We start from the raw sequence: 230,686 nt of genomic DNA, 5'->3' as shown, positions 1-230,686 counted from the left end.
TGAAAATAAATAGATCTCAATTAGATTTAATAAACAAAAAATGCCCTGAAAATTCAGGGCATTTTTTTTATCTGTAATTCTATTATCTACTATAATTAGGAGATTCTTTGGTAATGGTCACATCATGAGGATGACTTTCATGTACTCCGGCAGCAGTGATCTTCACGAATTTACCGGTTTCTTTAAGTGTTTCAACATCTTTTGCTCCACAATAGCCCATTCCGGCTTTTAGTCCACCAATGAATTGATGAATACTTTCTTCCAGATCACCTTTGTAAGGCACTCGACCTACAATTCCTTCCGGCACTAATTTCTTAATATCATCTTCTACATCCTGGAAGTAACGGTCTTTAGATCCTTTTTCCATTGCCTCAACAGAACCCATTCCTCGATAAGACTTGAATTTTCGTCCTTCATAAATTATCGTTTCTCCTGGAGATTCTTTTGTACCTGCAAGCAAGGAACCTAACATCACACAATCTGCTCCCGCCGCAATGGCTTTAGGAATATCACCTGTATACCTAATTCCCCCATCTGCAATAACGGGCACTCCAGATCCCTTAATGGCTGCCGCAACTTCTAACACTGCTGAAAACTGTGGAAATCCAACTCCAGCCACTACCCTTGTAGTACAAATAGAACCAGGTCCTATCCCAACCTTCACAGCATCTGCTCCAGCTTCCACTAAATATTTTGCAGCTTCTCCAGTAGCAATATTTCCAACTACCACTTCAAGATCCTTAAATTTTTTCTTTACTTCCTGTAGCACATGAACTACTCCTTTGGTATGTCCATGAGCAGTATCTATAATGATCGCATCTACACCGGCATTGACTAAAGCTTCTACTCTATCTACAGCATCACCGGTAACGCCAACAGCTGCAGCCACCCTTAATCTACCATAGGTATCTTTATTAGCCATAGGCTTTTGCGTAAGCTTGGTGATATCACGAAAAGTAATAAGGCCAACTAACTTTAGATCTTTATTGATCACAGGTAACTTTTCGATCTTATTTTCCTGCAGTATATCTTCAGCTTCATCTAAAGAAGTACCTTCAGAAACGGTTACCAGATTTTCAGAAGTCATCACTTCAGCAATAGGACGATTAAGGTTCTTTTCGAATCTTAGATCCCTATTAGTTACAATTCCGAGTAATTTACCATTTTCATCCACGATGGGGATACCGCCAATACTATGTTCACGCATAGATTCCTTTGCATCCCTAACCTTAGCAGTAATAGGAAGCGTAACCGGGTCTATGATCATTCCACTTTCTGCACGCTTTACTTTACGAACTTTAAGTGCCTGCTGCTCTATGGTCATATTCTTATGAAGCACACCAATACCGCCTTCCCTGGCCATGGCAATAGCCATACGGGATTCTGTAACAGTATCCATTGCAGCAGAAACAATAGGAACGTTAATTGGAATGTTACGGGTGAATTTTGATTGAATGCTTACTTCTCTGGGAAGAACTTCAGAAAATGCAGGTACTAAAAGTACATCATCGTAAGTAAGAGCTTCGCCAAGTATTTTTGAATCGTGTGCGATCATTGCAATTAAGGATTTAATTGCATGCAAATATATAGTTAATAAGTGAGAAAATCAGGTTATTATGTGTTAAGAGACAATAATCTTAGACCAGGCTATATTTTAATTAAAAACCAGAATTCGTTAGACACTGGCATGACCTAAAGCTTAACCTGCTGTACTAAAGCTATTTATATTGTTTCTTAAATACTATGAGCGTAAGTTTAGATATATTAAAATTTCGAGCTTATGAGCATTAGATTAGGTAACAGCTGCATGAATTGCGAAAGATTCAAGAACAATTTCTGCACAAAACATGAAACCAGCGTTGGATATCAACATACCTGTGATAGCTTTAAAATGAAGGCTGCGCTCAAGAATGAACCAAACTGTCTCAACTGCAGTAGATATCATTCTCCAACCTGTGCAAATCCACAAAAGGCAGCTCCCGGAATGCTTTGCAATCACTGGGCTCCCCAGGCTTCAGCTTAGATCAAAGCCTTATTTGCAAGGTGGTATACCAGGTTATAGGTTGTGCAGGAATAATTCCGGGTCCGGGATATCCTGTTGCTCTTCTTGTAAAATATGAGTTATCTAGAAGGTTATTAATTCCCGTTTCCAGTTTGAACTTCCCCAGACTATATGAGGCAGACAGATCCATGATCCCATACGCAGGAACTTCTCCTTCTATCCCTTTATTATTATCCTTTTTGACTTGAGGAGCGTTAGAAGCATCTGTATACTGGCTAGACAAATAAGTATACTGCAAACCAGCGAGGAAGTTTTTATACCCGAAATTAAGTCCGGTTTTTAAATTTACCGCCGGGATAAATTCTACTTCACTTCCTTCCACATTCACCTGATCTGACTTGATATATTCAGACCTGGTAAATGCTGTGTTTATAAAAGCATTTAATTGATGATTCTCTGCAGACTCAAAAAAGCTATTTCTTATATTCCATTCAGCAAATGTTTCAATTCCATAAATAAACGCGTCCCCTATATTTCCTTTATATCTTACAAGTCTTCCAGTTTGTTCCAGTTCGCCCTGAGCGTTCACGCGTTCTTCTGGCCTCAGCACTTCACCAATTCTATCATTATATTTCAATGCGAAAACACTGGCATCATAAGAAAGTATATTCTTTATTCGACCACGAATTCCAAGATCTGATGTAAAACCTTCTTCATCCTTTATATTAGGATCTACCTGGAAACTTGGATTTACAACCCTGATATCATTAAAGGTGACCGATCTATAATTCTGAGAAAAATTAGCATACAACTCATTAGATGCATTCAAATTATAACTACTTCCCACTCCTAAAAGAATAAAACTTCTTTCAAAATCTCTGTCGTCTTCTATAGTTTCATTTAACAATACATTCTCTGCATTATCTGTGACAACATTTTTGTAATAGCCATCTGCTTCGGTATTTATATATTCGAATCTGAAACCTGGAGTAACCGAAAAGTTATTGGTAACATTAAATATATTTTCTCCGAAAATTGCTAGGTTATGATTAGGGAAATCAAATTCAGACTGTCTTTTATAATCTGGAAAATCATTTGTAGCAAACTCAAAATCTGGTCCGGCAGCGGTACTTCCTGGACCTTGCTGCTGCTGGTTATAAGCCTGGTAATATTTGGTTCCTAATAAAAGAACAGACTCTTCAGCAAACAGGTTATACCTGGTAAGAACTCTGGCCTCAGCTCCCCAATTAGAAAAATCATCAACCAGTAATTCACGTGGCTCATCAGGATCATCTTCTAAAGCCACCCTATTTTGTCTAAATCCTAAGGCTTTCCTCGTAGCATTCAAACCAAAAACGTTCAAACTAAAATCTGTTTTATCTGAAATTTTATGTTCCAGTTTTAATGCGAAAAGATTCCAGTTCACATCGAACCAGTTTCTAGGCCTGTTACTGAATTCTGGATCTTCATAGAACTTCGCATCGGTTAAACCTCCCGGCTGTTGCGCAAGGTAATCCAGGTAAGTATATTCAAAACTAATATTGGTGCGGTCATTAAATTTCCACCCCAGGTGTGCAAAGGCATTATTAGAATCATATTCAGAATTTGGTCTGAATCCATTCCCTCCCTTATAATTATAATAGGTGTAATAGCTAAATTTCCCAACGGTTCCACTTAGACTGTTGAAGCTTGTAAAGAGGTTATAAGAACCAATAGTTTGCCTGGAAACAAGCTCTATTTTTTTGTTTGGCACCGGTTCTTTGAACCTAAAATTGATCAAGCCTCCAAACTGGGTTCCGTATTGTAACGATGCTGCTCCACGTACCACCTGAATTTCTCTCAAAGCCTCTGGTGGCGGAGTGTAATAACTTTCAGGATAACCAAGAACATCGGCAGAAATATCGTAACCATTCTGTCTGGTATTAAAATTCTGAGTCCGGTTTGGATCAAGGCCTCTGCCTCCAATATTCAGCTGTAAACCTGCATCACCATTGTCATAAATATTAAGTCCCACTACCTGGTTATAGATCTGCCTGGCATTATTAGCCGCCAGGTTACCGGTAACTTTATCTATTAAAACCACTTCACTTTTTTTCCCGGCATAAATAGCCGTACCCTCTACTTTTCGTAATTTTCGAAGAGCAAATATTTGTTCCCGCCTATTGGTGATCATTACTTCACTAAGGCTTTCTGCAAGTGGAGATAATTCAAAATTTATTTTGGTATCTCCGGTGATCTCAATCTCTCGTTCTACGATCTCATACTCAAAGCTGAAAACTGCAAAAACGTTACTTCCGGTTTTTAAAGAGGTAATTTTATATTCACCTTTTTCATTAGCCACCGTAAGTTTTCCCGTCGTTTTATTCCATATCTCTGCGTTTGGAATGGGTTCGCCATCATTTGCTGAAGTTATTTTACCGCTCAATGTATATTGCGCATTGGCAAGAATGGTAAAAAAGAAGAGTATACTAAAGACCTTTAATTTCATCATTAAATGGTAAAATGAATGTTTTGTGTTTAAAAGAGTCCGCGAAATTAAGCAAATTAACATCAGGACTTATATAGGGTGCACTTTTTCTGCCATTAAGGCCTACGTAGTTTTCCACATAGACTTCAATATTCTTGTGACCTTCTTTTCTGAAATGATCAGCCAGAAAGTGCGCATATTCTAAAATAAAATCTGGCTGGAAAGCCATTTGTTTTTCCTGAAAAGGAGTAAGAAAATCTGCATTATCTACATAAAATCTTTTTCCGGTTTCGGCATCAACCACCTTAAACTGGGCAAATCCGGCTTTCTCCATAAGCATAACTCTCCAGGAAAACCTGAAACCTTCTTCGGTCCAGAATAATTCGCCTGGATACATCAAATATCTCCACGGAAATAAAATTTGAATTCCGAAGAATAGGGCAATTACAGTAATCTGTAATCTCCTTATTTTCAGATTCTGAAAAAGCATTCTGGAATTGTCGAATTTTTGTTTATTGATCCTGAACCATTTCGAAATTCTACTTAAAATTCTATGGTGCACTTCAGGACTAAAGAAAATAAGCGCGCTAACGATCATAATGTACGGGAACATTCCAATAGGAAACAAAACCCTGGTTAAAACATGGAAAACGATCACCATCAGGAAAGCAAAAAACCTGGTCCGCTTCCATAGTAAAAGAAAGGGGATAAATAGATCATATAGCATTCCACTCCAGCTAAAGGCATAAGCGACCCATTCCTGCTGCATTAGATCTCCGAGAAATGGAATATCATATTTTGAAGGAAGCCAGATTTTAAGAGGCATAGCCTTTAATAGCCAATCTGAATTTATCTTGGCCAATCCCGCGTAGAAGTAGACGATCCCCAGCAAAAGTTTTATCGCATCGATACCCCACCGAGGAATCTTTTGAAAGGATAATTTATTATTCTTCCAGGCATCCAGGGAATAATAAACATGTGCAGGCAAAAAGATCATTAAAAAACTAAGAATACTTATAAAATAATAGTGATTTAGATAAGTGGTCTTATCCATGAGTTCTATGTATGTAAAACTCAGGAAAAATGTAATGATCGCGATTCGGTATTTATATCCCAGGGCAACAAAAAGAGCTGCCAGGCCACAAACTATAAAAAGCAAATAGGTGAAATCGCCAAGCGGTTTCACCCATTCAAAATTGTAATAACTAAAATGAAATTTTGGGGTTATATAAAGTTTCTCGATCCATCCGTTAAGCCAGAAGCGTATAATGCTGGCCAGCATCATAATTCCAAATCCAATTCTGAAGACAGCCAGTGGAGCCGCATCAGTATATGATTTGAAATATTTAGGGATGGACGATCTCATCTATCCCAAACTAATCACCGTCTGAATCTACGTAGTTGATACTAATAGAAAGAGCCTGGACCATATCTAATTTTAGTAAAACTACCGCTTTCTGCAACTCATCGTATGCAGCCAGCATAACGGTATTATCGGTTTCTACCTGGCTCTTAAGATTAGAATTTAGATTGGAAGCCTGAGATTTTATAGCAGCAAACTGATCCAATATATCACTGGCGAGCTCACCTCTATCTAAATATTCTAAATATTGCTTATAACTTTTTCCGGTTTGATTTCCGTTAAAAGATTTACCATTAAAGAAATCTACCATATTATTGATAGCCTCCAGGTAAAGTGTTTTAGAAAGATCTGCTGAGTAATATGCTTCTACGTTTATTGGTGAAGGCGAACCGGTGAAAATTCCTGATGGATATCCTATTTTACCTGTACGCAGAAAAGTTTCATAATACATAATGTATTTATTGGTAAACTTATCTACAGACCCTGTACTGGAAGAACTGGTATTATTTACAAAATCATCTCTAAAATCACCTTGCCAGGACGAATTTACCTCAACTGTAAGGTCATTTATTCTTTTAGCTACATCCAAAAGGTAGTTTCTATAATTATCTGAAGAATATTTAGTTACAACCTCTGCCTTAGTTTCTCCAATTCCATAAAGCAAGTAATCCATTGCAGGAAATCCCTGTTCTTTGAAACTTGATGGTAACTCCAGGTTGTAGGTTCCACTTGCTATTTTATTATCCACCTCGGCTGCATCTAATGGGTAAGTATTCAAAAACCTACGATAACTAAGCTCTTCTGCTTTCCCAATATCAAACATCGCTACAGCTTGAAAATCTATATATGAACTTTCAAAACCACTTCTTAACGCTGTTAGATTTTCTTCTGTTGGATCATTGGTAAATGCTACGGTAAGATCCTCCAATTGTTGAGTAGAACCACTAAAGCTGCTGAAGGCCGGAATAATAATATTATCTGCCCAGTTAGCCAGCATTGCTCCACGATCAAACGAATCAGTTTCAGTACCACCTCCGTCTCCATTACCATCATCCTCTGTAGAACAGGCAGTGAAAATTAGTGTAGCGATCAATAAAAATTTTGAAATCCTTATCATAGGTATAAATATTAAGAACCGGAGCAGATTAGAAATCTAACTCCGGCTAATTGTTTTATTCTGCTGCTTCTGAAACGCTAAACCCAAAGGCCGCTGCGATCTCCTGAGAGATACTATCCAAAGTTTCAGGAGTTACATCCCAAAAACCATTTCCTTCTAACAACTGCTCCTTATACATATCTATTTTTTCTTTAGCTATGTATGGCATATTAGTTCCTGGCTTATTTGTGAATCTAAGACTATAAATAAATCCGAAACCTTCAGAAAGTTCATGAAAAGCAGAGCCCATTTTATTTTCAGCTAAGGCAGCTTTACCTCCTTGTAAATAATGCACGGCTCTAACCGCGATCACTTTTGAAAGATTCTCACGAATTATAGCGACCTGAGCATCACGAGTTGAATAATCTCCTTCTACAATTGCTGCACGACCAGTTTTGAATGCCTCGTAAGTGCTTTCTGCCAGTCCGGCAAAGTCTTCATCTGCATCAACCTGACCTAAATAATTAAAAAGTAAACGATCATCGCTTTCATTTAATACTGAATTTGGATCATCAGAAGGAATTGAAGGATCTCCATACAGATACCCGTAAGCTTCATCCCATTTGTGCTCCATGGTAGTATAAGCCTTATCTTCCTCGGTAATACCAGCATCGTTATTAGCCCTGTTATCTGCTTCATCAAGAACCGGAGCTGAGAGGTAATTATTAACGATCTGGTCTAATAATAGTGCTCCTATCAAACCTTTTGCGAATGCCTGGTTATACTCCAGTCCGTTTTCATTCACATAACGAACATTGTCACCATCTGCTATCTGTCCTGCTACACCAGCTTCAGCCAAAACTTCACTATTCCCTTTTACGGTAGTAAATTGACCTGATATATAAGAATCGAAATCACTTTTAATCTCTGCTCCTTCTACATTATTCGTTGAGAAATAAAGATTAGAAGCGGCAACTTTAGATCTAATGCTTTTTGAAGACTCATTAAGGCTTGCATTCTCGAAAGGAGAATTTTCATTGGCAAACATATTTATGAGCATCTCTTCTGAAGCTGAATCAAAATTGGTGAAATTAGACATTAATTCTGCTCCCATTTGAAGCCTTGTGGTTTGACCACTATAGCTAACGGTAGAATTACCATCTCTTTGAAAAGTATAATTTACAGGAGTTTCTATTTTATTTTCTCCGGGGGTAGGAGTATCATCTGAAGTACATGAAACTAATGAAAGACCTCCTAATATTGCTGAAAACAACAGCTTCTTCATATTCGTTTATTTAGACTGGTTTAAAATAATTTTCGGCAGCAAATATAAAGACCCGCTTGTGTTATCACAAGTTTATTTAGATTAATTTTAAATAAGATTTATTAATAGTACAATAGGAAACTATAAATCCTGTTAATGGTAGGCATTAAAGATCTTAGAAGCTTCATTATATGCAGACTCAAAACTGGTCATTTTAATATTCGTATCTGCTTTTGTTGAATTGAAGTAAGAAAGCATTTTTTCTGATGGCATATTACCGGTAAGTTCATCTTTAGCCATCGGGCATCCTCCAAAACCCTGTATGGCACCATCAAATCTATGACAGCCGGCCTTAAATGCCGCATCAACTTTTTCATGCCACTTGCTTGGCGTGGTATGCAAATGAGCCCCAAACTCGATGTTGGGGTATTTTGAGATAAGATTTGAAAAGAGATAATCAATTATTTCAGGCGTTGAAGTCCCCACAGTATCAGACAGGGATAAGATCTTAACTCCCATGGCAGAAAGTTTTTCTGTCCACTCCCCTACGATCTCCACATTCCATGGATCTCCATAAGGATTTCCAAAACCCATACTTAGATAAGCCACAACCTCTTTATTCGATCTATCTGCGATATTCAAAATTTCCTGCAAAACCTCTACAGATTCGGCAATCGTTTTATGCGTGTTACGCATCTGGAAGTTTTCAGAAATAGAAAAAGGATATCCAAGATAACCTATCTCTTCAAATTTTGAAGCATCTTCAGCTCCTCTGGTATTGGCAACAATAGCAAGAAGATTACTTATGGTGGTTGAAAGGTCAAGTTTTGAAAGCACCTCAGCGGTATCTTTCATTTGAGGAATGGCCTTTGGCGAAACAAAACTTCCGAAGTCGATGGTGTCGAAACCACAACGTAAAAGAGACTGTATATACTGAACCTTCTTCTCAGTTGGAATAAAATCCCTAATCCCCTGCATTGCGTCCCGTGGACATTCGATTAATTTCACTTTAGCCATACGGCCAAAGATAGCATTTTAAAGAAAATTGAAAAAGAATATCGTTTTATTGATAATTTTAAATTTGAAAGCAGAAATCCAGATTTTAAACTAGGAATTCTTCAACCGATCAAAGCAGAATAAGTCCCGTAATAAGTATAAAGATCACTATCTGCATCCATTTTAAAAACAAACCCGATTTTGGATGCGACTTGATGTACTTTGAGATCTTGTCTGAAAGTACGGCAACCAGGCTGAAAATCATCAAGGCCTGTATCATAAAAAGCAATCCTAGTATATAGAATTGTAATACAGTATTAGCCTTTGGATCCCATAAAAATCCGGGGAAAAATGCAAGGAAAAATATTCCCACTTTAGGATTCAGAACATTCATAATGAATCCCTTTCTAAAGATGCTAAAAGAATTTCGCTTATTCAAGCCCTCAGAAGAAAAGGCTATGTCTGGGTTGCTTTTATAAACCTGCCAGGCGAGATATAATAGATATACCGCGCCAAAGATCTTAATGATCAGGAAAATATTTTCAGATTGTTTAATTATAGCTGAAACTCCAAAAGCAACCAGACTCGTATGGATAAGGATCCCACTTACCAGACCCAAAGCGGTTATAATGCCCTGCTTTGCACCATAGGCCATTGACCTTACCAGAACATATATAATATCCGGTCCCGGGGAAAAGGTTAAAAGAATTGAAGCCGTTAAAAAAGGAATGATCTGGTCCAGCATAATCTAAAGGCCCTTCTCCAGGATTTTTTTATTAATATCCTTTATAATCTGTGGGCCTTCATATATAAACCCGGTATATAATTGTACCAGGCTGGCCCCTGCCTCAAGCTTTTCTATTGCATCTTCAGAAGTATGTATTCCTCCCACTCCAATAATAGGGAATGCTTTCCCGCTTTTTTCAGAAAGAAACCGGATAACCTCAGTAGATCTTTTAGTAAGTGGCTTACCACTGAGACCTCCCATCTCAGCTTTGTTTTCAGAATTAAGACCTTCCCTGGAAATGGTAGTGTTGGTAGCAATCACTCCCGCAATTTTTGTTTCCTGGACGATCTCAATAATATCTATAAGCTGATCATCTGTTAGATCTGGTGCGATCTTTAATAATATTGGTTTAGGATTCGCCTTTTTATTATTTCTTTCCTGAAGTGTATTAAGAAGTTTCTTTAATGGCTCCTTATCCTGAAGTTCTCTCAAATTAGGAGTATTTGGGGAACTTACATTTACCACAAAATAATTTACATGGTCAAAAAGAGCTTCGAAACTATACACATAGTCGTCTACAGCATTTTCATTAGGAGTTACTTTATTCTTGCCAATATTACCCCCAATAAGTACATTCTTATTTTTCTTAAGTCGCTCCACCATTTCTTCAACTCCATGGTTATTAAAACCCATTCGGTTTATAATGGCTGAATCCTCTTTAAGCCTGAACAATCTTTGCTTCTCATTCCCTGCCTGCGGTTTTGGAGTTACTGTCCCAACTTCTATAAAACCAAATCCTAAAGCTGAAAGTTCGTTGTACAGCTTAGCATCCTTGTCAAAACCAGCAGCCAGACCAACCGGATTTTTAAATTTTAATCCAAAAACCTCTCTTTCCAGTCTTTTATCTTTCACCTCAAATTTTGACCTTAAAAATGATAATGCTCCAGGCAGCTTGCAGAAGCGACGCAAAAAATTAAAGGTGAAATAGTGAATTTCTTCTGGATCAAATTTAAAAAGCGCAGGTCTTATTAAGGATTTGTACATTCTTGGAAAGTTTTCGCAAAAGTAATTGAATTTACATAAATGAAAAGCTCACAGTATATTCTCTTCCAGTTAGTCCAGAAATAAAAAAGCAGCTTCTCAGCTGCTTTCTCATTCAAACTTATTTCAATCTTATTTTAGATTTATACTCACTCTTGCAAAAAGGAAACGCCCGGCAACTCCAAATTGCTGTGCTCTCCTGGACCAGTCGAACCTTCCATCACTTCGGTTTCCAAACTCTGGCTCGGCTCTATCTGGATAAACATCAAAAAGGTTATTTGCACCTACGGTTAAAGTAAGTGACTCTGTAGCCTGGAATCCAACCGAAAGATCTGTAACCACCTTAGTACCAAAAACCTGTTGATTTTCAAGAATCGTAGTAGCTTCAGTTACTTCACCAAAATAAACATTTCTAAGAAAGACATTGAAATCTCCCGCAGTCAGGCTATTGGTAAGATTCACCTTGGTTCTTGGAACTGCTTCTTCCAGGTAAACACGGCTATCTTCCGGGAAATATGTATCCACAAGTCCTGCTCTTTCCAACACGTCTGACGCATTAATATCTCCTACCTTTTGCGTTTTAGACAGCGTTGCGGCAAGATCAGATTTTAAACTGAAGTTATCGTTAAAGATAGCTTTATGAGTTACAACCATATCTAAACCTTTAGATTCTGTATCAATTGCATTCGCAAAGAATGAAGCGGCTGTTGCATTTGCCTGCGCCAAAAGTCGATCTAATTCTGAATCGGTTCCAGGACCGGTGAATTGACCTGTGTAAACCACACGATCGTCTATAGCAACAAAATAACCATCAACGGTTAGAGATAGATTAGCATCCGGGATTTTTGCCGTAAAACCAAGGCTTATACTTTTTGAAGTTTCTTCCTTCAAAGCAGGAATACCCAATAATTGTGCTGCCCTGCTATCGTTAGAAAATGTACCTACTTCCTGAGGATTACCTTCATTATCAAAAATGGTTGAAGTTGAATTGAAATATAATTGGTGTAATGAAGGCGCTCTAAATCCTGTATTCGCCGCTCCCCTAATATTAATATTATCGGTTAACTTATATCTGGATGATAATTTAAAATTAAGGGTAGATCCAAAATCTGAATAATCTTCAAACCTGGTCGCAAATGTTGCCAGAAATCTTTCACTAAAATCTACCTCCAAATCAAAATATCCCGCTATACTACTACGCTCTCTGGATAATTCGTTCTTAGGGCTAAATCCAGGAAACACCTGAGAACCACCCGGCCTTGCACTTCCGAAAAAATCAAATGCAGGATCCTGGACTGCTCTAATAACCACATCTCCATCCTGAGTATATTGTTCATAAGAGCCTCTTTCACCAGCTTCAATTTCATAGTTCTCAAATCTATGTTCCGCTCCAAAGGCCACGTTCATACCAAGAAAAACTTCTTCATAGAACCTACTAATATCCAGGTTGGTTGTATTCTGAAGAAAAGAAAATCCTCCTGCATCAAATGCGGTTGGACTTGCTCTCTGCAAGGATGCATTGGAAGTATTCGAAATAAAATACTGGAATTCATTTTTCCCCCAGGTATTACTAAAATCTACCTCCCAATCGCTTATTTTACCTCTAACTCCAACTGCAATAGATTGATCCTTGATCTTAGAATTGATCTCCGGCAAAAATCCATTAATATAGATAGGAGTATATGTTCTACTCTGGTTTGGCAACCTGTAGAAACCAGCAGAATTACCCCTACGCGAGCTCATTCCTGCAAATGAATATAATTCGGTTCCTGCATCATCTAAAGGCAGGCTCATATTTGCAAAAAATCTACCACCTCGTAAAGCAGATTGTCCCACTCTCATGTTGAAATCTGTGCGCTCAAGGCCCCGGGCATTAAGCTCTTCCTGGGTAACATCAAGACCTAAAAGATCCTGTAAAGCTTCTCTGTCTGGAGCATTACCAATGTCATTTTGGAAGTCACTGCTGAAATAAGAAACATCCTGAGCAAATTCCTTGATCTGATCATCTGACAGGTTAGCAATATTAGCACCACTGTTTGCAGCACGAAATTCAATAGCATTATATGCATTGAATATAGTGCCCTCCCATTCTTTCATTCTATTATAATCCTCTCTATAATCAAAATCACCGGCAAAGGCTACATACCCGCCCTTTTCACCTAAAGAGATTCCATAGCTCGCGGCGACATTTACAGTCTCACCATCTACACCTCCGGTTTGTTCATTAGCATTTTTAGAAAAGTTTGCTCCGGTAGTAACGTTAAAACTCAGTTCATTGGTTCTATCTACCAGCACTATATTAATAACACCGGCAATAGCATCTGAACCGTACTGGGCAGCAGCTCCATCCCGTAATACTTCAATCCTTTTAATTGCTGAAGCAGGGATGGCATTTAAATCTGTTCCCACGCTACCTCTACCAAATGTTCCATTCACATTTATCAAAGAAGAGTTATGTCTTCTTTTTCCATTGATCAAAACCAAAACCTGATCTGGTCCCAGTCCTCTTAACGAAGCCGGATCTATATGATCTGTTCCATCTGAAATTGTTTGGGTATTCGAAGTAAAAGATGGTGCAACGTAATTCAGCATCTGGTTAAGGTTAACCTGTGGTACTGCCACGGTCATTTCCTGCACATCCAGTACATCTATGGGAACAGTAGATTCTACTACCGTTCTACTTGGATTTCTAGATCCTACAAGAACTACTTCACCAAGTGACATTCCAGAAACCATGGTAACATTAATTTCTTGCTGGTCTATTAATACCTCACGAGCATCATAACCAACAAAGGTAAATACCAGAGTTTGTCCCAATTCCGCCTCCAGGGAATAATTTCCATCAAAATCTGTACTGGTCCCGCGGTTTGTATCTTTTATGGCCACAGTAACCCCACCAAGAGGCTCAGAATTCTCATCAAGCACTACCCCACTTATAGTCTGGGCCTGTGCATGACCTAACCAACAAAAGAAAAACGATAAAATTAACAAGTAATAATTTTTCATATTTTATAAGGTTTGTTTTCTTAAATATATACTAATTATTTATGTTTTTTACTACAATTACTTCATTTTCAACATTTTGAACGTGACTAATACAGGGTTTTTTAATAATTAAAATGAGCTTTACACTTGTTTTTACCGCGCTTATAAATCTTATTAGTAAATGAAATTCTACTAATGATGTAGGCAGTTTTTAAATAAGTTTAAGGAAAAATAAGCTTCGGTTAATTTATCTTTGTTACTCAAACGGTTAAACAAAATCAACCGGTAGATATTTAAATAAAAATCCAGGATGATCAATAAAGAAAGACTCACCAACAAATTTATTAGCTACGTAAAAATCGACACTCAGAGTGATCCACATAGTGACTCCACACCCAGCACCGAGAAACAATGGAATCTTGCCAATAAACTAGTTGATGAACTAAAAGCCATAGGGCTTCAGGATGTTAGTATAGACGAAAATGCCTATGTGATGGCAACCTTGCCGGCTAATGTTCCACATGACGTTCCTGTTATTGGTTTTGTTTCACATTTTGATACCACCCCAGACTTTTCTGGGACCAATGTAAATCCACAGATCATTGAAAATTATGACGGGAAAGACATCATTCTTAATAAAGAAAAGAACATCATTCTTTCTCCGGATTATTTTGAAGATCTTGAACAATATAAAGGTCAGACATTAATAACCACAGATGGCACCACCTTACTAGGTGCCGATGATAAAGCCGGGATCACTGAGATCATGATGGCAATGGAATATCTTGTTGATAATCCTGAAATTCCTCACGGTAAAATCAGGATCTGCTTTACGCCAGATGAGGAAATTGGGAAAGGTGCCCATAAATTCGATGTGGAAAAATTCGGGGCTAAATGGGCTTACACCATGGATGGTAGCCAGATAGGTGAACTGGAATATGAAAATTTTAACGCCGCCCAGGCCATCGTACGGGTTGAAGGGAAAAGTGTACACCCAGGTTATGCGAAAGATAAAATGGTGAACAGTATGTATATCGCTCAGGATTTCATCAATTCTTTACCTAGATTAGAAACTCCCGAACATACTGAAGGCAGACAGGGATTCTTTCACTTAAGCAATATCAAAGGTGATGTTGAGGAGACAGTGATGGAATATATAATTAGAGATCATGACAAAACGCATTTTGAAGCCAGGAAACAAATGATGCAAGACCTGGTAAGCGATATTTGCTCTCAATATGGAAGAAATTGCATTAGCATTGAGATCAAAGACCAGTACTTTAATATGCGGGAAAAGGTGGAACCTGTGATGCATATCGTTGACCTTGCTGAAAAAGCTATGGAAGAAGTTGACGTGAAACCAATTATCAAACCTATTAGAGGTGGTACAGATGGTGCTCAATTAAGCTTTATGGGACTACCCTGTCCTAATATTTTTGCTGGAGGTCATAACTTTCACGGAAAATACGAATATGTACCTGTAGAAAGTATGCAGAAGGCCACCGAAGTTATTATTAAATTAGCAGAATTGACAGCTAAAAAATACGAGTAATTATAATCTAAAGATCATGCCTGTAAAGAATGTAGAAGAATATATTTCCTGCCATAAGCATTGGGAGGAAGAATTGAGACAACTACATGAAATGATCATTACTACAGATCTGGAACCTGCTATTAAATGGGGTGCACCAATTTATACCTTAGAGGGGAAAAATGTAGTTGGAATTGGAGCCTTTAAAAATCATTATGCTCTATGGTTCTTTAATGGTGCTCTCTTAAAAGAAAACACTTCCCTGCTGGTGAATGCTCAGGAAGGTAAGACCAAAGCACTTCGCCAGATCCGTTTTGAAAAAAGAGATGAAATTAGAACTTCAGCATTGCTACCTTATATACTGGAGGCTATTCAAAATCAGAAAGAAGGAAAGATAATTAAGCCAATAAAACAAAAAGAGCTTATCATACCTCCTGAACTTGCAAAGGCCTTTGATTCTGATCCTGAATTAAGGTCAGCTTTTAACAGGTTAACCCCAGGTAAACAGAGAGAATATGCCGAACATATTTCTAATGCCAAGAGAGAAACGACCAGGTTAAGCAGGTTAGAAAAAATCACTCCAATGATAAAGGGTGGCAGCGGCCTGCATGATAAATACAAAAATTGCTAAATAAAAAAAGCAGCTATTTCTAGCTGCTTTTTTTATTTAAAGTAGTGTCACCTACTTTGTTTCTTTTTCCTTCACAGGTTCATTTAGCTTCTTACTCATCTCCATAGAAATTGAAGAACGATCGAAAGTAATTTTTCCTGCTCCGGTTTCAATTACCACCGAATTATTTTTTTCGCTGAAATCTACAATCTTACCGTGCATACCACTTTTGGTAATCACCCGATCTCCTTTTTTGAGCTCGGCAGCAAAATTCTTTTCTTGTTTAGCTTTTTTCATTTGCGGGCGTATCATAAAAAAATACACCACCACAAACATTAAAATAATTGGTGCAAACTGTGTTAATTGATCCATATATGCTTTTAGCTAGCGTTTTCGTCAGCTTCTACAAAAGCTTTGATTTTAATTTGTTCTTTTCCTGATTCTGTATTTGCAGATACAGTAACTGTTTTAGTAACCTGCCCGTTTCCAGATCCATTGAACTTTACTAACATCTCCCCAGATTCACCCGGAGCGATAGTTTCATTTTTAGGATATGTTGGTACAGTACATCCACAAGAACTTGAAGCATTAGTAATTACCAATGGAGCGTTTCCTGTGTTTTCAAATTTAAAAACGTGCTCTACAGCCGTTCCTTTTGCGATATTTCCGAAATCGAATTCAGATTCCTCAAAAGTAATCTCTGGATACTGAGTTTCCTGAGCATCACGCTCTGCAGAAGCCTCAACATTCTCTGCTTTCACTTTGTCTGAAGCGTTATCTTTACATCCGGTGAACAGCATCGCCCCTACTGCTGCAAACATTAAAATTGTTTTTTTCATGGTGAAGTTTTTTGTTAAATTTCTAATTGATAAAATTAATAAAAATTCTGAACTACATAAGTCCTCTACCCGTTTTATTTAATTTATCGTCTGTTTGATATTCTTTTGATAATTTATCCAGTACTCCGTTAATAAAAATGCTACTCTTCGGCGTACTGTATTCTTTAGCAATTTCAAGATATTCGTTGATGGTAACCTTAACCGGAATACTAGTGAATTTCAGGAATTCACAGATAGCCATCTTTATAAGCACCATATCAACCTCGGCGATTCTGTCTTTATCCCAGTTTGGAGTTTTCCCAAGCATTTCTTCGGAAAGATCCTCATCATTGAGATAAGTTTTTCTAAAAAGCTTAACTGCAAATTCTTTGTCTTCTTCATTCTTGAAAAGCTGAGTGATCTTCTTCTCTCTTCCTGTAGACTCTTTAAGCTTTTGAAGGAATTTAAGAATTGCCGTATTCACTAACGGAAGATCGTCTAACCAGGTTAGCTTTTTATCTTCAAGATATTCGTAAAGCTTATCGTTAGGCGCGATGATCTCTTTAAAGATATGAATGATGAATTTCTTATCTTCATCAAAATCTCTATCCCTGGTTTCCATATATTCCTGGTAAGCAGTACTATTTCTCACCTCGCTCCAAATGATAGCAACATATTCGTCATCCTGTTTCCAGTGATTTATTTTATGTTTTTCCAGGGCGTTCTGGATGCTTTCATTTTCATTAAGGATTTGAATCACCTGATTATCCACAAATTTGCGGTTGGGATCTTTTTCTTCGCTGGTGGCTAGATGTTTTTGTTGTGATTTCTCCAGAAAGGATTCTGCATGTTCTCTTAGTTCGGTGATCAGACTTATTTGAAGCAGGAACAGATCATACATTTCCTGCATACTCTTTAGCAGGAATTTTTCTTCGGTAGCAAGGTTATCATTCTGGCTTTGGCTAAACGCGTAAAGCGATTGCATTACTTTAACCCTGATATGTCTTCTTGTCAACATAATTGTAAAAGAACTTTTAGAAAATTAGAAAGGGCGAAAGCATTTCACTTTCGCCCTGCAAAAATATCAATAAATTAGAACTGACTAATTTAAATTTTGATTTTTTCTATCCTCAATTCTCTGCCTTGCAATTTTTAAAGCTGCAAAATGAGTAGTGATGTCATCCTTAGATGCTTTCTCAAGAATTCTAAGAGTAGTATTATAGATATTTTCAGTCTTACGCATGATTTCCTGCTTGTCATAATTTTCAAGCTCAGCATAAACATTTATAATTCCACCAGCATTTATTAAGAAATCAGGTGCATATACAATCCCCTTTCTCTGTAAAATCTCTCCATGAGAAACCTCATCTGCTAACTGGTTATTAGCTGCACCGGCAATGATATCTACTTTAAGTCTTTCAATAGTTTCATCATTGATCGTAGCACCTAAAGCACATGGAGCATAAATATCCATATCAGCTCCATAAATATCTCTATCTGTAAAAATGTGAGCTCCGTATTTTTTACTTACTTCCTGTAGACGCTCTTCATTGATATCTGTAATAAACACTTCAGCTCCATCTCCAGTAAGAAATTCAACTAGTGTTTCTCCAACATGACCAATTCCCTGAACCAGCACTTTTTTACCTTCTAGATCGTCTGTTCCATATTTAAATTTAGCTGAAGCCTTAAGTCCCATAAATACACCGTAGGCAGTAATTGGAGACGGATTTCCAGATCCACCTTTAGATTCAGAAATTCCGGTTACATAAGGAGTCACTTCTCTTACGGTATCCATATCTGATGTTTCCATTCCTACATCTTCTGCAGTGATATATTTACCACCAAGAGAATGAACAAATTCACCAAATCTTTTCATTAGTGCTGGAGTCTTATCTTTCTTAGCATCTCCAATGATCACAGCTTTTCCTCCACCAAGATTTAGACCCGTGATCGCACTTTTAAATGTCATCCCTCTGGATAAACGCAAAACGTCGTTTACGGCCTCCCATTCACTGGTATAATTCCACATTCTGGTACCTCCTAACGCAGGTCCTAAAACAGTGTTATGAATACCAATAATTGCCTTTAAACCTGTATCTTTGTCGTTGCAAAAAACGATTTGCTCGTGATCATCAAACGACACCTGTCCGAATACCGGAGCAGACTTTTTTAGTTCTTTTGCATTTAGAACGTCAACTTGCATACCTGTTGAATTTTAAATTTTTCAGATTTTGAATTTGATCAAAAATCCATGGCAAAAATAATAATATTTTAAAAAACAAGGATTTAAAACGTGTTAAATTACAGAATCCTCAAAAATACCAAATACCACTGAATGAAAAACCTTCAGCATCTCAATAAATATTTTAAGAAATACAAGTGGCGATTATTAATTGGTCTAGTGATCACAATAGCGGCCAGGATCTTCGCCATCTACTACATTCCACTTATTGGAAAAAGCACGATTATCATTGAAAAATACATCAATGGTACGGTGACCGATATTGGTGTAGTGAAAAGCGAACTAGCCTACAATATTATGCTTATAGTCGGGACTACACTTCTATCAGCATTTTTCACCTTCCTTATGCGACAAACCTTTATTGTTGTTTCAAGGCATATGGAATATGATCTCAAAAATGAAGTTTTTCAACATTACCAGGATCTATCTCTTAATTTTTACAAAAAGAACCGAACCGGAGACCTAATGAACCGTATAAGTGAAGATGTCTCCAAGGTTAGATTATATCTGGGGCCAGCCATCATGTATAGTGTTACCACATTCACTTCTACCGTGGTAGTACTTATATTCATGCTTCAGGCCGCTCCAAAACTTACCCTTTACACGGTAATTCCATTACCAATTCTGGCATTTTCGATATATAAACTAAGTGTAGCCATTCACCAGAGAAGCACTGTAGTCCAGCAATACCTATCAAAGCTTAATACCTTTACCCAGGAAAGTTTCAGCGGAATAGCCGTGATTAAATCCTATGGAATTGAACCTCAGACCAATGCTAATTTCACCGATCTTTCCAACGGAAGTCGGGATAAGAACATAGACCTGGTTAAAGTGCAGGCTTTCTTTTTCCCATTAATGGTTTTACTCATAGGGATAAGTAATATTATCGTGATCTATTTTGGCGGAAGGCAGATCATTTCTGGAGAGATCGAGAATATAGATGTACTTGTGGAATTCATTCTGTATGTTAATATGCTTACCTGGCCTGTGGCCTCTATAGGATGGGTAACATCACTTGTGCAACAGGCAGAAGCCTCCCAGGAAAGAATCAATGAGTTCTTGAGTGAAAAGCCGGAGATCACTAATCCAAGGTCTGAACCCGATGAAGTGAATGGAAGTATTGAATTCAAAAATGTGAGTTTCACCTATGATGATACTAACATTACGGCTCTAAAAAATGTGTCTTTCAGTGTTCAGAAGGGAGAAACACTGGCCATTATTGGTAAGACAGGATCCGGAAAATCTACTATTCTTGAACTCATCGGGAGATTATACGATATAGATAATGGTGAAATATTGATAGATGACCGGCATATAGATAAGCTGAATCTGGATAGCCTAAGAGAAAGTATAGGTTATGTTCCTCAGGATGCATTCCTTTTTAGTGATAGCATTAGGAATAATATCAAATTCGGAAAAACGGAAGCTACTGAAGAAGAAATCATCAAAGCTGCTAAAAATGCATCGGTCCATAAAAACATAATGGGCTTTAGTAAAGGTTATGATACTGTACTGGGAGAACGAGGGATCACCCTTTCTGGTGGTCAGAAACAGCGTGTTTCTATTGCCAGGGCGATAATTCACGATCCTGAGATCCTACTTTTTGACGACTGTCTTTCGGCAGTTGATACAGAAACAGAAGAGGAAATTCTAAATAATCTATTTGAAATCTCTAAAAATAAGACGACCATTATTGTAAGCCATAGAATTTCTTCAGCTAAAAATGCAGATAAGATAATAATCCTTGAAGACGGGCAAATAGTGCAGGAAGGCACACATGAACAGCTATTGAATACCCAAGGATATTACAAAGAACTCTACGCAAAACAGCTAAATGAAAAAGAAATGTGAAAATTTTTTGTTAGATGTTAAAAATTTTTAGATTTTTGAGCTCGACAATAACAAACCATTAAAGAATCTATTTATATGAGCGACAAGGGAATGATGGAGAAAGAAGAAATATTCTCTAAAGTTTTAAGAGCGGGAAGAAGAACTTACTTTTTTGATGTGAGATCTACCCGAGCTGATGATTATTACCTTACCATCACCGAAAGTAAAAAGTTCACGAATGATGACGGTTCTTTCTATTACAAAAAACACAAGATCTACCTTTATAAAGAAGATTTTGATGGTTTTAGAGAGATCCTGGAAGAAATGACAAACTTTATCATCAATGAAAAAGGTGAAGAAGTAATAAGTGAACGTCATCAGAAAGATTTCAAAAAAGAATATGAAGATGATGATTCAGAAAATGCTTCTAAATCGTCTACTGCAGAGAAGTTTACCGATGTAAGTTTCGACGACATATAACGAACAATACTATCAGCTATTTAAAAACCGTCCCATTTCAGGACGGTTTTTTTTATCTTAGGTTTTTCAAAATTCACCATAATGCGTAACATTTTTAGCTTCTTACTATTACTATTCTTTTTCTTTACCCAGGCTCAGGAAGAAAATATCTCTATGGAATATTATCTCCCGGCAGATATTTCTTATAATCCTGAAATTCCCACTCCCCAGGAAGTTATAGGTTTTATTCCTGGAGAATGGCATGTTAGCCACGATCGACTTGTAATGTATATGCAAAAACTGGCAGATGTCTCGCCTCGTATTCAAATAGAAAACAGAGGTTTCACCTATGAAGGCAGACAACTGGTTTTACTAACGGTATCTTCAGAAGAAAACCTGGCCAACCTGGAAGAGATAAGAAAAAAGCATGTTTCTCTTGTTGAAAAGGATTCAGAATCATTGAATACCGAAGAAATGCCCATTGTGATTAACCAGGGATTTTCTATTCACGGTAATGAAGCCAGCGGATCTAACGCTGCTTTATTGTATGCCTATTACCTGGCAGCAGCTGAAGGTGAAGAGATCGAAGAAACACTGAAAAATACCATAATTCTTTTAGATCCTTCTTTTAATCCTGATGGTTTACAAAGATTTGCATATTGGGCAAATACAAATAAGAGCAAAAATATCAACCCAGATCCACAGGACAGGGAATACAGCGAGGTTTGGCCCGGCGGAAGAACAAACCATTACTGGTTCGACATGAACCGTGACTGGCTACCTGTACAATTACCGGAATCCCAGGCAAGAATTGCTACGTTTCATAACTGGTATCCAAACATCCTTACAGATCATCACGAAATGGGATCTAATTCCACTTTCTTTTTTCAACCCGGAATTCCTTCAAGGACTCATCCTTTAACTCCGCAATTAAATCAAGATCTAACCAAAGAGATAGGAACGTACCATGCTGAAGCATTAGATGAAATTGGATCACTTTACTATACTGAAGAGAACTATGATGATTTTTATTATGGTAAAGGTTCTACTTTTCCCGATATTAATGGAAGTGTAGGAATTCTTTTCGAGCAGGGAAGTTCCAGAGGACATGCGCAGGAAACCGAAAACGGACTTTTAACCTTTCCGTTCACTATAAGAAATCAATTCACGGCGGCTCTTTCTACCTTAGAAGCCTCTCAGCAAATGAGAACAGAACTTTTAGATTATCAGCGAAATTTCTTTAAGGAATCAAGAGAATCTGCCAAATCTGGAGCTTACGCCTTTGGAAGCTCAAAAGATCCCGTGAGCGCTTATAAACTGGCTGAAATTTTAAAAAGACATCAGATAGAGATCCATGAAGTAGCCCAGGATTTTTCTGAAAATGGAGGGAACTTCAAAAAAGGATCTGCTTATATAGTACCAAAAAATCAAAGACAATACAGGCTCCTTAAAGCGATGTTCGAGAGAAGAACAGAATTTCGAGATAGTTTGTTCTATGATATTTCTGCATGGACCTTTCCTTTAGCCTTCAATCTTGACTTTACAGAGGAAGCTTCGTTGAAAAATACCGGAGAAAAGATAAACGATCTCAAAATGCCTTCGCCTGAACTTCCTAACGCAAGTGATTATGCCTATTTATTGAACTGGAATAATTACATGGCTCCGAAGGCTTTGAATAAAATTCTGGAAAAAGATCTTAGAGCGAAAGTTGCCATGGAAGATTTCTGGCTGGAAGGGGAAAACTATGGACATGGAACCATCATGATCCCTGTTCAAAACCAAAAACTGGATAAATCAGAATTACACGAATTTCTGAAAAGAGTTTCAGAAGAAAGCGGAGTAGAGATCTCGGCAATTCAAACTGGAATGACCAGGGGAATTAACCTGGGAAGTAATCAATTCAGAGGTTTAAAACGGCAAAAAGTAGCGTTAATTGTTGGAGGAAATATTACTCCATATGATGCTGGTGAGATCTGGCATTTATTTGACCAGCGCTATGACATGAAGATCACAAAAATCGATGTTCGTGACCTGTCTGGTACTGATCTTAGCAAGTATACAGACATTATTTTACCTTCTGCCTGGGGAAGTGGCCTTGCTAAAGAACATGCCACAAAACTTAAGAAATGGACCAAAGAAGGCGGAACGATCATCGCTTATAGAAATGCGGTAAACTGGATGAAAAAGAACGACTTCATTAAGTTTGAAACCAAGGAAAATAAGATCACTGCGAAGGATATAAGTTTTGGAGATCGCGGAGATTTTAGAGGTGCACAGGGAATTGGAGGCGCAATTTTTGAAGTTGAACTGGATCGCACTCACCCCATAGCCTTTGGTTATGACGATAAGAAGATCGCGATGTTTAGAAATACAACCATATTCATGGAAGCCGATGAACAGAGCTATAATAATCCTATTCAATATACTGAAAAGCCACTGCTAAGTGGTTATATAAGTAAACCAAATCTTGATTCTATCGCTAAAACAGTTCCCTTTAAACACGAAAGTTTAGGACGTGGTGAGGTTATGCTCTTTACAGATAATACCAATTTTAGAGCATTCTGGTACGGCACAAACAAACTACTAATGAATGCGATTTTCTTTGGAGATGAAATGTAAAAAGTCAAAATTGGATGATCAGGTATTTACAACCTGATCATCCAATCAATGAACCATTTGGCACTTTTTGACCGGGAGACAACAAAACAACATCTTTATTTTCTCCTAATACTCCAAGAACCAAACATTCACTTTTAAAACCTGCGATCCTCTTTACAGGAAAATTAACTACTGCAACGATCTGTCTTCCCGGTAATTCTTCAAGGGTATATCTCCTGGTGATCTGCGCAGACGATTTCTTCTCTCCTATTTCTTCACCAAAATCTATGACTAATTTATAAGCAGGATTTCTAGCTTCAGGAAATTCTTCCACAGAAAGAATAGTTCCTGTTCTCATTTCCAACTTTTCAAAATCCTTCCATTCTATCTCTTTCATCTTATTATTTTAAAAGGAACAAATTAGCCAATATTCAGCATTAATATTTAATTTTAAAGAAAAAGATGTCACTTACACCATCTAATACGATAGCTCTTGGAACCGAGGCCCCAGATTTTAAATTAATGGACACTATTACAGATCATCTAATCACCCTGGAAGAGGTAAAGGGTGAACGCGGAACGGTGATCATGTTCATCTGCAATCACTGTCCATTTGTAAAACATGTAAATGAAGAAATGGTACATATTGCAAATGAATACAGACAGTTAGGTTTTGGATTCGCCGGTATTATGAGCAATGATATTAAGAAATACCCACAGGATAGCCCGGAGATGATGAAAGAACATGCCGCGAAGCATCAATATTCTTTCCCATATTTATTCGATGGCACTCAGGAGATAGCAAAAGCCTATGACGCAGCCTGTACCCCTGATTTTTATCTATTCGATGCTGAATTAAAACTTATATATCATGGTCAGCTTGATGATAGTCGTCCCGGCAACGGAATTCATTCTAATGGCAGGGACCTTAGGGAAGCCATGGATGCTGTATTAAATAACCGAAAAGTTAACGAGGATCAAAAGCCCAGCATAGGTTGCAATATTAAATGGAGAGAATGATTTAACCTTTGCTTAATTCCCAGCCTCCTTTAAAATGATTAAATTTAAGTCAGGAAACGCCTCCCGGATTTTTATTTTTTAACCATTAAATTTTAAAACTATGAGTGAATTAAAACTTGGAGATAAAGCTCCTAATTTTGACGCTGAAACTTCAGAAGGAAAGATCAATTTTTACGACTACCTCGGAGATAGCTGGGGAATACTTTTTTCTCATCCTGCAGATTACACCCCAGTTTGCACTACCGAGCTGGGAACAGTTGCAAATTATAAGGCAAAATTTGAAAAACGGAACGTTAAAGTCATGGCACTGAGTGTAGACGGGCTGGAATCGCATAAAGGCTGGATAAAGGATATTAACGAGACTCAGAACACCACCGTTAATTTTCCGATTATCGCAGATGAAGACAGAAAAGTTTCAGATCTCTACGGTATGATACACCCAAAAGCTGATGACACGTTAACCGTTCGGTCAGTCTTTGTGATCGCACCAGATAAAAGCATAAAAATGACGCTTACTTATCCGGCCAGCACCGGTAGAAATTTTGACGAATTAATCAGGGTCATAGATTCTCTGCAGTTAACAGCATATAATAAGGTGGCAACACCTGCAAACTGGAAAAATGGGGAAGATGTAGTTATAAGCCCTTCAGTTTCTAATGAGGAAGCAGACAAAATGTTCCCTAAGGGTTATAAGGAAATTAGACCTTATTTACGAATGACTCCGGAACCGGAATTGAATAACTGATTGATGTATACCTGTTTTCTGTTTTAAAAGATTTTCCGCTGAATATGATTTTGCTGCTCATTGGAATGATATTCTGAAATAAGTTCAGAATAACCTCCATTTTTAATTCAGGATACATCACTAACAAACGAAGCTAATTTTAAACATTTATAAAAGAAAAGGCTGGTGATCACCAGCCTTTTCTTTTTAATAGATTATGCAAATGCGCGTAATGATGTCTACTGTGCCAGGAATAATGCCCCAGCCCTTCTTTTAAAGTAAATCTATATCCTGTTTCTGGATGAACATATGTTTTCTCAAAATCTGAATTACTCATATTTTCTAATAATATCACCCATTTTCCATGCAATGCACTAATAAGGTCCAGCGATATTTCAACCGGAGCAAGTTTTGTATCATATAATTCTGCAAAAGCTTTTTCATCATAAGCCTTTATGGTTGGTTCGTCTTCTGTCAAAGCCCATTTAAAACGTAATAAGGCGCTCAAATGACTGTCTGCAATATGATGAACCAATTGTTTTAAAGTCCAGCCCTCCGGCCGGTATGGGGTGTCTAGTTGTTCTTTGGAAAGTGGCTGAACCGCCTGTTTGAGTTTATAAGGCAATTCACTAATATCTGTGATCCATTTTTTTAAATGGTCTGAAGAAATTTGTTCAGGAATTTCAGATTTCCCGATCGGATATTTTAATAATTCTAGATCTTCTTCTGTAGTCATTCCTAAAATTAAAAAAACGCGCTGAACATTCAGCGCGTTTTATCATTATATTATAACAGTTCTCTTATGAAACTTACTCAACATCATCATGCTGAACATATTTCAACATCTGCTCAAATTGCTTTTGAGAGCATGATACAATTTCAGGATAAGGAATATTTTATAATTAATGCCGATTATTTCACATCCATTAATTCAACATCGAAAATAAGAACGGCATTTGGAGGAATCACTCCACCAGCTCCTCTTTCACCATATCCTAAATGAGATGGAATTACCATTCTTGCCTTATCTCCAACCTGAAGTAACTGGATACCTTCATCCCATCCCGGGATCACATGACCAACTCCAACTGGAAATTCTAAGGGCTTGTTTCTTTTATATGAAGAATCGAAAACAGTCCCATCTGCAAGCTGACCTTTATAATGCACAGATACATTCTTGCCTTTTTCAGCCTGTACACCATCACCTTTATTAATGATCTGGTAACGAAGACCGCTTTCTGTTTTTTCAAAGCCTGTGGCAAGCTTATCTAATTCAGCTTCAGCTTTCTTTTTCGCCTCTTCCTCTCTTTTTTCCTTTTCAGAATTGAAATCCTGAAAAGCTTTAGCAGCATCAAAATTTTCAGCATCGCTTCCTTCACGAACGATCTCCACTTTTTCAAGTTTATCACCCTGCTGAATCTTATCTACTACTTCCTGACCTTCTACTACATTTCCAAAAACAGTATGTTTACCGTCTAACCATGGAGTTTCAACGTGTGTGATAAAAAACTGACTACCGTTAGTTCCAGGACCAGCATTGGCCATAGAAAGTTTACCGGGAGCATCGTGTTTAAGTTCAGGATGAATTTCGTCTTCAAACTGATACCCAGGTCCACCAGCACCGGTTCCCTGAGGATCTCCACCCTGCACCATGAAATCTGGAATTACACGGTGAAATTTTAATCCGTCGTAATATGGTTCACCAGCCGCTTTTGGTTCGTTTTCTATTTTCCCTTCTGCCAGGCCAACAAAGTTACCTACTGTTCCGGGAGTTTTTTCGTATTCCAATGCTACCAAAATCTCTCCTTTAGAGGTATGGAATTTTGCATATAATCCGTCGTTCATTTTTATTTTTTTTGATCAGGTGCAAAGATACCCAGATTAATTTTTATAGACCTGCTCACCGTTTACAAAAGTTGAGATCACCTTTGTTTCTGGCACACTATCAATTTCTACTTCCATTATATCACGATCTAGCATTACAAAATCTGCAAATTTCCCTGCTTCTATACTTCCTTTTTCATTTTCTTCAAAATTTGCATAAGCTGCCCAGATCGTCATTCCTTTTAAAGTCTCTTCTCTACTTAATGCCTGATCTTTCATAAAGCCGTCTTCAGGATAGTTCTCTGTATCCTGACGATCTACCGCGGCATAAAATGTAAGGAATGGATTTACCTGTTCTACAGGAAAATCGGTTCCCAAAGCAACCACACCAGCCTGATCCAGTAATTTTTTGAAGGCATAGGCACCTTTTACTCTATCTGCACCCAATCTGTCTTCAGCCCAATACATATCGCTGGTAGCATGAGTTGGCTGAACAGATGGTATTATATTTTTACTGAAATACTTAAAATCTTCAGGCGATATTACCTGTGAATGTTCTACTCGCCAGCGACGCCCGTCCCCTTTACCTAATAAAGAATCATAGGTTTTAAGCACCAGATAGTTGGCAGAATCTCCAATGGCATGCGTGTTCATTTGATATTCAGACTTTGCGATACGCTCAGCTGTTTTCTTGAATTCTGAAACCGGAGAAAGTAAGGCTCCAAAATGACCTGACCTATCTGAATACTCTTCTTTTAAAGCTGCACCTCGAGATCCCAAAGCTCCGTCGCCATAGAACTTTACTGATCGTACATTTAATCTATCGGTTTTATAAGGTTTCTTATCCAGGTAATAATCCAGGTTTTCTTTAGTATTTGAGATCATTGCATACAGCCTGATCTTTAATTTATCTGATTTATTCAAACTATCAATCATCTCAATAATCTCTCTATCTATACCGGCATCTACTACGGTGGTTAGACCATAGCTAAAACAAATATCCTGAGCATCCATCAATGACTCTACCTTGGTATTTCGATTTGTTTCATCTGTGATCTTTTCTATAAGCAACATAGGATTATCCACGAGGATACCGGTTAATTTTCCATTTTTCTGTTCGATATCCCCACCTTGAAATTTGGTTTCGGTATTAATATTTGCTTTATCTAAAGCAGCCTGATTTACTAGCATGGCATGGCCATCTATCCTAGTTACCGCCACTGGCGTATCTGGGAATAATCTGTCTAGCGTATCTTTTACTGGAAATTCCTTTTCTTCCCAATCGTTCTGATCCCATCCTCTACCTACGATAAAGTCCACACCGTTATTCTGTTGAAATTCCACTATTCTAACAACTACCTCATCAAAACTTTTAGTCCCGGTAAGATCAACACGCTGTTGTTGCATTCCAAGGCCGTAAAAATGGGCATGACCATCTATAAATCCCGGGTATACCGCCTTACCTTCTGCATCTATACTTTCTTTAGATTCATATTTATCCTGAATATCCTGAGATGTTCCTACTTCCAGAAATTTTCCATCTTTTACTACGAAGGCCTCAACTTTTCCGAACTGGTCATCAACAGTATAGACATTAGCGTTATAAACAATAAGATCGACCTGTTCTTTATTGCCACCACAGGAGGTGATCAACAAACTCAAGACAAGCAGCATAGCTATTCTTTTCATATATCAAATTTTAGAGCCTCAAATTCCGATTTTTCTTCGGATTAGAAAAATACCTTTGATATTATCTATGACCGGCAGTTAATTCAGAATAACAGATCATATTCGTGGATTTTAAGAAATATCCTATGGTACCGCATCTTTTATATTATTTCCAGAACTTTTATAATTATAGTTATATTGTATAGGTTCAAGCAAACGACCAACTAAAAATTGCAATTTTTATGAAAAAACTCTTTTTCCTGTTTCTCATCACCTTGATCTCCTGCAATAGTGAGCCTGAAAACGTAGACCTATTAATTACAAATGCCACTGTACTTGATATTGAGCAGAACAAAAAATGGGTGAACAGGTTTGTCGCAATACGCAATGATACGATCGTAGCGGTAAAAACCATGCGCGATAGCGATGACTTTATCGCAAGGGAAACCTATGACGCCAAAGGCGGATTTGTAATGCCTGGTCTTTGGGATAACCATGTACACTTTAGAGGAGGCGATACCCTGGCATCTGAAAATAAGAATTTGCTGCCTTTATTTCTGAAATATGGTATCACTACCGTTCGTGATGCGGGTGGGGATATTAGCGAAGAGGTATTCAAATGGAAAAGTGAAATTGAGAATGGAGAAATTACTGGTCCGCGAATTTTTTCTTCCGGTCCAAAACTGGATGGGGAAGATCCGGCATGGCCGGGATCCATTTCTGTCACTTCTGAAGATGACGTTCAAACGGCACTGGATTCACTCAAAAAAATGAATGCAGATTACATTAAAATTTATGACGGAAGTATTACCAAAGAGATCTATTACGAAATCATCAGGGAAGCTGAAAAGAGAAACCTGAAAGTAACGGGGCATATGCCAATGACTGCAGATGTGACTGAAGCCGTGAAATTTGGACTGGATGGAACGGAACATTTGTACTATGTTATGAAAGCAGCTTCAGCTAAAAAAGACAGTATCGAAAAAGCTGAGTCCGGCTACGCTATGATCGTGCCGCTGGCAAAAACTTACAATGATTCTATTGCAGAACTTGTCTTTGATGAACTTTCCGAATCGGAATTTTATGTTACTCCCACGCTTTATATTGGCAAAGTATTGGAGAATCTCGCGGATGAAGACCACAGTAAGGATGAATTACTTCAGTTCATAGGTCCGGGAATACAGGAAACTTACCAGGGCAGAATTATGTCTGCCAAACGCGCAAAAGAATCCGGTACCAGCATGCGTGATCACACAGAAGAAGTTTTTAAGAAGATGATAAGACCCATGTACAATCATGGAATAAGAATTTTGGCGGGATCAGATTGCGGACCCTATAATTCCTTTATTTATCCGGGCGAATCATTACATCAGGAACTTAAAGCTTTAGTAGATGCGGGGTTGAATACTCAGGAAGCATTGCTTACATCAATAAGGAACGGGCCGAGATTTTTTGATCTTCACAATTCATTCGTAAGGGTGGAAAAAGGAAGAGTGGCAGATTTAATTATACTTTCAGATAACCCGATGGAAAATATTGAAAATCTTGGATCTATTAATACTGTGGTATCTGGGAGTAAAACTATAAAAGTTTCAGAATTAGCGAATTAAATACCTTGACCTTCTTAAAAACAAGACATAAAATAAGCCCTCTTTGCAGAGGGCTTATATTTTTAAGGATGCTGGAAATTAATCCCAATCGAATTTATAGGTTGCTCCGGCAAGTACCTGAATTCCCTGAACATCATAATCCATCCATTTCTGATAATTATTATCCAGTAGGTTGCTTCCTTTTACAAAAGCAGATAGACGGTCATTGAACCTGTATCCTAAATGAGCATTGGCATCAAAATAGCTATCTAGTGTTACGATAGGGTCTTCAAAAACTAAACTGATAGATCTGTTCTCATCTTTTCTCTCTCCAACGTAGAATAAGTTTGCCCCGGTATACCATTTTTCAGTGATCTGATAATCGGCATTAAGACTGGCTTTCATGGTAGGCAGGTTCCAGGCTTCAGCCTGAACATCTGTACTATAATCAAAGAACTCACCGTTTATTCCTAACCTGAAATTTCTGTTTACATCTACATTCAATTCAGCATAAAAAGATAGGGTCTTTACATCATCATAAACGACTTCGAAACTATTCCCGTAAGTGTAAGGCTCCCCATCTAAGGTCGAGGCTTCATAATTTCTTCGGAATAAAGGCTTATTCACTTCAGACTGATAGCTAGCTCTGGCATTATAAGAAACGGCATTGCTAAGCTTCCCCTTTCCTCCCAGATAACCTTTGTATGCATTATCTGTAGGCTGAATCATCAAGGTTGGTGATACATATGGATTTTGCTGATGAAAGTTATAATAAGTATTCTGCTGCAAGTCTCCATCTACCCCAGCATAGGCTGTAAAGTAATCCCCTGCTAATCTATAGCTGGCAGATACCTGTGGGTATATATAGAAACTTCCGTCACTGTTTTCTACGTCCATTCCATAAACAAAGTTCACCCCAAGATTTATACTTAAGTCATCTCTTAAAATTAGAAGACTTGGAGCCGCGTTAAAGTTCATATAAGTATAATCGTAACCTATAACAGAATCATACATCCTGTCAAAAACACCATTTACTATATCTGCCCCGATCTTTGTTGAAATAAGTTCTTCTGCGATCTCGATCTCGAATAAACCTTCCGCGTTAAAGTGGTTTTCAGCAGTACTATACGAGTCTCCTGAATGGCGAAAACGTGCCTTGGCGCTATTGAAAAATGAATCGTATAATTCTATTTCACTCCCCAGGTACACAGAATAATAGTTTTGTGCGGGATCCAGATCTACAAGTTCCTGATCGGTTACACTGGCGGTTTCCGGCAGACCATACCAGTTAAAAAGCTGGTGTTCTCCACCTACCTCGGCTATCCAGGAAAGGTCACGATTTCTGGTATTATAATTCAGGTTAAGCTCTGTATCATAAAATTTGTCGTCCAGACGAACCTCTTCAATTCCTCCCTGGGACGAGTTATGAGTGAGAAAAATTCCGAAATTACTACTTCGGTCTATCTCCATATTAGAATAGAATTCAGCCAGTACATTAGAGTAATTACCGAAACCAAGCGTGGCATAATTATCATATACCTTAGGAGGTCTTACTCTTTCAACAGTTGTAGCTCTACCCTTTGCCGGGGTAAAAGTTGAAGCCACCGGAACCGAAAAAATGGAATATTGCACCTGCTTCTTCTGAAGACTTACAGAATCATTCCGGTTTGGAGTTTCTCTTATTTTGTTCGCGTCTCTCACAGACGGAGTATAAGGTTTTACAACAGTTACCTTTTCGCTCCCGATAGGATCCTGGGCATAAAGGACCCCACTAAATATGAACAGACTACAAAACAGACTTTTCTTGATTGCTTTAAATCGCATATAGCAGTGAATCTATTAGATTAAGTTTAGTTATTTGTTTCTACGGAAGAGTTTGTCTTTGCTTCCTGGGCTTTGATTTTGGCTAATTCAGCCTGGGCTTCTTTTACAACTTCAGGATATTTCTGAAAGTTTTTGGTCACATTCTCAAGGATATAAGTCGCCTGGTAGGCATCATTTAAAGCATAGAAGTTTTTGGCCATAAGGACCAGACCTTTTGCTCCCCATAATTTATATCCGGCAAAATCTTTAGCAAGAATCTGGACCGCAGCATTTGAGGCTTCATGGTTACCATCCTTATGTTTAAAATAAGCATCATAGTAAAGTGCCTCTGCTCCAAGTTCTCCGGTAGCAGTTTTCTGAACTTCTTTGTAAGCTGATCTTGCTTTATTGTCGTTTCCAGATCTTATCGCAGCCCTCGCTACCATAATTCTGGCATCATTTCTTGCCTCGGTTTCTGCACTTGCATTATTCAACACCTTTTCAGCATACGCATTTGCCTTAGCGAAGTTTCCTGTTTCATAATAAGACTTCATCAGGTTTTGCTGAGCGAATACTACATTCTGTTCATTATCTGCCTGAATTTCTAATTTTTCGAGTAGTGGCAGTGCCTGAGTGTAATCCTTCTTCTCTAAATAGATCTGAGATAACCTGGCTAAAGCCTGTTCGCTAAATTCATTCTTAGGCTTCGAAGTCACATACCTGTAATTTGAAATTGACCTGTCTACATTCCCATTTCTATAATACAATTGGGCCAGGTAGAAATTGGCATTTATAGAGTGGATCCCGTTAGGGAAATTCTGAATATACTTTTCGAAATTAGCGATGGCCTTATCAGTATTATTATTCAGATACTGATTTTCTGCAGCTTCGTAAGTCGTGTTATCAAGATCTGCATCACTCACTTCCACGAAGTCTATATTTCTTACCCAACTGGCATATTCATCTGTTCTTCCAAGATCAACATATACGTTTCTGGCCGTAGAAACCGCCTGTTTTGCTTCAGGGGTATTAGGATATTCAGCAACTACTTTCCTTAATCTTTCCAGCGCCTTATTTCCTTCATTGTTATTATAATAAATAAGTCCCTGTCTCAACATCGCTTTTGGAACCAATGCACTTTGAGGAACATCTCTTATCAACCTGTTATAAGACTGTATTCCCTGATCGATTTTATTTGCCGCCACATAGGTATTACCTAACTCATACATAGCATCATCGCGATATGGTGAACGAGGGTATTTGTTGGTGAAACTATTAAGCTCTTCGATCTTAGTGTCGTTTCTATCTACGAAACCGTAACTGATCGCTTTTTGAAAAGCTGCATAATCTGCATTACTTACTCCATTATCTATAGCTTTTTGATAAGCCTCCATAGCTGGCCAGTACTGACTGGTCACATAGTAAGTATCCCCTAGCCTTAGTAATGCATCGTTCTTTTTAGCACCTTCGGCATTAGCGCTTGAAGTATAAGATTTGAAATAATTTACCGCCTGTGAATAATCGTTCTTTTTGAAATAAGCATAACCAATATTATAATCAAGATCTGCATATTCATCTGTTCCTTTAGCCGCGCTCATTCCTTTAAATTCGCGGTAGCCCAGGATCGCGTCTTCCATTCTATTGATGCTGTATTCGCTTTCTGCCTTCCAGAATGTAGCTTTAGCAGTGATGTCCTGGTCACGAGGTTCTTTCAATGCTTTATCGAAATTCTTGATCGCGGCTTCATAATCTCCTTCTTCAAAAAGTTCTAATCCATAATAATAAGCTACCTTTTGATACGCCTGTTTATCGCTGAAATTTCTATTATTCTCCAGCAATCTCATCGCCTCTTCATAGTTCTTGGAAGTAATGAAGGAGTCTATCAAAAGACTTTCCATTGCAGCCTTATTTTCAGAATCTGGATATTTATTGAGATAATTGATCAAAACCTGCGACGGACTTTCATAAGAGTTCCCGATCTCGTAGCTCAGTTTTGCATAATTAAACAAGGCATCTTCCTGTATCTTCGCATCGAATTCCATTTCACTGGCATTCTTAAATGCATTCAACGCTTGTTGCTTCTGACCTGATTCCAGGTAAGATTGTGCCAGGTGATAATAGGCATTTTGAGCTATCGCATTTTTACCGTCAACAATCTTATTAAATTCATTGATGGCCGCTTCATAATTCCCCTGCTTATAATAGGCATACCCTAATTGGTAATAATCTGTATTATTCCATTTTCCACGTAAACCATTATATCCTTTTAAATAAGGAATCGCTTCTTCATATTGTTCCAGGTTGAAATAACTCTCCCCTATGATCTTGTTCAGCTGAGGAATTTCCTGGCGATTAGCATTTGGCAATTGTTCCAGGCCTTGCTCTATAGCCTTTTCAAAATTCCCAAGTTTGAAATTCATATCTGCCTGGAAATAAGAAAGATCTTCAGAGTATCTATCATTACCCTTTACTTCCTCAAAATATTCGTTAGCCTCTTCATAATCATCTCCTTCGTAGGCAATATAACCAAGGTAATATTTGGCCTGAGAACCATATTCTTTAGAATCTCGAACCCTGTTGAAATAAGTTTGCGCCTCTTCGAAGTTATTAGACCTGAAATATGCATAACCGTTATTGAAATAATAACGTTCTCGATCCTTCTTGCTCATGGCTTTTTCGTCCACACGATCGTACCATCTTCTGGATAAAGCATATTTCCCGGTTTGGAAATAGTAATCGGCTACATCAAGGTAAGCCGAATTGGTTTTTGTACTGGTAGGATACCTCGTTACGAAGTTCTCCATTAATCTATCTGCTCCTGGCTGGTTCATCCTCACCGCTGCATTCGCTATGTAATAAGCAGCGTCTCCTTTAATCTTTTCATCATCGGTCTCATCCTTCACCTCATCAAAGAGATTCTGGGCAGCCAGATATTGCTCATTATTATACAATTCAAGAGCACGATTAAAGTCCACCAGCTCATGCGTATAAGCGGCAGATTGCTGACAAACAGCAGAAAATGAGATAGATATAAAAACGACTAGCAGGTAAGCACTTCTAAGTGTCATTTATGATGTTTTAGATTGGAATTCAAAGATAATTTAAAGCTTGCTTCTATAACGTCGATAAAGTTCTATAATTATGTTAATGGAAAAAAAAGTATGCGATGGCCTTTTGAAAAATGTATATTTGAAAGCCCATAGTAGGTATTTTAATTGGTGGCTTTCAATCATTGTTTGAACAATAAACTTGAAGAACTGCCGATTAAAATTAGAAAGATTTATAATTCAGCATTTTAAACCAAATCAAAATTTCATGTCTCAAACTGTTCTGGAATTAACCAACGCGGCCATCTATCAACGTGAAAGCCTTATTTTATCTGAAGTTGATGTTAAGGTAAATAAGGGTGATTTTGTTTACCTCATCGGTAAGACCGGAACCGGGAAAAGTAGCTTCATGAAAACACTTTATGGCGATCTACCACTAACTGAAGGTGAAGGACATATTGTAGATTTTAATCTAAGAACTTTAAAGGAAAAAGATATTCCTTTTTTACGTCGTAAACTTGGAGTGGTTTTTCAGGATTTCAAATTATTGACAGATCGTAATATTAAAGACAACCTTTTATTCGTATTGAAAGCCACTGGCTGGAAAGACAAAAAAGGAATGGATAGTAAGATCGATGAAGTTCTGGACAAGGTTGGAATGAAAACCAAAGGATTTAAGTATCCCTACCAGCTGTCGGGTGGAGAACAGCAAAGGGTAGCTATTGCCAGAGCATTATTAAATGATCCTGAATTGATCCTTGCCGACGAGCCTACCGGAAACCTGGATCCACAAACTTCTGTGGAAGTTATGGAAGTTCTGCAGGAGATCAGTAAGAATGGAAATACGATCCTAATGGCTACGCACGATTATGCGTTGCTTTTAAAATATCCTTCCAAGACTTTAAAGTGCGATGGGCAACGAGTTTTTGAAGTTGTGCAGAAATCGCTTTAGTATGAAAGACATAAGAGTCGCTTATGGCATTGCAGCCTTAAATATAATTCTGCTGATTGTTATAGTTTGGCATGCTTATCCAAATGAATTTGACCTTGGATTCTGGCTTCAATTTACATCTAACACCCTAATCTTAATTTCCATGATCACTTCTATCAGACATATCAGAAATCAAAAGTGCGAATCTTAGTTTTCTGAAAAATATACACATCACCCTGAACTTGTTTCTGGGTCTTAACAATCTTTGTCCTCCCCAACAAAAGATGCTGAAATAAATTCAGCATGACGGAAATTGCAGAACGTTTCTGGGGTCTCGACAACATACTTGATTTTAAACAAGAGATCATGAAAAAAAAATTCAGCATGACGAAAATCGCAGAACGTCACCCTGAACTTGTTTTAGGGTCTTAACAATCTTTATCCTTCCCAACAACAGATGCTGAATTAAATTCAATATGACGCAATCTTATATTCCTAATCCTATCTAAAATCTTTCTAGAAGCTCTACATTTTTGATAACTTGTAGCAACTTCAAAAAATATAATGGAAATACTAGGAATAGACATAGGTGGCTCTGGAATCAAAGGAGCTATTGTAAATCTAGAAACCGGAGAATTCGTAGCTCCTAAGTTCAGAATCCCCACTCCTGAATCCAGAGAGCCAGAAGAAATGGCCCGGGTTATAAAATCCCTTGTTGAACATTTTAAATATGAAGGTGTTGTAGGTTGTGGTTTCCCTACGATTGTAAAGAAAGGAATTTGCAAAGATGAAGGCAACCTTAGTAAGAAATGGGTTGGAGTTAATATCGAAGAACTATTTGAAAAAGCCACAGGATTAAAATTCGCAGTTATAAATGATGCTGATGCTGCCGGCCTGGCTGAAATTAAATTTGGAGCAGGGAAAGAAGAAGATGGTTTTACTCTAATGATCACCGTAGGCACGGGACTTGGTAGCGGCGCTTATTGTAGCGGTGACCTTATCCCGAATTTTGAATTAGGACAATTATCCTATAATGAATATGAAAAGATCGAAGACTGGGCAGCCTCTTCAGTTAAAAAAAGAGAGAAACTCAGCTTTAAGGAATGGGGATCAAGATTCAATATTTTCCTCAACCATATTTATAAGATCCTTAATCCAGACCTGATCCTGATTGGTGGCGGTATTTCTAAAGATTGGTTAGAATTCAAAGACCAGTTAAATGTCAATACTAATATAGCTCCAGCGAAATTGAGAAATAAGGCCGGCATCATGGGCGCAGCAATTGCCGCTAAACATAAATTCCAACCTAGAAATTAAACTAAGCTTCCTGAACCGGTTTTTTATTAATGAACAGGTAATAGATATTTACACAAACAATAGCAACGTTGGTAATTATTACGGGCCAGGAATAAAGAAGAATTCCGTAAGCTACAAAGAACAAACACCCAATACTGTTAACATAACGCAAGGTTACAATATTCCTCATAAGAAAGGAAAGCAGCACAAAAAATGAAGCCAGGTAGCCGATCCACTCGGTGATTGAAACTCCTAAAAATTCAGTCATTTTATAAATTTACATAAATTAGGTTATAAATAAGACACCTTTGCGGCGGCCTATTTTAAATAACCTCAACTATCCCGAGGGAAGGTTAACCTGAATAATTCTGTAATTAACTGAAAATTTCCTCTTTACTACGTTTTTGCTGTCTACTTTTCTTAAGATTCATTTGCACTACTGCCAGAAGTATAAGTCCAATTCCCAGCCATTGAACAATATTCACCTGTTCATTCAGTAAAAAATAGGCCATAAGAACGGCCGCAGGTAATTCAATAGAAGAAATGATCGCACCAAGACCCACATCAATTTTCGGCATTCCGGCAGTATATAATAACGGAGGTAGGATAGTCCCAAACAAAGCTAATATCAATCCCCAGTTCAGAAAAATATTAGTATTAAACTCGACGATCAAATACGGTAGCGTAATAATACTTACCACGATAAAACCACCTAGCATCATCCATAGACTTCGTTTCAGGGAATGCATATCCAGAGAAACTGTGTTAGAGCAATAGATCGTTCCTGTATAGGACATCGCGGCCAGAACTCCCCAGCCTATTCCCCTCCAGTCTATCTCGAATGAATCTTTGAAAACATTGGTTGCCAGTAGCGTCCCTGCAAGAATCGCTATTACTGCAAGAATCTTTTTTGTGCCTGGCCTTTTCCGTTTCATGATGGCTTCCAGTACAACACCCATCCACACACTCTGCATCAACATAACGATTCCAATAGAAACCGGTATATATTTGACGGCGAGATAATAGAAAAAACTGGTTAAACCTAATGTTGTTCCAGCCGCGATCAATTTCAGTTTACTGAGTTTCCTGGAAGTTCCGGTTTCAGCATTATCCTTCTTGCGCACAAAAAGATTTATGAGAAAAAGTCCCAGTAGTCCTAGCGCCATTTGTGAAAAGGTAACTTCATGCGAAGTATAACCATCCTCATAGGCTAATTTCACAAAAGTGGTTAGCATCCCGTAGCTACACGCTCCAAGCGCTACCAGAATTGATCCTTTTAGTACAGATTTATCCATGTATTTTAAACAATAAAGTATAGAGCATTCCATAGTTAGCAGAATACTCTCGCAGGCAGTTATTTTAAATCTTCAGGCAAAATTTTGCATGAAAAAGCCCGCCTAACGGCAGGCTTTTCAAAATTATATATGATAAGATTATATGATCTTATTTCTTTTTCGGTCGTTCTCCGTCAGATAGATTTTTCTTAATCTTAAATGATGTGGAGTAACCTCAACATATTCATCTTTCTGAATATATTCTAAAGCTTCTTCCAAAGAAAACTTGATCGCAGGAACGATCTTCGCTTTATCATCTGCACCAGATGAACGTACGTTAGAAAGTTTCTTGGTTTTAGTGATATTCACCGCCATATCATCCTGACGTGAGTTCTCACCAATTACCTGACCTTCATAAATATCCTCTCCCGGATCTACGAAGAACTTACCTCTATCCTGAAGTTTATCGATAGAATAAGGAATAGCTTTTCCTTTCTCCATAGAAACTAAAGAACCATTCTGTCTTTCAGGAATTCCACCTTTTAGAGGCTGGTACTCTTTATATCTGTGTGCCATGATCGCTTCACCTGCAGTAGCAGTAAGCAACTGGTTTCTTAGACCAATAATACCTCTTGAAGGAATAAGGAATTGAATATTCATTCGCTCTCCTTTAGCTTCCATAGAAAGCATCTCCCCTTTTCTCATAGTCACCATTTCCACGGCTTTACCAGAAACATCTTCCGGAAGATCAATAGTAAGCTCTTCAATTGGCTCACATTTCACTCCGTCAATTTCTTTGATAATTACCTGTGGCTGACCAATCTGAAGCTCATACCCTTCTCTTCTCATTGTTTCAATAAGAACAGATAAGTGAAGTACACCTCTACCAAAGACCATGAATTTATCTGCACTATCGGTTTCGTTAACACGAAGTGCAAGGTTCTTTTCAAGTTCTTTATACAGTCTTTCCTTGATATGTCTTGAAGTCACAAACTTTCCGTCTTTTCCAAAGAAAGGAGAATCGTTAATTGTGAAAAGCATGCTCATTGTAGGCTCATCGATAGCGATCGTTTTAAGTCCTTCAGGATTTTCAAGATCGGCAACAGTATCACCAATTTCGAATCCTTCCAGTCCAACGATAGCACAAATATCACCTGCCTGTACTTCTTCGATCTTTCTACGGCCTAAACCTTCGAAAGTATGTAGTTCTTTAATTCGGGTTTTCTTGATGCTTCCATCACGCTTCACCAAAGAAACCTGCTGATTTTCCTTCAGGGTTCCTCTCTGTAATCTTCCAATCGCAATACGACCTGTAAATGAAGAGAAATCCAGAGAAGTAATAAGCATTTGAGGAGATCCCTCAAGATCTACTTTAGGAGCAGGAATATGTTCCATAACCATATCAAGCAAAGGCTCGATATTATCGGTTTCATTCTTCCAGTCATCACTCATCCAGTTGTTTTTCGCCGAACCATAAACGGTTGGGAAATCCAGCTGCCATTCTTCAGCACCAAGTTCAAACATAAGGTCAAAAACCTTTTCATGAACTTCATCTGGAGTACAGTTTTCTTTATCTACTTTATTTATAACCACACATGGCTTCAAACCAAGATCGATCGCTTTTTGAAGCACGAAACGAGTTTGAGGCATTGGTCCTTCAAAAGCATCTACCAGTAGCAATACACCATCGGCCATGTTCAAAACACGTTCTACTTCACCACCAAAATCGGCGTGACCAGGAGTATCTATAATGTTGATCTTAGTGTCCTTGTAAGTCACTGAGACGTTCTTGGAAGTGATCGTAATTCCACGTTCTCTCTCCAGATCATTATTATCCAGGATAAGTTCACCCGTAGATTGGTTATCACGGAACAATTCACAGTGATGCATAATTTTATCAACCAAAGTAGTTTTACCGTGGTCAACGTGTGCGATAATCGCGATATTTCTAATAGCTGTCATGTAGCCTTATTTTTAAGGCTGCAAATGTACAGCTATTTTTCGCTAAACCATCGTAGTTTTAAAAGATTTTAATTTACTGATAATCAACAACTTTAAGCTTAAAAATTTAATTCAGCATTAACAGCCTAACTCCAGGTATCTCCAGGAATTGACAAAAGACTAAAAAATCTCCTAAAAAAGTTAATTCTCAAATAGGACTCAATTTCATTTTTCGGCCCTATTTATCTGAATCACAAACAGAAAAATATGACTCCATTTCCGGGCATTGTTAAATCTGAAAAGCTTCGGTGTTAAACAGCTTTAAAAAATTGAACCTTCCTAAACAGGCTTATAGTTTTGGGGTCAAACAAAAGAAATTATTATGAATTTAATTAAAGGATTATTTTTATCAGTATTAGCATTAGGAGTTGCAAGTTGTGACGATGACGATGATAATGAGAACATGGAAAACATGATGTCTTATGAGGCACAACTAGGATCTATTAATGACTCTGGAGCGACCGGAACCGCTACAGTGACTATGCAGGGAGACATCCTTACAGTAAATGTAATAGCTCAGGGAATGACTCCTAACCAGGCTCACCCGCAACACATTCACGGTTTAGAAGATGGTGAGAATGGAACCTGCCCTCCAGCATCTGCAGATACAGATGAAGATGGTATTATTACTATTCCAGAAGGAGCTCCATCTTACGGAGAAGTTCTACTTCCTCTGCAGGATTTTCCAACAGCCGATGCTGACGGAAACATCAATTATGAAAAAACTTTCATGTTAGGTGAAAATGGAAACCCAACTGTAGAAGACCTTGACGATCTTGAAGATCGAGTAATTGTACTTCACGGTATAAATAACAATGATGAATATGTTGCTACTATTCCGGCTGCCTGTGGGGAACTGGAAGAAATGTAAGAATTCACGTAATTGATATTAAGTAAAAACCGCCTGTATGGCGGTTTTTTTATTTTCAATCTTCATCGGCAGAAGGACCGTAAGTTGATGGAACCGAGATATCAAGCAACCTGAAATAAACTCCAAGTTGTGCCCGGTGATGAGGAAATTGATTCATCACCATCGCTTGCAAAACATTGAACTTTGGCATTTCGAATAAAGTTTCCCCACCTTTGGTCATCTGCCATGTTCTGTAAAATTCTTCATCAGATTTTCTCAAGGAAGTTTCAGCGACAATCGTATTCTGTTTTAATTCCTTTATGATCTCTTCTACCGAATCTAATACCGGAGAAGAATACCCTTTAAGATCCAGCGCTTCTGCTTCCATAGTACCAGTTATCCAAGACGGAATTTCGGCCAGGTGATTGGCGATTTGTTTGATCGTCATAGATTTTTCATGAGGTTTCCATCCCATTTTATCTTCAGGAATTCTTTTCAAAAATTTTTCGGTTAGAGCTACTTCCTGTTGCAATTGGGGAATTATAAATTCATGAATTTTCATAATCAGAGAAATTAGAATTAAACAATATTCTAATTTACAGAAAATTACATTTTGCAGTACGTTTTTTCCAAATTCCGTTTAATTGCAGTACCATATTAATTCAATTATCTTTGCGACAAATTTTGAACAAATGAAACTGGACAACATACCAAATATAAAACATACCAATAGTGACAATTTCTTTCTTCTTTCCGGGCCCTGCGCTATAGAAGGTGAAGATATGGCTTTGAGGATCGCTGAAAAGGTTGTTACAATCACAGATAAACTTGAGATTCCTTATGTTTTTAAAGGATCCTTTAAAAAAGCAAATCGTAGTAGAATAGATAGTTTTACGGGAATTGGTAATGAAAAGGCATTAAAGATCCTTCGAAAGGTATCAGAGACTTTTAATATTCCAACAGTTACAGATATTCACGAGATAAGTGATGCTCAATTAGCTGCCGAATATGTAGACATTCTACAGATCCCGGCATTTTTAGTTAGACAAACAGATCTTGTTGTAGCCGCTGCTGAAACAGGAAAAGTTGTTAATCTAAAGAAAGGACAATTTATGAGTCCGGAAGCTATGAAACATGCGGTTACAAAAGTGACAGATTGTAATAATGAGCAGGTTATGGTTACAGATCGAGGAACCATGTTCGGCTACCAGGATCTTATTGTAGATTTTAGAGGCATCCCAACCATGCGTGAATTTGCTCCAACCGTTCTTGATGTCACGCATTCACTTCAGCAACCAAACCAAAGCACCGGAGTTACTGGAGGGAGACCAGATATGATAGAAACCATTGCCCGCGCCGGAATTGTAAATAATGTGGATGGCCTATTTATAGAAACTCACTTTGATCCTGCAAATGCTAAAAGTGACGGAGCAAATATGCTGGATCTGGCGCACCTGGAGAAATTACTAAGCAATTTAGTAGCGATCAGGAAAACTGTGAATAGCTTATAGTCAAAACCGATAAATTCAATTAATAAAGCTCCTTTTATAGGGGCTTTATTTTTTTTACAAAACTTTCTGAAAATAATCTCACAGAACCTAAAGTAACGTTAATAAATAAAAAGCAAATAGGATATCGGTAGATTTTCCAGTACTTTGAAGAGATTCTAACCACCGAAAATGAAAAGAATATCTACCCTACGGAAATTCCTATTCATTCCCATTTTCTTATTTGGGATGTTTTCTCCAGGATTAAATCAAATTTACGCACAGGAAAAACCTGAAATTTCAGTTGGCGGAGCTGTAAGATTCAATTACAATCTTTCTTCCTGGAAAGAGGGACAAAAGAACCGTGGAGGTGATTTTGGTTATGATATGTTCAGGGTCAATTTTGATGCAGCCTGGAAAGATCTTTATTTAAATGCCGAATATCGTTTATATTCTGAAGCCTTTGGGGGTGGATTTATGAAACAAGGTTGGGTAGGCTATCGTTTTAATGAGGAGGATGAAATCCAGGTAGGACTAAGCCAGGTTCCTTTCGGGATACAGCAATACAACTCCCATAACTGGTTTTTCAACCTCACTTACTATTTTGGCCTGGAAGATGATCATGACATGGGCGTTAAGTACCTTCATGCAGGTGAAAAATTCGAATATAATCTAGCCTTCTATAAAAATGCAGAAGAGTTACGTTTTGGAGGTGACACTGAAACATCTCCAGACAGATATTCATACGATGTAGTTGGTCGTAACAAGGAAGTAAACCAGGTAAACGGAAAGTTGATCTATAAGTTCGGGGATTCCATCAAAAATCGTCTTGGATTCTCCGCTCAATATGGAGGTTTATATAATCTTGACACTAAAGAAACAGGATCACATAGCGGACTTGCCTTGCATTATGAAGTGGATTTCCAGAACTGGAATTTCAAATTGCAGGCCATGACCATCAATAATGACCCAAAGAATTTACCAGGAGAATCTAAAGATATCCTCCAAATGGGAGCTTATGGTGTTCCATATGAAGTAGCATCAGACTTCAATATTTACACTTTTGCTTTTTCAAAAAGTATCCCTGTAAAATTAGGACCAATCAGCAATCTTCAATTTTATAATGACTTTGGCTACATGGACAAGAAAATAGCCAGTTTTGAGGACTCCTTCATGAATGTGACCGGAGTTCTTATAAGCGCGGGCCATGTATATACCTATATAGATTACGCCGCCGGTTATAATCATTCCTGGCTGGGAGGTAATTTCGTAGATGATTTTTCTACTGGAAATTCCGATGCTAAATGGGAAGCAAGATTCAATATCAATATAGGCTACTATTTTTAAACTAATCTGAAAAAAATTATATGGCAGAAAAAGTTACAAGAAGCGACGAAAAAAAGTCAATATTTGGACTGGAAGTGAATGGCCCGGTATTTTTCACTTCAGTTATTTTTATAATAATAAGTATTGCTTTAACGCTAATTTTTAAAGAAGGAGCAGAGTCTTTCTTTGTTGATCTTCAAACTAAAGTCGCCAGCAATGCCGACTGGTTCTTTATATTATCTATAAACATTTTCCTGATCTTCCTGATCTATCTCGCATTCAGCAAATTCGGAAATTTAAAAATTGGTGGTCCTAAGGCTAAAACAGAATTTAAGACCGTCTCCTGGTTCGCCATGTTATTTAGTGCCGGAATGGGGATTGGACTATTGTTCTTTGGTGTAGGAGAACCCGTAATGCACTTCAACAGTCCTCCAACGGCTGAAGCTGGAACTGCAGCTGCAGCTACAGAAGCTATGAATTTCACCTTTTTACACTGGGGATTCCATGCCTGGGCGGTTTACGCTTTAGTAGGACTTTCACTGGCTTATTTCACCTATTCACGTGGTTTACCTCTAACTATCAGATCTATTTTTTACCCTTTTCTGGGTGATCGTATCTATGGAAAAACAGGTGATATTATAGATATTTTCGCAGTACTTGCAACACTCTTCGGACTCGCAACTTCACTGGGATTCGGGGTTCAACAGATCGCATCTGGTTTAAATCATGTGTTTGGAATATCTGCCGGCATACAAACGCAGGTACTTTTAATTGCCGGGGTTACCTTAATCGCCACGGGTTCAGTAGTTTTAGGTGTAGACAAAGGAGTAAAGGTATTAAGTGAATGGAATATGAGAATTGCCGTGGTATTACTCGTACTGGCATTGATCTTAGGACCCACAATTTTCATATTCAGATCTTTTGTTGAAAATACCGGAAGCTATTTATATAATTTTCTGGAAATTTCTACCTGGAGTGAAACATATAATGGCGGAACCTGGCAAAACGACTGGACAGTATTTTACTGGGGCTGGTGGATAGGATGGTCTCCATTTGTGGGAATGTTTATCGCGCGAATTTCAAAAGGTAGAACTATTAGAGAGTTCATATTAGGAGTATTACTGGTTCCTTCTCTGGTAACCTTCTTCTGGATGTCTGCTTTTGGTAGTACTGCGATCCAGCAGATCATGAGCGGGAATGACGTGCTTTCTAATGCCGTAAATAATGATATTGCCACAGCATTATTTGTCTTTTTTCAGGATTACCCATTAGCAATGGTGATAAATATCGTCGCGATTCTATTGATCGCAGGATTCTTTATAACATCATCTGATTCCGGATCACTGGTAATAGACAGTCTTACTTCAGGAGGAAAAATAGATGCACCTGTAGGGCAAAGAATATTCTGGGCTGTCACCGAAGGTACTGTAGCTGCAGTACTATTAATTGGAGGTGGACTGCAGGCACTGCAAACCGCCACCATTGTCACCGGTCTGCCCTTTGCAGTAATTCTACTCGTCATGTGCTATTCTCTCTATAAAGGCCTGAAAGAAGACATGAAGAAGATGGAAGAGAAGAAATCTGAAAAGCAGATGGAGAATTATGAAGAGATCGTTTCAGAAATAGTGAATAAAAGGAATTTTCAAAAATCAGAGAAAACCGAATAATTATGAAAAATATAGAAAAGATCCTGGTAGCTCTAGACCTTACCTCGACAGATGCAGACCTCATCCAATATGCTTCATTTTTATCGGATCAATTAAATCCGAAAAAGGTATATTTTGTACATAATATAAAGAAGTATGAGATCTCAGAACTCTTCCAGGAACAATTAAAAGAATTAGACCTTGAAACTTTGATCAGTGAAGAACTGGATGAGAAGGTGGCAACCCACTTTAAAACTGATACTCCTTCAGAAGTGCTTATTTCTGAAGATCCATATACCGAATCGCTTATAAATTATGTGGCTAACAAGTATGAGATCGACCTGGTCATGGTTGGAAATAAATCAAATCATGAAGGAACCGGTATAGTTTCAGATAAATTAATGAGGCTGCTAAAATGTGATATAGTTTCTGTCCCGAATAATGTAAAAATAAACATGAAGAACATCTGGGGAGGCACAGATTTCTCTAAAGAATCTTCTAAAGTATTTCAATTATCTTCAATGCTGGCCAATTCTACGGGGGCAAATATTACTGCTGTAAATATTTTTAATGTTCCTGTTCAATTCACTCCTTACCTGAATAAAGAGGAAATGATCCCGAAAATAGAAAAACATACCAGGGATAAATTCGAGAAATTTCTTAAAAAGCATAAGATCACCGATTGTGATATTAAGGTGATTCGGGGCCGGGATGCAAGTGTCGCTGAAAAACTTAATATAGAGGCAGAAAAGGCAGGCGCAGATCTTTTAGTGGTTGCAGATAAAGGTGGAAACGTATTTTCATCCCTCCTGGTTGGTAGTGTAACCGATGAACTTTTTGACCGAAAGCTTCGGATTCCACTTTGGGTAGCGAAATAATTTGCACACCTAAGCGTTGGTCATCGATTATTTAGCCTAAAATTCTTTAAACACTTTTCATTTCCTTAGTTTTATAGGGATAATAACCTATACTTAAACTTAAAATGAGAAATTTCACCCAATTACTGGTTCTAGCCATGCTTGTGTCTTTTTCGTCCTGTGAAGATGAAAAATCTGAAGATCCAGGAATGAACATAGGAAAACTGTACATTTCGAAATCCAAACCTCAACCCGGTGAAACCATTAATATCAAGTATTCCGGTGAGACCAGTGACGAAACCGAAACCACCGTAAACTATCTTTTAAACGCTACGAAGTATCCTGCCGATATAGAATTCAGGGATTCTGCAGGTATACATAACGCCATTCTTCAAATTCCGGATAGTGTCCAGGCAATCGCTTTTAATTTCAAGAATGGAGATGTTTATGAGGCAAATGACCAAAAAGGATATGTGATCTCTTTGTATGATGAAAATGGTAAAGAAATAAAAGGAGCGGGAGCCGCCAAAGGAATCTATTATGCCGGGGCTTCTGAACAGTTCAATGTAAAAATTGATAAAGATTCTGCTCTGGCTATGATAGAAAAAGACCTGGAGAAAAATCCTGAACTTGTTTCAGAATTTGAAGTGGATTATTCAAATGTTTTAATGAGAACCAATAGAGAAAAAGGCCAATCTTATATCGATGAACGTATAGCCTATTATTCAAAAAAAGATTCTCTTACCGCAGAGGAGTATGAGGCTTTATTTTATCTCTATGACCATAAAGGGGCTGAAAAGGAAAGTGACTCGATAAATAAAATTGCAATAGAAAAATATTCCAAAAGTAAGCTGGCGCAAAGAGACCTGATGATTAAGGTATTTCAAGCGAAAGACCAGCAGGAAAAATTAAGGTATTTCAATCAATACGAAGAGAATATAGGTGCTAAGAATTACTTTAGGAATACTATGCTCCGTTTAATTGCAGATGGCTACGTCAATGAAAAGGACTGGAAAGCTTTTAATGAATATGTGGCTAAAATGGATGATTTAGATATAAAAGCCAGTCTATTCAACAATACTGCATGGACTATGGCTCAGGAAGATGAGAACCTGGAGAAAGCAGCTGAATTTTCTCAAAGATCTTTGAAATTAATACAGGAATCCCTGGGAAACTATGAGAATAAGCCAGACTTTTTTTCCAGGAAACAATTTGACAAATCGTTAAAATCCAGGGAAAGCATATATGCTGACACCTATGCGTATATACTACATAAACAGGGGGATCTACAAGGCGCTATTGAAACACAGAAAAACGCTTTGACTGAAAATTCCGGGTCAGATATGACCACTCGCTATGTAAAATATCTTCTGGAAGCTGAACAATACAACCTGGCTCAGGAAAAAGCCGAGGAATTTATGGTAGATAATCGCGCTGATGCAGAGATGCAGGATTATCTTAAAACGGCATACGCTAAAAATGACAATTCTGAAAATTTTGAAACTTACCTCGCCGGTATAGAAGAGAAAGCCCTACAGAACACACGCACTGAACTTGAGAAAAATATGCTCAGTGAAGAGGCGCCGTCTTTTCAATTGAAAGATCTGAAGGGAAATGAAATTGAACTTAGCTCATTGAAAGGAAAAACTGTGATCCTTGATTTCTGGGCTACCTGGTGTGGACCTTGTAAAATGTCTTTTCCTGGTATGCAAAAGGCGATTGATAAATTTGCTAATAATGAGAATGTAGAATTTCTTTTTGTAAATACCTGGGAAACCGGTGAAGATCGCATTGAGAAGGTAACGAATTTTATCGAGGAAAATGACTATGATTTTCATGTGCTCATGGATGAACCGGTAGCAGAAGGAAGCCGGGATTTTACCGTGGTTTCAGAATATGGGATCAAGGGAATTCCTACCAAGATAATCATTGGACCAGATGGAATGATCAATTTTAAGAAAGTTGGTTATAGCGGAAACAATGAAAAGCTACTTAAAGAAATAGGCATCATGATAGAATTGGCGCAAAAAAATAAAGAACCCGAAGCTTAGAAAAAAGCTTCTTTCATCAAAAAGCCCCCGATTAGTCGGGGCTTTTTTTTAATTCTTAAATTCAGCGATGATCATCACCGGGAAATGGTCTGATGGGTAACGCAGCTCTTTAGAATCGGTGAGCACCGCATATTTCTTAACCTTCACTTTATTGTTGGTGAAAATATAATCGATCCTGCGATTCACAGGTTCATTAAAATTATACCCATTAAATGTACCCTCCGGGCCGAAGCTTATTTCAGCTTTTTCCCTGGACTTGTCAAGATAACCAGATAATAGTTGAATCCCTTCAGAATCTGGCCCAAGGTTAAAATCTCCCATTAAAAACACAGGTAGATCTTCTTTGTTAAGTTCTTTTATTTTCCGAATGATAAGCCTGGTGCTATTCATTCTTGCTTCTTTACCTACATGATCAAAATGTGTATTGAAAACATAGAATTTTTCCTGGGTTTCCATATTCTGAAATAAAGCATACGTGCATACTCGGTTAAAAGCTGCATCCCAGCCTTTGCTAATTTCAGCAGGAGTTTCTGATAGCCAGAAGGTTTTATTATGAAGAACTTCAAACTTATCTTTATTATATAAAATAGCACTGAACTCACCCTTATTCTCCCCTTCTCTACCGATACCTACATATTTATATTGTGGCATATTTGTAGAAAAATGGTCGATTTGCATAATGACAGCCTCCTGAACCCCAAGAATATCTGGTTCATAGAATTTTATCTGATATGTGATCCAGTCCTGGCGATTAGACCAGCTGTTTTCACCATCATTCTCATTGGCATATTTAATATTGTAGGTCATTAATTCCAATTGCTGACTGTAAAGGGTGGCCTGCATGAACAGCAGGAAGAAAATAAAGAATCGATTCTTCATGAGTAATTATTTTTATAAAGGTCGGAATTATCACGGAAACTACCTTATCCCAGAATTTAATTCAATTTTGATCTAATATTAGAATTATTTTGTTTTACTTTGTTTTTCAAAGTACTTTAAAATGGAAAACGAAAAGTATCTTCAGGATCTAGCTGATATCAAAAGTATGATGAATCGTTCATCACGATTTATTTCCCTTAGTGGCCTTGCCGGAGTCTTTGCTGGCATATACGCCATCATGGGTGCCGTCTTTGCTAAAATAATTCTAAGAGAGAATAATTCAGTTTATAACGGTGACTATAATTCATATTCAGCATCAAACCTTAATTCTGATCTCGCGCAACAACTAATTCTTCTGGCTATAGCCGTCCTTATCCTGGCAATTGGAACGGCCATTTTTCTAACTACTCGTAAAGCGAGAAAAAATGATCAGAAGATTTGGGATGCTACCAGTAAAAGACTGCTTATAAATTTCTTTACTCCCCTTGCAGCGGGCGGAATTTTCTGCCTGGTGCTATTGCAATACGGGATTATTGGCTTAATTGCCCCCGCTATGCTTATTTATTACGGACTGGCTTTAATTCACGGAAGTAAATATACCTTTGCAGATCTCAAAGGCCTTGGCTATGCAAACGTGATCCTTGGCTTAATTGCTACACAGTTCATAGGTTTCGGAATTTATTTCTGGGCTGTTGGATTCGGGCTCTTTCATATTATTTACGGCATCTGGATGCATAATAAATATGAAAGAAAAACTGCTGAATGAAGAATATTATAAGCAATATAAATAAAGCTTTTGACCATAGAATCCGTCTCGGAATTATGAGCGTATTAATGGTAAATGATCATGTAGACTTTAAAACGCTGAAGGAGCTATTAGGTGCGACAGATGGTAACATCGCCAGTCATACCAAAGCCCTGGAAAAGCAGCATTATATTACGGTGGAGAAGTCATTTATAGATAGAAAACCGAATACAAGGTATATAGCTTCAGATAAAGGAAGAAAAGCTTTTAAGGAACATCTTGATGCACTTGAGAAATTACTCAATGCGAAAAATGATCTAAACATCTAATTTTATTAATGAAACAATAATTATTTTTTTATCAATCTACTTTGTATTTCAAAGTACTTAACAGTCTAACTAATTAACTTAAATCATGAAAACTGAAAATTTGTCAATAATCCTGATGGTCGTTGTCGGCATTCTTTTGATCCCTTTTATTGGAATGCAGGTTTCTGAAGAGGTGAACTGGACCGGATCAGATTTTTTAATCATGGGAATCCTGCTATTTCTTACCGGACTTGCCATCAATTTCGCCCTGATTAAATTCAAGACATTAAAGAGCAGGATCATCGCCTGTGCAGTAATTCTCTTTGTTTTATTTGTGATCTGGGCTGAATTATCCGTAGGAATCTTAGGATCTCCATTCGCAGGAAGTTAAAATCGTATTATGGAATATTTTGTAAAAGAAAACTCTATTGTTCGAGAGATCTGGGGAAAGAGCGATACTATCCTCTTCATATTTGCCGGGGCCTCTGCCGAGTTCGCTTTGAACCGGGCGGTAGACTGGTTGTTCTATACCGGCAGACTTCCTCAGGATCCATTAGACAGACTGTTCTCTACCGTAAGTTATGCCCGTAAAATTGTTTTTTCCACACAAGATGAGGCAGTAAAGGCGATTGAAAATATTAATAAGATACATGGTTCGGTCGAATCCAGTCGTGGACGAAATATTCCAGACTGGGCTTACCGGGATGTTCTATTTATGCTTATAGATTATTCCATAAGGTCTTACGAGGCATTGGAAAGACCTTTGAGTCTTTTGGAAAAGCACGAAATCTTTGATGTATTCTATAGAGTTGGTCACCGTATGCAAATTAAAGATCTTCCGGAAAGCTTTGAACAATTCGTCCTAATGAGAAAAAATCATCTGGAACAACATCTTCACTATGGCGAATTTTCTAAAGCCCTCTACAAGCAATATCGCCAACACCTTGGTTGGTTTCGGTATAGATTGCTAATTGAAACTCAGATCCTCATCACGCCGAAAAAGGTTAGGCAACTTATGGCTTTCAGAAGACTGTCTCTTTTACATCCAGGTATCATGGTCTATAAGATGAGCAGAAATTTGAAACTGGACTGGATACTTAAATCACTGCTTCTTCCTTCGGCATACCAGAAGGAAATAAGGTCTTTGAACCATGTACCTGCCAGATCGTAATCATTATTCATCATTAAAAATCAAAAAAATGAACAAAGAATCAAATGCCAATAAGATAGCGCGCTGGTTAAAGAACTCAATCACAGCGCGAATGTTCACCATCGGGGTTCTAACCCTCGTACTGCTAATTCCACTAGCCATGGTAGAAGATCTTATTAAAGAAAGATCAGAAAGACAACAGTCTATAGTAACCGAAATTAACGATAAATGGGGAGAAGCCGTTACGATCTACGGCCCTGTACTTAAGATCCCATATCGCTATTTTCGAGAGAAACAGATCACTAATTCGGACAATGGAATAACGACGGAAAGTATTGAAGAAATCAAACATCTCTACCTGTTTCCTCATGAGCTGAAAATAAACTCCAACATAGATCCCGAAATGAAAAAGCGCGGAATCTATAAAACTGTCGTCTATAAAAGTACCTCTGAGTTTAAGGGAGTTTTTTCAATCTCAGCCCTACAGAATGAAGATATTCCGGAAGAGAATTTTTTATGGAAAAAAGCAAAGATCATATTTAATACTTCCAATCTTAAAGGTGTGAATGAGCAGATGAATATTGAATTTAATGATGAGAAGTATTCATTTTCTACTAAATATCAAACGCAGGATCGAAAGTCACTTACTGGTAAAGAACTGTATCTCATGGAAAGCGAAGCGCTTGCAGAAATTGAAATTAACAAGAATATACCACTAGAATTCAAGATGAAGGTTTCCATTAACGGAAGTTCTGAAATTTCATTTGTTCCTATAGGTAAGACTACCGAAGCAATAATGAAATCAGACTGGAAAACGAATAGTTTTAAAGGTAACTTTCTGCCTTATAATGAAGATAAAATAACTGAAACCGGTTTTAATGCTAAATGGAAGATTTTAGACATTAATAGACCATTCCCTCAGGTATTCGAAAATTATCTGCCAGATCTAACCGAATATGCTTTTGGTGTAAATCTAATGGTGCCAGTAGATGAATATCAGAAAAGTGAACGTGCCACAAAATATGGATTTCTGGTGATTGGACTCACCTTCCTCCTATTCTTCCTGATACAAACAATTAGCAAGATCCCAATACATCCCTTCCAATATCTTATGTTAGGCTTGGGACTGGTCATGTTTTATACTTTATTGATCTCAATTTCTGAACATAGTAGTTTTCTAAAAGCATACCTGATCGCCGGAATGTCTGTGATCCTCATGATTAGCCTTTATTCAAAAAGTATTCTCGCAGGCTGGAAATTTCCATTATTTATCGGAACTTCACTTTTAGCCCTTTATTCATTCATTTATATTATCATTCAACTGGAAAGCTATGCCTTACTTGTTGGAAGTATAGGTTTGTTTATGATTCTTGCAGGTGTGATGTATGCCTCACGTAAAATAGACTGGAATAATTATTAAATTAATTGGATAATGTTATAAAAGGAGGCAGCCTGATTACTGCCTCTTTATTTGAATATATGCTGAAATTAAAAAGGAACAGAAAACACTATTATATACTGGGATTTGTGGTTTTACTAATCGTCGAGATTATGATCGCGAAGTATATTACAGACGATTTTATTCGTCCTTATCTCGGTGATTTTCTTGTAGTGATCCTACTCTACTGTTTTTTGATGGCCATCTTCAGATTCTCTATTCTGAAAGCACTTATTATTGTATTGCTTTTCTCATTTGCGGTGGAATTCTTCCAGATGATCAATATCGTAAAAGTTATGCAGTATCAGCCGCCTGAAGTGGTGATGATCATTCTAGGTAGTAGCTTTTCTATTTGGGATCTACTAGCTTATACGCTGGGAATTCTATGCTGTTTTAGCCTGGAATATTATCGCAATTACTATTCTGCATTATCCACATAATCCTGAAGATAAGAATATAACGGAGTAAGTTTCCCTTCGCTGGTCATTCTTGCCCTGCCTAAGATCCCATCTTTATCATCATCAAAAAATGCCGGAATAACATGTTTTAGAAACATCTCCCCAAAACCTTCACTGGCATCTTTGGGTAGTTCACAAGGTAGATTATCTACCGCCATGATCGCTATTCCAGACTCATCCATAAAATCTGCTTCGCTGCCAGTTTCGGGATCGTACCCGTAAAATGGTTCAGCAATTGTAGATGGTCTAATAGTGCTGGCCACGGGGCCGGCAATATCGCAGGAAACATCTGCTACATATTTTATTCTAAACTCTTTATGCCTGATGTCTTCTTCGGAATAAAAGACTGGTGAGCCTTCTCCATAAAAATGTCCCGCAATAAATACATCGCTGGTTTTGGCATATTTCATAAAATCTGAATCATAATTTTCAGGTACCTGATAGAATTCTTTTCTACTACCTTCTGCGCCGTCTTTTCGTTTGGCATAATCCAGAACATCAATATGACAAAATACTGGTTTATCAAATTCAGTGACGAGGTAGGTTTCAGGATCTACCTGTTTCATATTTAAATGCTCCAGGATCTCCCTGGCACCACGGGCAACTTTCCCACTACCGGTTAGTACAAATTTATAATTTGGAAGCTCGATATTATCCAGTTCTGAAAGCATCGCCGCCAGATCAGGAAGACCTTCAGCTTTAGGAAGTTGAAATTTATCTTCTTTTATACCAATAGCACGTATCCCGTTGTAGGCCCCTACTAAACCTGCATACCGACCAAAACCGATCAATCTGCCATTATTTTTATTGGTAATTACCTCATGATCGTATAATTCTATATTCTTTTTTAAAATTTCCTGTAGAAGATCACGATTATATGGCTGCTTTTTGATGGTATGAGAAAAGAAAAAGTACTTTTTGTCAGGTATCAAATTAGGAATTGGCACTTCTTTTACGCCTAATAAAATGTTACAATCACTTACATCTTCAGAAACTTCAAATCCCGCATCGAGGTATTCCTGATCTGTAAATATCCTTATATCAGAACTTTCCACTTTAAATGAAGCTTCCGGAAATTGAGAAACTACTTCTTTAAGCATTTGTGGAGAAAAAACCACTCGCCTGTCTGGCGGAGTTTTTCGTTCTTTTATCAGGGCGAATTTTATCATTCTGGTATAGCTTTTGTGCATTTTAATAGTGTTTCAAAGATATAAATTTAAATGAGTATCTTTGCAGGCCCGATTGGAATCTCCAATCGGATTTCTTTGAAAATATGAGAATTAAATTTTTAATAATTCGTCATGCTGAACTGGTTTTCAGCATCTGTTAAGAACCTGAATCAAGTTCTGGTTGACGGTAATTAAATTGAAACTCATTTGCGTTAGGGATAACAGCGGAAATCCTTTAATGGGATTGCGAGCGAAGGCGAGAAATCACCTTTAAAGATTGAAGCGAATAGCCCGCCGCGATGCCCTGAGCTTGTCGAAGGGAGGAGCGGAACGCCCGCATAATTATTACAAGTATTGCGGCAAAGAAGATGTTCATTATTTTATGGGGTCGACTTGGTTTTGACAGCGAGTCTAATTGAGTTGTAAGCACGTAGAGCGCCGGGATATAGCTCTTAAATCTCATGTTTCAAACTTTTTTAAACGGCGAGAATAACTACGCCTTGGCTGCGTAACCGAATTACAGTAGGTTATACTTAGTCCCTGCAAGGCAGGGAGCCGAGATGTCTCGTGGAGGCCTTGATTTACGGCATCCACACTCGAGGCACCGATAAAGTAAATATAGGAAGCTCAGGGTCTTGATGAGTTTCTGAAACTTAATCGAGAATACGTGTAAAGTTGGTGGTTTTCGGCCGGCTTTGCATCGACAATTAAGTGAAAACTAAACGTGTAGAAAGCATCTGAATTGCTTGTTTGGACGAGGGTTCGAACCCCTCCGACTCCACAATTAAGCGCAGCCGGGCTGCGAATTAAAATTTTAAAAGATCTGCTAGGTATTTACCTGAGCAGATCTTTTTGTTTTAAGACGCCTGGACTATAAGCACAGCCGGATGCATTTACAGGATGGGAGAATAAGGTTGAGGCGCAGCCAGCCCCTCCGACTCCACTCTATAGCCCCGAATCAGCAATGATTACGGGGCTTTTTATTTCCGGGTGATAATTTAGGTGACAAATACTAATCTTAAAAATTTCAATTCATCTACACTTAACTACCGTTCACCGACACTTAATTTTGATTAACCGAAACCAACTTTAACTAACGAACAATAGTTGCATATTTGTTAGATTAATTATCTATAATCTCCGAAAATGAAAAACAAACTGAATATATTATTTATCGAAGATGATGAAATCGAGGTGATGAAATTAAACCGCACCTTGAATTCTTTAGAACATAATCATAGCATTCAGGAAGCTCAGGATGGGGAGATGGCTCTAAATATTTTAAGAAAAAAAGACAGGTTACCTGATATCATTTTACTGGATCTTAATATGCCCAAAATGAATGGCATAGAATTTTTGCGTATTCTTAAGAACGACGAGACCTTAAAATATATTCCAACTATTATACTTACTACCTCCAGCAATAGAAGGGATGTACTTGAGTGTTTTAAAATTGGTATTTCTGGTTATATCATTAAACCTTTAAAGTATGATGATTATGTCATCAAACTGAGGTCGGTACTGGAATACTGGAGTCTTAATGAATTAATTAAAGCTTAAAATGAAAGGAATAGTATTTACAGAATTTCTAGAGATGGTAGAGCAGGAATTTGGCCTGGAAGTAGTAGATAAGATCATAACCGCATCTCAATTACCTTCTGAAGGTATATATACTTCAGTTGGAACTTATGATTTCTTTGAAATGCAAAATCTACTCGGCAATTTAAGTGCCGAAACGGGAATTCCTATCAATGATCTTATTTATGCTTATGGCTTATATTTCTTTCAGGCCTTAACAAAGCATCACAGGGATATTTTTAATTTATATACTTCACCTATTGCTATGCTTGCTTCCATAGAAAATCATATTCATGTGCAGGTTAGAAAAATATACCCCGGGGCAGAACTTCCTACCTTTAAAGTCTTAAATCAGCAAGAAGATTTCCTGGAAATGATGTATTTTTCTGAACGTTCCATGTACATGTTCGCAAAAGCATTAATGGAAAAAACCTTTGAACATTATCATGAAAATTCGAAGATTGAAATGGAAATGATCAGGGAAGATGGAAGCCAGGTTAGATTTAAGATATACAAGCAGCCCCATGCAGTCAACCACCAAAATTGAAATATTAGAACGTGCTTTAGAACGTGAAAAAGCAGCCAGAAAGGCTGCAGAATCTATTCTGGAAGAAAAATCTACTGAACTTTATGATTTATCTGAAGAATTAAGGGAATCCAGAAATAAACTGGAAGATCTCCTAAATCGAAAAACTTCAGAACTCGAGGGCGTTTTTGAAAATATCATTGACGCTTATGTAGTGATGGAGCTCTCCGGAGATGTTATTAAAATGAATCAGGCTGCGGTAGATCTTCTTGGTTATAATATTGAAGAAGAGCCCGTAAACCTTCTAAACCTTGTAAAAAAGGAATATCTGGAGTATACATTTGAAGCTTATAAGGAGCTTAGCATCCACGGAAAATTCAATAATTACAAGGCCGTTGTTGTTACAAAAAATCAGGAAGAAAAAATAGTTCAGATTAATGCCAGCATCATTCATGACTCTAATGGTGAACCCATTGCTGCTCAAGGAATTGCACGTGATATTACCGAGGAAATGCATCTTCGGAAATTGATGGAGGAACAAAAGCAACAGCTTGATATTATCTTTAAGAATTCACCTATTGGCGTAAGCCTATCCAAAAATATGGAGAGTGGTTTAATCATGGTAAACCAGGCCATGTGTGATATGCTGGGGTTCACGAAAGAGGAATTTCAGAAGATGCAGGTTCAGGACCTTACACATCCAGATGACATTGAAGCTTCAAAACTTCTTCGTGAGCGAATGTTTAAAGGGGAGATAGATCAAATTAAGATTGAAAAAAGATACTTTACTAAAAGTAAGGAAATCGTCTGGGCAAAAACCTCTGTCACAGCAGTAAAAAATGATAAAGGTACTACAGACTTTTTAGTTGCAACCGTCGAGGATATTACAGAACAAAAAAAAGCGAATACCCGGTTAGAGGAGTCAGAGAATAGAATGGCTACTTTAATTATGAATCTTCAAACAGGGATTTTACTCGAAGATGAAACAAGGCATATAAGACTAACCAATCAAAAATTCTGTGATATGTTTGGAATCCCGGCATCCCCGGAGGCTCTTATTGGTGGTGATTGTATTAATGCCGCAGAAGAATCCAAGCATCATTTTAAAAACCCTGAAAAGTTCGTAGAAAGAATTGATGCCCTCTTAAGGAATAAGGAAACGGTGCTGGCTGAAGAACTTCATCTTAAAGACGGGAGGATCCTGGAACGAAGTTATATTCCTATTTATAGTGAAGGTCTATATAAAGGACATTTATGGAGCTATGATGATGTTACTATTCGTAAGCGTTATAAAGAAAGTCTAAGGGCACAGAAAGAAAAGTACGGCAATATCATAGCCAATATGAATCTGGGGCTTGTGGAAGTGGATAATGATGACAAAATAATCATGGCCAACCAGAGCTTTTGCAACATTAGTGGTTATAAAGAGGAAGAATTGAAAGGGAAAATTGCTTCTGAACTTTTATTGCACGAAGACCAGGATAATATTGTATTGACTAAGAATTCGGAACGCGGAAAGGGGGTATCAGATTCTTATGAAATAAAGGTTAGAATAAAATCTGGCGAGACCCGTATCTGGCTCATCAGTGGTGCTCCCAACTATGATATGAACGGACATGTAATTGGATCTATTGGAATTCATTTAGATATTACCAATAGAAAAAAACTTGAGGAAAAACAGATCGAACTACTGGAAAGTCTGGAAAATCAGAATGAAAAATTAAACGATTATGCCCACATTGTTTCGCATGATCTTAAATCTCCTCTAAGGAATATTTCTGCATTGTTAAGCTGGACCCGGGAAGATTTTAAAGATAAACTTGGGACCGATAGTCTTACTAATATTGATCTAATGCAGAGTAAGGTGGAAAAAATGGATCACCTAATAGAAAACATTTTAAAATACTTCAGTATAGATAATACTATTCCAAAGGAAGAACTTGTAAATACTCAGGAGATCGTCAATGAAATTATTTCCATGATCTTTATTCCTGCACATATAGAAGTAAAAATCAAAAATAAATTACCTGAAATTAAAGCAGATGCTACCAGAATTCAGCAGTTGTTCCAGAATTTAATTAGCAATGCAGTTAATTATATAGATAAAGAAAAAGGTTTAGTAGAAATCGATGTTCAGGAAAAGCATGAAGAATATATCTTTTCGATAAAAGACAATGGGTGTGGAATTCCTAATGAACATCACGAGAAGATCTTCAAGATTTTTAGCTCTATAAGTAAAAACAAGAAGTCTACTGGAATTGGTCTAAGCATTGTTAAGAAGATCATAGATCTTTATGAGGGCAGGATCTGGTTAGAAAGTGAAGAAAATTTAGGAACCACATTTTATTTCAGTTTTAGAAAAAGATCATGAAAATAGTCCAGGCAAAATATACTGCAGGTAGTTGGAAATATCTATCTGATAAATTAGATCTTACCAATCCTCTTGTACTGATCTTCGGGGATCGGTTTTTATTGGATAAAGCTGGAGTAACAGACCTTGTCCAAAAAGAGTTTCCATATAAAAATATTGTTTATGGAACTGCAGCAGGAGAGATCATGGGTGCCAACGTCACAACGAATGAATTAATTGTAACTGCCATAGATTTTGAAAGGTCTGAATATATTATTAAAACCTCAAATATTCATGACCACCAATTAGATGCTGTTTCTTTGGGCAAAGAACTTATCCAGAAACTACCTGCTGACGGTCTAAAGCATGTTTTTGTAATTTCAGAAGGTAGTTTTGTAAACGGTAGTGATCTAATAAAAGGACTTGAAAATCAGGATTTAGAAAGCTTTTCTATTACTGGTGGGATGTGTGGTGATGGCTCAAGATTTGAAAAAACGCTCGCCGGGTTCAATGAAATAAAGGAAGGCGAAGTTGTTGTAATTGGATTTTATGGTGAGAGCCTGGAAATTTCCTTTGCAAGCTATGGTGGATGGATTCCATTTGGACCTGAAAGAATGATCACGAAATCTGATAAAAACATACTTCACGAACTTGACGGTCAACCAGCTTTAGACCTGTATTCAAAATATCTGGGTGATAAAGCTTCTGAACTACCACAGGCTTCATTACTCTATCCATTGTATGTCTGGGAAGAAGGTAAAAAGCATCCTGTGGTAAGGACAATTCTCAATATAGACCGAGAAAATCAAACCATGATTCTGGCAGGAGACGTTCCCCAGGGAGCAAAGGTTCAACTTATGATGGCTTCTGCAGATGCTTTACTGGAAGGCGCCAGAGAAGCAGCTAAACTTGCCATGAAATCCAGAAGGAGTTCACCAGACCTGGCTCTCTTAGTTAGCTGCATTGGGAGACGTTTGGTATTAGACCAAAGGGCTGAAGAAGAGATTGAAGAGGTTATAGATATCGTTGGAAAGAAGGTGAATATAGGAGGATTTTATAGTTATGGTGAAATAGCTCCTTTTCATGGTGAGACTACCGGATCTTTACATAACCAAACCATGACTTTAACCCTTATAAGCGAATGAATCCACTCCTGAGAAGACAAATATCAAAACATCTTGATCCTGCGCTTGCTGGAAGTGAAGAAGTAAAAACATTTCTAGAAGCGATTGATAGCTCTTATGAGACTCATCAAGAACAGTTTAATATGCTTCAGCGGGCCATGCAAATAAGTTCAGATGAACTTTATGATGCGAACAGGCAACTTCAAAAAGATTACCAGCATCAAAAAGATATTTTAGATAGTATTTCGGGAGCTATTAATGCTTTAAATTTAGAAGAATTTAAAAAAGAAAATGGCGATTTCAAGATTGGCGATCTTGCCAGCCATATCAGGCTTCAAAGTGAAAAACTGCAGATAGCGGCAAAGCAGCAGGAAGAACTTCTTAGAAATCTGGAGAATAAAAATAAAGTATTGACAGATTATGCACATATGGTTTCGCATGATCTTAAATCTCCGCTTAGAAATATAAACAGCCTGGTTTCCTGGATACAGGAGGATTGCGCTTCAAAGATGGATAACAATGCCAGGGAAAACTTCAGAATGATACTTAATAATATCGAAAAAATGGATGATTTGATCAATGGCATCCTTAAATATTCAACTATAGACCAGGGAGAAATTGAAGAATATGAGGTAGATTTAAAATATCTTGTACATGAAATTGTAGAATATCTGATTGTTCCAGATTCAATAAATATTAAAATTGATAAGAACCTGCCTAATGTTCTTGGTGATAAATTTAAATTACAACAGCTATTCCAAAACCTTATCCAGAATGCTATAAAAAGTATCACTCATGATAATGGATTGATTGAGATCAAGGTGGAAGACGCGGGTGAAATGTGGCGGTTTGAAGTAAAAGATAATGGTCGAGGAATCCCGGAGCGTTATCACCATAAAATTTTCGGGATTTTTGAAAAAATTGAAAATGATCAGGCTGCCACTGGAATCGGACTTTCCATTGTAAAAAAAGTAGTTGAACACTATGGAGGCTCCATTAGTCTTAAAAGCGAAGAAGGAAAAGGAACAAGTTTTTATTTTACCATACCAAAATGAAAGAGCAACCAAATTTATCATACATCCATCAACTATCTGGTGGTGATAAAGATTTTGAAAATAAACTATTAGCGGTGGTAAACCGGGAGTTGCCAGAGGAAGCAGAAATCTTTTTGAGTAACCTCAAAAGTGGAGATTTTAAAGAAGCTGCCTCAAATGTTCATAAATTAAAGCACAAAATTAGTATTTTAGGACTTGAAGAATCCTATTGCTTTGCTGAACTTTACGAAGATGAGTTACGCGAAGGCATCAACAATAGGCAGGCAGAATTTGAAGAAATCCTTCAAGGAATGCTTATATTTATTAAGTCCTAAAATCTATTTAAATGAAGTGTTTAATAATTGATGATGAGGCAACTGCCAGAATGATCATTAATCAACTAATTCAAAAAAATCCGAATCTGGAATTAGAGCAGGAATTCCCAAATGCCATGCAGGCAATAAAATACCTGAACCAGGAAAGTGCAGATCTAATATTTCTCGATATTCATATGCCAGATTTTACTGGATTCGATTTTATCCAGACACTAAAGACCCCTCCAAATGTTATTTTAACCACCTCAGATAAAAGCTTCGCCATAGAAGCCTTTGAATACGACTGTATTGTGGATTATCTGGTAAAACCTATAACCCAGGAACGTTTTGATAAAGCGGTTCAGAAGGCAATTAAGGCCAAACCTTCAAAAAAAGTTGAAGATCCGGTTTCTGAATTGAATAAAACCGACAATGATCTATATGTAAACATAGATCGCAGGCTTATAAAAATTGACATTTCCAGCATCTATTTAATAGAGGCCAAAGGGGATTATATTCATATCAAAACATTCGATAAGAACTATACCGTACATTCTACTTTGAAGAAAATCGCAGATAAACTGCCAGATGACTTATTTCTTAAGATTCACAGGTCCTTTGTCATAAACACCAAGCATATCATAGATATTGAAGACAACAGTGTCCTGATCGAAAAGGACGTGGTTCCTGTGAGTAGAAGTAATCGACCAGAATTGATGAAAAGACTTAACCTTCTTTAAACCATTCATCTACACATAACACCCATTCGCCAAAAGCAATTTTGAAGTTGGCGAATATAATTCGGCTCATCGCTTTTGAAAGGTAAATTTACTCAAAGAAATACCTAACAACTATAAAATAAAGCGATGAGAAATAACAACTATGCTGTGATAATGGCAGGCGGAGTAGGAAGCAGATTCTGGCCTGTAAGTAAAGAAACCAACCCAAAGCAATTTCAGGATATACTTGGAAGTGGCAAAACACTTATCCAGACTACATTCGATCGTTTGGCCAAATTCATTCCTGCTGAAAATATTTATATCCTTACCAATAGTATTTACCAGGAAATTGTTCTGAAGCAATTACCAAAAATTTCTTTAGACCAAATCGTTATGGAGCCAGTTATGAGAAATACTGCGCCCTGCATTCTTCTGGCAGCGATGAAAATATATAAAAAGGATCCTAATGCTACTATGTTGGTAGCTCCAAGCGATCACTGGATTCAGCAAGAAGATCTTTACCAGAATGATATGGAACTGGCATTTGCACAAGCTGAACTTACCAGCAATCTCATCACTTTTGGGATACGCCCTAATTTCCCAAATACAGGATATGGTTATATTCAATATGAGAATAGTGCAAAAGAACTGATTTTCCACGTTAGCAGATTTACTGAAAAACCAGATTTTCAAACAGCACAAAATTTCATCGAACAGGGAAATTATTTATGGAATAGTGGAATTTTTGTTTGGACAGCAGAGGCCATCCTTCAAGAATTTAAAGTGCACTTGCCTGAAATGCATCAGTTGTTCGAAAAGGGCCATCATTCTTATAACAATATTGCAGAAACAGATTTCTTAAAAAGTCATTATCATTTAGCCGAGAATATCTCTATTGACTATGGAATCATTGAAAAAGCTAAGAATGTAAAGGTGGTTCCCGCAAGTTTCTGCTGGAACGATCTTGGAACATGGTGCTCACTACAGGATGAATTACCTGCCGATAATGAATTGAATACTGTAGTGAACTCAAGACTAATTGCCATGGACGCTACTCATAATATTGTTAGAACAGAATCAGATAAAGTAGTACTTATAGAGGGTCTTTCAGATTATATGATTCTGGAAAACTCTGAAGTGTTACTTATAGTTCCTAAAAGAAAAGAACAACAAATAAAGGAGGTTAGACAGATGGTAATTGATAAGTACGGGAGACATTTCGCATAATTGATTTTCCATTTCAAAATACAAATATTTCTAGTGTAAAATTAAAAGGTGGTCGGCACGTACCCTACTGTTTTTGTCAAAAATGGTTTTTACAAAGACAGCCGGCCACAACTTTTAATTTTTAAATAAGAATTTAATCAAGGAGAACTTATGTTTAAGTAAGAATTCTTAATCGAAGGCAATACTTAGTTTGTTGGTTACTCACTAAGCTATTTAGGTGGTTAGGTAGAAAAGCCAGGGAGAAATCCCTGGCTTTTCATTTGATAATTCTTTATAGTAAGCTCTGTTAAGAAAGCTTCGTTCAATTATTCTGGCAATTCAATTATTACTTTTACTGAAATGCTAATAGATTAACATCTGTTGTGGTTATTTATTTTTAAATTAGACTTTCTCAAGAATAATTAGAGATAAATCACCTCGTAAATCAAAATAATATGGCTAATAGCCAGTAAATTTTAATTGATCTGTTTAAAAAAATATCTAAATATTATCTTCCGCTATTCATAGTTACCATTTTGCTTTCTATATGGATTTTTTTAAATGAGAGAAATAATATAGCGAATCTGGAACAAAAAGAGCTTGAGGCTAAAGCGAATCTTGTAGTTGAAAGCTTAAATCCAGTAATTAGCAATATTTACTACTGGAGTCAGTATGAATTTACTGAAGCAGACTTTACCGCTAACCACCATAAGAAATTCGAAGAAACCCTGGGAGATTTCATGGTTGGAATGAATCAGTACAGTCAATTTAGATTGATAAATAAGGAGGGAAAGGAAACCTTTAGACTTATTAGGACTGAAGATGGAAAGATAATAAATGACAAAATCCTCCAAAACAAAGAAAGCAGAGATTATTTTAAGAAAACCATGCAGCTGGACAGCAGTGCTATTTACGTTTCCCCACTCAATTTAAATCGTGAATTCGGGGAAATAGAAAAACCTTATCACCCCGTAATAAGAGGTAGTGCACCATTATTTTCAGAAGAAGGACAGAAACTGGGAATTGTGGTGATCAATTTTGATGCAAAGGACCTATTAAATTCCCTAAACAAGAATTTAACTTCTAGCTTTTTTATCATTGATGAAAATGGAAATTTTTTATCAAATTCTTCCCAAAGAAACCGGGAATTAGAACATTTTATAAATCCGGAAGAAACGGCTGGATTTTACAAGGCCAATCCAGAAACCTGGAAAACTTTAAATCGAGATCACCAGGGGCACTTTAAAAACAAAGAAGGTTTTTGGGTTACAGAAAAACTCAACTTTAAAAATGCTGTTTCCCATTTGAATCTTATAAAGGGAAATTATGCACATTTGGAAAGTTCAAATACCTGGTTTCTAATATCCAGAGTTTCTAATCTCAACGTTTTAGCTTCTATAGAGAACTTCTATCTAGCATTATTAATTATTAACCTAATATTTCTAGCAGTTATTGTATATGTTTCTAACGCTGAAATTAAGCACGAGCTTTTAAAAAGACACTATTTAAATGACCTTAAGGAGAAAAGGAATAAACTGGAAAACCAAAACATCCTTCTAACATCTATTCAGAAAAAATTACAAATATGGAACAGACAATTAAAGGAATATAACAACATTGTTGCTCATAATTTGAGGGCTCCAACTACTAGTATGTCTGCTTTAGTATCGATGGTAAGTGGTTCAGAAGACTACGAAGAAGTTAAAACATATATACCTCAACTTAACAAAATTACCGGTAGTATTAATACTTTAGTCCAGGATTTACTGGTATATGTTAGAGTTTTGAATGATGATCGCGTAAGAACCGAAAAACTTTTTGTAGAACCAGTTATCAAAAGCTCTCTCAATCTGTTTTTGGAAATAGTAGATGGAACAGTTAGAGTTGATCTGGACTTACAGGAATGGAAAACCATAGAATTTTCAAAAGTATATTTCCAAAGTATTATTCAGAATTTGATCTCTAACGCCATAAAATACCGGGATCCTAAAAAAAAATGTTTTATTAAAATAAAAACTCATAAGGTTAACAAGAAAAGAATCCTTAGCATTGAAGACAATGGACTTGGAATAGATCTTAAAAAACATGAAAGCGAAATGTTTAAGCTGTATCGCAGGTTCCATAGAAATTTATCTGGTAGAGGAATGGGGTTATTCCTTGTCAAAACTCAGCTGGAATCATTAAATGCTGAAATAGAAGTAAAAAGTGAACCAGGTGAAGGGACAATTTTCATTATAACATTCAAAAAAATTAAACATCATGACCTTCTTTCTGATTGACGACGATCAGGTTTTTCATTTTATTACGAGTAAAACCTTAAAAAAAATTAATCCTGATATTATCGTTGAAAAATTTCTCGATGGTGAAGAAGGGATTAATAGAATTAAAAATAGTTTACATAAACAATCAGAATTGCCAGATATAGTACTTTTGGACATCAATATGCCCTACCTTAACGGGTGGGGATTTTTAAAGGAATTTCAAACGATAGGCGATCAGATAGAAAAAGAAGTTCAAATTTACATGTTAACTTCATCAGACGATCCTGAAGATCTAGAAAAAGCTAAAAAATTCAGTGAGTTATCAGGTTATATTGTAAAGCCAGTATCAAAAGAGGAATTGGAAGTTCTAATTCGAAATTTCCCCAGTATAGAATGGTTTCAGCCCAATCTTTAATCACATTCGCTAAAATTTGAATATTGGGCCTTGGCTAAAATTCCATTTCAGGTTGATCCCGAATTCTGTATAGGTAAACCCTGCGGCTGTAGCAGAAGCAATATTGGAATGATTTCCATAAACGCTTGCCATAAATCGATCGCTTATCTGGTAACCAACTCTACCCATCAAACGGTAAGTGGATTGTTTCGATTCGTCCTCAATAAACTGGTAACCGGTTGCAGCTGTCAGGTCATAATTCAATTTAGAGTTTGGATCATTCCCTAAAAGATTTATAAAAACCTCAGCAGCCTGAAATTTCTCCGGACTAAAGTAAAGCACTGGCATCTGCTTTTTAAAACTGATATACTGGTAATTGAATCCCCCTTTTAGCAAAGGCTTTTTTAGAAAACTATAATAGAATGAAGTAAACATCAATTCCCTGCTATTGTCGTCGCTCTGTTCTGTATGCATATATTGTAAATACCATCCAAGTCCATAAGAAGTAGAATAATTATTATTGAGAAAAAGATGGTTTCCTGCGATCTGCCGATTTAATAATTCCGCATTGAAATCCTGGAGATCTCTACGGTATCCAATTTCAAGGTCATCTCTGGTAAACGGCTTTACCGCAACAGAAAGTTCCCCTACAAGATTGGTATACTCTGTTTCTGAAGAATTTGCGGTGATAAATCCACCCTTTGCATTTAATCTGAAAACTGGCGATAATCTGTAAGATGCTGCAAGATCAAATTGATTAGAAGTAGCCTCATTATTGGTTATCACATTCTTAGTCTCCCGATAAGTGAATCCACCAGAAATTTCCAGATTGGGACTTATAGGCAATCTAATACCTGTTCTGGAAGCTATAGCCTCATTATCTCCATTATCATAAGAGTAGCTTAAGTTTTCCTCCAATACCGGGGAATAGACCTTCTCCAGTTTATAGAGAAATTGCTCTGCATCCTGCTGATTTTTATAATAACCAAGGGTTTTTTCAGCTGCATTTTTTGCCTTCCTGGCTTCTCCCCTGGCATAATATGCATTCGCTATTCCTAAATTTCCATCAAATGAAGTTGAATCTTTTTCCAGGATTAATTCATAGTTTGAAATACTGGTTTTGAAATCGCCAGTATACATTCCTAAAGTAGCTTCCAATGCTAGAACTCTAATTTCTAAACCGTATTCAGCTTTCATTTGAATAATAACCTCTTTGGCCTGTGCATTTTTGTTATTCCATATCAATGCCTGGGCATATCTTTCTTTTGCTTCCAAAATTCTAAGAGAATCTATAGATTTTTCAGCAAGTTTAAATGCCTGTTCAGCATATTTGAGAGCTTCCTTTTCTTCTTCTCCAATATGAGCCGCGAGAGAGATACCATTATAAGCCATGATACTGTCATTCAAGTTAAGAGCAAGAGATTCATAGACTGATTTTGCTGCAGATGAATTTTTAGTAATCAAATAGACATTCGCCTTATTTAGTAAGCTCTCTTTATCACCGGGAAAATCCTGAAGATTTGCATCTAATGATCTTAATGCATTTTCATATTGTCTTTCCTGAAGATATTGATTAGCGTAACCTAATCTTATATATTTTCTGGAAACCATTGCATTTGGGTTGGCCGGTGAAACCTCCAAAGCCTTATTCACAATTTCCAAGGCCGGTTGATAATCCTGCAGATTACTTAAGGTATTTGCATATCCTAATAATGCACCAAAGTTTTCAGGGTTTTCTGATACGAGTACCTTATAATAGGTTTCAGCATTATCATACTCATTATTCCATAGAAGTGACTCCGCATAATTCAATTTTACTTCCAGGTCTTCAGGATAATCATTTAGAAGATCAATGAACAAATTTTTTGCTTCAGCAGGATCACTATGCAAACCAACTGCCCGGGCATAGCATAATCTGGCAGTTTTATTTTCAGGATAGTCTAATAAGATCCTGGCAAAAAACTTTTCAGCTTCTTCGAATTCTCCTCTCTCCAAATTCTGAAAGCCCTGTTGCATTTCCTGTGCACTCGTATTAAAACTAAATAAGGCCAGAAAAACGGTTAATAAAATTATTTGAATCTTCATGGTATAAGGTGGTTTAGATTACCAATTGCAAGTTAAAACCACTTCTATCATATTTCATCTACACAAAACCGCCATCCGTCGAAAGAGACCGATTGTTCATTGATTTTCGAATGATATTAGCGTCAAATATTAATCTAAAAACCTAAAATCATGGCACTTTCAATTAACGAAAATAATGGAATCTTCGAAGTAAACGGAAACCTTTCAGCTTCTAACACTTACCAGGTTAGAAAGTATTTTGAGATCATCCTGAAGATGAAAAATAATATTAAAATAAGTCTTGAGAAACTCGACAGTATGGATATCGCCAGTGTATTTGAATTAAGGGCACTAATGTCATATGCAGCTAAACATGGAAAGATAGTCACTTTTGATGGAGCAAGAAATAAAAAAATCCAGGGTGCATTCCTGGGATCCGGTTGTGATCTGTTCAGTTTTAATTATTTCAGATTAAGCGCTTAATAAAACCCAAAAACCATGATCACCTTGAAACTTCACACATTTCGAATCAATCTTCAGCCATCGCAGGTATTTATGCTCAGCGCCCTGATCGTTAACATAGGTAACTATCTTTATAATCTCGCTCTCGGCCGCCTATTGGGACCTGAAGCATTTGCAGACGCAGCGATTCTTATTACCTTCCTTCTCATACTATCTTTTATGGCGATGACCCTGCAACTTAGTGTTGCTAAATTCACGGGTAGTTTTGATGGAGGTAAAAAAGACGCATTTCTTAATTACTCCAGAAAATGGAGTTTAGTAATTGGTGTGATCGTGGGTATTTTAATATTCTTACTTGCTACAGAATTACAAGGATGGTTTAATACCGAATCTGCGGGAATGTTCCGGATCTTTGGAATGGGAGTTCCTATTTATTTTTTAATGAGCGTAAACAGGGGGTATTTCCAGGGAGAGCAGGAATTTATCAAGCTTTCTATAACCTATCAGGGAGAAATGCTTAGTAGATTATTCTTAACGCTGGCTTTCATTCTAATACTCCCTTTTCAAAGTTCAGAATTGGTATCCTTAGGAATATTGATCTCATTGATCCCGGGAATGCTCCCTTTCAAAAAAGTGAAAAGCAGAATTCTCCCGGCAATTAATAAAGAGGAAATAAGTCATCTAAAAAAGTTCGTGATTGTAACGGCTTTTTATGAGCTTACCCAGATCATCATTAATAACGGAGATATCTTACTGGTAAAGCATTTTTTCGATGCACATGCCGCAGGATTATATTCTTCTATGGCTCTTATTGGTCGCGGAGTTTATTTTGTAGCCTGGATGTTCGTGATGCTCTTATTACCCGAGGTGGTTAAAAGACATAAAGAAGGAAAGGATACCAAACAGATCTTTTTTAAATATTTAGGAATGATCACCGTATTAGTTACCGGAGTAGTTCTTTTAAACCTGCTTATCCCAAAATTGATCATCGAAGTGCTATTTGGCAGCGCTTATATAGAAGTTTCAGCTATGTTATGGAAATACGCCTTAGCGAGTGCTTTATTTGCCCTGGCGAATGTATTTGTCTATTATTTCCTGTCTCTGGATAAATACCTACCGGTTGTAGTATCTGGATTTTTTGGGGTACTACAATTGGCTGTGATCTTTTTTCAGCATGATACCTTAGAAATGGTAGTGGAAGCACAGATCTATGTGATGTTAAGTTTACTAATCCTGCAAGTAGCATATTTTCTTTATCAGAACAAAAATACCATTCACCGAAGGTAACTTTCTATCTATCGAAGATTTTAAAATCTTCTGATAATCAGACGGATATTTACCTCATCAAATAACCACATTTAAAAATATATTATGAAACTGGCACTTGTAACCGCATTTCCTCCCAGCAAAGTAACCTTAAATGAATATGGGTATCACCTGGCAAAGAACTTCGCTCAGAAAACTGAAGTTGAAGAACTTATTTTAATCACAGATCATACAGAGGAGAAAAAAGAAATTGATTTTGAAACTCCAAATTGCAAAGTAACAGTAAAAGATAGCTGGAGTTTTAATAGCTATAAAAATGTCTTCAGCATTTATAAAAGTCTGAACGAAACAAAACCAGATGCGATCCTTTTTAATCTTCAGTTCATGAAATTTGGAGATAAAAAGATTCCTGCTGCTCTCGGCCTTTTTTTGCCCCTGATCTTCAAATTGAAAGGAATACCTACTATCGTTCTCCTACACAATATCCTTGAAACTGTAGATCTTGGAAATGCAGGTTTTACTGAAAACAAAATTTTACAGAAAGTTTTTAATTCCATAGGAGCCATGTTGACCAAAGTAATTCTACAGGCAGATGCTGTAGCGCTTACTATTGGAAAATATGTAGAACTAATTAAGAGCAAATATAAAGTGGAAAATGTAATACAAATTCCGCACGGTTCTTTTGAAACTCCGCCAGAACCTAATTTTGATCTACCCGAAGGACCTAAAAAGATCATGAGTTTTGGAAAATTTGGAACCTACAAAAAAGTAGAGATTTTAATCGAAGCAGTTGAAAAACTTAGAAAAACAACAGATCAGGAATTAGAGATTGTCATTGCCGGTACTGACAGTCCAAATACTCCAGGCTACCTCGCTACTATGATGCAAAAATATGAGCATGTTGAAAATTTAACTTTCACTGGTTATGTTGCCGAAGAAGATGTCCCTACCATTTTTAGAGAAAGCGCCGTAGTAGTATTTCCCTACACTTCAACAACAGGTAGCTCTGGAGTTTTACATCAGGCAGGTAGTTATGGTAAAGCGGTAGTAATGCCAAACCTTGGAGACCTCGCTCTTTTAGTTGAAGAGGAAGGTTATACTGGAGAATTCTTTCGCCCCGATAATGTAGATTCTCTTGCACATTCTTTAGAACGTATTATAGAAAATGACCTCTATAGAAGAAGATTAGGAATGATAAACTATGATGCTGCTTGCAGTTTGCCTATGGAAACGATCACGCAGATGTATCTGGAAGAATTTAAAAAAATAGAAGAGAGAAAATTGAATTTTGAATATGTGAATATTGGTTAGTGCATTTTATTTGATAAGAAAAAAGCAGGGATTTCTCCCTGCTTTTTTTATTTAACAATATGATCGAAAGATTTCTTCTTATTTCCTTTTGAATCTATGAACCCAAAATACTTCTGCCTGGCCTTTCGCCAGGGTAAACTACCTACAACCGAGGAGGGCACTTCTTCAAAATCGTATAAGGTCCAGGAAATAAATGCCAGATCTTTTTTCTTGAGGTAGGTTTGAATTTTTTTATGGTACTCAGCCTGATCGCTTTCATCGTATCCAAAAGGATTCCAGAGTCCGTTGTAAGAAGACATCCCGAATTCTCCTAATATCATCGGTTTCGAGATTCGCTTCTTTAGACCAGCATAAGTCATTTCCAGGTCGTCAATATCTTTATAATAGTGAAAACTTACCAGGTCCACCTCCTCTTGCAATAAAGCTGCACTTTCAGGATTAGACCATCCTACGGTTACAAAATGGCTAGGATCTGCCTTTTTCACCTGGGCTATGGTATTTTTGAGCCAGTTTAATACCAGCTCTTTCCCCCGATTATCGAAATCAAGGTCAGGTTCATTTTTGATATCCCAACCTAATATTGCCGGGTGATCCCTAAATCTGGAAACGATTTGTCTTAAATGTTCATGAGTCAAAGTCCAGTTTAGAACTGAATAGTCTCCATAAAAATCGAACAAAGTAACCAGAATCTTTAGATTATAATTTTCAGCGGCATCAAGAACATTCTTCAACTTATAAATTTTATTTTCCTGAACATCAGCAGCGCCGAAATCTTCATAGGGAATAAAAATTCTGATCGTATTTAAACCTGATTGATTGATAAGATTAAAATCACTTTTGATGGCAGCCATATCAAATTCATCACCAAACATATCCCAGGGAGTTTTCTGAGGATAATAATTTATCCCTTTAATGTCATATTTATGATCCTGATAAAAAACCTGATCCTCGTTTACACCCCATTCTGAAAAACTTTCAATTGGTTCAAAGTTCAAAGTATCCTCTACTTGTTGCATATGTCTCACTCTCCAGAATCCGTCTTCCAGCAACATCATTACCCGGTACGAAGAAGTATCAACGCTTCGGTCTAAAATTTTCCCATTCTCCAAACTTTCAGAATACTCAATAACATTTATATCATTGAAAACTACCAATTGACCATCGGCACTATAAAACTGTAGTTCTGGATGATGCGCCGTCGTTGTGGAATTGAAATTGATCTTTCTAACTTTGTTATCATCCAGTATCCTGTAAATATTTACCCTGGCACTATCTGTATAATAATCCTCAATCCCGTAGCCTTCATTATTTTTTAGAGCAAGATTTCTAACATACCAGGAATTTAAATAATCACGTTCGATCTCCTTCAGACTTTGCCCCTCCATTGTCCTGCCTTTATAAGAAGTCGTGTCCCACGAAATTTCCGGCAGATACATTTGTTTACTTTTGATCTCGGTATGAAGCATAGTTGACCGATCTGCACCTGTATTTAAATATCCCCAAACCGAACTGATCCCAAAAATAAGGATCGCGTTCGCAGCCAGAAAGCTGAGGATAAGAATTGCCCGGTATAGATTTTTATTGATCTTTTGCCGCATGTAGGATTATTGCACTGATTTGGTCACACCTAAGGTTTCAATTTTAAAGGTAAAAGAATCTGTATAATTAATATCTGTGCGGAGATTAAAAATTGCAAAACCAGCTTTTGTTGGCTCACTAAATTCATGATGAATTTCCTTATTCTTATCTAAAACTTTTAGATGCACCTCTGCCCCATCCGGAATTAACTGTCCTAAAAAACTAGTCAACGGTCCTACGGTGATTAATTTATTCTGAAGATTTAGCTGAACTTCATAATCTCCAATTACAGGTTCATAATTAACTTCTACCACATCACTTTTCGCCATTCCGGTTATATTTGCTGAAATTCTCCAATCTTCTGGAGTTTCAGGGTGAAGTAATTGCGCTGTGGCTACTCCATCTATAGTTGTAGCATACGTTTTCTGAATAGCATTTTTGGAATCTCTAATCAGGAATTCTACGGAAGTCCCATCACTTATAATATTTTCAAACTCATCTCTGATCGTCGAAGTTTTTACTTTGGTTACCTGGTTACCATCGGCATATGAATGTTCTCTCTGAATTTTCAGCTTGAAATCTGTGGCAAGTGATGGATACACCTGGCTAATCATTTCTTTACTCTGTAATCCTTTTGCGGCACTTGCTACAATAATGTTCCCAGACTTCTTTTTCGAAAAGATATTTTTCCAGGTAAACATATTTTTCATCTCCACACTATCGTTTTTCAAAGTTCCTTGAAAGAACTCTGAAATCTTCACTTCTGTACCATCATTCAGTGGGTTGTCAAACTTATCTGTCGGGATACTTACCAACATGGAGTAATCCCGGTCTCCAGCCTGGATACTTCTAGGGCCAAAATAGTTCTCGATGATCTCTGGAGCTACTGCTGCAATTATTCTGATTGTACCAGATTTAAATTTTGTTCCGTTTATTAATTTCCATTTCATAATTCCCGCCTTATTAGAAATGAATTCCGGAATATGATAAACAGAGGAATTGGTGTTGGTTTCAGGACTAAGAATTGTTTTCCCATAAGAACTATCAATAAGCAATCTCGATTTTGAATCGATATTTATAAATTCCAGGACCAGTTCTTCTCCGGCGGTAATTTCTTCAGGAATTGAAATAGCTGGTTGTTCTAAAAAAATACCCCCCGCTTTTAGCATGCCTATAACCAAAAGACAACTTATAATGATATACTTTTTCATTATTTCGGATTTCCTATATAATTGTTCATTTCGATCTTCAGGTAGTCAAATCCTGAACCTTCAAATTTCTGCAAAGCCAATTTTGGCTGCTCCAGATCTCTCGAAGGTATTACCTTACCTGCGATCGCCTTATTCGGCAGTCCGTTTACAAATATATTTTCCAAGGAGGTATTTATTATATAAAGTTTTTCAAGATCTTCTGGAGTTCTTTCGAACTTTTGCTTTCTCTGCACCCTGATCCCTTCCTGTAAATATTGATGATCTACCCAGATCAATTCTGAATTTTCATCAAAATACGAATATATCAGTTGCGGAATGGTCACTTCTTCTACTCCGTAGTTAAATAACTTTCCTATCAATTTTCCATTTTCTATTTGCAGTTGATTCAGTGTAACACTTTTATAAAGATCGGTCGTTGCCACATTTCCGGCGCATTGGAGGTTAAACTTTACCGGTGTCGCATTTAACTGAACCGGAGTAAACTGATCAGGATCAAAAGTCTCAGGTATTACTTGATCCCTATTTATCCATGCGCTACCTTCAAAATCTACCCGAAAACTACTTATTTCCTTCGGCATTAATTTGTGTTTTAACACCTGCCTCGCATTATAACTGGCCAATTCGTTATTCTCTTCATCGTATAAAGTGCCTTTTATCACTACATCAGCAGGAACATGATCTACATTCTGAATTTCACCTACGATGGAATATCGATCGTTCAATTTTACTAATTTCGCAGAAAGTACTTCAAGCACCGGCTGCTTCAAAACATCTTCATGATGAGTTTGCTGAGTCGTAATTCTTCTTCGACCGTGATTATAGAACTTGGTCTGATTCTGAGAAAAAAACTGATCTGCCGGAACATCGGTATCCTTTTCCGAAGGTTGGATATACCAGTTTCCTTTGATTTTATTCAGCTGATGTTCGAACTCTTTTTCAATAATATCAATAGGTGTTACCCAGGAAGTAAAAACATTTGCTCTGGCTACCGTATCATTTACAGTAATCACCTCTACATTTATACTATCCAGTTTCGCATATGAACTTAATACTCCATCACTTACTGAAACTTCCAGCATAAACTGTGCGATAGTTTTTCCGCCATCTGGAATTAGATAAGAATGTGCTCTTTCAAATTCCTTAAAATCTATGGCATCATAATAAGCTTTTACCACATTCTCTTCTGAAACCTGATCCTGATTATCAATGTAGATATAATAAAGCGAAACCAGAATAACCGCCGAAAGTACCATTGCAAATATATGACTCACCTTAATAATGAGTGGCCTGAATCTTTCATAAGGAACTTTGAATCTAAGAAAATGTGGCTTTTCAGGATTTCCAGTTTTTAAAGTATTAAACCACATCAACTGTAAGTTTATAAAAAAAGCGATCAATACAGTAAGCACCGGAATGATCCCCCACATTAATTTTAAATAAACCGGCACATCCTGGATTCCTATGATCTTAGATAACGGCGGAACATTAAGTTTTTCCCAAACCATAATGCCGTTCTCCAGTTGTTGCAATCGCTGCCAACCGCTGAAGTATAATAATGGATCATAGAACTTATCATTAGAAAATATATACTTTAAATTATATTTTTCAGGTACCGCAAGAAATTGCTGAAGCGAACCTATCCCCTCCACTCCCCTGAACTTCGAATTTTCCAATCGTTCTACCGCTCGAGTGGTAAGCTCTGGCAGTCTTCTAGCAGAATGATAATTGCCATCTACGGTCAACGCTCTTGTTTGAGCAGAAAGCCAGGCCATTTGATCTCCAAATCCTAACGTAAGGAATCGCCAGTGGTCATGCTGATCCTGATTCAGGAAATTTACTATAGGTAACATCTTGATACTTTGTGGTTGCATGGGTCTAAAATATCCCAGACTCAGCGTAAAAACCGAAATGAATAAAAAGAGTCCAACCATACATGCACCGATCACTCTATGGTAAACCGCACCAAATTTTTCCTGAATTCTTTTTTTCAAGTCACCTTCAGCAAACCTATAGGCAAATTCGCCAAATATTGGTAGCGCCATAATTGATCCCCATAAAGTAAAACGGTCTAAGGTTAAAATATTGAAGGCAGTATCTCCCAGTAACATTCTAGGTATTGGCGTTGTACCTCCAGTTCCTAATATGAAGAGCATCGAGAAGGATAAGCCGAAAAAAAGATACCTTTTCGAGTAATATCTGTATAGTATATAAGGAAACAGGAAGAAAATGATTCCCCATGGAATGATAAAGAATACTAAGCCTGAAGAAGTCACTTCAATAAAGCTATCCCTGCTGCCATGAGGTATAGGAACCTGAGTTATGGGGTTCTTTTTAGTGTTTATCCAATAAGGCAGAATACAAACTATGATCGCAGCCAGGGATGTAAAACCGAAGATCACGATTCGTTTAAATAATTTAAAGAAGGTATTCAGGAATATTTTAAAGGTTACATTTTTGAAGCCTTCCACCTTTTCTGAAGCGGCATCCATGATCACCATTCCTATTAATGGAAAAATGAAGAATATCATTCCGAAGATTGGAGTTACATGATGTGAAGTAACAGTAACCGCAATTAATGAGATCGCTCTAAAATAGAAACGTTTCCTTCCGGTTTTGATGAATAAATAGATTTCCGGCAGGGAATGCATCAATATCGAGATCCCTATGATACTCGGTAGCTGACCGAAAATATGCAGCGTTTCTACAAATGATGAAGAGAATACCGCTAATAAAGCCGCATAGCCTGCAGCTTTTCTACTCGCCGTTAATAGAAGGCTGAATCTATAAACTCCGGTAATGAATAGAATGACTCCAATTATAGCTACGAGAAACATTCCGAATTTGAGACCGCCAACATAAGAGAACAAAGCGATCGCCTGGTGAACTAATGGCGGATAGCCCATTACTGTAAAGCCGGTATACCATTTATAATTCCACGGCTCGAACCAGCTGTTCGCATAATGTTCTGCAAAGAATAAATGGATCAATGCATCATAGGTATTTTCCAGCGTAAAGAAAATAGTAGACGAATGGAAAACAACTCCAATGATTAAGGCAGTGATCAGGTATTTATTAGTTGTTTCTTTCATGACAAACATATAGTGGTTACTCAGAAACTAAATTACTACAGCTATATCCTTCTTCAAATTCACTGACCGATAGCAACATACCATTCACCGACAAAAATTAACCTCTTTAACTAATTCTTAGAAATTGAAGGCAAGTTGCGCTTAATTTTGAACCAGAATCTTAAACCAATCACCATGAAAATTTTAGCTGTAGATGATCAACAACTGGTTTTAATGCCACTAGAAAAAAGATTAAAAGAGAAAGGTTACGAGGTAAAAACCACGACTCACGCTCAGAGAACCCTTGCGATATTCAAAAGTTTTAAACCAGACCTTTTAATTATTGATATTAATATGCCCTTAACTAACGGAATCGAAGTTATAAGGACTATCAGAAAAGTTATGGAAGATAATACACCAATTATGGTATTATCTGGAAATACAGATGATAAACTTATCGTAGAGGCTTTTGATTTAGGGATTCAGGATTTTATGAAGAAGCCTCTTAGCCTTGACGAGATCACTGCAAGAGTTGGGAGATTAATTGGTCATCCTGAAATTGAAAACACAAAATTATCTGCTAACAGCATTCTTCAAAACAGATGTGTTGGAGTGGTAATTCCTTGTTACAATGAAGAAAACAGGTTGAAATCTGAAGAATTCATAAGCTTTATTGAAAAGAACTCTGGTTATCATTTATGTTTTGTAAATGACGGAAGTACAGACAATACCATGCAGGTACTTCAAAATTTGAAAAAAGGTCGTGAACAATATATCAGTATTTACAATTGCACTAGAAATGGCGGTAAGGCTGAAGCTGTGAGACAGGGGTTGATCTATATGTCTAAATTCGATGACCTGGATTATGTTGGTTTTCTTGATGCTGATCTTTCCACAGATTTTCAGGATTTTGATGACCTGGTAAAAACTATTGAAACCACAGATTTCCAGATCGTTAATGGTTCGCGAATTTCCAGAATGGGAGCAAATATCACGAAAGAAAGTGCCAGAAAAATTATTAGCATAACCATCAATCTAATTATCACTACGATCCTGGGAATGCCATTTAAAGACACTCAGTGTGGAGCTAAGATCATGCGAAAAGAACTTATTCCGGTGGCCTTTAGCTCTCCGTTTTTAACCAAATGGCTATTTGATGTTGAAATATTTATGAGAATGAAAAAACACTTCGGCAAACAACATGCACAGGAGATGATCTGTGAGCAGCCATTAAAAAGATGGATACATGCCGATGGATCTAAATTATCTATGAAAGATTCATTGAAGATCGGCTTTCAATTAATGGAAATATATATTCAATACACCTTAAAGTCCAATTCAAAACTGACTTCCAACGAAACTAAAACAAGAACTTTTTCTATGGAATAAGTTATATAAAAATTACAGCTAGATTCGATAAGAGCATTTAATCGGTAACCTGGTTAGTTGCTCTTTATTATTTAATAGTGATTATATCAACCTTATCCAGAAATGAACTTTCATTTACGCCTAAAAAAAGAAAAGGTAACTTCACCATTCGAGATTCAGGAGAAAAGTATTTAGACTGAAACGAATTATTAAAATTTAAATAGCTCCATCTATGAATAGTAAAACTATTACTAAGGGTTTTGTTATAGCAGGTTTAATGAATATGTCTGTACTGGTATTTTCAAGATTTTTCAGCAATCCTGTAATACCGGAATTTGATCCTGTGGTAATGTCTAATTTCGGATTATTAATGATCGTGATCTGGGGTTTGGCTTATATCTCTGTAGCCAAATATTATCAACATACAAAGTGGCTGATTGGAGTATTTGCCGTTGAAAAGCTGATTTATGGTTTTAACTGGACCACCTGGATCCTGAGTAACGACCTCTCTAATATTTACGATAAAGACCTATTTGCAGGCTTATTCTTTTCGGTCTACGGAATAAATGACTGGCTATTCTTCCTGTTCTTTTCTTATGTATTTATTCAGATATTCAGTTCAAAAAAATGAATTTTAAAGCTGAAATTTCGCTGTTAATTCATTCACTATAGATTCTATTTTCTTGTAATTCACTCATTGTTCCTGTACAATTTCTGAACCACGCGATCTTTAATAGCACAACGTTCACAAGCCTTTCTGGTTATAATTTTATCTTTAATTCGCCCATCGAAGGTTTTTATTCAGGGGTGTAGGACATCTATTTTCTCAATAAATCCCTGATTATCGTTTACAACAGATAAGAACCTTAACTTCAAAAGGCTTAAACACACATATGTACATCTTCCGCAAAGATTGATGAATTACTCTGATGCGCAAGTCTAACATTCCCCATAGCTTCAAAAACCGTATTAATGAATTTGTTTAATACCTTATATAAATCCAAGTAACGTGGGCATAGATCAATTCTCGGTTAATTTCGAATAAAAATGTAAGTAATTGCTCTTGAAGTGCCAGCCAGAATCCTGTTCCTTCAAATTTATTATTGATTTTTCATGCAATACGAATTTGTTATGAAATGCTATATGCTTCAATCCTCAAGGAATAAGAATTAATCTACTCTAAATCACTGATATTCTGAACTCTAAAAATAAAAGCTTAGATTTATGAGACTCATATAAATTGATTTTCAAATACTTACAACCTACATGAATTTCAATTTAATTTTGAGAATAAGTAAACTAGAAATGTCTTCTACAAATCGGGAATTATGAAAATCGTGCTATCTTTTCTTATCTGCCTTCTTTTTTATAGCTGTAAATCTTCAAAACAGAATGAGGATATTTTTGAGGAAGGTAAAAGTTTTAAAAACTTTAGAGGATATGAACCTGTAGACCCTGTAGAATTCGAAGATAAACTTCATATCTCAGATGGGAATGGATCTCTGATCTTTAAAAATGTGAAGCTACTTACCCGAGAAGAAACCCTGGGATTTTTAAATAATGAAACCGTTCTAGTTTCCATAGGAGAGATCAATCGCGAAGGCACAATCAACTATCTACCTATAACTTTTTCCAAGAAAAATACAAGTTATAAGATCACGATGGACTATATGAAATATGCCACTCTGGCGCAAATATCACAGAATGAATTTATTGGCTCTAAAAGAGTTGGAATAGGATTACGACTCATTTCGCTAATAACCACGGCAGAATCTGGCATTAATATTAGCGATCTATATTCCATCGGGCTGGCGGCTAAGGAGGGAAAATTAAGCGGTACCTTAATAATTGAAGTTATAGGCATAAAATCTAAGGAGGTTACCTCCCTAATCCCTTTACCTTCTGAAATCAATCAGACCACAATTCAAAATGCCATGCAGGCTCTGGCCACGATCAAGTCTAAAATCTACGATGAAGAAACAAGTCTTTATCCACAAGTGATGGCTGTAAAGAAATATGTAAATGAAACAAATTCAGAAGATAGGGATGACGAAATTATTCCTCCTAACGTCTCGGCAGGAATGGAAATTGATTTAGATAATGTTCAGGTGAATCCAACGCAGCCATTACCAGACAAAAATATTCAGCTTCAATTCGGTAATATTAGATTCAGTTCAGAAGAAAGAAAAAATGAAGCCTCGCAATTGCTGTCTCAATCTCTAAATTTTATTCTGGACAGGGAAGTTGAAAAAGCTATTGAAATGCTTGAAATCTATGAATCTGCTTTTCCTCTTTATTCTGTAGCCCCGGTTCTTAATAACCTTAAAAATAATCGCGAGGTCTTGCGAGATAAGGAAGCTCAGGAATGGCAAATTATAAATAATATTATTCTGAACAATTATAGAGAAAGACTTTCAGAAGCTGAAATAGAAAGACTTAAAAGGTCGTAAGGATACTTTTTATTGAATTTTCCGAGATTGAACCTTTCAATGTCTTTCATCAATTCAATTATTATTTCCAGGGAGTTTAATTTTTGGTCTTTTTGGTTACAGGTTAATTATGACATTCAGTTTTAATTTAGTTACACTTCAAACCTTTTTTTTTTCGTGAATAACTAAAAAGCTCGTAAAATTCTTAAACGGACGTATATTGGACGTAGGATATATGCCGTCTTCAGTATTTTACAGGCTAGTTTTGCAAATTAAAAAAAGAGGTGAAAATTTATAAAAAACCGGTTTTGACCGACATGGACCTTAACACATTAAAAAAATATTCTGATCAGTTCATAAGTAAATGCTCCAATTTAATCTAGAATTAGATTTATGTCTAATTCTGCCTTAAAAAAAATATTTTAAACTTAGAAATTTTATCAATGTTCAGAAACAGCTAATGCAGATTTTAATAACCTGTTGATCTTAGCTTTTTCCACAGGATTAGGACATTGCGAGGACCAAACCGGAAGTTTTAATTTATTACGCCTGCAATAACTAATAAGGTATTGTGCACAATCATAACCAGTAGGAACATTAATACCTAAATTATAATCAAAACATATTCCATCAGGTTGCCCATTTAATTCGAGCCATCGCCGGAATTCTGAATAACTTTTAATCCAGACGACATTAACCTCTCGTCCCAATGGACTGTACGCTAGCCAATCCATTCTACTATCCAGAGGATTGATCCGATCATCCAGCCACAATAAGGTAAGCTCTTCATTTTTTGATTCTATTCCTTCTGTAATATCTACTGGTTTAGTTATTACTTTCAATTCCTGTTTGGTAAAGAGATTCCATAAATCAATCGATATTATATTTCTAAAAATCGATAAACTCAACGGAAATGACCGTAGTACGTTGTATATGTATTTTTTCATCCAGGGTATTAACAGGAAATCCATTAATCATTTTTTACTTTACCAAATCTCTCAAACCGGATAGCCATCAATATGAGTATGACAAAAAGTAGCCCAAGGAATAAAATTGTTATTTGACTTTCTTCCCACATCCTATAATAAAATTGTTGTTCTAAATAGAAGGATCTCACGAGGACTACTATAAGGACAATACTTATACTTTTAAAAAATTTATTTTCCATATTAAGAATATTTAATAACCAGATAGGCCGATACTTTTGCTGAAAATTTAACTTCACCTACTTTGCTGTATGAGATGAGTGTATCTAAACCTATCTGGTTCAACTAAGACAAGCAATCATTCCTACATATTAGAGCTTTTCTATTCCATTTTTTAGATTAGTAAATGCTGTATATTTTAACCTTCGTATATCGTTTATATGCTTTTGAATTTTTGATCGCAATAATATATGAGCACTGATGTAGGCATGATCACATTGGACATCTTCACACTCATTCTTTTCTTCCAGTTTTGGATGAAATATTTCACAACTCTTTAAAATGGTACTATTTGTTCGTCTGAGTTTAGAAAACTGGTTAAAGAGGTATATGGTTTCTACACGATTAATATTTGTTTTCTTGTTTAAAAATAAATTAAAGACATCTATATAAAACTCTATCTCTTGAGAAACGAAGTCTAATTCAGATTTCCATTGCTTAATTTCATTTTGGAGTCTGATAATTTCTATTTCCTCTTCATTATGATGTTCTTGAATGTTTTTTATCATAATTCACTTTGAATAAATCGGGTTCAATTTGTTTTACTTCTTTAATTTTTATGTGGCTTTCACCTAGCGGAAAGGTCCAGGTAATATTATCCCCTTGGGCATATCCAAATAATGCTAATCCCATAGGGGCCAGGACAGAGATCTTGTCCTTGCGAATATCACCTTTTTCTGGAGTAACAATTTGGTAAGTCCTTTCGACAGCATAGGGTGTTTCTATGGTAACTAATGAGTTCAATCGAATCACATCTGCCGGCATTTTTTCGTTAGAGACAATTTTCGCATCCTTAAGTTCTTCGTTGAGTTTGAAAATTGAGGCTTTGTAAGAGGTATCTTTATAATATATTGCCAGTGACATAATTTGTTTTAAGAAGTCATATTCTTTTTTTTCGATAATTAATTCTCTGTATTTCATTTCATTTGGTTTAATTCAACAATAGCTATGGGAAAATCCCCCGTTGGATATATGCTGTTTCTACTCGAGATATAGCTAGAATAAAGGCAGCTGTTCTCCAGTCTACGTTACGTTTATTCACCTCATTATGGATTTTATGAAAATTCTCGGTTAGTTTTTTCTGAATTTTAGCCATTACTTCTTCTAATTGCCACAATTCGCCATTTCTATTTTGCAACCATTCAAAATAGCTGCCAATAACTCCTCCTGAATTACAGAAAATATCAGGAATAATTGTTATTCCATTTGCCAATAAGATTTGTTCACCTTCTTTATCAGTGGGGCCATTCGCACCTTCTGCAACGATGGAAGCTTTAATTTTGAATGCATTTTCTCCGGTAATTTGATTCCCCAAAGCGGCCGGGATTACAATATCACAATCCAATCCAAAGAAATCATCGGCATTCATTTCCTCGGCACCATCAAAACCTTTTATTGAACCTTTTCTTGGTTCACAATGTTGTGCCAGGGCTTGGATGTCTATACCCTTAGCATTGTACAATGTAGCATGGGCATCCTGCACAGATATTAACTTGGCGCCGTCTAAAGTTAAAAAGTGAGATGCCCAGTACCCAACATTCCCAAAGCCCTGGACTATGAATTTTTTATCTTTTAAATTTTCTTCTTTAGTTTCCAATAATAATTTGATACTGAGGTAAACTCCGAATCCTGTAGCTCTATCTCTACCCTCCAATCCTCCAGCGCCTACTGGCTTTCCAGTAACAACATGTTGATTGTGTGATCGTTCTGAAGAAGAAATAGTGGACATAAAAGTATCTACGATCCATGCCATTGTCTGCGAATTGGTATTTACGTCCGGAGCAGGAATATCATGCTCAGGTCCAATATTTTCACCTAATGCATAAGTAAAACGTCTGGTGATACGTTCTAATTCTGAATCAGAATAATTTCGAGGATCGATTTGAATACCTCCCTTTGCACCTCCAAAAGGAAGTCCAGCCAGGGAAGTTTTCCAGGTCATCCACATAGCAAGAGCCTTTGCCGCATCAATATCTACAGTATCATGATATCTTAGCCCTCCTTTATAAGGTCCCAAAGCATTATTATGTTGAACACGATATCCTGTAAAAACTTCAACCTTTCCATTGTCCATTTTTACAGGAAAATGCACAATAATTTCATTATTTGTAATACCCAGAATTTTTCTAATATTGGGATTTAAATCTATGAGATCTGCCGTTTTGTTGAACTGGTTCATCACAGTCCCGTACATAGATTGTTTAGGTGCTTTTTTAGTATTTATCATTTTTTCTTATTGAAAGTGTTCACAATATAATTTTCTGTTTTCTCTCCAGGTGCAGGTTTTGCGATGGTCACAATTAAAGCACAGCCCTTTAAGCATTTCTTGGGTTATACCATTATGATGCCTTTTCGTGAAATAATTGGTTTCTACTTTTTCCTTGGTCAAATTCATCTGGTCATAGATTTATATTTTCTTGTTACAGAAAGTCAAATGCTATGCCCACGATAAACAAAAGAGGGTGTGAAACATCAAAACAACTGATTAACAGTGTTTTAAATTATAAATAAATTTAAAATTAATTTTTTGAACCGGGGAGAAACGCCCCGGTAGGGAGAAAAGGACCGCTGAGAAAAGATTTTATTTCAGCTTCTTCCGAAGGGTTTTGCGGTCAATTTGAAGAATTTCCGCAGCTCTGGTTTTGTTATTATCCACGCTGGCCATAATCTTCAGGATATGCTCTTTTTCAACTTGCTGTAAAGATTTTGAAATAGAAGAAATTGTGGGTGCAGGGTATTTGAAATAATCGGGAAGTTGCTCAATATCAATATTATGCTCGCTCATAATTATTGCTCTTTGTACTACATTTTCTAATTCTCTAACATTACCCGGCCAATCATAGCGTTCAAGTACTTGCAATGCCTTTGGTGTGAATTCAATATTTGGTTTGGCGTATTCTGCAGCATATTTCTTCAGAAAATTTTTTGCTAATAAAGGAATATCACTTTTATGATTTCTTAGAGGTGGAGTTTCTATATGCATCACATTAAGACGGTAGTAGAGATCTTCCCTAAAACTGCCATTTTCGACCATTTTTTGCAAATCACTGTTCGTAGCAGCAATTATACGAAGTTCAATTTTATGGGCTTTCTGTTCTCCTATACGTCTCACTTCTTTTTCCTGAAGCACCCGCAATAACCTGGTTTGAACCGTAAGCGGGGCAGTACCAATTTCATCCAAAAAAATAGTGCCTCTAGCTGCAGCTTGAAAAAAGCCGTCACGATTTTCGTTAGCGCCTGTAAACGCCCCTTTTTTATACCCAAAAAGTTCAGCTTCCAATAAATCTTCCGGTATAGCTCCACAATTAACTGCAATAAACGGGTTTGCTGCAAAGGAACCTTTATAATGAATAGCCCGTGCCACCAATTCCTTTCCTGTACCACTTTCTCCCTGGATAAGTACAGTGGCGCGGTTATTTCTCACTCGTTCTATGAGGTCAATTAAAAGTTCAATTTCTTTAGATTGACCAACGATTCCCGCGTAAACCATGGTTTTACCATTTGAGGGAGTATTATCTTTAGATCGTAGCGATTGTTTGGGAAGTGTTTTTTCAACAGAAGTTTTAAGTTCTTCCGTGGTAAAGGGTTTTACTAAATAATCTAATGCACCAGACTTCATTGCACTTAAGGCTCCATCTATGGAAGGGTACCCCGTTATTACCAATTTCGGCACCTTTGGAAAATGTTCTTCCACGTATTTTATAAGCTCCATTCCACCAATCCCAGGCATTTGTAGATCAGTAATGAGTAGATCTACTGCATTATATTTTAAAATATTTATGGCTTCAACAACCGATGCTGCCTTGTATGAATGAAAATTTTGCTCTTGAAGCTGACGTTGCACTAATTCAAGCATGTCATAATCATCATCAACAATGAGGATATTTGCTTTTTTTAGGGCCATAGCTTAAATCTTTAAAGGTAGTTTTATTTGAAACACTGTACCGGCAGGTTCATTATCAAAAGTAATAATTTCCCCGCGATGACTTTTGACGATACCATGAACTACACTTAGTCCCAGTCCTGACCCTTCTCCAACTGGTTTAGTGCTAAAAAAAGGTTCAAAAATCTTTGATTTTAGGTCGGTTGGAATTCCTGATCCCTCATCTTTTATCTCCAATTTAAAATATGTAGAAGTACTGGAAACCTCGATAGAGATAGTGCTCCATTTTGGTGAAGTATAAATGGCATTGATCAAAAGATTAAACAAAACCTGGGTAAACTGAATGGAATCTATCTGTGCTTCCAGGTTGGGATTGTCTATTTTGAAATTATAGTTGATTTCTGCTTTTTGAAAATTTTGAGACAATAATTTTAATGCCTGATCAATAACGGGTTTTATTTGTATAAAATCTTTGTGTTGGGGCATTTCACATGCAAAGTACATCAGCTTTTTCACGATTTCCCGAGAATAGATAGCTGCTTTAATAATTTTTTCAGTGTCTTTTTGAGTTTGATTCTCCTGGGAACTGGATTTAATTAATTCGGCAAAACCTAAAATATTGCCTAAAGGTGTATTTAATTCATGAGCAATACCGGCAGTAATTTCTCCTAGAATGGAGAGTCGATCATTTCTTTCGGCACTTCTTTTTAAAAGCTCTTCTTTTTTTATTATCTCCCGACGCTCAAAAAATTCACTTATTTCAATAGCAATCTTATTTAAAAGCTTCTGTTCTTCGTTTAAAAAATGAGCGTTGGCAATTTTTTTAATGTCATAATAAACTTTTATGAAACCCCTATTTTCTTGAAAAAGGTGGATGTTACTTTGTTGAACAATGGGGGCTTCCGGAAGATCTGAAGTCAATACTGAATAATCATCGAATTTCAGTTTTACGATGGCCTGATCAGGAAATAACCAGGCTCGTTGAGTGATCCTACAAATTTCTTCCAAGGTTTCTATAACAGAATCGGAATGTTTTCTGATGGCGGAAGAAACTTCATAAAGGCAAGAAAGCTCCTTTAGGCGTTCTTCTAATTTTTGAGCTAATGATATTTCAGGTGGCATTAAAAAACTATTTGATTCCTTAAAGGTCTGGAATATCCATCATTTTTCCATTTTTTAATTTTCCTAAAACTATCACATTCTTACTTTCTCTATATTCCTTTATCGCGAGCAGGAGTTGTTCCTTAGTGTCTCTTCGGATTTTAACACCCGTTTTTTTATTTTTATTTCGGACCTCTATATAATATCCGTCTCTTAGATCTTTTGGTTTAGTGGAAGGTCTTCCCATATTTTTTTTATTTTTACGAATTATTACTATATCAGATAAATCAGTTTCTAAACGGGATATTGAATAAAACCTCTTACTTACTTTTTTCAAATTCGGGGCAATCCAAACGAATATCAGAGTTTAGTAATTCTTTATTCAATAAATTACAATAATCCGTATTTTTATTTTTCCTATAAAAATTACATACGTAACAAGTACGTTGAACAGTTAAAATTCCATTTTGGTTTAGTTGGTGAATTAATTTGCTTAGAGTTTCAAATAAATTTTTTAGATCGGACTCTGAAATTTCTCCAAGTTGATCTTTAATTGGATTTGCAAAGTTCTCTGTTTCGTTAACTATTCTTTTTCCTTCTTCAGATAAAAGAATATTATAACTGCGCGTATCTTTGGAGTTATAGTCTTTAGTAATTAGCTCTTTTCGAGACATCACCTTAACAGCATCACTAATTGTAGCTTTCATAAGGTTAAATTCTTTGGCTAAATTACTCACATTACAAAATGAGGTTTTGTGATAGACTATAAAAATCAAAATTTGAATTTGAATCGGACTTATCCCGAACACTTTAGCTTTTTCCCAAAGAAGTACTTTAAAAGATTCTGATATACGTTCAAGACCAGCAACAATTTTACTCGAAAGATTGCGATTTTGATTATCAGGACTAAAAATGCTGATACTCATAATAAAAAGCCTGGCAAAAAGGATCGCCGGGTAAAGTTAGTAATGAATAATTTCACAACTGACTACTTTATTAGAAGTACCGTTGAGTGTGTTAAATATATAATTTCACTTTTAAAAATTAGGCCTTTACATCCTTCCATTGATGCGCCAAAATTGATGTGAAGATCCTAACAAAATAAAATTTATAGTAAAATAAAACCATAATCATAAATCTTATCAGCTAGAATTATATAATCATAGTTTACTATTTTTCCCAGGAGGCATCACCCCCCAACCTCCAATTTTTGGATAATCAATATTTCTCCCCAAATTCAATGTGAGCTCAATGTTTTATAGTAATACTTTCAAAATAAAAAAATCTCCGTTCAGAAATAATCGGGATGAGAGTCCTCTTAAAATACTGATCGAAATAATATTTGAGTCTTTCTAAATAATGATGATAACCTTATTTTTTAAAAATCGATTTCCATATTTTCTTTCCAAAAGTTATAACTGGAAGGACTGTAAAACCAACTACAAGTCCTACTAAAAATTCCCCAACGATAGATGGAAGACTATGAACGATGTCATGTATAAAATGAAGATTATGTACAAATATTCCTCCAGACACCAGTATTAAAGCTATGGTCCCAATAATACTCAAAGATTTAATCACCCATGGAAGTCCCTGAACCAGGAATCGACCAACTTTGTCTGAGAAACTATTATCACGCTCATTTAAATTAATAAGTTTTACTCCGAATTCATCCATTCTCACGATTAGACCAACAATTCCATAAACACCAATTGTAGCTATTACTGCGATAATAGAAACAACAAATATCTGATTCAATAATTCTGCCTGCTCTACTGAGCTTAAGGCTATTATTACGATTTCAACAGATAAAATAAAATCTACCAAAATAGCAGATTTAATTTTTTCCTGTTCGTGCTTCAACATTTCTTCTTTAGTAAGGTCCTGAAGATCATGTATGTCTTCCTTTTTTTTATGCGGAACAATCCATTCGTAAATTTTATGAGCGCCTTCATATGAAAGATAAAGTCCCCCGATAATAAGGATTATTTTAATGGCTATAGGAACAAATGCACTAAGTAAAAAAGCAATGGGTAGAATGATTAGTTTATTTATAAAAGAACCTTTAGTAATTGCCCATAGAACAGGAATCTCTCTGTCTGAAAGGAAACCGGAAGCTTTTTCAGCATTTACCGCGAGATCGTCCCCTAGAAGTCCGGCAGTTTTTTTGCCGGCAACCTTACTCATTGCTGCAACGTCATCCATTAATGTTGCGATATCATCCAAAAGAGCGAAAAATCCTGAAGCCATATTTACTCGAGTTTTGAGCGCGGTAAGTTCTGTTTTTATAATTAGAATTGGAAAAATTAATTCCTAACATTCCTATAAAAAATGCAGTATCTAACAATTATATTTTAAAATTAACCCTTTAGCATTCATCTTTGTACCAGAAGAATTAGATCAATGGGTAAGAAATAAAAATGACCACACAAATAGCAAAAAGACCACTGAAGAAAAGAACTTATCGTATATGTTCCCTAAAATGGGCAAATAAATTATATTAAAATAAACATCCTGATACCTGCAAAAGAACTGGTTAGATACTTAACGTGGTGCTATCGATTATTTTAAATATTCTTTTGATTTAATTATCGCGTAAATAAAAAAGTCCCGTTTCATGAGAACGGGACTTTCTAAAAGATTTGAAATTCGAAAATACTCTAAGCCGGAATCATTTTAGCTTTATCCTCTCTTTCCCAGTTTCGATGCATTCCAATGGCTTTAATAAAATCTGCTGGTTTCTTATTGATACAAACAGCTTTATCATCTTTGAAGTCTTTTCCGAAGGTCTCATCAAATAACTCCTCTCCTTCTGAATCTACTGCAATGGCTTTGCAATGCTTTAAACTTTCATTGATGAATTTCTTAGCCTTAGCATTATTTTTTAAAGCTTTTACACTTTTAGCTCCACCCGGAATATATATGGCATCAAATGCAACACTTTCAGTAGTCATTAATGCAGCGTCAACCGGATGCATTTCACCTTCAGAACATTTTACGTTTCCGCCATGAGTGGCAACAAGATTAACCACAGCATTCTTCTTTTCCAGGGCTTCTTTCATCTTACTTACATTCTCTGCATCAAAACCATCACTAACCAGAAACGCGATCTTTCTCGTCGCGATGCTATCAGTTTTGATATGCGTCTGACTCAAGGCTTCAGATTTGTCTATATAATCTTTTCTCTCCTGCGGTTCATTTTTCTTGCCATCATCATCTGCTCCAATAGCCTGATTTACCGGCTTCTCGATCTTAGAAGGCACTTTCATCCCTAGGTTGTCAGCAACTTTCTGGGCAAGGTCTTTATCGATCTTATTGATAAGCCAGAGCATTCTTTCTTTTATATGATCCTGAGTACACTTTCCAAGTTCAAAAGAATAGGCCTCAGCCACGTGATTCTTCTCCCAAGTTTCTAAACTTCTATAAAATATTCCAGGCTGTGAAAAATGATCGCTGAAACTCTCACTTCTGGCTCTTACTTTATTCGCATCAATTCTTTCTTCATAACTGGTGAACCCACCTTCAGCCATTTTAGCCATATGCGGGCATCCACCACCCATAGAATTCGGGAAATATGCCGTATTTCCCTTGTTAACGGTCATTCTCATATGTCCGTCACGTTGATTATTATGTGTTGGATTAATAGGTCGGTTTATTGGAATCTCATGAAAATTAGGACTCCCTAATCTTGATAATTGCGTATCTGTATAAGAGAATAACCTTCCCTGAAGCAACGGATCATTACTAAAATCTATTCCTGGAACAATATGACCAGGGTGAAAAGCAACCTGTTCTGTTTCTGCAAAGAAATTCTCAGGATTTCTATTCAGGGTCATTTTACCTATTCGCTGCACTGGCACTATTTCTTCAGGGATCAATTTTGTAGGGTCCAGAAGATCGAAATCAAATTTGTGTTCATCTTCTTCTGGCACCACCTGAATTCCTAACTCCCATTCAGGGAATTGACCAGAATCAATAGCATCCCATAGATCTCTACGATGAAAATCTGTATCTGCTCCATGAAGTTTTACCGCTTCATCCCAGGTTACTGATTTTACACCTAATAATGGCTTCCAGTGAAACTTAACAAAATGAGACTTCCCTTCTTTATTTATCAATCTGAAAGTATGAATTCCAAATCCTTCCATCATCCTGAAACTTCTAGGAATAGCCCGGTCGCTCATCGCCCATATATGATTATGTAAAGTTTCTGGTGTGCGAGAAACAAAGTCATAAAAAGTATCATGAGCTGAGGCTGCCTGCGGAATTTCACGATGTGGTTCTGGCTTTACCGCATGAATTAGATCTGGAAATTTCATAGCATCCTGAATAAAGAAAATCGGCATGTTATTTCCAACCAGGTCAAATACTCCTTCTTCCGTATAAAATTTAACTGCAAAACCTCGAACATCACGCGCCAAATCTGCCGAACCTTTAGAACCGGCTACGGTAGAAAAACGGGTGAAAACCGGTGTTTTTCTATTAGTATCTGTAAAAATTCCAGCCTTGGAATATTTCTCCTGACTTTCATATAATTCAAAATAACCATGAGCGGCGCTTCCTCTTGCATGAACAATCCTTTCGGGAATTCTCTCATGATCAAAATGCGTGATCTTTTCCCTTAAAATAAAATCTTCTAACAGTGTCGCACCCCGTTCTCCTGCCTTCAGGGAATTATTGGTATCATTTACCTTTACTCCCTGATTCGTGGTCATAGTTTTCCCTTCAGGATCAGATATGTTTTGCTCCAAATCCTTCTTTTTTCCATCTTTATTATCGTTCTCCATTTTTAATTTTTTGATTCCCTTAAAGTTATAATTATGAACCTAGAGCGATAATCAATAGATTGTTAAACATTCTTCAAACTTTTCTTAATAAGGTGTTTCTCACAAAACATAATTTCAATTCTTTAATCACCTTTTTGATAAAAGACAACCAGCTTAAAATAACTTCGGGAAAAATCTACCAGTCTTTTTCTTGTAATTTGAATAGTTCTCAAACCGGTCTGCCAACATTTTCTCTTCATATTTCAACTTATATAGAAAAAGTATATACAGGAAAATGGTTGTCAATACCCAAAAGAATGATTCCGTGAAAAAAGCATAACCGAAAAAGCTCAATAAAATCCCCGTATATATTGGATGTCTTATAAACTTATAAAGTCCGGTTTGCACTAATTCAGAATTTGATTTTGGAGATGGAAATGGTGATAGATTCCTATTTAATTGAAGAATAGCCAGCAGCAATACCACAAGGCCTAGAATAGCAATTATTGCAGCTACAATTTTAATAATATTAGGAAGGAGTAATTTAATCCATGCAAAATCTATTATAAATAATAGAAATAGTAAAAATTGGATTCCCACGAAAAGATAATCTTTAGTTTTTAAGTGCATTTTTTCATTTTAAAATCTCGCCTACAAAGACTTTTAACTCCGCCTATTCATTATTGGTTATCTAACATCTGATGTTTTCCGGGAAAATATTTAAATTCACGAGCCATTCAATAAATTCCAGTACAAACTAAAATATGAAAAAAATTCAGGTAGGTTTTTTAATGTCTTATGATTATGAACTGCTGAAAAAATCGATTCCTCCTGTATACGAAGAAGCCGATTCTATTTTCATCGCTCTGGATAAGGATCAGAAAACCTGGACTGGAACCAGGTTTGAAATTGATCCTGATTTCTTTTCCTGGTTAGAATCTTTCGACACCTCTAAAAAAATAATCATTTATAAGGATTGTTTCTATGATCCCAATCTCGATCCTATGGAAAATGAGGTTAGAGAACGTACTATGTTAGGCATAAAAATGGGGGTTGGGAACTGGCTAATTCAAATAGATAGTGATGAGTATTTTGTGAATTTTAAAGAATTCGTAAAAGACTTGAGATCTAAAGATGTTTACCTGGAACATCCTGAGAAAAACCAGGTGCAGATTGCGGGATTTTATATCAACCTTTATAAGTATGTAGAGGACGGGATATTATATGTTGATGAGTCCCGGAATCAAAAATTTGCCACTAATTTTCCTAGCTATAGAACCGGAAGAAATACCCGAAAAAGAGTTATCTACACTAAAAATCTTGTTCTGCATGAATGCCTATCCAGGACTGAAGAGGAGATAAGAACCAAGTTTGAAAACTGGGGTCATGCCCACCAGGTGAAATACAATGATTTTATTGATAAGTGGAGTAAGGTCAATAAGGACAATTATAGTGAACACCAGGACTTCTTTTACCTTGAACCTGAAAAATGGAAAAGATTAGATTACGTAAGAGGGCATTCAATTTCTGAAATTTCTAAGAATCTGAATTACTCTTCCTTAATGCCTTCAGATCTTTTTATCTGGAAGAAAAACTTCGGGCAATGGTTTAAATTTTTGATGAAATAAAACCTGATATAAGGCAGGCTTAAATTACCTGCCTTTTTTCGGCCTGAAATTTGATTTTAGTTCAATATTCAATAACTATTGTATCAGTCGCCCTACCCTCTGATCTCAATTCTAACCTAAGTATTATGAGATTATTTTACATTTTATTATTCGCCGTTTGCATAAACGTGCAGGCAAAAACGATCACCGGAATGGTTACAGATAATGATAACTTATCACTGCCGGGAGTTAATGTTGTGATCAAAGGAACATCCACAGGTACTACTACAAACATAGATGGAAAGTATTCCATAGAAGCCAAGGAAAATGATATCCTGGTTTTTAGTTTTGTAGGATTTAAGACAAAAGAAGTTCGAATAGGTGAAAAATCGGTTATTAATATTGTATTGGAAGACGATACTAGTTCTTTAAATGAAATAGTTGCAGTCGCAGATGAGCAATTAGTAACCGGATACACTCATGTTACCATGAGAGGTAAGTCTGCGATTTCCGGAACCCCAATTACGGCTAATGAATCTTACAACGAGATCGAAGAGAACATCTTTAAACTTGTTAAGACATCGCCTCTATCTACCTTTTCTATAGATGTCGACAAGGCAGGCTATAGTAATATTAGAAGAATGATAAATAGCGGCATCGAGATCCCGAAAGATGCAGTTAAGATCGAGGAAATGATCAATTACTTCAATTATGATTATAAAGAACCTGATGGAAAACATCCTTTTTCCATTCAAACAGAATTAGCGAAAACTCCCTGGAATGTTGAAACTAAAATTGTGAAAATAGGAATCCAGGGTAAAAATGTTCCGATGGAAAATGTTCCTGCATCAAACCTCGTTTTTCTTCTTGATGTATCTGGCTCTATGAATCAGCAAAATAAACTGCCGTTATTAAAATCGGCTTTTAAATTATTAACCAATCAGTTAAGAGAAAAGGACAAAGTTTCTATAGTAGTTTATGCTGGTGCCGCAGGTGTTGTGCTAGAACCCACTTCTGGTGATAATAAGATAAAAATTGAAGAAGCTTTAGGAAAGTTGAATGCTGGAGGTTCAACGGCTGGAGGGCAGGGAATAGAATTAGCCTATGAAATCGCCAGTAAGAATTTTATTGAAGGCGGAAATAATCGAGTGATTTTGGCCACAGATGGGGATTTTAATGTAGGCCTAAATAGTGATAATGCCATGAAGGATCTTATTGAGAAAAAAAGAGAATCAGGTGTCTTTTTAACGGCCCTTGGTTTTGGAATGGGGAATTATAAAGATTCAAAACTGGAGACTCTTGCGCAGGCCGGTAACGGAAATCATGCTTATATAGATTCCATGCAGGAAGCTCAACGAGTTTTAGGAACCGAATTTGGGGGAACGCTTTATACGATCGCAAAAGATGTGAAAATTCAGGTGGAATTCAACCCAGAAAATGTGCAGGCCTTCAGACTCATAGGATATGAGAACAGGCTACTGAATGATGAAGATTTTAATGATGACAAGAAGGATGCGGGAGAATTAGGGAGTGGCCATAATGTTACTGCCATTTATGAAATCATTCCTGCCGGTGTGAATAGCGATTATTTAAAAGATATCGACGATTACAAATATTCAAATCAAGTTCCAACAGCTACCAATTCAGGTGAACTTCTTACTGTAAAATTCAGATATAAAGAACCGGACGGTGAAAAAAGTAAGCTTCTGGAAGAGGTTGTTTATACCGCTTCTGAAAAAGAACTTTCAGAAGATTTTAATTTTATATCTGCTCTTGCTCTATTCGGAATGAATTTGAGAGAATCTGAATTCACCAATGGAAAAAAATTTCCTTTAGTCCTGGATCTCGCGGAAAAAGGAAGAGGAAATGATAACGAAGGTTACCGTGCCGAATTTATCAGGCTGGTAAAAAGCTATGAAAGCACGAACGATATAGCTGAGGAATAATTTTATTCCCCAATTTTAATTGACGGATCTAATCTATGTTAGGTCCTTTTTTTATTCAGTTAGTTTCTGTCTTCGAACGCGACAACCTTATTAGAAGATCTAATAAAATTGGATTTTATCCTATTGTTTGGATATTTTCCAATTATACTGTAATTTTCCACCATGAAAGATGCGAAGTTCGCCATTACCGATATTGAGACTACCGGCAACGGGATAAAGGGCAATAGAATAACGGAAATTTGCGTGATGGTTGTACAAAACGGAGAATTAATAGATCAATATTCTTCCCTGGTAAATCCAAGTCAGTCAATTCCATTATATATTGAAAGTCTTACCGGTATCAATGATGAGATGGTGAGCAACGCCCCTCAGTTTTCTGAAATTGCAGACGAAGTAGAAAAGATCACCAGGGACTGTATTTTTGTGGCACATAATGTGAGTTTCGACTATAATATTCTACGTGCTGAATTCTCTAATATCAACAGGGATTTCAAAAGAAAGCGCATTTGTACGGTTCGTTTAACGAAGAAACTTATTCCCGGACTTTTCTCTTATAGCCTTGGTAATATTTGTACCAGTATCAATATTCCGCACTTTGACAGGCATCGTGCCGGAGGCGATTGCGAGGCTACAGTAACGCTGTTTCAACGTTGTGTTTCCCTGGATCCTGAATATGAAGTGATCACTGAGTTTCTTAACCGAAAGACCGGAGCAGCTTACCTGCCTCCAAACTTCAAAAATTCTGATTTTGAAAAATTACCGAAGGAAACCGGAGTTTACTTTTTTAAGGATAAGGATGGGATTCCTTTATATATAGGGAAAGCAAAAAACATAAAAAGCCGAATTAAATCTCATTTTCAGGAGCGATCTAACCGGAAGTACAAATTGATGCAGGAAACTTACAGTATTGATTATGAGCTTACCGGGAATGAATTTTTAGCGCTTTTGAGAGAATCAGATCTTATTCTGAAATACTATCCGAAATTCAACAAAGCTCAGAAAAAATATACAAAACCATATACACTTACCTCCTATCATAATCAAAAAGGTATTGAGGTTTTTGCACTTCATAAAAACAAGATCTCACCGGTGAACTGGATGAAATTTTATACCCGGGAAGAAGCGATAAAATTTATGGAATATGTATGTGAAAAATTTGAATTATGTCCCAAGTACGCCGGGTTACAAAGAGGCGTTACGACCTGTGATCATTATAAGATTCATAGTTGCAGCGGAGTTTGTAAAGGTCAAATTGAGGTTGATGATTATAATGATCGTGTGGCCCATGCGCTAGATTTTATAAATCAATATGAGAACTCATGTTTGATCATGGAAAAAGGCCGAACGAAGGAAGAAAAATCTTTTATTTACCTGGATAAAGGAAGATATGCGGGCTACGGATTTATTAATAATTCAGAGGATTTTTCACATCCGGAAGATTTTAGAAATTATTTGATTCCACAGAAAAATTCAAGTTATACAGACCGCCTGGTGAGCCGTTACATTAATACCAAAAACAATCTAAATAAACTCCCACTCAATAGCATTGAAGAAGTGATAGAAAATGAACCGGCAGATTGGTTTCATTAGTTTTCCACGATTAGCATTTTAAATCTGTCTTATTCTTACTTTTTTCTTCTTCAACCTGGAATTATCCAAAGCCTGGATGATACCGGTTGCTTTTACAGCTGCCACAGATACAAAGCTACAGTCCTGTTTTAATTCAATGGTACCTAATTCATCCTTATTAAGTCCTCCTTGTTTGAAGAACAATCCAGCAATATCACCCTTAGATATCTTATCTTTTCGTCCACCAGAAATAAACAGTGTTTTCCATTCAGTTTCTCTTTTAAGTGAATTATTTTCAAGTTTTTGAATAGCAGATTCGGCAATGAACTCTGGAAGATCCTCTTTCGCCCATTTTAATACATAAGCGGTTCCCTCTGCTTGCATTCTCGCTGTTCTTCCATTTCTATGGGTGAATTCAGCTTCTTTTAACGGAAGTTGATAATGAATGATAAAGTTCAACTCTGGAATATCAATTCCTCGAGCAGCAAGATCTGTAGCAATAATTATTCGATGAGTTCCATTTCTGAATTTGATCAAAGCTCTTTCCCTATCCTGTTGCTCCATTCCGCCGTGAAAAGTTCCGTGCGAAATTCTGTTTTCGTTAAGAAAATCACTTACACGCTGTATGCTATCTTTATAATTGCAAAATATGATACCTGGTTTATTATCGATATGAGCAAGAAGATCCAAAAGACTTTCTAATTTATCCCGATCTGGAGAATTTAAGGTCTTTACCTTCAGCAAAGGTGCCTCCTCCTGAAGATAGTTTATCTCCGTGGGGTCTTTCATCCCAACAAAACGTGGAATTTCAACATTCCTGGTAGCCGAGGTTAAAATTCGTTTTTCAATAGAGGGCAAAAGATCAAAAATTTCAGACATTTCGTCCTTAAACCCAATTTCCAGGGATTTATCAAATTCATCAAGGATTATGGTCTTTATATCTTCTGAAGAGAATGTTTCTCTTCTCAAATGATCTGCAAGTCTGCCAGGAGTTCCAATTAGGATAGCTGGGGGATGTTTAAGGTCAACCTTATCTTTTGCCGAAGATCTGCCGCCGTAAACTGCATTAGCTTTAAAACCGGTCCCCATCTCCCTGATCACCTGTTCTATTTGAATAGCCAATTCTCTCGAAGGCACCAGGATCATCGCCTGTACATTAGAAACCTCAACATCGAGTTCATCTAAAAGCGGTAGCAAAAAAGCCAGTGTTTTACCAGTTCCGGTGGGAGATAACAAAATTGTATTTTTTGAAGAATTTATAGCTTTAGCTGTTTCTTTTTGCATAGCATTCAGCTCGGTGATCTTCAATTTATTCAGAATTTCTTCTTCAGATTTTATATAATTGGCCATGGCGCAAAAGTACAGCTAATTGTAGAGTTTAATCATTATGAAATCTTATACCTTTGGAGGGATCCTAAAATCAAAAAAATGCATCCTGAGAATATACATAATAAACCCTATGATTTTGATGTACTCACTGATGCGATACCTGAACTTTCTCAGTACGTTTTTGAAAATAAATATGGAACTAAAACCATTGATTTCTCAGATCAGGATGCCGTTCTTAAACTGAATAAGGCTTTATTGAAGTATCACTACGGGATTGATAACTGGAGTATCCCTAAGGATTATTTATGCCCTCCCATTCCTGGAAGAGCAGATTATATTCATCATTTAAATGATCTGTTATTAGAGGAGAATATTCACGTTCAAATAAAAGGAATTGATATAGGCGTTGGTGCCAATGCCATCTATCCCATCTTAGCAAATAGCATATACGGTTGGAAAATGCTGGGAACAGATATTGAAGTAAAATCTGTTGAGATGGCAAGGACAAATATAAACTCCAATGAAAAGCTTTCAGAAAATATCGAGATCATTCAGCAAAAGGATCGTGGTAGTATTTTCAAAGGTATTATCAAAGAGGACGATTATTACCATTTCAGTATGTGTAATCCACCTTTCCATGCTTCAGAAAAGGAAGCACAAAAGGCTAATTCCAGAAAGGTTAAAAATCTTAATCTTAAAAATTCCTCAGATCTGAATTTCGGCGGACAAGCAAATGAACTTTGGTGCAATGGTGGAGAAGCACTCTTTATTAAAAGATTGATAAAGGAAAGTGTACTTTTTAAAAATCAGGTAGGTTGGTTTACAAGTCTCGTTTCTAAAAAAGAGAACCTTCCGAAGATTTATAAACAATTGAAAAAAATCGGTGCAAGTTATAGAACTATTGAAATGGGTCATGGTAATAAGAAAAGCAGAATTATAGCCTGGAAATTCGAGTAAATTGAAACTTATGTTTCATAAGATCATAAATAGAAATAATGTAATAATTCTTCACATTTTAAAGTTGATTATCAAAAATTCGGGTTTATTGCGTTAATTTTCGTAAATAGTATTACTTAAGGAGGTTATCTTGACGAATTAAGCACGAATGGAAAACAATCAAGTATTTGATAATTTATATAAGCGTCTAAAAAATGAGCTTCCATATTATCTATACTATCACTGTCCAGAACATACTTTAAGTGTTATGGAACGTGCAGTATTTCTGGCGAAAAAAGAGAATTTATCTAATGCGGAAATTTATTTAATTAAAGTTGCTGCGCTTTATCATGATGCTGGATTTTTAATAGGCAGGGAAGATCACGAAACCAAAAGCTGTAACCTTGCCTCCAAAGAACTGCCAGAATATAATTTCTCAAAGAAGGAAATTATAACCATATGCGGAATGATAAATGCCACGCGTATTCCACAGAAAACACATAATAATTACGAAAATATTGTAGCGGATGCAGACCTTTTCTATCTGGGTACTGAAGAATATGACTTCTATTCAGAAAAATTATATCTGGAATTAAAACATTTTAATCCAGAAATTACTGATAAAGAATGGGTGAAAATTCAGCTTGATTTTCTTAAAGCTCATCACTTTCATACAGATTATGCCCTTAAATTTCTGGCACCAGTAAAAGATAAACATTTCAAGAATCTAGCCAGATTATGGGCTAAAATGTAATGATCAAATTTTGCTAATTTTCACTTAGTAGGATAATTGAAAAATTAACTATAACTTTAAATTTCAAAGTTTTTGTTATCGAGTAAGTATATAGCATAGGTGATATTTCAACCTTATTCTTTAACTAACCAACTCAAGAAAAGGGATAGCGATTGTTATCCCTTTTTTATTTTCTGATATCTACTTTAGTTTTTTTATTTTGAAATATCGTATATCAGCTTTAGAAAAAGAATTGGTGAACTATATTAGAAATAATACGGCAATCCTTTAAAGTGTAATTTCTACTCCAAAACTATTACTTCAGAATGTCTCACAGCATATTAGGGTGATGTCTGGCTGGCTTTAGGTCTTTCAATTTTATATGGTGGCGAATTTATGTCCGGAATTAATTAACACAATTCTGGTTTCTGGTGTTATTTCCTTTCAATTTACGAGTGTAAAAGTTTAGATTTTCAGAGGTGAAAATGTGGATATTGGATCTATGGTGTATATTTAAAGGCCTCCATTCTGATTGTTAGTGGTACTCTACTATCTTTCTAAGAAAGCTTTGGTTTGGGATAAAGGCTAATGTATTATAAATGAAAAATGCTCCATAATTGGAGCATTCTATATTAAAAAATTAAGATATCATTCTAAAAGTAACAACTACCTTTTCTTCTTCCTGGATTAGCTGAACTATCAAAGATTTTAAAACTTATACTAAGAAGTATTTGATTGAGTCTAGAGTCATCAAAATCTGCAGTATTAATACCATAACCATCAGCACCTCCATTAACAATATTAATAATGTAAGGTTCTTTCGATGCAAATGTTCTATCATACCTTAGATCCAATTCAAATCTACCAAATGCTGCTTTAATTCCTGCCTGTCCGGCTAAAGGACTATTTTGAACTATAACAGGTTGATCAGGCTCATTTCCCTCTAAAGTAGCGTCTAATATTTTCTGATAAGCTGGACCTGCATAAATATCTACTGGACCCCATACATTATACCCCAATAATAAAGGAACACTTATTTTTTCCAAGGCATACGTTGAAGGCTGAGTAGGAAAATCAAATTCCGTTTCCATCGCGCTATAAATAAGTTCTGGGCGTATTAAAAATTTATCGAATCTAACTTCAAAAAAACCACCTCCGTGATATTTAAATTTCGAGTCTGCTTCAACGGTTCCTCCAAAATCGGTTCCGCCGCCTACTCTACCCGTTATCTGACCTCCTGAGACATAACTAGGACCACCCTTGATACCAAAGCTAAATTCCTGAGCGTTAGTTGCTGAAAAGCATAACAAACCAATAATAAGTAGATAAAGTGCTTTATTCATATTCATAGTATAATTCGTGGACTGTCGGGGTTAAATATATCAATTTAATAGACTATTCAAATAGTTCAACCTATGTTTTTAACGTAAAAATTTCTAATTGAGTATCCTAAAATAGAAAAAGCACCAGGTTATGGTGCTTTCTAATTTTATATAGATTCTATCTAATCGCTAGTTTTTTCACCTTCCCATTCAGAAAAACCTCCTAGAAGATTGTAAGTTTCACTGAATCCCATTTGGTCTAATAAAGTACAGGCTTGTGAACTTCTTTTACCTGAACGGCAATAGATATAATAATGCTTGGACTTATCTAATTTTTCAACTTCATTGATGAATCCCTGTCCTTTATAAATATCAATATTTTTAGAATTTGGGATATATCCTTCTTCTACTTCCTCTTCGGTACGTACATCAAGAATTACAGAATCTTTATCGTTTTTTAATTGGTTCTGCCATTCTTCCTGACTTAATTCTTTCATAGTAGTTAAGTTTATAATTGGTGTTGTAAAGATAATCTAATTTTTTGGCTGAGAAATCTGAAACGCCCAATCAGAAAAATTTAACAGAATATTAAAATATTCATTAACCTAATTTACTACATTTGTATATACAACAATTGTAAGTACAAATGAAAATTGAAGAATTACTTAAAACGAATGAGATGCCGGAAGCAAAGAAGCTGGTATTGAATATTATTGTTACTGCAAATTATTTAAGTGAAGGGCTTGCCGAAATTTTAAAGCCTTTCGAAATAAGCAGTCAGCAATTCAATGTTTTAAGAATTTTACGAGGGCAACAGGGGAAACCAGCGAATCTTTCTACAATTCAGGAAAGAATGGTTTCGAAGATGAGTAATACTACCAGATTAGTCGACAAGCTGGTAGATAAAAATCTTTGCGCAAGAATTGTATGTCCTTCGAACAGAAGGAAAATTGAAATTAGAATTACCGAATTGGGATTAAAATTGCTAGAAAAATTAGATCCGTTAATTAAGGATCACGAAGAAAGTATTGCTAAGAAAATAAACCAAAAAGAAATTTTATCACTAAACACTAAATTAAATGAGCTTAGAAGTTAGTACAAGAAGCACCTACAATGATGATCTTAATTGGCGGTATGCCACGAAGAAATTCAATCCAGAAAGGGAAATTAGTCAGGAAGACCTGAATATTCTATTAGAAAGTATTCAGTTGACTGCTTCATCCTATGGTTTACAACCTTATGAGGTTATCGTAGTAAAAGATCAAGCTACCAGAGAAAAATTAAAGGAAGTTGCCTGGAACCAGACTCAGATCACAGACGCATCTTACCTATTAGTATTTGCAAATTTAAAGTCGGTAACAGAAAATTATGTCTACACCTACCTGGACAATATAGCTAAAACTCGTAATCTATCACGAGAAGACCTTAAAGGTATGGAAGACATGATTAAAAATACCACCCTTAAACTTCCAGCAGAATCTCAAAATGCATGGGCGTCCAAGCAAGCATATATCGCGCTAGGGAATTTACTATCTGCAGCAGCAAATTTAAAGATCGATACCTGCCCTATGGAAGGTTTTGACGCTGAAAAATTCGATGAGATTCTTGGATTAAAAGATAGAAATCTAACCACGGCTGTGATAGCGCCAATAGGTTATAGAAGTGAAGATGATCAATATCAACACCTGGCCAAAGTAAGAAAATCAAAATCAGATCTAATAGAAGTAATTTAAAAATTAAAAATCAATAACTATGAAAAATAGAATTTTAAAAGGCGGACTAGCTGCTGTAATCGTTTTAGCAACCGTAGCATTTACAAATACGAAAAAAGAAGTAGATGTTGAAGCAAGTACAATTGCCTGGACTGGAGAAAAAGTAACTGGTTCCCACAATGGAACTATTGAGCTTAAAAGTGGTCACATTATGATGGAAGACGATAAGATCGTAGGAGGAGAATTTGTAATGGATATGAGTTCTATTACTGTAACTGATCTTTCTGGTGAAAATAAAGGGAAACTGGAAGGTCATTTGAAGTCTGAAGATTTCTTCGGAATTGAAAAGCATCCAGAGGCGAAACTTGTGATTACAAGTGCTGCATCTAAAGGAAACGGTAAATATGGAATTGTTGGAGATCTTACGATCAAAAATGAAACTCATCCAATTACTTTCGACCTTAGCGTAAATGAAGATTCAGCAAAAACTCATCTTACAATAGACAGATCTAAATATAATGTAAGATATGGTTCAGGAAGTTTCTTCGATAACCTGGGAGACAAGACGATTTATGACAATTTCGAACTTGATGTAAACCTTAAGTTCTAATTCTGAAAGTCCCGGAACCCTACTTCCGGGATTTTTATTTGAAAAAATGTTTGTTTAGAATAATTTCATCTCTATCTTTGAAGTCATGTTAAAAATGAATAGAAATAACTGGTGGTGGAATAACTTACGTCAAAACTCGTGAGCTAAACTGCTATTTCCTATATAGAAATTACAAAGGCTTGTCTCACGACAAGCCTTTTTTTATTGCTAAAAATCAACATTCAATGTTTGAACTTAATACAATATACAAGAAGATCCTGGCAGATACTATTACTCCGGTAAGTATCTATCTTAAACTTCGGGATAAATATCCCAATAGTCTGCTCCTGGAAAGTAGTGATTATCACGCCAGCGATAATAGTTTCTCTTATATCTGTTGCAATCCAATCGCTTCATTTAAGGTTGAAAATGATCAGATAACAGAGACTTTTCCTGACGGAAGTGTCAAAACCAGGACTGTGGATAAATCTGTTTCTGTACCTGAAGCGATTCAAAATTTTTCTCAGAAATTCAAGGCAGATTCTTCAGAATTTAAGTTCATCAACAACGGACTTTTCGGCTATATCGCTTATGATTCAGTAAGATATTTTGAAGACGTGGAGGTTACCAGAAGAGAGAAAGATCTACAGATCCCTGATATTTATTACGCGGTATATCAAAATATCATTGCCATAAATCATTTTAAGAATGAGGCCTATATTTTTGACCATTCTTATGAATCTGAAAATAAGATTGAGGAAATCGAGCAATTATTGAAGGTGAAGAATTTCGCTTCCTATAATTTCAGTAGAAGTAATGAACCTGAATCTAATTTAACCGATGAGGAATACAGAGCTGTTGTAGCTGCCGCCAAAGAGCATTGTCATCGTGGCGATGTTTTCCAATTGGTACTTTCCAGAAGGTTTTCTCAGAAATTTAAGGGAGATGAATTTAATGTTTACCGGGCTTTACGTAATGTAAACCCCTCCCCTTACCTGTTCTATTTCGACTATGGGAATTTTAAGATCTTCGGAAGTTCTCCTGAAGCTCAATTAGTCGTGGATAAAGGTAGAGCTGAAATTCATCCTATTGCAGGAACATTTAAAAGGACCGGAAATGATGAAAAAGATGCTGAAATAGCTAAGGAACTTGCCGCAGATGAAAAAGAGAATGCAGAGCATGTAATGTTAGTTGATCTGGCCCGTAATGATCTGAGTAGAAACGGGAGCGATGTAAAGGTTGAAAATTACAGGGAGATCCAATTCTTTTCTCATGTGATCCATTTAGTTAGTAAGGTTACCGGTAAAATTGACTCGAAAGTTCCCACTCCCCAAATTGTGGCAGATACATTTCCAGCAGGAACACTCAGTGGAGCTCCAAAACCTATGGCTTTAAAATTGATCGAGAAGTTCGAAAATGTGAATCGTAGTGCTTATGGGGGGGCAATTGGATTTATGGATTTTGAAGGAAACTTCAATCATGCTATTATCATCAGGTCTTTTGTAAGTAAAAACCACGAGTTGCATTACCAGGCGGGCGCGGGAATCGTTTCAGAATCCAAGCCTGAAAATGAATTACAGGAAGTATATAATAAATTAGGTGCTTTGACCAAAGCCCTTGAAATTGCTGAAGAAATCTAGAATGAAAGAGAAGAAGAAAATACTGGTTATAGATAATTACGATTCTTTCGTATATAATCTGGTGCATTATCTGGAGGAACTCGATTGCCAGGTGGTAGTGAGACGTAATGATCAACTTCATATTGATGATGTTGCAGATTATGATAAAATATTATTATCACCCGGCCCAGGTATCCCTGAAGAAGCAGGCTTATTAAAGCCAATTATCGAAAAATACGCCTCAACCAAAAGTATTCTTGGCGTTTGTTTAGGAATGCAGGCTATAGGAGAAGTTTTTGGTGGAACCCTTTTAAATCTTGATGAAGTCTATCATGGTGTTGCTACCAAAATAGAATTATTCGTGGATGATGAATACTTATTTGCAGGTCTTGATAAAGAAATACAGGTTGGTAGGTATCACTCCTGGGTCGTAAAAAAGAATTTGCCACCTGTTTTACAGGCTACTAGTTACGATGAAAAGGGTGAAATTATGTCTTTAAGACATACTGAATATGATGTTCGTGGAGTACAATTTCATCCTGAATCTGTGCTGACTCCAGATGGCAAAAAGATGATAAGAAACTGGGTTAATGGTGCTGATTCAGGTAATACCCAAAAAGAGGAAACCTCTACATCAGAAAAACCAATAATATAAATTTAAAAAATCGTCATCCTGAATTCATATCAGGATCTCTAGAGAAGCTGAAATTGTAGATACGTAGTTATCCAATTTCAGCTTGACGCAGAGAAGAAATCACATCTATGAAAGAACTTCTAAACAGGCTCATAAGCCATGAAACCATAAGTACTGAGGAGGCTAAACAGGTTATTTTCAATATTTCTGAAGGTAAATATAACGAAACGCAGATTGCGGCTTTTCTTACCGTTTATATGATGCGAAGTATAACCATCGAAGAGCTGGAAGGTTTTCGTGATGCGCTATTAGAACTATGTATTAAAGTTGATCTTTCAGGCTATGAGGCGGTAGACCTTTGTGGAACCGGTGGCGACGGAAAGGATACTTTCAATATTTCAACTACCTCTTCATTTGTTACTGCAGGAGCAGGCGTGAAGGTTGCCAAGCATGGAAACTACGGAGTTTCTTCAGTTAGTGGTAGTTCGAATGTGATGGAATACCTGGGAATGAAATTCAGCAACGATGCCGGATTTCTGGAAAAATGTATAGACCAGGCTAATATTTGCATTTTACATGCCCCGTTATTTCACCCTGCGATGAAGAATGTTGCTCCGGTGAGAAAAAGTCTTGCTGTGAAAACATTCTTTAACATGTTAGGCCCGATGGTAAATCCGGCTTTTCCAAAAAATCAACTGGTTGGGGTTTTTAGTCTGGAGTTAGCCAGAATGTACGCCTATCTATATCAGAATACCGATAAGAATTATACCATTTTGCACGCTTTAGATGGTTACGATGAGATTTCGCTGACTGGTGAAACTAAAAGCATTAGCAATACTTCTGAAAGAATCTTAAAACCTTCAGATTTTGGAGTTTCAGAATTAAAAATTTCTGAAATTGCTGGTGGTGGTTCTATAGAAAGTTCTGCCGAAATCCTGACCAACATATTAAAAGGAAACGGAACAGAGGCGCAGAATAATGTGGTTTGTGCAAATGCTGGAATGGCTATTGCAACTTCAAGAAATTTGAGTCCGCAGGAAGGTTTCGATGCTGCTAAAGAATCAATTGAATCGGGAAAGGCGTTTGAAAGTTTTAAAAAATTACAGGAATTAAGTCAAAACGGAATTTAATGAATATTCTCGATAAGATCATTGCAGATAAATTCAGGGAAATTGAATTAAAAAAATCGCTGATTCCGGTATCTCAACTGGAAAATTCAGTGTTATTCGACCGGAAATGTGTTTCGCTGGCTGAAAGTATAAAGACCGGCTCAGGAATAATTACTGAACATAAAAGGAGATCTCCTTCAAAATCTGTTATAAACCAGAATTTAAATGTTCAGGATGTGGCTAAAGGTTATGAAAATGCTGAAGCTTCAGGAATTTCAGTCCTCACAGATGGGAAATATTTTGGTGGCTCCCTGGAAGATCTATTATATGCCAGAGCTTCAGTTCAAATACCGATACTTAGAAAGGAATTTATGATAGATGAATACCAGATCACTGAAGCTAAAGCTTACGGTGCAGATGCTATTCTTCTTATTGCTTCGGTTTTGACGCAAGAACAATTAATTTATCTTGCAGATGCAGCAAAATATCTGGGAATGGATGTTCTTTTAGAAGTTCACAATGAAGAAGAATTGGAGAAGTCTTTGAGGGTAAATGCAGATATGATCGGGGTGAATAACCGAAACCTCAAAACCTTTGAGGTAAGCATTGATAATTCGAAAAAATTAGCTAAGCTAATTCCTGATGGAGTTGTGAAAGTTTCAGAAAGTGGAATTAGTAATACTGCAGCGATAGCTGAACTTAAGAATTATGGTTACGAAGGATTTCTTATTGGTGAAAATTTCATGAAAACCGATAACCCCGGAGCTGCAGCGAAAGAATTTATCACAGAATTAAAATCTAAGGTATAAATGCATCAAGAGAACATGAATGAAAAAGCCCTGACTACTTCGGCATCAGGACAAAGTTCTGGATTGAGTCTTAAGGTTTGCGGTATGCAGCAACCCGGAAATATGATTCAGGTAGCTGAATTACAACCCGATTATATGGGCTTGATATTTTATGAAAAATCTCCAAGATATTTTGACGGTGAACTACCAGAAATATCTTCGGAAATAAAAAAGGCCGGTGTTTTTGTCAATGCTGAAATTGAAGAAATTAAGGCGAAAGTCCTAAAGTACAATCTCAATGCCATTCAGTTACATGGAGAAGAAGATGCCGGATACGCTAAGGATCTAAAAGGAGAACTTCAAAAATCAGGAAATACTCCGGAGATCATTAAGGTTTTTTCTGTTGGCGATGATTTCGATTTTCAGCAAATTAAACCTTTCGAGGGAATCGTTGATTATTTTCTATTCGATACCAAAGGAAAACTTCGCGGTGGCAACGGTACTGAATTTGACTGGCAGATCCTGAAAAATTACCCCTCTAGTACTCCATTTTTCTTAAGTGGAGGGATTGGACCGGAACATGGCCGAGCTATTGCCGAATTGAAAAGTCATTTTCACAGAAATGGCAAACCGGGATTATTATATGCTGTTGATGTAAACAGCAAATTTGAATTGAAACCCGGATTAAAAAAATTAAAGGAATTGAAAGATTTCAAAACCAATATAAATTCATAGAATGAGCTATCAGGTTGATGAAAAAGGATATTATGGAGAATTTGGCGGTGCCTATATTCCCGAAATGTTATATCCCAATGTTGAGGAATTGCGTTCACGCTACCTGAACATTATGAAAGAAGAATCCTTTCAGAAAGAATTCAAGGAGCTACTAAAAGAATATGTAGGACGCCCTACTCCGCTCTATTATGCAAAAAGATTCAGTGAAAAATATGGTACGAAAGTATACCTGAAAAGGGAAGATCTTTGTCATACTGGCGCTCATAAGGTAAATAACACCATAGGGCAGATCCTGATGGCGCAAAAACTCGGCAAAAAACGCATTATTGCTGAAACTGGTGCTGGTCAGCATGGAGTTGCTACAGCAACAGTTTGTGCACTTATGGGAATGGAATGCATTGTTTATATGGGCGAGATCGATATTGACAGACAGGCGCCAAATGTTGCACGTATGAAAATGCTTGGAGCTACCGTTGTTCCGGCAAAATCTGGTAGCCGAACCTTAAAGGACGCGACCAATGAAGCCATTCGAGACTGGATTAATAACCCGGTGGATACGCATTATATTATTGGTTCTGTAGTGGGACCTCATCCTTATCCAGATATGGTAGCGCGATTCCAGGCGGTGATCTCTGAGGAGATCAAAAATCAGCTGAAGGAAAAAGAAGGCAAGGAAGATCCAGATTTTGTAGTGGCCTGTGTAGGCGGCGGGAGTAATGCTGCCGGAGCCTACTATCATTATCTCGATAATCCCGATGTTGGAATCATTGCGGTGGAAGCAGCCGGAAAAGGAGTAGATTCAGGTGAGAGCGCAGCTACCTCTGCCCTTGGTAAGGCCGGAATTATCCACGGAAGCAAGACCTTGCTCATGCAAACCGGTGATGGACAAATTACCGAGCCTTATTCAATTTCTGCCGGGTTAGATTATCCTGGCGTGGGACCAATGCATGCTAATCTTTATGCTAGTGGCCGTGGAGAATTCATTAGTATTACAGATGAAGATGCGATGAAAGCAGGCCTGGAACTGGCAAAACTGGAAGGAATTATTCCCGCAATAGAAACCTCTCATGCCCTGGCTATTTTTGAGACCAGAAAATTTGAGAAAGATGATATAGTAATAGTGAATCTATCCGGTCGTGGTGATAAGGACCTTAATACCTATATCGAATATTTTAATCTATAAACCTGTCACGCCGAATTTATTTCAGCGTCTCAAGAGATTCTGAAACAAGTTCAGAATGACGGTTCAAAGAAATATTGAAAATGAACAGAATAAATAAAAAACTGCAGGTAGACCAAAAACTGCTTTCTATATATTTTACCGCGGGATATCCGGATATAAATGACACCGAAAAGATCATTGTAGATCTGGAGAAGAATGGAGTCGATTTTATTGAAATTGGGTTACCTTTTAGTGATCCTTTAGCTGATGGCCCAACTATCCAGGAAAGTTCAACCAGGGCTTTAAAAAATGGAATGACTACTGAAAAGTTATTTCAGCAATTGGAGGGAATCCGAGATAAGGTTGAAATCCCGCTGATAATAATGGGTTATTTTAACCCTATACTTCAATATGGAGTGGAAGCTTTTTGCAGGAAATGTCAGGAAACTGGTATCGACGGACTCATAATTCCAGACCTTCCGGTAGATGTATATCATGAGCATTACAAACAGCTTTTTGAAGAATATGGGTTGATAAATATATTTTTGATCACTCCGCAAACTTCAAATGACAGGATCAGGTTTATTGATTCGGTTTCAGACGGTTTTATTTATATGGTTAGCAGCGCAAGCGTTACTGGTTCTACCAGCGGATTTGGCGAAAACACCAAAGCCTATTTCAAAAGAATAAATGAGCTGAAGCTAAAAAATCCGCAAATTGTTGGTTTCGGAATAAAAGATAAAGAAACTTTCGATCAGGCTACGCAATATGCAAAAGGGGCTATTATTGGAAGTGCATTCATCAAACATTTAAATGAAAATGGCACAGCGAATATTAAAGGTTTTGTCCAAAATGTTAAAGCTTTAACCTAATTGTAACAGGCTTTTAGCAACTTTTCAATTCAGTTCTGGTTATCTTAGAGTAAATCTTAAAAACTTAAAGTTATGGGTGGACCAATTGAAGATAAACACAAAGGAAAGAAAGATCGCAGGAAAGATGATCCACTAACTGGGGATTTAGGCGATCGTGATAAGAAAACGAACAAAGTTGATTATGATGAAGAAACTATAAAAGATCAACAAAATAAAAAGTAATTCATGGGTAGAGGTGATAAAAAAACCAAAAGAGGAAAGATCGCCATTGGCACCAGTGGTAAATTAAGGCCTAAACGTAAAAAGTTTAAAATAAAGCCAACCACACTGGCCGACCAGGATAAGAAAGAATTGCGATAATCTAGAAAAATTCTTTATACTGAAGAACCCTGAAATCAAGAGTATTGAATTCAGGGTTTTTCTTTTTCAGGTCTTTATACAATTGCGAACTACCAACAGCAATATTTGCCGCTCCTGAAGGCGCAATCAATGAAACTGTTTTGATCAATCTGCCATCAAGTACGAATTGATGAATTTTTGGCGACTCATTTGAAACTACCTTCATTCTTATTTCAGGATGATTTTCCTTGAGATATTTTCTAAAGAAGTATTCAGGTCCGTTTTTAGAGTTTCCACCAGTAAAAAGAAGAGTTTCAACTTTAGGGTTCTCTCTAAGAATAGCGATCATATCACGCAATTCAACTTTTTGCATGCCAATATCTGAAGCATCGATCTTCTCTCTTCTACTGCTCTCCACCACATCGCAAATTCCAATTCCTCGATTCCGAAGAAAATTCTTCCGCTGATCTATGGCTTCCTGAGTATTTTCAAATTTGAGATTAAGATCAAATATTCGATCTAAAATGGTCCAGAGCTGTCCATCACGGCTACCATAGCAAAAATCAACATCATCTTCCTTGAACTCTCTTTTAGTAAATCTGGGAGGCGGTAGCGTACCTACAACGAGCTTGGTCGCTGTGTCAGGAATAAATGGCGCATATGGATGTTTATGATGAAAAAGTTCCAAAGGATTAATTTTTGTCCCGTCAAGCTGAACTTGACTCAGCTTCTTAAAGACCCTGAATCGAGTTCATGATGACAGATTTTGTTATCTAATAAATGTTGGTTCATTTTCATTTTCGGTATGCTCTTCACTATAGCGATAATCATCATAATCGAAGCCTTTTATATCTTCCAGAGTTTTACAATCATTATCAATAATATAGCGTACCATAGAACCGCGAGCTTTTTTAGCAAAGAAACTAATGATCTTTAATTTCCCGTTCTTAAAATCCTTAAATACAGGAGAGATCACAGGAACTTTCAGTTTTTTAGTATCAACTGCTTTAAAGTATTCGTTGCTGGCCAGGTTCACGAAAAGCTCATCATCTTTCAATTCAGAATTAAGATAATCGGTCACTTTTCTTTGCCAGACGCCGTAAAGATCTTTTTTTCTATCTATTCCAATGGAAGTTCCCATTTCAAGCCGATAAGGCTGAATTAGATCCAACGGTCTCAAAATACCATACATTCCCGAAAGAATCCTTAGAGTATCCTGAACTTTATCCAATTTATCTGTTGGAATCGTATAAGAATCTAGCCCTGTATAAACATCGCCGTTGAAAGCGTACATGGCAGGACGGGAATTTGTTTTATCATGCTCTTCCTGAAACTCCTGGTACCTGGTGTAGTTAAGATCTGCCAGCTTATCGCTAATACTCATAAGATCTGAGATCTTCTTTTTACTTTGCCTGGAAAGTTTACGATTCAGTTTGGAAGCCGTTTCCAGAAATTCAGGTTGGGTGCCTCTGGTAGTGGGTAGTTTTGATTCATAATCCAGCGTTTTCGCCGGCGAAACAACAATTTTCATTTCTTTTCAGTTAATTTTCTATCAAAGATAACCTAACAGTTCAAAAACTAAAAAATCCCTGAAATTTGTTTCTTATGAATATATAGAAGCCGTTTATGCTAGAGATCTTCTAATTGATTCTTTGCATAACCACGCCATTTCTCTATACAATTTACCATGTCCTGAGGAATATCAGAATTAAAGCTCATCCATTCACCGGTTTTAGGATGTTCAAATCCTAAAGTCTTAGCGTGTAATGCCTGTCTTGGAAGTATTTTAAAGCAATTATCTACAAATTGCTTGTATTTTGTGAAAGTTGTTCCCTTCAGGATCCTGTCACCACCATAACGTTCATCGTTAAAAAGAGTATGACCAATATGCTTCATATGAACCCTGATCTGGTGTGTTCTTCCAGTTTCCAATTTACAGCCAACCAAAGTAACATAACCTAAACGCTCAATAACTTTATAATGAGTAACCGCAGGTTTGCCATTTTCAGCATCATCCCCAAGATAAACTATATTCTGAAGTCGGTTTTTTGGGTTTCTACCAATATTACCTTCGATAGTTCCTTCCTCTTCGTCTACATTCCCCCAAACGATCGCAACATATTCACGTTCACTTGTTTTATCAAAGAATTGCCTGGAAAGATGAGCCATCGCCTCTTCCGTTTTGGCGATCACAAGAAGTCCGCTGGTATCTTTGTCTATTCGATGAACTAATCCCGGCCGGTCACTACTGTTATTAGGTAAATTATCAAAATGATGAACCAGGGCATTTATCAAAGTTCCGCTGTAGTTCCCATGTCCCGGATGCACCACCATTCCCGCAGCTTTATTTACTACGAGTAACACATCATCTTCATAAACTATATCAAGCGGAATATCTTCTGGCACCAAAAGGTACTCATAAGGCGGATGCTCGAACATCACCTGAATGGTATCTCCACCTTTTACTTTATAATTCTGCTTTACAGTTTCTCCATTCACATAGATATTCCCGCTTTTAGCAGCCTTCTGAATTTTATTCCGAGTAGCGTTCTCGATGAAATTCATCAAATATTTATCCACTCTTAGGGGCTTCTGCCCTACTTCAGCTTTAAATTTATGATGTTCATAAAGACTTTCGTCCTCCTCTTCATTCTCTATCTCTTCTCTCTGGTCTCTATTAGAACTCATCTACTTCGCTTTCGTTTTCGTCTTCTATATCAAGACTATCTTCTTCTGTATTTCTATATCTTCCGCTGCCATCCCCAAGAACAAGGTCTATTTTAGAAGTTTTCATTAGCTTCTCCCCCGGCTCTACCAGCTTTCCTTTGTGTCTAAGTTCAAGAACTGCATCTTCAGCAATATCTGGCTTATAACTTATTTCTCCAATTTCGAATCCAAGAGATCTTAAAGTCGGCTCCACCTGCCTTCTTGTCTTTCTAATAAGGTTATTCGGAACTTCAATCTTTCTATATCCTGAAGGATTAAGCGTTAGGTAGATCTTTCGATCTTCTTTTACAAATTTACCCGGAGCAGGCACCTGATCTATCACAGAATACCTTGGAAAATCGGGATTGAAATTAGCAGAATCGAGGATCTCAAAATCCAGATCCATCTCGTTCAGCCTCTCTTCCACATTATCCAGATTCATCTTAGCCAGGTCTGGCACTTCAATTCTCTGGTCCTGATTGGTAGAATAATCAAGCCATTGCATCGTTAGAAATGCAAGCACCACTATTACAATACCGGCAAGCACCAATTGAATTAAAAAAGTCTTGCTGAATATAAATCGAAATAATCCCATAGTTTTTAGATAATGGGCAAAGATATAAAACCCTTTGGTTTTGGTGACTGCCCTTTTAAGTGATATTTTTGTTTAACGACATCTAACCGGATATATTGAATATGAAGAAAAAAATTGCCATTGCAATGGGCGGATATTCCAGCGAATATCGCATTTCCATCAACAGCGGAAATATTGTTTATAAACACCTCAACCGCGATCTTTATGAACCCTACCGCGTTCATATTTTAAAAGGAGAATGGTTCGTAGTGGCAGAAGATGACACTCCTTATCCTATTAATAAGAGCAATTTTACGGTGAAGATGAATGACAAGGTCATAAAATTTGACTGTGTCTTTAATACTATCCACGGAACTCCAGGCGAGAACGGACTACTTCAGGCTTATCTTGAATTAATTGGAATTCCACAAACCAGCTGTGATTACTACCAGTCTGCTTTAACTTTTAATAAAAGAGATCTTATAAGTGTACTGAAACCTTATGGAGTTAAGGCAGCGACCAATTACTTTTTAAATAAGGACGAAGAAATTAATACTGCTGAAATTGTTGAAAAAGTTGGCCTACCTTGTTTTATAAAGGCTAATCGAGCCGGAAGCAGTTTTGGAGTTACTAAAGTGAAGACGGAAGACGAGATCGAAGATGCGGCAAAAACTGCCTTTACAGAAGATAATGAAGCTATTGTTGAATCTTTCCTCGATGGAACTGAAGTTTCGGTAGGTGTTATCACTTATAAAGGTGAGATCATTGCGCTACCGGTTACAGAGATCGTTCCTGAAGGTGAATTCTTCGACTACGCTGCAAAGTATCTTGGGAAATCCCAGGAGATCACCCCGGCTAGAATTTCTGAGGAAGACACTCAAAAGGTTCAGGATATTGCGGTTATGATCTACAAGAAATTAAAAATGAAAGGTTTTTCGAGGTCTGAATTTATTTTCCATGAAGGCGAACCTCACTTTATTGAGATGAATACGAACCCCGGAATAAGCCAGGCGAGTATTTTACCTCAACAGGCAAAAAAGGCAGGAATAAGCCTGAAAGATCTTTTTGGCAGTGCTATCGAAGCCGCTCTAAACCAAAAGTGATAATTTCTGATTATCTTTTCCATTCATAACCTATCAAAAACCGCCTGATGAAAAAAGCAGTTTTTCCCGGATCATTCGATCCTCTTACTTTAGGACATACAGATATTATTGACCGTGCTCTCCCTTTATTTGATGAGATCATTCTGGCTATTGGAACTAATTCCAGTAAGAAATATATGTTCAGTCTTGAAGACCGTCTTCATTTTTTGCAAGAAACTTATAAGAATGAACCAAAAATAAAGGTTGAAACCTACAAAGGACTAACGGTTGATTTTTGTAAATCTAAGAAGGCCGGTTTCATTCTGCGTGGGTTAAGGAACGGGCAGGATCTGGAATTCGAAAAAGCTATTGGCCAGACGAATTATAAAATGTCTGGAATTGATAGTGTATTTCTCCTGTCTAGTTCGGGCAAGGCTCATATCTCTTCAACTGTAGTTAGAGATGTTATGCATCACAGCGGAAATTATGAGTTTATGGTACCTGATGTGGTTAGGAAAAAGTAATCTTAAAAATGTCATTCCGAACAAAGTGAGGAATCTCAAAGTTTAGATCCTGAAACAAGTTCAGGATGACGTCTCTAAAAATCAAAATCAAAAATCACTCCGGTATAAAAATTCCTTGGATTTCCCGGGTAATAATAACGTGGCGCTGAGCCTCCAAATCCAACTGCATTAGGAACTATACTAGCCGCATACTCTTCATCCAGAATATTATTTATCCCGAAATTAAATTGAAGCCTGAGATTCTGATTTAATGACCAATTATAATTAAGTTTCAGATTAAGCAACTCATAAGGATCTGTATAGCCAGTATTACCATCATTTAGTGCCATTTCACCGAAGGCCTGGAAATTGACGTTAGCAGTCAAATTTTTAAAAATCGTTTCTACTCCTGGAGAGATCATATATTCTGGGACTCCAGGAATAGTATTTCCAGAATAATTTTCTCCCAGGTCTACAAATTTGTCAAACTTGAAAAAGTTGAAATTTGAGTTGAGAAATAATCTTAATTGAAATTCATCATTTAAATATGTCTGATAAGCTGAAGAGAATTCAATTCCATTATGATCGGCTTTCCCAGCATTCACTCCAACATATTGATCCTGCCCTACTCTTCTTGCTACGAGTAAATTTCTGATCTGAATTGAATACAGATTTACTTCCGTATAAAGTTTATTACTTAACCAATTCCCTTTAAAACCAATTTCATAATTCCAGCCGGTTTCGGTTTGAAGATCTGTATTGATGAGGCCTTCTGGAGTTAAAGTTTCGGCTACCGTAGGCGTGGAAAACCCATGACTTGCCGAAGCATAAATATTCTTTCCCGGAAAAGCCTCAAAACTTAATCCAAGTCTTGGTGATAAAACAGGGTCAAATCTATAATCTCCGGACTGGTCTACGTCGCCCTGAACAAATTTATCTTGCAGATCATAAGCTGTACTATTAAAATTGAATCCCGCCTCCAGTAATAATTTTGAAGTTATTTCGGCATTCAACTGTGCAAATAAATTAATATAATTTCTGTTCTGCTCATTCAGACTCAGGCGATCCCCCTGGACACTTCTTCTTGCTGCACTTTCTTCATATAAATTCTCAAAAGTTCCTGTTTCATAAAATTCGAGCATGGTTTCCGCACCAAAACTTAACTCTGAAATTTTGTTGAAAATTGAGGTTTGATAATTGAATTTTGCTCTGGCACCAAAACTTTTACGATTCTCATCCAGAATATTGAAGGGTCTTGGCTCATAACCATCTCTGGAATTATAAAATACCGAGGTTTGATTTTTTAGATCAGTTGAAAAGTTATGTTCGTAGGAAATTCCGAAGATATTTTTATCGTAAGATTCATAACCCGCCGCCTCATTCCATGTAAAAGCAGCTTTCTCAGGATCAGTTTTAAGATCATCTTCATTTAGTGAACTCGGGATATAAGCTTTCAGATTGGTAAAAGAAAAAAAGAAATTCCAGTAATTCCCGCTCTTGTTTAATAAACCAGCAGAACCGAGCAAAGAGATCCTGTCATATTCTCCATTTTGTCGATATCCGTCACTGTCAATCTGATTATAATAAAATGAAAGATCAAGACTATCTTTTACATAGTTGAAATTTGCTTTAATCTTTTTAGAATTAAAACTACCATAATTGAATCCGGCTTTGATAGAACTACCTTCCGGCCTTTGCTTATCTGTAAATAAACCAATGGCTCCTCCCAGTCCTGCACCAAAAGCGGAGGAAACCGGGCCCTTAAAAATTTCAATTCTATCCAGATATTCTGGATCAAAATCATCCAGGGTTAATTCACCCTCAGCAGTGGTAAGCGGAATTCCATTTATATAAGCCTTGATCCTGTTTGTACTGTATTGGGCTCTGGAGCCAATTCCACGGATATTGATCTTATTTGTATTCAGTGCACCCTGACCAACAAAAACACCTGGTACATAATTGAAATTCTGGACCAGATTAAAATTATCTGTTCGTTGAAGATCATTATCAGAAATAAGACTTACTGAAGCCGGAATCTTCCTGATTTCCTGTGGAATATTAGAACTTCTAACAATAACTTCAGAAAGCTGATCTATATCCTTTTGAAGATATACTTTCATATCTACCTGATTCTCCTCAACAGTCAAAAAAGAACAGAGAAAACCAGTTTTACAAAATTCAAGTTCCAGGGGAAATGCTACAGATATAAATGTAAAATTCCCATTCTTATTGGTCTTAATTGCTTCTCCAGAATTGAGATCTTTGATCTCGACACCCTTTAAAGGTACACCTGATTTACTATCCAGTACCCTTCCGCTAAATTCCTGTGCGATTGATTTCGTAATAGTTACAATTACGAAAAGAAATAATATAATTTTCTTCAAATTGATCTATTCAGCTGAAACCCTCCAGATCACATTTCCGTCATCATCGTTCACTAAAAGTGAACCGTCTGGCAAAGTTGTGACACCTACCGGTCTACCATAAACCTGACTTGAATCATCATCTGCAATGAATCCAGTTAGAAAGTCTTCCGGCTGCTGTGGGTTTCCATTTTCGTCGAAAGGTATGAACAATACTTTGTATCCTGCAAATTCAGCCCTGTTCCATGATCCATGTTGCCCAACGAAAGCTCCATTATGGTATTTTTCAGGAAAGGATTGTTCTGTATAAAAAGTCAAGCCTAATGAAGCCGTATGAGCTCCAACAGGAACATCTGGAATTATAGACTTATTAACCATCTCCTCATGAGGGTTTGAAGCCCACCTTGGATCTTTGATATCTCCGAAATAAGAATATGGCCAACCATACCAGCCATCTTCCTTGACGCTAGTCACATAATCTGGCACGAGATTATTGCCTATTTTATCTCTTTCATTAACTGCAGTCCATAATTCACCGGTTACAGGATTCCAGTCTATCCCAACAGGGTTTCTAAGTCCGGCAGCATATATTTTCTCTCCGGTACCATCAGGATTAATTTCAATAATATTCGCCCTTCGCTCCTCTTTTTCCATTCCGTGTTCACCTACATTACTGGAGCTTCCTACTGTAATGTAAATTTTATCATTATTTGGCCCTGCAATGATATTTCTAGTCCAGTGATGATTATATCCACCAGCTGGCAGATCCATCACCTTTTCAGGTTCACCTTCTATAGTATTCTGGCCAGCTTTATACGGAAATCTAAGTAATGCGTCAACATTGGCAACATAAAAATAATCTCCCAGTACCAACATTCCGAAAGGCTGGTTCAGGTTTTTTAGAAAATTATATCGCTCGTCTGGCACACCATCCTGATCTTTATCTCTAAACATGGTGATCTTATTGGCACTTTTCTTAGCATCATTAGATTCCACAACAAAAATGTCATTATTTGGCGCGACGTAAGTCCAACGAGGATGCTCCAGATCACCCGCGAATTTAGTCACCTTAAAACCATCAGGAGCTTCCGGCATTTGTCCCTCAGGCCAGGGAATAATTTTACTTTCTTTGCTAACAGATTCAGTTGTAAAAGGCGCCGGCAATTCAATTTCACCAATTGCAGTTTCAACATAATCTGGTCCAGATTGCGCTAATTCTTTCTTTTTCTCTTCACTTAAGTTTTCATTTGCCTGGCCTGCCAAATTCATTGAAAATGATACAGCTACAATAAAACCAAGCGTCCTTATTACTTTTTTCATGTCCCTTTTTTATTAAAAGTAAGATGAAAAATTGTTTGCAGAAAGAATCTTCGAGAGTTTGGATTTAATTTAACAAGCCAGTAGAATATTAGAAAATCACTGTTTTTTAGATGTTCTGTGACTTTTTAATTAAGTTTACGGCTCGATTTTTAGGAAAATTTATGAAATGAGCCTTTAGTGAAATATGATTCTATTTATAATCTAAATTGGCGAATTTCATCTGACCAACAATTAAAATAAACATCACCAGATGAAAAAACTATGGTTGGTATTGGGGATTTTGATCAGCCTTACGTCCTGTGATTTCTCAAAATATACGCTTACATCAGAATATGATTTCGAAACACGTTTCGAAAAATCTGGCGGTACAGAAACAGGCACCTATGTTGAAGTCATTGAATTTTATAACGAACTGGCAGATGCATACCCGAGTATAACTGTTCAGGAATTTGGAGAAACTGACAGTGGACTGCCTCTTCATTTAATTATTTACAACAAAAGTGGAGAACAGGATCTCGAGAAAGTAAGAAAATCGAATAGTATCATGCTAATTAATAATGGTATTCATCCTGGAGAAAGTGATGGTATTGATGCCACGATGATGCTTTTTAGAGATTTGGCCGGCGATTCTATTGCTTCACCAAAGAATACGATTATTGCCACAATTCCTATATATAATGTTGGCGGAGCACTGAACCGAAATTCAACAACCAGAACTAACCAAAATGGACCTGAAGAATATGGATTTAGAGGTAATGCCCGCAACTATGATCTCAATCGGGATTTCATTAAAGCAGACACGAAAAATGCTCAGGCATTTTATGAAATTTTTCATTATCTGAATCCGGATGTTTTTATAGACAATCATGTTAGCAATGGTGCAGATTATCAATACTCCTTAACTCATTTGTTCACTCAACATGATAAACTGGGAGGAAATCTCGGAGATTACCTTCAGAAAAAGATGATGCCTGCCCTGGAAGATTCACTAAAGACAAAGGATTGGGACATTACGCCCTATGTAAATGTGTTCAATGAAGTTCCTGATAAAGGTTTCACCCAATTTATGGACTCTCCCAGATATTCCACAGGTTATACGACCCTATGGAATACATTAGGAATGATGGTTGAAACACATATGCTAAAACCATACGACAAAAGAGTCATGGGAACCTATGAACTCATGAGATCAATGATAAAAATCACTGATGCCGAGACTTTAATAATTAAAGATCTACGAAATCAAGCCCGAAGGAAATATTTAACTGACCGCAGTTATCCTTTAAAATTTGAAGTTGATAAAGAAAAACCTACCAAAAGAAATTTTAAAGGATTCGAAGGTGAAAATTTAGAAAGTGAAATAACCGAGCAGGAAAGATTGAAATACGATCGTGACCAACCTTTCACCAGAGAGATCGAATATTACGACAATTTTAAGGTAACAGAGAAAATCGAAATCCCCAGGGCGTATATCATTCCTCAGGGATGGTGGCAGGTGATAGACCGTTTAAAAATGAACAATATTAAAATGGAGGCTCTAGAGAGAGACACCTTAATTAATGTTGAAGCATACAGGATCGAAGATTTTGAAACAAGTGAAACTGCTTACGAGGGACACTACCTTCATAAGAACACGCAAGTATCTAAATCAATTGAAACGATAAGATTCAGAAAAGGAGATTATTTGGTTACTACATTTCAGGATGGAGCAAGATATTTAATTGAGACTCTTGAGCCATCAGCTGTAGATTCATTCTTTAACTGGAATTTCTTTGATACCGTTCTTCAGCAGAAAGAAGGTTTTTCACCTTATGTATTCGAAGATATTGCCAAAGAACTACTGGAAAATGATCCAGATCTTAAAAGCAAATTTGACAGTATAAAACGTAGGGATGCCGATTTCAGGAATGACTGGTATGCACAGTTGGACTGGCTACATAAAAGATCTGACAACTACGAGAAGGCGCATTTACGCTACCCGATCTTCAGACTTCCCCGCTAAGTATTTTTCTGGAAATAACATTTTAATATTGGCGTAGGATTTTTTCAAAGCTTTCTGGCTTTTTTCAAAATTCTTCCATTTGGCTTTCTTAATTCCTTCACTTTGCTCAGGAATTAGCTCTCCATCAAATTCCGTGTACATTTCGTACCAGTAGGTTTCCTTTAGACGAAGCTTACCCTTTCTTTTGAATACATGATAGGTTCTGGTTATAAAACGTTTGATCTCCAGATTGCGAACACCAGTCTCCTCCTCCACCTCTCTAATAGCAGATTCTTCAATACTTTCGTTCTTTTCTGTTTTTCCTTTTGGTAAGTCCCAACGATTATTACGATAGATGAACAGAATCTCTTTTTCTGGATTTATAACCATTCCCCCTGCTGCAGTAACCACTTTCATTTTCTTCAAAAGGAATTTTAAAAGTTTGGCCTCATCGGGATGATAGAGGTTCACATACATTAATTTTCCTTTAAGGATTTTCCTGATCACTTTTTTAAGACGTACCGTCTTTAACGGAAAAGAAGTATATTTTTCCCCAATTTCTTTCTGCGTAGAGATAATTATGGGAATATCATTCACAAAAACTTTATACATTTGCAGCTATGATTTTGAATAAAGAAACAGCTAAAAAGACTGCTGAGCTTTTGTTGCAAATTAAAGCAATAAAATTAGAACCACAACAACCCTTTACCTGGGCTAGCGGTTGGAAGTCGCCAATATATTGCGACAACAGGATAATTTTGTCTTACCCTATGATCAGAAATTATGTTCGTGAGAATTTCGCGAGACAGATTGAAGAGAAGTATGGGAAACCAGATGTGATCGCAGCAGTAGCAACTGGTGCCATAGGAATTGGAATGTTAGTAGCCGAATACTTGAGCCTACCTTTTGCCTATGTGAGACCAGAACCTAAAGGCCACGGAAGGCAAAACCAGATTGAAGGTAATCTGGAAGAAGGCCAGACGGTGGTAGTGATTGAAGATCTAATAAGCACAGGAAATAGCAGCCTTAATGCCGTAAAAGCTCTTAAAGAAGCCGGAGCAAATGTAAAAGGGATGTTCGCGATATTTACCTATGGTTTTGACACCTCTGTGAAAAATTTCGAAAATCTCGAAATCGAACTTCACACTTTGAGTGATTATGAAAATCTTATAGAAACAGCACAGAATAAAAATTATATAAATACAGAAGAGGCAGTAGTACTCCGTAAATGGAGAGAAGATCCTGCCAACTGGAAATCATAAACATGAAATTAGAAAGTCCAAAGGTAACCGCAGGAAAAAGTCAGCAGGAAATGTTTCAGTTTCTTACCAATGTTGAAAACTACGAACAGATAATGCCAAGCAGCAAGGAGAAGTTTGAAGTAATTTCTGAAGACACCTTCCTTTTCCAATTAAAAGGAATGCCTGAAATTAGATTACAAATAACTGAGACTAAAGAACCAGAATTAGTAGTATTGGGTTCAACTTCAGATAAATTCCCATTTCATCTAAATACTCACATTGCAGATGCAGGAGCTGAGCAAAGTGAAGTAAATATGGATTTTGAAGGAAAATTCAACCCTATGATGAGCATGATGATCAAAGGCCCGTTAAAGAAATTTATAACCGCCCTAACAGAGAATATAGGAAAACTATAATTCTAGAAGATAAAAAAATTAAAAGCCGGACATTTTCCGGCTTTTTGGTTTAATAAAGTAATTGAATTTCCTTGAGATCATAAGTTTTAAAAACCGCATCTTCAATTTCAAGATTAAGTTTACCTTCTGTAGTCACCCCTCGAATAATTCCGTTAAAATTTTCTCTGTCATTAGCAGAAAAGGTGGAAACAACATTTAGCCTGAACATACTCTGCGCATATTGCTCCAGGATTTCTGTCCTAGTCTTATTAGGCAACTCTTTTAGTTCCCGCTCTATTTTATAAATCAATTTTTCAAGGATCTCATCCAGATCATAAGTATTACCAGTTATACTTTTTAAAGAACCGGCCTGAGGTAGACCTTCAAAATTAGATTGATTAATATTGAGACCTATCCCGATTATACTAGCAACAATCCCTTCTGTTTTCACTATGTTTTCGATAAGGATGCCGCCAATCTTTTGTTTTGCTGACAGAATGTCGTTTGGCCACTTTACCTTTAATTCAGGTATTTCTAGAGTCTTTAACACCTCTAAAACCGCCAGGGAAATAGTTGCACTAAGCAAAAAATGTCTGGAAATATTCAGTTTGTATTGAGGATAGAGAATGCTGAAGGTTAGATTCTCACCTGCTTTTGACAACCAGTTGGAGCCTCTTTGCCCCCTGCCTGCCGTTTGTGAAATTGCTCTTACACAAACAGGTTCAAAATCTCTGCTTCCTTCGTAAAACTTACGCACAAAGGAATTAGTGGAATCAATGGCATTAACTTTGATTATACGCATATAAAAGTATAAGAGATAAGGCGTTAAATCTTCTGCAAACAATCTCTTTAAAAGAGCAAAAAATGATAAATTTGCGTAAATAAATTAATTTAATGTCAAAAAAGGAAATAAACAGCGATCAACTTATTGCAAATATTATAAAAGGGATAGAGGAAGTTAAGGGTAATGATATTGATATCCTGGATCTTAGAGAAATAGAAAACACCGTTTGTGACTACTTCATAATCTGCAACGGTACTTCCAATACACAGGTTAACGCCATTGTCAATTCCATACAAAAAACAGTTAGTAAAAACCTGAAAGATAAACCCTGGCACATTGAGGGTAGTGATAATGCAGAATGGGTACTTATGGACTACGTAAATGTGGTAGTTCACGTTTTCCAGAAGCATATCAGGGAATTTTACGATATTGAAAGCCTATGGGGTGATGCAAAGATCACTTCCATAGAAACCAGTTATTAAATCCAAATCATTTAGAAAGACATAATGGCGAATCAAAAACCAAAGAAAAAATTAGATCCAAAAAAACCTAAATTCAGTGCTTACTGGATTTATGGTGCGATCATTATTATATTTTTAGGCCTCAATTTGTTTGGTGACGGAGGTTTCTCAGAACCTGCCAAGACAAATCCAGCCGAATTCAAGGATTATCTTAGAAATGGTGATATCGAAAAAGTTGAAATCATCAATCGTAACCAGGCGCGTGTTTATTTAACAGAAGAGGCCAAGGAAAAAGAGATCCATAAGAAAAATATTGAACCAGATTTTTTACCTACAGGAGAATCTCCAACCTATACTTTTCAATTTGGAGACCTTCAGAATTTTGAGAACGATATAAATGAAATAAAAAAGGAAAACAGCTTAAACACTGTTGTGACCTATGACACTTCTAGCGACGTAATTGGTGAGTTGTTCTGGGCTTTACTTCCATTTATATTAATCATTGGTGTCTGGATATTCATAATGAGGAAAATGAGCTCTGGAGCCGGTGGCGGTGCTGGAGGACAGATCTTCAATATTGGTAAATCTAAAGCCAAATTATTCGATCAGAATACAGATGTAAAAACATCATTTAAGGATGTTGCTGGTTTGGAAGGTGCAAAAGAAGAAGTTCAGGAGATCGTTGATTTCCTAAAACAACCAGAGAAGTACACGGCTCTTGGTGGTAAGATCCCTAAAGGAGCCTTATTAGTAGGACCTCCAGGAACTGGTAAAACATTATTGGCTAAAGCCGTTGCCGGTGAAGCTAAAGTGCCTTTCTTTTCTCTGTCAGGTTCAGATTTCGTTGAAATGTTTGTGGGTGTAGGTGCTTCCAGAGTACGTGACCTATTTAAACAAGCGAAAGAAAAGTCGCCTTCGATCATTTTTATTGATGAGATCGACGCTATAGGTAGAGCCAGAGGGAAAAGTAATTTCTCAGGATCTAATGACGAACGTGAAAATACACTGAATCAGTTATTAACTGAAATGGATGGTTTTGGTACTAACACCAACGTGATAGTTGTCGCCGCAACTAACCGGGCAGATGTACTTGATAAAGCATTGATGAGAGCTGGACGTTTTGACAGACAGATCTATGTTGATCTTCCAGATCTTAATGAAAGAAAAGAAATATTTGAAGTTCATTTAAGCCCTCTTAAAAAAGTAGCTGACGAACTGGATACGGAATTCCTGGCAAAACAAACACCTGGTTTCTCAGGAGCAGATATTGCTAATGTTTGTAATGAAGCTGCATTAATTGCTGCCAGAAAAGGGAACAAAGCTGTTGGGAAACAGGATTTCCTTGATGCAGTAGATCGTATCGTAGGTGGACTTGAGAAAAAGAACAAGATCATTACTCCTTCAGAAAAGAAAGCAATAGCTTTCCACGAGGCAGGACATGCCACTGTTAGCTGGATGTTAGAACACGCAGCTCCACTGGTAAAAGTAACCATTGTACCTAGAGGACAATCCTTAGGTGCTGCATGGTATTTACCTGAAGAACGTCTTATTGTAAGACCAGAACAAATGTTAGATGAAATGTGTGCCGCTTTAGGTGGTCGTGCAGCAGAGAAAGTCATCTTTAATAACATTTCAACAGGAGCTTTAAGTGATCTGGAGAAGGTTACAAAGCAGGCCAGAGCGATGGTTACCATTTATGGTTTAAATGATGCCATTGGTAATTTGACTTATTATGACTCCTCAGGGCAAAGTGAATATAATTTCACAAAACCATATAGCGAGAAGACTTCAGAATTAATAGATAAGGAAATCTCTAATTTAATCGAAGAGCAATACAATAGAGCTATCGATCTATTAGAGCACAACAAAGACAAGTTGACTCAGCTTGCTGAAATCTTATTAGACAAAGAAGTTATCTTTAAGGATGATCTTGAAAAGATCTTTGGAAAACGTCCTTTTGAGAAAGAAAAACCATTAGCTAAGCCTTCAAAACAAAAGACGATTCCCAGCGAAGAGGTAGCAAATAGCGAGGACTCTGAAGGAAAAGATACAGATGAAGAAGGAAAATTAACCGAAAACGATTCGGTTAATAAGTAGTGTAGAAGTTGAAGTAAAAAATCTGAAATTAAACAATGGTTAATTTCAGATTTTTTAACTTTGATTAAATGACTGTAAGAATCACACCCAAACCCTATGAATCTATTCAAAAGGTTTCTTAATCCCAAAGCGAAAGCAGATCAGGATCAGGATGTCCCTGAAAATGCCGATAGAGGGAAGTATATGCCGGAGGTAAAATTACCTACCGACGAGCGCTTTATGCTCAATTTTAAAAATAACGGCGGGAAATTCTTATACTGTGTGGAAGATTCAGAAATCCAGGAAGCATTTGACAACATATTAATGGAGAATGACTGGTATGAGACAGAATGCTGTTGCTTTGATGAAAAACTAAAAAGTAAATTCGAAGGTTTTAACCTCGAGTTCAATAAATCAGCAAATGCTGAATTTTACTTATCTACCTGTGAATTTCTTGTTGCAAATGATGGTTCGATATTAATTTCATCCAACCAGATCAAGGAAAGAAAACTGCACGAACTTCCTGCAAATTTCATTATACTAGCTTCTACCAGTCAACTAATTGACACCATTGGAGAAGGCCTAAGAGGCATAAAATTTAAGAACAAACAGCAAATCCCTTCCAATATAACCACCATTAAAAATTTTGAAACTCAAAAAGAAGGTGATTTTATGACTTACGGAAGTAGTACAAAAAACCTATATTTGCTGCTTCTGGAAGATCTGTAATTTATGAGGGAAACCATTATTCGTGCTGTTTCGGGATTGTTGTATACCGCTATACTGGTTGCCTCAATTCTGTCTTCCGAAATTATATTTATAATACTTTTTTATCTTCTAAGCCTGGTATGCTTAGTTGAGATGCAGAAACTCCTGCGTCTAAAAAGCTACGCACTCTACCTATTACAGGCACTATTATTCTACCTGTTTAGCTTTCTGAAATTCAACCAGAATGCAACTGTATTACTTTTATTCATAACAATATTTGTCAACCTGTTTCTGGTAAAGGACCTTATCATCGTTAAGAAGATCCCTGTATTTGAGAAGAAAAAATATATTATCATTATTTTCTACCTCATATCTTCAACGATATTTTTAACCCTCATACCTACTATCGAAGGTGTTTTTATTCCGAAACTTGTTATTGGAATCTTTTTCCTGATCTGGACTAATGACACTTTTGCTTATTTAATTGGTAAGAACTTCGGAAAACGAAAGCTTTATGAGAAAATTTCTCCTAATAAAACTATTGAAGGGTTTCTAGGAGGGCTAGTCTTTAGCGTATTAATGAGCTACGCCATATGGTATTATACAGATTTCCTAACCATGTGGACCTGGCTGGGAATGGCTATAATCCTTAGCATTTTTGGTACTCTAGGGGACCTTATTCAATCAAAATTTAAACGACAGGCAGGCGTAAAGGATAGTGGGAAGCTAATGCCGGGACACGGAGGATTGTTTGATAGACTAGATAGTATTATCTTTGCGAGCCCATTTATTTATGCCTATTTATATATACTAAACTATGTTTCATAAAGAAGGATACAAAATAATGACGATCACGGCAATCATATTGATTGCAATAAATATGATCACCTACAGTTTTATAAATGTATACTGGATTAAATTCGCCATTCTTGTTGTATCGATCATATTTTTTCTTCTGATAATTCAGTTTTTCAGAAACCCGAAAAGAGCAACAAGCCATAACAACAAGCATATTATCGCTCCAGTAGATGGTAAAGTTGTAGCGATAGAGGAAGTTTATGAAAAAGAATATTTCAAAGACAATAGATTACAAATTTCGATCTTTATGTCACCAATCAATGTACATGTAACGCGGCATCCTGTTGGTGGAAAAGTAACATATAGTAAATATCATCCTGGAAAATTTCTTGTAGCCTGGCATCCAAAATCCAGCGAAGAGAATGAAAGAACTACTGTTGTGGTTAAAAATGATATTGCCGGTGAGATCCTTTACAGGCAAATTGCCGGTGCAATGGCTAAGAGAATCGTAAATTATGCCGAAGTTGACACTGAAGTAGTTCAGGGAAGTGACAGCGGATTTATTAAATTTGGTAGTCGTGTAGATGTGTTTGTTCCTGTAGGTACAAAAGTGAATGTTGAGATAAATCAAAAAGTAAAAGGAGGCGTTAGTGTTATCGCTGATGTCGCTTCATAATTATTATGATGGCACAAGAAAATTCAAAATTTCTAAAAGCCTACGATATGGCGAGTTGCACCCAACAGCAATTTCCACCAGATGTGCTTTTACATTTTTACGCCCTTTATAAGCGAGCTACTGAAAGGAATGGATTCTACATACCTCCAACCAACCAGGGTGACCTTAGAAGTGCATTTAAGATCAATGCACTGGTGCAGGTTAAAGACCTGAGCAAGAAGGAAGCACAGGAACGCTATATAGAAATGGTAGAACAACACATTGGAGAAATACCGAAATAATTTTCTTTAAATTCAAAAACAAAAAAAAGAGGACTATTAGTCCTCTTTTTGTTTTCTATTATATGACTGGAAATTACCCCAGACTTTTAAGACTTGCTTTCAAGGCTTCAATTTTAGCCTCAGCATCAGCCTTTTTGGTTTTTTCAATTTCAACAACTTTATCTGGTGCGTTATTCACAAATCTTTCATTAGAAAGCTTTTTATCTACAGATTTCAAGAAACCTTCAGTATAGCTCAATTCTTCCTGGATCTTCTTCTTTTCTGCCTCAACATCTATAGCACCAACGATAGGTATAAAGTACTCGTTAGATCTAACCCTGAAAGAAAGTGCACCATCCACTGAACCATTTACGTATTCCAATTTACCAACATTCCCCATTTTAGAAATAACAGAGTCAAAGGTTTTAGAAGAGTCTTCATTATCAAGAACACTTAGATCTATTTCATTTTTAAAAGAAATATTCTTATCCTTTCTAATCTTTCTAACCCCTGCAATTACCTCTGCAGCATGAGAAAACTCTTTTATAATGGTTTCATCAAATGCAACTTCTTCTGGCCATGATGCAATAATTAAAGCTTCCTCTGGAGTCCGTTCTGTTATTTCCTGCCAGATCTCTTCAGTAACAAATGGCATAAAAGGATGTAACAATTTTAAATTATCCTCCAGTATAGCGATGATCTCTTTAAAGGTTTTCGCATCCATGGGAGCTCCATAAGCAGGTTTTACCATTTCCAGGAACCAGCTACAGTAATCATCCCAAACCAACTTATAAGTAGCCATCAATGCATCACTAATTCTATATTTAGAATAATGATCCTCGATCTCACGTAAGGTTTTTTGAAATTTGGAGGTATACCAATCAATAGCCATTCTTGCAGTTTCCGGCTGCTCAATTTCTTCTGAAATTTCCCATCCTTTCACTAACCGGAAAGCATTCCAGATCTTATTGGTAAAACCACTTCCCTGTTTGCACAAGTCCTCGTCAAACATAAGGTCATTACCAGCAGGTGAACTCAATAGCATTCCTACTCGTACACCATCTGCACCGTATTCCTCGATCAAACCTAGAGGGTCTGGAGAATTCCCAAGAGATTTAGACATTTTTCTTCTTTGCTTATCTCTTACAATTCCAGTAAGGTAAACATTCCTGAATGGCCTCTCTCCTCGATACTCATAACCTGCCATGATCATCCTGGCCACCCAGAAGAAAAGAATTTCAGGGGCAGTTACCAGGTCATTCGTAGGATAGTAATATTGAATTTCTTCATTTTCAGGCTCCAGAATACCATTAAAAACGCTCATTGGCCATAACCATGAAGAGAACCAGGTATCAAGCACATCTTTGTCCTGAGTAAGCTCTGATGCCTGCAAATCTGAATTTCCAGAAGCCAATCTTGCACTCTCCAGCGCCTCTTCTGCAGATTCAGCTACTACAAAATCATTTTTCCCTGAACCATAATAGTAAGCTGGGATCTGGTGTCCCCACCATAACTGACGTGAAATATTCCAGTCTCTCACATTTTCCATCCAGTGACGGTAGGTATTCATGAATTTTTCAGGAACCAGGTTAATATCATCGCCAACTACAGCTGCCAGGGCAGGCTCTGCCATTTCTTTCATTTTCAGGAACCATTGATCACTAAGTTTTGGTTCTATTACAGCTCCCGTACGTTCACTGGTACCAACTTTATTTACATGATCTTCTACTTTCTCCAGAAATCCAGAAAGCTCAAGTTCCTCAACGATTTCAGCACGAACCACAAAACGATCTTTTCCTTCATAATGTAATCCGTAGTGATTTAAAGTCGCATCATCATTAAAGATATCTACTACATCAAGATTATGTTTATCTCCTAAATTCTTATCGTTTTCATCATGTGCCGGAGTCACTTTTAGACAACCGGTACCAAATTCCATATCCACATACTCATCCTCGATGATAGGAATGGCTCTATTACAAATAGGCACAATAGCCTTTTTACCTTTTAAATGCTCAAACCTTTCGTCATTTGGATTAATACAGATCGCGGTATCCCCCAATATAGTTTCAGGTCTTGTAGTCGCAATCGTTAGCTCCTCATTAGTGCCATCAATTTTATACTTTAGATAGTATAGCTTACCATTTCTCTCTTCATAATGCACTTCCTCATCAGACAAGGTCGTTTTGGCCTGAGGATCCCAGTTAACCATTCTGTATCCACGATAAACCAATCCTTTTTTATAAAGATCTACAAAAACCTTGATCACAGAATCAGACATATCCTCATCCATGGTGAATTTCGTCCTGTCCCAATCACAGGAAGCTCCTAAATGTTTTAGTTGCTGTAAAATGATTCCGCCATGCTTATGAGTCCAATCCCAGGCATGTTGTAGAAATTCCTCCCGACTTAGATCATTCTTTTCAATCCCCTCAGATTTCAATTTGGCTACTACTTTAGCTTCTGTAGCAATAGATGCATGATCTGTTCCCGGTACCCAACAAGCATTATAACCTTTCAACCTGGCTCTTCTAACCAACACATCTTGAATAGTATTATTCAACATATGCCCCATATGAAGCACTCCTGTCACGTTGGGCGGCGGTATTACAATAGTATATGGCTCTCTCTCATCTACACTGGAATGAAAATAATTATTCTTCATCCAGTAGTCGTACCACTTATCCTCTACTTTTTTCGCATTGTATTGTGAAGCAATTGCCATTTCTTGGTCTGATTTTTGAAATAATGGCAAAAGTAATTATTAATGAAGGATTATGAAAGCTGCTGAATTGATATAAATTTTGAGAATTGAATTATTTCAGCTTATCTTTACTATTCCGCTAAATTTTAAAATTATGAAAAAACTAATTGCAATCGCCATATTCGTTTTCGCTGGAATGTCTGTAGCACAGGCTCAGAAAATAGCTAAAATGGAATTTAAGTCTGAAACTATAGACTATGGTGAAATAAAAAAAGGTAGTGACGGTGTTAGAGTATTTGAATTTACGAATACTGGTGACGCTCCTCTGGTTATTGAAGACGTAAAATCAAGTTGTGGTTGTACGGTTCCGAAGAAACCAGAAGAACCAATTCTACCAGGAAAAACCGGACAGATTGAGGTGAAATATGACACCAAAAGAGTTGGCCCTATTAGAAAAACAGTAACTGTATATTCTAATGCTGCAGAATCTGTGAAAGCCTTAAAAATTAAGGGTACTATTCTAGATGTTGAAAGTAGTGATGAAGACGAAAGCTAATATCTGAATATGATATATTTTATAAAGCCTTCCCACACCGGAAGGCTTTTTTTATAGGATTCTTTCTAGTCGGAATTCGATTTCGATAGGCCTTCCTTTTCGAACTACCTCGATCTTAATTCTCCTACCCTCTTTTGATGAAAGTATCTCGTTTATTTTTTTTAGGTTATAGCGATATACCGGCCTCCCGTTTATTTCAATAACTTCATCTCCAACCTGCAAACCGGAAATATCGGCAGGAGAATCTGGTCTCACTTCAGCTATTTCATAACTTGGTTCAAGAGAAAAAATTATATTCACCTTCTTACCTGAACTATAAGCTAGAACTCCATCCTTGTTCTCATTTTCTATATTAAACTGTGATTTCACGATAGCTTCATCTTTCACCATCCTGTAGCCGTTATGTCTAATTACAATACCACTCATATTATATTCAAATGGATCCCGAAAATTGCCGTTAGGTTTCAATCTTAATATTCGTCGTTGATAGTCAAAAACAGAATGAAATCGCTTTAAAACCTGAGCACCGATACTTCCGTCTCTTTCCTCAAATGAATTTACGGCCACCAGGGATAAACTATCTGGAAAACTAACCGTGATATCTTTAAAGGAATAATCTTTTAATGAAAGACCATCAATCCTGCTTCTATCTCCATATACACTTCCTGTTATACCAAATCCCAGGAAGTCTTTAAAAGACTTTTCCGGAACATATAATCCTTTACCTGGATCCTTAAATAACCAGAGTGCATCTCCAGAACCGCTATCAACCAAAAGGTCAACTATCTCAGATTCATTGTCATTAATAGAAACTTCAGCCTGTATATAAGGCTTTTGCTTATAGAATTGTAATGGCAATTCCACACATCTTCTGCATTTTTTGTATTTGAATTCATCTGGATGATAAACTTTCATCCATTCTGCCCTGTAATTGAACTCTACCACAAAATCTTTAAAAAAATCATAGCCTAATATTCCGTTTATAGGGATACCAAGACGGTTAGAAATACTAAAAACTCCGCCTTCTATCAGGTAGACATCCAGATCAAAACTTATGGCTTCTCCTACACGTAATTTATTCTTCTTAGATTTTAAAGCCCGTAGAGGTTTTCCAGAGCCAAGGCCTTTGATATAAATCACAGATGGATTATTCACCTCAATTGAATCTTCACTGGTAAAGCTGAAAAGAATAGTAGAATTCACACCAGTGTCTAGCAAAAATGACAATTTTCTCCCGTTTAATTCAACCGGCAATATCACAAGGTCATTTACAAGCTCAAATTTCTGTTTGAAATACCCTTTATCATTATCAATTTCAAAATCATTCTGAGAGAAAACATTTGTAAAAATTACAGAAACTAAAAAGACTATGACCCGAGCTGGTATTTTGCTATTTGAGATCATACCTTATTAAATTACAAAAAATACCGGATAATTACTATCTATTATTATTGATTCATCGTTTAATTTTGCAATTTTGCAATCCACAAATAAAAAGCTATGCCTAAAATTTCAAATAAAGGGCGGGAAATGCCTGAATCTCCTATAAGAAAGCTGGTTCCTTATGCTGAAGCAGCAACAAAAAAGGGTCGTAAAATATACCAGCTCAATATTGGACAGCCAGATATCAAGACTCCACAGGGAGCTTTAGATGCTGTAAAAAATCATAATATTGAAGTATTATCTTATAGTCATTCAGCAGGATTTGAAAGCTATAGAGAAAAACTAGCCGGGTATTACCAAAAAACTTCAATTCCAGTAGAGAAAGATGATATCATCATAACTACAGGTGGCTCTGAAGCGTTATTGTTCGCGATGGGTAGCATTACAGATCCAGGTGACGAAGTAATTATCCCTGAGCCGTTTTATGCCAATTATAATGGTTTTGCTACCGCTTCTGGAGTAAAAATAAGACCAATTCAGGCTAGTATCGATACTGGATTTGCACTACCTCCAATCTCAGAATTCGAAAAGCTTATTACTGAAAAAACCAAGGGGATCCTTCTATGCAATCCGGGAAATCCCACTGGTTACCTGTACACCAAAGAGGAAGTGAAACAATTAGCAGATCTTGCTTTAAAACATGATATTTTTATAGTTTCAGATGAAGTATACAGAGAGTTCGCTTATGAAGGTGCGGTTCACCATTCTATAATGAGCATCCCGGAACTTGCTGAAAATGCAATAATGGTAGACTCTGTATCCAAAAGATACAGCATGTGTGGAGCACGTATTGGGTGCCTTGTATCTAAAAACAAAGAAGTCATCGCTACTGCAATGAAATTTGCTCAGGCCAGGCTTAGCCCTCCTACATTCGCTCAAATTGCAAGTGAAGCTGCATTGGAAACTCCACAAGAATATTTTGATGACGTAATAGAGCAATATACTTATAGAAGAAATTTACTTGTAGAAGGTCTGGAAAAAATTGATGGAGTAAAAGTTGCCAAACCAAAGGGTGCTTTCTACTGTATTGCTGAATTACCGGTTGAAGATGCAGATGATTTTGCAAGATGGTTGTTAGAAGATTTTGAAGATGATAACGAAACCATCATGGTCGCTCCTGCTGCCGGATTCTACTCTACCCCTAACACTGGTAAGAACCAGGTTAGAATCGCCTATGTTCTTAAAAAGGAAAATCTGGAGAGAGCAATCGTTATTCTTGAAAAAGCGCTAAAGCAATATAACCAGCAAAATTAATGCGCGTACTGCGGAATTTTTCTCTTAAAGATTATAACAGCTTTGGCATTGAAGTTAAAGCCGATAAGTATATTTCTATCAAAGATCTTGAGGATCTAAGAACTATTCTGCGTAAGAGTTACGCCTCAGAGCTTTTTATACTTGGTGGGGGCAGTAATATGCTTTTAACCCGGGATATTCGCAAAACCGTATTGCACATTGCATTAAAAGGAAAGCGAATAATTTCTGAAACTGACAAGGAGGTCATTGTAGAAGCCGAGGCCGGAGAAAACTGGCATCAGTTTGTTCTATGGACGCTTTCCCAGGATTTTGGCGGACTGGAAAACCTATCCTTAATTCCCGGGAATGTAGGCACAGCGCCTATTCAGAATATTGGTGCGTACGGCGTAGAGTTGAAAGACAGCTTCGTTAGCTGTAAAGCCACCAACGTACAAACACTGGAAGAAAAAGTATTTGATCTTGAAGAATGTCATTTCGACTACAGGAATTCAATTTTTAAGAATAGGTTAAAGGGACAATATATTATAACTTCGGTTAGATTCAGGTTAACTAAAATTGATCATAATCTACAAACGAAATATGGTGCTATATCCGCTGAATTAGAAAAGGAAGGAGTGAAATCCCCCACAATTCAGGATATTTCTAATGCAGTTATAAGTATTAGAAACTCAAAGTTACCCAATCCCAAGGAAATTGGTAATAGCGGTAGTTTCTTTAAAAACCCTGTAATCACAAAAGCTCATTTTTCAATCCTAGAATCTAAGTTTCCAGAAATTCCTTCTTATACAATTTCTGAAGACGAGATCAAAGTACCTGCAGGATGGCTAATAGATAAAGCCGGCTTTAAAGGATATAGGAATGGAGATGCGGGAGTTCATAAAAATCAGGCGTTGGTCCTGGTAAATTACGGTGAGGCAAGTGGCGAAGAGATACTCTCTCTCTCAAAAAAGATCCAAGATGCCATAAAAGATCAATTTGACATAGATCTGGAAGCTGAAGTAAACATTATATAAAAAAAGGGAAATGCTTTCGCATTTCCCTTTTTAAATTTCCAAGGATTTTATCCTTATGCTTTCTTCATTACAACCGCATCAATGATATGTACAACGCCATTAGAAGCATCAACATCTGCCTGAACAACAGTCGCTTTATTTCCAGCTTCATCAGTAAGAATTACATTTTCACCTTCAATAGTCGCTTTTAATTCGCCACCACCTACAGTAGAAATTGCATATTCTCCATCATTGTCCTGAATCATTTTAACCAGTTGTTGAGAAGTTACTTCACCTTCAACAACGTGATACTTCAGGACTCCAGCCAGCTGATCCTGATTCTCTTCCTTCATTAAATTATCAAGAGCGGCTTTATCTACTTTGCCAAATGCTGCATTATTAGGTGCAAATACTGTAAATGGACCTTCCTCAGTCTTCAACATTTCAGCTAATTCTGCAGCCTGTAATGCACTTACTAAAGTACTAAGGGTATCTGTTGCCATTGCCTTTGCAGCAATACTGTTAGATTCCATTTCCATCTTCTCCTTTTCGGCTTTCATTTCAGCTTCTCTTTCAGCCTCCATTTGTTCCATACGTTCTTTTTCCTTTTCTTCCTGTTCTTTCTTACCATCATTACATGATGTGAACATAAGCGCAGAAAGTGCAAGAACGCTAAATAACATTTTAATTTTCATAATTGTAGTTTTTTTCGTGATTAACGGTGCAAGATATTGTGCAAAAGACAGTTATAACCTATGATTCGATTAAAGTTTAGTTAAATATTGTAAAGATTATATTAATGCGCATTCCTATTTTTAGTTGCTTCTTTTTATTGTTATTTTTGCATCACAATAATTAGACATGAAACTTTTTATCATAAGCATCGTATTATTAGGATTAGCTTTTGCCGGGATCGCTATAAAGATCTGGGGTAAAAAAGATGGTAAATTTGCCGGAACCTGCGCAAGCCAGAATCCTTATTTGAATAAATCTGGTGAAGCATGTAGCTTCTGTGGCAAACTACCAGATGAGATGGAAAACTGTTCTGAAACTCCAAAGACTACCTAGGCTGGATGGGAACATTATTACTGGGGATTTTCATAATTGTTAGCTTAGTAAATCTACTCTACTTCTTCTCATTCTTTTCTTTTGCGACAACAAATACTAAAAGCAAACTACATCCAGAAGTTGCTGTATCTGTTATTATATGCGCTAAGAATGAATCTGAAAATCTGAAAAATTTCCTACCAGCTATCCTAGAACAGGATTATCCAGATTTTGAAGTAATCGTTATCAATGATGCTTCTACAGATGATACCCTGGACGTAATTGAAGAATTTCAGAAAATAGATCCAAGAATTCAGGTGGTTGATGTACAGAACAATGAAGCATTCTGGGCTAATAAAAAATATGCCCTTACTCTTGGAATTAAAAAAGCCCGCAATAAACATCTCTTATTTACAGATGCAGATTGCGCACCACAATCTAAAAACTGGATAAGTGAAATGTCCAGAAACTTCCAGCCTGGAAATTCTATTGTTCTTGGTTATGGAGGCTACTTTCAGCATACTGGCTCAATATTAAATAAGCTTATACGTTTTGAAACCCTTCTAACTGCCATACAGTATTTTTCTTACGCAAAGCTTGGATCTCCATATATGGGCGTAGGAAGAAATCTTGCTTACACTTCTACTCAATTTTATGAAATGAAGGGATTTGCCAGTCACCTCCATTTAAGATCTGGTGATGATGATCTCTTTGTTAACGAAGCTTCTACAGCCGATAACACCTCAATATGCTTCCATCCAGATTCTATTACTCGCAGCGTACCTAAAAATAGTTTTTCAGACTGGTTTCATCAGAAAAGAAGGCATGTTTCTGTCGCTGGACATTATAAGACAAAGCACAAAGTGCTCCTAGGATCCTTTTATATTTTCAGAGTATTATTCTGGGTATTGTTTGCCTTACTTTTAATTTTTGAAATTCAACCGCAGATTGTTCTGGGTATTTTAGGATTGAAATTAGTCACAGAAGCTTTTGTATATATTAAGGCTGGGAGAAAACTGAAGGAAAATGATGTAGTTTGGCTATTCCCGTTTTTCGATCTATTTTTAATTTTCATGCAAATGGCTATCTTTATAGCTAACCTCATCTCAAAACCCAAGCATTGGAAATAAATCCAGACCATCTTCTTGAAAAAATCAGGGAGGCGAAAAAGGGAAGTCAATCGGCTTTCAATTATTTACTGGATAGATACTGGAATGACGTTTATGGTTTTCAGCTAAAAAAGACCAGAAATGAATACGAGTCGGAAGATATTACGATTCAAACTTTCTCCAAAGCATTCAACAAAATAGATACATTTGACGAAAATTATTCATTTTCTACGTGGCTAATAGCGATTTCCAAGAATATACATATAGACCAGGTACGTAAAAAGAATTCTTCTATACAATCTCGTACTTCGGTTCATGATGAAGAACGTGTTTATGAAATTGTAGATGAAACGCCCGGTATTGAAGACAAACTTATTAAGGAGCAAAATCTGGAGCAGCTACTTTCAGATATCAAACAATTGAAACCACACTACCAGGAAGTCATAAATCTTAGATTCTTTCAGGAAAAATCATATAAGGAAATTGCTAAATTTCTAGATGAACCAATGAATAATATCAAGGTGAAGTTACTGAGAGCCAAAAAGTTATTAGCAGAGATCATTGAAGCCCGAAATAGTTAAGTAAGGTTTTTGAGACTGTCGAGTCTAATTTATGCAGTTCACCATATTATTGTATCTTTGAACCTCAGATTTTTGCTATGAATACAGACGTTGCGCCCGTAAAATCCAAAACAGAAAGAAAGCCTAAACCAAAATGGCTTCGTGTCAAACTTCCTACCGGTAAAAAGTATACCGAATTAAGAAGTCTTGTAGACAAGTATGACCTTCATACTATTTGTACTTCTGGTAGCTGTCCTAATATGGGAGAATGCTGGAGTGAAGGTACTGCTACATTCATGATCTTAGGGAATGTTTGTACCAGATCCTGTGGTTTTTGTGGAGTTAAGACCGGAAGACCGGAAACTGTAGATTGGGACGAGCCTGAAAAAGTGGCCAGATCTATCAAGTTAATGCAGATCAAGCATGCCGTGGTCACTAGTGTAGACCGTGACGATCTTAAAGATATGGGTTCTATTATCTGGGCTGAAACAGTAAAAGCCATTCGAAGAATGAATCCTGAAACCACACTGGAAACACTGATTCCAGATTTTCAGGGTAATGAAAGAAACATAGACCGGATCATTGAAGTAATGCCCGAAGTTGTTTCTCATAATATGGAAACGGTAAAAAGACTTACCCGTGAGGTAAGAATACAGGCAAAATATGATCGAAGTCTTGCGGTGCTTAAATACCTTAAGGATAACGGCATAAAAACAACCAAATCCGGGATCATGCTTGGATTAGGAGAGCAGGAAGAGGAAGTTATTCAAACCCTTAAAGATCTTCGTGAAGCGGGAGTTGATGTTGTAACCATTGGCCAGTATTTACAACCTAGTAAAAAGCATTTACCTGTTAAACAATTCGTTACCCCAGACCAGTTCAAGAAATATGAGCAAATTGGTCTTGACCTTGGGTTTAGACACGTTGAAAGTAGCGCACTGGTAAGATCTTCATACAAAGCACAGAAACATATTAACTAGTCTCTAGATGGCTAAAACAATTAATATTGCCATTAATGGTTTTGGCAGAATAGGCAGGAATCTATTTAGAATTCTTCTGGATCATCCAGTGATTAATGTCGTTGCAATAAATGATATTCACGATGCTAACAGTCTCGCACATCTTTTAAAATACGATAGTATACATCGCACCTTAAAAGCTGATGTAGCTACAGAAGATTCCGGTATTAACGTAAATGGTAAATTTATTCCCTTACTTAATTTCAGTAATCCTGCAGATATTCCATGGAATGAACATCATGTTGACATTGTCGTAGAATCTTCAGGTCAGTTTAAAACGGAAGAGACTTTAAAAGGGCATCTTAAAGAAGGAGTAAAAAAGGTTATACTTTCAGTCCCCCCTCAGGATGACAATATAAAAATGGTGGTTCTTGGTGTTAATGAAGAAATTTTAGATGGTTCTGAGAGCATTATTTCTAATGCCTCCTGCACGACGAACAATGCTGCCCCAATGTTAAAGGTTATCCATGACCACCTGGAAGTTACTCAGGCTTACATTACTACCGTACACTCTTACACCTCAGACCAGAGTTTGCATGACAAACCGCATAAAGATCTTAGGAGAAGCAGAGCTGCAGCTCAATCTATTATCCCTACAACAACTGGTGCGGCTAAAGCTTTAACAAGTATTTTCCCAGATCTAAACGATGTTATTGGAGGATGCGGAATAAGAGTACCTGTACCAAATGGATCACTTACAGATATGACCCTGAATGTAAAAAAGGAAACAAACATTGAGGAGGTCAATTCTCTTTTTAAAGCTGCTTCTGAAGGCCAATTAAAAGGCATCATCCAATATACTGAAGATCCAATAGTGTCTGTAGATATTTTGGATAATGGACATAGCTGTGTTTTTGATGCCCAGATGACCTCAGTAATTGGCGGTAAATTGGTAAAATTAATCGGATGGTACGATAATGAAATTGGCTACTCAAATCGTCTTGTCGATTTAATTTCACTCATTAACGATAAATAGCTATATTTAACCACATTAACAGCTGCTAGCTATTTTTCCCTAATGAAGAACTTAAAGCTTATCTTAATATTATTGTGTTGTTTTGCACAATTTGGATTCCAGGATGCACCTATCAGCGAAACCGAACCCAAACCGGCGCAAATCAAACAGTTGCTTAACGATGCTGAAATGTCTATTGACATGATGCAATTTGACCAGGCACTTAATCAACTGCACAAATCCCTGGAGCTTTCAAAACGTATAAATCATAATAGATATATTGCTCTTAGTAGTAGTATTCTGGCTAGAATGTATGGAGTTCGTCATGAGTATGACAAGGGAATCACTCAACTTGAAAGAGCCATCTCCATACAGCGAGAGATAGACGATGAGTCCGGTCTACATTATTCATATATAATGTATGGAAAGCTATTAAATAACAAAGGTCAGAAAGAACGTGCTTTAAAATATCTTAATCTAGCCCATGATTATTATACAGAAACCGAAAATGATGAACAACTAGGTATAATTGCCTTAAACAAGGCTATAATCTTTATGCGTGAAGACAAAACCCGGGATAGGGCAATGTCTGAATTAAACAATGCAGGGATATACCTGGAAGAAAGCAACAATAAATATGAACTATCCAGACTTCATTATTACTTAGCTAGAGGTCATATATACCAGGGGGATTTTCAAAAGGCAGAAAAAGCTGCGTTAGGCTCTCTGGAAATTGCCAGTAGCGGGAATTTTACTGGAATGACGCTGTATACTTATGGAATTCTAAGTGAAATCGAGGAAAATCGAAATAATCCTAAGGAAGCCCTGGCTTATCTGAAAAAAAAGGAACAGGTTAGCGATGCTGTATTTAATGCGAATAAAGAAGCTCTGGCCTTTGAAGCCAGATCAAGATCTGGCCTCGATGCCTTAAAAAGTACTGTAGACGAACTTACACTACAAACAGCAGAGCAAGAAAGAACTTTAAAAGTAAACAAGCTCACTACGATCCTAAGTGTTGCTTTGATTACCATTTTATCTCTATTAACGCTTTCTCTATATAAAAACAACAACCTAAGAGCCAGAGCGAACGAATTACTCCAGAAGAAAAATTCAGAATTAGTACTGGCAAAAGAAAATGCTGAAAAGGCCTCCCTTGCAAAGGCACAATTTCTTACAACGATCACACACGAACTTAGAACCCCTTTATATGCTGTAACGGGACTAACTCACCTATTACTTGAAGAAAGCCCTACAGAAAGTCAGAAAGAGCATCTAAATTCACTTAAATTCTCTGGGGAATATCTACTCTCTCTAATAAACAACATTCTAGACCTCAACAAACTGGAGGCAAACAAGGTAGAAATTGTGAATTCAAATTTCGATCTTGAAAAACGAATGTCAGATGTGTTGATAGCCCTGAAGAATTCAGCAGACGAAAGAAATACAAAACTTCACTTTGATTTTGATAAATCTATACCTGAAAAATTAGGCGGTGATCCTCTTAAGATCTCACAGATATTAATAAATCTAATAGGTAACTCGATTAAATTTACCGAAGATGGAGATATCTGGATATCAGTTAAAAAGACGAAACAGGTAGATAAAAATGTTACCTTATTATTCGAAATAAGAGATAATGGTGAAGGTATAGGCAAAGAAAAACAGAAAGCAATCTTTGATAATTTCACTCAGGGATCTACTCAAATAAATAGAAAATTCGGAGGCACAGGCTTAGGACTATCTATCGTTAAAAACCTACTTAGTTTACTGGGTAGTGAGATCGACCTTGAAAGTGAATTAGGCGAGGGATCAAAATTCACTTTTGAACTGGATTTTGAAGCTCCGGAGGTTGAGCTTAAAAAAGCAATAGCTACAGCTAAAATTGATCAAGCCAAGATTACCAACGAGATCATGGAAGACAAACGTATCCTCGTTGTAGAGGATAACAAGATCAACCAGATGATCACACGTAAGATCCTTGAAAAGAACAAGGTAATTTGCGATGTAGCCGACAATGGAACTATAGCTATTGAAAAGGTTCAAAATAATAATTTTGACCTTATTTTAATGGATATACATATGCCGGGAATTAGTGGAATTGAAGCTACTATAGAGATCAGGAAATTTGATGAATTTATTCCTATCATCGCTCTTACTGCCGTTACTCTGGACGATAATCTTGATGAATTCTACCTAAATGGCTTTAATGATATTATCCCAAAGCCTTATAAAACCGAAGAATTTTTCCACAAGATAAATAAGTACCTGGCCGCTAGAGAAACCACAGTCTAAATTTCTGGCACAGGCTTTGTAAAAAGAAATGCTAATTAAATTATATAGAGAAGACTCATATAGTTTGAATTAGCCAAATATAAAAAGAGGTGTTTTTTACACCTCTTTTTCATTCACATATGACATGATTTTCTTATCAAAATTGGCCTTGCCGTGATCCAGAAATTCAACTTCTATAGGCAAATAATAAAGCTTTTCCAGCGGAAGTTTATCTTTAAGCCTCATATAATCCTTTTCCGTAGTAAGTATTTTAGAGGCTTCTTTAAGTTTACTAATCTCCTTTTCTGTGAAATTATGATGATCTGGAAACTTAAAATGCTCCAGCTCAATGTTTTTTGATCCCAGGAATTCAATTAGTGGCTTAGGCCTAGCTATGCCCGTAACCAGAACAAAATCTGATGCTTCAATATCATTTAATGCCAACTCCTCTTTTGTTGATATGATTTTGCCTGCATATTTAATTGAACTGAAAAATACGGACTGATCTAATGATGGCTTTAATTTCTTTCTAATCCTGCTCATTTCAGAGGAACTTAGATCATCAGGGCATTTGGTAACTATGATGATCTGCGCCCTTTCAGCTCCTTTAGAAGACTCCCTCAAATTTCCGACTGGCAAGACAAAATCATCTGTATACAGATCTCCAAAGGCGGTTAAAAGAATATACAAACCAGCCTGTACTTTTCTATGCTGAAAAGCGTCATCCAGAAGAATAAGATCTGGAGAATATTTCTTTAACTCTTCAATACCTTCCCTCCTATTAGCATCTACCGCAACGATGGTTTCCGGGAATTTAATTTTAAACTGCAAGGGTTCGTCACCAGATTTAGCAACAGAATCTGAAATCTCCACAAGTTGAAAACCTTCGCTTTCCCTTTTATATCCACGACTTAAACTTGCTACTACATGATCCTTTCCTAATATTTCAATTAAATATTCGATCATGGGCGATTTACCTGTCCCCCCCATGTTGAGATTCCCCACAGCTATAATTGGTATATCATATCTTGTAGAATTTAATATCCCTGCATCATAAAGCTTATTCCGAACCTCTGTTACTCCATGGTATATTAATGAAAATGGAAAAAGTAATTTTCTTAGATTCGGCATGAAAGGCTTTGTATAATATTTATATTTGAACAGTTACCAAACAAATTTGAGAAATTGCAGCTTATTTCTACAATTTCAACCAGTTGTTCATTTCAAACTGAAGGCTAAAATATTAAATTATGATCATAAAGGAAGTAATTGACCTGATAGAAGATTTTGCTCCCACTAAGTATGCTGAAGACTTTGACAATATAGGACTTTTGGTAGGAGATTCGTCTACAGAAGTTAGCGGTGCCCTTATCACCCTGGATACTCTTGAAGCCACTGTAGATGAAGCAATAGCTAAAAATTGTAATCTTGTTATTAGTTTTCATCCAATTATCTTCTCTGGTCTTAAGAAGCTTACAGGCAAAGATTATGTTCAAAGAACAATTCTAAAGGCAATTAAAAATAACATTGCAATTTATGCGATCCATACCGCTCTGGACAATCAGTATAAAGGAGTGAATGATATGATCTGTGAAAAGATCGGCCTTAAAAACAGGCAAATTCTAATCCCCAGAAAAAATTCAATTAAAAAACTGACGACATTTGTTCCCTGTCAGGATTCAGAGACAGTTAGAGATGCTTTATTTGCTGCAGGAGCGGGAAGCATAGGAAATTATGACAACTGCAGCTTTAATGTTATTGGTAAAGGAAGCTTTAAGGGTAATGAAGACTCTAATCCCGTTATTGGCAAAAAAGGAGAAGTTCATTATGAGGAAGAATCTCAGATAGGTATTACCTACTCTGCACATTTAGAATCCAAAATTCTTAAAAATCTTTTTAAGGCTCATCCTTATGAAGAAGTGGCTTATGAAATTCATAGCCTGGAAAACAACAATCAACATCTGGGAATGGGAATGATCGGAGAGCTTGAAACAGAAACAGATGAAAAAACTTTTTTAAACCAGTTAAAAGAAACTTTTAAGACTGGCTGTGTAAGACACTCCAAACTCCTGAATAAACCCATAAAAAAAGTGGCTGTTCTGGGAGGAAGCGGCGCTTTTGCGATCAATAATGCCAAAGCTGCCGGAGCAGATATTTATATAACTGCAGATCTAAAATATCACGATTTCTATAAAGCCGAGGAAAAGCTGGTGCTGGCAGATATTGGACACTATGAAAGTGAACAGTTTACAAAAAATTTACTATATTCTTTTCTTAGCAAAAAAATTAGTAGTTTTGCACTTATTTTAGCAGATACAAATACCAATCCAATACATTATTTATAATATGGCGAAAAAAAACGATGTTACTGTAGAAGAGAAGTTAAGATCACTGTACGATCTTCAGTTGGTGGATTCGCGAATTGATGAAATTAGGAACGTACGTGGTGAACTTCCTCTTGAAGTTGAAGATCTAGAAGATGAAGTAGCAGGTTTAAACAGACGCCTGGAGAAACTGGATGCAGACATAGAGGTCATTGAAAATGACATCAAGAACAAGAAGAACCAGGTTGAAGAATCTAAGACTGCAATCAAAAAGTACTCTGACCAACAGAAAAATGTTCGTAACAACAGAGAATTCAACGCTTTAAGTAAAGAAGTTGAATTCCAGGAATTAGAGATCGAACTTTCTGAGAAACACATCAAAGAATACAAAGCGAAGATCGAGCAGAAGAAAGAAGTGATTACTCAAACTAAAGAGAAACTTTCTGAGCGTCAGGCGCACCTTAAGCATAAGAAAAGTGAACTTGATGAGATCCTGAAGGAGACAGAAAAAGAAGAGCAGGCTCTTATCTCGAAGTCTGAGGAATACGAAAAGAATATCGAAGACAGATTAGTTTCAGCATACAAAAGAATAAGAAGCAACGTTAAGAATGGTCTTGCAGTTGTACCTGTAGAGCGTGGAGCTTCTGGCGGTTCTTTCTTCACTATTCCACCTCAGGTGATCATGGAGATCGCTGGTCGCAAAAAGATCATTACAGACGAGCACAGTGGAAGAATCTTAGTAGACGAAGAACTGGCAAAAGAAGAGCAAGAGAAAATGGAAGGTATGTTCAAAAAGTTCTAAACTTTTTTACTCTCTATATATAATAAACTGCCTGAAGAATAACAGTAAGATCTAGGATCTGAAGCAAAAGTTCTTTAGGCAGTTTTTTTATACTACAAATTCAAAATCCCTCTCTGCTACCGGATTAACAAGTCTTTCACAATAAACGACCATTAATAGATTACCTTTAGCTAACCCAATTTCGTTTATTATGAGAGCTACAATTATCTTATTATGCTTATTTCTAAGCATCACATCATGTAATGATTCAAAAAAGGAAAATGATGCAGATGCCGATCCTAATCAAAATGCATATCAGAATACAGACCAAAATTCAGATCAGAACCTAAACACAAAGTCAAAGGAAAATGCATCGCAATCCAATGAAGATTCCCAATTGAATGGTTCAGATCCTGAAAAGGAAGATGAAACTAAAAAAAACTATAGCAATGGTGATTTTGCCGGCACGTATATAAATACAGATCATCTGGAAGATAATAGCTGTCAGTGCTTCTGCTTAGAAGTTACCAGCAGTACTTCAGAATTATGCCTAAAAGAAGATGACCTGTTTATCAATGCTAGTTTTCAGAAAAATGGAGAGAATATAGAAATTTATTATAGCGGAAAGTCTTCACGTACCTCAAATGAGGATATACCCTGGGATAAATTTGAAACTGGTACGCCAATTGCAGTTTTAAGTCCTGAACCTAATGGAACTATGAAACTGGACTGGAAAGGTTTTTCCATCGACGGAAAAATAGCCGTTGATTATGCTTTATATGGCAAAAAAACCCTTGAAGGAACTTATAAAAAGAAATAACTATGAAATTCTTATTACTAAATTTTATCAGCCTCGTCTTTCTGGCCTGCGGAAATCAAACCGGTGATTCTAATGCTACAAAACCGGAAATTGCTAATGCAGAACCTGTAGAAGTTAAGGCACAGAATGGGATGAAAAAGGCATATTTTGCCAGTGGATGTTTCTGGTGTGTTGAAGCTATTTATGAAAGTATCGAAGGTGTTGATGAATCGATCTCCGGTTATGCTGGCGGCCATACCAAAAATCCAACCTATGAATCCAGCAACACAGGTAAAACAGGACATGCAGAGGCAGTAGAAGTTATTTACGATCCTGAAGTTGTAAGCTTTAAAACGCTGGTAGAAGTATATTTTGGCTCACAGGATCCTACGCAAGTGAATGGACAGGGACCAGATAGGGGTTCGCAATATAGATCAATTATATTTTTTCAAAATGCGGAACAAAAGAAGATGATTGAAGAAGTAAAGGCTGAAGTAGCTAAGAATTATGACAAGCCTATTGCTGCCGAGATCCTCCCATTTCAGAAATTCTGGGAAGCAGAAGATTACCATCAAGATTATGAAAGAAACAATCCTTCCAATCCTTATATACAGAATGTTTCGATTCCAAGACTAAATAGGTTCAAAGCGAAATTCCCGGATATACTCAAGGAGGACGCTCATTAATTAAAAAAGGCTGCCAATTGGCAGCTTTTTTAATTATTTATAAGATCTATAATTTTTTGCTCTACTTCCTTACTTTCCCAGGTCTCTTCTATGTGAGGGATCTTCATCACCTCATCCATAATTTCTCTCTGGTAATCGCCAATTTTCAAAGCTTCAGAATAGGCCTTATCTGAGAATGTAACTCTGGAGTATAAAGGAATCCAGAGATCAGGGTGATTCTGGGCAAATTTCTTTTCGATCTTTTTTCTAAGTAAAAACAATGGATTTGCAGTTTTACTGCTCATTTCAATGAAATTGCGGTAACTTAATTCCGCAATAGCGTCTGCATTTGGCTTCCTTTCGGTTTGATATTCCTCAAATATTTGCTCCCAGTCATCCCCATATTTGTCTATTTTCTCATTAAGAACTGAGATATCCTCGAAACCTGCATTCATACCCTGGCCATAAAAAGGAACAATCGCATGAGCAGAATCTCCAACAAGGGTGATCTTATCGAAATAAGACCATGGGAAACATTTAATAGTCACCATGGCACTGGTTGGATTTTTAAAGAAGTCTTTCTTTAAATTCGAAATTTCATCTTTAATATCCGGGAAATAAGTTTCAAAAAAAGCGTCTGCCTGCTGCTCGGTCTTTAAACTTTCAAATGAGATATCTCCTTCAAAAGGCATAAATAAAGTACAGGTAAATGTCCCATCGAGGTTAGGCATTGCTATTAGCATAAAATTACCACGTGGCCAAATATGAAACGAAGAATTATCCAGCTTGTGTGAGCCATCTTCATTAGCCAGAATAGTAAGCTCCTTATAACCAACATCTATAAAGTGCTGAGAATAATTAAAGCGACTTTGTCGCTGCATTTTATGGCGAACCCTGGAGAAAGCGCCATCTGCGCCAAATATCAGATCAAATTTGTATTCTTTCCAAACGCTTTTTTCAGACTCCCCCGTATAGAGCCTGGCCTCTTTCATATCTACATCCCAGATCTTTTCTTCAAACCGGAATTCAGCCCCGGCAGCTTCGGCAAGATCTATCATCTTCCTGTTTAGAACACCACGGGAAATAGAATAAATTGCTTCTCCTTCTTCACCGTATTTCTGAAAGTATACCGGTTGCCCCTCTACATGCATAGCTCTTTTATCTAAAGGAAGGGCTAGATCCCTAATTTCATCTTCTACTCCAGCTTCTCGCAATGCTTTCCACCCCCTATTAGACATGGCCAGATTTATAGATCGGCCGGAAAACTGAACTTTACGAACATCTGGTCGCCGGTCGAAAACAGTAACTTTATGCCCTTGATTCCTTAGGAAAATAGCAAGCAATGATCCTACAAGTCCTGATCCTACTATGGCTACATCTTTTTCTTTGTGCATGTATAGTTTTGAAAAGTAAATCCCGGCAGAGGTTTAAAAATTGCCTAAAGATTGCATTATTTCTATTTGCGAAATTACTTAATTATTCTGAAACAGTCTTTATTATCGAGGGATTAGGTGTCACTCCCCTAAATGGGATCATTTATAATTTAATTAACAGCAAGGACAAATCTTAACCGGTAATTTTAAGAAAAAAAACAATGAATACAGAAAAACAACCTTTATTACAGCCCTTTAAGATGGGAAATATGACATTGAAAAACCGGGTGATCATGGCTCCTATGACCAGAAGCCGTGCCGACAATAAAGATAAAGTTCCTACTAATATGCATGTAGAATATTACTCTCAACGTGCTGGAGCAGGATTGATAATATCTGAAGGCTCACAGGTTTCTAAAAGAGCGGTAGGTTATGTAAACACACCGGGAATGCACACTGCAGAGCAGGTTGATGGATGGAAAAAAGTGACCGAAGCGGTACATGAAAATGACGGTAAAATATTTATGCAACTATGGCACGTAGGCCGTATTTCTCATCCAAAATTTCATGATGGGGAAAAACCTTTGGCGCCAAGCGCGGTAAACCCTGATGAAAAGGTTTACACTCCTGAAGGATTTGAAAAAACTACAGAGCCTAAAGAAATGAGTATTCAGGAAATCCAGGAGACAATCCAGGAATTTAAGAATGCGGCTCAAATGGCTAAAGAAGCAGGTTTTGACGGTGTAGAAATACATTCCTCTAACGGATATTTGTTTCACCAGTTCTTTAATGCAAATGCAAATCAGCGAACAGATGATTACGGAGGTAGCATCCCAAACAGAGCACGGTTTTTCTTTGATGTTCTGGAAGCCATCGTTGAAGTTTGGCCTGAGAATCAAATAGGATGCAGATTCAATCCATCGTTGCACAAATCCTTCGGAATTGTGGCTACAGAAGAAAGCATAGCCACTTTCGACTATATCATTGAAAAATTAAATGCTTATGATCTGGCCTACGTTCATCTATCTGAACCATTTACTGATGTAAGCGATGTACCATTTTTAAAAACAGAGATCGCCAAGCATTACCGTAAGATCTATAACGGTACGCTAATGATCAATAATGGTTTTGATCGTGAATCTGGGAACAAAGTAATTGAAGACGGTGATGCAGACCTGGTATCTTATGCAAAACTGTTCATTTCTAACCCAGATCTGGCAAAGCGTTTTGAAAATAAATGGCCACTGGCAGAATATGATCAGGATACTTTTTACACTCCAGGCAAGGAAGGTTACACAGATTACCCTGCTTACGATGAAGAACAAGTTTCATAATATTATAATAAACCTGTTCTAAAAGCTGTTAAGAGTCTTTGGACCATCTAAATGTTAAAGTAAATTAGATTAACTAAAAACATATAAATTATGGATCAGGAGAAACTTGACCACATGAGGTCTACGTTAAATAAGCTGGAAGATATTAAGAATACTCAAAGTAGTATTATTGACAAAATCAATCATGTGATCACAGACTTATTTCAACATCCAGATAAGAATTTGGAAAAAGTGATGGAAGATGCACACCAGAAAGCTTCAGACAATATCGATGCTGTTCGAGAAGCGATGGAAGAATACGAAATGGCCATTAATAAAATGGAAAATGAATGATAATTTAAAAATACATTAACAGGCTTTTAAACGAGCAATCTATAAATTGAGGTCAGTCTACAAACTGACCTTTTTTTATGAAGCATATTAGCGCGAGTGATATCGAAAAAATGGAAAAGATCTTCCGTTTGAATTTAATTAATAGCTGCACAGGTTTCAAATCTGCTAATCTTATAGCTACAAAATCTAAAAGCGGGAATCCAAATGTAGCAGTCTTTAGTTCTGTAACACACATGGGAAGTAACCCTGCCATGTTGGGTTTCGTTACGAGACCTTTAAGTGTATCTAGAAATACATATAAAAATATAAAGGAGACCTCCTATTTCACGGTAAACCATATCCATGAAAAAATGATCGAGCAAGCGCATCAAACTGCCGCAAAATATGATGAGGACATTTCAGAATTTAATAAAACAGGGCTCACTGAAGAATACCTGGGAGATTTTCATGCTCCATACGTAAAGCAATCTGAGATCAGGCTGGGTTGCAGATATTTAAATGAATATGAAATCAAAGAGAACAATACGTTGTTGGTAGTGGCGGCAATTGAACATATTTATTTTGACGAAGGAATACAAATGCCAGATGGATGGTTAAGGCTTGATGATGCCGGCACAGTTTCAATTAATGGTCTAGATGGGTACTCCTTACCAAGCCTGTTAGATCGGTTTCATTATGCAAGACCCAACCAGGAAGTGAAATCATTCTTCACTCCGGAAGCAGATCTATGAAAAAAGAACATCTCCCCGAGAAGATCTGCCTGGTATGTGACAGGCCTTTTAAATGGAGAAAAAAATGGGACAAAGACTGGGATAATGTAAAATATTGTAGCGATAAATGCCGAAAAATTAAATGATGAGCAGAGGCCTGGTATGGTTTAGAAACGACCTAAGAACAACAGATCACGAAGCATTAAAAACGGCTAGCATCCATCATAATGAATTAATAGGCTTATATTGTTTTGATCCCAGACATTTCATAAAGATAAATTCGGATTCATTAAAACTGGTAAGTTCCGGGCTAAATTTCTAATTGAAACAGTTAAAGAATTAAAGCAAAATCTTCAAAAGCTTAATATTCCATTATTAGTATATCTGAAGGAGCCAGAGATAATTATTCCAGATTTGATCTTCAAATATACTATTTATTCAGTTTACTTTCAGAAAGAATGGACCCATGAAGAAAAAGAAGTCGAGGAATGCTTAAAGTTGAAGTCTGGGAATGTGAAATTTCATTCTTACTACCAGCAATTTCTATATCACCCGGAAGATATTCCTTATGACTCATTTCAGGAAACACCTCGTATTTTTACTGAATTCAGAAAATCCTGTGAAATAAAGACAGAAGTTAAAAATCTTATCGAGTCCCCTAACCCATTATCGGATTCATTTATATCTAATAACACACAGATTCCTAATTTAAAAGACCTTGGTTTGGAAGAATTTCAGGAAGATCCAAGATCGGCATTTCCATTTCAAGGCGGGGAAGATCAGGCCAAAAAAAGAATTGAAAGTTACTTCTGGGAAACTCAAAATCTTTCAAAATATAAGGAAACACGAAACGGACTCATTGGAGAAGAATACAGCTCCAAGCTTTCTGCATGGCTGGCGAATGGATCCATCTCACCAAGGCAGATCTATCATGAAATAATAAATTATGAAAAAGAGGTCAAAAGCAATCAAAGTACCTACTGGCTGATCTTTGAACTCATCTGGCGTGATTTCTTTAAATATGTCTCCTTAAAGCACGGAAATAAAATATTTCAGCTTAGGGGAATATTAAATAATGATCTGGAATGGCACCGGGATGAGCAGAAACTAAAAGAATGGATCAGCGGCAATACTTCTGAGGATTTTGTGAATGCCAATATGAATGAAATCGCCGCAACAGGTTTTATGAGCAACAGGGGGAGGCAGAATGTAAATAGTTACTGGGCTAAAGAACTGAAACAGGATTGGCGCATTGGAGCCGCGTATTTTGAAAGCCAGCTAATAGATTATGACGTACATAGTAATTGGGGTAACTGGATGTATAATAGTGGTGTAGGCAATGACCCAAGAGACCGTAAGTATAATATAAAAAGCCAGGCAGAACGCTACGACCCCAATAATGAATACCAGGATGTATGGCTGAAAAATTAAAGACCTTAAGACTTATTCTTGGAGATCAGCTGAACCATCAACACAGCTGGTATAATGATGATCAGGAAAATATTACTTATGTGATCATAGAAATGCGCCAGGAAACAGACTATATGACGCATCATATTCAAAAAGTGATAGGCTTTTTCAGCGCCATGCGAAATTTCGCAAAGCATTTAAAAGAAAGAGATCACGAGGTGATCTACTTCAAAATCAACGATCCTAAAAATGAACAGGATCTTGCAAAGAACCTGGAGAAATTAATTTCAGCAAACGACTTTAAAAAATTCGAATATCAACTGCCCGATGAATACCGGCTGGATGAACAACTAAAGGAAATATGCAACAATCTCAGTATTGAAACGGAAGTTTTTGACACTGAACATTTCTTCACAAAACGAGAGGACCTTAGAAATTTCTTTGAAGGAAAAAAGCAGCTCATCATGGAATATTTCTACCGTGATATGCGGAAGAAACATGGCATTTTAATGACTAATGCTAAAGATCCAGAAGGAGGAAAATGGAATTTTGATAAATCGAATAGAAAGAAATGGAAAGGTGAGCCTGAAATCCCGCATGCACGAGGTTTCCGAAAGGATGTATCTAAACTATATTCAGAAATTGAAAAAGCAGGGATCAAAACTATAGGCATGGTAAATGAAAAAAGCTTCAACTGGCCTACCTCCAGGGAGGATTCACTTTCAGTTCTAAATTATTTCTGTAAAAATCTCCTGGTTCATTTTGGAGATTTTCAGGATGCCTTGCATACAGACCAGGAATATCTTTTCCATTCCAGATTATCTTTCAGTCTCAATACCAAAATGATAAGTCCTGGAGAGGTTATCAATACTATTCTGGACTACTATTATGATCATAAGGATGAGATAGATATTTCCCAGGTAGAAGGTTTTATAAGGCAGATCCTTGGCTGGAGGGAATATATGCGTGGAATTTACTGGAAAGAGATGCCTGGTTACAAAAGAACGAACAAACTAAGAAACCAGAAGCAATTACCGGAGTTCTACTGGACTGCAGACACCAAGATGAACTGTATGCATCATGCAATAATTAACAGCCTTGAGAATGCATATGCGCATCATATACAACGGCTAATGATCACAGGAAATTACGCCTTATTAACCCAGGTGCATCCAGATGAAGTAGATAAATGGTATTTAGGTATCTATATGGATGCTATAGAATGGGTAGAAATCACCAATACCCGTGGAATGAGTCAGTTTGCAGATGGTGGAATAGTAGCTACAAAACCTTATGTTTCCAGTGGTAGCTATATTAACAAAATGAGTAATTATTGCCAGAATTGCCACTATAAGGTGAGCAAAAAAATCGGTGATAATTCGTGTCCTTTTAACAGTCTATACTGGAATTTTCTCGATTCAAAACGAGAAGAACTTCAGGGAAATCAAAGAATGAAAATGATGTTTAGCCTACTGGATAAGAAGGATTCAGGAGAAATGGAAAAAATAAGGGAACGCGCCAAAAGAATAATCGATCAACCTTCTGATTTTTAATATGTAAAGTTAAATCAAGGTTAAAGGAGCAGTAACAGGCAATTCTATTATCTAACTTAGTATAAGAATTAATCAAGATTTTAACAAACTAACTTAAATATTAACAAATGGTAAGCCTGGTAGGCTGCCTTAAAATCAACCTGACATGAAAGATTTAATTTGGCTTATTGTAGTTTTACTAGTAATTGGATGGCTAGTTGGATATTTTGCTTTTCCAGATCTTGGAAGCATCATTCATATTTTAATAGTTCTTGCCGTTATTCTAATTCTTTATAAATTACTTACCGGTCGAAGACTATAGAACGTTGAAGATTTTATACAACCCTTTGAGAGATCAAAGGGTTTTTTTTATTCAGAATTATTGACCAGAAATAGAATTGAGATGTGGAGATTAAATAACAAGAATGCTTTAGTCACCGGAGGCACAAAAGGTATTGGAAGAGCTACTGTAATGGAGTTTTTAGAATTAGAAAGTGAAGTGCTTTTTACATCGAGGAGCGAATCAGATATTTCAGCCTTTGAAACGGAACTTAAAGACAAAGGTTATAATGCACATGGAATTGTAGCCGACTCCGCCAGAAAAGAGGATCGAATAAAAATTAAAAAATGGGTAGAAGAAAAGTGGGGTAAACTTGATATCGTAGTGCATAATGCAGGTATTAATATTCGCAAGAAAGCCATAGATTATTCTGAAGAAGAGTTTAGAAAAATACTTGAAATAAACCTAACAGCCCCATTTGAACTAAGCAGACTTCTTTATTCCAATCTTAAGGAATCTGGGAATGCCTCTATTATTAATGTCGCATCGTCGGCAGCTATGCAGGATGTAGGCACAGGAACTCCTTATGCCATGTCTAAATCTGGTCTATTACAGTTATCTCGAAGCCTGGCCGTAGAATGGGCCAGTGATAATATTAGGGTAAATTCAGTATCTCCCTGGTTTACTAAAACTCCACTTACAGAAAGCTACCTTAATATTGCGGAAAAAATGAAATCTATTCTGAATAAGACACCTTTAAATCGCGTGGCAGAACCTGAAGAAATTTCAGCTATCATTTCTTTTCTCGCTATGGATAAATCTTCATTTATCACCGGACAAAATATTATAGCAGATGGTGGAATGAGTGTCAATGCCACATAGTTCCAAAATTTAATATCTTTAAAAAAACTAACGCAATGAAAAAACTAGTATTCTTAATGATCATGGGAGCATTTTTGATCTCCTGCAATGATAAGAAAAAGCAACAGGAAGAAATCACTGAAGATCCAAACCTGGATGTCCATGAAAAAATAGCCATGGCAAATGGATTTGAAAATTTTGACAGTATAAGTAAAATAAAATTCACCTTCAATGTGAAAGTTAATGACACTTTACGCTCTGAAAGAAGATGGGCCTGGGATATCAAAAATGATAAAATAAGTCTTACAGAGAAAGACTCTACGATGAGTTACATTAAAAAAGACAGTCTTGCCGAAGACAAAAAATATATAGACCAGCGTTTTATAAATGACTCTTACTGGCTACTTTTCCCGTATCAGCTTAAATGGTCTGATGCAGATTTTAGCGATGTCAAGACCGCCAAAGCTCCTATTAGCGGAAATGAACTGCAAATGCTTACCGTGAGTTATCCTTCAGAAGGTGGCTATACCCCAGGTGATAGTTATGATATTTATTTTGATGAGGAATTTATGATCCAGGAATGGGTTTATAAATCTGCTGGTGGAGGAAGAGAAATGGCAACTACCTGGGAAGACTACGAAGATTTTGAAGGAGTAAAAATTTCAAAAATGCACAAATCTCAAGATGGCTCTTTTGAATTATTTTTCACTGATATTTCGGTAGAAGATTAATTCTTTAAAATCAATACGATTTTCATCTAAAATAAAAAAGGAGGCATTGGCCTCCTTTTTTATTATTTAAACTTTCTGTTTGTTTAAAATTCCTTCTTTAAGAATTTGCCCGAATTCATACATATCTTCAAATGAACAATAAAAAGGAGCAGGTGCCAGCCTTATCACATTTGGTTCTCTCCAATCTGTGATCACTCCCTGGTCCATTAGATATCTAAATAGCTCCTTTCCTTCTCCGTGTAAGAAAACCGACAATTGCGTTCCTCTTTTATCCTGATCTGCCGGTGTGATGATCTCAAAAGAACTATCTACATCTTTATCTATTTCGTGTAATACATATTCAAGATAGGCAACGATCTTATTTCGTTTTTCTATTAATGCAGGCATTCCAACCTCATCAAACATTTCCAATGAAGCAAGGTAAGGCGCCATTGCCAGAATTGGAGCGTTACTTATTTGCCAGGCATCTGCAGTAGGCTCTGGTTGAAACTCAGGCTCCATTAAAAAACGTCTTTCTTTATTGTGGCCCCACCAGCCTTCAAATCTTGGAATATCTTTTTTGTTATGATATTTCTTATTGATAAAACATCCTGAAGCATTACCGGGACCTGAATTCATATATTTATAACTACACCACGCCGCAAAATCAACATTCCACTCACTTAGTTTTAGTTCGATATTTCCGGCTGCATGGGCAAGATCCCAACCAACAAAAGCTCCAGCATCATGTCCTGCCTTAGTAATGGTAGCCATGTCGAACACCTGTCCGGTATAGTAATTAACACCTCCAATTAGTACTAATGCACACTCCTCGCCTACCTCTTCAATTTTTGCGAGTACATCTTCAGTTCTAAAATTATTTTCACCATCACGCTTTTTTATCTCTACTATTGCGTCCTTAGGATCATAACCATGAAATCTAACCTGACTTGAGATCATATATTGATCGCTTGGAAAAGCCTTTTCCTCGCAAATTATCTTGTATCTCTTTCCGGAAGGCCTGTAAAAAGAAACCATCAGCAAATGAAGATTTACGGTGAGTGTATTCATAACCGTAACTTCAGCTGGATTTGCTCCTACTACCCTGGCTAGTTTTTGTGAAAAACGTTCGTGATAATCCCACCAGGATTTTTCGGCATAGAAATGTCCTTCTACAGCCAGCTCTGCCCAGTCTTTCATTATTTCATCTACATACCTCTGCGCGGTCTTTGGCTGAAGCCCTAAGGAATTACCAACGAAATAAATAACATCCTTCCCATTCACTTTAGGAAAGATAAATTCATTGCGATATTTAGAAAGCTTATCCTCCTTATCTAATTGTCTGGCAAATTCCCTGGAATTCTCGAACTGCATATTTTCAATTTTTGGTAAAAATACAATTTCGTTTTAAATGACATAGAGCCGAATCACCGCAGAAAATCTTTAATTTTGTCAAAAAAAACAGCAGATGCATTTCTTACCGGAAGATATAGACGATTATATAGTTTCTCATTCTCAAAGTGAACCGGAATTACTGGCAAGGTTGAACCGCGAGACTAATCAAAAGGTAATGCAGCCAAGAATGTTAAGTGGCCATTATCAGGGAAGGGTACTTAGTCTATTATCTAAAATGAAAATGCCTGAAACTATCCTGGAAATTGGAACTTATACAGGTTATTCAGCTCTTTGCCTGGCCGAGGGTCTAACCAGAAATGGTGTTTTACATACTATAGATATAAATGAAGAGCTTTTCGATCTTCAGAAAAAATACTTTAATGAGTCTGATCATGCAGGTAAGATCAGGCAATATCTTGGAGATGCCACTGAAATAATTCCCAGTATCGAATCTAATTTTGATCTTGTCTTTATAGATGCCGACAAACCTAACTATCCGGAATATTTTGAACTGATCATTAGTAAAATGAATCCCGGCGGGATCATACTTTCAGATAATGTACTATGGTCCGGTAAAGTTATAGAGAAGGTAAGAAAAGATGATGAATCTACTCAGGCACTTTTGGAATACAATAAACTACTTAATGAAGATCCCAGGGTAGAAACTGTAATTTTACCTATTAGAGATGGCCTTACTTTAACCCGGGTGATCTAATAAAGTCTTCGACCCGACCTTTCGTAGAGTCTATAGAAAACAATAGCCATTATTATTCCTACGATCATTCCAACAATGATGTCTCCTGGATAATGCACCCCTACATATATTCGGCTCATTACAAAAATAATTGGCCAGATATAAGCCAGGTAAATCCACCTGGTCTTTTGTGAAATCACCAGTACAATAAAGGTAGTAGCTGCAAAAGATGTAGAAGAATGCCCTGAAAAGAAACTGTAATTAGTGGGTTCCTGTAAGATCCTTATTAATTCGGTTAGTTCGGGTGTATTATTCGGCCTTAATCTTAATGCCAAACCCTTTACCAGATTGGTAAAGCCCCAGGTAGTAAAAACGGCTGCCAGTAAGAATAAAGATGAAAAAACAGCCTTTTTCCAGTGGAATGCTAAAAAGAAAAATATAAAGAATAAAATATAGAGAGGTATCCAGTGTCGCGGATTGGTAACGAAGATCCAGAAAGCATCATACTTTTCTATTCCCAGATTATTCAGGAATACAAATAACTCCCTGTCCCATTGCGCAATTTTCTCTAACATGCTGAAAAAGACTTAGGGTTTACGCCTTACAGAACCGGTAATTTCATCGATATCCTCTTTAACCCTATCTATCTCTCCACGCACATCTTTGGTGAAATCTGTATCAATCCCCTGCTTTTCAGCACTTTTTTGAATTTCACTCTTAATGTCGTTCGAGGCGTTTTTAACGGCTTTCATCCCTTTACCTAAACCACGGGCAATATCTGGGATTTTATCAGCTCCAAATACCATTACCAGGATAAACATGATAAAGGCAATTTCAGCTCCACTAATAAATAAAGGTAACGTATGCATAGCAGGACAAATATAAATACAAATCTAAGCATAAAAAAAGCCGACTCGTTAAAGTCGGCTTAAATATTATTTCTGAAAATCCTTAGTCCTGAGCAGCTTCTTTGAACTCTTCGAATTCATTCTTAGCTTCTTTCTTTGGCCAGCTATTGTTATCTACATCAACATCTGCCGTTTCAAGATCTGGATCTAAAGTTATTTTTGTGATCTCCTTATCTGATGGGATCACCTTGCTAACTGTTTTATCATTCTTTCTCCAAATTTGCACCGGGTAAGTTACTTTTTCTGAAGTTCCATCAGCATAAGATAATTCTACAATAATTGGCATTACCAATCCACCTGGCTTTTCAAAAACTACCTGGTAGAAATACTTAGGAGCTTTAAGATTCTTTCTTTCCTCTTCAGTAAAATTATCCATCACGTAAGCCTGAAGAGTTTCAGAATTCTCTAGAAGAGATTTATTCTTCATTTCTTCATTAAACTCTTCGTCTTCCTCTGTTACTACATATAGTGCCTTAGTTTCTTCTGGAGTTGTCCCGTATCTCTTCAACATTTCCTTTCCGGCTTTCGTTGGAGTATCGGTAACATAATACTTATTTACCTCTTTGATCCCTATATCTACATTATCTGTGGTATAGAACCAACCTCTCCAAAACCAGTCAAGATCTATACTAGAAGCATCTTCCATAGTTCTGAAGAAATCTTCAGGAGTTGGATGCTTAAACATCCATCTTTTAGAATAAGTAGCAAAAGCATGGTCAAAAAGCTCACGCCCCATGATAGTCTCACGAAGAATATTTAAGGCAGTTGCCGGTTTCCCGTATGCATTGTTACCTAATTGGTAAACCTGCTCGGGATTAGACATAATAGGAGAAATATAATCCTGGTTCCCTTTCATATAAGGAACAATTTTACTCGGCGCCCCTCTTCTTGAAGGGTATTTATCTAACGGAGTGATCGCTTCAGGATATTCATTCCCAAATTCCTGTTCTGCAACATACTGAACAAAAGTATTGATACCTTCATCCATCCATCCCCACTGACGCTCATCTGAATTTACGATCATCGGGAAGAAATTATGACCTACTTCATGGATAATTACACTTATCATCCCGAATTTAGTACGGTCACTATAGTTACCTTCTTCGTCTGGACGACCATAATTCCAGCAAATCATAGGATATTCCATCCCCTGATTCTTAGCATGTACAGATACCGCCTTATGATAAGGATATTGAAATGTATGTTCTGAATAACTTTTAAGAGTACTTGCTACAGCTCTTGTAGACCATTCTTCCCAAAGTGGATTTCCTTCTTTCGGATATACTGAAACAGCCATTACGTCTTTTCCCATCACATCTACCGCCATCATATCAAGGATGAACTTTCTAGAAGTAGAAAATGCGAAATCACGTACCATATCAGCTTTATAGGTCCAGGTCTTGGTCTTATTAGAGAACCCTTTTTCTGCAGCTTCAGCTTCCTCCTGAGTAACAATTACTACCGGCTTATCATAACTCTTCTTAGCCTGCTCGTAACGCTTCATCATTTCTTTAGAGTATACTTCTTTTCTATTCTGAAGTTCTCCTGTAGCTTCCATAACGTGATCTGCAGGAACCGTAATATTCACTTCATAATCTCCAAAAGGAAGTGCGAATTCTCCATTACCCCAGAACTGGTAATTTTGCCAGCCTTCTACATCGTTATACACAGCCATTCTTGGGAAGAACTGGGCAATAACGTAGGCTTTGTTTCCATCTTTATCGAAATATTCGTAACCAGAACGCGCACGATTTGTTACGTGGTTATTTACATTGTAAGACCAGTTGATATCAAAAGTATAGCTTTCTCCAGCTTTTAAAGGCTGAGGCATATCTATACGCATCATAGTTTGATGAATGGTATATTTCAAAGGACTCCCATCATGAGAAACTTCCTTAATATTGAATCCACCATCAAAAGGCTCTTCCATATAGTTGCTAGTGAATCTACCTGGAGTAGCTACCGGGGCCATGCCGTCCCCATCTTTTTGTGGAGCATCCTTTTTACGGATATTTTGATCTAACTGAACCCATAAATATTCAAGGTCCTGAGGAGAATTATTATGATAAGTAATAGTTTCTTCTCCAGTTAGTACTGAATTTTTATCATCAAGAACGATATCCATTTTATAATCGGCTTCATTCTGATAATAAGCAGGTCCCGGAGCTCCGGAAGCTGTTCTATATTGGTTAGGAGTCGCAAGCTCCTGGTACATCTGCCTGAATTTGTTTTGATTTGTGTGACCTTCCTGCCTGGTTTCTTTCTGTTCTGTTTCCTGTGCAGATACACCCGCGAAAACAAACATTAAAAACACTGAGCAAAGCATGTTTAATTTCTTCATTTACTTTGTTTTAATTTAAGGTTGCTAAAAATAGGTAATTTTAATTCCACTAAGGAAAGCATTTTAAAAATTTAAAGTTTTACTGCTGTTGCCTTTCACAAGAAGCATACTCTCTATACTTTCTCCCTTTTTAACGTGGACTATATTTTTTTGAGAATCATAAAGATCTGTAAGAATTAAATTTTCAACTCTTATTTGCTTTAGGTTCTGGACATTTTTACATTCAATGAATAATACAATTTGATCGGCATCAAATTTACTCCCCAGTAACTTAAGATTCTGAGATTCTTTATTTATGGTGATACTAAGTTTTTTATTGAGGTATTTTTCGATAAGATCCTTGTTTAATTCAAGATCCTCCTTATAAGATAAGCTTACTTCTTTCTGATATCTCTTTGCAAGTACATCTTCAAGATCATCGATAAAAACTCTGGAAATTATTTGAAGACTTTTTTGTTCCTTATTGTATTCTATTTCGGTAACGCTTAAGTAAGTTTCGTGATCCTTTGTTGAAAAGGACGTTAGTAATACAAGGGCAAATAAAAGAGCAAAAGTCTTTTTCATAGATATTTTTAGCACTAATAGAGCAAATTTTAAACCAAAATTCAGGTTAATCTGAATTACATAGGTTTGACTTTTAAAAATCTAAAAGGTTTAAATGATATAGAGATCAACTTGGGATCTGACCTGGTTTATTTAATATGGAACCTCTTCTTTCCCTAAAATCCTCGATTCGGGTTTGAAAATATTCTATAAGTACGAAAGCATTATTATTTAAAACCAGGCGCTTGAATCTTGCATCTTCGGTACAGAAATAAACGAAATTACAGATCTCATTCTCATTCAAATTCAGATCTTCTCTAAAAAATTCCTGACCAACGATAGCAATACTTTTATTAGCAATTTCTCTTGAACTATAATTTACCGGCTTATCCTTTGATAGCTTGTCTATAACCGCATTCGCAATCTTATCCAGCCTTACTCCGCCGTTTGCCAAAGGTTTTACGTAAGGATTTAGTTCGCGATCTTTTTGTAAGAAGCGATTTAGTTCATTTTGAAGTTTATATTTCTCCTCAACTTCCGTAATAGATATCTTACCAAGATCATTCGCCAAATTCCCTGAAAGCTTAATATCGTCGATCACAACTTCTGCCAATTCATTAACATCATCATATAATTGAATAGAAATTTTTTGATCCTCGATCATTTTTGGAGAAACAACAATAGTTTTATTCTGAAATTGTACAGAAGAAATATATAAACTATCATTTTCCCTGGCGATAATTTGAAATTCTCCTTTAGGATTAGTTACAACTCCCTTTTCCAGACTTAGATTAATAACATGTATTTTATCAATATATGTGCTCTTAGCCTCGATCTGTCCTGTTAACATAACCGATTCCTGTGCCAAGGCAGTAAAACCCGAAATAAAAATTGACAACAATAGAAACAGATATTTTCTGCTTATTATACCTTCTGAATTCAAGCGGCTTCGTTTTATCAAGTTGATTTTCATTATTTCACAAAAAAAAGAAATTTAATCCAATTCACGTAATACTTTGAAAGAATCTATTTTAGTTTCAAAATATTCAATTAATTTCAATAGTTTTTTTTCATTTACTAATCTTGAATATTCAGAGTCGTCGGCACAATAGAATAGAAAATTTATTATTTCACTTTCTTCAATACCAAGTTGTGAGACAAAGAAAGACTTTCCTACAAGATTTAGTCCTTTATTAACTACAATAGATATTTCATTATTCTCTTCGGCTTTTTCCAGTTGCTTAATCTTCCCATTTAAGGTATTTATAATAGTCAGCAACGGACCATTACCTTTAGCCGATTGAACTGCCAGTTGCAGACTTGAGGGGCGGGGTTTTGGAAATGCCATTCCTAGTTTTTCATAAATAGATTTAGGCACTAAATTTATATCCTTTGCGATGTTTCCAGTCAAACGAATATCGTCCAACTGAACTTCATCCAACTCGTTAAATTTCTTTAATAATTTAACCCGAAGAACTTGTTGCATTGAAACCTCATTGACAACCACTCTGGAATGTTCAAATTGTATAGATGAAAAGAACAGGGTATCACCTTCTTTTGCCTGTATTCTAAACACCCCATTTTCACCTGTAGTAGTCCCGGTCTCGGCAGTTAGGTTCACCACATGAATACCAGAACTATTTTCAAGACTATCTACGATCACTTTCCCCTTGAGAATTTCTCTTTCCTGCCCGTTCATATCTTGAAACAGAAGAATTATCGTAATTATTGATAATAATTTTAAGTAAGAACTAATTTTCAATGCGTTGAGTTATTTGTCTCAGGTCAATAAAATCCTGCCTTTTTGATTTGTAATATTCTATAAGCTTCAACATATCTGGAGAATCCAGAAGCTTGCCATATTCTGAATCCTCTGCACAATAGTACACGAAATTCTCCACTTCATTCTCGGGGATGTCTAATTCAGATATAAAAAATGTTCTTCCTAAAAGTGAAATACCTCTCTGAACCCTGATCTGCAATTTATCCTGTTTATCCAAAGCTTTTAAGTATTTCGTTCTGCCATTAATATCATTCATAATGACATCTAAGGGAACTCCACCCAACAGGACTCCAATATATTGCCATCGGCTCGTAATATTGGCATTCGCTGCATACAACTTCCTTTCAGTTTGAGTCAGTTTTTTTTCTGGATATGGAATTCCATATTTCTGCCTGTCGAATATTTTCACTTTTGGTAGATCTTTATCCAGATGCCCACTTAATTTTAGATCTGTTACCTGAATTTCCTGCAATTCATTTCTGGCAGGATATAATTTCACTACCATCTCATCATCTTCCAAATCTGCGGCACTTATAATAACTTTTCGATTTTCAAACTGTACAGAAGAAAACAGCAAAGTATCACTAATTCTAACATAGATCTTGAATTTTCCTGTATCATCACTGGAAGTTCCTTTTTCTAGATCCAGATTTACTATATGAATATTCGCAGTAGGGATACTATCAGATATCACCTGTCCCTCCAGTAGTTTTATTTCCTGTGAGTACATAGGTGATTCTGCTAAAAACAGCCATGAGAATAACGGCAGAAGCCTCAAAATGGTTTTTAAATTCAAGCGAATTGGTTAGTATTCGATTATTCAATAACGAAACAAATTTCAATTTCGCCTTTGTATGGCTCTAAACTTTTGTTAATGCCCATGATTATCTAAATTTACAGTAAAAACTATGATCAAAGCTATCCTTGCCAGTACCTCAACATTACATAATCAGGATTACCTGGAATATCTTGTTCCGCATTTACCTGAATTGTTTAAAGATGTAGAAGAAGTTTTGTTTATCCCATATGCCCGGCCAGGCGGAATCTCACATAAAGAATATACTGCTAAAGCAGCAGAAGCTTTTACTAAAGCAGGATTAAAGTTAAGAGGGATCAATGAGTTCCAAAATCCAGTTGAAGCTGTAAATAAGGCACAGGGAATTTTTACCGGGGGTGGAAATACCTTTTTACTGGTTTCAGAATTATACAGAAATAAGGTAATGAACGAAATAAAAACAGCAGTACGCAACGGAACTCCGTATATGGGTACAAGTGCAGGAACCAATATTGGTGGTTTAAGCATGCAAACCACCAACGATATGCCTATCGTTTATCCTCCTTCTTTTCAAACTTTAGGTATTGTGCCTTTTAATATTAATCCGCATTATTTAGATCCAGATCCAAATTCAGAACATAAAGGTGAAACCAGGGAGACCAGAATCAAAGAGTTTCATTCCATAAATTCACAGCCTGTAATAGGATTGAGAGAAGGTAGCTGGATTGATTTAAAGGATAATAAAGTTACGTTAAAAGGCGAGTTACAGGCAAGGGTTTTCGAAAAGGATAAATTACCTTTCGAAATAGAGACAGGAACAGATTTAACCGATTTGAATTAATATGGATTACCAGAATATTCTTGACAGTATTCACGATGAAATGAGTTACCGTGATGTAAAAGGTAAAGTAGCCTCTTACATTCCAGAACTTGCTAAGGTAGACCGAAAGAAATTTGGGATGCATGTTTATTGTGGTGACCAGCAGCATTTTCATTTTGGAGATAGTAAAGAGAAGTTTTCGATTCAAAGTATTTCGAAAGTATTCACTTTGGCGATGGGAATGAGGTTAATGGGTGAAGATCTTTGGGATCGTGTCGATGTAGAACCATCTGGAGATCCATTTAATAGCCTTACTCAGCTGGAATATGAAAGTGGAATTCCAAGGAATCCATTTATCAATGCCGGCGCACTGGTAATATCAGATATTCTCGTGGATCAATTGAAAGATCCAAAACAGGAATTACTTGATTTTGTAAGGGAAATCACGGGGGATGATGATATTCATTATGATGAAACTGTTGCGGCTTCAGAAAAATCTACAGGTTACAGAAACATCGCCCTGGTAAATTATATAAAAGCACTGGGAAACATTAAATGTGATGTTGAGCCCATTGTAGACTTTTATTTCTATCAATGTTCTTTAGCAATGTCTTGCGAACAACTTTCTAAAGCATTCATGATATTTGCCAATAGAGGCAGAATTCTTGAAAATGACAAAAAAATACTAAAACCTAAAACGGTAAAGAGGATTAATGCTTTAATGCAGACCTGCGGATTCTATGATGAAGCGGGGGAATTTAGTTTCCAGGTAGGATTACCGGGAAAAAGTGGTGTTGGTGGTGGAATCGTAGCCATTCATCCTGAGAATTATTCTGTGGCCGTATGGAGTCCTATTCTTAATGACAATGGAAACTCTGAACTTGGCATGAAGGCATTGGAAAGATTTACGACCTTAACCGGAGTTTCAGTATTCTAATTTAGACCAACAAAAAAATGCCTTCTGATGAATCAGAAAGCATTCCTTTATAAATTGAACACTGCTAAAATTAAAGTGCTGCGACGTGCTTAGTCAAATTTGACTTTAGGTTAGCAGCTTTATTATCATGAATGATATTTTTCTTAGCCAATTTGTCTACCATAGAAAGTACAGAAGGCAACATAGCCTCAGCCTCTTTCTTATCGGCATCACGCAATTTCTTTATCGCGTTCCTTGTAGTTTTATGCTGGTAGCGATTTCTTAGACGCTTAGTCTCATTGCTACGAATCCTCTTCAACGCTGACTTATGATTTGCCATTACAATTGTTATTTAAATGTTTTTTAAAAGTAGTCCGTAGGGGAATCGAACCCCTGTTACCAGGATGAAAACCTGGCGTCCTAACCCCTAGACGAACGGACCAAAAATTATTTCAATGCGCAACTTTAAATTGTTGCTTCAAACAAAACACAACTTTCGTGTTTCACTTTGTAGTCCGTAGGGGAATCGAACCCCTGTTACCAGGATGAAAACCTGGCGTCCTAACCCCTAGACGAACGGACCATTTTGTTTCAAATGCGGATGCAAAAATACAACTTTTTTGGAATGCCGCAAATGTTCTACAAAATTTTTTAAAATTTTTAATAGGCCTTTGCGAAAAGCACTCTTCCTTCTGATGGTTTTCCGGTTAATACGCACGCTCCTGCCTCTTCTTTTCTATTGAAAGGAATACACCTGATAGTAGCTTTAGTAAAGTCCTTGATCTTATTTTCAGTTTCTGATGTACCATCCCAATGCGCTGAAATGAATCCACCTTTATCCTTTAGAACTTTTTTGAACTCATCAAAGTTTTCCACTTCAGTAATATGAGAATCTCTATAAGCTTTCGCTTTATTAAAAAGACTATCCTGAATTTCAGTCATAAGAGCCTGGATCTTCTCTACAACTTCATCATTATTTACAAATTCTTTCGTTAAAGTATCTCTTCTTGCAAGCTCAACCGTTCCTTTTTCAAGATCTTTAGGTCCTATTGCTAATCTTACCGGCACCCCCTGCAGCTCATATTGAGCAAACTTCCAGCCCGGCTTCTGGTTATCGTTATTATCAAACTTCACTGTAACACCTACAGCTCTAAGCTCATTAACCAATTTATTTGCTACCTCAGATATTTGCTCGAGCTGTTCTTCACTCCTATAAATAGGAACAATTACTACCTGGATTGGCGCAAGGTTTGGTGGAAGCACAAGACCGTTATCGTCACTATGAGTCATAATTAAAGCACCCATCAATCTGGTTGAAACTCCCCATGAAGTAGCCCATACATTTTCAAGTCCTCCTTCTTTCGTGGCAAACTTAACATCAAAGGCTTTCGCAAAATTCTGCCCAAGAAAATGTGAAGTTCCAGCCTGCAATGCTTTACCATCCTGCATTAGAGCTTCGATACAATAAGTTTCCAAGGCTCCGGCGAAACGCTCATTCTCAGTCTTTGCACCTTTCACAACTGGAATTGCCATAAAATTTTCAGCAAACTCAGCATAAATGTTATTCATCAATTCTGTTTCCTCTAGCGCTTCCTGTTTAGTTGCATGAGCAGTATGGCCTTCCTGCCATAAAAACTCTGCGGTCCTTAAGAACAATCTCGTTCTCATTTCCCAACGCACTACATTTGCCCATTGGTTAATCTTAATGGGAAGATCTCTATATGATTGAATCCAGTTCTTATAGGTATTCCAGATAATAGCTTCAGAAGTTGGTCTAACAACCAGTTCCTCCTCTAATTTAGCTTCTGGGTCCACCATTAATTTCCCAGGCTTATCAGGATCATTTTTTAGGCGGTAATGCGTAACCACAGCACATTCTTTGGCAAATCCCTCTGCATTTTTCTCTTCGGCTTCAAAAAGACTTTTCGGGACGAACAATGGAAAATATGCATTCTGGTGCCCGGTTTCTTTAAACATTCGGTCCAATTCAGCCTGCATTTTTTCCCATATAGCATAACCATAAGGTTTGATTACCATACAGCCACGAACAGCCGAATTTTCAGCCAGATCAGCCTTCACAACCAGTTCGTTATACCATTTAGAATAGTCTTCGCTTCTCTTCGTTAGATTCTTACCCATTTCTTGTAATTTGGCATAAAACTTGTATCTTTTACCGTTAGTAGATACTAACCGTTCGGGCAAAACTAACCATTTTTAGGATGCCCAACAATAAAAAGAATTACCAATGAAACTTTACTACACCTTACGAAATAAACTAAGCATATTGTTTGTTCCAGTAGTGCTTTTTGCTTTGGCCTCCTGTAGTTCCTATCAATACTCTGGATATGAAACTGATGGAATATATGGAGAATCCAGACCAGGAATATGGGAACAACAAGAGTCGGAATCAAATGAAGTTAAACCTAATAATAATACATCGTATTATAAAAATCTTTTCGCGCAACAATCAGAGATGGTTGGCGAGGTTCTGGAAAGCGATATTTTCACTGATGTTGAAGATTACACCTCAAATGATGGATATGAGAATTATTCTGAAGTTGGCGGTGATGTAGCTTATGTTGGCGGCAACGCTCCCTGGGGCGACGATCCAGATACTTATACTATCAATGTTATCAATAACGGATTCTATGGCGGATTCCATTCACCCTGGAGATTCGGCTATGGATGGAGAGGTTATTACGGTGGATGGTATGATCCATTCTGGGGTCCATTTTATCCTCACTGGGGACCTGTTGGTCCTTGGGGTTATAGTGGCAGCTGGGCTCACATCAATGGCTTTGGTTTCGGCTTTAGATATGGTTATGGTTATGGTTACGGAGGATTCCACCAACCTTATTATAATCAGTACAATTACTATAATTATTATAACGACCGTGTAGCGTATAATAACGGAAGAAGAAACTCTGCAGCTAGATATAGTAATACAGATGAAAGAAGAAGCTCCTATGCTCGAAGTATCAGAGACATTAGAAATTCAAGATATTCTTCAGACAGAGGCAGAAATTCCAGAGTTCAAAGAAATGTTAGTAGTAACGACAATTCAAGAATGTACACAAGAACTAGCAGCAGAACTGAATCTTCAAGATCTTACAACTCTGGCAACAGAACCAGAAGTAGTTCCCCTGTATATCAAAGTTCATCAAGAAGCAGTAACAACCGTTCTTACAGGACTTCCAGCCCTACAAGAAGCAGTAGCTCTTCTACAAGATCAAGTTCCGCTAGAAGCTCAAGCAGCTCAAGTAGAAGTTCTGGCTCTGCAACGAGAAGCTCTGGCAGCAGATCTTCAAGAGGTGGTGGTCGTGGAGGCAATTAATAAGCACAAATAAAATTTGAATCTAACCTTACGGGATCCCCAACCTGTGAGGTTTTTTTTAACCATAAACAGATTTAAAAAATGAAAAGATTTCTATTCTTAATAGCTACCTTATCAATCCTCCCTATGCATAGCCAGGATCTTAGGGATGCCTACAGATATGCAAACACCGAACTATCTGGAACGGCAAGATTCATGGGAATGAGTGGTGCTTTTGGTGCCTTAGGTGGTGACATTTCTGCTATAAGCATGAATCCTGCTTCCTCAGCTGTATTTCTATCTAGCAGCTCAACTATCACAATGGGATATAGTGAGCTGGATAATAGCATAGATTTTAATGACAATAATGGAGGTAGTTCTGAAACAAATTTCGACCTGGGAAATATTGGAGGTGTTTTTGTTTTTAATGCTAAATCAAATAATAATTGGCGAAAATTTTCTCTAGGAGTCAATTACACTACGGAATCGAATTACGAGGAAAATTATAATATTAATGGATTTTCTTCTAATTCTATTGACCAATATTTTTTAAGTTATGCCAACGGCATACCATTAGATCTAATAGATTTACGCGAGAATGAGAGCAGGTCTGATCTATACTCATTCTTAGGCGAGAATTATGGTTATGATGCTCAACAAGCTTTTTTAGGATACGAAGGAAACATTATAGCAGCAGAAGTTGAGGACCCAAATAATACAGAATACTTTTCATTAATTTCTCCCGGCAGTTTTGATCAAAGATATAGATATGCTGCAAATGGATTGAATGGCAAGCTTACATTCAACCTTGGTACACAATACAAGGACTTTATATATTTGGGATTGAATCTAAATTCTCATTTTATAAATTATGAGAATTCCACTAGTTTCACTGAATTCAATTCTAATTCAGGTAGTGAAATTACAGAAGTCCAATTTGGAAATAACCTGGTAACAAACGGCGAAGGCTTTTCTTTCCAGCTAGGTGGAATCGCAAAGGTTAGCGATAACATAAGATTCGGATTAACTTATGATTCACCAACCTGGTTTATTATGAGGGAAGAAACAACTCAGTATCTGGACACTAATAGCTCTCTGGACGAATTCATAAGTATTTCACCACAGGTTATTAATGTTTATCCCGAATACAGGTACAAAACACCTGGAAAATTAAATGGTAGTTTCGCTTATTTATTCGGTAAACGAGGCCTCATTAGTTTAGATTACGGCTGGAAAGACTACACTAATATTGAATATAGCTCGAATTACAACATAAGCTATGCAGATCTTAATAATGCCATCAACGATGAAATGAAAGCAGCTGGCAGCTTAAGAATTGGTGGTGAATATCGTATTTCAAATTTCAGTTTAAGAGCAGGATATAGAATGGAAGACAGTCCATTTGAAGAGAATGGTCTTGTAGGTGATCTAACCAGCTATAGTGGTGGTATAGGTTATGGTTTTGGTAGTTTTAATATTGACCTGGCCTATAATTATACCAATATAGAAAATGATTCTTCTACTGGTTTTATTAATCCAGCCAATATAGATCGCGACCTTTCAAAGGTTATTTTATCCCTTACCTTTGGGTTATAAAGTATTCGAAACGAAATAATAATCAAGCGTCTTCCAAAGGCGCTTTTTTTATCTCATTAACGTAAAATTGGACATATATTCCCGATACTCGCCAGTCTTTTCATCTATGAATTCAACCCTGAACCAATAATCATCCGACGGCAGATCTGAGCCATTATAAGTACCGTCCCACCCCTTTTGAGCCGGGTCAATTTTCGTTATTAACTTACCATACCTATCAAAAACAAATAATTTCTTTATACTAATATTGGCATCTGTAATTAAATTCCAGTTATCATTATATCCATCGGAATTAGGAGTGAAAAAACGCGGATAACCTACTAGAAAAAAGCTTTCACTGGTGGTAGACCCACAACCATTTAATTCTCTAACACTAACGGTATGACTACCGGGAGGAACGTCGTTAAAAACATTGCTTTCCCGCCAGTTACCATCATCTAACCTATATACAAATGAAGCGTAATCCTCCCCTATTAAGTCATCAGGATTTGCAATTACAGTATAACCATCGCTAAAGTCTGAACCAGTGACCTCAATCAACACATTTTCCGGGCGCGAAACCGGAGCCACAGTAGAAAAAAATTCGATTTTACATCCGGATTCAGGATGTTCTACAATCACACTTATTTGTAAAGATTCAGGCAACTCGTTGAATTCCACTTCAGGGTTGGTACTAATTATATTTTCTCCATCACGCCATTCATAAAAATAACCTTCACCAAGATCTTCACCCAAACTCACCCGATTCAACAACTGCATCTCACTATCCACACAAAAAATTGAAATTTCAGATAAGTCGTATTCTGGAAAGTCAAAAATAGTTAATTCAAATTCTTCAATTTCAGATGAACACCCGCTCTCTAAATCTACAACTTCAGCATATATAGTTTTACCATCCGCAAATGGAAACATTTGTGGCTGACTTATGGATTCATGATCAGCAACATCTTCCGCAGTCTCGTAATAAAGAACGCTGTAATTACTATTTTCACCATTATTAGGCAAAATGAGATCTTCAAAATTTTCGGTGAGATCTATAAAATCTGCTTCTGGATCACAGACAGCCAGGCTGGAAACCTCGCCAATTTCAGGACTATTATAAAAAGTAACAACCACCTCATCTTCCTCTGTTTTACCTTCAATTTCATCGGTAACAATTAGCTTATATCTGCCTGTGGAATTAACAATTAAAGTTGGCCCTTCTTCACCAGGAATTACTTCAAATTGTGCAGTTGAATCATTAAATACAAACCATTCATACTTACTGGCATCTGCTGTAGTACCATCTAAGATGTATTCTGATTCATCGCAAACAGATATATTATCACCTAAATCGAGATCGAGAATAGAACAATCTGTAGAACCTCCACTGTCGTTTACCTGTTCAAGGCTTATAAAACCAGGAATCAGTTCAAAATTCGTGATCACGACAACATAAATTTCATTGGCCTGGGCATCTGGAATCGTCATGGTTTCAACCGCATCAGGAAGATAACTACAATCAACAATTTTACTGGAGTTTAAAGATGAACCGGAACAATACTCGTCTCCACGTTCAAATGGACCCCACACTACAAAATCCACATCTAAAGGAGTACCTGTACCATTAGTATTGGTTGTCTGGGAAATCCTGAACCTTAAACTACCAGAATTTTCTACCTGAAGAAAGAACCAGGCTGGATATGGTTGCTCATCCAGACATCCATAATCCGGGCCCAATTCACCCGTAATTTGAGCACTATTGGTTTCATTAGAATTTGGAAAGGTAAGTCGCTCATCGCCGGCACAAAAAGGCTCTATATCTGAACATAGTGCGCCCTGAGCTCTTACAGCAACCCCCGTAAAAACCCCAAATATCAGGAGAAGCATTATTTTAAAAATCTTTCTCATTCCCGTCCTCACCTTAACCTATGCAAAATATAAAATATAAAGCAGACAAACACTTCAGGCTTATTGATTTTTGAATACTGCCAAAAGCTTATAAATATGTATCTTTGCAAGCCAATACGGTTTTAACCGACTATTATTGCAAAAAAGCATGAAAATAGACAAAATATTGAACGAAATTGAAGAAATGGGCGATGCCCATGCAGGCAGTAGCGCACATACTCCACTAAGAGAAGATGCCTTCGAAAAGACAGATCAGGAAAAAATTGATCTAATTAAGGAAGATGTCAAAAATATTCTGGACACCTTAGGTCTTGATCTTACAGATGATAGTCTTAAAGGAACTCCATTAAGAGTTGCAAAGATGTTCGTGAACGAAGTATTCTCTGGTCTTCACCCAAAGAGAAAGCCGAAAGCTTCTACATTTGAGAATAAATACAAATACGGAGAGATGTTAGTGGAGAAGAATATCACCGTATATTCAACCTGCGAACACCACCTTCTACCAATCGTTGGAAAAGCGCACGTTGCCTATATTTCTAACGGTACAGTTGTAGGTCTTTCTAAGATGAACAGGATCGTAGATTATTTTGCAAAAAGACCTCAGGTTCAGGAAAGAATGACCATGCAGATAGTTCATGAACTTCAAAATGTTCTAGGGACTCCAGATGTTGCTTGCGTAATAGATGCTAAGCATTTATGCGTAAATAGTAGAGGTATTCGCGACATAGAAAGCAGTACCGTAACCAGTGAATTTGGTGGTGCTTTTAAACAAAAAGATATTCGTCGAGAATTTCTGGATTATATTAAATTAGACACATCGTTCTAATAAATCAAAAAACATTTTAATACATGGCGCTTTACCAGGAACAAAGCCTGAAATTTTATAATTCCATGAGTGGTGAAAAGGAAATTTTCACTCCAATAAACGAAGGGAATGTAGGAATGTATGTTTGTGGACCAACGGTTTACAGTAATGTACATTTAGGTAATTGCAGAACTTTTATTTCTTTCGATTTGGTCTTCAGATACCTGAAGCACCTTGGATATAAAGTACGTTATGTAAGAAACATTACTGATGCCGGCCATTTAGAAAATGATGCCGATAGTGGTGAAGACAGAATTTCTAAAAAGGCAAGGCTTGAACAGATCGAGCCAATGGAAGTTGTACAGAAATATACGGTTGACTTTCATAATATCCTGCATAAATTCAACAATCTCCCTCCTAGTATTGAGCCCACGGCTACAGGGCATATTGTTGAACAAATCGAGATAATCAAAACGATTCTTGATAATGGTTATGCCTATGAAGCGAACGGATCTGTTTATTTTGATGTTATAAAGTTCAATAAAGATCATGCATACGGGAAATTAAGTGGAAGAGCGATTGAAGATATGATCGCGAATACCCGTGAACTTGCCGCTCAAAGTGACAAAAGAAATCCACAGGATTTCGCACTCTGGAAAAAGGCTGAACCACAACACATTATGAGATGGCCTTCCCCATGGAGCGACGGTTTTCCAGGCTGGCACCTTGAGTGCACCGTAATGAGCACCAAATATCTTGGTGAAGAATTTGATATTCACGGCGGTGGAATGGATCTTAAGTTCCCACACCATGAATGTGAAATTGCCCAGGGAGAAGCCGCTACAGGTAAATCGCCTGTTAACTACTGGCTTCATGCTAACATGCTTACTTTAAATGGTAAGAAAATGGCCAAAAGCACGGGTAACTTCATACTTCCAGAACAGATCTTTTCCGGGAACAATGATGTACTAACTAAGGCATTTTCACCAAATGTGGTAAGATTCTTTATTCTTCAGGCACATTATAGAAGTATCCTGGATTTTTCCAGTGATGCCTTAATGGGAAGTGAAAAGGGATTTAACCGATTAATGGAATCCTATCAATCTATTGAGGAACTTCCAGTTTCTGAAAAGTCAACTTTCGACCTGGAATCATGGAAACAGTCATGCTATGATGCAATGAATGATGATTTTAATAGCCCTATTCTAATTGCGAAATTGTTTGATGCCGTTAAATCTATCAATAGCATTAAAGAAGGTACAATTTTAATTAATCAGGAAGATCGTGATAACCTGAAAGCAAGCATGAGTGCTTTTATGTTTGACATCCTTGGACTGACTGATTCGGCTACTGAAAACGAGAACGGTGAAGAAAAATTAAATGGTACGGTTGAATTATTGATCCAACTAAGAGCTGAGGCAAGAAATAATAAGAACTTTGCTTTAAGTGACCAGATAAGGGATAGATTACAGGAAATTGGGATCCAGTTAAAAGACGGGAAAGACGGCACTACTTTTTCCTTAAAATAATTATTTATAATGCTGAATCGATGGTTAAGTAACATATTGACCGCTAGTGTTCAGTTCTACAGGAAATTTATTTCTCCTCTTACTCCTGCTTCATGCAGATACCAACCAACATGCTCTAGCTACATGCTTGAAGCCATAGAAACTCATGGTGGGATAAAAGGTTTCTGGCTGGGAATTAAACGTATAGGTAGATGCCATCCCTGGGGCGGATCTGGCTACGATCCCGTTCCTCGAAAATCAGACCACAAAACGAGCTAAAGAAAAGGCAAATATGTATATTTACGCCTAATCAAAATAACAAGTATGCTTCTTAATGCCATTAGCTGGAATCCTTCAGAAGGGTTGGATTTAGGATTTTTCACACTTCACTATTACAGCTTGATGTTCCTGATTGCTTTTACCCTTGGCTGGTATATAATGAAAAGCATTTTCACAAGAGAAAATATTCCTATTGCATATTTAGACTCTCTATTCATTTATACTGTACTTGCCACATTGATTGGGGCAAGACTAGGCCATGTGATATTTTATGACTGGGAATATTTTCAGAATCATCTATTAGAGATCTTCCTGCCAGTGAGATTTGAACCAGAATTTGAGTTTACAGGCTTCCGAGGTCTCGCAAGTCATGGTGCAGCTATAGGAATCATAGTAGCAATGTATCTTTATTCAAAAAGAGTTGTTCAAAAACCGGTACTTTGGATATTAGACAGAATTGTGATCCCCGTAGCTAGTGGAGCAATTTTCGTACGGATTGGAAATTTCATCAACTCTGAGATCATTGGTAAACCCACAAATTCAGACTACGGAGTAATATTCGAAAAACTGGGAGAAGACTTCGCCAGGCATCCTGCTCAGTTATACGAATCTGCTTGTTATTTAGGAATCTTCCTGATCCTATGGTTTCTTTATTGGAAAACGGAGAAAAGATTTAAAACCGGTTATATATTCGGCCTATTCCTTGTATTGTTATGGACGGTTAGGTTTTTTGTAGAATTCATAAAAGAACCACAGGTTGGAGAACGCGCCAACTGGCTGTTAAATACAGGCCAATGGCTAAGTATTCCATTTGTAATCGCCGGTCTCTATTTTATGTACAGACCTGTTAAACAAAAAACAGTATGAAAAGGAACATTTTAGGCCTCGCCGCACTTTCACTCTTTTTAAGCCTTTCTTTTTCCTCTTGTGAAGATGATAAAAAAGAAGAGATCATCGAGACAGATCCCATCAATTTTACAAAGGAAGGAGAAGTATATCTTATAAAAGCTTCAGGGGACACCTTAAGGAAGCTGGATGTTGAATTAGCTGAAAATGATTATGAGCATCAAACAGGTTTAATGTATCGCGAAAGTCTGGAAAATGACCAGGGAATGCTTTTTATTTATGATTCTGAAAGGGTTAGAAGCTTCTACATGAAAAATACATATATTCCTTTAGACATTATATATTACGGAGCAGACAGCACCCTTGTAAGCATTCAGAAGAACGCTACACCACGTGATGAAACTTCTTTGCCCTCTGAAGGTCCAACACAATTTGTTCTTGAGATTAATGGAGGCCTATCAGACCAATGGGGAATAGAAAATGGAGACAGATTTAGTTTTCAGAATATTAATTAAATCCTACTTTCTTCTATAACGATAGATCAAATCTATTTCTAAGAAACCAAGCGCTTCCCTTTTAATAGATTGCTTACCTGTTTTTTTTGAAATGATTTCAAAGTCATATTTCATAAAACCTTCGGTTTGTAAAAGTCTTATATTCTCACCTGAGTCAGACTCATTGCTGGAATCTAATAATTGATATAATTCTCTTGCTTCTATATTATTGGCAATTATAGAATCTTCATTAACTATTCTAACCGAAGAAGATTTTGAATTGAACCTGGGAACTCTTTTCCATTCAACCTTAAAATCAGAATTTTCATAAACATTCAAACTAGCATCTACATAATGAAGATTATAAAACATGAATATCATTAATGTAGCGTTCCATGCAAAATGCAATACAATCGCTTGAATAATTCCGAAGTTAACGATAGACCATAGCAATAATGAACCCAGGCCAATCTGGAAAAAAGCAAAATAGAACAATTCAGGATCAATTATTTCTTCCATTTTATAATGTACAGCAGCAAATAGAAGCACATTTGCCAATAGTGCCAAGTTTCTAATATATTCACTGGGATATTTTTGATTGAGGAAATATGCTATAACGAAGAGGAGTAATAATACAATATCCAACCAACCATTATCAGAAGCAAGAACAATTAGCGGAATAAGTATTAAGGAAACAATCTTCATCCACTTTCTTCCTGTAAAGAGTCCTCTAAAAATGAATTCTTCGATTATAGGCGCTAATATTAGTACCAATATTAAAACTACCTCCAGAGACATATCTGAATAGTTCCTGGAACTTTTCACCATATCCTCGCCTACTACGTATGCATATATACTAGCAAAAAGGATACTGATAATTCCTAAATAGAACAACCAGTTTTTTGTAGATCTCCCTAAAAATAATTTCATCGATTTTTAGATAAAAAAAATGCTTTCCTTTTCAGGAAAGCATTTTTAAATTCAAATATATAACCATTTATATTAAACAGCAGTTGCCTCTTCAGTTTCAGGCTTTTCTTTCTTCTGAATTGAAGACTTCTTCTTCACACTATCGAACATCACCGGTGTAGCGATGAATAGCGATGAGTAAGTACCTACAATCACACCTACGATAAGAGCGAACATAAATCCTCTGATACTTTCTCCTCCAAAGATGAAGATTGCAAGCAATACTACCAAGGTAGTAAGCGAGGTATTCAAGGTTCTACTAATAGTACTATTTAGTGCTGCATTCACAGTTCTATCAAGATCCCAGCTAGTATGCTCGTTCACATACTCTCTAATTCTATCGAATACAACCACGGTATCATTCAGGGAGTAACCAATTACGGTTAAGATCGCTGCGATAAACGCCTGATCTATCTCCATATTAAAAGGCATCACTTTGTAAAGTAAAGAGAAGATACCTAATACAACTAATACATCATGGAATACAGCTGCAACCGCTCCTATACTAAATTGCCATTTACGGAAACGTAATAAGATATAAAGGAACACAACGATCAGGGAACCTAATACAGCCCAGAATGAAGCGTTCTTAATATCATCAGCAATCGTAGCTCCAACTTTCATAGACTTCATTACACCCACCTGCTTATTATCATCTCCGTCAACGAACTCCTCATAAGTTAGTTCTGCAGGAAGGTAAGAACCTAAAGATTCGAATAGCGATCTTTGAATTTCTTCATCAACCTCAGATCCTTCTTCGTTCACTTTATATTTGGTAGTGATCTTCAGCTGATTGTTTGGTCCAAAAGTTTTAGCTTCTGCACTACCAAAAGTTGCTACTAGATCATTCTGAACTTCAGTAGGGCTTACATCATCAGCAAATCTTACCGTATATGTTCTACCTCCTACGAAGTCAACACCCTCGTTAAGACCTTGCGTAAATAATGATCCAACACTAACTACGATGAATAAACCTGAAATGATATAAGCAACTTTTCTTTTCTTAAGGAAGTTGATATTCATATTTGTGAATAGGTTCTTCGTTAAAGAAGTAGTAAAGTCAAGAGACTTACCTTTTTTACCATATCCATCTATGAATAATCTTGTAATGAAAATTGCAGTAAATAAAGATGTTGCAATACCAATTAATAAGGTAGTAGCAAATCCTTTAATTGGCCCTGTTCCTAATAAGAATAAGATTAAACCTGTAAGACCAGTTGTTATGTTAGCATCCAGAATTGAAGATAAAGCATTATTGAAACCATCTTTAATGGCATCTTTCTGAACTTTTCCTTTCGCTAGTTCTTCCTTGATCCTTTCGAAGATAAGTACGTTCGCATCAACAGACATACCAATAGTTAAAACAATACCGGCAATACCAGGTAAAGTTAAGACAGCTCCAAGACCGGCAAGGATTCCAAAAATAAATAGAATGTTTACTACAAGAGCAACATCTGCGAACAGACCTGCTTTACCGTAGTAAAGAATCATCCAGATCAAGACAAGGATTAAAGCAATACCAAAAGAATTAATACCACTATCAATTGCTTCCTGACCAAGAGATGGCCCTACTACTTCACTTTGAATAATATCTGCAGAAGCAGGAAGTTTACCAGCTCGTAATACGTTTGCTAAATCCTGACCTTCTGTAATATTAAAGTCTCCGGTTATTTCACTTCTACCTCCAGATATAGCTCCTGTAGAAACTCCTGGTGCAGAATAAACAATATTATCAAGTACAATAGCGATCTGACTTTGTTCAGCTGAAGCTTTTCCAGTCATATCTTCCCAGATCTTAGCTCCGGTTCCATCCATTTGCATACTCACGGCAATACGACCTAATTGATCGTAGGTTTGCTGAGCATCTGTGATAACACTACCACTTAAAGGTGGCTCCATGTTACGGTTACCTTTTAAGGCATATAGACCTGTTGTTTGAGTATCTGCATCTGGAACTCCCCAAACGAATTTCGCATATCTTAATTGAGATGGTAAGATCGAACGAACCTGAGGATTCTGAAGGTAATTCATCACCTTCGCAGTATCCTGAACTTTAAAAGTTGCGATTACCGGTCCTCCCTGATATCCAGGAGAAACAATTAGATCGAAAAGTGGGTTATTTCCTGTTTCAACTTCAGTACTATCTTCAGACTCCGCTAAAAGCTCATCGATTTCGTCATCTCCCGAAGTAGCTGTAGAATCTGCTTCCTGAGTAGATACGTCTTCAGAACGCTTCATTTCAGCTAGTCTATTATTAGCCTGAACAAGGAAATTTCCTAATTCATTGTTCTTATATACATGCCAGAACTCTAACTGAGCTGTACTCTGCAAAAGGTTCTTTACCCTGCTGATATCTTTAGCACCTGGTAATTCAACAAGAATTCTTCCTGAATTTCCAAGACGCTGAATATTTGGCTGAGTAACACCGAATTTATCAATACGTTTTCTCAGTACTTCAAAAGCAGAAGTAATAGATTCGTCTATCTTTTTTCTAATGACTGGCTCAACTTCTTCATTACTCATGTTGAAGTTCACCTCGTCACTTAAAGTTTTATTTGCAAAAATATCAGGAGAGGCAAGTTCTGCGTTCGGGATATTATTGAAAGCTTCGAAGAAAAGGTCTATATAATTCTCCTGGCTATCGGTTTGAGCTTCGTCAGCTTCAGCAATAGCTTTTCTAAAAGCAGGATCTCTGGAATCATTTGCCAATCCGCTTAAGATATCTCTTACGGAAATTTGAAGGATCACGTTGATTCCTCCCTTAAGGTCAAGCCCTTTGTTCAGCTCTTTGTCTTTCGCGTCATTGTAGGTAATTCCCGCAATAACATCATCATTACCAATAGAATCCAGGTAACTGGCCTCGGCCTGGTCACGTAGTTCAGAGTAATTATCTACATCTTCACCTATTTTCTGAAAGGCGAACTCCTCAGCATCAGTCTCAACATTATTTGTTATAAACGTAAATGAAAGCTGATAAAGACACACCAGCCCAAACAAAATTGCAAAAACTCTTATCAGTCCTTTATTCTGCATTATTCCTCAAATTATTGATTATTAGGTCTATTTTAAAAACGGACAAATATAGGACTTCAATTATCAAATCCCAATATTTTTTTTTGGATAATTTTAACTTTTTCTACTAACAAAAAAGCCACAAAAATTGTGGCTTTTCATGTTATTCTGAATGAATTTTGCTAAAAAATTATAACTCAAGCAAACCATTGGTTTTTTTAACACCTTCTGCGCTCTCCTTCATTTTTGCTATTTCAGCATCATCCAATTGTAATTCCACAATTTTTTCTAATCCATCTTTTCCAAGAATGGCCGGCACACCTATGCAAAGATCGTTTAACCCATATTCACCTTCTAATAATGCTGAACATGGAAACATTTTTTTCTGGTCACAAGCAATAGCCTGTACCAAGCCAGAAACTGCAGCACCTGGAGCATACCATGCACTGGTTCCTAATAATTTAGTAAGAGTTGCCCCTCCAACTTTAGTATCTTCTGAAACCTGATTAAGCCTGTCTTCAGAAAGAAAAGCCGTAACTGGAACAGAGTTTCTTGTAGCGAGCCTGGTAAGTGGCACCATACCAGTATCACTATGACCACCAATTACCATCCCGTCAACATCTGATGGAGGACATTCTAAAGCCTCACTTAGTCTATATTTGAAACGAGCACTATCTAAAGCACCACCCATTCCTATGATCTTATTTTTTGGAAGCCCTGTAGTTTTATGAACTAAATAGGTCATTGTATCCATAGGATTACTAACCACAATTAGTGTAACGTTTGGAGAATGCTTGATAAGATTTGCAGAAACCTCTTTAACGATCCCGGCGTTAATACCTATTAATTCTTCTCTGGTCATCCCCGGTTTACGTGGAATACCACTCGTGATCACAGCGATATCACTATTCGCAGTTTTTGAGTAATCATTTGTACTTCCACTTATTTTTGTATCGAAGCCATTTAGAGTTGCGGTTTGCATAAGGTCCATTGCTTTACCTTCAGCATAACCTTCCTTTATATCAAGCAACACAACTTCTGAGGCAAAATTTTTGATGGCAACATATTCGGCACAGCTGGCACCAACGGCACCTGCTCCTACTATAGTAACTTTCATGTTAAAATATTATTTAATTTCTATTAATAATGACTGCGAAATTACGAATAATGAGGCAGTAATAATAATAAGGAATGGTTAAATCAAATAGAATCTATAAGAGGAAGTGAAGCCCCAAATTTACATTCACGAATTTCCCGGCTGTAGCCATCGTAGAGATTTTGAATTTATTGAAGTATAAATTAAATCCTATATCTCCCTTAAACTGAGCTTCTTTATCGTTTAACCTAACTAATTCATTATTTATAATTGGTAAAGCCACACCACTTCCTCCAAATTCGTATTCAAAGTCTGACTGGGCAACACCCAACGCACCAAAAATCTCAAAATTTTCATATTTCTTTGAAGCCATAACTTCTGCCATCCATACACCTGCGCTTACATCTATAAGATTTAGATTTACAAGGTCTGGAACACTAATTTGTTCAAATTCATATTTTACATCGAAAATATCATAGGCCAGGATTCCAGCTATTTGCAAATCATCTTCATCATTAAATCTAAAATACTGACTGAAATTATGTTTAAGTCCAACCCCATAGGTACTAAACTCAGCACCATCTATTTCCAGCCCGGGTAATGCCCGTACACCAACTTGAAAACCATAAGGCAATCCTACAGACACCTGTGCAAACGGATAAATTAAAGCGCCTTTATCTATACCCTCAATAGCCTGAAAAGAGAATTCCTCCCCCATAAAACTACCATTAAACATCACTTCAGATCCACCGCCAAAAGCAGTTGGAACCTGAGCTCCACCATCTCCATCATTAATTGTCAGGTTTCCAAAATCTCCAGAATTCACGGTAAATTGCTTTTTACTCGAAGGCACAAAAAGAGCATTCCCATGTAAGGAAACATCTACCTTCCAAGGTTCTAATGCTCTTGCAGAGGTAAACCAGCTAGCTGTTGCCTGATAAGCAGCACTCTCTGATGCCGGACTTGCAAATCCATCTGCCAGGAACAATAAATCATCTACGATTTGCTGACCTTCTTCAGGGATTAATTGCGCAAAGGAATTCCCAGATATAAATACCAGGATTAATAGAAAAAGTTTTTTCAGGTTTTTCACAATGACTTGGGTTTAAGTTTGATAAAAATAATAAAATATAATTCCCGTTATTTTGACTAACGTAAAAAACCCACACATATTAGTAAGGTGTGGGTCTTTTATTAAATCTTTTTGCTTTGATTATGCATCAATATTAGCATACTTAGCGTTCTTTTCAATGAATTCTCGTCGTGGCGGAACCTCATCTCCCATCAACATAGAAAAGATCCTATCGGCTTCCCCCCCATTATCAATGTTCACCTGTCTTAAAATTCTGAAATCTGGATCCATAGTGGTATCCCATAGCTGTGAAGCATTCATTTCCCCAAGACCTTTATATCTCTGGATCTGAACTCCTCCACTATATTCAGCAGCTATCTCATCACGCTCTTTCTCAGACCAGGCGTAACGCTTCTTCTGACCTTTTTTAACAAGGTAAAGTGGCGGTGTTGCTATATAGATATGACCATTCTCGATCAATTCTTTCATATATCTAAAGAAGAAAGTCAGGATCAATGTTTCAATGTGGCTACCATCAACATCGGCATCACACATGATCACAACCTTATGGTATCTAAGTTTTGAAAGATTCAGTGCTTTACTATCCTCTTCAGTACCAATAGTTACACCAAGTGCTGTGTAAATGTTCTTGATCTCTTCATTATCAAAAACCCTGTGAGACATCGCCTTTTCAACATTAAGAATCTTACCTCTTAAAGGAAGAATCGCCTGAAATTTTCTATCTCTACCCTGTTTGGCAGTACCACCCGCCGAGTCACCCTCAACTAGGAATACTTCACATTGTTCCGGATCCTGCTCTGAACAGTCAGATAATTTCCCAGGCAAACCACCAACACTCATGGCGGTTTTACGCTGAACCATTTCACGGGCTTTCTTCGCAGCATTTCTAGCCTGCGCAGCAAGTATTACTTTTTGAACGATGGTTTTAGCATCATTCGGATTCTCTTCTAAATAATTCTCAAGCATTTCTGAAACCGCCTGAGATACCGCTGAAGTTACTTCACGGTTACCTAATTTGGTTTTAGTCTGCCCCTCGAATTGAGGTTCAGCAACCTTTACAGATATAATCGCTGTTAAACCTTCACGGAAATCATCTCCCGTAATTTCAAATTTCACTTTATCAAGAAGACCGGAAGAATCGGCGTATTTCTTAAGTGTAGTTGTTAAACCTCTTCTAAAACCTGAAAGATGCGTTCCACCTTCATGCGTATTAATATTATTCACATACGAATGTAGGTTCTCGTTGAATGAAGTATTATAAACCATCGCAACTTCAACAGGAATATCATTCTTCTCACCTTCCATAGAGATCACATCTCCAATAATAGGTTCACGGTTACCGTCAAGGAATTTTATAAACTCCTTCAGTCCTTCTTCAGAATGAAAATCATCATGGACAAACTCCCCGTTATCTTCCTTATTCCTTTTATCTGTAAGGCTTATTCTAATTCCTTTATTCAAATATGCAAGTTCACGCATACGACTTGCAAGAGTATCATAATTATACTCCAAAGTTTGCGTAAAAATACTAGGATCTGGCTTGAAGGTTACAATAGTACCATTCAAATCAGTCTCTCCTGTAGGCTTTACAGGATATAGTGGTTTACCCAACTCATATTCCTGTTGCCATATTTTCCCGTCTCTATAAACGGTTGCGGAAAGATGTTCAGAAAGTGCATTCACACAACTAACACCAACCCCGTGAAGACCACCGGAAACTTTATAAGAATCTTTATCGAATTTACCCCCTGCACCAATTTTGGTCATTACAACCTGAAGTGCGGAAACACCTTCTTTTTTATGAAGATCAATAGGAATCCCCCTACCGTTATCTTCGGTAGTAATGGAATTGTCCTCATTGATAGTAACTTTTATATTATCACAGTGTCCTGCAAGGGCCTCATCGATAGAGTTATCAACAACTTCATATACCAAATGATGCAGACCTCTAACGCCTGTATCACCAATATACATTGAAGGCCGCATACGAACATGCTCCATGCCTTCCAGTGCCTGAATACTGTCGGCTGAATAATTATGTTTCTTAGCTTCTTCGCTCATATATACGCTAATTAATTTCGTCTATTTTGGATAACGAACAAATATAACAAAACGCATATTTTTAACAGGTTGAAGCAACCTTATAACCCCTTAAGTTATCAACAAATTATGTGGAAAAACCCGAAGCATTCAGTTATCCTGAAACACTTCGGGTTATTTATTTGAGATGTTATAAATTTTAAAGTTTGGCCATTTCTTTTTTCATACCAGGAGCAACATGAGTTTCGTTTGCCCTTCCACTTGGATCAAGATCCTTTTGCCATTTCGGGATCCATCTTTTCACTGTTTTTGCAGCTGAATCCTGAGGAAAATGTTTATGGAAAAGTTCTCTGTAGAAATATGCTTCTTTAGTTGCAGGAGTGTTCTCCGGGAACTTTGAAGCAGCGGTTTCCATTTGCACATCACTCACCTGCCTGGAAGCATATTCTATAAGCTGATCGATCCAGTTGTACCCAACTCCATCGCTAAATTGCTCTTTTTGTCGCCATAGAACTTCCTCTGGAAGAAATGGTTGTTCCGGAGTATCAAAAGCTTTTCTAAGAATATATTTCTCAGCTCCGTCATAAGTGCTCGCCATTTTTTCTTCTGGCACCATCTCCATAGCTGTCTTTAAAAAGGCTTTATCAAGGAACGGCACCCTAGCCTCCAATCCGTGCGCCATAGTAGACTTATCTGCCCTTAAACAATCGGCAGTAGCCAGTCTTTGCACTCTTCTAATGGTTTCCTTCTGGAACTCCTCTGGAGAAGGAGCGTTTTTAAAGTAAAGGTATCCACCAAAGATCTCATCTGCACCTTCTCCTGAAAGCACTACTTTAATTCCTTTTTCGGCAATTGCTTTTGAAAGAAAATACATAGGCGTGCTCGCTCTGATAGAAGTGACATCATAAGTCTCTAAATGCCATACCAACTGACTTAATATTTCTATACCCTCTTCTACCGTAAAGTGGATTTCAGAATGTTCAGTTCCAAGAAACTCCGCAACTTTTCTTGCTGCTTTAAGATCTGGAGCATCAGCATCTAATCCAATAGAAAAAGAATGTAGTTTCTGACCTGAATCCTTGATTAGACGAGCGGCAATAGACGATGTTAATGAAGAATCCAGTCCACCGCTCAACAATACACCCAGAGGCACGTCTGCCATTAATCTTTTCCTGGTAGCCTCAATAAGGCTTTCTCTCAATTTTGTAAGATCTGCCGGTTGAATTGCTTTTTCAGACTCAAACCATTCCGGCTTATAAAATCTCACAAACCCTGTTGCAGGTGTATAATAATGACCCGGAGGAAATGCTGAAAACTCAACACAATGATCGGCAAGCGCTTTCATTTCACTAGCAAACCACATCGCTCCAGAATCATCTGTTCCATAATATAGTGGCTTAACCCCGATTGGATCCCTACCCACGATAAAATCATCCCCGTCTATCACTACAAAGGAGAAAACTCCATCAAGCATATCTACAAAATCGTAACCATACTTTTCGTAAAGGTGCACTATGACCTCTGAATCCCCGGTTGTTCTAAAAGAATGATCTCTTAATTCATTATTTCTTAAAGCCATATGGTTATAGATCTCCCCATTGTGAACCATCCATGCTGAACGGGTTCCCTGAATAGGTTGAATTCCTGTTGTTAGATCTACAATAGAAAGACGTTCGTGCGATAACACATAACCTTCCTCTGTAATTTTTAATCCGCTTTCATCGGGTCCTCTATGAGACATTCTTTTAGACAGACTACTAATTTTTTCTGCCTCTACGTCTTTTCCGATAACTGCTAAAATTCCACACATGACTTATATTGTTTTTAATTACAATACAAATATGAGATTAGACTTATCTTTATAAAACACATAAACCTATTTCACTTACTTTTGATAATACAAAAGATCATAATAGAATTAATTTTCAACCGAAATGGAGAATAATACTCCAAATTCTTTCATTCATAAAAGCCTATAAATTTTAACAGCAACTTTGATGTTTTTTAACAAACCTAACAGGAAGCTTCAGTTATCTTTATTGAAAATATAAATCAATACTGAAAAGACATGAAAAAGTTTATAATAGGAGGACTAAGCGCGATTTGTTTATTTATTTCAAATCCCATAAACGCACAGGAGGATGGAAAAGTGAATTTTTCCAAAGAGGAATTGAAATTCTCTAAAATGGATGCCAGCCCTATGGATCTTGCTATGTATAAAGACAAGAACGATGCTGCAGTAGCCAGGGTTATATACAGCCGTCCTCAAAAACGAAACCGTGAGATCTTTGGAAAACTAATTCCTTATGGTGAAGTATGGAGAACTGGAGCCAATGAAGCGACTGAACTTACTTTATATAAAGACATGAAGGTTGCCGATGCAGTAGTAAAAGCTGGAACTTACACTCTGTATACAATTCCCGGAGAAAAGGAATGGACAGTTATCCTGAATAACAAAACAAACACCTGGGGTGCATATGAGTACACAGATAAAGAAGACAAAGTACGCATTAACGTACCTGTGAGACAAGCTCCAAATACTATTGAATCACTTTCAATGGCATTTCAAGAATCTAATAAAGGTGCAGACCTTCTAATTGGATGGGACAATAGCTATGTTAAAGTACCTTTTGAATCTGCGAAGTAATTACAGGTTTATAAAAGACTGAAAGATCAAACGCCCTTAACGGGCGTTTTTTTTATGGGATATTGAGGTATTTATGTGTTTGTAGAGAAACTTTCCACTTCGGGTTTTCCATGACATAATCTACGATCATAGGAATCACTTTTTCCCGGTTGCTCCATTCTGGCTGGAGATAAAGAATACATTCATCACTAACTTTTGCAGCCTGCTCTTCTGCAAACTTAAGGTCATGCTTATTAAACACAATTACTTTAAGTTCGTTTGCTAAAGGATAAATTTCAGGTTTTGGAAGCTTTATTTTCTTCGGTGACAAACAGATCCAATCCCAGGTTCCTGTAAGATCGTAGGCTCCCGAAGTTTCAATATGAATATCGCAACCTTTATGTTTTAAATTCCTGGTCAATTCGGTCATATCCCAGGTTAGAGGCTCTCCACCTGTAATAACTATAGTTTTACTAAACTTTGTAGCGTTTTCAACAATTTGCCCAACATGCGTTGGAGGATGGATTTCAGCATCCCAACTTTCCTTTACATCGCACCAATGACAACCCACATCGCAGCCTCCAATCCTTATAAAATAAGCAGCTGTACCTTTATGGTATCCCTCTCCCTGAATGGTATAGAATTCTTCCATTAACGGAAGCATAATTCCTCTATCTACCAGTTCTTTTGTCTCTTCTGAAATCATAGCGTGCAAAGATAAGTAATCTAAATCTTCTAAATTCCCTTAGCCCGCCTTTATAAATAACTTTGGTTTAATTAAAGATGCGCGTATTTTTTATATCCCTTTGTGGATCTTCAAGGTTGGTAAAAAAACCATTTATAACCGCAAATTTCACTTCATCATCTTTTAAAAGAAAGAAATTTGCTACTACCCCTGGTCTTAACCTTTCCCCTATTTTAAAACTGTCAGCAACAAGATTTAGAGGATAATTAGAATAATCTTCTTTTAGCAGAGTGGAATCTACTTTCACAAAAGCATAGCCCTCTTGCAATAACTTCGCAGGATCCAGATTCTCCAATTCATTTTTTGTCATTATTTTCTCAGGATAGATCTTAGCATTTTCATATTTCAAGCCAGAAGCATCTACCTGATTATATCCATAACTTGTGGAGAGGTCTCCCTGGTCCACAACCCTTCCCGTATAATAAAAATCTGAATTTTCCTCGAGATCATTTTCGAAAGTATTTATTCCCAGATCCAGAACATAGGTCTCACCTTCTAATTCATAATTTAGCCCGGTTATTTTAAGGTCGAATAACATACGGTCATTATTTGGAATATTCTCGTATTCTGAAATTTCTTCAGTTTTATATTCTTCTGAAGCTATCGAATAAAGCGCTGAAAGAATACTTACAAAATTCAATTTTCGTATTTCCTGCTTTTCGGGATCTTCTGGATACCCACCAGATTCTATTAGAATAGTACTAGTACCCCATTTTTGAATATTATCGCCGAAAGCCCTTGGCTCAAAATCATCATTATACCGCCCTACCTGTCCAGGTGCAAATTTCTGAAGCACCTTATTCATTTGCACGATCACCTTCATGGCGTTGCCCCGAACTTCGTTTATATTTTTTTCATAATTATAGGCCGGCGCTAAGAATGAAACCGTGGCAGGTTTCTCTGTTCTCTCAGCATTGTAATATTTACTCTGATCATGCAAATTGAAACCGAAATCTGCATCAAGACTATCTCTTATTCTTTTTAGAGTTTTCGCTTCAGGAGATTGCAACCTCAAGGCATCACGATTTACATCAATTCCTAACGAATTACGACGAGTAAATTTCTCAGCGCCATCTGGGTTCAACATCGGCAGAAAATGAATGCTAAGATTACTCAACATCAAGTCCTTTTCTTCGGAAAAATCATCTGAGTCGAAAAAATTAAGAATATCAAAAATAGCCATGGTAGCCGTTGATTCATCCCCGTGCATCTGAGACCATAGAAAGACCTCAGTATCTCCATCTCCTAAACTAATTAGGTTTAAACTTCTACCCTCAATAGACTCTCCAACCTTCTGGATATTGATATTCTTTCGAGAATCAAAATTTCGAATCAGCGAGGAGACGTCTGCGTGTTTTATTCTTCTATTAATAATCTTCTCTTCTTTATATTCTGAATAGCTCTCATATAATTTATCAGAAAAATTAGTTTTCTGTGCTAATGAAATATTAGAGATAGCACATATTGCCAATACTAAACTTAAGATCTTTTTCATATTCATTTTCTTGATGGAACTTTATTGAAATTGCGGTTCTTAGTAGCACTTCGTACTTTATCCATAAAATCCTTTCCCGGATCTGTTTTTTCAGTTCTGTAACCTGAATCTTTCTCCAGCCATAATTCATGGTCTTCAAAATTTGTGTACTCATAATGCCCAATCACATATTGAATATCATATTTGTCACTTAGATAATTTACCAGCCAGATATTTGATTCAACCTGGGCTTCTGTTAATGGAGTATTTTCAGTTCCGCCCACGTTCTCTACTCCTATCGCGGTATGATTCAAGCCAATGACATGACGAGCCATTGTAGTTTCTGGCATTAAACGATAAATCGTTCCATCCTGATCTACCAGAAAATGAGACGAAACATTTAATTGACTAGCTCCGGAAATTGATTCTCTTGATTGGGGTAATTCTGGATTTTTAAAAGCCCTATACGAATCTTCTAAATTCGGGATCGCCGTCCAGTGCAAAACGATCATCTTTGGATCAATTTCTGGTGTATTACGTTTAAGCCCATATCTATCCTTCATATATTGAAGCGTAAGATCAATTCGATCCTGTTCAAATTCTATAGGTCTATCCACGACTTTTGAACTTTTACAAGCCGAAAACAATAAAGAAAAAATTACAGAAAGAACGATATATTTTATTTTCTTCATTTAATTTGATTTTAAATTAATAAGTGAAATTGGTCACCCGGGCATAAATTTACGGAATTCAACCACACCCTAAAATAGGATCATCCTAGTAGATTCCCGACTCATAAAATTTAGCAGTTTTATTTTAAGATTATAAAAAATGTTATTTTTAAAAAAAAATAATTCGCTTCTAATAATAATCCATTATTGCTAGACCGATATCACAGCCTTATTCTGACCTAAATGAAATACAGAATTTCTTCCATTTTAAAATTGAAAGTATTTTTTGATCGCCTTTTTTTATTTTTAGTGTTAACACTCCTGTCTTCCTGCTCTGCAATCAAAAAGACAAATAAAGAAATTGAAACAGATTTTACAGAATCAAGAATATTCAAACAGGGTTATGCCGGATTTGCCTTATACGATCCGGTTACCAAAAAAATGCTCTATACGCATAATGCTGACAAATATTTCACCCCTGCGTCCAACACTAAGCTTTTTACACTTTTTACCGGACTAAAGGTTTTAGGCGACTCTGTACCGGCATTAAACTATACTATCAAAGGAGATAGCCTTATTTTCAAAGGCACAGGAGATCCTTCTTTTTTAAATCCAGATTTACCAGAATCCAGAGTAGTCGAGTTTTTCAATAATAATGATCTTAAGCTATTTTATGCTCCTGCGGCATATAAGGAAAAACATCTTGGACCCGGTTGGGCATGGGATGATTATGACTCCTACTATTCTTCTGAAAAAATTGATTTTCCTTTATATGGAAATTTAATCGAACTTCAATTTCATGATTACGCTGAACCAGAAGTGACTCCTATACAATTTCAGGATTCCATTAAACTAGTAGAAGCCTTTTCTCCTGAAAATAAATACACCCAAAGGGAGATCTCCTCGAACAAGATGGAATATCAAAAGTTTAACAGGGGTGATAATTTCACTCAACATATACCTATTAAATATTCCAAAAACCTGATAACCGAATTACTTTCAGATACTCTGAACAAAAAAGTAACGATCTATAAAGGTGATTTGAAGGATCTAGAATTCAATAAAACACTATATAGTATTCCTGCCGACAGTATCTACAAACGTATGATGCAGGTAAGTGATAACTTTATTGCAGAACAGATCATGCTTATGGCAGCAGATAAAATTTCTGATACTTTAAAAACCAGTATCGCTATTGATTATATGAAAGAAAACCATTTGAAAGATCTACCAGACGAACCGATGTGGTATGATGGTTCCGGACTATCAAGATACAACTTATTCACGCCAAGATCTATGGTGAAGCTCGTCGAAAAGATCGAAATGGAAATGCCTAAAGAAAGACTATTTAATATCCTTGCTGCAGGAGGCGCATCTGGAACTTTAAAAAATTACTATAAAGCCGAAACACCTTATATTTATGCCAAGACCGGAACTTTAAAGAACAACCATAGTCTTAGTGGCTTTATAATCACAAAAAGTGGCAAAACCCTTATATTTAGTTTTATGAACAGCAACTATACGGTCCCTACTTCAGAATTGAAAAAGGGTATGACCAGGATCCTGGAACAGGTGCATAACAATTATTAATACCAGAACCCACGCAGATGCAAAGAAGAAAATTCATTCAGAATATAGGAGTAGGCAGCTTAATATTACCTCTTAATCCTGTAAGTTTTGATAAGATTGATAAAAACCCATCTAACCAGGATATTTTACTTCCCGAAGGATTAAAAGAAGGAGATACTATTGGAATAGTAAGTCCCTCAAGTGCGATTTTTGAATCTGAACCTTATGAAATTGCCCGGGAATCTTTTGAAGCCATGGGGTTAAAAGTGAAATTTGGGAAAAACACCAGGAACAGGCACGGCCACCTTGCAGGTACAGATGAAGAAAGAGCTGAGGAATTAAATAATATGTTCAGAGATGATTCCATCCAGGCTATCATAGCCTTGAGAGGTGGATCTGGAGCTGCCAGAATTCTGGACAAGCTGGACTATGAAGCAATTAAGAATAATCCGAAGGTTTTTATTGGCTATAGTGATATTACTGCATTGCATCTTGCAATTTTTAAAAAAACTGGCCTGGTCACTTTTCACGGACCTGTAGCCGTTTCAACCTGGAACTCATTCAGCTCAGATTATTTAAAACGTTTGCTTTTTGAGAAAGAAGCAATCACGTATGAAAATCCTATTAGTAAAGGTGATGAACTGGTTCAAACTAGAAACAGAATAAGGGTCATTAAAGAAGGTACAGTAAAAGGTCAGCTTCTTGGCGGTAATCTATCTGTACTTACCGGAATTATGGGTTCTGAATATTTTCCTCAGGATTGGGACGGAAAGATCCTTTACCTGGAAGATGTTGGCGAAAAGATCTATGCTGTAGATAGAATGATGTCGCAACTGTATCTTGGCGGCGTACTGGATAAGATCAGCGGATTCGTATTTGGAAAATGTTCTGACTGCGATCCCGGCGGAAGTGGTTATGGCTCATTAACAATGGAAGAAGTAATAGACCATTATATAAAACCATTGAACATCCCGGCATATTCTGGTGCGATGATTGGTCATATAAGTGATAACGCAACTATTCCCAACGGGCTTGAGGCCGAAATGAATGCAACTAAGGGAACAATTAAGCTATTATCACCCGCCGTGAAGTAAGGCAACTTTTATTTTTTTCGGTTTAACTCTTTCTGATAGATCTGTCTGCCAAGTTCTGCCAGAAACGGAATACCTATACTTTCATATTGGTAATCATTATCATTAAAAACACCATTTTCATTCACCAGAATTGTAGCCGATAGTAAAAAGTCCACATTTTTTTCTTCATCCCTTATATAAGCTGTTTCAGTTAAGGTGCCGTAAGCATAACCTACCTTATTATATATTTTCATATGATCAGGAATTCTTTTCTTTGAATCTCCATATATAAAGAATTTGCCATAACCATCCTGATATTCGGTTTCATCATAACCCAATTTTCTTGGCTCGGTAGACATGGATTTTATGAGAAAGTCCCGGTCTTCTTTTTTCAGCTGAAAGGTTTTCTGCTTATCAAAAGCTTCTGGAAAGAACAGCCTTTTCATCAAATTATGCTGAGTTTCCAGCGGAAAATAGTTTTTTAAAGCAAAACTGAAAGGCTCATTTATTTTTACATCTTCTTTAATATATCCAACCCCCTTAATAACATCAAATATCTCCAACGAATCTGCAGGTTGATTGTAGGTTACAGGTAATTCCAAATTACCATTCTCAGTTTTAAAGATCATTTGTCTCGTTAGAGTATCTGCTGAGCTTTCACCTGAAAAACGGTGAGAAATACGAACAGGCGCCAGTCCCTTAGATGTAAGTTTAGAATTTATATAATCCTGCCCTAAAAATTCGAATAACCTGTTATAAGCTTCATTGTCACTTACAGCGAATATTGCCTCAATATCATTCTCAATGTTATGAGAGACAGAATCATTTTCAAATTGATAGGGACTATTTTTACTAATATCGACACCATCTTCATTAAGTAGATTTACCTTTTCAAGACTAAGAACGGCCACCGGTAACTTAACGGTACTGGCGGGATAAAAATAAGCTTCAGGATCTACCCGGTATTTATAGTCTTTAAATTCAACTGTGCCATCCTTCCTTAGAATCCTGGTATAAATTATCTGGACCTCATATTTATGAGGATTTTCGAAGACCTGAGTAAGAACAGGATCTTTAGATAGCGAAACCTGTTTAAGCACATTATTCTGTAATCTGCAACTACAAATACTCATAAGTAGAATAAGACTAAAAAAAGTTTTACGCATAACTTTTAAGGTAAATTCATCTAAGGATCCTAAAAATCAGGATATTTATAAAAGTAAGCCTATATTTAATTTTAACCAATTTTTGATTTTACAGAGAAGCAAATTGTTTTCTTCTTTTGAATTATCAATTTTATAATAACTTAGCATTAATGGACAAAGCGGGACAATTCATTGAACAGATACAAAATGGTTATACCACAAAAGGTGACTATATTTATGTAGGAGCCGGAATGTTAAATGGTGAAGTACATTCTGAAGCCGCAGTAAAGATCCCATTAAAAACCATGAACCGCCATGGTTTGATCGCAGGAGCTACAGGTACCGGAAAATCTAAAACACTGCAGATAATTGCGGAAAATCTTTCAGAAAAAGGAGTTCCTGTTCTGCTGATGGATGTAAAAGGTGATCTAAGCGGAATCGCACAGGCTGCAGAAGGTGCTGACTTTATAGATGAAAGACATCAGAAATTAGATTTTCCCTTTCAGCCTAAAAATTCTCCAGTAGAAATTTTAACCTTATCAGATCAAAAAGGGATAAGATTAAGAGCTACCGTTAGTGAATTTGGACCGGTCTTATTATCAAGAATACTTGACCTTTCTGACACTCAAACCGGAATCCTGGCTATCGTTTTTAAATATTGCGATGACCATCATCTACCCCTTCTGGATCTAAAAGATCTCAAGAAGATCATTCAATATTCTACTGAAGAAGGAAAGGAAGAGTTTCAGAAAGATTACGGAAGGATCTCTACAGCTTCTACGGGTGCTATATTGAGAAAGATAGTTTCATTAGAACAGCAAGGTGCCGACTTATTTTTTGGAGAAAGGTCTTTTGAAGTGAAGGATCTTACCCGAAGATCTGAAGATGGCAGTGGGTTCGTGAACATCCTTAGACTTACCGATATTCAGGACAGGCCAAAGCTATTTTCAACATTCATGTTAAGCCTGCTGGCTGAAATTTATACCACTTTCCCGGAGAAGGGTGATATGGATAAACCAGAATTGGTAATGTTCATTGATGAGGCCCATCTTATATTTGAAGAAGCCTCAGATGCCTTACTTGATCAGATAGAAAGTATTGTCAAGCTAATAAGATCTAAAGGAGTTGGAATTTATTTTGTAACACAGAATCCGGCAGATGTACCAGAGGAAGTTCTTGGCCAGCTGGGATTAAAAATTCAGCATGCATTAAGAGCATTTACAGCCAAAGACAGAAAAGCCATAAAACTGGCGGCTGAAAATTACCCTATTTCAGATTTCTACGATACCAAAAATATGCTTACTGCGTTAGGTATAGGTGAAGCTATGGTTTCAGCATTAGATGAAAAAGGAAGACCTTCTCCCCTGGTGGCAACCATGCTTAGAGCCCCCATGAGCAGAATGGATGTACTTACAGACACCGAGTTGAAAAACCTGATCAATAAGTCTCAATTAGTTTCAAAATACAATGAGGAGATAGACCGGGAAAGCGCCTATGAAATATTAAATAAAAAAATAGAGATCGCTGAGAAAAGTGAGGCAAAAGAAAAGGCGGAAAAAGACCGAAAGGAAGTAACGAAAACAACATCCCGCCGTCGAACAAACAGTACCGAAGGCGCAATAATAAAAGTATTAACCAGTGCTACCTTTATTAGAGGAGTAATGGGAATCCTGAATAAATTTTTAAAATAAAAACTACTTAATCTAATATGTACAAAAGAGCTTTATTAATTCTTGGTTTATGTGTAAGTATCATCTCCTGCACGAGCGATGAGGAAAATCCATACCTAATAACTTCTAAACAGGTAGGTCCATTAAGCAAAGAAATTAAGATAAACCAGCTAGATTCGATTTTTAAAAATGACAGTATCGTTCGCCAAACAAGCGGACCACAGCAATTTAGGTCTACAGATGAGATCAAGATCTATAGTGAGGATGGAGAGCCGCTCTTAAGCCTGGAACCACTACAGGAATTCGACTCTACCAGCACCATTGGCTATATAAGGATATTAGACCCTAGGTATGAGACAAAAAATGGTCTTACTGTACAAAGCACTTTTAAAGATATAGTAGAGAATTATACTATTTCAAGAATTGAAAATACGATCAATTCTGCCGTGGTATTTCTAGATGAGATCAACGCCTATATTACTATAGATAAGGATCAATTACCTACAAACCTTAGGTATGACACAGATAGTAAGATCATGGCTTCTCAAATTCCAGATGATGCCAGGATCAAATACTTTATGATCTACTGGAATTAATATGCGAATTTTAGGGTTTTTTATATTATTATGCCTGGCGCAAAGTTGCAAATCACCTGTAGATTATCTTAATACCGATCTTAGATCTGAAAATGGTTATTTTCAGGCGGTCATCGAAATCCCTGCGGGAACGAACTCTAAAATAGAATACGACAAGATCTCAAGAGTTTTTAAACCATCACTTAGAGATGGAAAAGAACGAAAGATTGATTTTCTTGCCTACCCAGGAAATTATGGATTTATCCCATCCACTTTTTCGAATCCTGAAAAAGGCGGGGATGGTGATGCCCTGGACGTAATGGTTTTGAGCTCCACTTTGGCCTCCGGAACCATTCTGGAAATAATTCCTATAGGGATGATCAAATTAATAGATGCCGGTGAGGAAGATTTCAAGGTTATTGCTATTCCTGCAAATTCTTCTTTGAGAACCATTACTGCTGAAAATTTTAAAGATTTCATTAAAAAATACAAACCAGCTCAGGATATAATACAAGCATGGTTTTTAAACTATGATCTGGCAGATGACACAGAAATACTGGGCTGGGCAGACGAAAAGGAAGCGGAGAAAGAAATTTTAAGCTTGAATGCAGAATTGTAAAATTTGTTAATATTCACGGTACTTTCAAAGGTTTAATTACTTTTATCTTATAACCAATAATTTAAGATATGATTAAAGTCTTAGCAATGATTATGACCATTGGGGGTGCCATCGCACTTGTAATGGGAGTATTAGGAATTTTTGGAAGTGTAGCATTAATGCTTAGCCCATGGGCGCTTACCATCTTAGGCTTCGTATTTTTCGTAGCCGGAATTTCAATGTTAAAGTACAGAAGAGATACAGATGAAGTTCAGGCCAAAGCCCAGAACTAATCTTATCTAATTTTATCGAATAAAAAAAGGGACGCAATGCGTCCCTTTTTTCGTGGCTAGGTTGAAAATTAGTCTACATTATCATGTAGAAAAGAATTGTTCTTCCTGAAGTGAAGATCATTATTCTCGTCCTGATCTATACTGGTACGAGACAGTTTCCCCTCTCCTGGTTTTGAATTATCAAGCTCTATTCCCGCTCTTTTATAAGCCGGTTGCTTTTCGATCTCATCGATCTGGGCAGAACCCGTTCTAAATTTATAGTTGAATTCTTTCATTTTAGCCTTTCTCTCTGCTGTTCTTTGTCTAACAACTTCAGATGAGATAGGATTATCAAATGGATCGTGATCATCACCCGTATTCTCTCTTTGTGGAGAAGGAGCTACAGTTTTCTTTTCAAAAGCCATAGTTTCATCTTTAGGCTCTTCTTTTTTTGGAGCTTTAGATCTCTCTAGTTTTTCCTCCATTTCCATATAATCATCAAGACTATATCTCTTAACCCCCTGGGCAGAACTTTCGGTTACAGGAACAATTTCAATTGCTTCATTCACCTTGATGTTCTTAGTATCCTCTTTCTCTTCTTCCAGGTTATGCCTGGTGATTTCTTCAGCTTTAGGAGTAGATTTTGGCTTCTCTTCTTCAGATTTCATAGGCATATCAAAAGTAAACATGAATTGATCTTTCGATTCTTCAGCCTTAATTTCTTCAGCCTCGTTTACTTCCATATTCCTTACCTCTTCGCTGGTAGTATCATTAATGATGAATTCATTTGGATCAACCTCTTCATAGATTACATCCAGTTTCCTAGCGAAATCAGGTGTTTTGAAAACATCATCTACCTTTTTTTGGATATTCCCCACTTCATCTACTTCCTCTTCGGTTTCATCAAGGGTATGCACTATTTTCTTATCCTCTTCAGGTTCTTCAAACTGCAACTCATTAACCGGAGCACTTGTAACCTGATTAATTGGAGCAGATTTTTTAGTAGTTAGGTCCTGTTCAGCTTTTTGCTCATCTTCAAGCGTATGGATGATCTTTTTAGTTTCAGTATTAGTGATCTCATTCTGCTGTTCTACATCGAAACCAGTAGCGATAATAGTTACAGCAATTGCATCTTCAAGAGCCTCGTCTTCACCAACACCCATGATGATGTTCGCGCTATGACCGGCTTCAGCCTGAATATGATCATTAATTTCTCCAATTTCGTCAATAGTGATCTCCTCGTTACCAGATACAATTAGCAGTAAAACATTTTTGGCACCGGTGATCTTATTATCGTTTAATAGTGGAGAATCTAAAGCTTTCATTATAGCATCTGTAGCCCTGCTGGCTCCTGAAGCCTGAGCGGACCCCATGATAGCAGTACCACTTTTACTAAGTACGGTTTTGGCATCCCGCAAGTCAATGTTTTGCGTATAGTGATGCGTAATTACTTCTGCAATACCTCTTGAGGCAGTTGCAAGTACTTCATCAGCTTTAGAGAATCCAGCTTTAAAACCTAGATTTCCATAAACCTCACGAAGTTTATTATTATTGATCACAATTAGAGAATCGACATTCTGTCGAAGTCTTTCAACTCCTAATTGTGCCTGTTCATTTCTGTTTTTTCCTTCAAACTGAAAAGGAATCGTAACGATACCAACAGTTAGAATTCCAAGCTCTTTGGCCTGTTTAGCAATAATTGGTGCTGCACCGGTTCCGGTACCTCCACCCATTCCTGCTGTGATAAATACCATTTTGGTATTGGTATCCAACATTTGCTTGATTTCCTCAAAACTTTCTACTGCTGCTTTCTCACCAACTTCGGGATTAGCTCCAGCTCCAAGTCCTTCTGTAAGGGTCACACCTAATTGAATCTTGTTTGGAACCGAACTGTTTTCAAGTGCCTGAGAATCGGTATTACAAACAACGAAATCAACCCCTTTAATTCCCAACTGGAACATATGGTTGATGGCATTGCTTCCTCCACCGCCTACTCCTATCACTTTGATGACGTTCGATTGATTCTTAGGTAAATCGAATGAGATGTCTCCAAATTCTGTACTGCTCATAAACTCTGTTTTACTGGTTGTATCTTTATTATTCTGCGTTATCTAAAAAATCCTTGAATTTTTCAGCCCATTTGTCAAATATGCTCTTTCGGGCAACTTTTTTCGAGGTTTCTTCCTCTTCATCAGATTCACTCATCATCTGATCTCCTTCTTCGTATTCTTCAGATTCTTCTACCGGACTATTATCTGAAAGGACAGCCTCTTCCTGGAATCTGCTATTACCTTTTTCCAGACTATTCATCACTAGTCCAACTGCCGTAGCATAAACAGGACTTGTAGTTTCTGAATCTGTTGTGCCGGCTAAATGCTCGTTTGGATATCCTATTCTGGTATCCATCCCGGTAATATATTCAGCCAGTTGTTTTATGTGCTTTAATTGTGCACCACCACCGGTTAATACTAAGCCGGCGATTAATTTTTTCTTTTGCTCATCATGTCCGTAGTTCTTGATCTCCAGGTAAACCTGCTCTATGATCTCCACTACTCTTGCATGAATTATTTTTGAAAGGTTCTTAAGGGTGATCTCCTTCGGTTCTCTTCCTCTTAATCCAGGAATAGAAACGATCTCGTTATCCTTATTTTCACCCGGCCATGCTGAACCGAATTTAATCTTCAGTAGTTCAGCCTGCTTTTCAATGATCGAGCATCCTTCTTTTATATCCTCGGTGATCACGTTACCTCCAAAAGGAATTACTGCCGTATGACGAATAATCCCATCTTTGAAAATAGCAAGATCGGTAGTACCACCCCCTATATCAATTAGCGCTACCCCGGCTTCCTTTTCCTCCTGACTCAAGACTGCATTTGCTGAAGCAAGTGGCTCCAAAGTCACTGCAGAAAGTTCTAATCCGGCACTTTTTACACATCTTCCTATATTTCTTATCGAAGAAACCTGACCAACTACCACATGGAAGTTAGCTTCCAGTCTCCCACCGTACATCCCGATAGGCTCCTTTATTTCGGCCTGACCATCTACTTTAAATTCCTGCGGAAGTACATGAATGATCTCCTCGCCCGGCAGCATCACCAACTTATGAACCTGATTGCAAAGTGTATGAATATCATCTGCATCTATCACTTCATCAGGATTCTGACGGGTTATATAATCACTATGCTGAAGGCTACGAATATGCTGCCCCGCAATCCCCACTACAACTTCGCTAATCTTTAAACCACTATCGGCTTCTGCTTCCTGTATTGCCTGCTGGATAGACTGGATGGTTTGGGTAATATTATTCACTACCCCCCTATGAACACCAAGAGATTTAGATTTTCCAATCCCAATGATCTCTACCTTGCCGTACTCATTTTTGCGACCTATCATGGCCACAATCTTTGTTGTTCCAATATCTAATCCTACTGCAATATCGTTTTGTTCCATAAACTATTTTTTCGTGCATACAACCTGATCTCCAAATTGCAGGTTCACTTTTTTGTAGGTATCTAACTTTTTTTCTTTCTGTGCTTTCTTATAAAAGGCTTTGAAATTGTTGAATTTTAAAGCCACATTGCTTGAATCACCGAAATACACTTCGAAATCGCGTTCTCTTAACTCAAGCGTATATTTATCTCCTTTTAACCGGTTAATGCCGGTAATATGCCTATTCAAGAATTCATCATTCTTAATATGGTTTACTAAAGCATAAGCTTTAGTAAAATTTGCCCCATCAAAACCATACATCAGCGGCACTCTTGCTGTATAGAATTCACTTAATGGCATTAACTCGCCATTCTTATCCAGATAGAAAGAAGAATTCCCAACTACTCTTCCAATCGGTTTCCTCTGACTTACTTCTGCTTTTAGTTTACCATCTATAGTGAGGTAAACTTCCGCATTTTCAATCATTTGATGCTTATTCAAAAGGGATTCGACCCTATTCAAATCTAAAGTTTCTTTATCTATGCTCGAGATAGACGGTTTATTTTGTATTAACAATTTATTAACCACTTCCTCAGTAACATAGAGATTTTCAGAATCTGTAAATTTCACCTCTACCTTGCTGATATTACGTGTTTTATGACGCTTTTCAGCAAAACCAAATAGCAGGCAAACGATTGCCACTAAAACGAAGGCTTTTATGTAACCTAAACTACGCTTCATGTAACAATGCTTTTTTTACTTTTTCTACTTCTACTCCAATATCACCAGCCCCCAGCATCACTACAACATCAGCATTTTCAGCCAGAATCTTTTTAGATAGATCTTTCTTCTGAACGAGTGATTTTTGAGAATTAGAAATTTTATCCAGCAACCATGCTGAAGAAATACCTTCAATAGGTAACTCTCTAGCTGGATATATATCCAGAAGAAATACCTTATCAAAATTTGAAAGGCTTGAGGCAAAATCTTCAGCGAAGTCACGGGTACGGCTAAACAGGTGGGGCTGAAAAACCGCTAAAATTTGTTTGTTGGAGTACATTTCACGAATCGCCTGATGTACTGCTGAAATTTCAGCAGGATGATGTGCATAGTCATCTATAAGCACCAGGTTATCCGTTTTAATTTTATAACTGAATCTGCGCTGAACACCTTTAAAGCTAAATAAGGCCCTGGCCAGACCATCGGTTGGGGAACCGTACTCCATCGCCATCGCCAGGGCTGTTATAGCATTTAGCAAATTATGATTGCCGGGCAGATTAAATTTTAAATTCTGTATAATTTCTGAAGGAGTTTTCAGCTCGAAAACATAGCTACCTTCTTCTATTCTAATATTTTGTACTGAAAAATCACTCTCATCATTTATGCCTATCGTTGATCCTTCTAGTGGTAATCCGTTTTTAATGAATAAACGACCGTCATGAGGAATCTTAGCAGCAAAATCTCTGAATGATCTTTCTAATTCAGACTTATCTCCATAGATATCGAGATGATCTGCATCCATGGAAGTGATTGCAGCAATATCTGGAGAAATATTCAGGAATGAGCGGTCAAATTCATCTGCTTCAACTACTACCACCTCATCACCCTGCATGATAAGATTTGATTGAATATCTTCACTAATCCCACCTAGAAAGGCAGTAACCTTCGCACCGGTTTCTTTTAGCAAATGCCCTAAAATTGCACTAGTGGTTGTTTTTCCATGAGTCCCGGCAACAGCAAGACAGTACATTTGTTTAGATATAACCCCCAGCAGTTCTGCTCTTTTTACAACTTCAAAATTTTTCTCTTTTAAAAATGTAAATTGAGGCTGATCTTTTGGTACCGCTGGTGTATAAACTATTAAAGAATTTGATAGGTTATCCAGGATTTCGGGCGGAATAGCTGCAATATTTTCTGAAAAATTTACTTCTATTCCTTCGCTCTCCAGAGTATTAGTCAATTCAGTCGGAGTGCGATCATAACCACCTACAAACTTCCCTTTTGCCTTAAAATATCTGGCAAGGGCGCTCATCCCAATCCCACCGATCCCGATGAAATAAAAATGCTGTATGTGGTTAAGGTCCTTCACTTATTTTGTTCTCTTATTTATCAATTTTTCAACTTCATCTACTATATCTGAAGTCGCATTTGGCAATGCAAGTTTTTTAATATTCGCAGCGAAACGATTCATCCTTCTTTCATCCTCCAAAAGGCTGAAAAAACAAGGTTCGAATTTCTCATTCAATTCATCTTCGGTGATCATCAAAGCAGCATCATGATCTGTAACTGCCATGGCATTCTTCGCCTGATGATTTTCAGCAACATTAGGTGACGGAATAAACAACACAGGCTTCCCAACTATACAAAGTTCAGAAACACTCCCTGCTCCGGCTCTGGATATAATAACATCTGCTGCTGCATATGCAAGATCCATTCTATTGATGAATTCCTTTGCTCTTACATTTATGGAATCATATTTCTTATACTCATCAAAATAAAGTTTCCCGATCTGCCAGATGAGCTGTACATTCTCATCTTTGAATTTCTTAAGATCGTTTTCAATAAGTCTATTAATTCTTCTTGCACCAAGACTTCCACCAAGAACAAGTACTGTTTTCTTATTTTTTGAAAGATTGAAATGCTCTAAAGCTTGTTCTCTCAATTGGTTCACCTCCAGAAGATCCTGTCTAACCGGGTTACCCGTTATGATTGTTCTTTCGGCTGGAAAAACTTCTTTTACTTTTTCATATGCCGCACAAATAGTATCGGCATATTTTGCTAAAATTCGATTGGTTATTCCTGGTAATGAGTTTTGCTCCTGGATCAAAGTTGGGATTCCTTTTGAAATTGCAACTCTTAATAAAGGACCACTAGCAAAACCACCGGTACCTATCACGATATCTGGCTTAAACTTTTTGATGATCTTTCTGGATTTAGAAAGACTGCTCATCAGCTTAAAAGGAAAAATGAAATTTTTAAGGCTAAACGATCTATCTACCCCGCTTATCCATAGGCCTTCTATTTCATACCCCGCCTGTGGCACTTTTTCCATCTCCATTCGATCCTGTGCACCTACAAAAAGAATTTCGGCATCTGGATATCTTCTTTTTATTTCATCGGCAATGGCGATGGCAGGATAGATATGTCCACCTGTACCTCCACCAGATAATATAACGCGTAAACCTTCTTTCATATCGCTTCGCTTAAGATGTCCAGAGGATTATCCTCCTCACCTTCAAATTCTTTATTTTCAGATTCCTTGATCTCTTCTCTTCTGGCACTGACACTAAGGATGATTCCCAGCGCGATGCATGTCATCCAAACCGATGTTCCTCCACTACTTACTAGCGGAAGTGTTTGTCCGGTGACAGGAAATAGTTCCACAGCAACTCCCATATTGATAAGCGCCTGAAAAACTACAGGCAGGCCTACACCCATAACAACGAGTTTACCAAAGACAGTATTGGCTTTGGTAGCCACAATTACAATCCTGAAGAGTAACAACAGGTATGCAAGCATCACTCCAAAAGCACCAATTAAGCCCATTTCTTCAACAATTATCGCGTAGATAAAATCTGAAGATGATTGTGGTAAAAAATTTCTTTGAACACTTTTCCCTATTCCTGTTCCGGTGATGCCTCCTTGTGCAATGGCAGTTTTGGCTCTTTCAACCTGATACTGCTCGGTACCTTCTTCATCATCGAAAAAAGTTTCGATCCTGCTTGTCCAGGTATCTACCCTGTTAGGCATAAGACCTGGAAAAGCTTTAGCAGTAAGAACGAAAATGCTAAGCATAACGATCCCAACACCTAGAATTGCAGCAAGATATTTTATTGGATAACCACCTAAGAACATCAACATCCACGTCATACAGAAAATGATCGCTGTTGTGGAGAAATTGGCCGGCAAAATTAACACTAATACCGCGAAAACAGGCAGCCAAAGCGGAAGAATTGTCTCTTTAAATGTCACTGTTTTTTCAGTGATCTTAGACAGGTATCTTGCCACGTAAACCATTAGCACCACTGACGCGAGCGTTGAAGACTGAAATGAAACATTGAGCACAGGAATTTGTATCCATCTACTGGCATATGCACCATCTATGGTAGTACCCTGAGCGATAGTGAATAACAACAATAATATCACAATGGGTAACAGCAGGATCGAGATTCCTCTGAAATAGTGATAAGGTATTTTATGAACAGCGAACAATACACAGAATCCTAAAAGCAAATGGAAAAAATGTACCACCAGAAATCCGGAAGTACTTCCATCACCGTGGAGATAAGCAAGGTTACTACTGGCACTGTATACCGGCAAAAATGAAAATATTGCCAACAGTCCGGCTACTGCCCAGATCACCTTGTCTCCTTTAAGATTTGCAAAAACATTGCTCATTCTTTTCTTCCTTCTTTATCGTCACCCTTAATTTGATTCAGGATCTCGTTTTATTAGAAACTGAATCAAGTTCAGCTTGACGTTTTATAAATTTCTTACCGCTTCTTTAAACTGTCTTCCTCTGTCTTCGTAATTTTCGAAGAGGTCAAAGCTTGCGCATGCTGGGGACAATAAAACATTGTCACCTTTTTCCGCAAGTCTGTAGGCCATTTGTACCGCTTCACCCATGGAAGTTGTTTCAACCATATTCTCCACAATATTCCCGAAAGAAGCCTTAATCTTCTGGTTATCAACCCCAAGACAAATGATCGCTTTTACCTTCTCATTCACCAAAGGCAAAAGATCATCATAAACATTACCCTTATCCACTCCGCCAATGATCCATACCGTTTCAGATTCCATACTTTCCAAAGCGTAGTAAGTAGCATTTACATTCGTAGCTTTAGAATCGTTGATATAAAGCACATTATTGATCTTCAGGACTTTTTCAAGGCGGTGTTCCACTCCCTGGAAATTCGACATACTCTCTCTTATCGTTTGCTTTCTGATTCGGAGCAGTTGTGAAACTGTGGCCGCAGCCATAGCATTTTTAGCATTATGTTTGCCTTGAAGGGCAAGTTCTGATGTTGGCATAGTAAACTCTGTGTTATTAATTGTTACAACAATATTTTCATTTTCTATATAAGCGCCATTTTCAATCTTTTTCTCTATTGAAAAAGGCAGTTTTTGAGATCTAACCGGGTTCTTTTCTAACCAGTCTGTAATATTTTTATCGTCTGCATCATAAATGAAATAGTCATCTTCAGTTTGATTCTTTACTATTCTAAATTTTGATGCTATATAATTCTCCAGTTTATAATCATATCTATCCAGATGATCTGGTGTGATATTAGTCAGAATCGCAATATGCGGTCTGAACTTTTCAATTCCATCCAGCTGAAAACTGCTTAATTCCAGGACGAACCAATCATGGCTTTCTTCAGCAACCATTTTCGCATAACTATTCCCGATGTTACCACCCATCCCTGAATCTATTCCTCCCTCTTTCAGTGAATGCTGAATAAGATTGGTCACCGTTGTTTTTCCATTACTTCCCGTTATTCCTATCACCGGAGTTTCAGAAAACCATGATGCGAATTCAATTTCAGAAACCACCGGAATATTATTCTTTCTCAGCTCCACGATCATTGGAGCTGTATCTGGAATACCCGGACTTTTCATCACCACATCGGCATCGAATATTTTCGATTCGGTGTGATGTTCATCTTCCCATTCGATCTCAATATGTCTAAGAACTTCTTTGTACTTATCCTTTATCTTTCCTTTATCAGAAAGAAAAACTTCATAACCTTCTTTCTTCGCCAGGATCGCGCTTCCAATTCCGCTTTCTCCACCTCCCAGTATCGCTATCTTTTTACTCATAGCTATAACTTATCGAACCTTCAAGGTCACTATAGTCAGAATCGCCAGGAAAATTCCTATGATCCAGAACCTTACTACGATCTTGCTCTCATGTTTCCCTTTCATCTGATAATGATGATGTAGTGGTGACATTAAGAAGATCCTGCGCCCTTCACCATATTTCTTTTTGGTGAATTTGAACCACCCCACCTGCATTACTACCGAAAGGTTTTCTATTAAGAAGATTCCGCATAAAAGAGGGATTAATAATTCTTTTCTTGTGGCAATTGCCAGTACCGCAATGATTCCTCCTATCGTCAAACTTCCTGTATCTCCCATAAAAACCTGGGCAGGAAATGTATTATACCATAAAAAACCAACTAATGCACCAGCAAAGGCCGTGATGAAAATTGTCATTTCACCCGAACGTGGGATGTACATTATATTCAGGTAATCTGAGAATATGATGTTACCCGAAACCCAGGCGAAAATACCCAGGGTCAAAACTATTATTGCTGAAGAACCTGCGGCCAGTCCATCGATCCCATCGGTAAGATTAGCTCCGTTGGAAACTGCTGTCACGATAAAGATCACTATCGGAATAAAGATCAACCAGGCATAATTCACCAGGTCTGGATTTATCCAGCTGATTAGACTTGAATAATCGAATTCATTATTCTTTACAAAAGGAATCGTGGTACTGGTATCCTTAACCTCAGGACCCATATCCACAACCTCAGCACGGGCAATCACATTTTCAGTAGGATTGGTTTCAGTCACCACCTCTTTAGTGGTGATCTGCGGATGGAAATACATGGTACAACCCACGATCAACCCTAGCCCGATCTGGCCAATAACTTTAAAGATCCCTTTTAAACCTTCTTTGTCTTTCTTAAAAGTTTTTATGTAGTCATCCAGAAATCCGATAGCGCCCATCCATAATGTAGTCACGATCAATAGAATGACATATATATTTTCAAGTTTCGCAAAAAGCAAAACGGGTATAAGGGTGGCAACAATTATAATAACTCCACCCATGGTTGGAGTTCCTGCTTTCTCTGTCTGACCTTTTAATCCTAGATCACGAACACTTTCTCCAATTTGTTTCGCTCTCAGGTAATTGATGATCCTTTTTCCATAGATCGTGGAGATACCTAGCGACAGGATAATAGCCATCGCCGACCTGAAGGAGAGGAATTCAAACAACTGCGCACCAGGCAACTGATACTGTTCTTCAAGAAATTTAAATAAGTAATACAGCATTATTTATCCAGTTGTTTCAAAAATTCATTTACGATCTTGAGATCATCAAAATCGAATCGTTCTCCGTTTACTTCCTGATAGGTCTCATGCCCTTTCCCGGCAATAAGGATAATATCGTTTTTAGCGGCCATCTGGCAGGCAGTTTTAATAGCCTGTTTCCTGTTGGTCACACTCATTGTTTTCTTAAAATTCTGAGGTTCTACCCCTGCTTCCACATCCTCGATGATCTTTTCCGGATCTTCAGTTCGTGGATTATCGCTGGTAAAGATCACCTTGCTACTTAATGCTGAAGCGATATGACCCATTTTTGGTCTTTTGGTAGCATCTCTATCTCCACCGCATCCAACTACCGTGATAAGGTTTTCGTTTTTGGTTCTAATGGTATTGATTGTTTCCAGTACATTTTTCAATGCATCTGGAGTATGCGCATAATCAACTATAGCTGTGATCTTTTCTTTTTCAGAGATCACATATTGAAATCTTCCATTCACAGAATTCAACTCACTGATAATTCGAAGTATCTCCAGTGTTTTTAATCCTAAAAGATCTGCAGTTGCGTAGATTGCAAGCACGTTATAGGCATTAAAATTCCCTATAAGCCTGGTCCATAATTCCTGTTCATCGATCTTCAACAATAAACCAGTAAAATTATTCTCCAGGATCTGCGCTTTATAATCTGCATAAGACTTTAAAGCATAAGTATGCTTTTCGGCCTTTGTATTCTGAACCATTACCGGGCCATTCTTATCATCTGCATTTGTAAGTGCAAAAGCCGAAGAAGGCAATTCATCGAAAAATCGTTTTTTCACATCACGATAATCCGCGAAATCCTTGTGATAATCCAGGTGATCATGAGAAAGGTTCGTGAAAATTCCACCAGCAAATTTCAATGCAGTGGTTCTGTGCTGATCTATCCCATGAGAACTAACTTCCATAAAACAGAATTCAACACCAACATCATTCATATCCTTTAGATAAGAATTAATAGTAAATGAATCTGGAGTAGTACGAATAGCAGAATGCTCTTCATTTCCCACCATGACTTTTACTGTGGAAAGCAACCCACACTTAAAACCTGCCTTGGTAAACAGGTCATACAAAAGAGTAGCAATGGTTGTTTTACCATTGGTTCCGGTCACCCCTATAAGTTTTAATTTTTCTGAAGGCTCATCGAAATAATTCGCAGAAATATATGCCAGAGCTTTCTTAGTATCCTTTACTTCTATATAGGTTATGCCGTTGATCTTTTCCGCAGGGATCTCTTCACATACGATTGCCAAAGCACCCTGATTTTCTGCATTTCTTATAAAATCATGCCCGTCTGACTGGGTTCCTCTAATGGCCACAAAAACATCATTAAGCTTAACCTTTCTGGAATCAAAATGAATGTCATTAATGGTTACACCGGTATCTCCGGTCACGGCCTTCATATTAACTCTGTAAAGTATGTCCTTTAATACTTTCATTAACTCAACTCCAATTTTACGGTTTGTTTATTCTTAAGTTTTTGTCCTGCAGTAATAGATTGTCTTTTCACAATTCCCTTTCCATTCAATCTAACTTCTATTCCAAGGTTTTCAAGGATAGATATCGCATCCATAGCCGGCATACCGGTGACATCTGGCATCAATAATTTTTCATTCTGAACTTTGGTGTAATATGCTTCGAAGTCCTTCTGCACATTTTCATCATTGACTTCTAAAGATTCCAGTTCATCCATTACAGGTGTATCTGTATAGATCTTCCTGGCGATATCTTTAAATACCGGAGCGGCAACTATATTTCCATAATATCCTTTTCTCCTATTTGGTTTATGTATCACCACGATACAGGAATATTTAGGGTTTTCAGCTGGGAAATAACCCGCAAAAGATGCTATATATCTACCAGGCTCTATCCAGTATTCTGTCTGGCAGGTACCGGTTTTTCCGGCCATAGAGAAATTCTCAGTATAAATATTCGACGCGGTCCCTCTCTCCACCGTCTTCTTCATCATCGCCCTTACCTTTTTTGCGGTTTCTACGGAACAGATCGCAGGATTCATAACCTGCTTATCCATAGTGATGATCGGCTTATCGCGGTCTTTAACTTCCTTAATAAATCTTGGTTTGATCATTTCACCATCATTGGCGATAGCGTTATAAAAGGTCAGAGTTTGTAAAGGCGTGATTGACACTCCATAACCAAATGCCATCCAGGGCAAGCTCAAACCATTCCAGCTCTTGTCTTGAGGGTGAGGAATTCGGGGGGGTCCCTCACCTTTAATTTCAAGACCAATTTTCTGGTTAAGTCCCATTGAGTACAGGCGATCAACAAATTTTGCAGGATCATTCTTATATCCTTCTGTGATCATTTTTGTAAATGCTGTATTTGAAGAAAGCTCGAAAGCTTTTGCTGCCGAAATCTTACCATATCCACCATGATGAGAATCACGAACAGGTCTTCCATAGAATCTCACAACTCCTTTTTCTGTATCAATAACCTGGCTTGTATCTACTACTTTATCTTCTAAAGCAGCTACCATAGCCATTAACTTGAAAGTTGAACCTGGCTCATGCGCTTCGTAAACCGCATAATTTCTTTTTTCGAAATAAGTACCTTCTTTTGTTCTTCCCAGGTTAGACATGGCCTTGATCTCACCGGTAGCAGTTTCCATAACCACTACAGTGCCATGCTCAGCTTCAAAATACTCCAACTGTCTTAATAAAGAATGGTGGGCTATATCCTGAATATTTACATCTATAGTAGAAACAACGTCATAGCCATCTCTTGGCTCTAATTCGTTATTATCACTAATTGGCTTCCACTGGCCTTTAGCAATCTTTTGCTTTAACCTTCTACCATCAGTACCTCTTAGATAATTACTGAAAGCTCCTTCAAGTCCCACCCTGGTGAAATACCCATTTTCATCTCTTCTTTCATAACCTACGGTTCTTTCTCCCATTTTCCCTAATGGATGTTCTCGAACGGTACTTTGCTCGGTGATCATTCCTCCTTTATAGGCTCCCAGATTAAACATTGGGAATTCCCTCATTTTCATATAATCTGAATAACCCAGGTTGCGGGCAATTAGAACATAACGTTGTTTGTTTACTCTGGCAGTTCTTAATTTCTGAGAATAATAAGATGCTGGCCGACCCAACATAGCCGAGAGGCTTTTTGAAAGCGGACCAATATTTTCTTCGAAGTTATTATCTGATACCGTTACCGCATCGAACCTAACATCATATTTAGGAACCGATGTAGCTAGAAGATTTCCATTTACATCGTATAGATTCCCACGATTTGCCGGAATTTTGAAGTTTTTAAGAGTACGCTCCTGCGCTAATTCTTTGTAGTGTTCACCATGAACAAACTGGATATTAAGCAACTTAACCCCTACTGCTATCGCAAAAAGGAAGAGACAGCCAGCCACGAAATACATACGATTCAGGATGCTTTTTTCGGTTGTAGCCATTTTGGGTTAGTCTTTTATTATCACTCTTATTTTATTGGGTGGAGTCTCTGAAGGCCCAATCCCTTTTTCTACCATTTTTTCAGTAATAGTAGATTCCATCTTTACTCTCATCAATTTTGAACGCCTTTCTAAAAATTCACTCCTCAACTCCAACACCTCTTTATTTAGTTTTGCGATCTTATGCACTTTTTGCTCTGCATTATGCGAGCTTGCGATCATCACAATTGCCAATACTGTACAGAAAACAATAAACCTCCAGTTCTTTACAGCATCCTCGCTGATTAGAAAATTCGCTTTTAATATGTTATAAAAACCTCTTTTCATTGATGCTTATAACTTTCTCGCCACTCTTAGCTTAGCACTCCGAGCCCTGTTATTCTGTTTTATTTCTTCTTTTGAAGGAACTACCAAACCGTTCACCTTTTTAAAAGGAACATCTATATTCCCATACATATCCTTTTCAGGCTCACCTTCAAACAAACCACTCCTTATATATCTTTTCACCAATCTATCTTCTAGAGAGTGATATGAAATAAGGCTCAATCTGCCGTCGGGTTTTAACACCTCTTCCGTTTGCAGTAAAAACTCTTTAAGAACTTCGATCTCCTGATTCACCTCTATCCTTATCGCCTGATAGATCTGAGCCAGGATCTTATTTTCTTTTCCTTTAAATAGTAAAGGCTTCAAAAGATCATTTAATTGCTCACTGGTCTCTATTGGATTATTCTTTCTTTCTGAAACAATCGTTCGGGCTAGTTTCGGAGCATTCTTAAGGTCTGCGTATGCGTAAAACAGTTTTTTTAACTGATCTTCTTCATATTCATTGATCACTTCGTATGCACTCAACTTATCACCCTGATTCATCCTCATATCCAGCTTCGCATCGAACCTGGTAGAAAATCCTCGTTCAGCTTCATTAAACTGATGAGATGAAACACCAAAATCACCAAGAATCCCATCAACCTGTTTCACACCATAAAATCTCAAAAAACGCTTCAGAAATCTGAAATTCTCATTAATAAGTGTGAATCGACTATCGTCTATCTTATTTTCAAGAGCATCTTTATCCTGATCAAATGCGTACAATTTACCAGCTGGACCCAGCCTGCTAAGAATCTCTCTTGAATGCCCTCCTCCACCGAAGGTTACATCTACATAGACTCCATCAGGTTTTATAGCTAAACCATCAACCGACTCCTTCAGTAATACAGGATTATGGTATTGCATCAAAATCTTCATTTCCCATCACCTCTTCAGCCAGATCTGCAAAATCACTTTCTGAAGAACCTTCAAGGTTTTGTTCATATTTCTCCTTATCCCAGATCTCCACAATATTGATAGCCGAAGAAAGCACGATCTCTTTCTCGATCCCGGCAAAACCAATAAGATCTCTAGGAATTAAAAGCCTGCCATTGGTATCAACCTCAACGGTTTTAACTCCGGCTGTAAACTTTCTTATAAAGTCAACGTTCTTTTTCCTGAACCTGTTCAACTTATTCATTCTCCCCATTAGGATATTCCATTCGTCCATCGGGTAAAGTTCAAGGCAGTTTTGAAAAACCGCGCGCTTAATTACAAAACCATTCTGCATCATGGGAGCTAATTGCTTCTTCAATGCTGAAGGCACCATCAAACGGCCCTTAGCATCGACTTTGCATTCGTATGTCCCAATTAGATTTATCACGGTTAGGTATTATAGAGCCAAATATATTGAAAATATTACCACAATTTACCACTTTTTACCACAATGTTGATAAGTTTTACCACCCTATGTATTTGAAAACCTTTGAAATAGCCCTATTCACTTAGGATTCAGTATTTTGAAAAATAGTGGGGAAATGTGGATAATATGCTTTGAAAAAGCCGCTGTTTATAAATTTCCCACTTCGTAGAAAAGCCATTGCAGTTGCTCAAAAATGATTATACTTGTATCGAAATCGCTATATTTGCGATTGCTAACCGCAAAGGCTATCAATGAAAGATCACTTAAGGCAAGAGGGAAAATTCACATATCTTGAAAAGGGCGAAGGAACACCAATTGTAATCCTTCACGGACTTATGGGAGGCCTCAGTAATTTTGATGGTGTAATTAATTACTTCCCGGAAAATGGATATAAAGTCCTTATCCCGGAACTGCCATTATATTCCATGTCACTTCTAAAAACAAGTGTAGGCACATTCGCCAAATATTTAAAGGAATTTATAGATTATAAAGGTTTTGAAAAAGTGATCCTGCTGGGGAATTCCCTGGGAGGACATATAGCCTTACTTGCAACAAAAATGTATCCTGAAATCGTTGAGGGACTTGTTATTACAGGAAGCTCCGGACTCTATGAAAATGCTATGGGAGAAAGCTACCCAAGACGTGGTGATTACGAATTTATAAAGAAGAAAGCTGAAGCTGTTTTTTATGATCCTCAAGTAGCGACCAAAGAAATCGTAGATGAAGTTTACACTACTGTAAGCGATAGAAATAAACTGGTTAAGACACTGGCGATTGCAAAAAGTGCCATACGTCACAATATGGCCAAAGATCTTCCAAAAATGCAAACTCCTACCTGTATCATCTGGGGGAAAAATGACACGGTTACCCCTCCAGAGGTAGCTGAAGATTTTCAACGACTTTTACCAGATGCAGATCTTTACTGGATAGACAAATGCGGGCACGCTGCCATGATGGAACATCCAGAAGAATTCAACCAGTTACTAAACGAATGGCTGAAAGAACGTAAGATCTAAAATTGCTTTTATGAAGATTAAAACGGCTGAATTTGTTGTTAGCAACTCAAAAGTTGATTTGTGTCCAAACAGCGCATTGCCAGAATACGCTTTTATTGGCCGTAGTAATGTTGGGAAATCTTCCTTGATCAACATGCTTACCGGCAGAAAAGCACTTGCTAAGACCTCTGCCAAACCTGGAAAAACCCAGTTGATAAATCATTTTTTGATCAATAACAACTGGCACCTGGTAGATCTACCGGGTTATGGATATGCGCAGGTTTCAAAATCCACAAAGAAAGTATTTCAAAAATTTATTACAGCCTATTTCGAAAAGAGAACGCAAATGATCTGCGCTTTCGTTTTAATAGACTCCCGCCATAAACCTCAGCCTATAGACATGGAATTCATGAAGTGGCTAGGCGAACACAATATCCCTTTCTGTATTATTTTCACCAAAGCTGATAAGTTAAAAGAGAAAAACCTAAAGGAGAATATTGAGAATTATAAAGCAGAAATGCTGGAGACCTGGGTAGAAATGCCCGAGTATTTTATTACCTCTGCTTCTGCAGGATTAGGACAGGATGAAGTTCTGGATTATATAGACAATGTAAACGAACAACTCCGTAGCTCTTAATATAATTCCATCCTGGTTTGGATAATATCGATCAACTCTTCAAGATAATAGATCTCTGAGAACTCATTTTTAGACAGGAATACTTCCAGACCTTTATCAGTCTGAGCAAGTATTAATGGAAATTCAAACTTATACCCGAATTTAGAAGCATATAATTTCTGAAATTCATTTCTATGAAGAAATTCTGTATCCACATCGAGGTTTTCCCTGAAGTTTTTCCAGACTTTTTTCTCTTCGATAGCGCCATAGGTTAACTCACATAATTTACAGGAATAAGAGGATGGATTTACCACTTTATGCAATGAATCCATCAGGGCATTGAGTTTACCTGAATCTGCGTTATACACAAAGATTAGCTTCTTCAATTAACCCTTTTTGATCTCGGTTTTTTCAGCAAAATAATCACAGAAATCTTTCATAGTATCACGCATTTTGTCATCCTGGGTAGCTCTAAAATAGGTGTCACTCATAGAAACAAGCGTTTGATGAAAGAATTTTTTCATTTCATCTACGGGCATCTCTTTAGTCCAAAGATCTATCCTCAGCGTTTCCTGATCTTTACTATCCCAAACTGAAAGCATTAAAGCTTTAGCATCTTCTTTATAAATATTCCCATCCTGAGCACTCCATGTGATATTTTCTGGCACATGATTTTCATCTGTTACAACTTCTATATTTATTTCAGATTTCTTGAATTCAGACATTATTTCCTTGGTTTATAGTTCGCTTTGTTAAAAATTTCTTCGGCTGAAGTATTCAGCATGGTTCTAATGGAAACATCATTCTTCTCCATGAAAGATCTAATAATGTTCCACCCTATATACTGTCCCACCCGTGATGGGGACTCCGCATCAAGTTGCAAATAGAATTTAGAGAATGGCGCCGGGTATAAGAATCTTGAATACAGTTGCGAGTCTGTATCATAGATAAGTTCATTTTCAATAAAAAACCTCCATATCTGGTCTTCATTAGCCTCTACCCAATCTAATTCCTTCTCACTATATCCAATCTTTTCAGCATCACTTTTGAATGGAATAAATTTATCTTTTAAATAAAGAATTTTACCGTAGTGGAGCATGTGAGCTAAAAACGTTCTCGAATCGGCTTTAGGAACATAGTTTTTTGCAATTTCCGCGGCAGCATCCGGAACTATTTGATCTTTTTTAAAGTTCTTTTTCAGAAACTCCTGTATTCCTAAATAGAATTTATGATCTTCTCCTAAATAGGTGTCCAGGGATACAAAAAGGTAATCCCCTGTATAGATGGTTTTATTCTTATAATCTACCTCAGATGTTACCGTGATCACATCTGGCACCTGAAAATCTGGAAAGTAAAATTTTACATGCTGAAACAGATTGTGCAAATCATCTGTTTCTTTTGAAAATTCCGGAAAAGCGGTTTTAACTTCTTTTTCGATTTCCTGCTGAATACTGTCATTCATTTTTTGCACCCAGACACTATCTGGATACTGTTGTGGGAAAAGGAAAGGGTATTCTTTTTTTAACTCTGGTAAAGATTCTTCTGAAGCTTTTGCGAACTTTTGTTCAAATCTTATCACTTCAAAATTTGCATCGACCTTCTCGATCTTTGCCTCGGTTTCAGATTTTTTATCGCAGGAAAGTAAACTTATAAGTAGAATTAAAAACCCTAATTTCTTCAGCATAGCTTTCTGTTATGAAGGCTTTAACGCCTGAGCCTTTCAAAAATTGGCATTAAGTATTAAATTTGTGGGACAAAGGTATTACTTACAAACTTAATCACCCAATATTATGCGGATCGAAAAAGTAGCTGACCATATTATAAACTGGCTTAAAGAATATGCAACCAAGGCAAATATGAATGGATTTGTTATTGGTGTTAGCGGAGGAATAGATTCTGCAGTAACCTCCACTCTGTGTGCCAAAACCGGTATGCCTACCTTATGCCTTGAAATGCCTATTCATCAGGATAAGAATCAGATTTCCAGAGCAAGAAAACATATAAAAGAATTACAGCATAATTTTGCGAATGTAAGTAACCTGGAGATTAACCTTACTCCTGTATTCGAGGAATTTCAGAAGGCAATGCCGCAGGACAGGGAAACATCAACTCTAGATCTCTCACTGGCGAATTCACGAGCACGATTAAGAATGACAACCTTGTATTATTTTGCGGGATTACACAAATACCTGGTTGCAGGAACAGGTAATAAAGTAGAAGATTTTGGTGTCGGATTTTATACAAAATATGGTGATGGCGGCGTAGATTTAAGCCCTATAGCAGATCTTGTAAAAAGCGAAGTGTATGAACTAGGCGAATATCTTAATATTATCGAGGAAATAATGAATGCAGCTCCTACAGATGGATTATTTGGAGATAGCCGAAGTGATGAGGATCAGCTAGGTGCATCATATGACGAGCTGGAATGGGCGATGAAAAACAAGGAGAATGGAAAAACCTCTAAAGATTTTGAAGGAAGAAAGAAGGAAGTTTTTGACATATTCGTCAAGTTAAACAATGCTAACCAACACAAAATGAACCCAATACCGGTATGCGAAATACCCGTTCATCTGAAGAAATAAACATCTTATCGAATTTATTTCGCACTTTCACTTTTTAAAAAGTCAAAGCCTTATTTTAGGTTGGTAAAACCAAAACACGAGTTACCCCCGGACTTGTTTTAACTTAGAATCATGTATCGAGTATTAATTGCAGATCACCATCCAATTATTTTGGAAGGTGTAAAATGTGTACTTCAGAACAATCCGGCCCTTCAAGTAACAGGAAGAGTGGGAAGCGGAACTCAGCTATTTCATCAGCTTGAGAAAGATGCACCAGATGTCCTGATAGTAGAGTTAGATCTTCCCCAAATAAATGGAATCAACGCCATTAGACGTATTAAACAGGAGTACCCTGAAGTAAAAACCTTAATATTTAGCTCTCATCCTGAAGAAATGTATGCACTTAGCGCTATCAAAGCCGGAGCGGCAGGATATATTTCTAAACATACAGATAATGAAACCCTGGAGAAAGCGATCTACCAGGTTGCTCGGGGTGGAATATATCTAAATCGGAAGATTACTGAGAAACTTAATTCAGGCATTTCAAGAGGTAAGAGTTTAATTACAAAGTTTAAAAAGCTTAGTACCAGAGAAACCGAAGTACTTAATTTACTATCTTCTGGAAAGAGAAATAAGGATATTGCAGAAGCTCTTGATATTAATGAGAAAACCGTAAGTACTTATAAAACGAGGTTACTTAAAAAGCTGAAAGTTGATAATGTTGCTGATCTTATTACCCAGTCAAGATTACTTCAATTAAACACTACATAACTCTGCCAAGCCTGTCTGAAAGGATTGTGCTTAAACTGGTATAGCTCATAATTTCCTGGATCATTTCGGTTCTGTTATCTTCAGAATCCACATCTTTCATTTCCTCAACCAGTTCACTTATCTTTCTACCTACGAGATATCTCCTCAGGGATAGTATAGTTTGCGTAACATATTGTGAAATTCCCTGTTCCTTTTTCTTTACAGGTATATCATGCCTTTCCCAGTCATGCAATTCATACTGCTCCTCTTCCATAAGGATATCGGTTAATTTAACCGCCTGAGACTTTTCAAGGTCATTAATGATCATCTCCACCCCAAAATCATCCTCACTGTTGAGCTTCTCGATGAGTAGCTGGAATAGTTCTTTAAAATCCTCATTGGTAAATTCTATCTCATCTTCCTGCAGATCAAGGAAAATTTTCTCAAAAACTTTGGCCTCCTGCACTTCTGACTCGTAAACCATCTCCCCATGCTCATTCTGCTTTAAGAGCATATCATGAAACTCTCCATCTTCACGCCCATATAGTACTAGTAGACTAATAATCTTTCTTTCCAGTTCATATAGTTGATCAACTTTAGCCTTCGGAGCTTCTTTCTCCTTGACCACCTCCATTTTCTTTTTCTGAGGCTGACCCGAAGATTTTGAATCTTTATTTTCTATCTGGGCCAGCGTAGCATAAAGAACATCCTCATTAATGTCCATTATCCTGGAACATTCCTGCAGGTAAACTTCTCTCTGAATGTTGTCTGGGATCTTCGAAATACTATTCACCATATCCCGAATTAATCCCGCTTTTTTAACAGGATCATTCTTAGCCTCATCCATTAAAAGCGAGGCTTTATAGGTGATAAAATCATAAGAGTTTTCCTTTAAAAACTCTCTTAATTCATCTTCAGAATTTGAACGTGCAAAACTATCTGGATCTTCACCTTCCGGAAAAGGACATACTTTTACATTCATCCCCTGCTCCAGGATAAGATCTATTCCTCTTAAAGAGGCCCTGGTTCCGGCAGCATCACCATCAAAAAGGACCGTGATATTTTTAGTAAGCCGATTTATCAATCGTATTTGCTCCGGGGTTAATGCAGTACCTGAAGATGACACTGTATTTTCAATTCCGCTTTGATGAAATTGGATCACATCGGTATAACCTTCAACAAGAAAACAATTATCCTCCTTTGCGATCGCCTGCTTGGCGTGATAAATCCCGTAGAGCACCTTGCTTTTATGGTAAATATCACTTTCAGGAGAATTGAGATATTTCGCGGCCTTTTTTGTATTAGAAAGAATTCTCCCTCCAAATCCAAGTACCCGGCCAGACATGGAATGGATTGGGAACATCACCCTGCCCTTGAACCTGTCGAACCTCTTATTTTCCTTTACTATGGTTAAGCCCGTTTTTTCAAGATATTCTAGTTTATAACCATCATCCAGGGCAGTTTTAGTAAAAACTTCCCAATCATCAGGTGAATATCCAAGATCGAATTTCTTAATCGTTTCAGGTGTAAAACCTCTCTCCTTAAAATAACTTAGACCTATCGCCTGCCCTTCATCAGTCTTATGCATGCGTTTCTGAAAAAACTCACTGGCATATTCAGATACCAGGTACATGCTCTCGCGCTCATTTGCCTGCTCCTTTTGCTCATCACTCTGCTGGGTTTCTTCTATTTCGATCCCATATTTCTTAGCGATATATTTGATTGCTTCCGGATAGGTAAAATGTTCGTGTTCCATTAGAAATGCCACAACATTCCCCCCTTTACCACTACTAAAATCCTTCCAGATCTGTTTTACCGGAGAAACCATAAAACTGGGACTACGCTCATCTGTGAACGGACTAAGTCCCTTAAGGTTACTTCCTGACCTCTTAAGCTGAACAAAATCACCGATAACCTCCTCTACCCGGGCGGTTTCAAAAACATTATCTATGGTGGTTTTAGAGATCAAAAGATTTAATTTTCTTTATTTGATTTGTGAAATTTAGCAAAAAATAAGGGCTTCAAAAATATAAATTATAATTTCTGAAGCCCAGATAAATCTAAACTATATTGGCTAATTAATCTACATCAAACCTCAGACCTAAGGAAATGTTATGTAATTCGGGATTTGGATCTTTAAAGATCGGGTTCAGGTCATATTTCGCATATAAAGTTGCCCATCCCCAGCCTAAATATCCACTAAGCCCATAAACAAAATCATTGGTATTATAATCTCCTTTTAACTTGTCCTTTTGCTTGTCGCCATCGATCTTATATTTAAGTTTCTGACGCTCGCCAATGTTGAATCCTGCATAACCACCCAGACCAATTTTGAATTTTCCCTTAGTTGAATACCTGAGGTAATTTTCACTCTCGGTTTTAGACGATGGTCCAAATTCAAAATGTAATGGAGCTACCAGCTTATCCATTCTAAATTTTGATTTATCAAGATCATATTCATAATCCTGGAAAAAAGTTTCGTCACCTTCCTGCACATAGTATCTATTCCCTGTAGGCTTTAATCCATCAAACATAAATGAGAACCCGTATTTTAAACGAAGCCAGTTTGAATCGTCAAAAACTCGAGTTTTCCACGCCCAGCCAATTTCAAAAAACCTGCTACCGCCAATCTTAAAATCTGAATCATTTAAAGATTGTCCTTTTTCCAGGGCGTTATTAAAACCTGCTGCAAGTACGAGATCGCTAGTCGTCCTTTTATCATATTTATGTTCGCGCTCTTCATTCACCCTTACAGTAATAGCTTTACCTCCATCTCCAAAGGCTATATATCCCCTGCCATTCTCATTACGAACCTTTAATTCATATTCATTCTCCATAATGGCGATTCGATTTTCAATATTTTTAGCGTGAAGTTCTGCCGCCTCTTTTTTCAGAATCTCTGCCTCTTCAGAGGTGATTTCCTCCAGTTCCAACCTATTATTTATATTTTCGACCTTCCATTTTAGCTTCTCTTTTTCATTATTAACGATCTCCTCCCTTTTAGATTCAAGGATCTCTTCTTTCGTTTTTGATTTTTCTTCCTGACAATAGGCATAATTGCTTGAAAAAGTAAATAAGACCAGGGTTAAGTAAATAAAGATAGTTTTCATAACATTGATTGTTTAAGTTTCTTCAGATTTAGACCAAAGTCTTCCTCATCAGAATTTGATTGATGAATGACCCTTTCGGGATGATTAATATTTAATTTGATTTTTCTCTAGTCGTTCCTGGTTGCAACAGCTGTTTTAGCTTTTAGAAATTCCTCCTTTAGAAAATCAAAAACTTCTTTTCTAAAAGATTGATCTACTTCATATTCAACGTCGGCAAGTAAAGCATCTGCATTCACACTTCCCTGTCTATATATATTCTGGCCATTACTTAACTCTCTTGCTGCCTCAGCAAGTAAAGCATCGACCTCAGCCTCACTATAATCTTCAGAGCTTTTTTCTCCCTCGGCAATTTTAGCCAGCACCTCCTGTACTTTAGAATACAATTCGTCAGTTTCTGTAGTAGCGATTGCACTCGACCTTATTTCTACGGGCTCTATGATCAGCCTTTTTGATAGTGAATTTTGGTGACCTTCTTCAGATTTTTGATTATCAACTAAAAGTTCTTCAGGTTTACGCGATTCGCTACTTTTAATTTCCGGTCGCTTAGTCTCTTCTCTAATTTCTTTATTTTCTTCTGAAGCGATCTGAACCGGTTCTTCAAAATCACTATTCTTCTTCCTATCTTGAACTTTCTCTTCTACCGGATTTTCAACTATTGGATTTACCGATGTTTCCTGCTGATTCACAAATAATACACTTGCTATCAATATAACTACCACCGCTGCGGCTGCAGAAATCCACCACTTACTACCAGACCTTTTTTCGGATGCATCCAGCCTGGAATTTAATTTATTCCAACTTCCAGCAGACGGCTGAATTTCTCTCCTATCCAGCTTTTCCTTGATATGTTCTTCAAATTTAATTGGCGCCATAGCTCGATGAATTATTTATTTTTATTTTCTCCTGAAGCATTTTTCGTGCTTTGAACAGTTGGGATTTTGAAGTCCCTTCACTAATCTCAAGCATCTTGGCAATTTCAGAATGCTTGTAACCTTCAACCGCGTACATCACAAAGACCATCTTATAACCTTCTGGTAAACTATCGATGAGATTCTGTATATCGGCCACATCCATTTCAGAATTTATATTATTGAAAACCTCACTGGTTTCATAACCAAGATCTTCCTGAAATTCCAGTTTTTTATGTTGTCTTAGAAATGAAATAGACTCCCTAATCATTATTCTTCTAATCCAACCCTCAAAACTCCCCTCTTCTTTAAAGTCCTTTAAATGGGTAAAAGCCTTCAAAAACCCATTTAGCATTGCTTCCTCTGCATGATGTAAATCCTTTATATACTGCCGGCAAACACTTAACATTTTTGGTGAATGTCTCTCATAGATCCTCTGCTGAGCATCCCGGTTTCCGGAAGATGCCCTTTTTATTAAAGAGGATTCATTTTTAAAAAGCTGTATTACTTTCACCATTTTCACAAGGCCTTCTATTTATATAGACGTCTGAAAGTTACAAAAGGTTGCCTGAGCATTTAAAATATTTATTTTTTTCATTTTCGCCTCTCAATATCTTATCTCGTATCTTTGCGACAGAATAGATCTTATGGCAGAAGAAGTTCGAATTAATAAGTATTTGAGTCAGCTAGGTTATTGCTCTCGAAGGGAAGCAGATAAGCTTATTGATCAGGGTAGAATTACGATCAATGATAAAGTTCCCGAAATGGGAACCAAAGTGACTCCCGGAGATCTCGTTAAGGTTGATGGGAAACCGGTTTCTAAAGAAGAATTAAAAGAACCAAATGTTTACCTGGCTTTCAACAAACCGGTTGGTATTGTTTGTACTACAGACACCAGAGTTGAGAAAGACAATATTATTGATTATATCAACTACCCAAAAAGGATCTTTCCTATTGGCCGTCTGGATAAGCCGAGTGAAGGATTAATATTTCTTACCAATGATGGCGATATAGTTAACAAGATTCTTCGTGCAAGAAATAATCACGAAAAGGAATATGTGGTTTCTACAAATAAACCTGTTACTGCAGATTTTCTAAAAAAAATGTCTTCCGGAGTTCCAATCCTGGATACGGTAACCCGTGAATGTGAAGTTGAAAAACTAGGTCACCATACCTTCAGAATTATTCTAACTCAGGGACTGAACAGGCAAATTCGAAGAATGTGTGAATTTTTAGGCTATGAAGTTACTTCGCTTAAAAGGGTTCGAATAATGAACGTTTCATTAGACATACCTGTGGGAGAGTGGCGTCATCTTACTCAAGAGGAACTAGACACGATAAACGGTCTAACCGGTGGATCTACAAAAACTGAAGAAGGCTCAATAATGAATACTGCTTCCACTCCGAGTTCAAGAAGAGGTAAAAGACCCCGTAAACCTAAATCTTAACAGAGAATTAGCGCAGAATTTCGCAATACTTTTCATCGTTCTTGTTAATTTTAGATTCCCTGAATTTTGGGCAATTATCATATATTTATTACTTTCAGAATTAACAAAGCATGAAAATACAACCATTTCACCTCGCAATTCCCGTATCTGATCTTGAAAAATGCCGAAAGTTCTATAAAGAAACACTAGGTTGCGGAGAAGGCAGAAGTAGCGACCATTGGGTAGATTTCAATTTCTTTGGCCATCAACTAGTCATCCATTATAAAGAGCCACAGGAACCAGAAGCTTCTACCTCCAATCCCGTAGATGGAAAAGATGTTCCTATTCCCCATTTTGGAGTAGTATTAGAATGGGAAGTTTTTCATGAGTTTTCCAAATTACTGAAAAGCAAGAATATAGATTTTGTCATTGAACCTTATATTAGGTTTGAAGGTAAACCCGGCGAACAGGCGACCATGTTTTTTAAGGATCCTTCTGGAAATGCCCTTGAATTCAAGGCCTTTAAAAATATAGATCAGCTTTTCGCAACCTAGAATTTTCATTAAGAAATAATTATCCAACCAACCAAAAATGGATAGACTCAAACCGTCCCTAGTAAGACAGATATTTGTACTACTACTCATCCTCTTTTTAACGGTTCTAATCGTTAAAGAAGTAATGCCTTACCTCTCAGGAGTTTTAGGTGCGGTGACTTTATATGTTATCCTGAAAGGATGGATGAAAAAATTAATAAATAGAGGTTGGAGACCACCGCTGGCGGCCACATTATTAATGGCCGGTTCATTCGTGGGTATACTTATTCCCGTAACGCTTATTACGATAATGTTAACCTCAAAAATTGGTAAAGCAGTAGCCAATTCTGAGAGAGTATTGAGCGCACTAAAATTACAACTGAATAATATTGAGGAGCATTTGGGCTACAATATTAGCTCCAGCATAGACACTGCTTCCATAACAAATTGGGTGTCTTCTAATTTGCAGAGCCTGGCTGGTGGAACGTTCAATGCATTTATCGCAATCGGGATCATGTATTTCATGCTCTATTATATGCTTACAAACCGGCAGTCTTTGAGAGATTCCATGATCACGTATATCCCGTTAGGGCAGGAAAATCTTAGAATTATTGGAGAAGAAAGCAATATGCTGGTTAAATCTAATGCGCTAGGAATTCCTCTTGTGGCTATAGTGCAGGGTGTTATTGCCTTAATAGGTTTCCTGATATTTGGTGTACCCGATCCATTTTTCTGGTTCGTTATCACCGCAATTGGGTCTATGATCCCGTTCATTGGTACAGCCATAGGTATACTTCCAGCAGCTATTCTATTATTCGCCCAGGGAAATGACTGGCAGGGAGTTGCCATACTTATATACGGATTTGTTGTGGTTGGCTCTACAGATAATATAATTCGCCTGTATGTGCTTGAAAGATTAGCCAGTGTTCATCCATTGATCACCCTTTTTGGTGTGATCGTGGGAGTGCCTTTATTCGGTTTTATAGGATTAATATTCGGGCCATTGCTAATTTCCTTGTTTCTTCTTATTCTGAAGATCTATAAAAAGGAATACGGGAATGCCCAGCACAGATTATAAATTAAATCATTTTAAATATGTTCGGAAATAAAAAAAGTAAGATCGATGAAGACTTTGTAAAAACCGAAGTCACCAAGATCGATGATGATGATGTGACCATTGCTATGGATAGCCAGGAAGAGGTTGATGATAAGATCAATAATTCAGGATTACTACAGAAGTATAGTGAACTAGCGAAGGTGATGTACGGAATGCTGAAAGATTATAGAAAAGGCATTTATACCAAGGTGCCATGGTTTACCATTGCGACCATTGCTTTCTCCTTTCTATATATACTGAATCCCCTGGATATTATTCCAGATTTTATTCCGGGACTTGGTTATATAGATGATCTGGCAATACTAACTTTCGGGCTAAGATTTATAGAATCTGACCTTCATAATTACCTTGATTGGAAACTGGAACATCAGGACGCTTAAATAAAAAAGGAGGAAATTAATTTCCTCCTTTTTTATTATTACTTCTTAGCCTCCAAAGCCCTGTGTTTATGTCTTTCTCTTGCAAGCAGGGTGTTCTTCAATAACATTGAAACAGTCATTGGCCCAACACCTCCCGGTACAGGAGTTATATAAGAAGCACGCTTGCTTACATTTTCAAAATCTACATCTCCCTTAATTACATAACCTTTTTCAGTATTATCATCCGGTACTCTAGTAATACCAACATCAATGATAACCGCATCATCCTTGATCATTTCTCCTTTGAGAAAATCTGGAATTCCAACAGCAATAATTATAATATCTGCCTGGGAAGTTACCTGCGTAATATTCTTAGTAAATTCATGAGTTAAGGTAACGGTAGAATTCCCTGGGAAACCACTTCTACCCATAAGAATGCTCATTGGTCTTCCCACAATATAACTTCTACCAATTACCACGGTATGCTTCCCTTTGGTAGGAATATCATAGCGTTCTAAAAGTTCAAGAATTCCGAATGGAGTTGCCGGAATAAAACTGGTCATATCCAGCGCCATTTTCCCAAAGTTTGTAGGGTGAAAACCATCTACATCCTTATCTGGATCTACAGCATTCAATACTTTTTGTGTATTAATCTGTGGAGGCAATGGTAACTGAACGATAAAACCATCTATATCATCATTCTGGTTGAGTTCCTCTATCTTATCTAAAAGTTCCAGTTCACTTACTGTGTTAGGAAGTCTGTAAAGTGAAGATTCAAAACCAACCCTTTCACAGGCCTTTACTTTTGAGTTTACGTAGGTCATACTCGCCCCATCCTTCCCTACAATAATTGCAGCAAGATGAGGGACTTTTTCTCCACGCTTCTTGATTTTGGTAACCTCGCCAGCAATTTCATCCTTGATGTCATTACTGATCTTTTTACCGTCGAGAATTGTCATTAATTGTTGTGTGTTAGTTGTTGTTGTGTATTGAGGTTGAAAGAAATTATTGCATTCCTTTCATCATTTGCATCATTTTTCGGCCACCGCCACCTTGCATCATCTTCATCATTTTACCCATTTGGTTGAATTGCTTAAGTAGCTGATTCACCTCCTGCACAGAAGTCCCTGAACCTTTCGCGATTCTTTTCTTTCTATTGGCGTTAATGATCTTAGGCTCGCTTCTTTCTCCTGGAGTCATTGAATGGATGATAGCTTCAATTCCTTTGAAAGCATCATCATCAATATCAACGTCTTTAAGCATCTTCCCTGCTCCCGGGATCATTCCCATAAGATCTTTCATAGACCCCATTTTCTTGATCTGTTGAAGCTGACTTAAGAAGTCATCAAAACCGAAAGCATTTTTCGCGATCTTCTTTTGAAGTTTTCTAGCCTCCTCTTCGTCATACTGCTCCTGGGCTCTCTCAACAAGGGAAACAACATCCCCCATTCCAAGGATCCTGTCGGCCATACGCGAAGGATAGAAAATATCGATCGCATCCATCTTTTCACCGGTACCGATGAATTTGATTGGTTTATTTACAACAGATTTAATTGAGATCGCAGCACCACCACGAGTATCACCATCTAATTTAGTTAGGATAACTCCGTCGAAATTTAATCTTTCGTTGAAAGTCTTAGCAGTATTCACCGCATCCTGACCTGTCATGGAATCTACCACGAAAAGAGTTTCCTGTGGTTTGATCGCCTGGTGAATATTGGAGATCTCGGTCATCATCGCTTCATCAACAGCAAGTCGACCAGCGGTATCAATGATCACTACGTTATGACCATTCTCTTTTGCATATGCAATGGCGTCTTTAGAGATTGCAACCGGATCCTGATTCCCTTCATCTGAATATACCTCAACACCAACTTGCTCACCTACTACGTGAAGCTGGTTGATCGCTGCCGGACGATAAACATCACAAGCAACCAAAAGAGGTTTTTTAGTTTTCTTATTCTTTAAAAAGCTTGCCAGCTTACCCGAGAAAGTAGTTTTACCGCTACCCTGCAAACCAGACATTAAGATCACAGAAGGATCTCCAGAAAGGTTGATACCTTCAGCTTCACCACCCATTAATTCGGTCAACTCGTCTTTAACAAGTTTCACCATTAACTGGCCTGGCTTTAATGTTGTAAGTACATCCTGCCCTAGCGCCTTCTCCTTTACCGTATTGGTGAATTCCTTGGCAATCTTATAGTTAACATCGGCATCTACCAACGCACGTCTAACCTCCTTCAGGCTTTCTGCAACGTTTATCTCTGTAATTTGCCCATGTCCCTTCAGGACGTGAAAGGCACTATCTAACTTATCGCTTAAATTATCAAACATAATCTTTCCTGTGATTTTATTCTATTGCTGCTATGCAGCGAATTGCAAATTTAATGATTTGAAGCTGAAGTATAAAGTCCATCTTCCAAAATTCATCCTTCAACTTTGCTCAGGATGACAATCTTATTTTTCAAATGACAGAAAACAAATTCCTAATAGATGCTGAATCAAGTTCAGCATTACGAATTTCGTTCCTCGTCATTCTATCATTCGTATTTCCACTTACATTCTTTCCGGAACCTCGATCCCAAGTAATTTAAATGCTGATTTTATAACATTTGCTACCAAACCTGATAACTGAACTCTAAATACTTTTTCTTCTTCATCTTCGATCCCCAGGATCTGAACATTCTGGTAGAATGAATTGAAAGATTTAACCAGGTCATAAGTATAGTTCGCTATCAAAGCCGGTGAATGATTCTCTGCTGCCAATGCAATGGTTTCCGGGAATAATTGAACCTGTTTGATCAGCTCTTTTTCTTTTTCGTGGAAACTGAAATCTTTCGAAAGTTCAGCAGAAGTATCAAAATCTGCCTTTCTTAAGATAGACTGAATTCTTGCGTAGGTATATTGGATAAACGGCCCTGTATTCCCCTGGAAATCTACAGATTCTTCCGGGTTGAACAGAATTCGCTTTCTAGGATCCACCTTCAGAATATAGTATTTCAAAGCTCCCAATCCAATGATCCTGTATAGTTCTTCTTTTTCAGTATCAGAATAACCATCTAGTTTTCCTAATTCTTCAGAAATATTTTTTGCGGTATCAGCCATTTCCTTGATAAGATCATCGGCATCTACCACGGTTCCTTCTCTAGATTTCATTTTTCCGGAAGGAAGGTCAACCATTCCATAACTTAAATGATACAGTGATTCTGCCCAGTCATACCCAAGTTTTTTCAGAATAAGGAAAAGCACTTTAAAATGATATTCCTGCTCGTTTCCAACAGTATAAACCATCTGGTTAATATCAAAATCTGCAAATCTCTGGATCGCAGTTCCAATATCCTGGGTCATATAAACCGCGGTACCGTCACTTCTTAGAACGATCTTTTCGTCCAGACCCTCATCGCTTAGATCTATCCAAACACTACCGTCTTCTTTTTTATAAAAAACACCATCTTCCAGACCTTTCTGAACATTATCCTTTCCTAGCAGATAGGTTTCGCTTTCGTAATAATTCTTGTCGAAATCTACTCCAAGAGCATCATAGGTTTTTTCAAATCCGTCGTAAACCCATTGGTTCATTTTTGACCATAGTTTTACAACCTCAGGATCATTTTTTTCCCATTTTCTTAGCATTTCCTGAGCTTCTACAAAAATTGGAGCTTCAGCTTTTGCTTCATCCTCAGACTTCCCTTCCTCCTGTAACTGAGCGATCTCTTTCTTATATTCCTGGTCAAACTTCACATAATAATTCCCAACCAGCTTATCTCCTTTTAAGCCTGTTGACTCCGGAGTTTCCTCGTTTCCGAATTTCTGCCAGGCTACCATAGATTTACAAATATGTATTCCACGATCATTGATCACCTGTACTTTATAAACTTCATTTCCGGCAGCTTTCAATATTTCAGAAACAGAATACCCTAAAAGGTTATTTCTAATATGCCCAAGATGTAAGGGTTTGTTGGTATTAGGTGAAGAGTATTCTACCATGATCCCGCTTGTATCGCTCTGCGGCAATAGAATCCCGAAGTCTTCTCTATCTTTTACGTCGTTAAAAAAATTGATATAATATTGATCGCTTATAACAATATTCAGAAATCCCTGAATAACATTATATGCTGCAACTTCTTCAACTTCCTCCTCAAGATATTTACCAATATTTTCCGCTAGTTGCGCGGGATTGGTCCTGAGTTGTTTTAGCATTGGAAAAACCACCAAAGTGATATCGCCTTCAAAATCTTTACGTGTAGGTTGAAATTCGATGTTTTCAGGTTCTACTTCATAATGCTTCTTAACGGCTTCGTTAACCTTTGATGTCAGAATTTGTTCAATATTCATTTTCCTATGCTTTTTAGGGAATTTCAAC

At 37.1% G+C, this 230,686-nt stretch carries 214 protein-coding genes, 2 tRNA genes, 1 other RNA gene and 1 pseudogene (1 of these 218 only partly in view); 116 read left to right on the top strand and 102 right to left on the bottom strand.

Features of this window, described 5'->3' with window-relative positions; all coding sequences use genetic code 11:
• Nucleotides 1-13, top strand: partial view of an OmpH/Skp family outer membrane protein gene (locus tag G530_RS16615; protein ID WP_035715976.1) — the 3' portion only. Its footprint begins 521 nt before the window's first position; only the last 13 of its 534 coding nucleotides appear in the window; its start codon lies off the left edge, out of view; the stop codon is at nucleotides 11-13.
• A 69-nt stretch (nucleotides 14-82) separates the two neighbouring features.
• Here the strand turns inward: G530_RS16615 and guaB are convergent, their stop codons facing one another.
• A complete protein-coding gene (gene guaB / locus G530_RS0106635) occupies nucleotides 83-1,555 on the bottom strand; it encodes an IMP dehydrogenase (RefSeq protein WP_026933787.1) in 1,473 nt (490 codons plus the stop codon).
• A gap of 225 nt (nucleotides 1,556-1,780) precedes the next feature.
• Here guaB and G530_RS17480 point away from each other — a divergent pair, with 225 nt between their 5' ends.
• A complete protein-coding gene (locus G530_RS17480) occupies nucleotides 1,781-2,023 on the top strand; it encodes a hypothetical protein (protein WP_084519420.1) in 243 nt (80 codons plus the stop codon).
• Between the two features lies 1 nt (nucleotide 2,024).
• Here the strand turns inward: G530_RS17480 and G530_RS0106625 are convergent, their stop codons facing one another.
• From G530_RS0106625 to G530_RS0106590, 8 genes are all read right to left on the bottom strand, one after another.
• Nucleotides 2,025-4,490, bottom strand: a complete 2,466-nt coding sequence (locus G530_RS0106625) for a TonB-dependent receptor (protein WP_026933786.1) — start codon at nucleotides 4,488-4,490, stop codon at nucleotides 2,025-2,027.
• Nucleotides 4,471-5,835, bottom strand: coding sequence for an HTTM domain-containing protein (locus tag G530_RS0106620; RefSeq protein ID WP_026933785.1), 1,365 nt, complete (start codon nucleotides 5,833-5,835; stop codon nucleotides 4,471-4,473). Before G530_RS0106620 ends, G530_RS0106625 begins: the two co-directional genes overlap by 20 nt.
• Before the next feature lie 10 nt (nucleotides 5,836-5,845).
• Nucleotides 5,846-6,949, bottom strand: coding sequence for an imelysin family protein (locus G530_RS0106615; RefSeq protein ID WP_035715973.1), 1,104 nt, complete (start codon nucleotides 6,947-6,949; stop codon nucleotides 5,846-5,848).
• A gap of 55 nt (nucleotides 6,950-7,004) precedes the next feature.
• Nucleotides 7,005-8,213 (bottom strand): DUF4856 domain-containing protein, encoded by a 1,209-nt coding sequence (locus G530_RS0106610; RefSeq protein ID WP_026933783.1) that lies wholly within the window; start codon nucleotides 8,211-8,213, stop codon nucleotides 7,005-7,007.
• A gap of 132 nt (nucleotides 8,214-8,345) precedes the next feature.
• Nucleotides 8,346-9,209: a hydroxymethylglutaryl-CoA lyase gene (locus G530_RS0106605; protein WP_026933782.1), complete on the bottom strand. Its 864-nt coding sequence runs from the start codon at nucleotides 9,207-9,209 to the stop codon at nucleotides 8,346-8,348.
• 109 nt (nucleotides 9,210-9,318) lie between these two features.
• The gene (locus tag G530_RS0106600) at nucleotides 9,319-9,933 is read right to left on the bottom strand and encodes a LysE family translocator (RefSeq protein WP_026933781.1); all 615 of its coding nucleotides are present in this window, start codon (nucleotides 9,931-9,933) and stop codon (nucleotides 9,319-9,321) included.
• Between the two features lie 3 nt (nucleotides 9,934-9,936).
• Nucleotides 9,937-10,959 carry a quinone-dependent dihydroorotate dehydrogenase gene (locus G530_RS0106595; RefSeq protein WP_026933780.1) on the bottom strand — a complete coding sequence of 341 codons (1,023 nt, stop codon included), beginning with the start codon at nucleotides 10,957-10,959 and terminating at the stop codon, nucleotides 9,937-9,939.
• 129 nt (nucleotides 10,960-11,088) lie between these two features.
• Nucleotides 11,089-13,962 carry a TonB-dependent receptor gene (locus G530_RS0106590; protein WP_026933779.1) on the bottom strand — a complete coding sequence of 958 codons (2,874 nt, stop codon included), beginning with the start codon at nucleotides 13,960-13,962 and terminating at the stop codon, nucleotides 11,089-11,091.
• A gap of 289 nt (nucleotides 13,963-14,251) precedes the next feature.
• On the opposite strand from G530_RS0106590, the gene pepT reads away from it, so the two are divergent.
• Both pepT and G530_RS0106580 read left to right on the top strand, forming a co-directional pair.
• The gene (gene pepT / locus G530_RS0106585; protein WP_026933778.1) at nucleotides 14,252-15,493 is read left to right on the top strand and encodes a peptidase T; all 1,242 of its coding nucleotides are present in this window, start codon (nucleotides 14,252-14,254) and stop codon (nucleotides 15,491-15,493) included.
• Nucleotides 15,494-15,509: 16 nt separating this feature from the next.
• Nucleotides 15,510-16,103 carry a YdeI/OmpD-associated family protein gene (locus G530_RS0106580; protein WP_026933777.1) on the top strand — a complete coding sequence of 198 codons (594 nt, stop codon included), beginning with the start codon at nucleotides 15,510-15,512 and terminating at the stop codon, nucleotides 16,101-16,103.
• Between the two features lie 51 nt (nucleotides 16,104-16,154).
• Here the strand turns inward: G530_RS0106580 and yajC are convergent, their stop codons facing one another.
• The 4 genes from yajC to G530_RS0106560 form a co-directional block, all read right to left on the bottom strand.
• Nucleotides 16,155-16,454: a preprotein translocase subunit YajC gene (yajC, locus tag G530_RS0106575; RefSeq protein WP_026933776.1), complete on the bottom strand. Its 300-nt coding sequence runs from the start codon at nucleotides 16,452-16,454 to the stop codon at nucleotides 16,155-16,157.
• A gap of 8 nt (nucleotides 16,455-16,462) precedes the next feature.
• On the bottom strand, nucleotides 16,463-16,921 hold the full coding sequence (locus tag G530_RS0106570; protein WP_026933775.1) for a DUF1573 domain-containing protein: 459 nt from the start codon (nucleotides 16,919-16,921) through the stop codon (nucleotides 16,463-16,465).
• Nucleotides 16,922-16,973: 52 nt separating this feature from the next.
• Nucleotides 16,974-17,918 (bottom strand): transcription antitermination factor NusB, encoded by a 945-nt coding sequence (gene nusB, locus G530_RS0106565; RefSeq protein ID WP_026933774.1) that lies wholly within the window; start codon nucleotides 17,916-17,918, stop codon nucleotides 16,974-16,976.
• A gap of 84 nt (nucleotides 17,919-18,002) precedes the next feature.
• Complete coding sequence (locus tag G530_RS0106560; protein ID WP_026933773.1) at nucleotides 18,003-19,106, bottom strand: Glu/Leu/Phe/Val family dehydrogenase; 1,104 nt, start codon at nucleotides 19,104-19,106, stop codon at nucleotides 18,003-18,005.
• A 132-nt stretch (nucleotides 19,107-19,238) separates the two neighbouring features.
• Between G530_RS0106560 and G530_RS0106555 the strand changes: the two genes are divergently transcribed.
• The 3 genes from G530_RS0106555 (at nucleotide 19,239) to G530_RS0106545 (ending at nucleotide 24,053) form a co-directional block, all read left to right on the top strand.
• On the top strand, nucleotides 19,239-20,996 hold the full coding sequence (locus tag G530_RS0106555) for an ABC transporter ATP-binding protein (protein ID WP_026933772.1): 1,758 nt from the start codon (nucleotides 19,239-19,241) through the stop codon (nucleotides 20,994-20,996).
• A gap of 75 nt (nucleotides 20,997-21,071) precedes the next feature.
• Complete coding sequence (locus tag G530_RS0106550) at nucleotides 21,072-21,455, top strand: PUR family DNA/RNA-binding protein (protein WP_026933771.1); 384 nt, start codon at nucleotides 21,072-21,074, stop codon at nucleotides 21,453-21,455.
• Nucleotides 21,456-21,536: 81 nt separating this feature from the next.
• Nucleotides 21,537-24,053, top strand: coding sequence for a M14 family zinc carboxypeptidase (locus G530_RS0106545; RefSeq protein WP_026933770.1), 2,517 nt, complete (start codon nucleotides 21,537-21,539; stop codon nucleotides 24,051-24,053).
• Nucleotides 24,054-24,090: 37 nt separating this feature from the next.
• Here G530_RS0106545 and G530_RS0106540 read toward each other — a convergent pair whose 3' ends face one another.
• Nucleotides 24,091-24,429 carry a tRNA-binding protein gene (locus G530_RS0106540; RefSeq protein ID WP_026933769.1) on the bottom strand — a complete coding sequence of 113 codons (339 nt, stop codon included), beginning with the start codon at nucleotides 24,427-24,429 and terminating at the stop codon, nucleotides 24,091-24,093.
• A gap of 65 nt (nucleotides 24,430-24,494) precedes the next feature.
• On the opposite strand from G530_RS0106540, the gene G530_RS0106535 reads away from it, so the two are divergent.
• Nucleotides 24,495-25,052 carry a thioredoxin family protein gene (locus tag G530_RS0106535; RefSeq protein WP_026933768.1) on the top strand — a complete coding sequence of 186 codons (558 nt, stop codon included), beginning with the start codon at nucleotides 24,495-24,497 and terminating at the stop codon, nucleotides 25,050-25,052.
• 100 nt (nucleotides 25,053-25,152) lie between these two features.
• The gene (locus G530_RS0106530) at nucleotides 25,153-25,797 is read left to right on the top strand and encodes a peroxiredoxin (RefSeq protein ID WP_026933767.1); all 645 of its coding nucleotides are present in this window, start codon (nucleotides 25,153-25,155) and stop codon (nucleotides 25,795-25,797) included.
• A gap of 169 nt (nucleotides 25,798-25,966) precedes the next feature.
• Here G530_RS0106530 and G530_RS0106525 read toward each other — a convergent pair whose 3' ends face one another.
• From G530_RS0106525 to G530_RS0106515, 3 genes are all read right to left on the bottom strand, one after another.
• Entirely contained in the window at nucleotides 25,967-26,512 is a 546-nt protein-coding gene (locus tag G530_RS0106525) for a YfiT family bacillithiol transferase (RefSeq protein WP_026933766.1), read from the bottom strand.
• Nucleotides 26,513-26,688: 176 nt separating this feature from the next.
• Complete coding sequence (locus tag G530_RS0106520; RefSeq protein WP_026933765.1) at nucleotides 26,689-27,621, bottom strand: peptidylprolyl isomerase; 933 nt, start codon at nucleotides 27,619-27,621, stop codon at nucleotides 26,689-26,691.
• Between the two features lie 36 nt (nucleotides 27,622-27,657).
• Nucleotides 27,658-29,289, bottom strand: coding sequence for an amidohydrolase (locus tag G530_RS0106515; protein WP_026933764.1), 1,632 nt, complete (start codon nucleotides 29,287-29,289; stop codon nucleotides 27,658-27,660).
• 221 nt (nucleotides 29,290-29,510) lie between these two features.
• Between G530_RS0106515 and G530_RS0106510 the strand changes: the two genes are divergently transcribed.
• A complete protein-coding gene (locus G530_RS0106510) occupies nucleotides 29,511-30,878 on the top strand; it encodes an amidohydrolase family protein (RefSeq protein WP_026933763.1) in 1,368 nt (455 codons plus the stop codon).
• A 78-nt stretch (nucleotides 30,879-30,956) separates the two neighbouring features.
• On the opposite strand, the gene G530_RS0106505 is transcribed toward G530_RS0106510, so the two are convergent.
• Nucleotides 30,957-32,681, bottom strand: coding sequence for a TonB-dependent receptor (locus tag G530_RS0106505; RefSeq protein WP_026933762.1), 1,725 nt, complete (start codon nucleotides 32,679-32,681; stop codon nucleotides 30,957-30,959).
• A 26-nt stretch (nucleotides 32,682-32,707) separates the two neighbouring features.
• Entirely contained in the window at nucleotides 32,708-35,728 is a 3,021-nt protein-coding gene (locus G530_RS0106500; RefSeq protein ID WP_026933761.1) for a tetratricopeptide repeat protein, read from the bottom strand.
• Nucleotides 35,729-35,975: 247 nt separating this feature from the next.
• Here G530_RS0106500 and G530_RS0106495 point away from each other — a divergent pair, with 247 nt between their 5' ends.
• Nucleotides 35,976-36,659 carry a cell division ATP-binding protein FtsE gene (locus G530_RS0106495; RefSeq protein WP_026933760.1) on the top strand — a complete coding sequence of 228 codons (684 nt, stop codon included), beginning with the start codon at nucleotides 35,976-35,978 and terminating at the stop codon, nucleotides 36,657-36,659.
• A gap of 543 nt (nucleotides 36,660-37,202) precedes the next feature.
• Nucleotides 37,203-37,955: a polyphosphate--glucose phosphotransferase gene (gene ppgK, locus G530_RS0106475; RefSeq protein ID WP_026933758.1), complete on the top strand. Its 753-nt coding sequence runs from the start codon at nucleotides 37,203-37,205 to the stop codon at nucleotides 37,953-37,955.
• A 1-nt stretch (nucleotide 37,956) separates the two neighbouring features.
• Here ppgK and G530_RS0106470 read toward each other — a convergent pair whose 3' ends face one another.
• The 3 genes from G530_RS0106470 to typA all read right to left on the bottom strand — a co-directional run bounded on the left by G530_RS0106470 (nucleotide 37,957) and on the right by typA (nucleotide 41,170).
• Nucleotides 37,957-38,202, bottom strand: coding sequence for a hypothetical protein (locus G530_RS0106470; RefSeq protein WP_026933757.1), 246 nt, complete (start codon nucleotides 38,200-38,202; stop codon nucleotides 37,957-37,959).
• Between the two features lie 106 nt (nucleotides 38,203-38,308).
• Nucleotides 38,309-39,229, bottom strand: a complete 921-nt coding sequence (locus tag G530_RS0106465; RefSeq protein WP_026933756.1) for an EamA family transporter — start codon at nucleotides 39,227-39,229, stop codon at nucleotides 38,309-38,311.
• A gap of 138 nt (nucleotides 39,230-39,367) precedes the next feature.
• The gene (gene typA / locus G530_RS0106460) at nucleotides 39,368-41,170 is read right to left on the bottom strand and encodes a translational GTPase TypA (RefSeq protein ID WP_026933755.1); all 1,803 of its coding nucleotides are present in this window, start codon (nucleotides 41,168-41,170) and stop codon (nucleotides 39,368-39,370) included.
• A 361-nt stretch (nucleotides 41,171-41,531) separates the two neighbouring features.
• On the opposite strand from typA, the gene G530_RS0106455 reads away from it, so the two are divergent.
• Entirely contained in the window at nucleotides 41,532-42,080 is a 549-nt protein-coding gene (locus tag G530_RS0106455) for a CHRD domain-containing protein (protein WP_026933754.1), read from the top strand.
• A gap of 55 nt (nucleotides 42,081-42,135) precedes the next feature.
• Here G530_RS0106455 and G530_RS0106450 read toward each other — a convergent pair whose 3' ends face one another.
• On the bottom strand, nucleotides 42,136-42,621 hold the full coding sequence (locus G530_RS0106450) for a DinB family protein (RefSeq protein WP_026933753.1): 486 nt from the start codon (nucleotides 42,619-42,621) through the stop codon (nucleotides 42,136-42,138).
• 130 nt (nucleotides 42,622-42,751) lie between these two features.
• On the opposite strand from G530_RS0106450, the gene kdsA reads away from it, so the two are divergent.
• From kdsA to G530_RS17275, 5 genes are all read left to right on the top strand, one after another.
• Nucleotides 42,752-43,570, top strand: coding sequence for a 3-deoxy-8-phosphooctulonate synthase (gene kdsA, locus G530_RS0106445; RefSeq protein ID WP_026933752.1), 819 nt, complete (start codon nucleotides 42,752-42,754; stop codon nucleotides 43,568-43,570).
• A gap of 168 nt (nucleotides 43,571-43,738) precedes the next feature.
• Nucleotides 43,739-44,893 (top strand): hypothetical protein, encoded by a 1,155-nt coding sequence (locus G530_RS0106440; RefSeq protein WP_026933751.1) that lies wholly within the window; start codon nucleotides 43,739-43,741, stop codon nucleotides 44,891-44,893.
• Nucleotides 44,894-44,913: 20 nt separating this feature from the next.
• Complete coding sequence (locus G530_RS0106435) at nucleotides 44,914-46,539, top strand: BCCT family transporter (protein WP_026933750.1); 1,626 nt, start codon at nucleotides 44,914-44,916, stop codon at nucleotides 46,537-46,539.
• A 2-nt stretch (nucleotides 46,540-46,541) separates the two neighbouring features.
• Nucleotides 46,542-47,396, top strand: coding sequence for a universal stress protein (locus G530_RS0106430; RefSeq protein ID WP_026933749.1), 855 nt, complete (start codon nucleotides 46,542-46,544; stop codon nucleotides 47,394-47,396).
• Between the two features lie 104 nt (nucleotides 47,397-47,500).
• A complete protein-coding gene (locus tag G530_RS17275) occupies nucleotides 47,501-49,426 on the top strand; it encodes a TlpA disulfide reductase family protein (RefSeq protein ID WP_051199720.1) in 1,926 nt (641 codons plus the stop codon).
• 48 nt (nucleotides 49,427-49,474) lie between these two features.
• Here G530_RS17275 and G530_RS0106420 read toward each other — a convergent pair whose 3' ends face one another.
• Complete coding sequence (locus G530_RS0106420) at nucleotides 49,475-50,305, bottom strand: endonuclease/exonuclease/phosphatase family protein (protein WP_026933748.1); 831 nt, start codon at nucleotides 50,303-50,305, stop codon at nucleotides 49,475-49,477.
• Between the two features lie 121 nt (nucleotides 50,306-50,426).
• Here G530_RS0106420 and G530_RS0106415 point away from each other — a divergent pair, with 121 nt between their 5' ends.
• From G530_RS0106415 to G530_RS0106390, 6 genes are all read left to right on the top strand, one after another.
• Nucleotides 50,427-51,071, top strand: coding sequence for a hypothetical protein (locus G530_RS0106415; protein WP_026933747.1), 645 nt, complete (start codon nucleotides 50,427-50,429; stop codon nucleotides 51,069-51,071).
• Entirely contained in the window at nucleotides 51,068-51,379 is a 312-nt protein-coding gene (locus G530_RS0106410) for a winged helix-turn-helix domain-containing protein (protein WP_026933746.1), read from the top strand. Before G530_RS0106415 ends, G530_RS0106410 begins: the two co-directional genes overlap by 4 nt.
• 85 nt (nucleotides 51,380-51,464) lie before the next feature.
• On the top strand, nucleotides 51,465-51,749 hold the full coding sequence (locus G530_RS0106405) for a hypothetical protein (protein WP_026933745.1): 285 nt from the start codon (nucleotides 51,465-51,467) through the stop codon (nucleotides 51,747-51,749).
• A gap of 9 nt (nucleotides 51,750-51,758) precedes the next feature.
• Entirely contained in the window at nucleotides 51,759-52,529 is a 771-nt protein-coding gene (locus tag G530_RS0106400) for an oxygenase MpaB family protein (RefSeq protein WP_026933744.1), read from the top strand.
• A 28-nt stretch (nucleotides 52,530-52,557) separates the two neighbouring features.
• On the top strand, nucleotides 52,558-53,928 hold the full coding sequence (gene creD, locus G530_RS0106395; RefSeq protein WP_026933743.1) for a cell envelope integrity protein CreD: 1,371 nt from the start codon (nucleotides 52,558-52,560) through the stop codon (nucleotides 53,926-53,928).
• A 59-nt stretch (nucleotides 53,929-53,987) separates the two neighbouring features.
• Nucleotides 53,988-54,386: a ribosomal maturation YjgA family protein gene (locus G530_RS0106390; RefSeq protein WP_026933742.1), complete on the top strand. Its 399-nt coding sequence runs from the start codon at nucleotides 53,988-53,990 to the stop codon at nucleotides 54,384-54,386.
• Here the strand turns inward: G530_RS0106390 and G530_RS0106385 are convergent.
• Entirely contained in the window at nucleotides 54,365-55,573 is a 1,209-nt protein-coding gene (locus G530_RS0106385; RefSeq protein ID WP_026933741.1) for an NAD(P)-dependent oxidoreductase, read from the bottom strand. The two genes, G530_RS0106390 and G530_RS0106385, sit on opposite strands and share 22 nt — an antisense overlap.
• Before the next feature lie 384 nt (nucleotides 55,574-55,957).
• Here G530_RS0106385 and ssrA point away from each other — a divergent pair.
• The 11 genes from ssrA (at nucleotide 55,958) to G530_RS0106330 (ending at nucleotide 67,100) form a co-directional block, all read left to right on the top strand.
• Nucleotides 55,958-56,357, top strand: a transfer-messenger RNA (tmRNA) gene (gene ssrA, locus G530_RS17475).
• A 362-nt stretch (nucleotides 56,358-56,719) separates the two neighbouring features.
• The gene (locus G530_RS0106380; protein WP_026933740.1) at nucleotides 56,720-57,133 is read left to right on the top strand and encodes a response regulator; all 414 of its coding nucleotides are present in this window, start codon (nucleotides 56,720-56,722) and stop codon (nucleotides 57,131-57,133) included.
• A gap of 1 nt (nucleotide 57,134) precedes the next feature.
• The gene (locus tag G530_RS0106375) at nucleotides 57,135-57,698 is read left to right on the top strand and encodes a heme NO-binding domain-containing protein (RefSeq protein ID WP_026933739.1); all 564 of its coding nucleotides are present in this window, start codon (nucleotides 57,135-57,137) and stop codon (nucleotides 57,696-57,698) included.
• Entirely contained in the window at nucleotides 57,676-60,048 is a 2,373-nt protein-coding gene (locus G530_RS0106370; protein WP_026933738.1) for a PAS domain S-box protein, read from the top strand. The genes G530_RS0106375 and G530_RS0106370 overlap by 23 nt, the downstream gene beginning before the upstream one ends.
• Nucleotides 60,045-61,172: an FIST signal transduction protein gene (locus tag G530_RS0106365; RefSeq protein WP_026933737.1), complete on the top strand. Its 1,128-nt coding sequence runs from the start codon at nucleotides 60,045-60,047 to the stop codon at nucleotides 61,170-61,172. Before G530_RS0106370 ends, G530_RS0106365 begins: the two co-directional genes overlap by 4 nt.
• Nucleotides 61,169-62,206: a sensor histidine kinase gene (locus tag G530_RS0106360; protein ID WP_026933736.1), complete on the top strand. Its 1,038-nt coding sequence runs from the start codon at nucleotides 61,169-61,171 to the stop codon at nucleotides 62,204-62,206. Before G530_RS0106365 ends, G530_RS0106360 begins: the two co-directional genes overlap by 4 nt.
• Nucleotides 62,203-62,520, top strand: coding sequence for a histidine kinase (locus G530_RS0106355; protein WP_026933735.1), 318 nt, complete (start codon nucleotides 62,203-62,205; stop codon nucleotides 62,518-62,520). The genes G530_RS0106360 and G530_RS0106355 overlap by 4 nt, the downstream gene beginning before the upstream one ends.
• Nucleotides 62,521-62,531: 11 nt before the next feature.
• Nucleotides 62,532-63,239 (top strand): LytR/AlgR family response regulator transcription factor, encoded by a 708-nt coding sequence (locus tag G530_RS0106350; RefSeq protein WP_026933734.1) that lies wholly within the window; start codon nucleotides 62,532-62,534, stop codon nucleotides 63,237-63,239.
• A 126-nt stretch (nucleotides 63,240-63,365) separates the two neighbouring features.
• The gene (locus G530_RS0106340) at nucleotides 63,366-64,445 is read left to right on the top strand and encodes a mannose-1-phosphate guanylyltransferase (RefSeq protein ID WP_026933733.1); all 1,080 of its coding nucleotides are present in this window, start codon (nucleotides 63,366-63,368) and stop codon (nucleotides 64,443-64,445) included.
• Between the two features lie 515 nt (nucleotides 64,446-64,960).
• Complete coding sequence (locus G530_RS0106335; RefSeq protein ID WP_026933732.1) at nucleotides 64,961-66,703, top strand: sensor histidine kinase; 1,743 nt, start codon at nucleotides 64,961-64,963, stop codon at nucleotides 66,701-66,703.
• Nucleotides 66,684-67,100 (top strand): response regulator, encoded by a 417-nt coding sequence (locus G530_RS0106330; RefSeq protein WP_035715966.1) that lies wholly within the window; start codon nucleotides 66,684-66,686, stop codon nucleotides 67,098-67,100. The genes G530_RS0106335 and G530_RS0106330 overlap by 20 nt, the downstream gene beginning before the upstream one ends.
• Nucleotides 67,101-67,109: 9 nt before the next feature.
• Here G530_RS0106330 and G530_RS0106325 read toward each other — a convergent pair whose 3' ends face one another.
• Nucleotides 67,110-69,164 (bottom strand): tetratricopeptide repeat protein, encoded by a 2,055-nt coding sequence (locus G530_RS0106325; protein ID WP_026933730.1) that lies wholly within the window; start codon nucleotides 69,162-69,164, stop codon nucleotides 67,110-67,112.
• Nucleotides 69,165-69,314: 150 nt separating this feature from the next.
• Here G530_RS0106325 and G530_RS0106320 point away from each other — a divergent pair, with 150 nt between their 5' ends.
• The 3 genes from G530_RS0106320 (at nucleotide 69,315) to G530_RS0106310 (ending at nucleotide 72,182) form a co-directional block, all read left to right on the top strand.
• Nucleotides 69,315-69,626 carry a hypothetical protein gene (locus G530_RS0106320; RefSeq protein WP_026933729.1) on the top strand — a complete coding sequence of 104 codons (312 nt, stop codon included), beginning with the start codon at nucleotides 69,315-69,317 and terminating at the stop codon, nucleotides 69,624-69,626.
• A gap of 15 nt (nucleotides 69,627-69,641) precedes the next feature.
• The gene (locus G530_RS0106315; RefSeq protein ID WP_051199718.1) at nucleotides 69,642-70,892 is read left to right on the top strand and encodes an oligosaccharide flippase family protein; all 1,251 of its coding nucleotides are present in this window, start codon (nucleotides 69,642-69,644) and stop codon (nucleotides 70,890-70,892) included.
• Nucleotides 70,893-70,976: 84 nt separating this feature from the next.
• A complete protein-coding gene (locus G530_RS0106310; RefSeq protein ID WP_026933727.1) occupies nucleotides 70,977-72,182 on the top strand; it encodes a glycosyltransferase in 1,206 nt (401 codons plus the stop codon).
• Nucleotides 72,183-72,229: 47 nt separating this feature from the next.
• On the opposite strand, the gene G530_RS0106305 is transcribed toward G530_RS0106310, so the two are convergent.
• Genes G530_RS0106305 through G530_RS0106295 form a run of 3 tightly spaced genes read right to left on the bottom strand, consistent with a single transcriptional unit; the run spans nucleotide 72,230 to nucleotide 78,060 of the window.
• Nucleotides 72,230-73,780, bottom strand: a complete 1,551-nt coding sequence (locus G530_RS0106305) for a glycoside hydrolase family 2 TIM barrel-domain containing protein (RefSeq protein WP_035715963.1) — start codon at nucleotides 73,778-73,780, stop codon at nucleotides 72,230-72,232.
• A gap of 6 nt (nucleotides 73,781-73,786) precedes the next feature.
• Complete coding sequence (locus tag G530_RS0106300) at nucleotides 73,787-74,971, bottom strand: hypothetical protein (RefSeq protein WP_156888601.1); 1,185 nt, start codon at nucleotides 74,969-74,971, stop codon at nucleotides 73,787-73,789.
• Nucleotides 74,971-78,060, bottom strand: a complete 3,090-nt coding sequence (locus G530_RS0106295; protein ID WP_026933724.1) for a membrane protein — start codon at nucleotides 78,058-78,060, stop codon at nucleotides 74,971-74,973. The genes G530_RS0106300 and G530_RS0106295 overlap by 1 nt, the downstream gene beginning before the upstream one ends.
• Before the next feature lie 174 nt (nucleotides 78,061-78,234).
• Between G530_RS0106295 and G530_RS0106290 the strand changes: the two genes are divergently transcribed.
• From G530_RS0106290 to G530_RS17270, 3 genes are all read left to right on the top strand, one after another.
• Nucleotides 78,235-79,428, top strand: a complete 1,194-nt coding sequence (locus tag G530_RS0106290; protein WP_026933723.1) for a response regulator — start codon at nucleotides 78,235-78,237, stop codon at nucleotides 79,426-79,428.
• A 211-nt stretch (nucleotides 79,429-79,639) separates the two neighbouring features.
• A complete protein-coding gene (locus tag G530_RS0106285; RefSeq protein WP_026933722.1) occupies nucleotides 79,640-80,038 on the top strand; it encodes a hypothetical protein in 399 nt (132 codons plus the stop codon).
• A 697-nt stretch (nucleotides 80,039-80,735) separates the two neighbouring features.
• Complete coding sequence (locus G530_RS17270; RefSeq protein ID WP_051199715.1) at nucleotides 80,736-81,857, top strand: hypothetical protein; 1,122 nt, start codon at nucleotides 80,736-80,738, stop codon at nucleotides 81,855-81,857.
• Nucleotides 81,858-82,276: 419 nt separating this feature from the next.
• Here the strand turns inward: G530_RS17270 and G530_RS17265 are convergent, their stop codons facing one another.
• From G530_RS17265 to G530_RS0106215, 11 genes are all read right to left on the bottom strand, one after another.
• Nucleotides 82,277-82,678, bottom strand: a complete 402-nt coding sequence (locus G530_RS17265; RefSeq protein ID WP_205619191.1) for a cyclic-phosphate processing receiver domain-containing protein — start codon at nucleotides 82,676-82,678, stop codon at nucleotides 82,277-82,279.
• Between the two features lie 455 nt (nucleotides 82,679-83,133).
• Nucleotides 83,134-83,550 (bottom strand): hypothetical protein, encoded by a 417-nt coding sequence (locus G530_RS0106265; RefSeq protein WP_026933719.1) that lies wholly within the window; start codon nucleotides 83,548-83,550, stop codon nucleotides 83,134-83,136.
• Nucleotides 83,522-83,962 (bottom strand): GreA/GreB family elongation factor, encoded by a 441-nt coding sequence (locus G530_RS0106260; protein WP_026933718.1) that lies wholly within the window; start codon nucleotides 83,960-83,962, stop codon nucleotides 83,522-83,524. The genes G530_RS0106265 and G530_RS0106260 overlap by 29 nt, the downstream gene beginning before the upstream one ends.
• Before the next feature lie 25 nt (nucleotides 83,963-83,987).
• Nucleotides 83,988-85,268, bottom strand: a complete 1,281-nt coding sequence (locus G530_RS0106255) for a Glu/Leu/Phe/Val family dehydrogenase (RefSeq protein WP_026933717.1) — start codon at nucleotides 85,266-85,268, stop codon at nucleotides 83,988-83,990.
• Nucleotides 85,269-85,622: 354 nt separating this feature from the next.
• Nucleotides 85,623-86,945: a sigma-54-dependent transcriptional regulator gene (locus tag G530_RS0106245; RefSeq protein WP_026933716.1), complete on the bottom strand. Its 1,323-nt coding sequence runs from the start codon at nucleotides 86,943-86,945 to the stop codon at nucleotides 85,623-85,625.
• Nucleotides 86,946-86,948: 3 nt separating this feature from the next.
• Nucleotides 86,949-88,046: a sensor histidine kinase gene (locus G530_RS0106240; RefSeq protein WP_026933715.1), complete on the bottom strand. Its 1,098-nt coding sequence runs from the start codon at nucleotides 88,044-88,046 to the stop codon at nucleotides 86,949-86,951.
• Nucleotides 88,047-88,065: 19 nt separating this feature from the next.
• Complete coding sequence (locus G530_RS0106235) at nucleotides 88,066-88,272, bottom strand: hypothetical protein (RefSeq protein WP_026933714.1); 207 nt, start codon at nucleotides 88,270-88,272, stop codon at nucleotides 88,066-88,068.
• A 73-nt stretch (nucleotides 88,273-88,345) separates the two neighbouring features.
• Nucleotides 88,346-88,951, bottom strand: coding sequence for a MarR family winged helix-turn-helix transcriptional regulator (locus tag G530_RS0106230; RefSeq protein WP_026933713.1), 606 nt, complete (start codon nucleotides 88,949-88,951; stop codon nucleotides 88,346-88,348).
• Between the two features lie 445 nt (nucleotides 88,952-89,396).
• A complete protein-coding gene (locus tag G530_RS0106225) occupies nucleotides 89,397-90,275 on the bottom strand; it encodes a DUF808 domain-containing protein (protein ID WP_026933712.1) in 879 nt (292 codons plus the stop codon).
• A gap of 410 nt (nucleotides 90,276-90,685) precedes the next feature.
• Nucleotides 90,686-92,812, bottom strand: coding sequence for a catalase (locus tag G530_RS0106220; RefSeq protein ID WP_026933711.1), 2,127 nt, complete (start codon nucleotides 92,810-92,812; stop codon nucleotides 90,686-90,688).
• Between the two features lie 153 nt (nucleotides 92,813-92,965).
• Nucleotides 92,966-93,421: a methyltransferase family protein gene (locus tag G530_RS0106215; RefSeq protein ID WP_026933710.1), complete on the bottom strand. Its 456-nt coding sequence runs from the start codon at nucleotides 93,419-93,421 to the stop codon at nucleotides 92,966-92,968.
• A 134-nt stretch (nucleotides 93,422-93,555) separates the two neighbouring features.
• Here G530_RS0106215 and G530_RS0106210 point away from each other — a divergent pair, with 134 nt between their 5' ends.
• From G530_RS0106210 to G530_RS0106200, 3 genes are all read left to right on the top strand, one after another.
• A complete protein-coding gene (locus G530_RS0106210; protein WP_026933709.1) occupies nucleotides 93,556-94,419 on the top strand; it encodes a hypothetical protein in 864 nt (287 codons plus the stop codon).
• Between the two features lie 125 nt (nucleotides 94,420-94,544).
• A complete protein-coding gene (locus tag G530_RS0106205; RefSeq protein ID WP_026933708.1) occupies nucleotides 94,545-96,344 on the top strand; it encodes a vWA domain-containing protein in 1,800 nt (599 codons plus the stop codon).
• Between the two features lie 162 nt (nucleotides 96,345-96,506).
• Nucleotides 96,507-97,934 carry an exonuclease domain-containing protein gene (locus tag G530_RS0106200; protein WP_026933707.1) on the top strand — a complete coding sequence of 476 codons (1,428 nt, stop codon included), beginning with the start codon at nucleotides 96,507-96,509 and terminating at the stop codon, nucleotides 97,932-97,934.
• 18 nt (nucleotides 97,935-97,952) lie between these two features.
• Here G530_RS0106200 and G530_RS0106195 read toward each other — a convergent pair whose 3' ends face one another.
• A complete protein-coding gene (locus G530_RS0106195) occupies nucleotides 97,953-99,263 on the bottom strand; it encodes a DEAD/DEAH box helicase (protein WP_026933706.1) in 1,311 nt (436 codons plus the stop codon).
• Nucleotides 99,264-99,341: 78 nt separating this feature from the next.
• On the opposite strand from G530_RS0106195, the gene rlmF reads away from it, so the two are divergent.
• A complete protein-coding gene (rlmF, locus tag G530_RS0106190; RefSeq protein WP_026933705.1) occupies nucleotides 99,342-100,199 on the top strand; it encodes a 23S rRNA (adenine(1618)-N(6))-methyltransferase RlmF in 858 nt (285 codons plus the stop codon).
• A 148-nt stretch (nucleotides 100,200-100,347) separates the two neighbouring features.
• Nucleotides 100,348-100,932, top strand: coding sequence for an HD domain-containing protein (locus tag G530_RS0106185; protein WP_026933704.1), 585 nt, complete (start codon nucleotides 100,348-100,350; stop codon nucleotides 100,930-100,932).
• Nucleotides 100,933-101,564: 632 nt separating this feature from the next.
• On the opposite strand, the gene G530_RS0106180 is transcribed toward G530_RS0106185, so the two are convergent.
• Together G530_RS0106180 and G530_RS0106175 are read right to left on the bottom strand one after the other, a co-directional pair.
• Nucleotides 101,565-102,254: a porin family protein gene (locus G530_RS0106180; RefSeq protein WP_026933703.1), complete on the bottom strand. Its 690-nt coding sequence runs from the start codon at nucleotides 102,252-102,254 to the stop codon at nucleotides 101,565-101,567.
• A gap of 161 nt (nucleotides 102,255-102,415) precedes the next feature.
• Complete coding sequence (locus G530_RS0106175) at nucleotides 102,416-102,730, bottom strand: rhodanese-like domain-containing protein (protein WP_026933702.1); 315 nt, start codon at nucleotides 102,728-102,730, stop codon at nucleotides 102,416-102,418.
• A gap of 149 nt (nucleotides 102,731-102,879) precedes the next feature.
• On the opposite strand from G530_RS0106175, the gene G530_RS0106170 reads away from it, so the two are divergent.
• The 12 genes from G530_RS0106170 (at nucleotide 102,880) to G530_RS17470 (ending at nucleotide 111,813) form a co-directional block, all read left to right on the top strand.
• On the top strand, nucleotides 102,880-103,329 hold the full coding sequence (locus tag G530_RS0106170) for a MarR family winged helix-turn-helix transcriptional regulator (protein ID WP_026933701.1): 450 nt from the start codon (nucleotides 102,880-102,882) through the stop codon (nucleotides 103,327-103,329).
• Nucleotides 103,313-103,966, top strand: a complete 654-nt coding sequence (locus tag G530_RS0106165) for an NAD(P)H-dependent oxidoreductase (protein WP_026933700.1) — start codon at nucleotides 103,313-103,315, stop codon at nucleotides 103,964-103,966. The genes G530_RS0106170 and G530_RS0106165 overlap by 17 nt, the downstream gene beginning before the upstream one ends.
• A 19-nt stretch (nucleotides 103,967-103,985) precedes the next feature.
• Nucleotides 103,986-104,555, top strand: a complete 570-nt coding sequence (locus tag G530_RS0106160) for a YceI family protein (RefSeq protein ID WP_026933699.1) — start codon at nucleotides 103,986-103,988, stop codon at nucleotides 104,553-104,555.
• A gap of 224 nt (nucleotides 104,556-104,779) precedes the next feature.
• Complete coding sequence (locus G530_RS0106155; RefSeq protein ID WP_026933698.1) at nucleotides 104,780-106,174, top strand: anthranilate synthase component I family protein; 1,395 nt, start codon at nucleotides 104,780-104,782, stop codon at nucleotides 106,172-106,174.
• 1 nt (nucleotide 106,175) lies between these two features.
• Nucleotides 106,176-106,808 carry an anthranilate synthase component II gene (locus G530_RS0106150; protein WP_026933697.1) on the top strand — a complete coding sequence of 211 codons (633 nt, stop codon included), beginning with the start codon at nucleotides 106,176-106,178 and terminating at the stop codon, nucleotides 106,806-106,808.
• A 107-nt stretch (nucleotides 106,809-106,915) separates the two neighbouring features.
• Nucleotides 106,916-107,917: an anthranilate phosphoribosyltransferase gene (trpD, locus tag G530_RS0106145; protein ID WP_026933696.1), complete on the top strand. Its 1,002-nt coding sequence runs from the start codon at nucleotides 106,916-106,918 to the stop codon at nucleotides 107,915-107,917.
• Nucleotides 107,917-108,705, top strand: coding sequence for an indole-3-glycerol phosphate synthase TrpC (gene trpC, locus G530_RS0106140; protein ID WP_026933695.1), 789 nt, complete (start codon nucleotides 107,917-107,919; stop codon nucleotides 108,703-108,705). The genes trpD and trpC overlap by 1 nt, the downstream gene beginning before the upstream one ends.
• Nucleotides 108,706-109,419, top strand: a complete 714-nt coding sequence (locus G530_RS0106135) for a phosphoribosylanthranilate isomerase (RefSeq protein ID WP_084519418.1) — start codon at nucleotides 108,706-108,708, stop codon at nucleotides 109,417-109,419.
• 1 nt (nucleotide 109,420) lies between these two features.
• Entirely contained in the window at nucleotides 109,421-110,602 is a 1,182-nt protein-coding gene (gene trpB / locus G530_RS0106130) for a tryptophan synthase subunit beta (RefSeq protein ID WP_026933693.1), read from the top strand.
• Between the two features lie 80 nt (nucleotides 110,603-110,682).
• Complete coding sequence (gene trpA, locus G530_RS0106125) at nucleotides 110,683-111,453, top strand: tryptophan synthase subunit alpha (RefSeq protein ID WP_026933692.1); 771 nt, start codon at nucleotides 110,683-110,685, stop codon at nucleotides 111,451-111,453.
• Between the two features lie 72 nt (nucleotides 111,454-111,525).
• Nucleotides 111,526-111,675, top strand: a complete 150-nt coding sequence (locus G530_RS17695; RefSeq protein WP_169514033.1) for a hypothetical protein — start codon at nucleotides 111,526-111,528, stop codon at nucleotides 111,673-111,675.
• A gap of 3 nt (nucleotides 111,676-111,678) precedes the next feature.
• Nucleotides 111,679-111,813 carry a 30S ribosomal protein THX gene (locus G530_RS17470; RefSeq protein WP_084519417.1) on the top strand — a complete coding sequence of 45 codons (135 nt, stop codon included), beginning with the start codon at nucleotides 111,679-111,681 and terminating at the stop codon, nucleotides 111,811-111,813.
• A 1-nt stretch (nucleotide 111,814) separates the two neighbouring features.
• On the opposite strand, the gene G530_RS0106110 is transcribed toward G530_RS17470, so the two are convergent.
• From G530_RS0106110 to G530_RS0106095, 4 genes are all read right to left on the bottom strand, one after another.
• Nucleotides 111,815-112,480: a uracil-DNA glycosylase family protein gene (locus G530_RS0106110; RefSeq protein ID WP_026933691.1), complete on the bottom strand. Its 666-nt coding sequence runs from the start codon at nucleotides 112,478-112,480 to the stop codon at nucleotides 111,815-111,817.
• A gap of 81 nt (nucleotides 112,481-112,561) precedes the next feature.
• The gene (gene yaaA, locus G530_RS0106105; RefSeq protein ID WP_026933690.1) at nucleotides 112,562-113,323 is read right to left on the bottom strand and encodes a peroxide stress protein YaaA; all 762 of its coding nucleotides are present in this window, start codon (nucleotides 113,321-113,323) and stop codon (nucleotides 112,562-112,564) included.
• Between the two features lie 98 nt (nucleotides 113,324-113,421).
• A complete protein-coding gene (locus G530_RS0106100) occupies nucleotides 113,422-114,480 on the bottom strand; it encodes an RluA family pseudouridine synthase (RefSeq protein ID WP_026933689.1) in 1,059 nt (352 codons plus the stop codon).
• Nucleotides 114,470-115,093, bottom strand: coding sequence for a PASTA domain-containing protein (locus G530_RS0106095; RefSeq protein WP_026933688.1), 624 nt, complete (start codon nucleotides 115,091-115,093; stop codon nucleotides 114,470-114,472). Before G530_RS0106095 ends, G530_RS0106100 begins: the two co-directional genes overlap by 11 nt.
• Before the next feature lie 101 nt (nucleotides 115,094-115,194).
• Between G530_RS0106095 and G530_RS0106090 the strand changes: the two genes are divergently transcribed.
• Together G530_RS0106090 and coaD are read left to right on the top strand one after the other, a co-directional pair.
• Nucleotides 115,195-116,175 (top strand): D-alanine--D-alanine ligase, encoded by a 981-nt coding sequence (locus G530_RS0106090; protein ID WP_026933687.1) that lies wholly within the window; start codon nucleotides 115,195-115,197, stop codon nucleotides 116,173-116,175.
• A gap of 47 nt (nucleotides 116,176-116,222) precedes the next feature.
• On the top strand, nucleotides 116,223-116,678 hold the full coding sequence (coaD, locus tag G530_RS0106085) for a pantetheine-phosphate adenylyltransferase (RefSeq protein ID WP_026933686.1): 456 nt from the start codon (nucleotides 116,223-116,225) through the stop codon (nucleotides 116,676-116,678).
• Nucleotides 116,679-116,752: 74 nt separating this feature from the next.
• On the opposite strand, the gene G530_RS0106080 is transcribed toward coaD, so the two are convergent.
• Nucleotides 116,753-119,041, bottom strand: a complete 2,289-nt coding sequence (locus G530_RS0106080; protein WP_051199709.1) for a TonB-dependent receptor — start codon at nucleotides 119,039-119,041, stop codon at nucleotides 116,753-116,755.
• A gap of 6 nt (nucleotides 119,042-119,047) precedes the next feature.
• Nucleotides 119,048-120,340, bottom strand: a complete 1,293-nt coding sequence (locus tag G530_RS0106075) for a PQQ-dependent sugar dehydrogenase (protein WP_026933684.1) — start codon at nucleotides 120,338-120,340, stop codon at nucleotides 119,048-119,050.
• 250 nt (nucleotides 120,341-120,590) lie between these two features.
• On the opposite strand from G530_RS0106075, the gene G530_RS0106070 reads away from it, so the two are divergent.
• Nucleotides 120,591-122,342, top strand: a complete 1,752-nt coding sequence (locus G530_RS0106070) for a M14 family metallopeptidase (RefSeq protein ID WP_026933683.1) — start codon at nucleotides 120,591-120,593, stop codon at nucleotides 122,340-122,342.
• On the opposite strand, the gene G530_RS0106065 is transcribed toward G530_RS0106070, so the two are convergent.
• On the bottom strand, nucleotides 122,310-122,933 hold the full coding sequence (locus G530_RS0106065) for an NUDIX hydrolase (protein WP_026933682.1): 624 nt from the start codon (nucleotides 122,931-122,933) through the stop codon (nucleotides 122,310-122,312). The two genes, G530_RS0106070 and G530_RS0106065, sit on opposite strands and share 33 nt — an antisense overlap.
• Before the next feature lie 8 nt (nucleotides 122,934-122,941).
• Between G530_RS0106065 and pyrE the strand changes: the two genes are divergently transcribed.
• Nucleotides 122,942-123,583, top strand: a complete 642-nt coding sequence (pyrE, locus tag G530_RS0106060) for an orotate phosphoribosyltransferase (RefSeq protein WP_026933681.1) — start codon at nucleotides 122,942-122,944, stop codon at nucleotides 123,581-123,583.
• Between the two features lie 2 nt (nucleotides 123,584-123,585).
• Entirely contained in the window at nucleotides 123,586-123,978 is a 393-nt protein-coding gene (locus tag G530_RS0106055) for an SRPBCC family protein (protein ID WP_026933680.1), read from the top strand.
• 49 nt (nucleotides 123,979-124,027) lie between these two features.
• Here the strand turns inward: G530_RS0106055 and G530_RS0106050 are convergent, their stop codons facing one another.
• A complete protein-coding gene (locus tag G530_RS0106050) occupies nucleotides 124,028-124,759 on the bottom strand; it encodes a biotin--[acetyl-CoA-carboxylase] ligase (protein ID WP_026933679.1) in 732 nt (243 codons plus the stop codon).
• A 92-nt stretch (nucleotides 124,760-124,851) separates the two neighbouring features.
• Here G530_RS0106050 and rsfS point away from each other — a divergent pair, with 92 nt between their 5' ends.
• The 6 genes from rsfS to G530_RS0106020 all read left to right on the top strand — a co-directional run bounded on the left by rsfS (nucleotide 124,852) and on the right by G530_RS0106020 (nucleotide 129,741).
• Nucleotides 124,852-125,223, top strand: coding sequence for a ribosome silencing factor (rsfS, locus tag G530_RS0106045; RefSeq protein WP_026933678.1), 372 nt, complete (start codon nucleotides 124,852-124,854; stop codon nucleotides 125,221-125,223).
• Nucleotides 125,224-125,247: 24 nt separating this feature from the next.
• Nucleotides 125,248-127,299 (top strand): ATP-dependent zinc metalloprotease FtsH, encoded by a 2,052-nt coding sequence (gene ftsH, locus G530_RS0106040; RefSeq protein WP_026933677.1) that lies wholly within the window; start codon nucleotides 125,248-125,250, stop codon nucleotides 127,297-127,299.
• 96 nt (nucleotides 127,300-127,395) lie between these two features.
• Entirely contained in the window at nucleotides 127,396-128,007 is a 612-nt protein-coding gene (locus G530_RS0106035) for an LUD domain-containing protein (RefSeq protein ID WP_026933676.1), read from the top strand.
• A 3-nt stretch (nucleotides 128,008-128,010) separates the two neighbouring features.
• A complete protein-coding gene (locus G530_RS0106030; RefSeq protein WP_026933675.1) occupies nucleotides 128,011-128,814 on the top strand; it encodes a phosphatidate cytidylyltransferase in 804 nt (267 codons plus the stop codon).
• Nucleotides 128,804-129,460, top strand: coding sequence for a phosphatidylserine decarboxylase family protein (locus G530_RS0106025; protein ID WP_026933674.1), 657 nt, complete (start codon nucleotides 128,804-128,806; stop codon nucleotides 129,458-129,460). The genes G530_RS0106030 and G530_RS0106025 overlap by 11 nt, the downstream gene beginning before the upstream one ends.
• A gap of 5 nt (nucleotides 129,461-129,465) precedes the next feature.
• Nucleotides 129,466-129,741, top strand: a complete 276-nt coding sequence (locus G530_RS0106020) for an acyl-CoA-binding protein (RefSeq protein ID WP_026933673.1) — start codon at nucleotides 129,466-129,468, stop codon at nucleotides 129,739-129,741.
• Nucleotides 129,742-129,814: 73 nt separating this feature from the next.
• Here G530_RS0106020 and G530_RS0106015 read toward each other — a convergent pair whose 3' ends face one another.
• Nucleotides 129,815-132,445 (bottom strand): valine--tRNA ligase, encoded by a 2,631-nt coding sequence (locus G530_RS0106015; RefSeq protein ID WP_026933672.1) that lies wholly within the window; start codon nucleotides 132,443-132,445, stop codon nucleotides 129,815-129,817.
• 133 nt (nucleotides 132,446-132,578) lie between these two features.
• On the opposite strand from G530_RS0106015, the gene G530_RS0106010 reads away from it, so the two are divergent.
• Nucleotides 132,579-132,980 (top strand): DUF1573 domain-containing protein, encoded by a 402-nt coding sequence (locus tag G530_RS0106010; RefSeq protein WP_026933671.1) that lies wholly within the window; start codon nucleotides 132,579-132,581, stop codon nucleotides 132,978-132,980.
• A 51-nt stretch (nucleotides 132,981-133,031) separates the two neighbouring features.
• Here G530_RS0106010 and G530_RS0106005 read toward each other — a convergent pair whose 3' ends face one another.
• Nucleotides 133,032-134,384, bottom strand: coding sequence for an aspartyl protease family protein (locus G530_RS0106005; RefSeq protein ID WP_026933670.1), 1,353 nt, complete (start codon nucleotides 134,382-134,384; stop codon nucleotides 133,032-133,034).
• A gap of 96 nt (nucleotides 134,385-134,480) precedes the next feature.
• On the opposite strand from G530_RS0106005, the gene G530_RS0106000 reads away from it, so the two are divergent.
• Both G530_RS0106000 and murB read left to right on the top strand, forming a co-directional pair.
• Nucleotides 134,481-135,677: a pyridoxal phosphate-dependent aminotransferase gene (locus G530_RS0106000; protein ID WP_026933669.1), complete on the top strand. Its 1,197-nt coding sequence runs from the start codon at nucleotides 134,481-134,483 to the stop codon at nucleotides 135,675-135,677.
• Nucleotides 135,677-136,690 carry a UDP-N-acetylmuramate dehydrogenase gene (gene murB, locus G530_RS0105995; RefSeq protein WP_026933668.1) on the top strand — a complete coding sequence of 338 codons (1,014 nt, stop codon included), beginning with the start codon at nucleotides 135,677-135,679 and terminating at the stop codon, nucleotides 136,688-136,690. The genes G530_RS0106000 and murB overlap by 1 nt, the downstream gene beginning before the upstream one ends.
• Before the next feature lie 53 nt (nucleotides 136,691-136,743).
• Here murB and G530_RS0105990 read toward each other — a convergent pair whose 3' ends face one another.
• Entirely contained in the window at nucleotides 136,744-137,364 is a 621-nt protein-coding gene (locus tag G530_RS0105990) for a fasciclin domain-containing protein (protein WP_026933667.1), read from the bottom strand.
• Nucleotides 137,365-137,530: 166 nt separating this feature from the next.
• Between G530_RS0105990 and G530_RS0105985 the strand changes: the two genes are divergently transcribed.
• The 6 genes from G530_RS0105985 (at nucleotide 137,531) to G530_RS0105960 (ending at nucleotide 143,651) form a co-directional block, all read left to right on the top strand.
• Nucleotides 137,531-137,737, top strand: coding sequence for a hypothetical protein (locus tag G530_RS0105985; RefSeq protein ID WP_026933666.1), 207 nt, complete (start codon nucleotides 137,531-137,533; stop codon nucleotides 137,735-137,737).
• Between the two features lie 5 nt (nucleotides 137,738-137,742).
• Complete coding sequence (locus G530_RS0105980) at nucleotides 137,743-138,846, top strand: glycosyltransferase (RefSeq protein WP_026933665.1); 1,104 nt, start codon at nucleotides 137,743-137,745, stop codon at nucleotides 138,844-138,846.
• Nucleotides 138,837-139,406 (top strand): RNA polymerase sigma factor, encoded by a 570-nt coding sequence (locus G530_RS0105975; RefSeq protein ID WP_026933664.1) that lies wholly within the window; start codon nucleotides 138,837-138,839, stop codon nucleotides 139,404-139,406. The genes G530_RS0105980 and G530_RS0105975 overlap by 10 nt, the downstream gene beginning before the upstream one ends.
• Before the next feature lie 77 nt (nucleotides 139,407-139,483).
• Nucleotides 139,484-140,365, top strand: coding sequence for a lipoyl synthase (gene lipA / locus G530_RS0105970; RefSeq protein ID WP_026933663.1), 882 nt, complete (start codon nucleotides 139,484-139,486; stop codon nucleotides 140,363-140,365).
• A gap of 7 nt (nucleotides 140,366-140,372) precedes the next feature.
• Nucleotides 140,373-141,380: a type I glyceraldehyde-3-phosphate dehydrogenase gene (gene gap / locus G530_RS0105965; protein ID WP_026933662.1), complete on the top strand. Its 1,008-nt coding sequence runs from the start codon at nucleotides 140,373-140,375 to the stop codon at nucleotides 141,378-141,380.
• A gap of 42 nt (nucleotides 141,381-141,422) precedes the next feature.
• Nucleotides 141,423-143,651: an ATP-binding protein gene (locus G530_RS0105960; protein WP_026933661.1), complete on the top strand. Its 2,229-nt coding sequence runs from the start codon at nucleotides 141,423-141,425 to the stop codon at nucleotides 143,649-143,651.
• A gap of 96 nt (nucleotides 143,652-143,747) precedes the next feature.
• Here the strand turns inward: G530_RS0105960 and lpxK are convergent, their stop codons facing one another.
• Nucleotides 143,748-144,761 carry a tetraacyldisaccharide 4'-kinase gene (gene lpxK, locus G530_RS0105955; RefSeq protein ID WP_026933660.1) on the bottom strand — a complete coding sequence of 338 codons (1,014 nt, stop codon included), beginning with the start codon at nucleotides 144,759-144,761 and terminating at the stop codon, nucleotides 143,748-143,750.
• Nucleotides 144,762-144,880: 119 nt separating this feature from the next.
• Here lpxK and G530_RS0105950 point away from each other — a divergent pair, with 119 nt between their 5' ends.
• The 4 genes from G530_RS0105950 (at nucleotide 144,881) to msrA (ending at nucleotide 148,220) form a co-directional block, all read left to right on the top strand.
• A complete protein-coding gene (locus G530_RS0105950; protein ID WP_026933659.1) occupies nucleotides 144,881-145,975 on the top strand; it encodes a Nif3-like dinuclear metal center hexameric protein in 1,095 nt (364 codons plus the stop codon).
• Between the two features lies 1 nt (nucleotide 145,976).
• A complete protein-coding gene (locus G530_RS0105945) occupies nucleotides 145,977-146,756 on the top strand; it encodes a zinc ribbon domain-containing protein (RefSeq protein ID WP_026933658.1) in 780 nt (259 codons plus the stop codon).
• 190 nt (nucleotides 146,757-146,946) lie between these two features.
• On the top strand, nucleotides 146,947-147,555 hold the full coding sequence (locus tag G530_RS0105940; RefSeq protein ID WP_026933657.1) for a hypothetical protein: 609 nt from the start codon (nucleotides 146,947-146,949) through the stop codon (nucleotides 147,553-147,555).
• 2 nt (nucleotides 147,556-147,557) lie between these two features.
• Nucleotides 147,558-148,220 (top strand): peptide-methionine (S)-S-oxide reductase MsrA, encoded by a 663-nt coding sequence (gene msrA / locus G530_RS0105935; protein ID WP_026933656.1) that lies wholly within the window; start codon nucleotides 147,558-147,560, stop codon nucleotides 148,218-148,220.
• A 29-nt stretch (nucleotides 148,221-148,249) separates the two neighbouring features.
• On the opposite strand, the gene G530_RS0105930 is transcribed toward msrA, so the two are convergent.
• Nucleotides 148,250-149,593 (bottom strand): FAD-dependent oxidoreductase, encoded by a 1,344-nt coding sequence (locus G530_RS0105930; protein ID WP_026933655.1) that lies wholly within the window; start codon nucleotides 149,591-149,593, stop codon nucleotides 148,250-148,252.
• A gap of 200 nt (nucleotides 149,594-149,793) precedes the next feature.
• Here G530_RS0105930 and G530_RS0105925 point away from each other — a divergent pair, with 200 nt between their 5' ends.
• The 9 genes and pseudogenes from G530_RS0105925 to G530_RS0105890 all read left to right on the top strand — a co-directional run bounded on the left by G530_RS0105925 (nucleotide 149,794) and on the right by G530_RS0105890 (nucleotide 156,763).
• On the top strand, nucleotides 149,794-150,906 hold the full coding sequence (locus G530_RS0105925; RefSeq protein ID WP_026933654.1) for an alkene reductase: 1,113 nt from the start codon (nucleotides 149,794-149,796) through the stop codon (nucleotides 150,904-150,906).
• A 90-nt stretch (nucleotides 150,907-150,996) separates the two neighbouring features.
• Complete coding sequence (locus tag G530_RS0105920) at nucleotides 150,997-151,239, top strand: hypothetical protein (RefSeq protein WP_026933653.1); 243 nt, start codon at nucleotides 150,997-150,999, stop codon at nucleotides 151,237-151,239.
• A 77-nt stretch (nucleotides 151,240-151,316) separates the two neighbouring features.
• The gene (locus G530_RS0105915) at nucleotides 151,317-151,970 is read left to right on the top strand and encodes a flavin reductase family protein (protein ID WP_026933652.1); all 654 of its coding nucleotides are present in this window, start codon (nucleotides 151,317-151,319) and stop codon (nucleotides 151,968-151,970) included.
• Entirely contained in the window at nucleotides 151,967-152,095 is a 129-nt protein-coding gene (locus tag G530_RS17465; RefSeq protein WP_084519415.1) for a DUF2256 domain-containing protein, read from the top strand. Before G530_RS0105915 ends, G530_RS17465 begins: the two co-directional genes overlap by 4 nt.
• Nucleotides 152,095-153,380: pseudogene (locus tag G530_RS16600) on the top strand (DASH family cryptochrome). Before G530_RS17465 ends, G530_RS16600 begins: the two are co-directional and overlap by 1 nt.
• Entirely contained in the window at nucleotides 153,365-154,912 is a 1,548-nt protein-coding gene (locus tag G530_RS0105900) for a cryptochrome/photolyase family protein (protein WP_026933651.1), read from the top strand. Before G530_RS16600 ends, G530_RS0105900 begins: the two are co-directional and overlap by 16 nt.
• A 145-nt stretch (nucleotides 154,913-155,057) precedes the next feature.
• Nucleotides 155,058-155,213, top strand: a complete 156-nt coding sequence (locus tag G530_RS17610) for a lmo0937 family membrane protein (protein WP_156888600.1) — start codon at nucleotides 155,058-155,060, stop codon at nucleotides 155,211-155,213.
• 81 nt (nucleotides 155,214-155,294) lie between these two features.
• Nucleotides 155,295-156,053: an SDR family oxidoreductase gene (locus G530_RS0105895; RefSeq protein WP_026933650.1), complete on the top strand. Its 759-nt coding sequence runs from the start codon at nucleotides 155,295-155,297 to the stop codon at nucleotides 156,051-156,053.
• 35 nt (nucleotides 156,054-156,088) lie between these two features.
• Nucleotides 156,089-156,763, top strand: a complete 675-nt coding sequence (locus G530_RS0105890) for a hypothetical protein (protein ID WP_026933649.1) — start codon at nucleotides 156,089-156,091, stop codon at nucleotides 156,761-156,763.
• Nucleotides 156,764-156,829: 66 nt separating this feature from the next.
• Here the strand turns inward: G530_RS0105890 and kynU are convergent, their stop codons facing one another.
• Entirely contained in the window at nucleotides 156,830-158,116 is a 1,287-nt protein-coding gene (gene kynU / locus G530_RS0105885; RefSeq protein WP_026933648.1) for a kynureninase, read from the bottom strand.
• A 94-nt stretch (nucleotides 158,117-158,210) separates the two neighbouring features.
• Here kynU and G530_RS0105880 point away from each other — a divergent pair, with 94 nt between their 5' ends.
• Nucleotides 158,211-158,852: an O-methyltransferase gene (locus G530_RS0105880; RefSeq protein WP_026933647.1), complete on the top strand. Its 642-nt coding sequence runs from the start codon at nucleotides 158,211-158,213 to the stop codon at nucleotides 158,850-158,852.
• Here G530_RS0105880 and G530_RS0105875 read toward each other — a convergent pair.
• From G530_RS0105875 to G530_RS0105845, 7 genes are all read right to left on the bottom strand, one after another.
• On the bottom strand, nucleotides 158,849-159,406 hold the full coding sequence (locus tag G530_RS0105875) for a phosphatase PAP2 family protein (protein WP_026933646.1): 558 nt from the start codon (nucleotides 159,404-159,406) through the stop codon (nucleotides 158,849-158,851). The genes G530_RS0105880 and G530_RS0105875 overlap by 4 nt on opposite strands.
• Before the next feature lie 12 nt (nucleotides 159,407-159,418).
• Nucleotides 159,419-159,700, bottom strand: coding sequence for a Sec-independent protein translocase subunit TatA/TatB (locus G530_RS0105870; protein ID WP_026933645.1), 282 nt, complete (start codon nucleotides 159,698-159,700; stop codon nucleotides 159,419-159,421).
• Between the two features lie 82 nt (nucleotides 159,701-159,782).
• Complete coding sequence (locus tag G530_RS0105865; RefSeq protein WP_026933644.1) at nucleotides 159,783-162,080, bottom strand: M1 family metallopeptidase; 2,298 nt, start codon at nucleotides 162,078-162,080, stop codon at nucleotides 159,783-159,785.
• Nucleotides 162,081-162,143: 63 nt separating this feature from the next.
• A complete protein-coding gene (locus G530_RS0105860; protein ID WP_051199707.1) occupies nucleotides 162,144-162,644 on the bottom strand; it encodes a DUF6702 family protein in 501 nt (166 codons plus the stop codon).
• A 106-nt stretch (nucleotides 162,645-162,750) separates the two neighbouring features.
• Nucleotides 162,751-163,566 carry a carboxypeptidase-like regulatory domain-containing protein gene (locus tag G530_RS0105855; protein WP_157717394.1) on the bottom strand — a complete coding sequence of 272 codons (816 nt, stop codon included), beginning with the start codon at nucleotides 163,564-163,566 and terminating at the stop codon, nucleotides 162,751-162,753.
• A gap of 51 nt (nucleotides 163,567-163,617) precedes the next feature.
• The gene (locus tag G530_RS17260) at nucleotides 163,618-164,322 is read right to left on the bottom strand and encodes a hypothetical protein (protein ID WP_156888599.1); all 705 of its coding nucleotides are present in this window, start codon (nucleotides 164,320-164,322) and stop codon (nucleotides 163,618-163,620) included.
• A gap of 52 nt (nucleotides 164,323-164,374) precedes the next feature.
• Nucleotides 164,375-165,136, bottom strand: a complete 762-nt coding sequence (locus G530_RS0105845; protein WP_026933640.1) for a peptidase associated/transthyretin-like domain-containing protein — start codon at nucleotides 165,134-165,136, stop codon at nucleotides 164,375-164,377.
• Nucleotides 165,137-165,314: 178 nt separating this feature from the next.
• Between G530_RS0105845 and pepE the strand changes: the two genes are divergently transcribed.
• Nucleotides 165,315-166,022: a dipeptidase PepE gene (gene pepE, locus G530_RS0105840; protein ID WP_026933639.1), complete on the top strand. Its 708-nt coding sequence runs from the start codon at nucleotides 165,315-165,317 to the stop codon at nucleotides 166,020-166,022.
• A gap of 1 nt (nucleotide 166,023) precedes the next feature.
• On the top strand, nucleotides 166,024-166,938 hold the full coding sequence (locus tag G530_RS0105835) for a glutaminase (protein WP_026933638.1): 915 nt from the start codon (nucleotides 166,024-166,026) through the stop codon (nucleotides 166,936-166,938).
• Nucleotides 166,939-167,008: 70 nt separating this feature from the next.
• On the opposite strand, the gene rpsT is transcribed toward G530_RS0105835, so the two are convergent.
• From rpsT to proS, 4 genes are all read right to left on the bottom strand, one after another.
• Nucleotides 167,009-167,257 carry a 30S ribosomal protein S20 gene (rpsT, locus tag G530_RS0105830; RefSeq protein ID WP_026933637.1) on the bottom strand — a complete coding sequence of 83 codons (249 nt, stop codon included), beginning with the start codon at nucleotides 167,255-167,257 and terminating at the stop codon, nucleotides 167,009-167,011.
• Between the two features lie 30 nt (nucleotides 167,258-167,287).
• Nucleotides 167,288-167,359 (bottom strand) — tRNA-Glu (locus G530_RS0105825).
• A 69-nt stretch (nucleotides 167,360-167,428) separates the two neighbouring features.
• Nucleotides 167,429-167,500 (bottom strand) — tRNA-Glu (locus tag G530_RS0105820).
• Nucleotides 167,501-167,577: 77 nt separating this feature from the next.
• Nucleotides 167,578-169,056 (bottom strand): proline--tRNA ligase, encoded by a 1,479-nt coding sequence (proS, locus tag G530_RS0105815; protein WP_026933636.1) that lies wholly within the window; start codon nucleotides 169,054-169,056, stop codon nucleotides 167,578-167,580.
• Nucleotides 169,057-169,162: 106 nt separating this feature from the next.
• On the opposite strand from proS, the gene G530_RS17605 reads away from it, so the two are divergent.
• Complete coding sequence (locus G530_RS17605; RefSeq protein ID WP_156888598.1) at nucleotides 169,163-170,251, top strand: hypothetical protein; 1,089 nt, start codon at nucleotides 169,163-169,165, stop codon at nucleotides 170,249-170,251.
• Nucleotides 170,252-170,332: 81 nt separating this feature from the next.
• Nucleotides 170,333-171,826 (top strand): OmpP1/FadL family transporter, encoded by a 1,494-nt coding sequence (locus tag G530_RS0105795; RefSeq protein WP_026933632.1) that lies wholly within the window; start codon nucleotides 170,333-170,335, stop codon nucleotides 171,824-171,826.
• Between the two features lie 48 nt (nucleotides 171,827-171,874).
• Here G530_RS0105795 and G530_RS0105790 read toward each other — a convergent pair whose 3' ends face one another.
• Complete coding sequence (locus tag G530_RS0105790) at nucleotides 171,875-173,695, bottom strand: T9SS type B sorting domain-containing protein (protein ID WP_035716083.1); 1,821 nt, start codon at nucleotides 173,693-173,695, stop codon at nucleotides 171,875-171,877.
• A gap of 169 nt (nucleotides 173,696-173,864) precedes the next feature.
• Between G530_RS0105790 and folE the strand changes: the two genes are divergently transcribed.
• From folE to G530_RS0105770, 5 genes are read left to right on the top strand one after another with little or no spacing between them, the layout of a single operon-like run.
• Nucleotides 173,865-174,542 (top strand): GTP cyclohydrolase I FolE, encoded by a 678-nt coding sequence (gene folE, locus G530_RS0105785; protein ID WP_026933630.1) that lies wholly within the window; start codon nucleotides 173,865-173,867, stop codon nucleotides 174,540-174,542.
• Nucleotides 174,543-174,565: 23 nt separating this feature from the next.
• Nucleotides 174,566-176,050, top strand: a complete 1,485-nt coding sequence (cysS, locus tag G530_RS0105780) for a cysteine--tRNA ligase (protein ID WP_026933629.1) — start codon at nucleotides 174,566-174,568, stop codon at nucleotides 176,048-176,050.
• A 9-nt stretch (nucleotides 176,051-176,059) separates the two neighbouring features.
• Nucleotides 176,060-176,308, top strand: a complete 249-nt coding sequence (gene yidD, locus G530_RS17460; RefSeq protein ID WP_084519413.1) for a membrane protein insertion efficiency factor YidD — start codon at nucleotides 176,060-176,062, stop codon at nucleotides 176,306-176,308.
• A 45-nt stretch (nucleotides 176,309-176,353) separates the two neighbouring features.
• Nucleotides 176,354-177,175, top strand: a complete 822-nt coding sequence (lgt, locus tag G530_RS0105775) for a prolipoprotein diacylglyceryl transferase (protein ID WP_026933628.1) — start codon at nucleotides 176,354-176,356, stop codon at nucleotides 177,173-177,175.
• The gene (locus G530_RS0105770; RefSeq protein WP_026933627.1) at nucleotides 177,172-177,669 is read left to right on the top strand and encodes a DUF192 domain-containing protein; all 498 of its coding nucleotides are present in this window, start codon (nucleotides 177,172-177,174) and stop codon (nucleotides 177,667-177,669) included. Before lgt ends, G530_RS0105770 begins: the two co-directional genes overlap by 4 nt.
• Before the next feature lie 3 nt (nucleotides 177,670-177,672).
• Here G530_RS0105770 and G530_RS0105765 read toward each other — a convergent pair whose 3' ends face one another.
• The 6 genes from G530_RS0105765 to asnB all read right to left on the bottom strand — a co-directional run bounded on the left by G530_RS0105765 (nucleotide 177,673) and on the right by asnB (nucleotide 187,668).
• Nucleotides 177,673-178,578 (bottom strand): CPBP family intramembrane glutamic endopeptidase, encoded by a 906-nt coding sequence (locus G530_RS0105765; protein ID WP_026933626.1) that lies wholly within the window; start codon nucleotides 178,576-178,578, stop codon nucleotides 177,673-177,675.
• 72 nt (nucleotides 178,579-178,650) lie between these two features.
• Nucleotides 178,651-181,650 (bottom strand): protein translocase subunit SecDF, encoded by a 3,000-nt coding sequence (secDF, locus tag G530_RS0105760; protein ID WP_026933625.1) that lies wholly within the window; start codon nucleotides 181,648-181,650, stop codon nucleotides 178,651-178,653.
• A 169-nt stretch (nucleotides 181,651-181,819) separates the two neighbouring features.
• Nucleotides 181,820-182,746 carry a malate dehydrogenase gene (locus G530_RS0105755; RefSeq protein ID WP_026933624.1) on the bottom strand — a complete coding sequence of 309 codons (927 nt, stop codon included), beginning with the start codon at nucleotides 182,744-182,746 and terminating at the stop codon, nucleotides 181,820-181,822.
• Between the two features lie 94 nt (nucleotides 182,747-182,840).
• Entirely contained in the window at nucleotides 182,841-183,818 is a 978-nt protein-coding gene (locus tag G530_RS0105750; RefSeq protein WP_026933623.1) for a DUF6588 family protein, read from the bottom strand.
• Between the two features lie 120 nt (nucleotides 183,819-183,938).
• Nucleotides 183,939-185,879, bottom strand: coding sequence for a DNA topoisomerase (ATP-hydrolyzing) subunit B (gene gyrB / locus G530_RS0105745; RefSeq protein WP_026933622.1), 1,941 nt, complete (start codon nucleotides 185,877-185,879; stop codon nucleotides 183,939-183,941).
• A 178-nt stretch (nucleotides 185,880-186,057) separates the two neighbouring features.
• Nucleotides 186,058-187,668, bottom strand: coding sequence for an asparagine synthase B (gene asnB, locus G530_RS0105740; protein WP_026933621.1), 1,611 nt, complete (start codon nucleotides 187,666-187,668; stop codon nucleotides 186,058-186,060).
• Between the two features lie 258 nt (nucleotides 187,669-187,926).
• Between asnB and G530_RS0105735 the strand changes: the two genes are divergently transcribed.
• Entirely contained in the window at nucleotides 187,927-188,505 is a 579-nt protein-coding gene (locus tag G530_RS0105735) for a DUF2911 domain-containing protein (RefSeq protein WP_026933620.1), read from the top strand.
• A 52-nt stretch (nucleotides 188,506-188,557) separates the two neighbouring features.
• Here the strand turns inward: G530_RS0105735 and G530_RS0105730 are convergent, their stop codons facing one another.
• The 3 genes from G530_RS0105730 to G530_RS0105720 all read right to left on the bottom strand — a co-directional run bounded on the left by G530_RS0105730 (nucleotide 188,558) and on the right by G530_RS0105720 (nucleotide 191,395).
• Nucleotides 188,558-189,190 (bottom strand): 7-carboxy-7-deazaguanine synthase QueE, encoded by a 633-nt coding sequence (locus tag G530_RS0105730; RefSeq protein WP_026933619.1) that lies wholly within the window; start codon nucleotides 189,188-189,190, stop codon nucleotides 188,558-188,560.
• Nucleotides 189,191-189,257: 67 nt separating this feature from the next.
• Nucleotides 189,258-190,724, bottom strand: coding sequence for a M14 family metallopeptidase (locus G530_RS16590; RefSeq protein WP_035716082.1), 1,467 nt, complete (start codon nucleotides 190,722-190,724; stop codon nucleotides 189,258-189,260).
• A 2-nt stretch (nucleotides 190,725-190,726) separates the two neighbouring features.
• Entirely contained in the window at nucleotides 190,727-191,395 is a 669-nt protein-coding gene (locus tag G530_RS0105720) for an N-acetylmuramoyl-L-alanine amidase (RefSeq protein WP_026933618.1), read from the bottom strand.
• 222 nt (nucleotides 191,396-191,617) lie between these two features.
• On the opposite strand from G530_RS0105720, the gene G530_RS0105715 reads away from it, so the two are divergent.
• Complete coding sequence (locus tag G530_RS0105715) at nucleotides 191,618-192,964, top strand: D-alanyl-D-alanine carboxypeptidase (protein ID WP_051199702.1); 1,347 nt, start codon at nucleotides 191,618-191,620, stop codon at nucleotides 192,962-192,964.
• A 17-nt stretch (nucleotides 192,965-192,981) separates the two neighbouring features.
• Nucleotides 192,982-194,037 carry a S66 peptidase family protein gene (locus G530_RS0105710; protein ID WP_026933616.1) on the top strand — a complete coding sequence of 352 codons (1,056 nt, stop codon included), beginning with the start codon at nucleotides 192,982-192,984 and terminating at the stop codon, nucleotides 194,035-194,037.
• A gap of 8 nt (nucleotides 194,038-194,045) precedes the next feature.
• On the opposite strand, the gene G530_RS0105705 is transcribed toward G530_RS0105710, so the two are convergent.
• Nucleotides 194,046-195,182, bottom strand: coding sequence for a serine hydrolase (locus tag G530_RS0105705; RefSeq protein WP_026933615.1), 1,137 nt, complete (start codon nucleotides 195,180-195,182; stop codon nucleotides 194,046-194,048).
• Nucleotides 195,183-195,331: 149 nt separating this feature from the next.
• On the opposite strand from G530_RS0105705, the gene G530_RS0105700 reads away from it, so the two are divergent.
• The 4 genes from G530_RS0105700 to G530_RS0105685 all read left to right on the top strand — a co-directional run bounded on the left by G530_RS0105700 (nucleotide 195,332) and on the right by G530_RS0105685 (nucleotide 198,297).
• Nucleotides 195,332-196,852, top strand: a complete 1,521-nt coding sequence (locus G530_RS0105700; RefSeq protein ID WP_026933614.1) for a helicase HerA-like domain-containing protein — start codon at nucleotides 195,332-195,334, stop codon at nucleotides 196,850-196,852.
• Between the two features lie 17 nt (nucleotides 196,853-196,869).
• A complete protein-coding gene (locus G530_RS0105695; RefSeq protein ID WP_026933613.1) occupies nucleotides 196,870-197,427 on the top strand; it encodes a hypothetical protein in 558 nt (185 codons plus the stop codon).
• Between the two features lies 1 nt (nucleotide 197,428).
• The gene (locus tag G530_RS0105690) at nucleotides 197,429-198,025 is read left to right on the top strand and encodes an inorganic diphosphatase (protein WP_026933612.1); all 597 of its coding nucleotides are present in this window, start codon (nucleotides 197,429-197,431) and stop codon (nucleotides 198,023-198,025) included.
• A gap of 68 nt (nucleotides 198,026-198,093) precedes the next feature.
• A complete protein-coding gene (locus G530_RS0105685) occupies nucleotides 198,094-198,297 on the top strand; it encodes a hypothetical protein (RefSeq protein ID WP_026933611.1) in 204 nt (67 codons plus the stop codon).
• 68 nt (nucleotides 198,298-198,365) lie between these two features.
• Here the strand turns inward: G530_RS0105685 and ftsZ are convergent, their stop codons facing one another.
• The 13 genes from ftsZ to mraZ all read right to left on the bottom strand — a co-directional run bounded on the left by ftsZ (nucleotide 198,366) and on the right by mraZ (nucleotide 213,908).
• The gene (gene ftsZ, locus G530_RS0105680) at nucleotides 198,366-200,345 is read right to left on the bottom strand and encodes a cell division protein FtsZ (RefSeq protein WP_026933610.1); all 1,980 of its coding nucleotides are present in this window, start codon (nucleotides 200,343-200,345) and stop codon (nucleotides 198,366-198,368) included.
• A gap of 28 nt (nucleotides 200,346-200,373) precedes the next feature.
• The gene (gene ftsA, locus G530_RS0105675) at nucleotides 200,374-201,726 is read right to left on the bottom strand and encodes a cell division protein FtsA (RefSeq protein WP_026933609.1); all 1,353 of its coding nucleotides are present in this window, start codon (nucleotides 201,724-201,726) and stop codon (nucleotides 200,374-200,376) included.
• A 3-nt stretch (nucleotides 201,727-201,729) separates the two neighbouring features.
• On the bottom strand, nucleotides 201,730-202,446 hold the full coding sequence (locus G530_RS0105670) for a cell division protein FtsQ/DivIB (protein WP_026933608.1): 717 nt from the start codon (nucleotides 202,444-202,446) through the stop codon (nucleotides 201,730-201,732).
• The gene (murC, locus tag G530_RS0105665; protein WP_026933607.1) at nucleotides 202,436-203,794 is read right to left on the bottom strand and encodes a UDP-N-acetylmuramate--L-alanine ligase; all 1,359 of its coding nucleotides are present in this window, start codon (nucleotides 203,792-203,794) and stop codon (nucleotides 202,436-202,438) included. Before murC ends, G530_RS0105670 begins: the two co-directional genes overlap by 11 nt.
• Nucleotides 203,795-204,898: an undecaprenyldiphospho-muramoylpentapeptide beta-N-acetylglucosaminyltransferase gene (murG, locus tag G530_RS0105660; RefSeq protein ID WP_026933606.1), complete on the bottom strand. Its 1,104-nt coding sequence runs from the start codon at nucleotides 204,896-204,898 to the stop codon at nucleotides 203,795-203,797.
• The gene (locus G530_RS0105655) at nucleotides 204,895-206,103 is read right to left on the bottom strand and encodes an FtsW/RodA/SpoVE family cell cycle protein (protein ID WP_026933605.1); all 1,209 of its coding nucleotides are present in this window, start codon (nucleotides 206,101-206,103) and stop codon (nucleotides 204,895-204,897) included. The genes murG and G530_RS0105655 overlap by 4 nt, the downstream gene beginning before the upstream one ends.
• Before the next feature lie 84 nt (nucleotides 206,104-206,187).
• Nucleotides 206,188-207,525: a UDP-N-acetylmuramoyl-L-alanine--D-glutamate ligase gene (gene murD / locus G530_RS0105650; RefSeq protein ID WP_026933604.1), complete on the bottom strand. Its 1,338-nt coding sequence runs from the start codon at nucleotides 207,523-207,525 to the stop codon at nucleotides 206,188-206,190.
• A 9-nt stretch (nucleotides 207,526-207,534) separates the two neighbouring features.
• Nucleotides 207,535-208,767, bottom strand: a complete 1,233-nt coding sequence (gene mraY, locus G530_RS0105645) for a phospho-N-acetylmuramoyl-pentapeptide-transferase (RefSeq protein ID WP_026933603.1) — start codon at nucleotides 208,765-208,767, stop codon at nucleotides 207,535-207,537.
• Nucleotides 208,767-210,233, bottom strand: coding sequence for a UDP-N-acetylmuramoyl-L-alanyl-D-glutamate--2,6-diaminopimelate ligase (locus tag G530_RS0105640; RefSeq protein ID WP_026933602.1), 1,467 nt, complete (start codon nucleotides 210,231-210,233; stop codon nucleotides 208,767-208,769). The genes mraY and G530_RS0105640 overlap by 1 nt, the downstream gene beginning before the upstream one ends.
• Nucleotides 210,233-212,224, bottom strand: a complete 1,992-nt coding sequence (locus G530_RS0105635; protein ID WP_026933601.1) for a penicillin-binding protein — start codon at nucleotides 212,222-212,224, stop codon at nucleotides 210,233-210,235. The genes G530_RS0105640 and G530_RS0105635 overlap by 1 nt, the downstream gene beginning before the upstream one ends.
• A 6-nt stretch (nucleotides 212,225-212,230) precedes the next feature.
• Nucleotides 212,231-212,548 (bottom strand): FtsL-like putative cell division protein, encoded by a 318-nt coding sequence (locus G530_RS0105630; RefSeq protein WP_026933600.1) that lies wholly within the window; start codon nucleotides 212,546-212,548, stop codon nucleotides 212,231-212,233.
• Nucleotides 212,549-212,554: 6 nt separating this feature from the next.
• Nucleotides 212,555-213,451, bottom strand: coding sequence for a 16S rRNA (cytosine(1402)-N(4))-methyltransferase RsmH (gene rsmH, locus G530_RS0105625; RefSeq protein WP_026933599.1), 897 nt, complete (start codon nucleotides 213,449-213,451; stop codon nucleotides 212,555-212,557).
• The gene (gene mraZ / locus G530_RS0105620; protein WP_026933598.1) at nucleotides 213,438-213,908 is read right to left on the bottom strand and encodes a division/cell wall cluster transcriptional repressor MraZ; all 471 of its coding nucleotides are present in this window, start codon (nucleotides 213,906-213,908) and stop codon (nucleotides 213,438-213,440) included. The genes rsmH and mraZ overlap by 14 nt, the downstream gene beginning before the upstream one ends.
• Before the next feature lie 290 nt (nucleotides 213,909-214,198).
• Between mraZ and G530_RS0105615 the strand changes: the two genes are divergently transcribed.
• Nucleotides 214,199-214,963, top strand: a complete 765-nt coding sequence (locus G530_RS0105615) for an alpha/beta fold hydrolase (protein WP_026933597.1) — start codon at nucleotides 214,199-214,201, stop codon at nucleotides 214,961-214,963.
• 10 nt (nucleotides 214,964-214,973) lie between these two features.
• On the top strand, nucleotides 214,974-215,579 hold the full coding sequence (gene yihA / locus G530_RS0105610; protein WP_026933596.1) for a ribosome biogenesis GTP-binding protein YihA/YsxC: 606 nt from the start codon (nucleotides 214,974-214,976) through the stop codon (nucleotides 215,577-215,579).
• Here the strand turns inward: yihA and G530_RS0105605 are convergent.
• The 3 genes from G530_RS0105605 to gldB are packed head-to-tail and all read right to left on the bottom strand — an operon-like array spanning nucleotide 215,576 to nucleotide 217,242.
• The gene (locus G530_RS0105605) at nucleotides 215,576-215,944 is read right to left on the bottom strand and encodes a hypothetical protein (RefSeq protein ID WP_026933595.1); all 369 of its coding nucleotides are present in this window, start codon (nucleotides 215,942-215,944) and stop codon (nucleotides 215,576-215,578) included. The genes yihA and G530_RS0105605 overlap by 4 nt on opposite strands.
• Nucleotides 215,945-216,283 (bottom strand): gliding motility protein GldC, encoded by a 339-nt coding sequence (gldC, locus tag G530_RS0105600; protein ID WP_026933594.1) that lies wholly within the window; start codon nucleotides 216,281-216,283, stop codon nucleotides 215,945-215,947. It abuts the gene before it with no gap.
• Complete coding sequence (gene gldB / locus G530_RS0105595; protein ID WP_026933593.1) at nucleotides 216,283-217,242, bottom strand: gliding motility lipoprotein GldB; 960 nt, start codon at nucleotides 217,240-217,242, stop codon at nucleotides 216,283-216,285. Before gldB ends, gldC begins: the two co-directional genes overlap by 1 nt.
• 106 nt (nucleotides 217,243-217,348) lie before the next feature.
• Between gldB and nadE the strand changes: the two genes are divergently transcribed.
• Together nadE and G530_RS0105585 are read left to right on the top strand one after the other, a co-directional pair.
• Nucleotides 217,349-218,140 carry an NAD(+) synthase gene (gene nadE / locus G530_RS0105590; protein WP_026933592.1) on the top strand — a complete coding sequence of 264 codons (792 nt, stop codon included), beginning with the start codon at nucleotides 217,349-217,351 and terminating at the stop codon, nucleotides 218,138-218,140.
• A 111-nt stretch (nucleotides 218,141-218,251) separates the two neighbouring features.
• Entirely contained in the window at nucleotides 218,252-218,890 is a 639-nt protein-coding gene (locus G530_RS0105585; RefSeq protein ID WP_026933591.1) for a response regulator, read from the top strand.
• Here G530_RS0105585 and dnaG read toward each other — a convergent pair.
• The 4 genes from dnaG to G530_RS0105565 all read right to left on the bottom strand — a co-directional run bounded on the left by dnaG (nucleotide 218,883) and on the right by G530_RS0105565 (nucleotide 223,401).
• Nucleotides 218,883-220,838 carry a DNA primase gene (dnaG, locus tag G530_RS0105580; RefSeq protein ID WP_026933590.1) on the bottom strand — a complete coding sequence of 652 codons (1,956 nt, stop codon included), beginning with the start codon at nucleotides 220,836-220,838 and terminating at the stop codon, nucleotides 218,883-218,885. The two genes, G530_RS0105585 and dnaG, sit on opposite strands and share 8 nt — an antisense overlap.
• 109 nt (nucleotides 220,839-220,947) lie before the next feature.
• Nucleotides 220,948-221,979 (bottom strand): hypothetical protein, encoded by a 1,032-nt coding sequence (locus tag G530_RS0105575; RefSeq protein WP_026933589.1) that lies wholly within the window; start codon nucleotides 221,977-221,979, stop codon nucleotides 220,948-220,950.
• 107 nt (nucleotides 221,980-222,086) lie between these two features.
• A complete protein-coding gene (locus tag G530_RS0105570; protein WP_026933588.1) occupies nucleotides 222,087-222,851 on the bottom strand; it encodes a hypothetical protein in 765 nt (254 codons plus the stop codon).
• Nucleotides 222,838-223,401 (bottom strand): RNA polymerase sigma factor, encoded by a 564-nt coding sequence (locus G530_RS0105565; protein ID WP_026933587.1) that lies wholly within the window; start codon nucleotides 223,399-223,401, stop codon nucleotides 222,838-222,840. Before G530_RS0105565 ends, G530_RS0105570 begins: the two co-directional genes overlap by 14 nt.
• Before the next feature lie 133 nt (nucleotides 223,402-223,534).
• Between G530_RS0105565 and rluF the strand changes: the two genes are divergently transcribed.
• The 4 genes from rluF to G530_RS0105545 all read left to right on the top strand — a co-directional run bounded on the left by rluF (nucleotide 223,535) and on the right by G530_RS0105545 (nucleotide 226,344).
• Nucleotides 223,535-224,335: a 23S rRNA pseudouridine(2604) synthase RluF gene (rluF, locus tag G530_RS0105560; protein WP_026933586.1), complete on the top strand. Its 801-nt coding sequence runs from the start codon at nucleotides 223,535-223,537 to the stop codon at nucleotides 224,333-224,335.
• 110 nt (nucleotides 224,336-224,445) lie between these two features.
• Nucleotides 224,446-224,868, top strand: coding sequence for a VOC family protein (locus G530_RS0105555; RefSeq protein ID WP_026933585.1), 423 nt, complete (start codon nucleotides 224,446-224,448; stop codon nucleotides 224,866-224,868).
• A gap of 37 nt (nucleotides 224,869-224,905) precedes the next feature.
• Complete coding sequence (locus G530_RS0105550) at nucleotides 224,906-225,925, top strand: AI-2E family transporter (RefSeq protein WP_026933584.1); 1,020 nt, start codon at nucleotides 224,906-224,908, stop codon at nucleotides 225,923-225,925.
• 17 nt (nucleotides 225,926-225,942) lie between these two features.
• The gene (locus tag G530_RS0105545; RefSeq protein WP_035715949.1) at nucleotides 225,943-226,344 is read left to right on the top strand and encodes a YkvA family protein; all 402 of its coding nucleotides are present in this window, start codon (nucleotides 225,943-225,945) and stop codon (nucleotides 226,342-226,344) included.
• Nucleotides 226,345-226,382: 38 nt separating this feature from the next.
• Here the strand turns inward: G530_RS0105545 and G530_RS0105540 are convergent, their stop codons facing one another.
• The 3 genes from G530_RS0105540 to argS all read right to left on the bottom strand — a co-directional run bounded on the left by G530_RS0105540 (nucleotide 226,383) and on the right by argS (nucleotide 230,658).
• The gene (locus G530_RS0105540) at nucleotides 226,383-227,282 is read right to left on the bottom strand and encodes a bifunctional 5,10-methylenetetrahydrofolate dehydrogenase/5,10-methenyltetrahydrofolate cyclohydrolase (RefSeq protein ID WP_026933582.1); all 900 of its coding nucleotides are present in this window, start codon (nucleotides 227,280-227,282) and stop codon (nucleotides 226,383-226,385) included.
• A gap of 46 nt (nucleotides 227,283-227,328) precedes the next feature.
• Entirely contained in the window at nucleotides 227,329-228,657 is a 1,329-nt protein-coding gene (gene ffh, locus G530_RS0105535) for a signal recognition particle protein (protein WP_026933581.1), read from the bottom strand.
• Between the two features lie 222 nt (nucleotides 228,658-228,879).
• Nucleotides 228,880-230,658 (bottom strand): arginine--tRNA ligase, encoded by a 1,779-nt coding sequence (gene argS / locus G530_RS0105530; protein ID WP_026933580.1) that lies wholly within the window; start codon nucleotides 230,656-230,658, stop codon nucleotides 228,880-228,882.
• Nucleotides 230,659-230,686: the final 28 nt, after the last annotated feature.

The organism is Christiangramia echinicola DSM 19838 (assembly GCF_000423065.1).
GTDB lineage: Bacteria > Bacteroidota > Bacteroidia > Flavobacteriales > Flavobacteriaceae > Christiangramia > Christiangramia echinicola.
Note: the sequence above shows the minus strand (reverse complement) of the source record. Positions and strands in the feature narration are given on the sequence as shown.

Coding starts and splice junctions, on each gene's coding strand:
- guaB (WP_026933787.1), bottom strand. CDS start 1,555: ATGATCGCACACGATTCAAAAATACTTGGCGAAGCTCTTACTTACGAT.
- G530_RS17480 (WP_084519420.1), top strand. CDS start 1,781: ATGAGCATTAGATTAGGTAACAGCTGCATGAATTGCGAAAGATTCAAG.
- G530_RS0106625 (WP_026933786.1), bottom strand. CDS start 4,490: ATGAAATTAAAGGTCTTTAGTATACTCTTCTTTTTTACCATTCTTGCC.
- G530_RS0106620 (WP_026933785.1), bottom strand. CDS start 5,835: ATGAGATCGTCCATCCCTAAATATTTCAAATCATATACTGATGCGGCT.
- G530_RS0106615 (WP_035715973.1), bottom strand. CDS start 6,949: ATGATAAGGATTTCAAAATTTTTATTGATCGCTACACTAATTTTCACT.
- G530_RS0106610 (WP_026933783.1), bottom strand. CDS start 8,213: ATGAAGAAGCTGTTGTTTTCAGCAATATTAGGAGGTCTTTCATTAGTT.
- G530_RS0106605 (WP_026933782.1), bottom strand. CDS start 9,209: ATGGCTAAAGTGAAATTAATCGAATGTCCACGGGACGCAATGCAGGGG.
- G530_RS0106600 (WP_026933781.1), bottom strand. CDS start 9,933: ATGCTGGACCAGATCATTCCTTTTTTAACGGCTTCAATTCTTTTAACC.
- G530_RS0106595 (WP_026933780.1), bottom strand. CDS start 10,959: ATGTACAAATCCTTAATAAGACCTGCGCTTTTTAAATTTGATCCAGAA.
- G530_RS0106590 (WP_026933779.1), bottom strand. CDS start 13,962: ATGAAAAATTATTACTTGTTAATTTTATCGTTTTTCTTTTGTTGGTTA.
- pepT (WP_026933778.1), top strand. CDS start 14,252: ATGATCAATAAAGAAAGACTCACCAACAAATTTATTAGCTACGTAAAA.
- G530_RS0106580 (WP_026933777.1), top strand. CDS start 15,510: ATGCCTGTAAAGAATGTAGAAGAATATATTTCCTGCCATAAGCATTGG.
- yajC (WP_026933776.1), bottom strand. CDS start 16,454: ATGGATCAATTAACACAGTTTGCACCAATTATTTTAATGTTTGTGGTG.
- G530_RS0106570 (WP_026933775.1), bottom strand. CDS start 16,921: ATGAAAAAAACAATTTTAATGTTTGCAGCAGTAGGGGCGATGCTGTTC.
- nusB (WP_026933774.1), bottom strand. CDS start 17,918: ATGTTGACAAGAAGACATATCAGGGTTAAAGTAATGCAATCGCTTTAC.
- G530_RS0106560 (WP_026933773.1), bottom strand. CDS start 19,106: ATGCAAGTTGACGTTCTAAATGCAAAAGAACTAAAAAAGTCTGCTCCG.
- G530_RS0106555 (WP_026933772.1), top strand. CDS start 19,239: ATGAAAAACCTTCAGCATCTCAATAAATATTTTAAGAAATACAAGTGG.
- G530_RS0106550 (WP_026933771.1), top strand. CDS start 21,072: ATGAGCGACAAGGGAATGATGGAGAAAGAAGAAATATTCTCTAAAGTT.
- G530_RS0106545 (WP_026933770.1), top strand. CDS start 21,537: ATGCGTAACATTTTTAGCTTCTTACTATTACTATTCTTTTTCTTTACC.
- G530_RS0106540 (WP_026933769.1), bottom strand. CDS start 24,429: ATGAAAGAGATAGAATGGAAGGATTTTGAAAAGTTGGAAATGAGAACA.
- G530_RS0106535 (WP_026933768.1), top strand. CDS start 24,495: ATGTCACTTACACCATCTAATACGATAGCTCTTGGAACCGAGGCCCCA.
- G530_RS0106530 (WP_026933767.1), top strand. CDS start 25,153: ATGAGTGAATTAAAACTTGGAGATAAAGCTCCTAATTTTGACGCTGAA.
- G530_RS0106525 (WP_026933766.1), bottom strand. CDS start 26,512: ATGACTACAGAAGAAGATCTAGAATTATTAAAATATCCGATCGGGAAA.
- G530_RS0106520 (WP_026933765.1), bottom strand. CDS start 27,621: ATGAACGACGGATTATATGCAAAATTCCATACCTCTAAAGGAGAGATT.
- G530_RS0106515 (WP_026933764.1), bottom strand. CDS start 29,289: ATGAAAAGAATAGCTATGCTGCTTGTCTTGAGTTTGTTGATCACCTCC.
- G530_RS0106510 (WP_026933763.1), top strand. CDS start 29,511: ATGAAAAAACTCTTTTTCCTGTTTCTCATCACCTTGATCTCCTGCAAT.
- G530_RS0106505 (WP_026933762.1), bottom strand. CDS start 32,681: ATGCGATTTAAAGCAATCAAGAAAAGTCTGTTTTGTAGTCTGTTCATA.
- G530_RS0106500 (WP_026933761.1), bottom strand. CDS start 35,728: ATGACACTTAGAAGTGCTTACCTGCTAGTCGTTTTTATATCTATCTCA.
- G530_RS0106495 (WP_026933760.1), top strand. CDS start 35,976: ATGTCTCAAACTGTTCTGGAATTAACCAACGCGGCCATCTATCAACGT.
- ppgK (WP_026933758.1), top strand. CDS start 37,203: ATGGAAATACTAGGAATAGACATAGGTGGCTCTGGAATCAAAGGAGCT.
- G530_RS0106470 (WP_026933757.1), bottom strand. CDS start 38,202: ATGACTGAATTTTTAGGAGTTTCAATCACCGAGTGGATCGGCTACCTG.
- G530_RS0106465 (WP_026933756.1), bottom strand. CDS start 39,229: ATGGATAAATCTGTACTAAAAGGATCAATTCTGGTAGCGCTTGGAGCG.
- typA (WP_026933755.1), bottom strand. CDS start 41,170: ATGACAGCTATTAGAAATATCGCGATTATCGCACACGTTGACCACGGT.
- G530_RS0106455 (WP_026933754.1), top strand. CDS start 41,532: ATGAATTTAATTAAAGGATTATTTTTATCAGTATTAGCATTAGGAGTT.
- G530_RS0106450 (WP_026933753.1), bottom strand. CDS start 42,621: ATGAAAATTCATGAATTTATAATTCCCCAATTGCAACAGGAAGTAGCT.
- kdsA (WP_026933752.1), top strand. CDS start 42,752: ATGAAACTGGACAACATACCAAATATAAAACATACCAATAGTGACAAT.
- G530_RS0106440 (WP_026933751.1), top strand. CDS start 43,739: ATGAAAAGAATATCTACCCTACGGAAATTCCTATTCATTCCCATTTTC.
- G530_RS0106435 (WP_026933750.1), top strand. CDS start 44,914: ATGGCAGAAAAAGTTACAAGAAGCGACGAAAAAAAGTCAATATTTGGA.
- G530_RS0106430 (WP_026933749.1), top strand. CDS start 46,542: ATGAAAAATATAGAAAAGATCCTGGTAGCTCTAGACCTTACCTCGACA.
- G530_RS17275 (WP_051199720.1), top strand. CDS start 47,501: ATGAGAAATTTCACCCAATTACTGGTTCTAGCCATGCTTGTGTCTTTT.
- G530_RS0106420 (WP_026933748.1), bottom strand. CDS start 50,305: ATGAAGAATCGATTCTTTATTTTCTTCCTGCTGTTCATGCAGGCCACC.
- G530_RS0106415 (WP_026933747.1), top strand. CDS start 50,427: ATGGAAAACGAAAAGTATCTTCAGGATCTAGCTGATATCAAAAGTATG.
- G530_RS0106410 (WP_026933746.1), top strand. CDS start 51,068: ATGAAGAATATTATAAGCAATATAAATAAAGCTTTTGACCATAGAATC.
- G530_RS0106405 (WP_026933745.1), top strand. CDS start 51,465: ATGAAAACTGAAAATTTGTCAATAATCCTGATGGTCGTTGTCGGCATT.
- G530_RS0106400 (WP_026933744.1), top strand. CDS start 51,759: ATGGAATATTTTGTAAAAGAAAACTCTATTGTTCGAGAGATCTGGGGA.
- creD (WP_026933743.1), top strand. CDS start 52,558: ATGAACAAAGAATCAAATGCCAATAAGATAGCGCGCTGGTTAAAGAAC.
- G530_RS0106390 (WP_026933742.1), top strand. CDS start 53,988: ATGCTGAAATTAAAAAGGAACAGAAAACACTATTATATACTGGGATTT.
- G530_RS0106385 (WP_026933741.1), bottom strand. CDS start 55,573: ATGATAAAATTCGCCCTGATAAAAGAACGAAAAACTCCGCCAGACAGG.
- G530_RS0106380 (WP_026933740.1), top strand. CDS start 56,720: ATGAAAAACAAACTGAATATATTATTTATCGAAGATGATGAAATCGAG.
- G530_RS0106375 (WP_026933739.1), top strand. CDS start 57,135: ATGAAAGGAATAGTATTTACAGAATTTCTAGAGATGGTAGAGCAGGAA.
- G530_RS0106370 (WP_026933738.1), top strand. CDS start 57,676: ATGCAGTCAACCACCAAAATTGAAATATTAGAACGTGCTTTAGAACGT.
- G530_RS0106365 (WP_026933737.1), top strand. CDS start 60,045: ATGAAAATAGTCCAGGCAAAATATACTGCAGGTAGTTGGAAATATCTA.
- G530_RS0106360 (WP_026933736.1), top strand. CDS start 61,169: ATGAATCCACTCCTGAGAAGACAAATATCAAAACATCTTGATCCTGCG.
- G530_RS0106355 (WP_026933735.1), top strand. CDS start 62,203: ATGAAAGAGCAACCAAATTTATCATACATCCATCAACTATCTGGTGGT.
- G530_RS0106350 (WP_026933734.1), top strand. CDS start 62,532: ATGAAGTGTTTAATAATTGATGATGAGGCAACTGCCAGAATGATCATT.
- G530_RS0106340 (WP_026933733.1), top strand. CDS start 63,366: ATGAGAAATAACAACTATGCTGTGATAATGGCAGGCGGAGTAGGAAGC.
- G530_RS0106330 (WP_035715966.1), top strand. CDS start 66,684: ATGACCTTCTTTCTGATTGACGACGATCAGGTTTTTCATTTTATTACG.
- G530_RS0106325 (WP_026933730.1), bottom strand. CDS start 69,164: ATGAAGATTCAAATAATTTTATTAACCGTTTTTCTGGCCTTATTTAGT.
- G530_RS0106320 (WP_026933729.1), top strand. CDS start 69,315: ATGGCACTTTCAATTAACGAAAATAATGGAATCTTCGAAGTAAACGGA.
- G530_RS0106315 (WP_051199718.1), top strand. CDS start 69,642: ATGATCACCTTGAAACTTCACACATTTCGAATCAATCTTCAGCCATCG.
- G530_RS0106310 (WP_026933727.1), top strand. CDS start 70,977: ATGAAACTGGCACTTGTAACCGCATTTCCTCCCAGCAAAGTAACCTTA.
- G530_RS0106305 (WP_035715963.1), bottom strand. CDS start 73,780: ATGCGGCAAAAGATCAATAAAAATCTATACCGGGCAATTCTTATCCTC.
- G530_RS0106300 (WP_156888601.1), bottom strand. CDS start 74,971: ATGAAAAAGTATATCATTATAAGTTGTCTTTTGGTTATAGGCATGCTA.
- G530_RS0106295 (WP_026933724.1), bottom strand. CDS start 78,060: ATGAAAGAAACAACTAATAAATACCTGATCACTGCCTTAATCATTGGA.
- G530_RS0106290 (WP_026933723.1), top strand. CDS start 78,235: ATGAAAATTTTAGCTGTAGATGATCAACAACTGGTTTTAATGCCACTA.
- G530_RS0106285 (WP_026933722.1), top strand. CDS start 79,640: ATGAATAGTAAAACTATTACTAAGGGTTTTGTTATAGCAGGTTTAATG.
- G530_RS17270 (WP_051199715.1), top strand. CDS start 80,736: ATGAAAATCGTGCTATCTTTTCTTATCTGCCTTCTTTTTTATAGCTGT.
- G530_RS0106265 (WP_026933719.1), bottom strand. CDS start 83,550: ATGATAAAAAACATTCAAGAACATCATAATGAAGAGGAAATAGAAATT.
- G530_RS0106260 (WP_026933718.1), bottom strand. CDS start 83,962: ATGAAATACAGAGAATTAATTATCGAAAAAAAAGAATATGACTTCTTA.
- G530_RS0106255 (WP_026933717.1), bottom strand. CDS start 85,268: ATGATAAATACTAAAAAAGCACCTAAACAATCTATGTACGGGACTGTG.
- G530_RS0106245 (WP_026933716.1), bottom strand. CDS start 86,945: ATGGCCCTAAAAAAAGCAAATATCCTCATTGTTGATGATGATTATGAC.
- G530_RS0106240 (WP_026933715.1), bottom strand. CDS start 88,046: ATGCCACCTGAAATATCATTAGCTCAAAAATTAGAAGAACGCCTAAAG.
- G530_RS0106235 (WP_026933714.1), bottom strand. CDS start 88,272: ATGGGAAGACCTTCCACTAAACCAAAAGATCTAAGAGACGGATATTAT.
- G530_RS0106230 (WP_026933713.1), bottom strand. CDS start 88,951: ATGAGTATCAGCATTTTTAGTCCTGATAATCAAAATCGCAATCTTTCG.
- G530_RS0106225 (WP_026933712.1), bottom strand. CDS start 90,275: ATGGCTTCAGGATTTTTCGCTCTTTTGGATGATATCGCAACATTAATG.
- G530_RS0106220 (WP_026933711.1), bottom strand. CDS start 92,812: ATGGAGAACGATAATAAAGATGGAAAAAAGAAGGATTTGGAGCAAAAC.
- G530_RS0106215 (WP_026933710.1), bottom strand. CDS start 93,421: ATGCACTTAAAAACTAAAGATTATCTTTTCGTGGGAATCCAATTTTTA.
- G530_RS0106210 (WP_026933709.1), top strand. CDS start 93,556: ATGAAAAAAATTCAGGTAGGTTTTTTAATGTCTTATGATTATGAACTG.
- G530_RS0106205 (WP_026933708.1), top strand. CDS start 94,545: ATGAGATTATTTTACATTTTATTATTCGCCGTTTGCATAAACGTGCAG.
- G530_RS0106200 (WP_026933707.1), top strand. CDS start 96,507: ATGAAAGATGCGAAGTTCGCCATTACCGATATTGAGACTACCGGCAAC.
- G530_RS0106195 (WP_026933706.1), bottom strand. CDS start 99,263: ATGGCCAATTATATAAAATCTGAAGAAGAAATTCTGAATAAATTGAAG.
- rlmF (WP_026933705.1), top strand. CDS start 99,342: ATGCATCCTGAGAATATACATAATAAACCCTATGATTTTGATGTACTC.
- G530_RS0106185 (WP_026933704.1), top strand. CDS start 100,348: ATGGAAAACAATCAAGTATTTGATAATTTATATAAGCGTCTAAAAAAT.
- G530_RS0106180 (WP_026933703.1), bottom strand. CDS start 102,254: ATGAATAAAGCACTTTATCTACTTATTATTGGTTTGTTATGCTTTTCA.
- G530_RS0106175 (WP_026933702.1), bottom strand. CDS start 102,730: ATGAAAGAATTAAGTCAGGAAGAATGGCAGAACCAATTAAAAAACGAT.
- G530_RS0106170 (WP_026933701.1), top strand. CDS start 102,880: ATGAAAATTGAAGAATTACTTAAAACGAATGAGATGCCGGAAGCAAAG.
- G530_RS0106165 (WP_026933700.1), top strand. CDS start 103,313: ATGAGCTTAGAAGTTAGTACAAGAAGCACCTACAATGATGATCTTAAT.
- G530_RS0106160 (WP_026933699.1), top strand. CDS start 103,986: ATGAAAAATAGAATTTTAAAAGGCGGACTAGCTGCTGTAATCGTTTTA.
- G530_RS0106155 (WP_026933698.1), top strand. CDS start 104,780: ATGTTTGAACTTAATACAATATACAAGAAGATCCTGGCAGATACTATT.
- G530_RS0106150 (WP_026933697.1), top strand. CDS start 106,176: ATGAAAGAGAAGAAGAAAATACTGGTTATAGATAATTACGATTCTTTC.
- trpD (WP_026933696.1), top strand. CDS start 106,916: ATGAAAGAACTTCTAAACAGGCTCATAAGCCATGAAACCATAAGTACT.
- trpC (WP_026933695.1), top strand. CDS start 107,917: ATGAATATTCTCGATAAGATCATTGCAGATAAATTCAGGGAAATTGAA.
- G530_RS0106135 (WP_084519418.1), top strand. CDS start 108,706: ATGCATCAAGAGAACATGAATGAAAAAGCCCTGACTACTTCGGCATCA.
- trpB (WP_026933693.1), top strand. CDS start 109,421: ATGAGCTATCAGGTTGATGAAAAAGGATATTATGGAGAATTTGGCGGT.
- trpA (WP_026933692.1), top strand. CDS start 110,683: ATGAACAGAATAAATAAAAAACTGCAGGTAGACCAAAAACTGCTTTCT.
- G530_RS17695 (WP_169514033.1), top strand. CDS start 111,526: ATGGGTGGACCAATTGAAGATAAACACAAAGGAAAGAAAGATCGCAGG.
- G530_RS17470 (WP_084519417.1), top strand. CDS start 111,679: ATGGGTAGAGGTGATAAAAAAACCAAAAGAGGAAAGATCGCCATTGGC.
- yaaA (WP_026933690.1), bottom strand. CDS start 113,323: ATGAAAATTGTTGTTTCGCCGGCGAAAACGCTGGATTATGAATCAAAA.
- G530_RS0106100 (WP_026933689.1), bottom strand. CDS start 114,480: ATGAGTTCTAATAGAGACCAGAGAGAAGAGATAGAGAATGAAGAGGAG.
- G530_RS0106095 (WP_026933688.1), bottom strand. CDS start 115,093: ATGGGATTATTTCGATTTATATTCAGCAAGACTTTTTTAATTCAATTG.
- G530_RS0106090 (WP_026933687.1), top strand. CDS start 115,195: ATGAAGAAAAAAATTGCCATTGCAATGGGCGGATATTCCAGCGAATAT.
- coaD (WP_026933686.1), top strand. CDS start 116,223: ATGAAAAAAGCAGTTTTTCCCGGATCATTCGATCCTCTTACTTTAGGA.
- G530_RS0106075 (WP_026933684.1), bottom strand. CDS start 120,340: ATGAAAAAAGTAATAAGGACGCTTGGTTTTATTGTAGCTGTATCATTT.
- G530_RS0106070 (WP_026933683.1), top strand. CDS start 120,591: ATGAAAAAACTATGGTTGGTATTGGGGATTTTGATCAGCCTTACGTCC.
- G530_RS0106065 (WP_026933682.1), bottom strand. CDS start 122,933: ATGTATAAAGTTTTTGTGAATGATATTCCCATAATTATCTCTACGCAG.
- pyrE (WP_026933681.1), top strand. CDS start 122,942: ATGATTTTGAATAAAGAAACAGCTAAAAAGACTGCTGAGCTTTTGTTG.
- G530_RS0106055 (WP_026933680.1), top strand. CDS start 123,586: ATGAAATTAGAAAGTCCAAAGGTAACCGCAGGAAAAAGTCAGCAGGAA.
- G530_RS0106050 (WP_026933679.1), bottom strand. CDS start 124,759: ATGCGTATAATCAAAGTTAATGCCATTGATTCCACTAATTCCTTTGTG.
- rsfS (WP_026933678.1), top strand. CDS start 124,852: ATGTCAAAAAAGGAAATAAACAGCGATCAACTTATTGCAAATATTATA.
- ftsH (WP_026933677.1), top strand. CDS start 125,248: ATGGCGAATCAAAAACCAAAGAAAAAATTAGATCCAAAAAAACCTAAA.
- G530_RS0106035 (WP_026933676.1), top strand. CDS start 127,396: ATGAATCTATTCAAAAGGTTTCTTAATCCCAAAGCGAAAGCAGATCAG.
- G530_RS0106030 (WP_026933675.1), top strand. CDS start 128,011: ATGAGGGAAACCATTATTCGTGCTGTTTCGGGATTGTTGTATACCGCT.
- G530_RS0106025 (WP_026933674.1), top strand. CDS start 128,804: ATGTTTCATAAAGAAGGATACAAAATAATGACGATCACGGCAATCATA.
- G530_RS0106020 (WP_026933673.1), top strand. CDS start 129,466: ATGATGGCACAAGAAAATTCAAAATTTCTAAAAGCCTACGATATGGCG.
- G530_RS0106015 (WP_026933672.1), bottom strand. CDS start 132,445: ATGGCAATTGCTTCACAATACAATGCGAAAAAAGTAGAGGATAAGTGG.
- G530_RS0106010 (WP_026933671.1), top strand. CDS start 132,579: ATGAAAAAACTAATTGCAATCGCCATATTCGTTTTCGCTGGAATGTCT.
- G530_RS0106005 (WP_026933670.1), bottom strand. CDS start 134,384: ATGATCTCAAATAGCAAAATACCAGCTCGGGTCATAGTCTTTTTAGTT.
- G530_RS0106000 (WP_026933669.1), top strand. CDS start 134,481: ATGCCTAAAATTTCAAATAAAGGGCGGGAAATGCCTGAATCTCCTATA.
- murB (WP_026933668.1), top strand. CDS start 135,677: ATGCGCGTACTGCGGAATTTTTCTCTTAAAGATTATAACAGCTTTGGC.
- G530_RS0105990 (WP_026933667.1), bottom strand. CDS start 137,364: ATGAAAATTAAAATGTTATTTAGCGTTCTTGCACTTTCTGCGCTTATG.
- G530_RS0105985 (WP_026933666.1), top strand. CDS start 137,531: ATGAAACTTTTTATCATAAGCATCGTATTATTAGGATTAGCTTTTGCC.
- G530_RS0105980 (WP_026933665.1), top strand. CDS start 137,743: ATGGGAACATTATTACTGGGGATTTTCATAATTGTTAGCTTAGTAAAT.
- lipA (WP_026933663.1), top strand. CDS start 139,484: ATGAATACAGACGTTGCGCCCGTAAAATCCAAAACAGAAAGAAAGCCT.
- gap (WP_026933662.1), top strand. CDS start 140,373: ATGGCTAAAACAATTAATATTGCCATTAATGGTTTTGGCAGAATAGGC.
- G530_RS0105960 (WP_026933661.1), top strand. CDS start 141,423: ATGAAGAACTTAAAGCTTATCTTAATATTATTGTGTTGTTTTGCACAA.
- lpxK (WP_026933660.1), bottom strand. CDS start 144,761: ATGCCGAATCTAAGAAAATTACTTTTTCCATTTTCATTAATATACCAT.
- G530_RS0105950 (WP_026933659.1), top strand. CDS start 144,881: ATGATCATAAAGGAAGTAATTGACCTGATAGAAGATTTTGCTCCCACT.
- G530_RS0105945 (WP_026933658.1), top strand. CDS start 145,977: ATGGCGAAAAAAAACGATGTTACTGTAGAAGAGAAGTTAAGATCACTG.
- G530_RS0105940 (WP_026933657.1), top strand. CDS start 146,947: ATGAGAGCTACAATTATCTTATTATGCTTATTTCTAAGCATCACATCA.
- msrA (WP_026933656.1), top strand. CDS start 147,558: ATGAAATTCTTATTACTAAATTTTATCAGCCTCGTCTTTCTGGCCTGC.
- G530_RS0105930 (WP_026933655.1), bottom strand. CDS start 149,593: ATGCACAAAGAAAAAGATGTAGCCATAGTAGGATCAGGACTTGTAGGA.
- G530_RS0105925 (WP_026933654.1), top strand. CDS start 149,794: ATGAATACAGAAAAACAACCTTTATTACAGCCCTTTAAGATGGGAAAT.
- G530_RS0105920 (WP_026933653.1), top strand. CDS start 150,997: ATGGATCAGGAGAAACTTGACCACATGAGGTCTACGTTAAATAAGCTG.
- G530_RS0105915 (WP_026933652.1), top strand. CDS start 151,317: ATGAAGCATATTAGCGCGAGTGATATCGAAAAAATGGAAAAGATCTTC.
- G530_RS17465 (WP_084519415.1), top strand. CDS start 151,967: ATGAAAAAAGAACATCTCCCCGAGAAGATCTGCCTGGTATGTGACAGG.
- G530_RS0105900 (WP_026933651.1), top strand. CDS start 153,365: ATGGCTGAAAAATTAAAGACCTTAAGACTTATTCTTGGAGATCAGCTG.
- G530_RS17610 (WP_156888600.1), top strand. CDS start 155,058: ATGAAAGATTTAATTTGGCTTATTGTAGTTTTACTAGTAATTGGATGG.
- G530_RS0105895 (WP_026933650.1), top strand. CDS start 155,295: ATGTGGAGATTAAATAACAAGAATGCTTTAGTCACCGGAGGCACAAAA.
- G530_RS0105890 (WP_026933649.1), top strand. CDS start 156,089: ATGAAAAAACTAGTATTCTTAATGATCATGGGAGCATTTTTGATCTCC.
- kynU (WP_026933648.1), bottom strand. CDS start 158,116: ATGCAGTTCGAGAATTCCAGGGAATTTGCCAGACAATTAGATAAGGAG.
- G530_RS0105880 (WP_026933647.1), top strand. CDS start 158,211: ATGCATTTCTTACCGGAAGATATAGACGATTATATAGTTTCTCATTCT.
- G530_RS0105875 (WP_026933646.1), bottom strand. CDS start 159,406: ATGTTAGAGAAAATTGCGCAATGGGACAGGGAGTTATTTGTATTCCTG.
- G530_RS0105870 (WP_026933645.1), bottom strand. CDS start 159,700: ATGCATACGTTACCTTTATTTATTAGTGGAGCTGAAATTGCCTTTATC.
- G530_RS0105865 (WP_026933644.1), bottom strand. CDS start 162,080: ATGAAGAAATTAAACATGCTTTGCTCAGTGTTTTTAATGTTTGTTTTC.
- G530_RS0105860 (WP_051199707.1), bottom strand. CDS start 162,644: ATGAAAAAGACTTTTGCTCTTTTATTTGCCCTTGTATTACTAACGTCC.
- G530_RS17260 (WP_156888599.1), bottom strand. CDS start 164,322: ATGAACGGGCAGGAAAGAGAAATTCTCAAGGGGAAAGTGATCGTAGAT.
- G530_RS0105845 (WP_026933640.1), bottom strand. CDS start 165,136: ATGTACTCACAGGAAATAAAACTACTGGAGGGACAGGTGATATCTGAT.
- pepE (WP_026933639.1), top strand. CDS start 165,315: ATGATCAAAGCTATCCTTGCCAGTACCTCAACATTACATAATCAGGAT.
- G530_RS0105835 (WP_026933638.1), top strand. CDS start 166,024: ATGGATTACCAGAATATTCTTGACAGTATTCACGATGAAATGAGTTAC.
- rpsT (WP_026933637.1), bottom strand. CDS start 167,257: ATGGCAAATCATAAGTCAGCGTTGAAGAGGATTCGTAGCAATGAGACT.
- proS (WP_026933636.1), bottom strand. CDS start 169,056: ATGGGTAAGAATCTAACGAAGAGAAGCGAAGACTATTCTAAATGGTAT.
- G530_RS17605 (WP_156888598.1), top strand. CDS start 169,163: ATGAAACTTTACTACACCTTACGAAATAAACTAAGCATATTGTTTGTT.
- G530_RS0105795 (WP_026933632.1), top strand. CDS start 170,333: ATGAAAAGATTTCTATTCTTAATAGCTACCTTATCAATCCTCCCTATG.
- G530_RS0105790 (WP_035716083.1), bottom strand. CDS start 173,695: ATGCTTCTCCTGATATTTGGGGTTTTTACGGGGGTTGCTGTAAGAGCT.
- folE (WP_026933630.1), top strand. CDS start 173,865: ATGAAAATAGACAAAATATTGAACGAAATTGAAGAAATGGGCGATGCC.
- cysS (WP_026933629.1), top strand. CDS start 174,566: ATGGCGCTTTACCAGGAACAAAGCCTGAAATTTTATAATTCCATGAGT.
- yidD (WP_084519413.1), top strand. CDS start 176,060: ATGCTGAATCGATGGTTAAGTAACATATTGACCGCTAGTGTTCAGTTC.
- lgt (WP_026933628.1), top strand. CDS start 176,354: ATGCTTCTTAATGCCATTAGCTGGAATCCTTCAGAAGGGTTGGATTTA.
- G530_RS0105770 (WP_026933627.1), top strand. CDS start 177,172: ATGAAAAGGAACATTTTAGGCCTCGCCGCACTTTCACTCTTTTTAAGC.
- G530_RS0105765 (WP_026933626.1), bottom strand. CDS start 178,578: ATGAAATTATTTTTAGGGAGATCTACAAAAAACTGGTTGTTCTATTTA.
- secDF (WP_026933625.1), bottom strand. CDS start 181,650: ATGCAGAATAAAGGACTGATAAGAGTTTTTGCAATTTTGTTTGGGCTG.
- G530_RS0105755 (WP_026933624.1), bottom strand. CDS start 182,746: ATGAAAGTTACTATAGTAGGAGCAGGTGCCGTTGGTGCCAGCTGTGCC.
- gyrB (WP_026933622.1), bottom strand. CDS start 185,879: ATGAGCGAAGAAGCTAAGAAACATAATTATTCAGCCGACAGTATTCAG.
- asnB (WP_026933621.1), bottom strand. CDS start 187,668: ATGTGTGGAATTTTAGCAGTTATCGGAAAAGACGTAGAGGCAGAAAAA.
- G530_RS0105735 (WP_026933620.1), top strand. CDS start 187,927: ATGAAAAAGTTTATAATAGGAGGACTAAGCGCGATTTGTTTATTTATT.
- G530_RS0105730 (WP_026933619.1), bottom strand. CDS start 189,190: ATGATTTCAGAAGAGACAAAAGAACTGGTAGATAGAGGAATTATGCTT.
- G530_RS16590 (WP_035716082.1), bottom strand. CDS start 190,724: ATGAAAAAGATCTTAAGTTTAGTATTGGCAATATGTGCTATCTCTAAT.
- G530_RS0105720 (WP_026933618.1), bottom strand. CDS start 191,395: ATGAAGAAAATAAAATATATCGTTCTTTCTGTAATTTTTTCTTTATTG.
- G530_RS0105715 (WP_051199702.1), top strand. CDS start 191,618: ATGAAATACAGAATTTCTTCCATTTTAAAATTGAAAGTATTTTTTGAT.
- G530_RS0105710 (WP_026933616.1), top strand. CDS start 192,982: ATGCAAAGAAGAAAATTCATTCAGAATATAGGAGTAGGCAGCTTAATA.
- G530_RS0105705 (WP_026933615.1), bottom strand. CDS start 195,182: ATGCGTAAAACTTTTTTTAGTCTTATTCTACTTATGAGTATTTGTAGT.
- G530_RS0105700 (WP_026933614.1), top strand. CDS start 195,332: ATGGACAAAGCGGGACAATTCATTGAACAGATACAAAATGGTTATACC.
- G530_RS0105695 (WP_026933613.1), top strand. CDS start 196,870: ATGTACAAAAGAGCTTTATTAATTCTTGGTTTATGTGTAAGTATCATC.
- G530_RS0105690 (WP_026933612.1), top strand. CDS start 197,429: ATGCGAATTTTAGGGTTTTTTATATTATTATGCCTGGCGCAAAGTTGC.
- G530_RS0105685 (WP_026933611.1), top strand. CDS start 198,094: ATGATTAAAGTCTTAGCAATGATTATGACCATTGGGGGTGCCATCGCA.
- ftsZ (WP_026933610.1), bottom strand. CDS start 200,345: ATGAGCAGTACAGAATTTGGAGACATCTCATTCGATTTACCTAAGAAT.
- ftsA (WP_026933609.1), bottom strand. CDS start 201,726: ATGGAACAAAACGATATTGCAGTAGGATTAGATATTGGAACAACAAAG.
- G530_RS0105670 (WP_026933608.1), bottom strand. CDS start 202,446: ATGAAGCGTAGTTTAGGTTACATAAAAGCCTTCGTTTTAGTGGCAATC.
- murG (WP_026933606.1), bottom strand. CDS start 204,898: ATGAAAGAAGGTTTACGCGTTATATTATCTGGTGGAGGTACAGGTGGA.
- G530_RS0105655 (WP_026933605.1), bottom strand. CDS start 206,103: ATGAGCAATGTTTTTGCAAATCTTAAAGGAGACAAGGTGATCTGGGCA.
- murD (WP_026933604.1), bottom strand. CDS start 207,525: ATGAGTAAAAAGATAGCGATACTGGGAGGTGGAGAAAGCGGAATTGGA.
- mraY (WP_026933603.1), bottom strand. CDS start 208,767: ATGCTGTATTACTTATTTAAATTTCTTGAAGAACAGTATCAGTTGCCT.
- G530_RS0105640 (WP_026933602.1), bottom strand. CDS start 210,233: ATGAAAGTATTAAAGGACATACTTTACAGAGTTAATATGAAGGCCGTG.
- G530_RS0105635 (WP_026933601.1), bottom strand. CDS start 212,224: ATGGCTACAACCGAAAAAAGCATCCTGAATCGTATGTATTTCGTGGCT.
- G530_RS0105630 (WP_026933600.1), bottom strand. CDS start 212,548: ATGAAAAGAGGTTTTTATAACATATTAAAAGCGAATTTTCTAATCAGC.
- rsmH (WP_026933599.1), bottom strand. CDS start 213,451: ATGCAATACCATAATCCTGTATTACTGAAGGAGTCGGTTGATGGTTTA.
- G530_RS0105615 (WP_026933597.1), top strand. CDS start 214,199: ATGAAAGATCACTTAAGGCAAGAGGGAAAATTCACATATCTTGAAAAG.
- yihA (WP_026933596.1), top strand. CDS start 214,974: ATGAAGATTAAAACGGCTGAATTTGTTGTTAGCAACTCAAAAGTTGAT.
- gldC (WP_026933594.1), bottom strand. CDS start 216,283: ATGTCTGAATTCAAGAAATCTGAAATAAATATAGAAGTTGTAACAGAT.
- gldB (WP_026933593.1), bottom strand. CDS start 217,242: ATGCTGAAGAAATTAGGGTTTTTAATTCTACTTATAAGTTTACTTTCC.
- nadE (WP_026933592.1), top strand. CDS start 217,349: ATGCGGATCGAAAAAGTAGCTGACCATATTATAAACTGGCTTAAAGAA.
- G530_RS0105585 (WP_026933591.1), top strand. CDS start 218,252: ATGTATCGAGTATTAATTGCAGATCACCATCCAATTATTTTGGAAGGT.
- G530_RS0105575 (WP_026933589.1), bottom strand. CDS start 221,979: ATGAAAACTATCTTTATTTACTTAACCCTGGTCTTATTTACTTTTTCA.
- G530_RS0105570 (WP_026933588.1), bottom strand. CDS start 222,851: ATGGCGCCAATTAAATTTGAAGAACATATCAAGGAAAAGCTGGATAGG.
- rluF (WP_026933586.1), top strand. CDS start 223,535: ATGGCAGAAGAAGTTCGAATTAATAAGTATTTGAGTCAGCTAGGTTAT.
- G530_RS0105555 (WP_026933585.1), top strand. CDS start 224,446: ATGAAAATACAACCATTTCACCTCGCAATTCCCGTATCTGATCTTGAA.
- G530_RS0105550 (WP_026933584.1), top strand. CDS start 224,906: ATGGATAGACTCAAACCGTCCCTAGTAAGACAGATATTTGTACTACTA.
- G530_RS0105545 (WP_035715949.1), top strand. CDS start 225,943: ATGTTCGGAAATAAAAAAAGTAAGATCGATGAAGACTTTGTAAAAACC.
- G530_RS0105540 (WP_026933582.1), bottom strand. CDS start 227,282: ATGACAATTCTCGACGGTAAAAAGATCAGTAATGACATCAAGGATGAA.
- ffh (WP_026933581.1), bottom strand. CDS start 228,657: ATGTTTGATAATTTAAGCGATAAGTTAGATAGTGCCTTTCACGTCCTG.
- argS (WP_026933580.1), bottom strand. CDS start 230,658: ATGAATATTGAACAAATTCTGACATCAAAGGTTAACGAAGCCGTTAAG.